Here is a 230,686-nt window from a genome sequence, read left to right on the forward strand (position 1 = left end):
TCTACAAGATGACGAAGAACATTCGCTAAATCCTGCCTACTTGGTAATAAAATTGCGTAATGATATAACCCTGTTCTTCCTCTTTGTTTTGGAAAAGCTTCTTTCTTTTCTTCAATGATAAGAAGTGGTTCATCATTTTCATTCCCAAATGTAACGACTGCTTCTTCTTCTTTTAGCACCTTCATACTTAGTACTTCCGTATAAAACTCTAGTGATTTCTTTACATTAGATACGTATAAATGAACAACATCAAGTGTTGTATCGGGATGAAGTTGAAAACTCATCTTGTTAGCCCCCCCATTTAAATTAGTTCTTCTTTGACATTTTTTCTTTTAAGAAATTATCTACAAAACCATCAGCTTTTGCAACAAATAAATATGCACCCATTGCTAATAATGCAAGTTCTAATTCGAAACCAGGATTTTTTCCATCTCCCAATAAACCAGCTGACCATTTCACTTTTACGATTGCTCCAACCATAACAAGTGCAAATAATAATCCAATATATCTTACACCTAAACCTAGAATTAATAATAGGCCTCCAACTAATTCAAATGTTGCTACACCGTATGCAAGTCCTCCTGGTAAACCAATGCTTGTAAACCACCCTGCAATATTGTCAATTCCTGATTGGAATTTTGTTAAACCGTGCATGAAAAATGTTACCCCTAACACGATACGAATAATTAAGTTACCAATATGTTGATTCATTTCTTTCTCTCCTTTATAGTTTTATTATACAAAACTTTTATTTACATTACAAAACATACACTAATTTTTTTTATTCGTCAATTCATTTTCACTGGGAAAAAATATATTTTTTTTGCTATGATACAAATAGTTGTTTACAAAAAGGAGCTTGATTTTATGAATATTGGTTCTGCAATACGTGAAATTCGTCAACGTAGGGGCATAACAATCGCACAAATTTGTGAGGGAACAGGTCTTTCTAAAGGATTTATGAGTCAGGTTGAAAATAATAAAACATCACCATCTATCTCAACTTTAGAAACGATCTCCAATTTTTTAAACGTTCCCCTTCCCTATTTATTGTTAGAGCAAAAAGATCGATTAAAAATTGTCAAAAAAGAAGAACGGAAATACAGTGTATACGGCAAAGATGAGCAAAGAATTGAACATGTTGCGGAGCAAGGGGGCCTTCGCCTATCTTTAGTAGAAATCCCTACTGGATTCCCGAAAGAAAATTCACCAAATGCCCATGAAGGGGAAGAATGTCACCTTGTATTACGCGGAAAATTAGAAGTTCAGCACGGTGAGGATATTGCAATTGTAGAAGAAGGTGATTCTTTCTCATGGAATGCATGCGTTCCTCATATTGTTCGTAATATAGGAGAAGAAACTGCATTATTACTCATCTCTAGTTATGCAGAAAATCGACAACGTGTTTACTAAATAATAAAAAAGAAGCCTGTTAAACAGGCTTCTTTTTATCCCCTTATAATTCCATAACTTGTCCCAACTAGTACAGTCTTTTCATGCTGATTGCGATAAACTGACTCGATTGAAACTTTTTTATAGCCTTCCATTTGCTCAACATTTGTTAAAGTTAGTTCACAAGTGATCGTATCTCCTGTGAAAACTGGTCTAATAAACTCACTTACTAATTCTCTTGCTATGTAATGTAACTCTTCTCCCACTTTCGTTCCAATGCTAGCAGTCAATAAACCATGAACCATTAATCTTCCATTTTCATCGTATTCCACATGGTGTCTACCTTTATCACCGGTAATATTTGCAAATTCAAAAACTTCTTCCTCAGTAAATCTTCTTTCATATTTAAATACATCCCCAGCTTTTACACTCATTTTTATCCCCCTAATAATAAACAGAATTTTCTTTTATTTTATCATAAAACGAGCCTCAATCCATTCTCTATTATCAAAAGTCTCAAAATTACCTCGCTATACTTTTTTACTTTCCATTCATTTATCGGTGACCATCTCTTTTCGCGACTTGGTATCCATAATACGCACATGTTCCATTTCTCGATAGCTCTCTAACTTCAAATCCACAACTTCTATAAAAATCAAAATTGTTCGCTGATGTATGCGCAAACCAATCACCGTGGGGAAGTTTTTGCAGGCAAAGAGCTACAAGCTTCTTACCTAATCCCTTCCCTCTATATTCACACTTCACAACTAAATTTACTATGTTCGCAATCATAATTCCATCAGAAATGACTCTAACCATCGCAATCATCTCTTCCTCATCCCAAATTGTGAAAGCCCATGTTGAATTTTCGAATGCTATCGTAAATTTTTCAATTTGCCAAGAAGGGATATTATCATTACTCCAACCGGCATCTTCAAATAAAGCTTTAATTGCATATGCTGGTACACTACTCGTTCCCTCACGAATAATAAGTCCATTATGATAAATGTACATGTAACCCCTCCCTTTATTTTCATATACCATTCTTCAAAAAATGCAATTTACCTTTAAAAAAGTAATTTTTTCATCCAACACGCTTAATAGAATAAACTAGAGCATCGATTCCATGAAATGACGTTGTTTTCTCGTAGCTGAGCCCAGTTTTTCTAGCAACAAATATTGAGGCAGGATGATTCGGATTAATAAGAGAAATTAATTTATTCATTCGTAATGCTTGGAAACCATAGTCACGAAATGCTGCCGCCGCTTCTTTTGCATACCCTTTTCCCCAATACTGAGGAAGTAACCAATAACCAATTTCAATTTCCTCTTTTCCATCTATTTTCTGCTTTACCAGCCCTGCATGACCAATTCTTGTTCCCGTTTCCTTTTCAATCAATACAAATAAACCGAGACCGTTTTTATAGCTAGGAATCACCCATTCCTCCAGACTTTTTTTACACTGCATATATGTTTTTAATGTCCCATTTCCAATATAACGCATTACCTTCTCGTTCCCCCATAGTGAAGCGTAGAACTGTAAATCATCCATTGTATATTTGCGAATTTGTAAACGTTCTGTATGAAACATGCTGGCACTCCTTTCCACTAATTTATTCTTCATTTCACGATCATGTTTTGTATGTACACGGTATGTTACTATTTATTATAAAGTGAAACTTTAATCAGTGGGGAATTTTGTTCACCCCCACTGATTATTAGCCTTTACCAATCGGACGTTTACGGGCAGTGGATCTCCCGTCTAACTTCTTTGCTTTAACTGAATTTTTAGGCAAGAGTCTTACTGCCTGGAAAATAGCGGGATAAATGAACCAACGATAAAATACACAATATTCATTCTAAATAACTAAAAAAAGCAGTAGACAAATATTGTCCTCTGCATCCATATCATAACTAGCATAAAGAAAACTACAATTGAGGGGGGTGTAGGATTTTCAAATATACTAGATACTTATCCCGTTCTAACGGGCGGTAAACTTTCCAATTGTTTCAAGTGAAAAGTTTACCGCTCATAAGAACTTCCTTCGTTCATTAAGATAGTATTGCTAGATAATCATATACACGCTTAGATTTCTCTCCACCCATTCGTGCATGTTGAAGAAGAGAAATACCATGAGGGCCAGATGCACGCAATGCTTCTGGTTGAGCTACTAAAATAGCTTGTACAACTTCTAATTCACCAAGCATAGCTGCTGCAAAAATATCCATCCGAGCACCCTTTTCTAGTAAATAAAGAGCAATATCTTTACGACCTACATGTGCCGATGCGCCTAACGCACTTTCCCAATCTGATCCACCCCAATTATAAGAGGCGTGAAGTAAGCTTGGTGATTCAACCAATAGCTCTTGTACTTTCTCTAAATCCCCGTGAGCTGCCATAACAAATTCTCTTACTAATTCAGTGGTAATACGCTCTTCTGTTTGCATCGCTCTTCTCCCCTTTTAGAAATTCGTTTCGGTGTAAAAAAAGGCTTGTCACTTCCCTGAAAAATATCTACATCTATGCCAAATACATGTTGAAACATTTCATGGCATAGTACTTCTTCTGGTATACCATCATACTGAATCTTTCCTCGCTTTAATACAAGTAAACGATCACTATATTGAGCAGCTTGGTTAATGTCATGTAAAACCATTATAATTGTCATTCCAAACTCCTCATTTAATCGTTTCACAAGTTCCATTACTTCCAACTGGTGAACGATATCTAAAAAGGTTGTTGGTTCATCCAATAATAAGACATTTGTACGTTGCGCTAGCGTCATCGCAATCCAAGCACGTTGCCGTTCCCCTCCTGATAAAGAATGTAAAAGACGATATTCATACCCTTCAAGATTTGTAACAGACAATGCCCAATCAACAATTTCTTCATCTTCTTTATTTAAGCGGCTACTCCATGATTTATGTGGACCTCTTCCGAACTCAATTAGTTCTTTCACTGTTAAATCTAATTGATGATCATGCATTTGTGGTAACATTGCTAATTGCTTCGCTACATCAGCACTCTTCATCATATGAATATTTTTCCCATCTAAAATGATGTCCCCTTCGCTTTGTTTCAGTAGCCTTGCTATTAAACGAAGCAAAGTAGATTTTCCCGATCCATTCGGACCAATTAAACTAACGATTTCTCCAACCTTAATATGTACATTCATATTTTGCATTTGAAATCTTTCAGAGTGTGCGTAAAACACTTTGTTAACGGAAATCACTTTGTTTTCCTCCTCTATGAATTAAATATAAGAAGAACGGACCACCTAAGAAGGACAGTAAAATACCAACAGGCAATTCGATTGGGTCAAACCAACTTCGAGCTATTGCATCCGCAAAAACAAGTAATACCCCGCCGCCAAGGCATGATAAAGGTAGCAAATATCTATAATCATTTCCAACTAATAAACGTAGCATATGTGGTACGACAAGACCGACAAATCCAATAAGACCAGACACACTTACTGCAATTCCAGCTAATAATGTACTTACTACGATTAAATAAAACCGACTTTTTTCCACATTATGTCCTAATAACTTTGCCATTTCATCTCCAAGCATTAACACTCGAATATGCTTAATACCAAAGAAAGCTAATATAATGGCGAATATTGCATAATAAATAATCATGTTTAAATGTGCCCAACTTACACCACCAATACCGCCCGCTAACCACGGTAACACCGATTGTACTTTGTCACTATGTAATAACATTAATGCTGACGTTGCTGCACCAATTAATGCATTGATCGACACCCCTACTAAGACGATTCTTGAAGGTGGTGCCCCTTTTTGCCATGATAAAGCATAAATAACCATCGCTGTTATGAAAGCTCCTAAAAACGCCCCTAGTGGTAAAAAAGCTAGATGCTGTGGGAATAAAATCATGATGACAATTGCTACAAGGCCTGCTCCAGATGAAACTCCGATAATACCAGGATCTGCAAGAGGGTTTCTCATAACCCCTTGTAGCAGTGTACCAGATGCAGCTAAACATGTTCCTACTATAAACCCAATAAGCACTCTCGGTATGCGAAGATCCCATACAATTCGATGAACTGTCGAACCTTCCTCTTGTATACCTGTTAAAATATCTCGTATAGAAAAGGATAAACTTCCTGCGAAAAGACCGTACAAGAGACCTAGGATTGTTAATATAACTAAAGTAACTGCTATTATCCATCTTTTTTTCGCAAAAGGATGTTCCTTTTCTCTTACTACTTCACTACTTTCCATACGTATCATTTCCTTACATCTTGTATACTTTTATACATAAAGTCCATTGCTTCTGTAACTTTTGTACCAGGATTAGATCCAAATAAATCAGGTGGCAAAATAACTACGCGGTTTTGTTTTACTGCCTCTAAATTTTTCCACGCTTCATTTTTCATCATTTCGCCTTCGAATGCTTTTTTCACACTTTTTGGATCTCCGTGTGTAATTAAATAAATCACATCTGGATTCGCCTCAATAATACGTTCTACACTTAGCTGTGCATATTGCGGATATTCTTTCGTTTCTGGAAAATCAGAAGCAATATTTTTTCCGCCTGTTTTTTCTAAAATATCACCTGATAAAGATGTTGGTAATGCCGCTAAATAAGTACCTGGTGCGCCATACACTAGCAATGCTTTCACATCGCTCTTTTTCTCATATTTCTTCATTTGATCATTCATTTTTTGATTAATTTCTTTTGCTTTATCTTCTTTCTTCATTACCGTTCCATATAATTCAATATTTTTTTGAATATCTTGTACAGAATTCGCAGAAGAAATGATAACTTGCGTTCCTTGTCCTTCAACCGTTGGCACATTCTTTTGGAATCCATTGTTAGCAACAAGTACATCGGGCTTTAAACTAGCAATTTGCTCAAAATTCGGTTGATGTGCATTCCCAATTACTTGTGCTTTCCTTAACTCCTCTGGAAGAGTTAATTTCGTATCCGGGCGACCTACTATTTTTCCACCTAAAGCATGAATAATATCCATGTCCCCCATACTTAATGTTGCAAAACTTTCTGGCACTTTATCGAATGTTACCTTTCTTCCTGATAGGTCGGTAATTTCGATTTTCTCTTTTCCTTTTTCTGTTTTGGTTGCAGACGCTTTTTCGTCCCCTTTGGCACTGCAACCTATTAACAAGAAAAAAATAGATAAAATCGCTGTAAATAGCGTAATAGATTTTTTCATTCCTTCACCTCTAATTGATAATGATAATCATTAACTACTATTCTACTTTAATTGATAAGGATTATCATTGTCAACATGAAACGCATACATTTTTCTACAAAAAACAAAAAGCGTGACAAAAAGATTTTTTCTTTTCGCCGCGCTCTAGTTAACAATATTATTCACATTCATTTTCCTCTAGCTGGTCACGCATCACTCTCACACGCTGAAAGAAAAAGAACGATAAACTTAAAAATATAACGATGCTCCCCATCATAACAAAAAATTGGATTGTCTCTTTTGCTCCATTCGGAATCAACAAGCCAACCATTAACAATGTACTTACAGCGAGAAGAATTTGTCCGAACCGAGTATAGTCTTCTATTTTTCCTTTTAATTCTTTCATTATATTCTCACTCCTCCATTTCACTGTATCATATTCTATGAAACTGAAAGACCAGTAAATACAGCCATTCTGGGAGATGTTTTCCAATAAAAAAAGAGCCGCTTTACTGCGGCTCTTTTTTAATCATTATTCACCTTTATATGCTTTCATATAAATTTCTTTCAGTTCTGAAATAAGCGGCAACTTTGGATTAGCAGTTGTACATTGATCTTCAAAAGCTCTTTCTGCTAATACTCCAACAACCTCTTCAAATTGCTCTTTATCTACTCCTTGTCCTGCAATACTCATATTAATATTTAAGCTTTTTCCAAGCTCAATAATTGCTTTGACGAGTGATTCCACCCCTTCTGCTGCCGAGCTTGCTGGAAGCCCGAGCATTCTCGCTATATGTGCATATCTTTCATCTGCCACAAAGTGCTCATATTTTGGGAACAATGCGTGTTTTCTTGGCTTAATAGCATTATAGCGGACTACATGCGGCATTAGAATGGCATTTGCGCGTCCGTGCGGAATATGGAATTCTGGTCCAATTTTATGTGCTAAGCTGTGATTAATACCGAGGAAAGCATTTGCAAATGCCATACCTGCAATTGCAGAAGCGTTATGCATTTTTTCTCTTGCTTCTTCATCATTTCCATCTTTATATGCTCTCGGTAAATATTTGAATACGAGATCAATAGCTTTTAATGCTAATCCATCTGTATAGTCATTTGCCATAACAGACACATACGCCTCAATTGCATGTGTTAAAACATCCATACCAGTATCTGCTGTTACATGTGGTGGTACTGTCATTACAAATTGCGGATCAACAATTGCTACATCTGGTGTTAATTCATAATCTGCAAGCGGATACTTTATATTATTTTTCTTATCTGTAATAACCGCAAATGGTGTCACTTCTGATCCCGTTCCTGATGTCGTTGGAATCGCAACAAACTGCGCCTTATTTCCTAATTCCGGATATTTACATGTACGTTTTCTTATATCTAAAAACTTCTGTTTAATGCCATAGAATGTCGTTTCTGGATGCTCATAGAATAACCACATTCCTTTTGCTGCATCCATAGCTGAACCACCACCAAGTGCGATAATTACATCTGGCTTAAAGCTTCTCATCATTTCCGCACCTTTAAAAACAGTTTCATCTGATGGATCTGGTTCGACCTCAAAGAAAACTTCAACTTTCACATCATTTGCATGCTTGTTTAAATAGTGCGCGACTGTATCGACATAGCCATGTTCAACCATTCCAGGGTCCGTTACAATAAATGCACGTGAAATGTTAGGCATATTTGCTAAATAAGCTGTAGCATGTTTTTCAAAATAAATTTTTGGTGGCAATTTGAACCACTGCATATTCTTTTTTCTATTTGCCAGCCTTTTTATATTTAATAAATGAGTGGCTGTTACATTTTGGGAAACTGAATTCTTTCCGTATGAACCACAACCAAGTGTAAGTGATGGAATAAATCCATTATATATATCCCCTATTCCACCTTGTGATGAAGGTGCATTTACAATGAGACGGCAAGCTTTCATACGTAACCCAAATTGCTTTTGCACATCTTTATTTGTAGAATGGATAACTGCTGAATGTCCTAAACCACCTAGGTTCAACATTTCTTCGCAATATGTAAATCCTTCTTCTAATGAATTCGCCTTCACACAAGCTAATACTGGACTCAGTTTCTCACGAGATAACGGATATGCTGCTCCGATACCTTGAATTTCAGCTACAAGCATTTTTGTATGTTCAGGAACAGTAATCCCAACTAAATCGGCAATATACTGTGCTGATTTCCCTACAATATCACTATTTACTGCACATGTATTTTCATTTATAACAAGCTTTTCTAATTTTTTTCTTTCTTCTTCTGTTACAAAGTAACAATTGTTTTCAATCATTTCTGTTTTAACATCATCATAGATTTCTTTATCGACAATGATTGCTTGTTCCGATGCACAAATCATACCGTTATCAAATGTTTTCGATAAAATTAAATCATTAACAGCTCGTTTTACATGTGCTGATTTTTCTATATAACACGGTACATTACCAGGCCCAACGCCTAACGCTGGTTTTCCAGTAGAGTAAGCTGATTTCACCATACCAGCGCCTCCAGTTGCTAGAACGAGTGCTACACCATCATGGTTCATTAATTGTTTCGTCGCTTCAACAGACGGTCTTTCAATCCATTGAATACAGTGTTTTGGTGCACCAGCTTTCATCGCTGCATCATATACTGTTTTCGCCGCTGCCACAGAACATTTTTGTGCGGAAGGATGAAACGCGAAAATAATTGGATTTCTTGTTTTTATCGCAATTAACGCTTTAAACATTGTTGTCGACGTTGGATTCGTTACTGGTGTTACCCCAGCTACTACACCGACAGGTTCCGCGATTTCTATTATTTCTTCATGAGAATCTTCGTGAATAATTCCTACCGTTTTATCTTGTTTTATACTATGCCAAATATATTCAGTGGCAAAAATATTTTTAATGCATTTGTCTTCATATACACCACGGCCAGTTTCTTCAACTGCCAATTTTGCTAGCGGCATATGTTGATCAACACCTGCTAATGCCATTTCATGAACAATGTTGTCAATTTCCTCTTGTGTAAAACTTTCTAATGCTTGTAAAGCTTGTTGACCATTATTTACTAGTGTATCAATCATCTTTTTTACTTCCTGCATTTCATTTACAACTTTCTCTTTGACTACCATGTAAATTTCCTCCTATTCTACTATCACGGTCCTTATATGTCCCTATAGGTCAAAATAAGTCCCAATTAACATAAAAAAATAGAGATGCTTTCCTACATGAATTTCATTGTTTGTGAAATTTTTCACAAGTTTGTTCGTGAGTAACATTTCCTGAATTCAATATACATGAAATCATTTCGTTTGTGTATGTCTATTTTGTGAAATGTTTCACAAAATGATGTAATAAAAAAACACACTGCTAATATAGAGCAGTGCATTTTTTTATTATGCTAACGCTTGTGCTAAATCTTCAATTAAATCTTCACCATCTTCAATACCGACAGAAATACGAATTAATGTATCTGTAATTCCTAATTCTTTGCGGCGATCAGCTGGGATTGATGCATGTGTCATTTGAGATGGAATAGAAATTAAACTTTCTACTGCTCCTAAACTTTCAGCAAGTGTAAAGTACTGCAATTTCTCAAGTACTTTATTTAATGTCTCTTCACTATCTACATCAAATGAGATAATAGCACCAAATCCATTTGCTTGTTCTGTTGCTAATTCGTGGTTTTGATGTGATTCAAGACCTGGGTAATATACTTTATTTACTTTTGGATGATTATTTAAGAACTCAGCAATAGCGCGTGAATTCGTTTCATGTTCTTCCATACGAATTCCTAACGTTTTTAAACCACGAAGTAGTAAGAAGCTATCTTGTGGTCCAAGAATACCGCCTGTTGAGTTTTGTACAAAGTGAAGATCTTCTGCTAGTTGTGGGCTATTTACAACTACTAGACCTGCAACTACGTCACTATGACCTCCTAAATATTTCGTTGCACTATGAAGCACAATATCTGCTCCTAAAGAAATCGGCGACTGCCAATATGGCGTCATGAATGTGTTATCGATAATTGTTAATAAGTCTTTCTCTTTAGCAAGAGTAGATATTTTCTTAATATCAGTAATTTTTAGTAGTGGGTTCGTTGGTGTTTCTACATAAATTGCTTTCGTATTTGGACGAATCGCTTCTTCAACTTCCTCTAAGTTTGTTGTATCTACAAATGTATGCTCAATACCGAAACGGTTTAATACTTTCGTAATAACGCGGTATGTTCCGCCATACACATCATCTGTTAAAATAACGTGGTCACCTTTTGAGAACAACATAATTGTCGCTGTAATAGCAGCCATTCCTGAACCAAATGCAAATCCAGCATGCCCATTTTCTAATACAGCAATCATTTCTTCTAAAGCTGCACGTGTTGGGTTACCTGTACGTGAATATTCATATCCTTGATGCTTACCAACTGCTTCTTGTTTGTACGTACTTGTTTGATAAATCGGTACGTTTACAGATCCAGTTGAAGGTTCTCCTATGCGAATACCATGAATTAACTTTGTCTTTGCTCTCATTTTTTATTCCCATCCTTTGTATATGTCTTTACTTAAATAGCGCTCACTGCTATCTGGAAAAATGGTTACAATATTTGTACCTGGTGCTGCCTTCTCTGCCTCAAGTAAGCTCGCATGAAATGCTGCTCCTGAAGAGCTTCCAACGAGAAGTCCTTCTTTTTGCGCTAATTCTTTCACTCGTAAAAATGCATTTCGATCAGAAATCGTATGAATTTCATCAAAATAAGATGTCTTCAAAAATGGGGGGATAAATTCCAGTCCAATTCCTTCGGTCTCATGTGAACCAGCCTTACCACCATTTAAAATAGATCCTTCTGGCTCTACGATAACTGTTTTAATATCTATATTTTTTTCTTTCAAGTAAGATGCAGTCCCCATAAACGTACCGCCAGTTCCTGCTCCAGCAACAAATATGTTAATCTCTCCATTCAATGCGTCCCACAGTTCAGGTCCTAATGTTTTAAAATATGCACGAGGATTTGCCTCATTTGCGAACTGACTTGGAGAGTATGAATTCGGTATTTCATTTACTAACTCTTTTGCTTTAGCAATTGCACCGGTCATTCCTTGCTCAGTCGGTGTATGCACGACAGTTGCACCTAGTGCTTTCATTAATTCTTGTTTTTCAATACTAAATTTCTCTGGTACACAAACAATAACACGTAAATCATGTTCTAATGCTGCAAGTGCCAGTCCAATACCAGTATTCCCAGCAGTCGGTTCAATAATTGTTCCACCCTGGGTAACAAGCCCTTTTTCTAGCGCATCTTCGATTAATTCTCTTCCTAAACGATCCTTAACGCTTCCGCCTGGATTATAAAATTCAAGCTTTGCAAATAAACGGACCCCTATTGGAAGTGAAAAACGAGTAATTTCTACAATTGGTGTATGACCAATTAACTCATGAACTCCACGATATACATTCATCGTGTTCTCCCCCTTGTTTGCCAATAAAGAAAAGGCAACTGTATGTATTTTCTTTATATGAGACAGTTGCCTTTTTGTTACATTACTTTAACTCTTCTAACACTTTTACGATAAAGTTTGTAGAATGAAGAGCTGCTTGATCTAAAAACTGATCAAATGAAACATTTGATTCTTTACCAGCAATATCAGAAAGTGCGCGAATGATAACAAACGGAATTTCATATTGGTGGCATACTTGTGCAACAGCTGCTGCTTCCATTTCTACCGCATAAAGATTTTCAAATTTATCACGGATGGCTGCAACGCGATTCGGATCACTCATAAATGAATCACCTGTTGCAATCATACCTTTTACAACTTGAATATTTTCTTCAGCCTGCATACATTTCTCAGCTAATGCAACTAACGCCTCATCAGCTTTAAATCCAGGCGGCATTCCTGGTACTTGACCATATTCATAGTTAAATGCTGTTACATCTACGTCATGGTGACGAACTTCAGTGGAAATAACTACATCACCAACGTTTAGAGAATGATGGAATCCACCAGCTGAACCAGTATTAATTACTTTTTCAGGCTTATATTTTTCTAATAAAATTGTCGTTGACATCGCTGCGTTTACTTTACCAATACCAGACTTTAACAAGATTACTTCATGCCCTGCTAATAGCCCTTTCGTAAATTCACAACCAGCAACCGTTTCTGTTTCTGCTTGTTCTAATTTGTCACGTAAAATACGTACTTCTTCTTCCATTGCTCCAATTACAGCAATTCTCAATCTAATCCCTCTTTCTATTGCTTAGTTGCCTCCATTACCCAAACGAAATGATTTAATCTCGTGAAAGTTACATGGAAGCCATTGTTTTCAAAAATAGTCTGCATAACTGGAATACGTGTATAGTATTCCGTTTGCAAATCGTTTGCTAACTGGTGGAAACCTCTTTCTTTTGCTGGTTTCAACAGTTTTATCATATGCATCTTGATCTGCAAATATCGTATCAGCAAACACTATTTTACCACCTTTGTTTAGCAATTGACTATACTTCGCAATCGCTACATTTTTTTCATCATCTGTTAAATGATGAAATGCATAGGTGCTTACAATGGTATCAATTGAATTTGGAACTTCAAACGAAAGAAAATCACCCTCTGTAATTGAAAATTCTTTTGGCAATTTCTCTTTTGCAATCATGCGCATTTCACGCGACGGTTCTATACCGTAAACTGTGCGGCCAGCAAGTAATAATTTATTTGTTAAATTACCTGTACCGACACCAAATTCTAATACATTACCAAATGACTTGTTAACTACATCCTCTAGAATGTCCTCATAATGAGCGAAAACTTCTTTATATTGTATATCTTCGCCTTGTACAAATGAGTCGTACGTATGAGCCCACTCATCAAATAAACCATTAAATTCTGTACCCATAAAAATTCCCCTTTTTCTTATCGGTTTTATCAGTATGATATTCCCTCTTTCTAAAAATGTCAATTGAAATGTACATGGTATTTCCTTCTTTTCTTTGTTACACTATAGTTGATTACATAGGAGAGGGGCCGTCTTCATGTCATTTACCTTTGAAATGTTAGAAGATAAAGTAGAGTTTTTTGAAGCGGGAGACTTAGCTTCTTTAGAACGAAAAATTAGTGAACAAATTGATAATAATAAAGCACTTATGCTTGAAGTTCATCACATCTCTCATCAAATGGTTATGGATCCTGAAAGCAAAAGACCGTATTATAGCGCGGTTGTTCATTTTAAATTAAAGAAATTGCGTTAACAAAAAAGAGAAGCTCCTAAGGAGCTTCTCTTTTTTAGTTTAGAGTTTGAACAAGTACTGGTTTCCAGCCCTCATTGTCTACCCAATCAATATTTACGTAATATCTTTTCCCACTTTGCTTATCTTGAACATCACCATAAGCTTTGCTCTTTCCAGTTTTGTCTCTTCCAACAAAATGGAATACTAATTGCTCTTTCGGTATCTCAACACCTGCAGCAATTGCACTTTGCATCTCATTCCAATCTGATGACCCTTGTTTAAACGTCATCGCCGGTGATGAACCTTGTTCTGTTCCTACAGCTTTCCAAGAAGGTTTTGTGTAAGCCTCTTTTGCCTTAGATACAGTTTTTTCAGCTGATACTTTCTCGTTAGCTTTCGCTTCTTCTTCAGCTTTTTTCTGTTCTTCTTCAGCCTTTAGCTTCTCTTCTTCAGCTTTTTTCTTAGCTTCTGCTTGCTCTTGTTCTTTTTCTTTTTTCTTAGCAGATTCTTTATCTTCTGATTTTCCAGCTTTCTCATTCTTTGTTGTTTGTTGAGAGACTTTCTTATCAGTAGAAGATGCTTGCTCTTTCGTACTAGGAACGAACAATTGATATGCTACAATAGCTACTAATAGTAATACAATAGCGATTGCAATATTTAAAACACCGTTTTGACGACGTTTTTGTTGTTTCTGTTGGAATCTTGATCCTCCTGCCATTCTCCAAACCTCCATGCAGTTTTTCCTAATTGCTATTGTAACATTAAATCTAGAAAGGTTGAACATTTACAATGATATTTTCATGAAATGAAGACATTTCACTATAAATTGCAAGATTACTTTTCATTCTCTAATTGATAGATTGCTCCCACCATATCTTTAAAAGTAGGTGTAACTTTATTCACTTTGCTATCAGTCTCTAGATCAACAACAACTAAAGCATATCTTGGATTCTCATACGGAAAATAACCTGCAAACCAGCGATTCACCCTCGTCCCTTTCCCCGTTTGCGCTGTCCCGGATTTTCCAGCGACACTTAGTGGCAACGAGCGGAATGCCGTTCCTGTTCCTTTCTCCCTTGTTACAACGCCTCTTAATAACTCTTGTAATGTTTTCACTGTTTCATACGAAAGCTGTTTTCCATTTAACGTATGGCTCTCAAATGTAAAAAAATCCGCTCCATTTTTATATACTATTTTTTCAACAGCTTTCACTTCCATCTTTTCTCCATTCCTCGCAATCGTCGCCATCATATTTGCAATTGCTAGAGGTGATATACGTACATCTTTCTGTCCAATCGCTGTTTGTTCTACCGCTTTTTTATTACTTTTATTTTCTTCATTCCCCCAAATAGTAGTGCCTTTCTCTTCTGGCATTTGCTCAAAATGAGGTGTATGAAATACAGAACCTTTCCATCCAACCTTTTCATTTGCTCCTAGAGCTGCTACGTATGTTTCTAACACCGTCCTATCCTTTTGTAATAGCTCGTTACCTAACTCGGAAAATGTCCTGTTACAGCTCCTAGCAAAGCTCTCTTTAAAGTTAAGCGTACCCATCCTAACTTGCGGGTCGTTTTCACCATATAAATCTTTATTACAGTTAAATGTCCGATTAAACAAATTTACTTTTTGATCAATGACTGCAGCTGCAACTACTGTTTTAAAAACAGAGCCTGGAAAATGTGGCGTTAACATTTGATTTTCAAGTGTAGTTTTATATAAATTCTCATCCCTTACTTGTAAAGACGGCTTACTAACCATCGCTAATATTTCATTTGTCTTTACATCAAGTAATACTAATCCCCCCTTCTTTATTTCGTTTGCTTCAATCACTTCTTCTGCTTTTTGCTGCAACTCTTTATGTAAAGTAGTTTGAATCCTAACTGGATAAAATGGATTTCCTGGTGAAGTGTATTTCGCTTGCTTTCCGAAAATTGGTTCTCCTTGCCGATCTACTTGATATAATACTTTTGCCTCTCCATCAGTCAATAGAAATTCATCAAATGATTGCTGTAATCCTGAAATACCTATCGGCGTTTGTTTTGAAATTTTTTTCAATTCTCCATATCGCTTTTGAAATTCCCTTTCGTTCTCCCCTACATCACCAATTAAATGACTTATCTCTCCAGTTTGTTTTAATCGCACTTCAGCTGCTACAATACCTAATACATGTAATTCATTTACCTTCTCCATCTGCTCTCGTGTCACTCGAAATGGAGCAGTTTCTCCTTGTAGGGTAAATGCATTTTTGTTATTTTTCATTTGTCTTCTAATCTCTTGTCTCGACACACCAATGATATGCGCGATTTTCTCTAACATGTCATTTTTTATTTGTAAAAATGGAAAAATAATTAAAACAGGATATTTTTCCTCACCTATTTCTTTACCATTACGATCTATAAACTGCCCACGTCCATCGTCTACTGTAATGGATTGTGTGCGTTGCGTAACACTTTTTTCAATTAAATTTATTTTGCGATCAGTAAATGATTCTGTATCTATAATTTGAATTTGGATTAAACGACAAAGCAATAAAAACATAACGCTCATAAAACAAATTAAAACAATTGTAATTCTCCGTTTTATTTTCATAAAAAACACCTCGTCTATTGTAGTTTAGACGAGGTACTATTTTATTTATACAAGCTCCAAAACAAAAATAGATATTATATAAAGCTATTATTGTTTTTTTGGCTTCTCTAAAAATTTCGTAAGAAGCGATTTAAATTCAGTTTCATTCACTCCAGTGTTTTTAGCAACTTCAATTACAGTAGTTGTTACATTAGCCGCTACTTTTAAATAGTCCTTACTGAAATTATCCATTTCATTTCTTTTTTCTTTTGCATTCTCAACTGTTACAGAATCAATACAAGTAATCATCTTATCTACAATATGTAAATAATTATTTTGTGCATCTATTATTTTTTGAACGTCATCTTTATTACTTACTTTCGATTGTTTTAAATATGTATATGCTTGATTCACTTCATCTTTTAAAATTTTATCATTATTTTTCGCCTGTTCTTGTAACATATTCTTCATATCATCTATTGTTTTTTGATCCATCGAATCTCGCAATAAATAATCTGGATTCCCAATCGCATAATCGTACTTAATCGTTACATCTTGAAATATTTTCATCACAATAGCTAATTGATACGCTACATCAAAATCATTGAATTCCTTTTTATCTTGTGGATTTGCTAAGGCTTTTGAACTCTCAGTTGCTTTTGAACTCTCAGTTGCTTTAATATCCTGTTTTTCTTCTTGCTTCACTTTTTCTCCCTTTGATGATGTAGTTTCCTCTTTCGTTCCGCAGGCAGCAAGTCCTAATATAGAGATACTACAAACCAATCCTGTAAAGATTTTATGTTTCATAATTAGCCCCTTTTCCCTTTTGAAACCTATATTCTCCAATTATGATATCAAAGTTTAAAATGTTTTTTTGACATTTTTTGTCGAATCACTCTAAGGTTTACACAATTTTTTCTATTCTACAGATAAAGTGAAACTTTAATTAGCCCTCACCAAGCGGGCGTTTACGAGCAGTCCGACGCCCACCTAACTTCTTTACTTCCGCTGAAGTTTGAGATAGTGGTCTTACTGCCTGGCAAATAGCGGGATAAAAAAAAGATTCTCCCGATAGGAGAATCTTTTTTTTATTTTACAGAGACAATCTCTACTTGCATTTCTCCGCCTGGTGTTTGGATTGTTACTTTCTCACCAATTTGCTTACCTAATAAGCTTTTTGCGATTGGAGAATCGTTAGAAATTCTTCCTTCGAATGGATCAGCTTCCGCGCTACCTACGATTGTATACGCTTCTTCATCTCCGTTTGGTAATTCTTTAAATGTTACTGTTTTACCTAATGTAACAACAGTAGATACTTCGCCAGTATCTTTAATGATAACTGCGTTACGAATCATATTTTCTAATTGTGTAATACGTCCTTCTACGAACGCTTGCTCATCTTTCGCTGCATCGTACTCAGAGTTCTCAGAAAGGTCCCCGAAGCTACGTGCGATTTTAATACGTTCTACTACTTCTTTACGTCTTACTGTTTTTAATTGCTCAAGTTCGTTCTCTAGTTTTTGCTTACCCTCTTGCGTCATAGGGTATGTTTTTTCTGTTGACATATTTTCCACTCCTTTTATATACCAATCCCCTGAAAAAAAGAGGAGTTCCATATGAAAACTCCTCCGCTTCCATTGTTAGCGGAGGTTTCTAGTACCCTTGCACTAGCGGAGTTGTCACATACAACCCCGTATTTCCAATTCTTCTTTATATAAAGAAGATATGTATGGAAAGTTGATATAAATATGCCCTCACCTATATATAGATGAGGTTGCATGTTTCATTGTATTCGATAAGAAGGGAAAAAATCCCTTCCTACCGTATATCTTTTACTATGCTATTACAAATTTACTTTTTGTTCAAGAATTGTTGCAATTTTTGTCACCATAATATCAATTGCAACGTGGTTTTGTCCACCTTCAGGGATAATAATATCCGCAAATTTCTTAGAAGGCTCAATAAATTGATTGTGCATTGGACGTACAACATTTACGTACTGATCAATAACTGAATCCATCGTACGACCGCGCTCTTTAATATCACGCTGCATGCGGCGCAGAATACGAAGGTCAGCATCCGTATCAACGAATAATTTAATGTCCATTAACTCGCAAAGACGTGGGTCTTCTAAAATAAGAATTCCTTCTAAAATAATTACATCTTTCGGCTCAACTGGAATAATTTCTTCTGAACGCGTATGCAATGTATAGTCATATACAGGCTTATCAATTTGCTCATATGCAAGCAACTGCTGCAAATGTTCAATTAACAGATCATTATCAAACGCAAGCGGATGATCATAATTTGTTTTTAAACGCTCTTCCATTGGTAAATGGCTTTGATCTTTGTAATAATAATCTTGCTCTAAGATTAAAATAGAATGACCTTTAAAATGGTCAAAAATCGCTTTCGTTACACTCGTTTTACCTGATCCCGAACCACCAGCAATTCCAATTACAACAGGCTTATTCGTCCCCATTCGACTATCACTCTTTCTTATTGAAGTATGCTTTTGCGCATCATATTATTCACATACACTCGTTGATCCACTTTGAATTTCACGATTTGCAACGGATGTCTCGCTGCATCTAATTCGTTTCCATCCTCATCCCAAATTTTCTCCACCGTTTGCGTAAAGTTTTCTATTTCTGGTCCAAAGAACTCCACTTCATGTCCTGGTTTGAAATGATTACGTTGCTCAATCGTTACGATGCCCGTTTCTTCATTATAATCTAACACTAAACCAGCAAAATCATACGTTGTTTTCTTACTATGATTTCCAAACATTTGCTCTTGATGTCCTGGAACCCCTTCAAAGAATGCAGGAGCTGTATCACGATTTGCACATTTATCAAGCTCATCTAACCATTCTTGTTTAAACTCAAAGTTATCTGGATCCGCACAATAAGCATCAATTACTTTACGATATACAGTTGCTACAGTCGCTACGTAATGGATTGATTTCATACGTCCTTCTACCTTTAAGCTATCGATTCCGATTTCAATCATTTTCGGAATGGATAAAATTAAATTTAAATCTTTTGGACTCATCGCAAAGTGAGCATCTCCTTCTTGGAATAGAGGAAGCTCTTTTGCATCTTTATGTTGTGATACTGTTTGAACTAAATCATAATCCCAGCGGCAAGATTGGCAACAACCACCACGATTAGAATCACGCGCTGTCATATGGTTACTTAATGTGCATCTTCCTGAATATGCGATACACATTGCACCATGTACGAATGCTTCAATTTCAATATCCACTTTTTCTTTAATTTCTTTCATTTCTTCATAGCTTGCTTCACGAGCTAATACAAGACGATGTAAACCTTCTTCTTTCCAATACTGTGCTGCTTTCCAGTTGGATAGTGATTGCTGTGTGCTTAAATGCACCTCAACAGAAAGCGCTACGCGTTTACAAGTCTCAATGATAAGCGGATCAGCAACGATAATTCCCGTTACGCCAGCTTTTTCAATCCCTTTTAAATATTCCTCTAGCCCGTCCATATTTTCATTATGCGCAAAGATATTTGTTGTTACGTATATTTTTGCTCCATACTTCTTTGCAAACTCAACGCCTTCTGCCATTTCTTCTAGCGTAAAGTTACCTGCATTCGAACGAAGACCAAATTCTTGTCCACCTAAATATACAGCATCTGCCCCGTAATGGATAGCTACTTTTAATTTTTCTAAGTTACCCGCAGGGATTAACAGTTCAGGTTTCTTCACAATAACACGTTTGCCATCGATCACTCGTGAAATTTCTTGTACAGTCATTTCCTACACCCTCCTCGTTTAGTAAACCGTTTCTTTAAAGAAGAATCCTGTATCTAACGGACGATTTACTGGTTGCATTTCTTCTATTTCTTTATATAGATCATCTTTCACGTCATAATATGCATCACGATCTTCTACGCATAAATCAATCGCTTGACGATATTTCTTCGTTACTTCAATAATGTATTCAGAGCTTTTTAGTACACCGTCGATTTTTAAGCTATCAACTTCAGCTTCGATTAGTTCCTCTAATTCATCGATGAAACAAATATCGTTGGGACTCATAATGTGAGTACCATTTTCATCTTCATAAATTGGATATTTATTGTTACGCTCTGGGTCATATAAGAACATATTCTCTTCATATTTTTTCTTTTCAATGTCAAGATTACGTCCTTGATACTCAAAGTAGTTTCCTACTAATGAACGCTTCGATTGGAACATACAAGTCATACCGTGAATTTGTACTTCTAGTTCCACTTCAGCATTTTCTTTTAAATCAACAATTTCATCTAAGCTCAGCTCACGAGCTAATACAGCGCGCTTCGCTCCTCTTTGTCCCCAGTAGTTACAAGTGAACCAGTTTGTTGCTGTCGTTTCTGTATTCCAGTGCAACTGCATATTTGGTGCTACTTCGCGAACAGCCATTAATACCGCTGGATCTCCGAAAACAATTGCATCTACATTTACTTCGTTTAAAAATGAAACGTAATCTGTTAATTCTTCTACTTTATCGTTGTGGAACATAGCGTTCATGGCTACGTATACCTTCACACCATTTTCATGTGCAATCTTCACAGCTTGTTTTACATCTTCACGTGAAAACTCTCCTGCTAAACGTAAACCAAACTTTTGCTCACCGATCATTACCGCATCTGCTCCTGCTTTCGCAAGTTGTTCGATATCCGCCACCGCTCTTGGCGTTACTAACAATTCAGGTTTCTTCATACCTTGGTCACCCTCTCTTTTTACTAACAGCTACTCCATCACCAATTGGGAAAATCGTTGTATCATATCCTTCATGGTTCATAAGCCACTCATTGTACGTCTTAATACGACGGATTAAACCACGTGTACGTCTGTTTTCAATTTTCTCTTTTGTCGTTACAAGACCGTGGTACATAACATTATCTGAAATAATTACGCCACCAGGATTTAATAACGGTTCATATAAGTCAAAAAAACGACGATACTGTCCTTTTGCTGCATCAATAAAAATAACGTCAAATGTCCCGTGTTCTTTTACTTGTTCACCTGTCTCTAACGCATCACCGTAAATAACTGAAATACGATCTGTTACTGGGGAACGTTCTATATATTCAAGTGCTTTTTCATATCGCTCACGATTGCGCTCAACTGTCACAATACGTGAATTTGGAATAGCTTGCATCATACGAATACTAGAATAACCGATTGCTGTTCCAAGTTCTAAAATGCTTTTCGGTCCAATTAAACGTAAAAATTGCAGCATAAATTCCATTCCAAGTCGATCCATAATCGGCACATGATTTTCTGTTGCATATTCTTCCATTTCAAGAATTAATTTATCTTTCGGATCAATAAATGATAATAGGTACTCGTTAACTGCATCCTCCATAAATGGTCCTCCTTATTTACATGGAGAAGTGCCTCTATGACGTCTTTTCACACATAGAATGCAATAAAAATACAAGCCAGCTTTATCCTTAGCTTGTACGTCCCGTTTTGATATTAAAAACGATTCTTCTGCCAGTTTTTAACCCGATATATTTTACCACAAAAAAGAGGGATGTGCGACTTTTTTCGCTATCCCTCCCCATTTCACTGTTTTTTTCGTAATGTATTTTTGCTTTAATGCATTATGCTCTTCTAATGTTTTCGCATAGTACACTTCACCACTTGGTGCAGCTAAGAAATAATAATAATCTGTTTGCGCAGGTTCTAACGCAGCTTCTACTGAATGTTTACCAGAGTTTGCAATTGGCCCTACCGGCAATCCTTTTACAACATACGTATTGTACGGTGAGTTGACCTTTAAATCTTCGTATAATACACGTTGTTTATGCTTTCCAAGTGCATATAATACCGTTGGATCCGTTTGAAGCGGCATACCTTTTGCTAAACGATTATAAAAGACACTAGAGATCTTTTGACGATCTGTAAAACCAGTTGCCTCTTCTTCAATAAGTGAAGATAATGTTAAAAGCTGATGAACATCCCAATTCTTCGCTTTCATTTTCGCCTCATTTTGAACAATGATTGCATTTGTTTTCTCAAGCATTGGAATTACAATTTCTTCTAACGTTGTATCTTTCTTATAAAACGAATACGTTGCAGGATATAAATAACCTTCTAATGGGTATTTAATATTACTATCAAAGATTTTATCCGTTAATAACTTCGGATACTTTTGCTGCATTTTTTGAATAAATGCTTTATCGTTTAATTGACGCGTAACATCATCTTTATTCCACTTTAGTTCTGTCGCAATCGTTTCTGCAATTTCAGTTACTTGCGCCCCTTCTTTAATCGTCACTTTATAAAGAGCTGGACGATGCACGTTGCCAGCTGACATTTGTTCGATCACATCTTCAGCATTCATTGAAGGATTTAATAAATATGTACCTGCTTGTAAACTTTTCGATTTAGCCTTTGTATAAAAACTAAAAACTGTACCGTTTTTTACAGCGCCTTTTTCTTCTAAAATTTCTCCAATTTTACTTGTAGATGATCCTTTCGGAATTTCTACTTCAATCTCTTTTTTATTCCCGCTATCAACTGGTCCTAATGCGGATGAAATATACGCATAGACTGAACCACAAACTAAAAGCAGTGCAATAATCGAAAATAAAAAGATGCGTCTACGCTTCTTTTTCACTTGATTCTCTATCAAAACATTTCCTCCTTACTTAATTGTAGACCGTATGTACACCTTTCTATACAGCACGATGTAAAAACGCAACAAATTCACTTATCTTTTTTAATTGACACTTTATTTTTCTACAATCCGTCTCATTATACTACAAAGACTTACACAGTTTCGACAAAAAATCTTTCATTTTACATATAAATACAAAAAAAGATGGACTGTATGTCGTCCATCTTTTCAGTACTTATTATTCAGCTTCTTGCTCATCAGCAATAGTGTTAAACGTTTCTTGTACCATTTCCCACTCTTCTTCTGATTCGATTGGAAGTAAAACTCCGCCCTCTTCTTCATTTTGCTCATAAGCCATTGCATCATAAATTGGGTCTCCATCTTCATCTACTTCACCGATTGGAGAGAAGATTACGTATGATTTTTTACCAAATTTGTCAGCATCAAAAGTGAAAATAATTTCACATAAATGTTCGTTACCTTTTTCGTCTACAATTGTAATTTGACGTTCTTCCATTTTGGTCACCTCTTATTTTCTATCTAAAAATCCTTGTAAGATTACGACTGCAGCCATCTTATCGATTACTTGTTTTCGCTTCTTACGACTTACATCAGCTGAAATGAGTAGACGTTCCGCTGCCATTGTTGACAAACGCTCGTCCCACATTACAACGTCTAATTGTAACAGCTCTCGTAGGTTTTCTGCAAATTGTTGGCACGCTTCGCCACGTGGGCCAATTGTACCATTCATATTTTTAGGTAAACCTACTACTATTTTGTCCACATTGTACTGCTTTACTAACTCAGAAATACGATCAAAACCAAAGTGACCTCGTTCTTCGTTAATCTTAATTGTTTCTAATCCTTGTGCTGTCCAGCCCATTTCGTCGCTAATTGCAACTCCGACTGTTTTTGTACCTACATCTAAACCTAATATCCGCATAAACTACTCCTCACGATGATGTTTCAAGTAAGACTTCACAAGCTCTTCAATTAACTCATCACGTTCAAGCTTGCGAATGATGCTACGTGCATCTTTATGGCGAGGTATGTATGCTGGGTCTCCACTTAATAAATAACCGACGATTTGGTTAATCGGATTATAGCCTTTTTCTTGAAGTGCATCATACACAGTTAAAAGTACATCATTTACATGGACACTCTGTTTTTCATCTTGAATGCTAAACTTCATTGTTTTATCAAAACCGTCCATTTCAAGCACCTCACTTATATAGTAAGTATAGGGAGAAGAACTTCTCCTCTCCCTACCATTGTACACTACTATCTCTTTATTTTGAAACAGATTTAACGTACTCTTGTACAAATGCTAAAGCTTCTTCGACTTGAGCTGGGTTTTTACCGCCTGCTTGTGCCATATCAGGACGGCCACCACCGCCACCGCCGCAACGAGAAGCTACTTCTTTCACAAGTTTACCAGCATGGTAACCTTGGCTAATTAAGTCTTTCGTTACACCTGCTAGGATGTTTACTTTATCGTCATTAACAGACGCTAATACAACAACTGCTGATTCTAATTTATTTTTCAGATCATCCATCATCGTACGTAAGTTGTTCATATCTGCAACATTTACTTTCGCTGCTAATACATTCACACCATCAACTGTCATTACAGAATCAGTTAAGTTTCCAGCTTCGATATTGCTTAATTTCGCAGCAAGAGATTCATTTTCTTTTTGCAGTTGTTTCACTTCAGCAAATAGACCATCAACTCTTGTTAAAATATCTTTCGGATTTGTTTTCATTTTTCCTGCTGCTTCTTTTAATAAACCTACTTGATCGTTCATTAATTCGTATGCAGACTTACCAGTTACTGCTTCAATACGACGAGTTCCTGCACCAATACCAGACTCAGCAACGATTTTGAAAATACCGATAGAAGCTGTATTATCAACGTGACAACCACCACAAAGCTCTAAGCTGTAATCGCCAACTTGTACAACGCGTACAACATCTCCGTATTTTTCACCGAATAATGCCATTGCGCCCATTTCTTTCGCTTCTTCGATTGCTTTTTGAGAAATCTCAACATCAATACTTTCCCAAATTTTTTCGTTTACCATACGCTCAATTTTTTCTAATTCGTCAGCTTGTACTTGACCGAAATGAGAGAAGTCAAAACGTAGACGTTCAGAAGTTACAAGAGAACCTGCTTGGTTAACGTGTGTTCCAAGTACGTCTTTTAATGCTTGGTGTAGTAAGTGAGTTGCTGTATGATTTTTTACAACGCTACTACGGTTTTTCGTATCGATAATAGCTTTTACAGCCGCATCTTTCGTTAATGTACCTTCTTCAACAACAACTTTATGCAAGTTTTGGCCGTTTGGTGCTTTTTGTACGTCTTTTACAAGAACTTTCACACCATCTGCAAGAAGGTAACCACGGTCTGCAATTTGTCCACCACTCTCAGCATAGAATGGTGTTACATCAAGAATTAACTGTCCTTCTTCACCAGCTTGTAAGCTGTCTGTGTATTCGCCGTTTTTCACAAGTGCAACAACGTTACTTTCTGTTGCAACTGTACCGTAACCAACGAATTCGCTCGCTACTTTAATTTCTCCAAGGACACCACCTTGAACTTGCATAGAATCAACGTCTTGACGAGCAGCACGTGCACGCTCACGTTGTTTTTCCATTTCATTTTCAAAACCTTCATGATCAACTGTCATGCCAGCTTCTTCTGCATATTCTTCTGTTAATTCAATTGGGAAACCGTATGTGTCATATAGACGGAACGCATCTACTCCAGAAATAACAGTTGTTTTTTCTTCTTTTGCTTTTGCAATTACTTCAGCTAAAATCGCTTCACCATCATGAAGTGTTTCATGGAAACGCTCTTCTTCGTTCTTCACAACTTTCGCAATGAAATCTTTCTTTTCAAGTACTTCTGGATAGAAGTCTTTCATTACTTCTCCAACAACCGGTACTAATTCAAACATAAATGGACGGTTGATGTTTAATTTCTTCGAATAACGAACAGCGCGGCGTAATAAACGACGTAATACATAACCACGGCCTTCGTTAGATGGAAGAGCACCGTCACCAACAGCGAATGTTACTGTACGGATATGGTCAGCAATTACTTTGAATGCCATATCTTTTTCTAAATCGCCATTACGATATTTTTCACCAGAAATTGTTTCTGTTGCACCAATCATCGGCATGAATAGGTCTGTATCAAAGTTCGTAGGTACATCTTGAACGATAGATGTCATACGCTCTAGACCCATCCCTGTATCAATGTTTTTCTTAGGAAGTGGTGTATATGAACCGTCTGGATTATGGTTAAATTGAGAGAATACAAGGTTCCATACTTCTAAGTAACGCTCGTTTTCTCCGCCTGGATATAATTCTGGGTCACTAAAGTCATTACCGTAAGCTTCTCCGCGGTCATAGAAAATCTCTGTATTCGGTCCACTTGGCCCTTCACCGATATCCCAGAAGTTTTCTTCTAAGCGGATAATACGCTCTTTTGGAACGCCCATTTTCTCATTCCAAATTGTGAATGCTTCTTCATCTTCTGGATGGATTGTAACTGATAGTAATTCTTTATCGAATCCGATCCATTTGTCGCTCGTTAAGAATTCCCAAGCCCATGTAATTGCTTCTTCTTTGAAGTAATCACCAATTGAGAAGTTTCCTAACATTTCAAAGAATGTATGGTGACGAGCTGTTTTCCCTACGTTTTCAATATCGTTTGTACGAATTGATTTTTGAGCATTTGTAATACGTGGATTTTGTGGGATTACACGTCCATCAAAATATTTTTTTAATGTAGCTACACCACTATTAATCCATAGAAGAGATGGATCTTCATGTGGAACTAGTGATGCACTAGGTTCTACTGCATGTCCTTTTTCTTGGAAAAAGTCTAAAAACATTTGACGAATTTGTGCGCCTGTTAGTTGTTTCATTGTATTTTCCTCCTTAAATATAAAAAACTCCCGTCCCTATAAAAGGGACGAGAGTTAACTCGCGATACCACCCTAATTATGAATTGATTACAATAACAATCAATTCATCACCTCATGGTGCCGTAACGTGGCAAGACGGCAGTGATTAGCTGCTCTCAGGATTAGCTTTCTGTTACCCTTCATTTAAAGCTTCTTTCAGCCATATGGAAGCTTCTCTCTATAAATGGACTGTAACGTACTTGTTCCGTCATTGATTTAATGTATTATATGACTAAATATAATAGAATTCTCTTAAGTTTGTCAATGTAGATAATCATTTATATTGTATTAATTGCTTATTAATCATAGGTATTCTACTATTCATTCTTAACAGCCTTTTCATATATTATGCGTTTATTAACAAATCGGAATCTCCTTATAAGAATGATTTATAAAAATTTCTAAATATTACTTTTTTTGCTATAATTAAATTATTGTTAATAAAATAAAGGAGCGATCACAATGACAACCTTACTTAGCAAAGCTAAAAACATATTAGCGACTGACGAAACGATATTATTTTACGCAGCATGTTCATTAGACATATTTATTTATCGTTCCGTCGCAAGGCCAGGATTGCTAATTTTAACGAACAAAAGACTATTCTTTTATGGGCCAGATGTAAGTAAGAATCCAATATTTGAAGAGTACTCTTTCGCAAAAATTTCTAATCTAAAAGAACAAAAGCGTCTTTTCAACAATCAAATTATATTTATGTATGATAACGAATGGAAAAAAATAAAACATATTCAAACAAATGATGTGAGCTCCCTCATTCAAAAAATACACGAGCAACTTTCTAAATAAATATATGATTAGCCCTCTATTTCTTACATAGAGGGCTTCTATACTTACACATCTTCTTTTTTCAAGAGCGGTCTCACATGAACAATGACAGTGCGAATAACTGCTAAAATCGGAACCGATATTAGCAATCCTACAATCCCAGCTACCTCTCCCCCAACTAGTAAGGCAAGCATAATAATAACGGGATGCATACGAAGTGACTTACCAACGATGTAAGGCGATAAAATGTTACTCTCCACAAATTGCAAAATCGCAATCGTGATCCCCGCCTTAATAAGTAAACTCGTTGATACTGTTGCTGCAATCATTAACGTCGGGATCGCTCCTAAAATAGGACCGAAGTATGGGATTATATCCGTTACCCCAATAATAATGCCAAGCAATAATGGATATTTCATACCGATAAACCAAAAAGAAAGAGCTGATACTCCCCCTAATACTAAACAAACAAATAACTGTCCTCGAATATAGCTTCCAAGTGACTTATCAATTTCTTTCGCAAGCATTTGCCCCGTACCTCGCCATTTACTTGGGACTAGTTTCCAAAAGATATGATAAAACTCACCATAATCTTTTAATATGTAAAATACAATGAACGGTATTAAGAAAATAATGAGCAATGAATCGAGTACACCACGAGCTGTACTCATCACTTTATTTAAAAGCGCTTGAATCTTCGTTTCCACACCCACAAAAAGTTGTTTCACCTTTTCATGAATGAACGAAGGGAAATTCGCTGTTTGTTCTGTAACGCCATCCATCCACGAATCGTACATCTTTGTAAACTGGGGAAATTGTTCATTAATCTCTTGTAACTGTTTAATAACGACTGGTGTTCCTTTATAAATCCCATAACCAATTCCGCCAAAGAAAAGGATATAAATGAGCAAAATGGCAAGTGTACGGGGCATCCCTTCCTTATGAATTTTTTCAATTAAAGGGTGCAATAAATACGCAATAAAACACGCGATAAGAAACGGCGTGATTGCTACTTTAAATACAAAAATAATCGGTGCCCATAGCGGCTTAATTTTTAAAAAGACGAGCAGACAAAGAAAAACAAGTAACAATAATCCTAAACGATATATCCAAATGATTTTAAGATTCTTCACATGAAAAACCTCCTCCACCTTTATTTTGAAAATAAATGGGGTAGGTTATGTGCGAAACTTTTAAAATCTTTTCATACGGACCATACTGTTTTTTAAAGACGTACATATAAATAACATAACAAGGACAACCACCCCTGAGAATACAGCATGAATTAATATAATCAGGAGGGCTAATTATGGTTTTGTTTATGCTTGGATTATCAGCAATTTTTATGATTCTTGAATGGATTTGTATCGGGTTCGGTATTTGGAAGGGGTTCTTTATTCATTCCTCACGTAAAGAAAAAGCGAAGCAATTATGGCAGTATGGAATACTTGGCGTTGGCTGCTACGGTCTATCTTATCTTTTCTCAGAGATCGGACTTTTTTATTTGCATATGGGTGCATAAAAAAACTCCCTTGTCTACAAGGGAGTTTTTCAATTATCGAAATGATTATAAGTAAGACTTAATCATCTTACGTGCTTTTTTCATATTGCGTTTTGAAAATACATCTTGTTTACGAGCATATTGATATGCTGCAGCTCCAACACCTAATGCGATTAATGAATTGCGTAGATTCAAAGTAAATCCCCCTTTTCGTTATCCGATCGTTCTTTCATTCTCATCAAATAAATCATCAAGAGAGCTTAATGAACCGTCTTCCTCAACTTGATGTGTATGGATTTTCCCCTTTGAAACCGATAATTCGATATAACAATTCCAGCAATAAAATTGGTTGACACCTATTTTTCCAATGTCTTTCCCTTTGCAATTTGGACAAATGAACATATGGCTTTCATCTCCTTACAGTCTCCCAGATTCTATTCGCCATTATGTCCAAACTGCATTCATTTATACATTACTGGAGCCTTTCAACGCTATGCGTTTGAAAGTTTCACTATATAATTTCACCTTGTTACATGAAATCATACGGTGAAATGTTTTCCACGTCCATTTCCTCGCCATTAACTGTGACCATCTGTACTTCTCCTTGTGATTCTTGCAAGCGACTAGCTAAAGTTGTTTGACGCATTGCATCATCAAGGCGATTTACACCAGATTGGAAAGCTGCTTCCTCCCCGCAAATAATAAGGAACTTCTTACTTCTTGTAATACCCGTGTAAATTAAATTACGACGTAACATACGGTTGTAACTTTTCACGATTGGCATAATAACAATCGGAAATTCACTACCTTGTGATTTATGAATGGAACAACAATATGCATGCGTAATTTGATTTAAATCGGGCTTCGTATACGTTACCTCAATTCCATCAAATGAAACGATAATCATATCTTGTTGCTCAACGTTTTCTTTTGCATAAAACACCGAAACAATTTCCCCAATATCACCATTAAACACTTGGCTCTCCGGCTGATTCACGAGTTGCAGTACTTTATCACCTCTTCGGTACACAACATCACCGTACTGGATTTCTTTACTCTTTTCCCTCTTCGGATTAAATACTTGTTGCAGCGCTTCGTTTAATACATTAATACCAGCAGGCCCGCGGTACATCGGTGCTAATACTTGAACATCCCTTGCACTAAAGCCTTTTGTTTTAGCATTTTCGCAAACTTTTTTCACAACCTCAACAATTTGAGCCCCTGTACAGCTGATAAACGAACGATCTTTTTTGTTTTGCGCTAAATCTGGTGGTAGAGTTCCATTTTTTATCGCATGGGCAAGTTGAATCACTGATGAGCCTTCCGCTTGACGATAAATTTCAGTAAGCTTCACTGTCGGAACTGCGCCTGCATTTAATAAATCTTTTAATACTTGTCCAGGTCCTACAGATGGCAACTGATCTTCATCACCTACAACGATAACTTGAATATTCGTCGGCAACGACTTAAATAGCTGATTTGCAAGCCAAATATCAACCATTGAAAATTCATCGATAATAAGGAGCTTACCTTGGACAGGATCCGTTTCATTACGCTGGAAAGATCCTTCTGGCGTCCAACCAAGTAAACGGTGAATTGTGCAAGCTGGAAGTCCTGTCGATTCACTCATCCGCTTCGCTGCTCTTCCTGTTGGAGCTGTTAATAGTATTGGAAATGGATTATCATCACTGTATTCATTCGGATTTAACGATAATCCGTGAAGTGACGCATACATTTCAACAATCCCTTTAATAACTGTTGTTTTCCCTGTTCCTGGTCCACCTGTCAATAACATCATCGGTTTATGAAGTGCCGTTTGAATTGCTTCTTGCTGAAACGGTGCATATTGTACGTTCAGTTGTTCTTCAATTTCACCTAACGTTTTTAACACTTCCGCTTCTGGAAATGAAGGTGTTTCTTCTTGATTCATAAGCCTGCGAATAGACTTTACAACACCTTTTTCAGAGTAGAATAACGTCGCTAAATACACTCGTTCTTCTTCTATGATGACTTTCCCTTCACTTTGCATCGTTTCAATACAACCTATAATATCTTCCTCAGTCACTCTTCCTTCTTGATTGTTTAAAAGTGACATCGTTTCTCTTACAAGTTGATCTTTCCTCATATAAACATGACCAAGTTGTAATGAGACATTCTCTAATGTGTAAAAACATCCCGCTCGTACACGGTCGTCATGATTACCCGATATCCCTAACGCACGCCCTATATCATCCGCTCTTCCAAAACCAATCCCGTCCACTTCTTCAATAAGTTGATACGGATTATTACGAATCACTTCTAATGTCATCTCTTTATATTGCTGGTAAATCTTAATAGAAAGTTTCGTTCCAAAACCGTAGCCATTTAAAAAGCTCATTACTTTCTCTAATCCTTGATGTTCAACAATTGTCTCATATATTTCCTGAGCCTTTTGTTTATTAACAACACCATTTAACGCCTCAGGGTCATCCATAATTTTAGAAATAGCATGTTCTCCGAGATGGTCCACAATTTTTTCAGCTGTACGTTTTCCTATCCCTTTAAATAAATCACTCGCTAAATATTGCACCATACCTGCTTTTGTTTGCGGCAATTCTTTTTTAAATGTTTCAACCATATATTGTTTTCCATACTTTGGATGGTCCTTAAAATGACCTGTCAATGTAAACACTTCATCTTCATGCATGCGGGGAAAATGACCGTTTATCATTACTTTCTTTTCGTCATACGTTTCATTCGTTTCAATGACTTTCATACTGACAACGGAATAGAGGTTTTCTTCGTTGTGGAAAATGGTATGAAGAACTTGCGCTTTTATAAACTTTTTTTCTTCCTCAAACAAATCCATTGCATGTTGATTTCCCATCTTTCCTCTCCTTTCCGATATTTTCACTTTAATGAGCAGTACATCCCCCACCTTTTTAGATGAGGGATAACTACCCATTAAACTATATTTTTATCTTATTCAGCTTCTTGCTCTAATAAACGAACGCCATTACCCGCTAAAAAGTGATCTGGCTGAATTTCAGTTGCTTTCTTAAATAAAGCGAGAGCCTTCTCATTATTTTCCTCAAATACGTACGCAACACCTAAATTGTAATACGCATCTGCATGCTCTTCATCCATTTCTAATACCTTTTCAAAATAAGGTTTCGCCTCTTGAACATGTTCTAATCGCGCGAAGCAAAGTCCGCACTGGAATACAGCTTCTACATCGTTTTCATCTAATTCTGTTGCTCTTTGTAAGAATGGTAGTGCAAGACGATCATTTCCAAGCTGTACATGTGTGATACCTAACATAAATGTTACATCAGCTGATTGTAATCCAGCTTGCATTGCTTGTTCAAATACAGCTTTCGCCTCAGTAAATTGCTCTTGGCCATAATATACATTTCCTAAACCATAATAGGCAGCTGCAGATTTATCATCTAACTCTAGTGCGCGTTTATAAAATAAAATCGCTCGCTCGCTATCACCTAATACGTCTAATAAATTTGCAAAATTAATGTATCCAAGCGCATCTTTCGGATTTTCTTCGATTGCTTCTGTAAAATTTTTAGCTGCTTCTTCCCAGTTTCCTTCTTGCATATATTGAATACCTGTTTCAAGTTTGTTTGACATGTCCTTCACCTCTACAACAAATTATAACAAAGAATGTATTTTCCAAGCGAACGAAAATTCGCTTTATGTAAAAGAAACCTCTAACCGCTAATCGGCAGAGGCTTCTCGTTTATCCTAAATAATCCAATTTCTTACCACTACGGTATACTTCATCAATTGTAGCACCGCCTAAGCACTCATCTCCATCATAGAAAACAACTGCTTGTCCTGGTGTAATTGCACGAATTGGCTCATCACAAAGAATACGAACTGTATTTTCATCAACGATTTGAACCGTTACTTTATTGTCTTCTTGACGATAACGGAATTTCGCCGTGCACTTAAATTCGGTTTCTTTTTCTTTGTTACTTACCCATCCTACATTCGTAGCAATAACTTCATCACCATATAGAAGTTCGTTATGGAATCCTTGATCAACATATAAAATGTTTTCTTTTAGATTTTTCCCAACAGCAAACCATGGATCACCATTACCACCAATTCCAAGGCCATGACGTTGTCCAATTGTATAATACATTAAACCGTCATGCTTCCCTTTCACTTCACCAGATAATGTTTGCATTACACCTGGTTGTGCCGGTAAGTAGTTACTTAAGAAATCTTTAAAGTTACGCTCACCAATGAAGCAAATACCTGTACTATCTTTTTTCGCCGCTGTCGCTAAGCCAGCTTCTTTCGCCATTTCACGAATTTGCGGTTTCTTTAATTCACCTAACGGGAACATTGTTTTTGATAATTGCTCTTGGCTTAATTGATTTAAGAAATATGTTTGATCTTTATTGTCATCAACGCCGCGAAGCATTTTATATTCGCCGTCCATATAAGCAACGCGTGCATAATGGCCTGTTGCCACATAATCTGCACCAAGCGCAATTGCATGCTCTAAAAATGCTTTAAATTTAATTTCTTTATTACACATTACATCTGGGTTTGGTGTACGACCAGCTCGATACTCATCTAAGAAGTACGTAAATACTTTATCCCAGTATTGTTTTTCAAAGTTTACTGCATAATACGGAATACCAATTTGGTTACACACTTCAATTACATCATTGTAATCTTCTGTTGCTGTGCAGACACCATTCTCATCTGTATCATCCCAGTTTTTCATAAAAATTCCGATTACATCATAACCTTGCTCTTTTAATAAAAGTGCTGCTACAGATGAATCGACGCCACCGGACATTCCGATGACAACGCGTGTTTCGTGAGGTAGTTTGTTCATCATGTCACCTCCCATGCTAATTTTGTGTTAATCGCTTCACGATTTTCACTGTTTCGTACGCCGCTTTTTCAATTTGCTCTTTCGTATTTCCAAGTCCAAAACTAAAGCGTACGGATGAACGTATTTGATTCGGAGTCTTTTCCAAACATCGCTACTAATACATGTGATGGATCAATCGAACCAGCTGTACAAGCAGAACCGCTTGATACTGCAATGCCAGCAAGGTCTAAGTTCACAAGAAATGGTTCAATGTTCATTCCTGTAAAACTTACATTAAGTACATGCGGTAAGCGATGTTCTAAGTTTCCGTTTACCTCGAAAGTAATGCCTTCATTTTTGAAGACAGATACCATTATATCTTTAAACTCTTCATATTGGGCATTTTTTTGCTCACGAGTTTTTTCAGCTATAAGAATTGCATGCTGAAGCCCAGCAATACTAGGCACATTTTCCGTACCAGCACGGCGTTTTCTTTCTTGCTCTCCGCCTATTAATAACGGTTCAAATTTCACATTTGCACCAGCGTATAAGAACCCTACACCTTTTGGCCCATTAATTTTATGAGCTGAAATTGATAATAAATCAATTCCAAACTCTTTCACATTAATTTCTACTAAACCGTAAGCTTGTACCGCATCTGTATGGAAATAAGCTTGATGATCTTTTAGCAACTTTCCTATTTCCACAATTGGTTGCATTGTCCCTACTTCATTATTCCCAAACATAACAGATACAAGAATCGTCTCTTCTGTTAATGCCTTTTGTATGTCAGAAACTTGAATAAGCCCTGTTTCATCGACAGGTAAATATGTCACTTCAAACCCTTCACGCTCTAACAATTCGCACGTATGCAAAATCGCATGATGTTCAATTTGCGTCGTTATTATGTGGTTACCTTTATGACGGTTCGCACGTGCTACACCGATAAGCGCTAAATTATCAGCTTCTGTACCACCGCTCGTAAATATAACTTCATTCGGATTCGCATGAATGCTGCGTGCACACACTCGTCTCGCCTCATCTACTGCATGGCGAGTTTGACGTCCATAAAAGTGAATACTAGACGGGTTCCCGAATATTTCTGTCATATATGGAATCATCTTTTCGACCACTTCTGGGTGAGTCGGAGATGTCGCAGCATGATCTAAGTAAATGCGTTCCATTAAATCTCCTTCTTTCCAAATCGTTTCACAAGGAATTAAATGTAAAACATATAGCCCCCGTGATTTTCTTCCTCATAACGTACTAAATCTTCTAACGTTGTACTATCTAACACTTCTTGCACCGCATCACGAACACGCATCCATAACTGGCGCTGTGCTGGCTCTTCTTCTTCTATCATTTCTACAACACTAATCGGTCCCTCTAATACACGGATTACATCCCCAGCTGTAATGTTAGCCGGTTGATCAGATAATACATATCCGCCGTATGCCCCGCGCGTACTCTTTACAAGACGAGCGTTACGAAGTGGTGAAATTAATTGCTCTAAGTAATGCTCGGATAAGTCATGCGCCTGCGCAATTGATTTTAATGAAATCGGACCTTCACCAAACTTTTTTGCAAGATCAATCATAATTGTTAAGCCATAGCGGCCTTTTGTTGAAATCTTCATCTATTTTGCACCTCTTTTCAAATTTTCACTTCTATTGGTTATATCTTATTTATAAAAAGAACACAATTTAAAATCCTATGAAATTATAGCATAATATAGTATTATAAGAAATTTCAACTTGTGTATCAAAATGATAACATAAAATCACATTGAAAAACTCGGAAATTATTACAATTGAAAGAAAAATGAAAATATTAACCTTCATTTTTCCCATAAAACAGCATCCTATTTCAAATTCCGTAGAAAAAAATGATACGATAGAACGAGATTATATATTAAGGGAGACGGTCCAAATGAAACAACCACTCGCACATCGAATGCGCCCTACAAATATTCAAGAAATTATTGGGCAACAACATTTAGTTGGTGAAGGAAAGATTTTATGGCGAATGGTCCAAGCCAATCATTTTCAATCTATGATTTTATACGGTCCTCCAGGTACAGGAAAAACATCCATTGCCAGTGCAATTGCAGGAAGTACCGGTACCCCGTTTCGTCTATTGAACGCTGTTACTCACAATAAAAAAGATATGGAAGTTGTCGTACAAGAAGCGAAGATGCATCGACACCTCGTTTTAATTTTAGATGAAGTTCACCGTCTAGATAAAGCAAAGCAAGACTTTCTATTACCTCACTTAGAAAGCGGACTTCTTACTTTAATTGGTGCTACGACAAGTAATCCATTCCATGCAATAAACTCCGCTATTCGAAGCAGGTGTCAAATTTTCGAATTACACGCACTAACAGAAGAAGATATTTTAATTGGGTTAAAAAGAGCTTTAGAAGATAAAGAAAAAGGGCTTGGAGAATATGCAGTAACGGTAACAGATGAAGCACTACATCACTTTGCAAACGCCTCTGGTGGTGATATGCGTTCCGCTTATAACGCACTTGAGCTTGCTGTATTATCTAGCTTTACTACAGACGATCAAGCGGCTGAAATCACACTCGAGATTGCAGAAGAATGCTTACAAAAGAAGAGCTTCGTCCACGACAAAGGCGGCGATGCTCATTATGATGTATTATCAGCATTTCAAAAATCAGTGCGCGGAAGTGATGTAAATGCAGCACTCCATTATTTAGCACGCCTTATTGAAGCAGGTGATTTACAAAGCATTGGCAGACGCCTTCTTATTATGGCTTATGAAGATATTGGACTTGCTAGCCCACAAGCTGGACCACGTACACTAGCTGCAATTGAATCAGCTGAACGAGTTGGATTCCCAGAAGCACGCATCCCACTTGCAAATGCCGTTATCGAGCTATGCTTATCACCAAAATCAAATTCAGCTTATAAAGCACTTGATGCTGCATTACACGATTTACGCAACGGTCAAACAGGTGACATTCCAAGCCATTTAAAAGATAGTCATTACAAAGGCGCAGAATCACTTGGAAGAGGCATTGGATATTTATATCCGCACGACCATCCAAACGGCTGGGTAAGGCAACAATACTTACCTGATAAAATAAAAAGCAAGCAATATTATAAACCGAAAACGACAGGAAAATTTGAGCAAGCACTTTCTACTGTTTATGAAAGATTACAAACTTCGAATAAAACGAAAAATAAAGGGTAACATAAACGAAAACGTCACCATTATGGAGGCTTCGCTTATGAAAACACGTCAAGATGCATGGACAAAAGAAGATGATCTCCTTTTAGCAGAAACTGTTTTGCGACATATTCGCAGCGGAAGTACACAAATAAAAGCGTTTGATGAAGTTGGCGACGCTTTAAACCGCACTTCCGCAGCTTGTGGTTTTAGATGGAATGCTGAAGTAAGACCGAATTACGAAGATGCGGTGCAGCTTGCAAAAAAACAACGTAAAGAATTAAAACGTTCTGAAGCTAATATAGAAAAAGATCGGTTCACGAAAACGAAACAACTCGTAATTGACGCCGATTTTTCAGAAGATATTACGCCAAGTAAACAAGATCTTACAATGCAAAATGTCATTTCATTTTTACAAAATTTAGAACATAACAATCCTTCACTTGCAAAGTTGCAAACTGAAAATGATGTATTACAAGCTCAACTCACCTCTCTGCAAAAAACGAATCATGAACTTGAAACGAAATTAGCAGTACTCACAAAAAAACAACAAGCAATCGAAGAAGATTACGCGATGCTTGTTCGAATTATGGATCGTGCTCGAAAACTTGTTTCAGTCGAAGAGCAAGAAGAGCATATTGCCCCGATTTTCAAAACCGATCAAAATGGGAATTTAGATATTATTTATTCTGCAGAGAATTAAAAACAGGGATGTCACTTTTTTAACTGAGTGACATCCCTGTTTGTTTTCGGTGAACCATATATAGATATCGGTAAATGAAATTATATTAACGTTTTTTCGAATATATCTATCACAACTTGCAATATATCAACGATTTTTCAAATATATCTATCACAACTTGCAATATATCAACGATTTTTCAAATATATCTATCACAACTTACAATATATCAACGATTCAATAAAGGATATCGATTTAACGACAAAGATTGACAATAACATTCCTCCTTGTCATACAAGGAAACTCCTAAAACGAATTGGATATTTTTTACTAAAATGTTATTATAAACATATACCTTTAAAGGGAAATGGTTGCTATTTCATTAATAATCTTCAAAATAACTCTTGGCCTTCTCGTCCTAACTTTAGCTCTTTTCACCATTAACAGTCTAAAAAAGACATCCGCCTATAAATCAGATAAATATGATTATTGCTTACTAACCTTACTTACATTTGAACTAGTAGTGATGCAAATATTCATATTTCTTTAATACATATAAAAAAGCATATATCCAAAATGGATATATGCTTTTCTTTTATTCTTGCCCTACACGTTTCACTTCTACGTTTTTAATGCGTTCACGTACAACGTGACTTGCCATAATTAAGCCTGCCACAGATGGTACGAATGCATTTGATGAAGGCGGTAATTTCGCTTTACGAATTTTTGCATTTTCGTCTGGTACGATTTCTTTACGTACCTCTTCACGAATTACGATTGGGTTTTCGTCAGAGAAGACAACTTTTACACCTTTTTTAATACCCTCTTTACGAAGCTTCGTACGAATGACTTTCGCAATTGGATCTGTATGTGTTTTAGAAATGTCCGCAATACGGAAACGAGTTGGATCCATTTTATTCGCTGCACCCATACTTGAGATAATTTTAATTTTACGACGTAAACATTGTTTAATTAAATGGATTTTGAACGTAATCGTATCAGATGCATCCACTACGAAATCTAAACCGTGCTTAAAGAACTCTTCATATGTTTCATCTGTATAAAACATTTCAAGTCCAATTACTTCACACTCTGGGTTAATGTCTGCGATACGCTCTTTCATTAATTCTACTTTTGAACGTCCTACAGTAGATACTAAAGCGTGAATTTGACGGTTTACGTTTGTAATATCTACAACGTCTTTATCAACTAATACAAGACGTCCAACGCCAGAACGTGCTAACGCTTCAGCTGCAAAAGAGCCTACGCCGCCAATTCCTAAAATACCGACTGTACTATTTTTTAATATTTCAAGTCCTTCTTTACCGAAGGCTAATTCATTACGTGAAAATTGATGTAACATTCAGCTCTACACTCCTATTACAAAAATGGTCTACCATGTATTCTAGCGTTTTTCCGACTATTTGTATAGAAAAAGTTATAGAATTCCTAAAAATACATATTTCGAGAATGAAAACATAGACCAGAATTTTATTTCTTCCTAAATACACGTTTAAAAAAAGAGGATTTAGAGAACCGAGCAGATCGAGGCGCTGAAGCCAGGAGGAGCGCAGTGTAGAAATACTACTCGAGCACCGGACTGGCGAAGCAACGATGAGATGCGACAGTTATCTGAACCAGACTTTTTAAACTTCCTTTCAATACAGGTTTAAAAAGAAGGATTTAGAGAACCGAGCAGATCGAGGCGCTGAAGCCAGGAGGAGCGCAGTGTAGAAACACTACTCGAGCACCGGACTGGCGAAGCAACGATGAGATGCGACAGTTATCTAAACCGGACTTTTTAAACAACCTCTCAAAAAAAGTCTAGACGGTTATAGTATAACCATCTAGACCCTATTCTTACTTCTCTTCTTTCAAGCTTAATTTTAAGTTCAGTTCTTCAAGCTGCGCTTCTGCAACTGGGCTTGGAGCTTCTGTTAATAAGCAGCTTGCGCTTGCTGTTTTCGGGAATGCAATTGTATCACGAAGGTTCGTACGGCCTGCAAGTAACATAACAAGACGATCTAAACCTAATGCGATTCCGCCGTGTGGTGGTGTACCGTATTCGAATGCTTCTAATAAGAATCCGAATTGCTCTTGCGCTTCTTCTTGTGAGAATCCAAGTGCTTTAAACATTTTTTCTTGTACGTCACGCTCGTAAATACGAAGTGATCCACCACCAAGCTCATAACCGTTTAATACAAGGTCATATGCTTGTGCACGTGCTTTTTCTGGTGCTGTTTCTAGTAACTCAACGTCTTCACGGAATGGCATTGTGAATGGGTGGTGAGCTGCGAAGTAACGATCTGCATCTTCATCGTACTCAAGTAGTGGCCAATCAGTTACCCATAGGAAGTTAAATTTACTTTCATCAATTAACTCAAGCTCTTTACCTAGACGTAAACGAAGTGCGCCTAAGCTATCTGCAACAACGCTCTTCTTATCTGCTACGAATAGTAATAAGTCGCCAGCAGTAGCTTCTAATGTGCTCATTAACACATTTGCATCTTCTTCACCGAAGAATTTCGCAATCGGTCCTTTTAGGCCGTCTTCTTCAACTTTAAGCCAAGCTAGACCTTTTGCACCGTATACTTTCACGAATTCAGTTAATGCATCGATGTCTTTACGAGAATATTTACTTGCAGCACCTTTTGCATTAATTGCTTTTACTTGTCCGCCGCTTTCTACAGCACTTGTAAACACTTTAAAGCCACAATCTGCTGCAAACTCAGATAAGTCTGTTAGTTCCATTTCAAAGCATGTATCTGGCTTATCAGAACCGTAGCGAGCCATTGCATCAGCATATTTCATACGAGGGAATGGTGCACTCACTTCTACACCTTTTGCATCCTTCATAACTTTCGTCATCATACGCTCCATCATATCTAAAATTTCATCTTGTGTTAAGAATGAAGCTTCGATATCGATTTGCGTGAATTCTGGTTGACGATCCGCACGTAAATCTTCATCACGGAAACAACGTGCTACTTGATAGTAACGCTCAAATCCGCCGACCATAAGAAGCTGTTTAAATAACTGTGGTGACTGTGGTAATGCATAGAATTCACCATCATGTACACGACTTGGCACTAAATAGTCACGAGCTCCTTCTGGCGTGCTTTTCGTTAAAATTGGTGTTTCTACTTCTAAGAACTCTTCTGTATCTAAGAAGTTACGAATTGTTTTTGTTACATCGTGACGCATTTTGAATGTGTTGAACATCACAGGGCGACGTAAGTCTAAATAACGATATTTTAAACGCACATCTTCTGATGCATCTGTATCATCAGCAATGATAATTGGCGTTGTTTTCGCTGCATTTAGTACATTTACTTTTGTTGCTTGTACTTCAATACGACCAGTTGCCATATTGTCATTAATTGCGCCTTCACCACGTTCAACAACTGTACCTTCTACGTGTAATACGTATTCGCTACGAATTGTTTCTGCTACTTCTAACGCTTCTTTTGATGTTTCTGGGTTAAATACAACTTGTACGATACCTGTACGGTCACGTAAATCGATAAAGATTAATCCACCTAAGTCACGGCGTTTTTGTACCCAACCTTTTAATTGAACTGTTTGTCCAACAGCTTCTACTGTTACTTTTCCACATGCATGTGTTCTTTCAGCCACTGTAAGTTCCCCCTATATTAATTTCTCTGCTACGTATGAAGCAAATACATCTAACGCTACTTCTTCTTGTTCACCTGTTGCCATATCTTTTAAGTTAATGATGCCTTTATCTAGCTCATCTTCTCCTAATACAGCTACAAATTTCGCCTTTAGACGATCTGCTGATTTAAATTGTGCTTTCATTTTGCGATCTAAATAATCTTTTTCAACTGACAATCCAGCTTTACGAAGATCGAACGCAACTTTTGCAGCATGGTCTTTCGCTTTTTCGCCAAGCGCTACAACGTAACAATCAATGCTATGTTCAAGTGGTAATTCAATGTTTTCAGCTTTTAGCGCCATAATTAAACGTTCAATACTCATTGCAAAACCGATACCTGGCATTTCTGGTCCACCGATTTCTTGTACAAGTCCGTTATAACGGCCACCACCGCTTAATGTAGTGATCGCACCGAAACCTTCTGCCTCACTCATAATTTCAAAAACAGTGTGTTGATAGTAGTCTAAACCACGCACTAAGTTCGGATCTTTTTCAAATGGAACATCCATCATCGTTAATAGTTCTTGAACTTTGTCATAGTATACTGCTGAATCTTCGTTTAAGTATTCTGTAATAGATGGTGCTGTTCCCATTAATTCATGGTTACGGTCTTTCTTACAGTCTAAAATTCGAAGTGGGTTCTTTTCTAAGCGAGATTGACAGTCAGAACAGAATTCGCCGATACGTGGCTCAAAGTGTGCGATTAATGCATCACGGTGTGCTTGACGGCTCGCTGCGTCACCTAAACTGTTTAATACAACTTTAATATTTTTTAAGCCCATGCCGCGGTAAAATTCAACAGCAAGTGCAATTACTTCTGCATCAATTGCAGGGTCATTACTGCCGATTGCTTCGATACCGAATTGTACGAATTGACGATAGCGACCTGCTTGTGGTCTTTCATAACGGAACATTTGACCGATATAGTATAATTTCGTTGGTTGTGTCGCATCACCAAACATTTTATTTTCAACGTAAGAACGTACAACAGGTGCAGTACCTTCTGGACGTAATGTTAAGCTACGCTCTCCACGATCTTGGAATGAGTACATTTCTTTTTGTACGATATCTGTCGTATCACCAACACCGCGTAAAAATAGCTCAGTGTGTTCAAAAATTGGTGTACGAATTTCTTTATAATTGTAACGACGGCAAATTTCGCGTGCTTGCCCTTCGATATACTGCCATAACTCAACAGTGCCTGGAAGAATATCTTGCGTTCCGCGTGGGATTTGAATAGACATATTCAGTTCCTCCTCAAATTGTTTTAATCTTAATAAAAATAAAAAAACTCCCGCCTCTACTGTTTAAACAGTAGGGACGAGAGTATTATACCCGTGGTGCCACCCTAATTGAAGCACGTATGCTTCCACTTTTTTAATAACGCTTAAATATGCGTTCATCCCTACTAAGCATATATGCCGTTCAAGTTGAAACCTCTAGAGTGTCATTCAATCAGTCATCATGCAGAAATGTTTTCAGCCTAAGACATTCCTTCTCTTTCCATGTGTGTCTCATTTACTCTTCTCTATCAACGGTTATATTCATATGTAAATATAAAATTACTATACGTTTGTTAAGTAGGATTGTCAAGTGCTCTAAGAACGTTCAATCTGCTTCTTTAAACGCTTTACATCTTGAAGAGAAATCCCAAACTCCGAAGCAAGCTCCATTGAAGTATTGTTTTGCTCTTTTGAAATAAAATCATGAAAATTCACGTTAAACAGTTGATTTGCACCATTTGTAACAGAATGCCCTTTTTCATTCATACGCATACGTATATCCCTCACATTCAATATGGATGTTTTACTTTTTATTGTTCCATATTGATGAGAGAGTTATACATAACCGAAACTGCTATTGATTCCAAATAAATGAACAAAACATACAACAATGTATAAAAAAGAGAGGATTATATAACCCTCTCTTTTTTATGAACACTATTTACTTTCTACAATTAAGGTCACCGGACCATCATTGATTAAAGAAACGTCCATCATTGCTCCAAACTTCCCTGTTTCCACATGTAATCCTTGTTTACGAACTTCTTCATTAAAGAAATCGTATAAACGCTCTGCATAATCAGGTTTCGCAGCATCCATAAAGTTTGGACGTCTGCCCTTGCGGCAATCTCCGTATAATGTGAATTGCGAAATAGATAGAACTTGTCCTTCTACATCAAGTACAGAATGATTCATCTTTCCGCTCTCATCTTCAAAAATACGTAAGTTTGCAATTTTTTCCGCAATGTAAGTTGCATCTTTTTCTGTATCTTCGTGCGTAATGCCAACTAGTAATGTTAAACCGAACGGAATTTGTCCTACGATCTCACCGTCTACTGTGACAGACGCTTTCTTTGATCGTTGTAAAACAACTCTCATCTTTCTACACTCCCTATTAATGCATCATGCGTCGTACTGCATAAATTTCTGGAACGCGTTTAATGCGTTCTACTACTTTTTTCAAGTGTTGTAAGTTACGAATCGAGATTGACATATTAATTGTTGCCATCTTATTACGGTCACTTCTACCAGAAACAGCTGAAATGTATGTTTTCGTCTCTGTAACAGCTTGCAGTACTTCATTTAATAAACCGCGGCGATCGTAACCTGAAATTTCAATATCAACGTTATACTCAATTTCTTTTTCAGGGCTACCTTCCCACTCTACCTCTAATAATCGTTCTACAGCTTCTTCTGTATGAACATTTACACAATCACGGCGGTGAATTGATACACCTCGGCCTTTCGTAATATACCCAACGATATCATCACCCGGAACTGGGTTACAGCATTTCGATAAACGGATTAATAAATTATCAGCACCGCTTACCTTTACACCAGAATCCCATTTTCGAATTTTCATCGGTTTACGGACTTCTTTAACTTCAACAATTTCTTCTTCTTCGCGTTGTTTGCGGAACTTGTCCGTTAGTCGCGTAACAATTTGCGAAGCTGTAATTCCGCTATATCCAACTGCTGCAAACATATCTTCTTCATTTGCAAAGTTAAATTTCTCAGCGACGCGTTTTAAGTTATCCGGCGCCAATACTTCTTTCATCTCATACTCTAGACCACGTACTTCCTTTTCAACAAGTTCACGGCCTTTTTCAATATTTTCGTCTCTACGTTGTTTCTTAAAGAATTGACGAATTTTATTTTTCGCATGAGATGTTTGAGCAAGTTTTACCCAATCCTGGCTTGGGCCATATGAATGTTTCGACGTTAAAATTTCAATGATGTCGCCTGTTTTTAATTTATAATCCAGCGTCACCATTTTCCCGTTTACTTTTGCACCAATTGTTTTATTCCCAATTTCCGAATGGACACGATACGCGAAATCAATCGGAACAGATCCAAGTGGTAATTCCATTACATCGCCTTTCGGTGTAAAGACGAATACCATGTCAGAGAATAAATCAATTTTTAATGACTCCATAAATTCTTCTGCATTAGAAGCTTCATTTTGCCATTCTAATATTTGACGGAACCATGTGAGTTTCTTCTCTAATGTACCTGTTGTTTCTGCTGTTTTTCCTTCTTTGTATGCCCAGTGTGCCGCGATCCCGAATTCTGCAATTTCGTGCATTTCTTTCGTACGAATTTGCACTTCAAGTGGATCACCTTTCGGTCCAATTACAGTCGTATGAAGAGATTGATATAGATTTGCTTTTGGCATTGCAATATAATCTTTAAAACGACCTGGCATCGGCTTCCAGCACGTATGAATAATTCCAAGCACAGCATAACAATCTTTAATACTATTTACAACGACACGTACAGCTAATAAATCGTAAATTTCATTGAACTGCTTATTTTGCAGTGCCATTTTACGATAAATACTGTAAATATGTTTCGGTCTTCCAGAAATCTCAGGTTGAATTGCAACTTCTTTTAATTTCTCACGAATACCAGTCATTACTTCGTCTAAATATTCTTCACGTTCTGCACGTTTACGCTTCATTAAATTTACAATACGATAATATTGTTGTGGATTTAAATAGCGAAGTGACGTATCCTCTAGCTCCCATTTAATAGTACTAATTCCGAGTCTATGTGCCAAAGGTGCAAAGATTTCTAACGTTTCATTCGCTATGCGACGCTGCTTCTCTTGAGGCAAATGTTTCAATGTACGCATGTTATGAAGACGATCAGCTAGTTTAATTAAAATAACTCGAATATCTTGAGCCATTGCAATAAACATTTTGCGATGGTTTTCTGCTTGTTGTTGTTCGTGAGATTTATATTTGATCTTCCCAAGCTTTGTAACGCCATCAACAAGCATAGCAATTTCTTTGTTAAATTCCCGTTCAATATCTTCTAACGTAATCTCTGTATCTTCCACTACATCATGTAAGAAACCTGCTGATACCGTAGCTGGATCCATGTGTAAATCAACTAAAATACCTGCAACTTGAATCGGATGAATAATATACGGTTCACCCGATTTTCTATATTGTTCGCTATGCGCATCACGTGCATATTCATAGGCACGTGCCACTAGCTCAATATCTTCATCCGCTAAATATTGACTTGCTTTCTCGAGTACCTGTTCAGCTGTTAGTACCTGCTCATTTGCCATCGAATCACCTTTTATTGAAAATTGACTTTATCTTTATTTAATAGAATAAATTATATTCTATCATTATAACCCAATGATTGTGAATTGTGAAAAGGAAAAGATTTTACTGACATTTCACCATAATTTTTTGTTCAATTATACAAAAGTACCCGCTCCTCTCCAAGAGATTCACGGGTACTTTTTATCACCGTAGTTTTACCTATATAGTGATTAGTATTTTTCTAATACTAATACATCGTAACCATCTAACATTTTACGACCATCTAAGTAAGTAAGTTCTACTAAGAATGCAATTCCTGCTACAACTCCGCCTAGCTCTTCAACTAACTTAATTGTCGCTTCGATTGTTCCACCTGTAGCTAATAGATCATCTGTAATTAATACGCGTTGACCTGGCTTAATTGCATCTTTATGGATCGTTAAAACGTCTTTACCATATTCTTTACCGTAGTCAACTGTAATTACTTCACGTGGTAATTTTCCTAATTTACGAACTGGCGCAAATCCTACTTCTAACGCATAAGAAACTGGGCAACCGATAATGAAACCACGAGCTTCTGGTCCTACTACAACATCGATATCTCTTTCTTTTGCGTACTCAACGATTGCGTCTGTTGCTGCTTTGTATGCTTTACCGTCATTCATTAAAGGTGTAATGTCTTTAAACACAATACCTTCTTTCGGATAATCCGGTACAATTGCGATATGTTGCTTGAAATCCATATTTCTGAATCCTCCTCAGATCTAAAAGGTTTGTAAATACAAATCCTTTACCCTAACTGTTCTACTTCTTTATGATTACGAATCGTTTCAAACCATGTATATAGTTGCTGATATGTGCTATAAACCAATTCTTTTTCTAATTGTAAGTGGTTCATTTTCTCACGATATGTGTTCGATTCAATTAAATCACGCTTTTGTTTTTTGTCTGCCATAAAAATGACGCCATCTTTTATTGTAACAAATTCTAACTCAAAAAACACCTGTGTCATGAAATTTACTGTATCTTTTGACCAACCTTTATGACGACATAGTTGTTCTCCATATTGTCTTAAAGAAAATGGTGTTTTTTGGCTTAAGAAAGAATAGTACCATTTAAAGTGTTCTCTCGTCGGAACTGTACTAAATAAGTGGTTATTCTCTTGATAAAATAGCGTATAAATTCGCGCTGGGAATCCTACCTTAAATAGCTCACGTAATTCATCTGTTCCTTTTGGTAAATCAAGTAACACGATATATTGATCATCTAAATGCGTTACTTCTGAAGCATGCATGAGCTTTTCTTTATAGCTCTCTAAAGAAAATTTATTCAATACCTCTTCAGAAAAATACACCATTGTTATTTTTTCTTTCGGAAGTTCTGCTAAATTTGCTTCTGCATTACGCATACTACGCCAATCAAATAATTGCCACGCCTCTACAGCAATATCTTGTACCATTAGTTGTGGCTTCTTAAAGTTATTCCATTCATTAATAGACGCTTCTCCTATTACAGATACTTTTGCAACTGGAGAGATTTCTTTCGCATATGCACCAAAGCCAAATCCAATTGTATCCAGTGTTGCTTGTCCATCACGAAGAGCCATTTTTAAATGAGAGCCATCTGATCCGATTGCGCGAATGCTTTCTAACTCTGCATCTTTTACTGCAATACGTGGTTTCGGATTTCCAACACCAAACGGGGCTAGTTTTTGCATATCTTCAATTGCCGCTAGCGTTACATCCTCTACTTTACAAAAAACATCAACTGCTGTAATTGGAATAAAATCTTCTTCTGTTAAAATTGCATCTGCTTGTTCATTTAAGCGGCGACGTAATTCATCTACATCATTCATATGTAGCGTCATTCCCGCTGCCATCGGATGCCCTCCGAAGTGTGGTAATAACTCTCTACAATCTGATAAATTTGCAAACAAATCAAATCCTGCAATACTACGTGCTGAGCCTTTTGCTGTTTCTTTTATAGGATCAATGCTTAATACAATCGTCGGACGATAAAAACGTTCAACTAATTTCGAAGCAACAATTCCAATTACCCCTGGGTTCCAGCCTTCTTTCGCAAGTACTAATACTTTATTTTCTTCTGGTGGGAAGTTATTTTCCACTTCAGCGATAGCCTCTTCTGTAATTTGCTTTACAATATCTTTTCGCAGTTTGTTCAGCTCATCAATTTCTTCAGCTAGCTCTTTCGCTTCCTCTGGATCATCTGATAATAAAAGGTGTACAGCCGGCGCAGCATCTTCTAAACGCCCAACCGCATTAATACGAGGTGCAATTGAGAAACCAATACTCTCTTCGGTAATTTCACTTTGCGAAACGTTAGCAACTTTAAACAATGCCTTCAAACCAATATTTCTCGTCATACGCATATGTTTTAAACCGCGTTTCACTAGCAACCTATTTTCACCATGAAGTGATACTAAATCGGCTACTGTACCAATTACTGCGATCTCTAATAAATGTTCTGGTACACGGCCTAATAGTGCATGCGCAACTTTAAACGCAACACCTACACCAGCTAAATAGTGAAACGGATATACACCGCCATCTAATTTCGGATGTATAATCGCAAGTGCTTCTGGCAATTCTGGCGGTGGCTCATGGTGATCTGTAATAATTAGATCTATTCCAAGCTCTTTCGCTACATTCGCTTCATGTACCGCTGCAATACCAGTATCGACAGTAATAATTAGCGAGACCCCTGCGCTATGCGCCCAACGAAATGCTTCTTCGTTCGGTCCATACCCTTCTGTAAAACGATTTGGAATGTAAAATTCTACTTCTGCACCTAATTCTTGAAGAGCAAGATATAAAACTGTCGTACTACTTACTCCGTCCGCATCGTAATCACCAAATATTAATATTTGCTCTCCATTTTGAATCGCCTTATTTACACGTTCTCCCGTTCTATCCATTCCTTCTAATAAAAATGGATCATGAAATTCTTGATTTTCTGTATTTAAAAAATCTAAAATCTTATCTTCTGTATCGAGTCCTCTACCGAGGAATAACGAAACGACAAGTGGCGATAACTGTAATTTACTTGCTAATTCACTCACTCGCTCGTCATTATATTCTTTTTCTTTCCAACGCGTCTTCGGTTGTAACACGAAATCACCCCTTAACCTGTTCATTATACAAGACAGATTAAGGGGTGACAATATAATGCAAACTACGATGCAATATCTATATACTAAAATGTTAATGATGTTTAATTTGGAGAATACGGATTTATATGTACGAATACATTTTGTACATTATCTTGTTTCATAAGTATTTCTTTCACATGTTTTCCAATACGGTGTCCTTCTTCTACAGTAATGTATGGATCTACGGACACTTTAATATCGACAATAACATAATGACCATGCTCCCGTGCATATAAAGAACCAATTTTTTTCACACCATCTACTTGAAGAACTGCTTCTCTAAGCGGAATAACATCCTCCTCATGAAGAACATGGTCAAGCGTTGCATGAATTGCTTCCGCTCCAATGCTCCATGCCATTTTTACAACAAGAAGTGAAACAACTAATCCCGCAATTGGATCAGCGTATACAAGCCAGTCTATACCAAGCTTACCACCTATTATAGCTGCACAAATACCGATTAAAGCTGCAATTGAAGAAAATACATCCGAACGGTGCTCATATGCATTTGCAATAATTGCATCACTGTTTACTCTTTTCCCTAATCGGAATTTATATTGAAACATTCCTTCTTTCACGACGATTGAAAGAACAACAGCAAATATCGTAATTCCTTTCGGCGGTTCTAGTTCTTGCGAAAAAGCTTTTATAGACGAAATCGCGATTTCAAGTCCCACAATAAATAATAATACCGCAACAATAATCGCTGAAATCGATTCCGCTTTACCATGACCATACGGATGATCCTCATCAGGTGGCTGCTTTGCCGCTCGCAATCCAAAAAGTACAGCTAGCGAACCTATTACATCTGATGCAGAATGCACGGCATCCGCTAATAGCGCTTTACTGTTCCCAATATAACCAATTACCGCCTTTACAATCGCTAATATAATATTACCAACGATCCCGACAATAGCACCAAACTCGGCCTGTTTAAAACGTTCATCTTTTTCCATAATTAAAATCCCTTCTTTTCTTAACCTATCTTTTTATTTTAACAAAAACAGCGATAACACCACCACTTTCTTCCATCTTCTTTCTGTTAAAAAGTTGCTATCTTATTGTATCCACAAACGAAAAAAGAGATGCCTCATAAAGAGACATCATCTTTTCTATACTTGCGGTTCAGATTCTACTTTCTCAACCTTCTTCTTGTTTCTTCCCTTTTTCAAACGACGGTTTTCAAGCATTAACCAAATTTGAGAGGCAACGAAAACAGAAGAGTACGTACCTACAATTAATCCAACAAGTAGCGCAAACGAGAAGTTACGTAGTGACTCACTACCGAAGATAAGCAGTGCAATTACTGGGAATAACACTGTTAATACGGTGTTAATCGAGCGACCAAGCGTTTGGCGAATACTTGCATTTACGATTTCTTCTAGATCTTTTATATCGCGCACTCGTTTTTTCTGTTTGTATAATTCACGGTTTCTATCAAATGTAACAATCGAGTCATTAATAGAATAACCGATGATTGTTAGTACTGCAGCAATAAACGTTAAGTCTACCTCTAGTTGGAAGATACTAAACATAACTATCATAGTGAATGCGTCATGTAATAATGCAAGTACTGCAGATAACGCATACGTAAATCGGAAACGAATACTTACGTATAAAATGATAACCGCAGAAGCAATCAGTACTGCGATAGATGCATATCGTGCAATTTCTTTACCGATTGTCGGTGAAACTGTACTTACGTTTGGATCTGTACCATATTTATCGTGGAAGAATGTTTTTGTTTTCGCAATTTCATCTTTTGATAAAACACCTAATGTACGAACTGCGAAACCTTTATTGTCATCTCCAGTCGGTACAATATTTTCTTCCTTCACATCAATGTTCAATTCTTTAAAATCTTTATGAACATCAGACACAGTAACGGCTTGTTTTGATTGCAAGTCGATACGTGTACCACTCGCAAAGTCAATACCAAGATTCAATTTGAAAATTGGTAAGATAATTGCACCCGCAATTACAACTACAATCGAGAAGATAAGGAATTTATGACCGATATTTACGAAATTAATACGATCAAATCTTGTTGGCGGATGTACTACACCTTTTGTTAATGGAATAATATCCTTTTGTTTCACACCAAAATATCCTGGTTTTTTATCAAAGTAACGGCTCTTTACAAGTAGACCTAGTAAGAAACGAGTACCGAATACGTTCGTAATAAAACCAACTAAAATACTTACGATTAAACTTGTTGCAAATCCTTTTACAGAGCTATTACCATAAACGAATAACACACCAGCTGCTGCAAGAGTCGTAACGTTTGCATCTAGAATTGTTGCTAATGATCGATGGTTACCAGCACGGAATGCCGACATCATTGACTTACCAATTTTCAGCTCTTCTTTCAGTCTCTCGTACGTAATAATATTTGCATCAACTGCGATACCTACCCCGAGCACTAACGCTGCAATACCTGGCAACGTAAGAACTGCATGCATCCAGTTAAAGACAAGTAATGTAACGAAAATGTATAACCCTAACATAATAACCGCTACAAGTCCTGGTAAACGGTAGAATACAAGCATAAATAAGAAAATAAGAGCGATACCAATCGCACTAGCGAAAATCGTTTGCTCTAACGCTTGTTGACCAAATTTCGCTCCAACAGATGTTGAATACATTTCTTTTAAATCAACAGGAAGTGCACCTGCATTTAATAAAGATGAAAGTTGTTTCGCACTTTCAACTGTGAAGTTTCCACCTACGATAGATACTTCAGCTTGGTTAAATACTTGGTTTACTGTTGCTGCTGATAAGAATTTCGGATTCGGTTTTGCAGATTCTGCTTTATACGAATCTTTTCCTTCTTCAAAGTCAAGCCAAATTACCATTAAATTCGTTGGTGGTGGCATTTTAGAAATTTTTTCAGTTACTTCACGGAATTTTTCAGCACTTTTTAGTGTAAGACCTACGCTCGCACGGCCTTGCTCATCAAATGTTTGCTTCGCTCCGCCGCCTTTTAAATCCGTTCCATCCATAAGAAGGTTATCATCCACATCACGGAATGTTAATTTCGCTTGTGTTGATAACATTTCACGTGCTTTTTGCTGATCTTGTACACCAGCAAGCTGTACACGAATTCGATCTTGCCCTTCGATTTGAATGTTCGGCTCACTTACACCGAGAACATTGACACGATTTTCAAGAGCACCTACTGTACTTACAAGTACATCTCGATCGATTTTATCACCTTTTTTGGCTGGTTTTACTTCATACAGAATTTCAAAACCACCGCGAAGGTCTAGTCCTAGACTAATTCCTTTTGCTATGTCTTTTCCTGCCGCACCAATTACTCCACCGATTAATAAGACGATGAGGAAAAAGGCGGCAATTCTCGTACCACGCTTTGCCATATGTACCCTCTTTCTGCTACTAACACTTTCAATAAATCTCTTACGATTCACTGCTATACGTGTGCATACGCCTAGTTAGTAGACTTCCTTTCTATAATTTTTGCTAGTTCATCACTAGCTCTATAGGTAAGCTTTTACACTACCTACACTTCCATCATTTATTTTCCTCTTCACTACCTCCTTTATATATAATCTTAGACATAATTATTTCCTCTTTATCAATACATATCATTATACTGCAAAAGGAAGAACAAACCAATTGCAGTCGGTTATTTATTTTCGTACTCATCAAATGACCAAAGTGGCGCTTGGTAAGCTTCAACAGTTAAATATGTCATATATTCATTAGCTGTTACTGTTAATACGTCATTAACTAATTCATACAATCTAACATCGCTGTCTATCTTCTTCCACTTTTTCACTTTAAGAAACTTCCAAATGTCATCATCTGTCACTCGGTCGTAACCGAACATTTGAAACTCTTCTACTTTACTTTCTAAAACGACTTGTAACTGTCCGCGGTATGATTCTACCAAAGCCTCTCTATCTAACATCTATAAACATCTCCTTCTTATTTCAGCACGAAAAAGTCGCTTTAATCCCGCTCTAATGGACAGCAATAACTACTTTCAAGAGCACTATCATACTTCACTCTCTTAAATGCTTGTCATTCTTGTCTCGTACGTGCATATAAATTATTGTAAATCATTCCATTGATTTTGAGAAGGTAGGAGAAGAACATGACGAGACAAAGCTTTTTAAAAGGCGCATTTATTTTAATGATAGCCGGCTTTATTACAAAAATACTCGGCTTTATCAACCGCATAGTAATGGCACGTATTTTAGGAGAAGAAGGCGTTGGTCTTTATATGATGGCCGTTCCTACATTCATTTTAGCAATTACATTGACACAAATTGGTCTTCCTGTCGCAATCGCAAAATTTGTAGCAGAAGCGGAAGCTGTGAACGATAAACAAAGAGTTAAAAAAATATTAACCGTATCACTAGCTGTTACATCCGTTATTAGTATCATTTTAACAATCGGAATTATGTTCCTCACACCTATTTTAGCAAAAACATTATTAACCGACGAAAGAACCTACTATCCATTAATGGCCATTTTGCCCGTTGTTCCTGTTATTGCTGTTTCTTCTGTTTTGCGTGGTTACTTTCAGGGGAAACAAAACATGAAACCTAGCGCTTATGCGCAAGTTCTAGAACAAGTCGTCCGCATTACCATTATCGCTATATGCATTCAATTATTTTTACCTTACGGCATAGAATATGCTGCAGCCGGCGCTATGTTATCAGCTGTTCTCGGTGAAGTTGCATCCTTATTATTTTTACTCACGTTATTTCAGCGAGAAAAACATTTATCAATACGCTCTGGATTTTTCACTACTGTAAAGGAAAGCAAAGGGACATTTTATTCTCTGATGGATATTGCCCTTCCAACTACAGGAAGTCGTTTAATCGGCTCCGTTTCATATTTTTTTGAACCTATTGTCGTTATGCAAAGCTTAGCAATCGCTGGTGTCGCTGCTTCTGTTGCAACCCAGCAATACGGTATATTAAACGGTTATGCATTCCCGCTCCTATCACTACCCGCCTTTATTACATACGCTCTCTCTACAGCGCTCGTTCCTTCTATTAGTGAAGCAATGGCAAAAAGACAACATAAATTAGTAGAGCACCGTTTACAACAAGCACTTCGAATTTCATTAATTACCGGCGGATGGTCTGTCGTTATATTATACGTATTCGCTTCTCCTGTTTTAACTCTTATGTATGGATCAGACAGCGCAACAGCATTCATTCAACTTCTTGCGCCTTGTTTTTTATTTCATTATTTCCAAAGTCCACTTACCTCTGTTTTGCAAGCTTTAAACTTAGCAAGAGCCGCAATGATGAATACATTTATTGGTGCCATCGTGAAATTAATCGTTATTTTTGTACTAGCATCAAGGCCAGAGTTTCAAATGATGGGGGTTGCACTTGCTATTGCTGCAAATATTGTAACAGTAACATTTCTTCACTACGCTACTGTTTTAAAAAAGATTACATTTACCATTTACGCAAAAGACTATATTTTCGGCGGACTTGCCATCGGTATCGCAGGCGCCTTCGGTTTTTATCTTCATAAATATATTATTTTCTCTCATTCCCTTGGCATACAAACATTATGGGAAATCACTTTAACAACAATTGTTTATATCGTACTTCTCTTCACTTTCAAACTCATTCGAAAAGAAGAGTTAAGTCGTCTCCCTATCATTCGTAAGCTTTCATTTTTGAAATAAGGTGAAACTTTAATCAGTGGGGTAATCTCCACTGATTATTAGTTATACTAATCATCCTTACTCTTCCAAAGGATAAGTCTCTAATTTTCTTTTACATCAACAAAAAATTGTCCATTTTGAAAACTACAGTATAAAATTTGTGTTATATCGTTATAACCTAAGTTTTTTAATTTCTCAATAAGCCATTCATCTGTATGCTCAATCATTTGTAAATGACTAGATTGAATTTCTCCATCAATAATAAGAGGAAGCGTAAACTGCAATGTATCTTGTTTATTTTTTTGTTTTTGAAAGACAGATAACTTCCCAGACGGTTCCAAAATAGCATATTCTACATCCCGAATATCTCCAACTCCTTGTTCCCTTAATTGCATCATTAAATCATCAATATTATATCGGTGGTTTCTCATCTTTTTTTCATCAATCTTTCCCGCATTAATAATAATTGCTGGTTCACCTTCTATTAAATGCCGAAATCGTTGAAACTTTAATGAAATGACTGACAAAATGATTTGTATGCACATAAGAAAAGTCATCGGAACTAATTGATGCAAAAGTGATTTATCGGTATTTTCAATTGCTACTACAGCCATTTCTCCAAGCATAATAAATACGACTAAATCTAATACACTTAGCTCTCCTATCTCACGTTTACCCATAAGACGAAAAATAATTAAGATGATGATATACAAAAGCATTGTCCGTCCAATTACCGATATCCATTCCATTTCTACATCTCCTTTTTTACGTATAGACTCCCCTATAAAAAAGAAACTAGTCTAACTTGAGCAAAAGGAAAATATGCTTGTATTAAAAAGGGGGAATGCATAAATGGATGGAACGAAAAAATTATCAACTGCAATTGGCTTCGGTATTGTTACGCTACTAATTCTCGCATCTATTACTAGTATGATTATGGCTCTTTTATTAAAGTTTACGAATATAAATGAAGGGACATTAACCGTTACTATTTTTATACTCGCTCTTTTATCTATGCTTATGTCTGGATTTACTGCCGGCAAAAAGGCTCAAGGAAAAGGTTGGCTAGTAGGTTTCACAACAGGGCTCACGTTCACTATACTCGTCTTTCTAGTTAACTATTTAGGCTTTTCTCAAACCTTATCGAACTCACAATTACTATATCAATTAGCATTAATGGGGGCGAGTACACTCGGTGGTATTTTCGGTGTAAATATGTCAAAGCAAAGTAACTAAAAAAGGCCCTGCACATTTCATGCAGGGCCTTCCACATTAGTTTTTCACAACTTCACGAATCGCATTGCGATCGAAAGTTAAGTGTGAACCACCAGATTTAATAACGATTTTTGTCTCATCTACTGATTCGATTGTACCGTGTAAACCACCGATTGTTACGATAGCATCACCTTTTGCTAACTCACTTTGCATTTGAGCAACTGCTTTTTGACGTTTTTGTTGCGGGCGAATTAATAAGAAATAGAAAATCGCAAACATCGCAACGATCATAACGATATTCATCATACCTGCATTCATCTTTTGTTCCTCCTTTTAAATTATGTATTAGAAGTTTTTAGCATTCGGTTTATTAAAGCCATACTGTTCAAAGAACTCTTCGCGGAAATCGCCAAGACGGTCTTCACGAATAGCTTGTCTCACCTGCTCCATTAAGTTTAACAGAAAATGAAGGTTGTGATAAGACGTTAAACGAATTCCGAACGTTTCATCACATTTCATTAAGTGACGAATGTACGCACGTGAGTAGTTTTTACATGTGTAGCAATCACAGTTTGGATCAAGCGGACCGAAGTCTCTTGCGAATTTCGCATTTTTTACAACAAGGCGACCTTCACTTGTCATACATGTACCATTTCGAGCGATACGAGTTGGAAGTACACAGTCAAACATATCAATACCACGAATTGCGCCATCGATTAACGAGTCAGGAGAACCTACACCCATTAAGTAACGAGGCTTATTATCTGGAAGAAGTGGTGTTGTAAACTCAAGAACACGGTTCATAATATCTTTCGGTTCACCAACAGATAAACCACCTACAGCGTAACCAGGGAAGTCCATTGAAACAAGATCTTTCGCACTTTGACGACGAAGCTCTTCGTACTCCCCGCCCTGTACAATACCGAATAAACCTTGATCTTGCGGACGTTCATGCGCTTTTAAGCAACGTTCTGCCCAGCGGCTCGTACGCTCTACAGATTTCTTCATATATTCAAAAGTAGCTGGGAATGGTGGACACTCATCAAATGCCATCATAATATCTGAACCTAATGCATTTTGGATTTCCATCGCTTTTTCTGGTGATAAGAATAATTTATCTCCATTTAAGTGATTACGGAAGTGAACGCCTTCCTCTTCAATACGACGGAAGTCACTTAAACTGAATACTTGGAAACCACCAGAGTCTGTTAAGATTGCACGATCCCAGTTCATAAATTTATGCAAGCCGCCTGCTTCACGAATAATTTCATGACCTGGACGTAGCCATAAATGATACGTATTACTTAAAATAATGCCAGAATCCATTGCTTTTAATTCTTCTGGTGACATTGTCTTAACTGTTGCAAGTGTACCAACTGGCATAAATGTTGGTGTATCAAATGAACCGTGCGGCGTATGCACACGACCTAAACGGGCACCCGTTTGTTTACATGTCTTAATAAATTCATAACGAATTGCTGTCATAACTTACTCCTTTTATTTGTTTCTCATTTTAGCGTGAGATGCAACGAACATTGCATCACCGAAGCTAAAGAAACGATATTTTTCTTTTACTGCTTCATTATAAGCATGAAGTACATTATCTCTATTTGCAAATGCACTTACAAGCATAATTAATGTTGATTTCGGTAAATGGAAGTTTGTAATTAAACCATCAATTGCTTTAAATTCATATCCCGGATACATGAAAATATCTGTCCATCCAGAAGCGGCGCAGAGCTTACCGTCATGATCTGTTGCAATTGTTTCTAACGTACGAGTTGATGTCGTACCTACAGTAATAATACGTCCACCATTCTGTTTCACACGATTTAATAATGCCGCTGTCTCTTCAGACATATGATAATATTCTGCGTGCATATGGTGTTCTTCAATCGTGTCTGCAGAAACTGGTCTAAATGTTCCAAGTCCTACGTGAAGTGTAATGAATGCTAACTGAACGCCTTTTTGCTTTAACTTCTCAAGTAACTCTTCTGTAAAGTGAAGTCCCGCAGTCGGCGCTGCTGCTGAACCGATTTCTTTCGCATATACTGTTTGATAGCGATCGCGATCTTCCAGCGTCTCTTTAATATATGGAGGAAGCGGCATTTCCCCAAGTTCATCTAAAATTTCATAGAAGATGCCATCATATGAAAATTCAAGCTGGCGTCCACCTTGATCTGCAGTTCCTGTGCAAGTTGCTTTTAATTTCCCTTCGCCAAAAGAAATAACAGTTCCTTCTTTTACACGTTTCGCTGGCTTTACAAGCGTTTCCCACTTATCACCTTCTTCTTGTTTTAAAAGAAGTACTTCAATGTGCGCGCCTGTATCTTCTTTCACACCGTGCAAACGAGCAGGCATAACTTTCGTTTCATTTAAAACTAAGCAATCCCCCTCATGTAAGTAAGAAAGAATATCCGTAAAATGTTTATGCTCAATATCACCTGTTTCACGGTCTAACACCATTAATCTTGATGTTTCACGATCTTCTAACGGGACTTGTGCAATAAGTTCTTCTGGTAAATGAAAATCAAACAGATTTATATCCATAGCTATATCCACCTATTTCTTATTTAAATCGATTTATTATATACATAATAAAAGATAATACAATACTTAACACAATACATGTAATGATAGGAAAATAAAAGGTAACGTTTCCTTTTTTCACAAAAATATCGCCTGGAAGCCTTCCAATGAACTTCCAAGCTAATCCAACAACGATGAGTAAGATCCCGGCTGTAATAAGCAGCTTTGGCATCTCCGTCATACTTTTGGTATCTCCATTCCGAAATGTTCATACGCAAGCGGCGTTACAATTCGGCCCCTTGGCGTTCGTTGTAAAAAGCCAATTTGTAATAAATACGGCTCATACACATCTTCAATCGTATGAGATTCTTCTCCAATTGGTGCTGAAACCGTTTCTAATCCAACTGGACCGCCACGGAATTTCTCAATAATACCAAGCAGTAATTTATGATCAATATGATCTAGACCTAATTTATCTACTTGCAGCAATTCTAATGCCATTTGTGTAATTTCCATCGTAACCGTTCCGTTACCACGAACTTGCGCGAAATCACGTACACGTCTTAAAAGACGATTCGCAATACGAGGTGTACCACGAGCACGTCTTGCAATTTCTAATGCAGCTAACGAATCGATTTCAACTTCAAATACTTCTGCTGTACGTTCAACAATCGCAGAAAGCTGATCTACTGTGTAGTACTCTACCCTTGAAAGTACACCGAAGCGGTCACGAAGCGGTGCCGATAATGCTCCAGCACGTGTTGTTGCTCCAACTAATGTAAATGGCGGTAAATCTAGGCGTACAGAACGTGCTGAAGGCCCTTTTCCAATTACAATATCAAGGCAAAAGTCTTCCATCGCAGGATACAATACTTCTTCAATTGATCTATGCAAACGATGAATTTCATCAATAAATAATACATCCCCTGGCTGAAGCGCTGTTAATACAGCAGCTAAATCTCCTGGTCTTCCAATTGCGGGCCCTGAAGTTGTTTTAACATTAACGCCCATCTCATTGGCAATAATATTCGCAAGCGTCGTTTTACCAAGACCTGGTGGTCCATATAAAAGCACGTGATCTAACGTTTCTTCACGCATTTTCGCCGCTTCAATAAATACTTCTAAATTATGTTTTGCTTTATTTTGGCCAATATACTGACGGAGCGTCTGTGGCCGTAATGGAAAATCTTCAACCGCATCTCCTTATGCAGATTCCCTTGAAAGAAGACGTTCGACTATTATACTCACCTCTTACCATTTAGTAAAAGACTAAGTGCCTTTTTAATATACTGATCCGTCGTTAATGATTCTTTTAATAACTCTGGTACAACACGAGAAACTTCGCGTTCTGCGTATCCAAGTGCGCGGAGAGCTTCCAGTGCCTCATCAAGCTCAGCTGATGAACCTTTCTTCTCATCAAAACGTTCTGTGTCTGAGAATAAATCAACAAATGCATCTGGTACGACATCTGCTAGTTTTCCTTTTAAATCTAAAATCATTTGGCGTGCTGTTTTCTTTCCGACGCCTGGGAATTTCACTAAAAACTTCTCATCTTCATGCTCAATCGCTTGAACGACCTGTCCTGTTTGACCAGAAGCTAAAATTGCAAGAGCTCCTTTTGGCCCAATGCCAGACACGCCTAACAACTTTGTAAATAATAAACGCTCTTCACGTGTTTTAAACCCGTAAAGTGCCATAATATCTTCTCTCACATAATGATATGTATAGACACGGATTTCTTGCTTACTTCTTTGAAATACATACGGATTTGGTGTGAAAATTTGATAACCAATTCCATTATGATCAATTACGACATATTCCGGCCCTACATACTCCACGTAACCTGTAACATATTCAAACAAAATACGATCTCTCCCTCTTAAATCATGTATTCCATTTTAACATATTTAATGATAGAAAAGCGAGACTGCCCCAACAAATGTTCTCCACTTGAAACTTCTGTTATTTTCCATTGACAGAAAGGTTAAAGCACCTTAATATACAGAAGTCGATAATGATTATCAATACTAATTAAAGGGGTTACATCAGGATGAAACGTAAGCTATTTATTTTATTTACTATTATGCTCGTTGTTCTTTCTATCGTTGGCTGTTCTTCTCAAAAAGAAGAATCGAAGGCAAAAGAACAACCGAAAACAAAAGTTGTAAAACATGCTAAAGGTGAAGCTACAATTCCAGTAAATCCAAAGAGAATTGTTGACTTATCTGGATCAACAGAAGAACTATTACTTCTTGGACACAAACCTGTTGGTACAGCAAATACATATAAAGATAAAATCCAAAATCACTTAACAGACAAGTTAGATGGAGTAAAAGCAGTAGGTTGGTACTGGGCACCTAAAGTTGATTTAGAAGCTGTTACTGCTTTAAAACCAGACTTAATTATTTTAAACAACCGTCAATTAAAAATTTATGATCAACTAGAAAAGGTTGCACCTACAGTTGTTCTAGAAACAAACTTAGAAGACTGGCGTGGTAAGTTTAAAGAAGTAGGTAAGCTATTTGACGAAGAGAAGAAAGCAGACAAATGGATTGCAGACTACGATAAGAAAGCAGACTCTTTATCTAAAAAAATTAAAGAGAAAACAAAAGATGAGAACTTTATGTTCGTTGCAGTTACACCACAAAACTTCCGTGTATACGGTAGCTTCGGATACGGTGACATCATCTTTAATGACTTAAAACTTCCAGCAACAAAAGGTACGGATTTAAAACAAACGATGGCGCAAGTATCACTAGAAGGTCTAGTTGCATTCCAGCCTGACCAAATGTTTATTGTAAACTTCGGCGGCGAAGCTGATAAAGTTTACGAAGACTACAAAAACAGTGCCGTTTGGAAAGACAATAAAGCAGTTAAAAATAATCACGTATATGAAGTATCAAATGAAGTCTTCAATACGAAAGCATTCAATCCAATCGGAAAAGATATGCTAATTGATGAAATCGCAAAAGAAATTTTAGCTAAAAACAAATAAGAAGAAAAGCAGCTCACCATGAGCTGCTTTTTTTCTTACTTTGAACTGCGTATTGCTTCATTTTTTCAATCGTCTTCACAAAACCTTCTTTTGATTTAATACGAATGCCACGTTTCAATTTCGCACGTTCATAGCTCTCAAGCTTTTTCATATCAATTTGAAAGAAAGAATGGATCGCATTATCACTTTTCGGTACACCTTTGAAAATTTGTAATATCCCTTCCTCTGAAACACCAAAATACCCGCTCGTTTTCAATAACGGAGAAATATCATCAACTTTCTTTTGCAATACAATTTGTACATCATCACGATCAACGAGCTGCCATTCTTTATACTGCTGTAAAAACTTTTCTAAATCCGTCACTTTTTCTGTAAGTATTTCTTCGCTTACTTCGCCATCAACATACATACGCTCTAATAAAATTGTAACCTCAGGTTCTTTTTTCGTTACTTCTGGTACTGGCCCTTCCGCCTTCACATTCGTTCCATAAACGAAACAAAACATCATAACGAAAGCTTGCATCGCAATCAGTATCCATTTCATTTCCGTTCACCTCTTTTAGGCAAGATCATACTTTCATTAGTAGTTTTTCCGGAAATGGGGGTTTTATCCATATTACATTTCTTTCGAAAAATAAAAAATGCAGATAAGGGTTTACCTCATCTGCATGTATCATTTACTTTTATATAAAATGAAAGACGCCTGCAAAGCAGGCGTCTTGATGCGTTTACGGCGAGAGACCAGGCGACCACATTCGCGTGTTTAGCACTTAAGCATATCTCTCGTCTTACGTAAATTAGCTCATCGCTTTGCTAATATAACATTAATAAAGTATAAGTGCAACATGTTTATAAAAATATTTTATTTCCTCTTTCATCCAAATTATTTTATGTAAATTATAAATTGATAATTGCAATATATATATATATTACAATTAATGTGACAGCGAAATCATAATAAGCAGGGGATGAATATTATGAAAAAAATAAAGGATGAACGCCTCATTCTTCAAATGTTAAAAAACATACGTATTGTCTTTCTTTTTCAATACATTGGCGTAGTTGGAATTTTAGGCTATATCGGTTTCACTGAAGGCATTGATCAAATTACGAAATCTCCATTGTGGCTATTATTTATGTTTACAAGTATTTTACTTGCTTATTTACAGTTAAGTGTTTCAATCGATGTAGAAGAAGGCGAAAAGGAAATACAGTTAACTCCTTATTACAAACTTGTCTTCCACTCCCTTATTGTAGGAATCGTTACGGCTATTATTTATATTATTTTCAGTCCAGAAAGACCTCTATTTGAAGCTATTTCAACAGGTAGTATTCTTTTCATATGCTTTTTAGTTTCTTATTCCGTTAGTTATTTTATTAAAAAACGTCGCTTACAAGACAACGATGAATAAAGAGGAAGGGCTATCCCTTCCTCTTTTGTTTTGTTATCGCACTGTACCAGTTAAACCGTAACGAATGTCTCGGAACATATTCACTATGTCACGATTAAAATCGTTTGTAACTGTACCGTTACGTAGACGCGTACTCATTGCATCGACACGAGTAAACATATCATTTCTTACAGAAACATATACGTTTCTGTTTCCAACTTCATTTGCAACAGCTTGACGAATTTCGTTAGCCATCGCCGTTTCATTTGTCACTGTGTTACGTGGTTTTACCGCAATCGCTACATCGTTTCCATATACAACTGTAGACACACGGTCTACGTTATTCATACGTTTCACACGATTTGTTATTCTTTCAGCTGTTTTACCATCATTGTTAATGTATGAATTGTTCATTGTAATATTACGAGTTGGATGCGGATTAGCAATTTGTCCATTGTAATTTACATCTCGATAATAATTGTATCCTGTATCGTTACGACCATTTCTATATGTTACATAATCTGTATAACGATCATTACGTGTCACATTATCACGATACTGGTGTGTATCATTATAAGATGTACGCTCGTAATTGTAGTTACGTCCATCCATTGCATTGTTATCTTTCGGTGTACCACATGCAGCTAATGCACTGGTAACTAACAAAGAAGCAGCAATCACTTTTACTTTCGTATTCAATACAAAAACCCCCTCTGTTAGAATGAGCTTCTCTACTGAAAAGCTCCCTCTTATGATGAGTAACCGAGAAGGTTTTTACACTGTTAATATTTCACTGGGAATTTTCTAGCACTTCATAAAAAAACTTCATTTTCTTAATTAACAGGAATGTAAAAAAGGCGGGAATACTCCCGCCTTTTTAAACTTCTTCTTCGTCCTCTTCTTCTGAAACAGGCTCTCCAAATACATTCGGTGGATCTGGTTGATAATACATCGTTCCTGGCTGTGGTGCATATGCAGACTGAGTTGGTTGGTAATATAAAGGATTCGCATATTGCGGACCGCCTGGTTGTGGACTATATAGTCTACTTTCTCCTCCGCATCCACAATCTTCCTCACCCTGCACAAGCGGCGGCATATTATTATCCATTGGCATCATATTCTGGTTTGGCATAGACGTATATTGCGGTCCAAACGGCGCTCCTTGCTGATATGGCATTTGATATGGATTTGGTTGTTGATAATACGGATTCGGCGGCATCATGGGCTGTTGATACGGCATTTGATAGGGCATCATATTGGGTGGTTTATTGTTATCCATAATCGGCATTATATTCGGCATTTGATTGTTATCCATAATCGGCATCATATTCGGCATTTGATTGTTATCCATGATCGGCATCATATTCGGCATTTGATTGTTATCCATAATCGGCATTATATTCGGCGGCTGGTTGTTATCCATAATTGGCATTATATTCGGTGGCTGGTTGTTATCCATAATTGGCATTATATTCGGTGGCTGGCTGTTATCCATGATTGGCATTATATTCGGTGGTTGGTTGTTATCCATGATTGGCATTTGAATATTTGGCATTTGAATATTTGGCGGTATGACTTGTGGAATAACTACATTTTCTTTCGATACATTTGGCGATACTATATTCCCTACGTTTTCTTTTTTCACTTGCGGTGACACTATATTCCCTACATTTTCTTTTTTCACTTGCGGTGACACTATATTCCCTACATTTTCTTTTTTCACTTGCGGCGATACTATATTTCCTACATTTTCTTTCTTCACTTGTGGCGATACTATATTTCCTACATTTTCTTTCTTCACTTGTGGCGATACTATATTTCCTACATTTTCTTTCTTCACTTGCGGCGATACTATATTTCCTACATTTTCTTTCTTCACTTGCGGCGATACTATATTGTTTTTTTTCGTTTGCGGAGAAATGATATTGTTAGGTTTCATTTTACTAATTTGAGGAGCAATTAACTCGCTTCCTTTTTTTATTACATCTGAAATTTTATATTCTTTTTTCGGTTTTATTGGTGGTTGTGGCGGCTGCGGTAATACATTTACCGAAAACTTCGTGTTTTCTTTTTCCGCCGGTTTTTGTTTTTCTATCACAGGTGGTTTTTGAATAACAGACGGTTTTTCAACTGGTTTTTCTTTTTGAATTGGCTGTTCTTTTTGCACCTCTTTTTGCGGTTTCACCTGTACTTCTTTTTGTGGCTTTACCTGCATCTCCTTCTGTGGTTTCACCTGTACTTCTTTTTGCGGCTTTACCTGCATCTCCTTTTGCGGTTTTACTTGCACTTCTTTTTGTGTTTGTTGCATAGCTGGCTGCTGTGTAATTGGTGCTGATTGATACGTAACTTCTTCTTCATCTTCTATTCCAAGCGGAGTTGGTGTTGCTGCAAATTCTTTTTGCTGCACTTCTTTTACGTATTGCTTTGGAGGCGCTGAACCTGCTCCAGCCTGTTGTTTCATGTGAACACTCTTGGATGGCACTTTAATTTTCATACCTGGCATAATTAAATCTGGATTACTAAGTTGTGTATTTGTTTTTTTCAACGTGTCAAAATCCACTCCGTACTTTTTCGCAATTTTCCAAAGGGTATCCCCTTTTTGCACGATATGAATTTTCAAATTTTCCCCCTCCTGTATAACTTATCTATAAGTAACAAATCTCATGAAGTAACTCTTTCTAAATAACATTAACTTCTTTTCACTTTTATCACTTCTTCGATTTTCAATATCATTCGAAGCGGAATAAGCATAAAGAACCACAATGATTTCTTCAAAACAATGTATGCCCATTTCGTTCTCGTTATGATTATATGTATGAAAAAAAGCAACAGGAATACCGTTGCTTTACACACGCTCTAACATACGATTTAATGCAAGAACCGCTTCTGCCGTTACTTGTTTGTCTACGCTAATAACGTTAATTTCTTCTCCTCTTTCTATCGTTTCAAGTGCCCATAATAAGTGAGGCAGATCAATTCGGTTCATCGTTAAGCACGGACACATAAATGGATTAAGTGAAACAATTTCTTTATCTGGATGTTGCTGAATAATTCGGTTCACTAAATTCATTTCTGTACCAATCGCCCATTTGCTACCAGGTGGCGCTGATTCAATCATATCAATAATATATTTCGTTGAGCCTGCATAATCTGAAGCAGCTACAACTTCATAGCAACATTCTGGATGTACAATAATATTCATATCAGAATGATTTTTTCGTACGCTCTCAATGTTCTTCACTGTAAAATTTTGATGAACAGAACAATGCCCTTTCCATAAAATTACTTGAATTTCTTCTATATCCCCATCGTACTCTAATGAATCTGTGTGTGGGTCCCATACTGCCATTTTATCTAACGGGATACCTAAATCGTACGCTGTATTTCTCCCTAAATGTTGGTCTGGTAAAAAGACGAGACGTTCTTTTTGAGTAAACGCCCAAGATACCATTTGCTTTGCATTAGAAGATGTTACTGTTGCTCCTCCGTTACGACCACAAAACGCTTTAATTGCAGCTGTAGAGTTCACATATGTTAACGGAATCATCGTATCTCCAAATAATTTCGTGAGCTCTTTCCATGCTCTTTCTGTTTGTTCAATATCTGCCATATCCGCCATCGAACAACCTGCACGCATATCTGGTAAGATGACAACTTGATCATCTGTCGTTAACATATCTGCTGTTTCCGCCATAAAGTGCACCCCGCAAAACACAATATATTTTGCGTCTTTATTGCTCGCTGCAACTTGCGCAAGCTGAAGTGAATCCCCTACTGCATCTGAAAATTGTACCACTTCATCTTTTTGATAATGATGCCCTGGAATGAATAACATTTTCCCCATTTTCTCTTTAATTTCACGAACACGCTTTTCCATATCTTCCGTTGACATCGTGTAATAACGCTCTGGTAACATCGTTTCAATTGGCTGTACTTGTTCTAAAATACTCATATACGTTTCTCCCCTATAAGCCACTTTCTTTATCCTTCAATATTGAAACTAATATCAAGTGCTTTCTCTGAATGTGTTAACGCTCCAAGTGAAATATAATCTACTCCTGTTTTTCCGTATTTCGGTAAATCTTCAATTGTGATGCCCCCTGAAGCTTCTGTAACGATAGCACTTGGTACAATTTTTGAAAACTCCCGGATTTCATCTGGCGTACGATTATCGAACATAATAATATCAGCACCAGCAGCAACAGCCTCTCTCACCTGTTCCTCATTTTCTGTTTCTACTTCTACTTTCACCATATGTCCTAACTTCTCTTTCACTGATGTAACAGCTTTTGTAATAGAACCAGCAAACGCAATATGATTGTCTTTAATCATGACACCATCATATAAACCGAAGCGATGATTAAATCCACCGCCGCACACGACTGCATGCTTATCAAACATACGTAGTCCTGGCATCGTTTTTCGCGTATCACAAATGCGAGTATGACTGCTATCTAAAGCAAGAACCGCTTTACGCGTCATCGTCGCTATTCCGCTCATACGCTGAATAACATTTAATATAACGCGCTCTGCTGTTAATAACGATGCAATTGGACCTTGCACAGTTGCAATGATTTCGCCTTTTTTTACAAGGTCCCCATCTTTTTTATGAAGCTCTACTTCAATTCTCTCATCAATTAATTTAAATCCTGATTCAATTACTAAACGTCCTGCAAAGACCCCTGTATCCTTCGCAAGAAATGTTCCTTTCGAAAGCAAGTTATCTGGAAAAATAAGCTGAGATGTTACATCTCTTTCCCCTATATCTTCTAAAAAAAATCGATTTAATGCTTCTTTAACTTTTATCGTGTTCATAAAGCCCCTCTTCCCCTCATCACACAAGTTGTCGTTTTCTCTTTACTCGAACAATCTCTTTCTTTCCTATATTTCTATCTGGATAATCACTCCGGTAATGCCCGCCAATACTTTCTTCTCTTTGCAAGGCTGACACAACTATAAGCTCACAAACCGTTAACATATTAATAAGCGTTATCTCTTCATTCGTAAGAACATCATGTTGTAATATCATATTTCGAACACCATACTTACTAAGCCATCTCTTCGCATAAGATAAACTTTGCTCTGTTCGCACAATCCCAACATATTTCATCATGCATTTTTGTATTTCTTCTTTCGTCGGTAAATGATTCAAAACGATAAACTTTGCTTCCTTTTCGGCTAGCATGTTCACCTTTTCTTTTGTCTCTCTAGATAAAATGTGTCGTCCGATTCTTTTTCCAAACACAAGACCTTCTAATAATGAATTACTCGCTAATCTATTTGCACCATGAACCCCGTTACAAGCTACTTCACCGACTGCGTATAAGTTCGGAATAGACGTCTCTCCATCACAGTTCGTTTTCACGCCGCCCATGTGAAAATGAGTACCAGGCACGACTGGAATAAGTTTTTTATTTATATCGACTCCATTTGTTTTACATATCGATGACACGGTCGGAAAGCGTTGTTCAAAGTTTTGAATCATTTCGATGTTTAAGTACACTTTTTCACCCGCAAGTAGCTGTTCATGAATAGCCCTTGCGACTACATCACGAGGCGCTAAATCCTGTTCGGAATGTATATCCATCATAAAACGCTGCCCTTTTCCATTTATAAGGACAGCTCCTTCTCCGCGAACAGCTTCGGACACAAGACCAGAACAACGCCCACCCGCGTATAACATCGTCGGATGAAATTGTATAAACTCTAAATCTACAAGCTCTCCGCCTGCACGGTACACCATTGCAAGTCCATCGCCTGTAATCGTCTCATCATTAGAAGTAAAGGCGTATAAACCGCCAATACCGCCTGAAGCTAACACCGTATAATCTGCATTGTAACGTTTCAATTCTCCTTTATTGTTGCGAGTTAAAGCCCCAACACATTTATCTTTTTCTATAATAAAATCGAGCACCATTTCCTGTTCCACTACCGTAACGTATGGAGCTACTTCTTGAATAAGATGCTCTAATAAATTCTTTCCTGTTGCATCGCCACCTGCATGTAAAATACGACGTTTTCGATGCGCTCCTTCTTTTCCAAGATGAGGACCTGTTTCATCTCCATCAAATTTCATTCCATTTTCAATAAGGTTATTAATTTCTTTCGGTCCTTCCTCGACTAAATAACGGACCACTTCTTCATTGTTATAATGACACCCTGCTACTAGCGTATCTTCAAAATGATCATTAGGATTGTCGTATGTAGCTACCGCTGCGGCAATTCCACCTTGGGCTAAATGTGTATTATTATTACGTTTCGTCTCCTTTGTAATAATAATCACATTCTTTTCGTGACAAATCTCTTTTGCAACACGAAGTGCCGCAACGCCACTTCCAATAATTAAGACATCTGCGCTTGGCATAATTGTTGCCTCCTACTTTACACTTTCCAACTGTCTTGACACCTATATTTACATAGTTTTAAAATAATGACAAGAGTTTTTTTATAATTCTTATTTTCACTACCATTTAAAAAGTAAAAGAAATGTAACTCTTACTAGAGAGAGGAACTTACATGATGATATATCTTGACTATGCAGCTACTACACCTATGAGCGAGGAAGCGTTACAAACATATATGAAAGCAGCATCGCAATACTTCGGAAATGAACAAAGTTTACATGATATTGGAGGAACGGCTTCTTCTTTATTACAAGTTTGCCGAAAAACATTTGCGGAAATGATTGGAGGCAAAGAACAAGGAGTATTTTTCACAAGCGGTGGATCGGAATCGAACTATCTTGCGATTCAATCACTTCTAAATGCCCGAAATAAGAAGCATATTATTACGACACCTATGGAACATGCATCCATTCGAAGTTATTTTCAATCTCTAAAATCAAAAGGCTATACGATCACTGAAATTCCTGTTGATAAAAATGGACTCATTTGTTTAGTAGATTTAGAGGCAGCTATTACGGAAGATACTGTGCTAGCAAGTATACAGCATGGAAACTCTGAAATCGGAACCGTTCAAAACATTACAGAAATCGGGGCACTTTTAAAAAAATATAATGTTTTATTTCATACGGATTGTGTGCAAACGTTTGGTAAACTGCCTATCCATGTTTTTGAGATGGGGATTGATAGTCTTTCTGTTTCAGCACATAAAATATACGGACCAAAAGGTGTCGGCGCTTGCTACATAAATCCGCAAACTCGCTGGGAACAAGTATTTCCAGGAACTTCTCACGAAAAAGGATTTCGCCCAGGTACAGTGAACGTTCCCGGCATCGCATCTTTTTTAACAGCTGCTGAAAATATATTAAAAACTCAATGGGAAGAAAGTTTACGTTTTAAAGAGTTACGATCCTACTTTTTAGAGCAAATACAAACACTTCCGCTAGAAATTGAAGTAGAAGGTCATTCTACTTCTTGTTTACCACATATTGTTGGGGTTACAATAAAAGGAATAGAAGGTCAATATACTATGCTAGAATGTAATCGCCATGGTATCGCCATTTCCACCGGAAGTGCTTGCCAAGTCGGTAAACAAGAACCTTCGAAAACTATGCTTGCAATTGGAAAAACGTATGAAGAGGCAAAACAATATGTCCGCTTCTCTTTCGGACAACAAACAACGAAAGATCAAATTGATACTACTATTCATGCACTACACACAATTGGAAATCAATTTTATAGAGGTGTTAAATCATAATGAAACAAAATGAACAAAAAAAGATTTTAGGTGAAGAAAGACGACAACTTATCCTCCAGTGGCTTCTTGCTGCAAATGAACCGTTATCGGGGAATGAACTATCGAAAAAGACGAACGTAAGTAGACAAGTTATCGTGCAAGATATTTCCTTGCTTAAAGCACGAAACGAACCAATTATTGCGACTGCTCAAGGTTATTTATATTTAAAGCCACAAGAGAAGCAACAAACTTTTGAACGCGTAATCGTATGCCAACATAAACCAGCAGAAGTACGTCAGGAACTTACAATGCTTGTTGACCATGGCGTTACGATTAAAGACGTAAAAGTTGAGCATCCTGTATACGGTGACTTAACAGCCTCCATTATGGTAAGCAATCGCTTTGATGTAGAGCAATATTTACAAAAAATCGAAAACACAAATGCTTCCTATCTTTCACAACTAACAGATGGTATTCACTTACATACAATCGAGGCAGATTCTAAAGAAAAATTAGATGCTGCTTGTGAGGCGTTAGATAAAGCAGGATTTCTCGTTTATTAATGTAAAGCACAGAGTTTTTATCATTCTCTGTGCTTTTTTAATGCTATAATATTGTAATCAATCGTAAAGGAGATCAAATATGGGAATTGAACTCGTTCACTTTAGCATTGGCAAACCGAAACAAATGAAATATGGCGAAGATAAAGAAATGATAACAGGTATATGTAAAGATCCTACAGAAGAGGCCTTTCTCTCAAAAGACGGATTTCGTGGTGATGACGTAGCGGATTTAAAACATCACGGCGGACCTGATCGCGCTGTTTGTGTGTACCCACCCGAGCATTACGCACTATGGGAAGAGGAATTTCAAACTACGCTTCCCGCTTCTACATTTGGTGAAAACATTACCGTAACAAATATGTTAGAGCATTACGTATGCATCGGAGATTCATATCAACTAGGCGAAGCAATCATTCAAGTTACGCAAGCTCGCGTACCTTGTAGCACAATTTCAAAACGTTTTGGCATCCCTGGCATACTGCCGCGTATTGTAGCAACTGGATTTACTGGCTACCTATGCCGCGTTCTTCAAGAAGGTACTGTACGTAAAGATTCAAAAATTACATTACTAGAACGTCCATCAAGCAATGTTTCTGTTTTATTCTCTAACGAAATTTATTTTCATAATAGAAAAGATAAAGATGGCATCGAGAAGATTCTTGCTGTTCCAGAACTAGCTGATATTTGGCGTGGTCAATTAGAAGATCGTCTTGCGAAGTTAAAATAAAGTGAAACTTTAATCAGCCCTCACCAATCGGGCTGCCCGGCAAATAGCGGGATAAAGAATCCCACCTTTTGCAGGTGGGATTTTATTAATCTATCAAAAAATATACTAGGCAATGAAATGATATGGACGATTAGGCAAATACAAATATTCCATCTACATCTTACAACCAATAAGAAGAATAACTCCCCAGTACAGTAACAGAAAAACCGAGTGCTTCAAGTTCCATCGTTACGCCTGGCAATAATACGTCATCGTATGCTTTATCGACATCGATTAAGAAAAAGTAATTTCCAAGACCTGTTTTCATCGGACGCGATTCGATTTTTGATAAGTTTAATTTTCTCCATGCGAAAGCTGATAACACTTGATATAGGGCACCTGCATAATCTGCAGGTAACGTTATCATAAGCGTCGTTTTCTCTCCGCGGTTCTCTCCGTTATTCGGGAGTACTGCTTTCTTTTTCTTATGGAGTACTAAGAAACGTGTGTGATTATTTTTATGCGTATGAATACTACGTCTCACAATTGTTAATCCGTATTTTTCTGCAGCCGCTTCATTTGCAATAGCGGCAATTTTCTCTTCAGGATGTTCTTTCACATATTGTGCAGCAGCACTTGTAGATGTCATATCTCGAACAGTTACTCCTTTTAATTCTTCATTTAAAAATTTATGGCACTGTGCAATGGCATGCGGATGAGAATGCACTGCATATACTTCTTCCCACACTTCTGCATACTGCGGATGTACAAGTAAATGCTGCTGAATTGGTACTGTAATTTCTCCTACAATGGAAAGCGGCTGCTCATGTACAAGGTAATCAACCGTTATATTCACTGAACCTTCTATTGCATTTTCTAACGGTACAACTGCGAAGTCTACATTTTCATTTGCAGCTGCATCTATACAATCTGGAATCGTTCGATACGGTACATGCTCTGCTTCCGGAAAAAAACGACTCACCGCCATATTTGTAAATGTTGCTTCTGGTCCTAAATATCCTACTCGAATCATCGTCTTTTCCCCTCTTTTTCGTTTTCTTACTGTTATACCATACTTTTTTATATTCTTCTATGTAAATTTCGAATATTTAAAAAAGACTAGCATTCGCTAGTCTAAATGTTTCTTATACTCTCTTTGAGCGAAGAAGAAATAAATGATACATGCTGCGATATAAAACAGAATGAACAAACCTACTTTTCTGAATGATCCATCCATAAAAAGCGTATTATGAAACGTATATAATGCAACTGCACTATGCATACTCCCTACTATAATTGGCGCAAAAAATAGCATACATAATTGCCAACGAGAAATTTTCCATACTTCTTCCTTCGTCATTCCAAGTTTAGAGAGTGCACCATACTGCTTTCGGTCCGATGCAATATTATGGAACCATTTAAAATACACGATACTACATGAAGTGAGAAAGAATAATATACTAATAAATGAGCCTACAAATAGAGTAATATCGCCGACTTCTTTCATATTTACATACAACTCCATATTGCTTCGAAATGCATTATTATTATCTTGTTTTATATGTCTCCGTAAATCTTCATTTAATTTCTTCGTCTTTTCGATATTTGATAATGTGTAGCCTCTATATATCATTTTTTCAGAATCAGGAACCTGATTTGCTATACTGTCAAAATCTTCATCATTCATAACGAAGAACAGACCATTAATGTACGAAGGGTGATGGTTAAATTGAACCCCTTCTTTCTGACCGTTAAATACGAATTGATATGGTTGATTCATTACTTGCAATTGAATCTCTTTTTGATTATATACATTCGAATTATTGTATTTATTATAATAAACGAGTGTCACTGTACCTTTTTTAGGACGATACGTTTTCTGTCTTTGTTTCCTTGCTTCTTGGTTATATTCACTTTCTTTTATAAGCGGTACTATTGTTGTTTCTCCCTTATTAGACTGAAAGGATGCATAAACTCCAACAAAACTCATATATTGAAAATCATCATACTCATAGTGATGCAGTAATTTTTCAACCGCACCTTCCTCAAAGACTTCATGAGTAGAAATACCTTTTTCTATGTACGAAAACGAGTGTACCCCTCCAGTTCGCCACATATCTTGCATGCTAGAAAAATATAAGAACACCGTACCTGTTGCTGTAACTACCAAACGTCGTTGCCATTAGACATTCAGAAAGAAAAAGCGACTATTTTCCTTCATTCGATGTGACAATTGATTCACTATAAATAAATACGGATATGTATACATAATCTTTTTATTTCGCTTTATCATTTCTAACACTTGGGTAGCTCCATGTGTAAAAGAAAAGTACGTTCCAAAAAAGACAAGTATAGACACAGGGAAAAAGTATATTGCTATCGTAGTCATCGTCACTTGTAGCGCCAACGCATACCCGCCCACTAAACAAGCAAAACCGAATAAACAAAGCCACTTTGATGTTTTCTTCTCTTTTTTATCTGTTCGAAATTCTTTCAATAACCGAATGATTTTTATATTCCATATACGTAAAGCACTTATAAAAGATAACAAAATAAAAACGACCATATATGTAATAAATGTTACACCAATCGCCCTTACGTCAAATATCACAGGGAGTTCTTTCGGAAGCCCCAGTAACATACTAAATACCATAAAAAAGAGTTTTAAAAATATCATACCGAGCACAATACCGAAAATATTCGCGAAGACCCCGATTAAAATTTGTTCGGTCATAATCATTCCTATTACGTTAGATTTCGTTGCTCCCATTAACATATATAACCCTAATTCTTTCTTACGTGCTTCTATGAAAATAGAAGTAGAGTACAAAATAAATATGACGAAAAAAGAAATGATTATAACATTACATATGATAAGTCCCCAACGTACGTTTTGATACCACATCGTCTCTTGCATATACGGATGCACAATGACAGACATATATGCGTAAGAAGCAAATACTGCAAAACAACTACTTAAGAAAAACACTTTATAATTACGCCAATTTCCTTTTATATTTTGCAGCGCTAGTTGCCAAATGTTCATCTATCGTCCTCCTGTAACTTACTACATAGGCAAAAAGCTAGAGGTTCCCCTAGCTTTTTACGTGTTTTAAATATCCTCTTTGCGCGATCATAAAGTAAATGGCAGAAGCTAAAATGTATGCTCCAATTACAAGCGCACCTGATTTCCATAAATCAATATAAAGCATTTTCCCTAACGTATGAAGAGCAACTCCACTATGAATGGAACCGATTAAAATTGGGATAAAGAAGATAACTCCCATTTGTCGAATCGCAATTTTGCGAATTTCTTTATCTGTCATACCGATTCTCTTTAACGATTTAAATTGAATACGATCTTGTTCTTTATCGTTAAACCATTTAAAGTATGTCATACTACAAGCGAAGAAGAAGAACAGTACCGCTACGAAGAAACCGATGAACATTGTAATTGCTCCACCTTCTCTTATATCCTTATACGCAAACACTGAATTTCTCAATTCTCCTTGCTTTTCTGGTGCAATTTCATTTTTCAAATCTAATACAAGATTTTCTGTATTTTTCCAATCCTCGATATAATAACCGTAATATTTCGTCTTTTCTTCATCTGGTACGAGTTTTGCATATTTCTCAAAATCTTGATCATTTACAATAAGATATTCACTATCATTAAAAACAGAATACTGCGTTGGATTATTTAATTGAACAGACTGCTTTTGCCCGTTAATTGTAAATTCATACGGTTTCGTACGATCTATCTTCATCAGTTCATTTGACATATCAACCATAACCATCGTTGCACTACCTGGTGCATTATGAACTTCTGTAGGTTGCTCTCTCTTTTGTTTGCGCACTTCTGCATTATATTCTTTTTCTGAAATAATCGTCATCGGTACTTCATGTTCACTATTAAACAACGTTATTTTCTGTGTTGCCGGTAGTTTAACGTAGGTTACTTTTCGCGCATCTTCAAACCCGTGTCTCTTCACAAGCTCCTGTACCTTTTCTTCATTAATAAGATTATGCGTATTTAACCCCTTTTCCTCATATGAAATAGCATGTGGTGTAAGTTCTACCGTTTTCGCACTCATATTTTCAAAATATACGTACAGTGTACCTACTGCTGAAGATACTACCGCCGTAATAATAGAAATTACAAATAGAAAACGAGCATTATCTTTCATTTTATAAATAAGATTGCTAAGAACAAACATATTTGGATACGTATAGAAAGATTGCTTTCTTTTTTGTAATGCTTTTAATACAACTGTACTACCTTGTGTAAATAATAAATACGTTCCGCCAATTGTCAGTCCTACCACCGGTAAAAAGAGGATGAGGAAATTCAGAAACGTTACTTGGAAGCTAAGTACATATGCAACAATAATACATCCTATACCAACTACACATAACCATGTAAATGCAAACGGCTCTACTTTTTGCTTTCTAGCTTCTCTTAATAAATCAATAATTTGCAAGCGTCCTACCGTCCAAACGCTAAACAATGATAGGATTAAAAATAGGATAAAGTATACGCCAGCTGTAATAAGAACTGCTTTACTATTCCAAACAAGTGGAAGTGTCTTATCTATTTTCAATAATACGCTTAACGCTTGGAAAAATAATTTTGAACAAAGCATTCCAACCCCAATACCAATTACAATTGCAATACTACCTAACATCAGTTGCTCTAATATAATCATTCGGCCGAGCTGCGATTTCGTTCCCCCTATTAATGTTAGTAGACCAAACTCTTTTTTTCTTGCTCGTAAAAACGTTGAATTTGCATATAAAATAAAGAGTGCCGAGAAGATGACCACAATATAATTCATCGATTCTAATCCTTTTGTGATCATCTTTCTCATACTAATATTACCGCTTACGACATCTGGATGATAAATAAAAGAAGCATACATGAAAAATACGACAATCGATAAACAACTACTTATAAGAAACGCTTTATAGTTACGCCAATTTCCTTTTACGTTATTAAGCGCGAGCTGGCGAAAGTTCATGATATTCTCCTCCTAGCATCGCAAGTACGTCCAGAATTTCTTGGAAAAAGGCTTGTTTCGTTCTTCCTTTATGTATTTCCGAGAAAATTTCCCCATCGCGTATGAAAAGGATACGTTCACAATAACTAGCCGCTACTGGATCGTGCGTAACCATTGCAATCGTTACTTTCTTTTGCTCGTGTAAATCTTGCAGAGCGCCCATTAGCGATTTCGCTGACTTCGAGTCTAAGTTTCCAGTTGGCTCATCTGCTAAAATTAACGTCGGTTCATGAATGATTGCTCTCGCTGCTGCTGCACGTTGTTGTTGTCCCCCAGATACTTCGTATACTTTTTTATTTAATATTTCTTCAATATTTAAGAACTTTGCAATCTCAAGCACTTTTGCATCTATTTCATTTACAGATTTCTTCGCCATTACAAGAGGTAAAATAATATTTTCTTTAATCGATAGCGTATCAAGTAAATTAAAATCTTGAAAGATGAACCCTAAATGTGTACGGCGAAACTCCGCTAATTTTGCAGCACGCATTTGATTAATTTCTTCACCATTTACAAGCACATGACCTGAAGTTTGCTTATCAATTGTTGCTAATAAATTTAAAAGCGTCGTTTTCCCGCTTCCTGAAGGACCCATAATCCCTACAAATTCGCCTTCTTCTATTTTAAAATTTATATCGTTTAAAGCAGTCGTCGCTACTGAACCTTTTGATTGGTACACCTTCGTTAATCCTTTTACTTCAAGAACACTCATTTCTAATCCCCCTACGTGTTTTCTTCTTACATTTACTATAAGAAAAATAAGAAAAAGAAACGAGTGATTTCCCTTACAAAACGTTTTGTTATCTTACAGTTTTGTCATTTTTCTCATCAATGTATGATATTCTTCATCTTTTGCAAATTGGAACGTGAATGTTGTCCCTTCTCCTTCAGCCGATTGAACATACATTCCATGATGTAAATTATCGCAAATTTCCTTCGTAATATATAAACCCATTCCAGTCGCTTCTCTCGTTTTACGGCCATTTACCCCCGTAAAGAATGGATCAAATATACGCTTTACATCTTGCTCTGGAATACCGATTCCATTGTCCTTAATATGTAATAACACCTTTTGGTCTTTCTCTTCAATTTGAAATTGAATTTCTTTTTTCTCTGCCGCTGAAATTTTTGTATACTTAATTGCGTTTACAACAATTTGACCTATAGCAATACTTAGCCATTTTCTATCAGAGGCAACCATACAAGTATCTTCTTCAAACATCACTTTCGGAAATACAGACGATTGAATGAAGGATTTCCGATTTTCATTAATAATACCTCGCACGACATCTATAACATTTACTACTTCTACCTTATAATCTTTCGCAAACTGCTCTAGTCTTGCCATATGTAACGCTAAATCTAAACCATTTAGTATACGGTTATTTTCTTCACGAATACTTTCAACTGTTGCTCTTGCCTCACGATGCTCTTTGCCAAACTTTTGCAGCAATAATTCAATAACAGATACTGGTGTTTTCATTTGGTGAATCCATTGGTTCATAAATATCATTTGCTGTTGCTCTTTCGCATGCTGTTTATGAACTTCATTCATATATTGCTGTCTTAATAACGTAAAAGATTCAACGACCATTTCTTGCTCTGATGTATAAGATTCATCAATAAGTAAAGAGTCATGTAATGTATTTCCACCAGTAACATACTTTTCGATCCTCTTTAAAAACACACTCCGTTTTCGGTAATCGTAAATGAGGTATACAGTAAACACAACTGTTCCTAATAAAAGTCCATATAACCATGTACTCCAATCAATGGATCGCTTTTCTAAAAGACTTTGCAACTGTAAAACGAGCCCAAATAAACAAAGGCTAACAATATAAGAAAGAATTAAAGAAAAGCGGTCCATGAGGTAAATTTTAACCTTCATGCCCTTCGCCCCACTCCGTAAGAAGCGCATAACCATATCCACGTTTCGTTACAATTGCATTTTTAATGCCTAACTCCTCTAGTTTCTTCCTTACACGTTTTACATTTACGGTTAATGTATTATCATCCACAAATGCTACTTCATCCCATAGAGCTTCTAACAGTTCTTCGCGCGTTACATATTGATTCACCTGTTTCATTAAACACTCTAATAAGTAAAACTCATTTTTTGTCAGTTCAGTTTGTTGTCCTTGCCACTCAACAATATGCTGAGACGGGAATAACAACAGTCCATTTACACCTAAACAATCACTCTCAGCAGCAGAAGCATACTCTCCGTAACCACGGCGAAGCGCACTCTTCACCTTTGCCATTACGATATCTAAATGGAATGGCTTCGTAATATAATCATCGCCGCCATTTTCAATCGCCATTACTTGGTCCATTTCTCCTGTTCTTGCAGAAACAAAAATAATTGGCGCATTCGATACAGTACGAATTTGACGACACCAATAAAAACCGTCAAAGTACGGTAAATTAATATCAAGTAACACGAGATGAGGATTCACTTTTACAAACTCATCTTTTATTTGACGTAAATCACTTGCTCTAAATGATTGATATCCATATCTTTCTAAATGCTCTTCTAATATTCCCGCGATTTTCTCATCATCTTCTACAATTAATATTTTATACATGTTCGTTTTCTCCCCATAAAAAATTCTTCTAAAAACCACTCCCTTTTTATTATAAATTGAAAATTTAATTAGTGGGGATTTTTTCCTATATAAATCCGATTTTTACGATATAAAAAAAGACTGCCGTATTTCGGCAGTCTTAATCGATAAATTCAAATTCATATTCAAGAATTTTTACAATATCTCCGTCTTTTGCACCACGTGCACGAAGCGCTTCATCAATACCCATTCCGCGCATTTGACGAGCGAAACGACGTACAGATTCATCACGTGAGAAGTCTGTCATCTTGAATGTTTTCTCGATATCGTAACCAGAGATAACAAACGTGCCATCACTTTCACGTGTAATTTCAAATTTAACACCTTCAGTATCAAATTTGTACATTACACTTGTATCAGACTCATCCGCAACTTCATGTATTGGGAATTCTGGTGTTGTTTCTATTAAGTTCGCTACTTCAAACAGTAAGTCACGAACACCTTGTCTTGTTACAGCTGAGATTGGGAAGATTTTTACTTCGTCTCCCACTTTCTCTTTAAATGCTTGTAAGTTTTCTTCTGCATCTGGCATATCCATTTTGTTTGCAACAACAACTTGCGGACGCTCAGTTAAGCGAAGATTGTATTCTTTCAATTCATTATTAATCGTTACGTAATCTTCATATGGATCACGGCCTTCTAAACCAGACATATCAATAACATGCACGATTACACGTGTACGCTCAATATGACGTAAGAATTGGTGTCCAAGTCCGACGCCAGCATGTGCGCCTTCAATTAGTCCTGGAAGGTCAGCCATAACGAAGCTGCGGTTATCACCAGTTTCAACAACACCAAGATTCGGAACGATTGTTGTGAAGTGATACTCTGCAATTTTCGGACGCGCTGATGATACAACAGATAATAATGTAGATTTACCTACACTTGGGAATCCAACAAGTCCAACGTCTGCTAGTACTTTAAGTTCTAGAATAACATCACGCTCTTGACCTGGTTCCCCGTTCTCAGCGATTTCTGGCGCTGGGTTCGTAGCTGTTGCGAAACGTGAGTTACCACGGCCACCACGGCCACCTTTTGCAATTACAGCAGTTTGTCCATGCGTTACTAAATCGGCAAGAATTTGACCAGTTTTTTCATCTTTTACTACTGTTCCTGGCGGAACCTTTACAAGTAAATCTTCAGATTTACGTCCGTGCTGACCTTTACTCATTCCGTGCTGACCGCGATCAGCTTTGAAATGACGTTGGTAGCGGAAGTCCATTAATGTACGTAAGCCTTCCTCAACTACGAAAACAACATCTGCACCTTTACCTCCGTCGCCACCTGCTGGGCCACCTTTTGGTACATACTTCTCACGACGATACGCAACCATACCATTACCACCGTCGCCGCCTTTTACATATATCTTGACCTGATCTACAAACATTATTTCACCACACTTTTTTCAATTGGTTGTAATATAACTGAGACTTCTTCGTCTCGCACTGTATAAGAAATGGAATACCATTTATTGTTTTGGGTCGCAAGCCAATTCTGTAGTTCTTCTACACTCGTTAGCTTACCACGAAAATCAAAAAAGAAACGAGCATTATCCGCGTCACATTCAATTGTGATACAAACATAATTTTCAACATATACGTCTAAACTATGCTGAAGCATCGAGAAAAATTGATTCGTCCATGTACATACAGTCTCATCTAAGTGAGATAAGTTATGCAATTTCCCTAATACTTCGTACTCCAATAAGCACGGCTGCTGTTTCCAATTATATGTTAAAATCCACTCTGAAAATAAAGGCATTGATAGCCCCATCAGATTGGATTCTTGTCTCGCTTCTTGGACAAAACGATCGATGAGACTATGAATTTCTTCCACTTTTCCAAGGGAAAGGTTTCCTTTCACCATCTGCATACGATTGAGCCAGTCATGTCTTGAATGGCGCAATGCATCTATAATTGTCCATTTTTCATTCATTTAGATACCCCTTAATATAGAAAAACTCTAACCTGCACTCAGGTTAGAGTTTTCCGTGAGTTCTTATGCTTCTTGAGCAACAGGATATACGCTCACTTGTTTGCGGTCACGACCAAGACGCTCAAAGCGTACTACGCCGTCAACTTTCGCGTATAAAGTGTCATCGCCACCACGACCAACGTTAACACCTGGATAAATTTTTGTACCGCGTTGACGGTAAAGAATTGAACCACCTGTAACCGTTTGACCATCTGCGCGTTTAGCACCAAGACGTTTTGACTGAGAGTCACGACCGTTCTTTGTACTACCTACACCTTTCTTAGATGCGAAAAACTGAAGATCTAATCTTAACATACGTTACACCTCCTGCACTTTTTCTATTAAACGGATATACTTTCCGTAATCAAGTTCGATCGTCTTAAGCGAAACAACTAATCCTTCTAAAAGCGTTTGTGCTTTTTCTGCTGCATGAACGTCTAAATCATTAGGCAATTCATACGTTAAGAATCCGCCATCACTTCCGAGTTCAATAGTTGCTTGCACATTACAAAGCTCTTCCACTGCATTTATAGAACCAAACACAACCGCTGTAGTTCCAGCACAGACAAGGTCTTGTCCATGTGGCGCATAATCGGCATGTCCAGTCATTTTAAATGATTGGATACTTCCTAATTTCGTGCGACTTATCGTAATTTTAATCATGTTAACCAGAATTAAGCGTTGATAGCTTCAACAACTAGCTTAGTGTAAGGTTGACGATGACCTTGTTTCTTACGATTGTTCTTTTTCGCTTTGTATTTGAAAACGATGATTTTCTTAGCGCGACCTTGTTTTTCAACTTTCGCAGTAACTGTTGCACCTTCTACAACTGGGCTACCAACTTTAACGTTTTCGCCACCAACGAAAAGAACTTTGTCAAAAGTAACAGTTTCACCAGCTTCAACATCTAATTTTTCAATGTAGATTGCTTGACCAGCTTCAACTTTAATTTGTTTTCCACCTGTTTCGATAATTGCGTACATACTTGCACCTCCTCTTAATTACTAAGACTCGCCAAAAACGAGGTAGACATAAATGCCTTTAGGGAACCTGTCTTGTGCGGTTGTAGCATATAGCCGTTTAGGTGCTATAAACTATAACATAAAGATGTTATCATGAATCATAGACGGTTGTCAATAAATGTTCTGCTAACTATTTTTTCCGTTCTACAATTTCTTTTTTACTTCCAAAACGAACGATAGCATACTTTTCGATAATATCATCTTTGAAATAAATTTCAAATGGAATATTTTTTTGTAATCCTTTTTGCAAAAACTGTTTTTGCAGTTCTTTAGGCGCAGCGATTAATACTGCTTCATCTTCTATATTGCCATATGTGATTAGTTCTCTCTCTAACTCATACGCAATTGTTTCATGCGACATCACATAACCCGTCGCTTTGCAAGGTACACACTCTTTTAATAATACGTCCCGTAAAGAATGCTTTTTACGTTTACGTGTCATTTCCAAAATCCCTAGCTCCGTAAAGCCGAGCACCCTTGTATATGTTCGGTCATCTTGCATAGCAGCTATGAGACATTCTCTTACCTTTTCTTTATCTTCTCTTTTTTTCATATTAATAAAATCAATTAATATCATACCACCAATATCACGAAGTCTTAATTGGCGTGCAATTTCTTCAGCGGCTAGCTCATTTGTGCGAAGTACTGTATCTTGTAAATTTTGTTTTCCCGTAAACTTGCCCGTATTCACATCAATTACAGTCATCGTCTCCATTTGTTCTACAATTAAATAAGCACCATTTGGAAGCCAAACAATTTTTTGGAGTGCTTTCTCAATCTCACGCTCTATTCCAAAATGGTTAAACATCGAAGACTTTTCATTATAAAAAGATACTTTTTCTTTTCCAACTTTGTCTTCTAATTCCTTTACTATACTTCTTGTATCTACAACTACTTTTTCAATTGTTTCAATTGGGTTCTCTTGAAATACACGATCTAAAAAGGTCGCCGGTCGATGAAGTAATAACGGCACCTTTCCTTGACCCTCTTTTCTTTTTAACTCTTCATACAACTGTTGTAATCCTTGCATTTCAGCTTGTATTTCTTCAATTGCTCCTTTTTCAGAAGCAGAACGGAAAATGTACCCCCCCGTTCCCTCTATTTCAATTTGGAGTAACTGTTGTCTTCTTTTATTATTTTTTATTTTTCGAGAAACAGCGCGCATCTCATCAAACGGCATATAAACGACATATTTCCCGGTAAATTCTATATTCGCTGTCAATTTAGGCCCTTTCGTATCAATTGCCTCTTTCACAACTTGTACGAGTATCGCTTGCCCTTCATGTATACGATAAGAAGATGGTACATCATCGTATGAAAGGTAAGCATGTTTTTCTAAACCGATGTTTACAAAAGCTGCATTCATTCCAGCAATTGTTCTTACGACACGTCCAACATAAATATGCCCAACAATCTCTTGCTCTTCATTACGTTTCCATAAAAACTCAACAATCTTTTTCTTCTCTTCAATTGCAACGCGCTTTTCCGAACCAGCATAATTCACATATAACGTTTTCAAAATTATTTCCTCACTTTATAATCTTCTTTGCTTTTACAATAATAAAAGGTTAGTGCTATCGTCAACACTAACCGATTAATTCTTCAACTGATGAAGTTGTTCGTTTTTCAGTAAAATATGCATAGAGCAATTCATTTTCATCCAATGTGTAATGCTCTTTATATTTTCCACGGACGATAATAGAATGCTTATATCCTCTACGAAATTTTGTGAAGATCGTATATAAACGATCTTCCGTTTGCACTTCAATAGGTGCAATCTTTTCGATTCCTCTTTTGTTTCCATAATAACGTTCTAATAAAAAACGCATAAATGCATACCGTCTTTGTTTCCACTCTTGATATAATGACACTGCTAAAAATATGAGTAGTACCCACATCATAATATTGTTACTATTCCAAAGTAACTGCCATCCTAATATTACACTAAAAAAAACACATGACAATTGCATCATCTTTTCATGTGCTTGTAAATAAGGGAAACGATATGATAATACATTAAACAATACTTTCCCGCCATCTAACGGCCAAATAGGAAGTAAATTGAATGCTAAAATAATTATATTATTCCACATGAAGAAATAATATAAATCTGCATTCAGCCAACCAGCTTTGAACAACATATAACCTACCAGCATCATCCAAACATGTTGAATCGGTCCTGCAATTACGACAACAAGTTCCTCTTTCAATGACTTATTACCATGTTCCTCAAGCTCGGCAACGCCACCAAACGGCAAAAGCTGAATTCTTTTTATACGCCAATTATAGTGTGCTGCTGCAAAAGCATGCCCAAGTTCATGAATAAGAACAATACAAAATAACAGTAGTAACTCTTTAAAACGCGCAGTAAAAATACCAATGACAATAATAACCCAAAATAATGGATGCACGGAAATTTTCGTTAAAACGTCCCTATATTTAATCAAATGATATCACCTGGATCGGATCAATAAATTTCTCATTCTTTTTTATCGCGAAATAAAACTTTCCATTTTTATCATTTGTATCATTACTCACCGTTCCAATTTTTTGTTTCTTTGAAACGTAATCATATAATTTCACTGACATATCGTTTAAGTTTGCATACCATGACTCCGTACCATCTGCATGTTGAATTTGAACTGTATTTCCAAGTTCCTCTTTCTTGCCTGCAAAAACAACTAACCCTTCATTTACTGACTCCACTTTTGCATTTGTAGCTGTTTGGACAAATACACCTTGGCCATTTTTTTGAAACCCTTGCATTACCTTTCCAGAAGCAGGAATTGCATAATCTTTTTGCTGAATACTTCCTTCTTTTTTCTCGTTCGGCGAATAGAATACAAGCGGTTTTCCAAATTGCTTTTCGTACCATTTCGCTACAGTAGCAAACTGAAATTCCTCTTTCATCACTTTTTCTGTAACAGCTTTAGCTCCATTGAATGAAGAAGGAGCATTCTTATATAAAATAGCAACCGAAAGAACTAATATTGCTGATAATAAAACTTTGAAGAAAAAGACTTCCTTTCGAAATAAAGGATGCATTTCCTTTTCTCCATCTTCAATAAATACTGCTTCACTATCAAAATTCCCTCCGTTAAAATACTGCTCTTCCTCCATCCTTTCTTGCTCGGCCTTCCTTTTTGCAATCCGCTTTTTAATTTCTTCTACGCGTCTATTCTTCATACTGTCTCCTTTCTTTCGTTAAGCTAATTTCATTAGAAACAGTTGTATACAGTTTGTACATATGTATGAGCTAAGAAAGAAAGATATTCGTGTGAAGAAAAAAGAAAGCACCTCGCATATGTGCGAAGTGCTCTTAACGGATTCCAAAGAAGTTTTTCACCTTTGCAAATACCGATACCTTTTCTTGTTCAAATGCTTGTAATGGTACATTCTCACCTAACAAGCGTCTTGCAATATTACGATAAGCCAACGCTGCTTTTCCGCTTGGTTGCAACGCCACAGGTTCACCTGTATTTGTAGCTCGAATAACTTCATCGTCATCTTCGACAACACCAAGAAGCTCGATTGACAATGTACGTACAATTTCATCAACATCTAACATATCCTGTTCATGAAGCATATGACTACGTACACGGTTAATAACAAGTTTGGGTGGTTCAATATCCTCTTTTTCTAAAAGCCCAATAATACGATCCGCATCGCGCATTGAGGATACTTCTGGAGTCGTAACAACGATTGCTTTATCCGCACCAGCTACCGCATTTTTAAATCCCTGCTCAATCCCCGCAGGACAATCGATTAATATGTAATCATAATCTTGACGTAATACTTGTATTAATTCATCCATTTGTTCAGGTGTTACCGCTGATTTATCACTCGTTTGTGCTGCAGGTAATAAATAAAGATCATCAAAACGTTTGTCTTTAATAAGAGCCTGAGGTAAACGGCAACGCCCTTCAACGACATCAACAAGATCAAATACAATACGATTTTCCAGCCCCATTACTACGTCTAAATTTCGAAGACCGATATCTGTGTCAATTAAGCACACTTTCTTTCCAGATAACGCTAGGGCCGTACCAATGTTCGCAGATGTAGTAGTTTTACCTACTCCGCCTTTTCCAGATGTAATTACTATTGCCTCTCCCACAGCTATACAATTCCCCTTTCTAACTTTGTTAAATTAGGTCTAAGATGAGTGAGAAGTTGCAGGCGATCGACAACAATGTGATTGTTCTCATTAATATACGCACATTCTGCCGCCTCCGCTCCGTCTTCTTTCTCTTCCGGAGCCCGCATTGCCACATCACTAATTCGAAGTTGCATCGGGTTCATAACAGATGCAGCGATTACAGCATCCGAATCCCCATAATACCCAGCATGTGCAATTCCTCTTAATGATCCTACGACAAAAATATTCCCCCCAGCGATAACCGTTCCGCCTGGATTAACATCTCCAATTAACAACAAATTTCCTTTTACATGTAAAACTTGTCCAGAGCGAACAATTTTGGAAATAGGGACAATTTCTGTTTCTTCTTTCCAAGCTATTGCTTCTGCTTTAGTGATAACATCACTTTCAATTGAATCCACAACAAGATTCTTTTTATTACGAATTAACGTACGAATCTCTTCTTGTTGGACTTCTGTTAAATAACGATTTCCTACTTTCACATGCACTTCAATTAAAGAGCGCCCATCACCATCGTAGTAATGTGTAGAAAGTTTTTCGTCTAATTCCATCAATAATTCTGAGAATGAACAACAATCATCTAAATGAAGCGTTATCCCATCTTTTGTCCCTTTTATCGTTACATTTTGTTGCTTTTTTTCTTCCACTAAAGTTCACCCCACCGATTCAATTCGACATAAAATTAGAAAATCCTTTTTTCTTTTTCTTCCATCGCTTTTGAAAGACGCACTATATATCGTCTCAGTGGGAAACAAACTATCAATAAGAAAATAGCATTTAACAATAAAGTAGAAAGGAGACGATCTGTGAAAAAGACATACGCTGGCATATGAGTACGTCCTAATAAAGTTAAGAATCCATACACATAATACTCTAGTGCTACAACGCTAGCTAATATGATAGAAACAACAATAAATAAATTCAATTGTAGTACTTTCATCACACTATATACTAAATAAGCTAAAATCGGATAAGCAAAAATATATATCCCGACAAGTTCTGTGTATACGGTATCAAATAAGAAGCCAAATAATAGTCCGTAATAAATCCCTTGGACCGGACTATAATACACTGTAATAAAACATAAGACGATTATAAAGAAATGCGGTGCTGCTATGCTGTCTTTCCAAAATACATCCGTTGGAACAACAGTAGCAAACATATTTTCAAATAGAAACACAAAAAGGAGCAAAAGAGGAAGAGCTGCTCTTTTTAATATCTTCATCATCTCTTCTTCTCCTCCTATTCTAATGGCGCTGAAGGTGTTGCACGTTTAGCAACCGTAATATGCTCTACGTCATTTAAATCAGCGGCAGGTTTTACATAAGCTGTTTTTGTTAAGCCATATGCATCCGGCTGAACTTCAACGATTTTTCCAATTACAAGACCTTTCGGGAAAATATCACCCAGTCCAGATGTTACAACTAGTTGATCTTTCTCTACCGGTGCATCAGAGCCAATCTTTGTGAAAAGAAGTAATTGCTTTTCTTTGTCATAACCTTCAATCAATCCAAAGATTTTCTCTTGCCCTTGTACAATAGCAGAAACGCGATTTGTTCGGCTCATAGAACTTAGTAATTCTACTGATGCTGTAAACTGAGATACACTTTTCACTCTTCCAACTAACCCTTGTGAAGTTACTACAGCCATATCTTTTTTAATTCCTTGCTGTGCCCCTTTATCAATTCCAATTAAATCGTACCATTTATCTGGATTACGAGAAACAACAGTAGCTGGAATTTCAGTATACCCGCTATTTAACTCTTTTTTACCAGTTAGCTCTTGTAACTTCTTGTTATCATCTTCTAATTGTTTTACTTTCCCTGATAGACCTGCATAATTATCTAATTTTGCTTTTAATTCTTTATTCTCTTCATACGTGCGCTTTACATCCTCTACATTTTCGAAGAATCCAGCTACGTATTTCGCTGGCTTTTGGAATACACGTTCTACAACACCGACAGTATCTTTAACAAACTGCTCTGGCCATGTTAAACTGTTCCGTTCTTTCAATGAGATTCCAATCAATGCCACGAGAAGAATAATACTAACCAACAAAACAATTAATCTTTTGTTTAAGAAAAACTGTGGCACGTTCACACCCTCTTAATTTCACTGATTTTTATTTTGCAATATTATCGAGCAGCAGTTTTGAAAAGATCGATATTGTCTAATGCTTTACCTGTTCCAATTGCTACGCAATCTAATGGATCTTCTGCAACAAGAACTGGCATTTTCGTTTCTTCACTAATTACTTTATCTAAATTACGTAGTAATGCCCCGCCACCTGTTAATACGATACCGCGGTCCATAATATCAGCCGCTAATTCAGGTGGAGTTTTTTCTAACGTATTTTTAACTGATTCTACAATCGCATCTACTGTATCTTTTAATGCATCTGCAATTTCTTCTGGCTGAATTAGTACTGTTTTTGGTAAACCACTTACTAAATCACGACCGCGAATTTCCATAGGCTCGATACCTTCTGGCTCGCCTGCAGAACCAATTTCTAATTTTAATGCTTCAGCTGTTCTTTCACCGATCATTAAGTTATAGCTTTTCTTAATGTACTGAATGATTGAATCGTCCATATCATCACCAGCAACACGGACTGACTGGCTTGTTACAATACCACCTAGAGAAATAATTGCAACTTCTGTTGTACCGCCACCGATATCAACAACCATACTACCAGTTGGTTCCCAAACAGGTAAGTTTGCACCAATTGCTGCTGCAAATGGCTCTTCGATAGGATAAGCATCACGAGCACCCGCTTGACGAGTCGCATCGATTACTGCACGTCTTTCTACAGCTGTAATACCAGATGGTACACATACCATTACATACGGCTTACGTGAGAAGAAACCGTTTGATTTTTGAGCTTGTTGAATGTAATATTTCATCATTGTTGCAGTTGTTTCATAATCAGCAATTACACCGTCTTTCATCGGGCGAAGTGCCACAACGTTCCCTGGTGTACGACCAATCATTTGTTTTGCATCGCTACCTACAGCAACGATTTGTTTCGTATCAGTTTGTAACGCAACTACTGAAGGTTCACGTAAAACTACACCTTTTCCTTTTACATATACAAGCGTGTTCGCAGTTCCTAAGTCTATTCCAAGATCGCGAGTAAATCCACCAAATCCAAACATATTATTTATCTTCCTTTCTTGTTTTCACGGACTCATTTTTTCTTACTTTATATTATAAAAACAGTACGTTTTTTATATCTTTATCCTTTTTGTAGATAAATTTCTACAAAAAACTCATAAATCACATTATAAAACAAAATAAGTAAAAAGCATAGTCTTAAATATGACCTTTTTCCTTTAAACTCACGAATTTATGGTCACCTATTATAATATGATCAAGCACTTCAATTCCGATAATCTGGCCGCATTCTACTAAGCGTTTTGTTACTGCAATATCTTCACGGCTCGGCGTGGGATCTCCTGAGGGATGGTTATGAAGACATATAGGTACAGTTTTGGCCAAAATTAATTTTATCTCTACATTTATTATATAACTCCATATTTATCAATGGTTTATAGGTAAGAGCATTTCGACCATCCATTTATCCCCAAGGGCAAAACAGTTTACTACGCAGTATTTAATAACCTGTTCAATTAATGTAATATATTTTTAAGGGGGTATTTAAATGAACAGCAATCTAACAAATTACCGATTTGTCGTCAAAGAAATACCTATAAAAGAAACAATACAAGACTTAATTGTTACAAATAGAATTATTGCTATTGGAATCCAGGATAAACAAACGGGCATTACAATACCTCATCCACTAACAGATTTTATAAGAATTAAATATGCATACATGGGAAAATCCCTAAACTCACAAACAATACCAGCCTATATCGTTTGTCGTTTTCTGAATTTTATATATTATAAAATAAAGGAAGGGAACGACTTTTTCCTATCACTTCAAAGTAAAGGGATTAGGGGCCTCACCCTTAGTCATGGAAGTAAATATATTTCACACTTAACATTATGTGGACTTAAGCGTTCTACAGTACTACAGCACGAAGGGATATTAACTAAGTTTTATCTATATTTACAAGAACTGGATTTAATTGACCAACACTTTGAAGTAAAATCAAGAACGGATGCTAATGGTAATCCTATAATTGAATCGTTATTTAGACATGCGAGCCTCCAAACTAGATTCCCTTCAAAAGATACAATGAAGAAAAGAACTGCAAAGTTAAAAGATTTCGGTGTAAACAGATACTCTCTTACTGCGCACTTTATTCAAGTAGCACGAAAAGTAGCACCTGACATTGCCTTTGGTGTTTGCTTACAGTTCTATGGCGGCCTACGAAAAGGAGAAGTTGTAAACATCACTAGAGGAGATATCTTTGCTTCTACAAGAGAAAGTCTATCTGTACAAATCCAGGATAACCGAAATAAATTATTCTCACACTTAACAGATACAAAAAATGAGTACCCAAAGCGATTAAATTACCTTAAAACCCATTTAACTAGACAAAGCGTATTAGATAATGATCTGGTATGGGAAGTGTACGAAGAACATACAAAAATGCTCGAAATTAAACAAAAGGAAATAAAAAATCCTTTTGCTTTCTTCATTAATAAAGATGGAAACGCCATGTCTGGAAAAGTATACGAAAAAAGATTTAAAAAGATAAAAAAGCATTTTCTTGAATCTTTATTAGCAGCCGAACGATATGATGATTACAGGCTATTTAGCGACTCCTACTGGGGGACACATATAGGAAGAGGTATTTTCACAAATTTTTTGATGGACATGGGATTAAGTATTACTCAAATCGCTATCGGGCGTGGTGATAGAAGTATCCACTCCGCAATGGACTATGTAGATGAAAAACTAACAATAGAATCTATAAAAGAAGCAATGGATGAAATCAAAAATATCCCTATTGAACGTATTGGATTTATTGAAGATAATCTTGTTAAAAAAATTTGGAAAGATGGTGTACTCAAACGTGAAAAAAGATTTAGTTACTATTAACTCAGTAGCAACAGATCCTGAATTTAAACACTTGAACATGAGTCGATTCAAATTACAAAAACTTGAAAAAGAAGGGTTTATTACTATAAAAAACGAGAACAATACCCCTTTCGTATCAATATCAGAGATAAAAAAATATATAAAAATTGAAAGTGAAATACAGGAAAACTACTTATCCATTCATTCATTTATTGAACAAGTATTTCACGTAAGAAAAAACGGGAAAATTACCCACTATAAAGAAGGACTTATTAAAAATAAAGACCTATTGCTAATTGATTTTAAAGTATTTAGAAACAAAGAGTATATAAAAAAAATTGACATGCTACGTTTTTTAGAAGAATTTATACACAGAGATGATATATTAAAACAACTTAACCTATCATTACACGATTACCATATGATCTTAAGAAAAACAGATATAAATGAGGTAAAGATAACTATTAAAAACCCATTCATTTCAATCAGTGATTTCAACATACTCAAACAAGCTGCTGTAAAATACAATACCACCTCAAATGAATTTACATGGTTAATTGGGGCTAGGGTAGTTAAGGATGTTAAGTATAGTCATGTAGCAAAAAAAGTAGAGACCTTAATCAAGATAGCGAAATTGGGGCATTTTAAGTACTTCTTTGATACCGATAATAAGTTCTTCGTTGAAGAGAAATCATTCGTAAAGTACGCTAAGTTAGTAGGTGAACTACAACAACATTATTATAAACTCACAAAAGTTACTAGATTATTTGGTATAAAACAATTTACAATTTCTCAACTACAAGTTAATTTCATCCCAAATCTTCTTCATATATGTAAATCTGTAGGAATTAAATACAAAAAATTCGAAATACCAATTGAGAGGGAGTTTATATTTATTGAACGTACCGGGTTGGATCTATTCTTTGAAAAATATATTTCAAACAATGACATAGTACAGGAATATCAGATAACTCACAGAGACCTTAACTACTGGGTTGGAAAAAACAATATAAAAAAATTAACATTTCACTACACATTATCCTATTATTTCAAACAAGATATTGAACACTTATTCGTTCATACTCCTCAGCTTTCACTTAGCAACACCGAACCCAGGGCGCCCTTTAAGATTAATAGCTATTATACATTAAAAGAAGTCAAAGACATTTTAAATGCAAATGATACAGAACTCCAACAAATTCGAAAGGAAGAAAATCTAGATTTCCTTTATTACAAAGACACTACAATATACCTAAAAACAGATATTAACCAATTAAAGCAACTTCAAGAAGAAGCAAAAATAAAATATTGTACTCCACAATACCTTCGAAATAAAGGTTATTCTCAGCATGTTGATAAGTATTTCACTAAGTACAAAACATCTTATTTAATTAAAATAGCTTTAAATAGTAAAAATCGTCGTAGCTTTGTTTATTTAAAATCCGAAGTAGATGCCTTTATTAAAGAAGATACAATTAAGCAACAAATCGCTCAATTAAACTACAGTAAACCAACTGATTCCTTCTTAACTCAACTAGATATATATGAGCTCACATTCCCTACAAATTGTTGGCATACACAGAATCAATGGATGAGCTATTGTATCAATAAATTGAAACTATCTAAGGCACACAAACTAACAGTTGAAGCAAATGTATCTCAACTAGTAAAGTGTACAAGGCACCTCATTAATTCACTAGGAAATCAAGAACTCTATCTCAAATCTTCTAAAGAAATTAATCTTGTATTATTTAATGAGCAAATCCCTATTACACATCAGTTTGTTTTATATGCATTTATAAATAGCTATTATAATGAATTAAAAGTTAATAGCTTACCAACGTTCAACTTAAAAATGATAAAAAATCCATATGCCACAAAATCAAAAAAGAAAGATAAAGATATTTATGAATACGAACAATACCAACTTTTATTCGATTATGCAAATAACATAACATTACACAAAACTAAGGCGATCAATGATGCTATTAATAAAATCAATGACTATAAATACCAAAGAAAGCACAACACATTAAGTAAACATTACGCTTCTTCATGGTTATATATACTAATTCACTTAAACAATGCTTGGCGACACAAAGATGTATGTGAAATCCCCAGTGTTGATTTAAAACTAATTCATATAACATCTCTAGAACAATTCAAAAATCAAGAATTGAGCATCGAAGATGCTCAAAAGGTTATCACTCAACTTATTGCAAAAGATTTAACCGTCTCAAAAACACAAGTAACTAACCGTTTTTTTTGCTCAAGAGATCTTACAATTTCTTTAGCAACAGCAGTAATTATATGTCAACTTGTAGCAAATGAGTGTTTTCCAATACGTAATCATATTATTGATTTCGGAAATAAACATCAACACTTTACTGAGACGGCTCAAAAAGCTTTCTTTAAAAATTTTAGTGATTCGCAGTTTATTTTTGAAAATAGGAAAATGAATAGAACCTTATTATCATTTATGTATATTTTACTTCTTCAAAAAGGACATGGAGGAGCTGCACTTGAAGTCGCTCAAAGATTACGTGCACATGCAGACTTTGAAACTACTAATATTTATATACACATCCCAGAAAGAGAATTAGATCATTTATCTCGCCAGCTATTTCAAAGAAAACACTTTGGATATATTACTAACCTTTTTGCGGAAGTACTTTTAGGAGAATCAAATAATCGCGAACAGAGAACACATGAAATTACTGTATTAAATGAAAAATTTAAGGATATTTACCAGATAGAAGCTACATCTGAATTTATTAATAATGTTCTATCAGAAAAAAGATTAATTGGTGACATGATTTTTAACATTGGAAAGGAAGCTGTCATAGATTATTTATTCAAACTAAATTGTAATGTACTTCCTAGCCGAGAGGAACATATCCAATGCTTGGTATCAGAAACAGGCTGTATCTACCCAGCAAAGAGCTGCAAACAATGTGTATATGCTATCCCTAACTTTTATGCACTTTCCGCAATTACAGAAAGTATTAGTTCCCATTTAAAAAGCTTTACAGAACAATTTGAAAACACTCCCTATAATACTGAACGGATAAAGTTAGCAAATCTTTTATACATGGAGATGGATATATTACACGATGCTTGTGTTTCATTTGGAAAAGAAGAAGTATTCCAGTTTTTCGAAAAAAAACAAGAAGGCTATTTTGAGTTATTGGCTTTATTAGATAATCTAGAACTCGAAAAAGACATCGAAGAATATCTCACCTATGTCCCTACAACACAGTACGAATTATAGGAGGATATATGAATATTATTAAACTAGGAATAAATGAAGAGATAATAGAAGCTCTATCAGAATCATCATTTTCTCTACTGACCACCATTGAAGAGTCCAAAAGCACGTTACAACAATTAAAGAAATTAGATTTATTGATATCTGGTGAATTCGATGATGATTTATGGTTATTGGCAAATCCTAACTCTAAAGGCAGAACACATAAAATTGACTTCAACGAGTTAAACACACATATGTTTAGTACTGATTTACCAAATGAGTTTAAACTCATAGTTAAGTGTTGGATTTCAGAATTATTAAATAAATTCAAGACTACAACCGTAGTAAACCAATATTATCACTTCTTACTAGCATTTAAAGAAACCGATGGCTTCCAAAAAGAAACTGTTAATCAATTCATAGAATGGTTACATAAACCAAACATTCAAAACAACACTAAAATCTACTTAATAACTTCAATGTTGAATTTTTTTGACTATAGTGACCTTGAGGTTGGAGAGATTTTCATCCCTAAACTTCATGAAGTAAACTCTAAACTTAATTTTATTCATAGTGTTAGGCAACTTCCACCTTCAAAGGAAATACTGAAATTTTCTTATTACTTAGAAAAACATTTTGAAACAATTAAACAGCTAGAAGCAAAAGGCAGTTTAGATATAACAGTACAAAAGGAAAAGATTTTGTATTACCCTCTTTTAATCTGGTGGAAGCTTACCAATGTTATACCTATAAGAAGCGTAGAATTTGCTGCCATAAAAAGAAATTGCTTATCAGTCAACAATAATGAGTACTACATACATCTTCCAAGAAGAAAGGTACAATCAAACAATAAACGCAACATCCAAATACTTGATACTGTCGCTATATCAAAAGATATATATGATCTCATAAATAATTATATTAACGATACTCAATCATATGGTTATTCTAATACCCTAGTTTCGTATCCTTCTTTAATATGGACAGATTCATCCAATCAAAGAAAACGACAGAAAAGGGTTAGTACTGATTTTAATCGTGAGAATCTGCAAAGATTAATTACAAAATTTTACAAAGATGTACTTAATAAAACGTATAATTGTGATATTCCTAAAGAATATCATCTCAGCCCTAATGATACTAGACACCTTGCTTTCGTTTCTCTCATGATGCAAGGAATTTCTCCAGTTGAAATCGCAAGACTCGGCGGACATCAAACAATTAATGCACAATACCACTATTCATCTCATATAGAATATTGGATTGATAGTGAAGTATTTAAATTATTTTCCAAATTTAAATACTTGAAAGAAAATCAAGATAAAGGACAAACTTCAGATACTATAAATGATTCTTTTATCCCTAAAGAAATTCAATTAAAAGCATTTGCTCCCCCTACCTCTTCTTTCCAAGGAAAATTAAAAATAGGTTATTGTACAGATGCCTTGCAAAGATGCGAGTCTGAAGAATGTATGCTTTGTTCTCATTGGAGAATTAACACAAAAGAGCTTCTGGAAAAAGAAGAACTAATTAAAGAAATATTGTTTAAAAAAAGAAAGCATATCCATGAACTCTTTGCGTTTATAAAAAATTTACATTCAAATATTTTAAAAAACGAATTGATACAAATAAATCCTAATACATTAGGACGGCTAAAAACTACCTCAAAACAAATTCAAGCCGAGATAAGTAATTTAACAGCGCTACAAACTCTGAATTCAAAAGGAGGCATTTTTGATGAATAAATTGGGGCGTAAGGTAAAATTAACAGAGACTCAAGTAAAAGAAATAATCTATTTGTATAAAAAGGAAAAAAATGTATCAGGTCAGATTAAGTATTCGGATATCCATTATTTTTCTAATTATTTAGTTGAGCAAGGTCGATTAGATACACATACATCAGAATCTTTTTGGAGAAAACAAGGTCGCCTAGGTAGAGAATTAGTAGATGAAGCAAATGCTGTATTTACGCATCGACTTCCTATTTCAAATGATACAAAGAAAGCAGTTCCAAACATAGTAGATCTAGTTGATAAAAAATACGCCAATAAAGAGGCTTTAATTAATAGCTTACTTCCATTAGAAAAGCTAATTATTAAAGGAATACAAAAAGAAAACGAGCTTAAACAAAAAAATGAAGACTATAAAAAGCAACTCTCCATACAAAAAGAGAAATATAACAAATTACAAGAAAAGCAAAATCAGATTCAACTACTTTTATTTGATCTATATCATCACATATTAATGGAGTCTAGTCATAAAACCAAAGGAATGGCTATAAGAGCTATGGAAGAACTATTTACTAGTCCGATTGACTTTTTCGAGGAATTCAAAAAAACTAAGCCAGCAAACAATTCATCTAAGAATGTAATTTCGATTAATAGTAATAAAACTGAGAGGAAGTTATCAAATCGATTTAGAGACAAGTTTGATTAATTTTTTGTATACTAATTTCACTTCAAATAAAATATTATTACTTTTTACCACATTCCCCATTTATCGTGGGCAGGCAATGGTGTCTGATTCTCCTGTAAATTAGGTAGTGGAAATAATAAAAAATACTTTAAGCGGCTTGAATCCTGTACTCCAATGTAACTTAGCCGCTTTAATCTTTTCTTGGTAACGCTCATTATTATAAAACTATAACCATCTATTGCTTGTTGTACCGTCTTTAATTAGGGGAATTCTGTTAGGCTTATTATGAGGATTTTGAAAAAATATATTTATAACTAACACAGCAGGTTAGTGGAAGACCGGATAATTAAATTATATAGTTCCATTCCCAAAATGTTTTTTTACATAAATTCATTTATGTAAAGTGATATTTGACCAACATTGACCTTTCTGAACATTCGTGATATAATAGTTATAGTTAAAAATATCATATATTGAGCACTTACAAGTGTAACTACAGCCCCATCTATACCAGTAGCAATAAGCTTACTCCTGTTAGCAATTGTATTAAGAATTATTAGCTTAAAAACATTGACGGGAGAGATGTCTATGAAAAAATTACCTAGTCTTCTAAATGTAAAATTCCTTATATCTGTTGTATCGGAAACATTTTGGACAGGAGTATCTGGTATCGCTGTAAGTGCTGAGTATATGAGTAGATAAATTTAAAAAAGAAAGCTATTGTTTTGATCAATCTTTATTCAAAACAATAGCTTTTTATGTTGCTTTTAAATAAAGTTATGATGTTTATAAAAAAGACGCGATGTTTCAAAGAAAGTTGCGATAAAAAAGAAATTAATCTTTTGTTCAAAAAGATTAATTTCTTTTTTATGATTTAAATGTATTTTAACTTTATTATAAAAGAGCCCAAATCATAGCCTGTTTTTATTATAAATATAGCTGAAATTAGGGCTAGTGGATATTTAATAAATGGTTTTTTTAGGAACTCCTGTATATTTTTCATCTTGTAAACCTCCATTCTCGATTTATTCAACACCATTTATTGTAATCTCATTTTGAGAAATCATAACTTTTAAATGCTTTGTTATGACCATCATGTTATCAATAGCATATCTAATTAGACTCAATATGTCTTCTTCTATATTAAGTCCTTTTTTAAACGTTTCGCCCAAGTTATCAATATTCTCAATATCACTATTTTCAAAATCAAGATTAATTTTTGTAAACGTCATAACATAATCAGCCGTTTCAATATTTTCTATCATTTCTTTCATTAAAGTTTTATGAAGTTCTTTTGTCTTTTGAATATCCTCAAATACTACATTTTTATTAAATCCAAATCTTTCATATTCTTTATATGTTGTATTTAGAGGATGAGCAATTATATATGATCTAATCGCTTTGAAATAATCATATTTATCCCTATTTTCACTTTTAACACCATAAAACTCGTCTTTGTCGTTCTTTTTGTCATAGACTGTTAATGATTTTAACAAGTATTCTATTGATGTTAATATTTTGTCTGAAACTGATATTAATTCATACACATTAATATCATCATTTTTATTGTTTATATCTTGCAAAGCATAATTTATAACTGCTCTAGCCGACATAATTTTAGTGTTTATTTCAAAATGTTTATTTGCATCTTTTTCAAAGTAATCATTACACACTTGATTAAATTCATCAAATGCTTCTCTATTAATTTTCATTAATATAACAATCAAATCCTTCCATTAATTTATTCCTATAATATATATTTATAATCTATCATATTCACTTTTATATCAAGAATATTTTTGTTAATGTATTGCGTTTACCAAACTTTTACTAAAATTTTGAGTTACGCTGTTTTCCCCTTTTAATTAAAGAATTCCAAGTGAATTTTAATCAAACATTTTTATAAAAAAGAATGTTTATTTGAATAGAAAAGACTCCATTTTGATTAAGCTTTTTTCAAAACGGAGTCTTCTTATCTACCATATAATATAGGTTTGTGGAGCTTTTTTGATTAAACTTTATTACAAAGATACATTATGACATCAGCAAAAGGGGATTGTTGCCGTGTCCCAATCGATTAGGAGCTCAATAAACTGAAGTCCATAAAAAATCAGCTTAAATTCACATTTTTTTTACTAGTTCAAATTCATCTTTTCTGTCCCGTTTTTCTTTTGCCGCTTCAATATATTTCACGTAATCCTTCTTAAAATCATCTATATGAACTAGTGAAATATAAGAGTCTTTATCCTCATCAAATAGGTTGTTACAAGGGTTAGATTTATAGGCAGTTTTAATATTTAGGACATTTTTTCTCACAAGATTATCAAAATCTAGTATTACCTCACAATTTGATTCTTGATTACAAACACTACAAGTATGTGAGCTTTTACTTAATATTAGGTCTTTACTTTCATTTGTGTAAACAGCAACTACACCGTTTGTACGATTCTCATTTCGATCCTCCAAAGAATATCTTAACTCATCATATAACCAATCATCATATGCCCCCCAAATATCCTTCTTATAGGAAACAGCTTTAGGAGTTAACAATACAATTGTAACAGAGGTTTGTTTCAGTTTGTCGTATAGGTATTTCTGAATCGTGTCTTCGCTCATAGTACTTCTGTCCTCATTTTCGGATCTATTAAAGACTTCAGTTGATGATTCAATTAATTCTTCTAACTCTTCCTTTAAATCGTTACCATCACTAAAACGAAATGAAATAAATACGTTTGTCCCCATTCTGTCTACTCCTCTTTATTATACAATTTTAAACTTCTTTGGGTTTGTTTTATATTCTTTTAAGATAATCAAAATATCATCAATAAGCTGATCAATGCTTCGATTAGGACTGTTAAGATTATGATAGCTTTCTAAAATTTGGGAGTTCTCAGAAAAAGTAGTCGTTATTTTTCCTAGCTGATCTTCCCATATTTTTTTTGCAACGTATCCAGTTGAGCCTATAGATAAAACAAGTTGTCCTAACTCTCCAGCAATTCTTGCCTCTTCTTCAACACCAGGAGAGTTTTGTAATTCATTGCTCCCACTAACTTTTTTATTTCCGAAAACACATATTGTCACACCACATTCAGACAATATTTTCTCACGGTATGCACGTTTTTCAGGTACCGTTTGTTGTGTCGGGAAAGGTCTTATTACCAGCTGGGAGCCTACTCTTGTATGATTTAAAAGAGATTCTTGAATTAAAACACCAGTTACTACATTCCTACCAACTCCTAAGCCAAAACCAGATGATATTTCAAAGCCTTCAGTAAATAGTGCTTCTCCTAACCTTACACAAAACTTGTCAGCTTGTTTTAAAGCATCATTACCGGTTTTTCCAAGAAAATTATCAACTTCTTCGTATGCCCCAGATACAAATACTTTAGTCGATAAGTACTTTCTTTTAATTGAGTCTAGTAATTGAGTCATCTCATCATAGGAATCAACCAATATTGCCTTAATACCATATCTTAATAAATCCGCTACTCTTAATCGCTGTTTATTAATTCTGTATTCTAGTTCCCTAGCTTTTTCTTTTGGGTCATCAAACTGATCAAATTCAGGATCACCCTCACTAATCTTTTTCAACAAACAGTAGTGTCGACGGGGATTACCCTCTAACATAATTCGAACTTTAGATAAAATACTTTCTAAGTTAGGGTCATCAAAACTAAATCCAATAAACAAAAATGTATTACTAAGTAAATCTGTCTGAAGAGTCTTGGTAAAAAGTTCATTCTTCTTATCATAAATTTCATAATCATCTTTAAGTAACACCGTACTACTTGGGATTCCAATATCACCATGCATTTTGTAAATAGTAGTTTCAGAAAAATCTATTTCAGTAGCCATATCTTCAATGGACTTTTTTACATCAATCACTTTATTGTCATCTAAATATGCCTTTTCTAAGAAATCGTCATAGTTTGTCGTCCAAATTTTTCGTATGGGCAATGATCTTATTATTTCATGATTTTTATTTATCTTTCCTTCGCGAGCAATCTTATTCTTTAAAAGATTAGTTATAGTTTGCTTAGTACCTGACTCATTATAGATATATTGAGCAACTGATATCAAATCATTTTCTTTCGATATGTCTAACCCGATGGACTCAGCTTCCTCTCTAAGTAAATCACTCCAGCTGATTCCACCAGATGGAATCGAAACTCCTGCACCAGCAAATATTGCAGCTCTACCGTTATTTAAGGCTCTTACATATGAATTTACAAAGTTCTTTTTATCTCTTTCAATAACTGTCATTATCTCTAAAACACCTCCTGCAAAAATACAGATTCCTCTTTATTTTAATTGCGTTACTGTATCTAAAACTCAATAATTTAGCGTAACTCATCTGCCAAAGGCACAATGACTTCATCTAATGTCTTTCTCCACTGACGCTTCATTTCTGGTCCGTATTTCAATGGTTTTGCATCTGGATGTATGGCTTTATACTTATCAAATTGCTTGCTATTGATGATTCCCCTAATATTCGGAATAGGGTCTGATCCTATCACATATTGAATCGCGGATAAATGCAGCTCATTTCCCTCCACAAACCAAGTATTAGCAAATTCTTTAATCGCTTTATCATAGGATTCGGTGAAGAAGCGTCGTTTAACTACAAGAATATCTTCCTCTGAATCTATTTTTTTAGTATCAATAGCGTTTAACATCGCACGGTACACGTCTTTAACAATTTCTAATTTCTTCAGCTTTTGAAGCGCTTTTTCGATCTCGTCACGGATATTCTGATTATTGGCTGAGTATGTTCCTAATAGTCGGTCAATGTAGGTTGAGTCAATATCATAGACCTTAATTGCATTTTCTCCATAGAATTCAATGCCCGAGAAATCTGGACCCGGTCCATCTTGGGCCCCTTCATCTACTAATGAACCCTTAACCGTGTTGTATACACCAATATATTCTTCTAAGGTATTTATCTGTTCTTGAAGTACTTTTGATTTCTCCATATCATCGTTGTACTCATCATATGTAACTAAAGCTTCGTAGGTATTATTTAGCTCTTGGAAAGCTTTCACAAATTCAATTCGGATTTCAAGAGGTGAGTGCTCGTTAATATCGGTCGGATTTGGAACTAACGTTGTTAACAATTTGTGAGCCTTCTTAAAACGTTTCTTCGATTCATCATAAGTTGGATAAACAAGATCAGATTCCTCTTGTGCTTCAGAATATAACTTCGTGGCATCCTTAACATTTTGTTCCATTGTCGAAGGTTTCCGGAATGTCACAATCAATCCTTTTGTCTTTCCTGGATAGGTACGATTGGTTCGAGAAAAGGCTTGGATCAAATTTGCATAACTTAAATTTCGATCCACAAATAACGTTTGAATCGTTGGTGCATCAAACCCGGTCAATAAACGGTCTACAACAATGACTAAGTCAATTTGTTTTCCAAACTCTTTGAACTCTGCCTTCTTACGAGCTAAGCGATTGTTGATATCGCCATTATATCGTTCAATATCTTCTATTGACCAAGCGGTGTGATAATAATCGTTATAGTCCTTAATAATGTCTTTCATTTCATCTTGAATTTGTTTGGAATTATCCTCATTTTCTTGTATCGAATAGGTGATAGCAATCCGTGGAAAATCTGGATCTTCAATCGTACGCCCCGTTCGAATCGGATTTCCCGCAAATTCTTTCGTCAACCATTCTGGATCTTTGGTCATTTCCTTGATTGCCTGATAGTAACGTTTCGCCATATTGATGGAACTCGTTGTTAAAATAGCAGACTTTTGCGGGCGACCGTTTTGGAAGTCAAATTTTGTATAGGCATTATCTGGTCGAAAAATCTTATGAATGACTTTTTGAATATGTTCATCACTTTCGAAAGAAGATGGTTCAAGATATGCTTCCTTTTTCTATACCATCCATTTGATCAATAATGCCATTAATTTCATCATCACTAAAATGAGCGTATTTTTCATTTTGACGCATTTGAGCAAAAATATAATTATTTAATGATACTGGTTCAATCGTATCCTCGTGCTCTACTTGAAATCCTAAAACAGCCCCATCATCTAACGCATTCTTAATGGTATAGGTATGCAAGACTTCTCCATATTGATCACGAGTGGTGCGAGCTAATCGACCTTTAGCTTGCTTTTTATTTACATCAAATATCGGCGTACCCGTAAATCCAAACCATGTAGAATTAGGGAAAAATCTTTTAATCTCTTCCATCCCTTCTGCGCTTAACGCTCGATGGCATTCATCCACGACAAAGACAATATGTTGCCCCAGTAATTCCTTAAAACGGTGGGTTCCTTTTTGTTCCTCTTGTCTTTGGGCATAACGCAAGGCAGCCTCTAACTTTTGCCGAGTGGTAATAATCACTGTATTGGAATTAGCATCAGATAGTAGAGTATCACTTAGCTCTTTCGCACTTCCGGTTCCGACAATCAAGCTATTAGACTTGGCATTACCAGAAGAAATACCGGTATTAAACTCGGAAGCAAATTTGGTAAATTCTGTTGTAGTTTGATTATCCAAGTCTTTTCGGTCAATCAGCATAATTGTGCGGTCCACACCTGGTTTACGAGCCAATAACTTCGTAGAAACAAAACTTGTCAACGTTTTTCCTGAACCAGTCGCATGCCAAACATATCCTGATTCATGTTTCGTGGTAGATGTAAATAAGGCTTCAATCGCATGAATTTGATAAGGGTGTAAGACCATTAAGGCTTTATTGTCTTGATCCTCACTCACAATCGTGTAATTGGCAATCAAGCGATGTGCATCTGGAATATTTAAGACTTGTTTCACAAATTCATAGAGATTGTCTACTTTTCGATTGTCTGTTGTTCGCCAGCTAAAGATAAATTTCTTATGCATGTCTTTTGGCATCGTATTAGCAAAATAGCGAGTCGTTTGTTCGTTGGAAATGACAAATAACTGAAGAGTAGAAAAAATATTATTTCTAAACATCCCTTCTTCTGCGTATTTCTTGATTTGATTATAGGCCTGGAATACGCCGTCTTTGGCACTCACCTGTTTCAATTCAATTTGAACAATTGGCAATCCATTGATTAAGAGTGTCACGTCAAATCGGCGATCACGCCCATCAACGTTTACCTTTTGTTTCGCAATCTGATGAACAACTTCGTAAGTAGATATTCCACCACCAATATCTTGATTGGAATACAACACCAACGACATAGAACCCAGAGATACATCTTCACGTTCAATCGTAATCCGAGAGATTCCATTCTCCCCTTTAAGCCATCTAGCAGCATCAAAAGGTGTCCGTGTTTTCGATAGTAATTCTGTTTTAATGATGTCAAATTCTTTATCAGAAATTGGATGTTCCCCAATTTCTGATAAGTTATTTTGAGTAATCTTTTGTCGCAAGTTCTTCCATAGGTCTTCTTCGGATTTTAAATCTGGACGATAATTCCACTGATTATGACCTTCTCCTAGCACTTCAATCAGGCGACGTTCTACTTCAGCTTCATCATTATGTGGTATCTGTGTCATGTTTCTCCCTCTCTTCTATCCCCTTAGGCAAACATCTTTTGTAGGAATGCTTTTTTCGTTTCTTTTAAGGCATCTAATTCACGCTGATGAAGAGCGATAGCGTCATCCAGTTGTTTAAAAAAGTTACCAATCATTTTTTGTTCTTCGTATTTTGGAATATCAACCAGAAATTTTTTCATCTCGGATGCCAAAATATGCTTTATAGTATTACCAGTTGTGATGTTATTCAATTTCTTTTTTGATTTATGGGTTTGAAACTGATAATTTAAGAAGTATGGATCAGCTTTTTCTCGATAGTTTGAAAACATAATCAAAGCATGAGCAGCAGTATTATCTAATTCTTCAGGAATCACTGCTGTATGTCCAACATGTCCAGATTGAACCATAACTAAGTCACCAGTATGAAGCCAGTTATTTTTTTGCTTTTCGTAAAATTCATCATTGATGAACACTTCTGTATTTCTATTTATCTGTCCATCCTTAACATTATTTGATTCTAAATAAAAATGACCATCTTCCACATAATATGGCGTTGCTGTACCAACAAAAGCATTTCTGATTTTTTCGTAAATACTTTCTAACTTACGCTGCTCCCAATCTCCAGTAAATCCTGGGAACCGAACTTCTGGCACGGACTCCCCCTCTTTTGGAAACATTTTTTGCAAGAATCCCTTTTTTGTTTGTTTGAGGGTGGTTAGTTCTTGCTGATGAAGAGCGATCATGTCGTCTAGTTGTTTTAAAAAGTTACCGATTTGGGTTTGTTCTACCAGGTTAGGGATTAAATGAAGAGTCTCAAAAAAATCGCTCACACTTATGTTTAGAAGACCATGATTACGTGCACCTTCTACAGATATCATAGATACTTCTTTATGCCACACTGCCGATTCAAAATAATGAGTTAGGAAATCACTAGAAACGGAATAATTTAACGGTCTAAAGCATATATATAAACTGGATAATACACCCTTATCATGTTTTTCGAGTCTTTTAATTGCACCATATGGATAACCGTTTGAATAACTCTTGTTGTAAGCAAACTCCCCTTTGTATAATAAGTAATATCCCTCTAAATTAGTACTAGCCACTGTTTTATTAAAATAGGTTTCTTGGTCAACTAATCCATACTGGGCCGATATTGTCAAAGGAAGCCTAGATTCACCTTTTTTGTTTTTTCTTGTAACTCTTTCCACTAATTCAGTTAAGGGTTTCTTTCCCCAATTCCCAGTAAATCCCGCAAACCGAATCTCTGGTATATGGTTATTTTTCACGATTAAACACCTCTAATGCACCCTTGATCCATTCTGCGTTTTCTTCATCAAATTGTAGCGAAGAAATCATGTCGTATAAATTGGATTCTAGTTCTGCTTTTTCTTTTCGAATTTCTTGAATTGTTGAGCCAATTGCAGCCATATCTACAGGTGCTTCTTCCTCAAAAGTATCTACATTATCGGGGAATGTTTAAATTGAACTCATTTTCTTTGATTTCATCAAAGGTAGCAACGTGGGCATATTTCTCCACATCTTCACGCTTCTTATACGTTTCAACAATCTTATCAATATGTTCTTTGAAGAGTTTATTTTGGTTCTTTCCTTTTATAAACTCCTTGCTTGCATCAATGAATAACACATCACGAGTGGCACGATTCTTCTTCAAGATTATGACTGTTGTTGGAATTGATGTCCCAAAGAATAAGTTTGCTGGCATACCAATAACAGCATCAATACTTCCATCTTCTAGTAATTTCTTACGAATCACACCTTCTGCAGCTCCACGGAACAGTACCCCATGCGGTAAGACGATTGCCATTGTTCCAGAATCTTTCAAATGATAGAATCCATGTAAAAGAAAAGCAAAGTCTGCTTTTGATTTTGGCGCTAACTTCCCGTAACGGTTGAAACGAGAATCATCTAAGAATGTGTCGTCTGAAGACCATTTTGCAGAGTATGGTGGATTCATAAGGACAGAATCAAAGGTATATGGTTCATCTGTTGGCCAATCTTTGTTCAACGTATCCCCATTGCGTAAACGCATATCTTCTTTATCAACACCATGCAAGATCAAGTTCATCTTCGCTAAATTATAGGTCGTTGTATTTAGTTCTTGTCCATGATACTTTACACTATCTGGATGGTTAATATAGTTTTGAATATTCAACATCAAGGAACCTGATCCCATGGTTGGATCAAATACACTAAACAATTTTTTGTCTTCTTGACCAATTGCGGCGATACGAGCCATCATGACAGATACCTCATGAGGTGTATAGAATTCTCCTGCTTTCTTACCAGCTTCTGAGGCAAATTGACCAATCAAGAACTCATAGGCATCCCCAATGACATCGCCATTATGTCCCAGCACATCGACATCATTTAGTTTCTTCAGTACTTCTGTAATAGTAATGTTTCGTTGTTGATCATCTGCTCCAAGTTTTTTTGATTTCAAATCCACATCATCAAACAATCCATTAAATTGATCATATTTCGTAGACAAATCGATAAAGGCTTTATTCAAGTCATTTAATTGAAACGTGTTTTGTTTAGCTTGATTGGTTAATACATTAAATAAATAATCTAGTTCAATATCATAGCCTAATGTATCCACTAACGTTTCAATCAAGTCATTTTTTATATCTTCATCTGCTAATGATTCTCTATACAATTGAGTTTGTTTTTCTTGTGTATCGTATTCTTCTAGCGATTCATCTGCTATTTCAACTACTTTTTCTAATAATTTATCAGATAAGTACTTGTAAAAGATCAATCCTAATAAGTAGTTTTTGTATTCTGATGCATCCATTTTGCTTCGCAAGTTGTCTGCGGCACTAAATAATTTTGAATTTAATTCAGCCATGTTGCGTTCCTCACTTCTTCTATTATTGATCTAATTGCTTCAATGCTTTTAAATAAAGTTGTTCTTCAAGTTCTACTTGTTTCTTTGCCAAAGCTTGACGCTTTCTCAAAAAGAAATAAGCTTTTCCAATCGTACGTTGTTTCTCAATACTTGGTAACTTAATTTCTAATGCTTTTAAAATCGCTGGAGTTAATTTTGGTACAGTACTTCCTTGCATGGAAATTGCCATTTGCTTTTTCATTGAGTATGATTCATTCAACGCATAACATAAATAGCTACTATCCAAATATTCATGTTTAATAATGAGTTTCGCAAAGTTTTGGCTTATGATCTTCCCTTGGTTTAAGTCACTCACTATCCCAGCTTTTGAACTAACAAAGCTGAAAACAACATCTCCGGCACTGCTCAAATAACTGTCTTTATAATTTGAATTTCCACTATAAGAACTAGCTTGTAATTCTAGAAATGATCCATCTAAATCATTCATTAAATCCTCATACGAATAAGCAACTAAATTCAGATCATTTTTCTCGTTTCCTCTAGAAAGGTTTCTTCCTATTCTAACTGTTACGATATCTTCAAGTTTCATATCCCGCCCTCTTTAAAAAAGTATTTCTTTAAAATTACTTAATTATCATTACGATTAAATCTTATCACTCTGAAAATAATCCGTCAACAATTCAGATGTAATTTTCAAGAATTACATCTGAATTTCCCTACCCTAATTAAAAGCTAAGAAGATGATGTAAAGTTAAATATCCTTATGGTTATACTATAAAAATATACTGTAATTTAACACATATACAAATGTATACAATACAAAGATAGTAGGGAGTGATTAAAATAGCAGAGACATTTCGGCGTGGGAAGATAGAAGACTATATTAAACGACTTCATTGGAGAAAAGAAATCATGGTAAGTCAAATAAATAAAAATGAATTTTCATGTATTAGAGACAATTTATTAGGGCAAATACAATCCATAGATTTTGTCTTAAATGAATTGATTAAAGAATTTAGTTTATTTCAAGAAGAAAAAAATTAGACTATTTATAATTAAGAAGATATACATTTGTATACAACTCTTAATTTCGCTCATCAAAAAATGGGCGAAATATATATATGCCCATCATTACAACAAAGTTTAATTACGCCCCATATATAGCTTGCCTATATGTGCCAATATGATAGAGGCTGCTGCACGACGGAAGGCTTCTTTAAAAACTTCCCTCGGGTGTACAATTGACGTGTTTAAACTTCCAATAAAGATCGTTTGCCTATGTATAACTTGATTTTTTGTATTTAAATATAAACAAACAAAATGCTCTTGTTGTAAAAAACGCATTTCTTCCATCATGTATTTCGCACAATCTTCTGGACTTCGAATACTATATCTATTTTGATATTCTAAACGTACCATTCTTCTGCCTAGTTCAAAGGCTGCCATAAGTTGCGATGCCTTTGAAATCCCAATACCATGTATACTAATTAGCTCTTCTAATGTTGCATCTTTCAACATACGTAAGCCATCAAATTGATGTAAAATTTTATCTGACAACTTTAAAACTGTTTCTTCTTTAGAACCTGTTCTGAGTAACACTGCGAGAAGCTCTCGATTTGATAAACTTCCAGCACCTTCTAACAATAAACGCTCCCGTGGCTGTTCTTCTCTTACAACATCACGAATACCGTTCATCTCTCCACCCCTTTATTTGTTCTCTCAAAGAAAACCCCATGCAATTTTACGCATGGGTTACATCAATATCAAATTGTTTTAATTCCCGAACGAGACGTGCAATTGGTAAGCCAACTACACTATAGTAGTCCCCTTGAATATTTTGAACGAAAATAGATCCTTTACCTTGAATCCCATAACTACCGGCTTTATCAAAAGGTTCTTTCGACGCGACGTATGTATCAATTTCCTCTTCTGTTAACTCCCAAAATGTAACTTCTGTACGCTCATAAAAAGTAACCGTTTTTTCTTTTGCTATAATTGCAACACCTGTATACACTTCATGTGTTTTCCCTGATAGTAATTGCAACATCTCTTTCGCCTCATCCTCATTAGAAGGCTTACCAAGAATACGCGACTCATATGTAACAATTGTATCTGCACCTAACACAATGTGATCACTATTATTTTCTGCCACCGCTGATGCTTTTTGCAAGGCAAGCGACATTACAATATCAGAAGGCGATGAATATGCACCAATTGTTTCCTCTACTTCACTTACAACGATTTCAAATGGCACACTAGCTAACTCAAGCAATTCCTTCCTCCGAGGTGACCCTGAAGCTAAAATTATTTTTCTCATATTTTCTCCTTCCTTTCTCACATGAAGCAGAACAATTTATATTAATCGTATCAAAGGAATAGTTTGCCCACAAATGAAAGAAATATTAATTTCTCTAACTAAAATAACACTTCTTTATTGCATACGATTATATTCCTGTCATAGAGAAAGCACTTTGCTCTAAATTCAAAAGAAAAGAAAGAAGTACATGTACTTCTTTCTTACTCATTTTATTATCCTATCATTTCACTTTCTACGAAACAATTTTTTCATACGAGAGTAAACCATCAATAATAACTTGATTTAATTTCGCCAAAGATTCCTTATCCATCTTCCCATCTTTTACTGTTTGTACAGCTACCGACGTATACATATACAGTTTCTTTGCTTCTTCTTGTTTCATACTTTTCCCTTCTTTTTCAACCTTTTTCCATTCTTTTTCAATTACTTCTATATCTTTTGCGCTGCTTTTTCCACCAACTTGTACGCTAGAAGCATATTTTGCTAAATGAGTGTATAATGGCTGCACTTTTGTTAAAAATGTTCCTACTTCTTTATCATCTTTCAACAATGCTTTATCTGTTATATCCCAGTTCTTTTTTAAAACGGAGACACCATCATTTTTATACTTAGTCATTAATTGATTTATAGACTGTTCATCGCTAGCAATACCAACAACTATTGCATACTTATCACCGCTCGGTCTCAAAGCACCAATGCCCCCATTGCCTTTCCATTCTTCAAGAGCTGCCTGTCCCTTTTCTTCAGAAGAATAAAGCCCCCCTTGAACAAAAAATAATTTCATTGGATCCAATGACGTTCCTGCTTGTGCTTTTTGTTTTTCTTCTTTCGGTGCTGGTGTTTGTTCTGCCGTTCCACCCACCTTTGATTCTCCATTTCCAGTCGGCCTTGAAGCTGTCACTTCACTTCCTCCTGTCGTTCCTTGTCCAGTAAGTAAATGAAGCATCCCCATTCCAAACGCCGTACCGATAATGATTGCAGTTGCAACGATTACAATTAATGTATTACTCCACTTCTTTCGGTATTTTTCCACAGACATTGATTTCGCTTTTTGAAACGGAACAACATTTTTCGGTCGTTCACTTTCTACTACCATCCATTCAAATTCATCTTTCTTTTTTTCCTCATACTTCGCTTCTGTTCCATTCACTTTCACTGAGATCGTTCGTGATTGCTTGTCCATACACTCACACCTCACCTCTTATCGTTGTCCGCATCATATCATATTCATTTCATAAAAAAACGAGATATTTGTCAGAGGAATTCGCCAAATAACCCTATATATTTATCTTATATGTATGCATTTGACTTCATTTGTAGAACAAAAAAACTAGATAGCAAAGACTATCTAGTTTTTCTCGCAAATATATTTTCGTACTTCAGAAATGAAATAAAGAGAACCTGTTATGATAAAAACATCATTTTCTGCTATCATTTCAACTTTTGTATCAATTGCCTCTTTCCAATTTTCAAAAACTAATTTTGATTCTTTCTGTGAATATGATGCAAGCTTATCAGCAGAAATAGCACGATCAAAGGCGAATGTTGTAAAAATAATTTCATCTGCAATGGTTTCTAATTGGCCTACCATGTTATGTAATTGTTTATCACCAAGGGCAGTAAATAACACTATTACATTTTTATCTTTGTAATGCGCTTCTACTGTTTTCACAAGGCTTTCGATACCTTCTGGATTATGAGCACCATCTATAATAATATCTGGATTACTTTGCAGTTTTTCAAAGCGCCCCACCCAATACGCTTCCTGGTATCCAGTTCTTATTTCTTCTTCCTCAATTAAAAATGATAAGTATGTTTTTACATACATGACTGCCATAAGCGCAAGTGCTGCGTTTCCTACTTGGTGGCTGCCTTTCATTGTGATTCGCACATCTTCAAAAGAGGCGAAAGGACAAGTGAAATCGAACTGTTCTCCATCTTCACTAGACTGTTTATGTAATGCTGTAAAATGGTTGCCCATCTCGTATAAGTTTGCATGATTTTCCTTTGCAACATTTTGAATGACTTGCAAAGCTTCTTCATCTTGTACACCAGTAATTACCGGCACGCCAGACTTAATAATCCCCGCCTTTTCATATGCAATTTCTCCTAGTGTATTTCCTAAAATATGCATATGATCGTGACCGATATTCGTAATAATCGTGAGAACAGGGTGTATAACATTGGTAGAATCAAAACGTCCACCAAGCCCTGTTTCAAATAAAACAACATCACAGAAATTGAATTTGCCGAAATAGCAAATCGCCATAACAGTAATAATTTCAAACTCTGTCGCTTCCCCTAAATCCGTTTCATCTAGTTTTTCCACGACTGGTTTTACCAGCTTTACAAGTTCAGTAATCTCTTCGTCTGCAATTGGTGTTCCATTCACACTAATGCGTTCATTAAATGATTCGATGTAAGGAGAGGTAAACGTTCCTACCTTATATTTCGCGCCTTCTAACATGTAACGCATATATGTTAACGTTGAACCTTTTCCATTTGTACCAGCAAGATGAACACATTTTATATGACGCTCTGGATTTCCGAGCTCTTCTAGCATCCAATTCATTCTTTCTAATCCTGGTTTAATACCAAATTTCAATCGGCTATGAATCCACCCTATCGCTTCTTCGTATGTATGTATCACGTATGCTTTTCCCCTTTCAAAAGACAACTTTCATAGTTCTATTATACGCAAAGAAAAGAGACTCACCAATATAGTGAGTCTCTAAAAATATTTTTACTTTTCAAGATCTGCTAGACGTTGACGAACTGCTTCGCGTTTTTCTAGGTAATCTTGCTCTTTCGCACGCTCTCCTTCAATAACCGCTGCAGGAGCTTTCGCTACGAAACCTTGGTTAGAAAGTTTCTTCTGTACACGTTCTACTTCTTTATCGAACTTCTCAAGTTCTTTCTCAAGACGAGCTCTCTCTTCATCAAGATTGATAAGATCAGCTAACGGTAAGAATAACTCTGCACCTGATACGATTGCAGTCATTGCTTTTTCTGGCGCTTGTAAGTCCGTTTGAATTGTTAATTCGCTTGGGTTACAGAAACGCTCAATGTAAGAGCTATTTTTCGTAAGTTGAGCAAGTACAGCCTCATCTTTTGCTTTAATTTGCATTTGAACTTTTTTGCTCATTGGCGTATTTACTTCTGCACGGATGTTACGAACAGAGCGAATGATATCAACTAGAAGGTGCATTTCTGCCGCAGCCTCCGTATCTTGTAAATCTTCGCGAACTGTTGGCCACGCAGCTACTGTAATAGACTCGCCTTCATGCGGTAAATGTTGCCAAATTTTCTCTGTTACGAATGGCATGAATGGGTGTAATAGACGCATTGTTTGATCTAATACGTAAGCTAAAATAGAACGAGTTGTTTTCTTAGCTGCTTCATCTTCACCGTATAGTGGAAGTTTCGCCATTTCAATATACCAATCACAGAAATCGTCCCAAATGAAGTTGTATAATGAACGACCAGCTTCACCGAACTCATATTTATCCATGTTACGTGTTACGCTTTCGATTGTTTCGTTTAAGCGAGTTAAGATCCACTTATCCGCAACTGATTTTTCACCAGTTAAATCGATTTCTTCATACTTCATATCATCCATGTTCATTAATACGAAACGTGATGCGTTCCAAATTTTATTAATGAAGTTCCAAGTAGATTCTACTTTTTCCATGCTGAAACGTAAATCTTGACCTGGTGCACTTCCTGTTGATAAGAAGAAACGCATTGCATCTGCACCGTACTTCTCGATAACATCCATTGGATCAATACCGTTACCAAGAGATTTACTCATTTTACGACCTTGCTCGTCACGAACTAAACCGTGAATTAATACATCTTTAAATGGACGCTCGCCTGTAAACTCTAAACCTTGGAAAATCATACGAGATACCCAGAAGAAGATGATATCATAACCCGTTACTAGTGCATCTGTTGAATAGTAACGTTTGAAGTCTGCTGAATCTTCATTTGGCCAACCAAGTGTGGAGAATGGCCATAATGCTGAACTGAACCATGTATCAAGTACATCGTTATCTTGATTCCAGTTTTCAATATCTGCTGGTGCTTCTGTACCTACGTATACTTCACCAGTTTCTTTATGGTACCAAGCTGGAATACGGTGTCCCCACCATAATTGACGAGAAATACACCAGTCATGAATATTTTCCATCCAACGTAAATATGTGTTTTCAAAACGCTCTGGTACGAACGTTACTTTTTCTTCTTCTTTTTGTTGAAGCGCTACTGCTTTTTCAGCAAGTGGAGCCATTTTTACGAACCACTGTGTTGATAAATAAGGCTCAACAACCGCACCGCTACGCTCACTATGACCTACTGAATGCATATGTGGCTCGATTTCTACTAATACGCCAGCTTCTTGTAAGTCTTTTACTAATTCTTTACGGCATTCGAAACGATCCATACCGTTATACTTACCAGCTTTTTCGTTCATCGATCCATCTTCGTTCATTACTAAGATGCGTGGTAAGTCATGACGGTTACCTACTTCAAAGTCATTCGGGTCATGAGCTGGTGTAATTTTTACAACGCCCGTTCCGAAATCTTTTTCTACGTACTCATCAGCAATAATCGGAATCTCACGGCCTACGATTGGAAGTGTAACTGTTTTTCCGATTAAATGTTTGTAACGATCGTCTTCTGGATGAACTGCTACTGCTGTATCACCAAGCATCGTTTCTGGACGAGTAGTAGCAAGACGAATGTGACCAGAACCATCTGTTAACGGATAGTTCATATGGTAGAATGCACCTTGAACTTCTTTATGAATTACTTCAATATCAGAAAGAGCTGTACGTGTTGCTGGATCCCAGTTGATGATATATTCACCACGGTAAATTAAGCCTTTTTCGTATAATTGAACGAATACTTTATTAACCGCATCTGATAAACCTTTGTCTAATGTGAAGCGTTCACGAGAATAGTCTAGTCCTAAACCAACTTTCCCCCATTGTTGACGAATGTGAGAAGCGTACTCTTCTTTCCACTCCCAAGCTTTTTCAAGGAATTTTTCACGGCCAAGATCGTAACGTGAAATACCTTCTTCACGAAGTTTTCCTTCTACTTTCGCTTGTGTTGCGATACCAGCATGGTCCATTCCTGGAAGCCATAGTACATCGTATCCTTGCATACGCTTCGTACGAGTTAAAATATCTTGAAGAGTTGTATCCCAAGCATGACCTAAGTGTAACTTACCAGTTACGTTCGGAGGTGGAATTACAATTGTATACGGTTGTTTCTTCTCGTCTCCTGTTGCTTCAAAATATTTGCCTTCAAGCCACCATTGATAAAGGCCTTCTTCAACGGACATATGATCATATTTAGTTGGTAAATTCTTTTCCGTGTTTGACATTATTTTCCCTCCTTAAAATAAAAAATGTCCCTCATCCAAAAAGGACGAGGGACATCGCGGTACCACCTTTATTTACAAACAAATTCATAATTTGCTTATACTCTTAATTTGATAACGGACAAATCCGTCTTTTCCTAATAAGAACTATTCCGTTCAGAAAAGATGCTCCAGGGCTACCTTCTAACATAACTATCTAGAGAATCTCCCAGCTAATGATTCTCCTCTCTGAAGACGTTTCATGTTATACTCTTCCCCTTCAAGGCATTTATATGATTGTTAATTATTATATACAATAGTGTAAAAAACGAAACCTTATTCGTCAAGATAAATTTAAAACTACAGCTTTTGGTGCCAAAAAGAAGATAAGTAGAATCCTCTACTTCTCTTCTTTACCCCGCTATTTGTGGGCAGTAAGACCTCCACCTCAAAACTCAGCTGAAGCAAAGAAGTTAGAAGGGAGCCCTGGTGCCCGTAAACGCCCAATTAGTGAAGGCTAATCATCAGCGGGGAATGTTTACTTTATCCGTTCCCTTGCTGGGCAGCTTGTAATTGTGACAGGAAATATTCTATATTGCTAACGAGCCAATGCGATTGTTGCAAACTCTTTACTCCGCGCAGTTCATTTTCCTCGTTACGATTATCTCTTCTTTTCTTATAAGACTGGATTTGCCGAATAAATTGCGATGGATACGTCATATACGCAAACATAAGTAGTTGCTCTTCTTTCGTAAAAGGGAAATTTTTTTGATACATTTGAAACCATTCAAACCGATCACTTCTTGCGATTGGATATGTGTTTAAAGACCGTGAATAAAAACCTACTATATCTTGCACAGGCGTTGCAAACTTCGATTTTTCTAAACTAATAAAATAGCCATTCCGTTCATAGTCAAATAAAAAATGATTCAGTGACACATTACCATGCACAAAAGTAATACGCGTTTTCTCCTTTTCTTTCATCGCATCGTTCCACTCATTTAATTGCTTCGTTGCAAATTCACGCGCTCTCATTACATGATGATAGTACGTACAATATTGCAATTCAAACGGGGACATATACCATTTTGATTCAGATTCTACGAGAAACTCTTCTAACATCTCACCATCATTTTCCCAACGATCGGATATACTTGTATAATGTTTTTCTAAATCTTCTTCCGTATACGTTTCTTCCTTCACAGTTTTTTGATGCAACGTTCCAAGTGTCTGAAACATTTTATGGTATTGATCATTGTCCTCACCGTTTCCTTCTGCACGTTCTAACCAAGGCATTAAATAATAATTATACGTCCCGTCACTTAAAATATAACTTCCATCCGTCGCATGATATATAGGTACATAATTTGAAAAACCTTTCTCCTTCAAATATTGAATATGATGCAGAAAGTTATTCCGCTCTAACTTTCTGCCTTCTATTTTCTTGAGTGCATATGGACCTTGATTCGTATAAATTTTCATTACATTTCCGTGCTCTTCCATATGCTGCGTATCCAATCTATATTGCCTCACGATAGGTTCATAGTGATTTCGCAACTCAATATCCATACGAATAACCCTTTCTATTCAAAACATAGCCTCTAAGAAAGGAAGTGAGTGAAAACACTCACTTCCTTATTTCGCCTTTACCCTTGAAACGGGAATATAAATAATTTGCCCCGTATTTAAAAATATATCTTCTGTTTGATTGACACGGTATAAATTTTGTACAGACGTTTCATAACGGTCTGCAATAGATTCAATTGTATCCCCTTCTTGCACGAAATACATTCTTAACTTTGTAAATTCTTCTTCCGGTTCTTTCGTAAATAGTTTTGTTAAATAAAGCGCATTTTCATCTCGCTGTGAGTACTCTTCTTCTTGTTCTTCCTGCTTTTTCGCTTTTTCTTTCTTGAAATCTTTTCGTCCGAACAGTTCAAATTGCGGCGTTGTTTCTTGCTCCTCTTCACGTTCCACAAATTCATGTTCTTCTATTTTCTCTTCTTCTAATTCCTGCTCTTTTCTTTCCTCTAATTGGAACGGTTCAAATGCGTAATCTTCCCACTCATCTGATTCCTTATATGCTGGTTCTTCTACATGCGGCGCCGGTCTATTTTCATCCTCTTGCGCTGAATCTTCTTCTAACTCAGCATACACCGTTTCTTCCTCTTCAACTTCATCCTCGCTTCTCTCTTCATCACACAAACCGGTAATAGATATATCCGCTAATAATTGTAAGCAACCATTTTCCTTTAATTCATAATCAAATTCCTCGATTGATACATATAGCTCTTCAATTACTTTCACTCGATTTCTCGGAATTGATATTTCAAGTGGAAAGGAATGAACAAGTTCATTAACCCCATCTTCTCTTGTTTCTACATAATCAATTGACTTTGCTGGCGATAGTTCTCTTAATGAATACGCGGAATCATCTTTTCGTGCAACATACTCTCCCGTTAAATCTAATTGTCCTCTCACGATTACTTCATGATCAAGCTCTTCTATCTCAACGTCTGGATCTAACGAAATTGACAAAAGTTCTTCGACTTCCTGTCCTTTTTGGAACCACACAGATTCTTTTAATGAAAATCGTAATGAATGATCTGCAGCCACTTCTTTTCCCCCTCCCAAACTATATGTCATTACAGATTTATGTGTGGGAAGCTTACTTTATGAATAAAAAAAATCGCTCCCCTTATGGAGAGCGATTTTCTCTAATACACTACGCTTTTAATTTTGACATTGCAATTTCAGCTGCTGCAATCGTTGCTTCAATATCTGCATCACTATGTGCTGTCGATAAGAATAAACCTTCGAATTGAGATGGTGGTAAGAATACACCTTGTTCTACCATTTCACGATAGTAAGCCGCAAAGAATTCTAAGTTTGAAGATTTTGCTGCATCGTAATTAATAACGGGTTCATCTGTAAAGAAAATACCAATCATAGAGCCTGCACGGTTAATATGATGCGGAATGCCATGTTTTTCAGCTGCTTTACGTAATCCAGCTTCTAACATTTCAGCTTTACGCTCAAATTCTACATATGATTCTGGCGTCAACTGTACTAACGTTTCATAACCTGCCGCCATTGCAAGTGGATTACCTGATAAAGTACCAGCTTGGTAAATCGGTCCGCTTGGCGCAACTTGGCGCATAATTTCCGCTTTACCACCGTATGCTCCTACCGGTAAACCACCACCGATTACTTTACCTAGGCATGTTAAATCAGGCGTTACGCCATAATAACCTTGGCCACAATTATAAGCTACTCGGAACCCTGTCATTACTTCATCAAAAATAAGCAATGCACCGTTTTGTTCTGTTACTTCACGAAGACCTTCTAAAAATCCAGGCTGCGGAGGAACAACCCCCATATTTCCTGCTACTGGTTCTACAATTACACAAGCAATATCATCACCGAATTGTTCAAACGCGTATTTTACGCTTTCTAAATCGTTATACGCTACTGTAATCGTATTTTTCGCTACACCTTCTGGTACACCAGGACTATCTGGTAAACCTAAAGTCGCCACACCAGAACCAGCTTTAATTAATAACGAATCACCATGACCGTGGTAACAACCAATAAATTTCAAGATTTTATTACGACCTGTATAACCACGAGCTAAACGTAGTGCACTCATTGTTGCTTCCGTTCCAGAGTTAACCATACGCACAATCTCAATTGATGGCACGCGCTCAATAACAAGTTTTGCTAATTTATTTTCAATTTCTGTTGGTGCACCGAAGCTTGTACCTCTTTCAGCAACAGATTTTAACGCTTCTACAACACGATCATTTGCATGACCATGAATTAAAGGACCCCATGATAATACGTAGTCGATGTATTCATTCCCATCGATATCATATACTTTAGAGCCTTTTCCACGCTCCATAAACAACGGATTCATCCCAACAGACTTAAAGGCACGAACCGGGCTATTTACGCCACCAGGCATTAAGTCTTGCGCCTCTTCAAACGCTGCAATTGACTTATCAAACTTTTTCATTATTTAGCGCCTCCTTCTTGTAACCATCTTGCTGCATCTTTTGCATGATACGTAATAATTAAATCTGCCCCTGCACGTTTCATACTAATTAATTTTTCAAGAACAACTTCTTTTTCATTAATCCAACCATTTTGCGCTGCCGCTTTAATCATCGAATATTCACCACTTACATTATAAGCGACAACTGGTAAATTAAAGTTATTTTTCACATCACGAACGATATCTAAGTAAGAAAGAGCTGGTTTTACGATTAAGAAATCTGCACCTTCCATTACATCTGATTCTGCTTCACGGAATGCTTCCATACGGTTTGCCGGATCCATTTGATATGTTTTACGGTCACCAAATTGCGGTGCACCGTGCGCAGCATCACGGAATGGTCCATAAAATGCTGATGAATATTTCACAGCGTACGACATAACTGGCACGTGTCCAAAACCATTTTCGTCTAATGCATGACGAATTGCTGTTACGAAGCCGTCCATCATGTTTGATGGCGCAATAATATCCGCTCCCGCTTTCGCTTGACTTACAGCTGTTTTCGCAAGAACTGCAAGAGACTCGTCATTTAAAATAATCCCATCTTCAATTACACCGCAATGACCATGGCTTGTAAATTGACATAAACATGTATCTGCAACTACTACTAGCTCAGGGAAATCACCTTTAATTTGCTGAATAGCACGTTGTACAATTCCATGATCACAATATGCTGATGATCCAACTTCATCCTTTTCAGCAGGTAAACCAAATACAATAACAGAACGAATACCTAAATCAACAACTTCTTGCATTTCAGCTTGCAATAAATCTAAAGACATTTGATATACGCCCGGCATAGAAGGAACTTCATTACGAACATTTTCACCTTCTAATACAAAAATAGGGTAAATAAAATCTTCCGTATGTAAAAACGTTTCACGCACAAGTGCACGCATGCCCCCGCTTTGTCTTAAACGACGATGACGATTAAATTGTAAAGAGTTCATAGATTTCTATCCCCATTCTTTCATTTTATAGATTCACAAACATATTGTAGTAATGCTTCTACAGTGTACTCTTTCGGCACAATAACAGACGGAAAATAAAGACTTGCCTCTTTTTCCGTAATAGGTCCTATACAAGCAATTGTACATTTTTTTGTCCATTCTCTCCAGTTTGTACCCTCAAGTAAACGAACAAAACTAGTAACAGTTGAAGGGCTCGTAAATGTAATAATGTCTACTTTCCCTAACTTCAATGCTGCTATAAGTTCTTGCTTTTTTTCTATATTCACTTTCGTACCGTATACGATTAGCTCATCTAGAGAAACACCAATTTCCCGAAGTGCAACCGGAATTACCTCTCTTGCTAAATTCCCTTTCGGAAATAAAATACGTTCGTTTCCACTTAATTCTTTTAGAAACTCTTCTGCAAATGCTTCTGCAACAAATGAAGTCGGAACAAAATGAACTTGATAGCCCCTTTTTTCTAACTCTAATTTTGTTTTCACACCTACCGCAGCGATTCTAATGGTTAACGGTAGTTTCTTTTTTAAACTATCTAGAAAAAAAGCTACACCATTTCTGCTCGTAAAAATAACCCAGTCGTATGAATGTAGCTGCTCTTCAATATGTTGAATTTGCCTATGAGACATACCTTCCATACGCAAAAGCGGAATTTCCAATGGAATTCCGCTCTTTTCTTTCACTGCTACACTCATTTGTTTCGCTTGATGCTGGGCACGTGTAATCAATACCGTTTTTCCAGCGAGAGCGTTCATATTTATTGTTGCTCCTTATTTGCAGCAAGAATGAGTTCTTTGGCGCCTTGTTTAATTAAACGGTCCGCGGCCTCTAACCCTACTTCCTCAGGGTTAGTACCCACTACTGTCTCTTTTAATAAAACAGAGCCATCCATAGAGCCGACAAGAGCTGTTAATTCGATTGCATCGTTTTCTGTAAGGGTTGCATATCCAGCAATTGGAACTTGGCATCCACCTTCAAGTTTATGAAGAAATACTCGCTCCGCTGCCACTGTTCTTTCTGTTATCGTATCATTAATATGCGCTAACAACTGCAATAAATCCTTATCATCCTCACGACACTCAATCGCTAATGCACCTTGTCCTACAGCAGGTACACATAACGTATCATCTAAATGTTCTGTAATAACATCATTATCCCAGCCCATTCTTTGTAATCCAGCTGTCGCTAAAATAATCGCATCGTAATCTTCTTCTTTTAATTTACGTAAACGTGTATCGATATTCCCGCGAATCCACTTCACTTGTAAATCTGGTCTCGCAGCGAGTAGCTGTGCACTACGTCTTAAACTACTCGTACCTAAAATAGCACCTTCCGCTAACTCTTTAAACGATGCTCCATTTTTTGAGATAAAAGCATCACGAGGGTCAACACGCTTTGGTGTACAGCCAATCATTAAACCTTCTGGAAGTACGGCTGGCATATCTTTCATACTATGTACAGCCATATCGATTTCTTTCGTAAGTAACGCATGCTCAATTTCTTTAACGAACAAGCCTTTTCCGCCTACTTTTGAAAGAGTAACATCTAAAATAACATCACCTTTTGTGACAATTTCTTTCACTTCAAATTCATATGGTAGACCTAGGGCTTTTAACTGATCAATAAACCAGTTTGTTTGCGTTAATGCTAGTTTACTCTTTCGTGACCCTACAATAATTTTGCGCATAATTCTCTCTCCTCATTATAAATACCAAAAGTGGAAATTGGACAAACTGCTTAATAGAAAAATGTTTACTAGCATTACGAGAAACGATCCGATATTCCACTGTACAATTTTCTTACCTTGCAACACATCTGCCGCTCGTAAATATAAACCTGTGCAATACACAAATAGAACGACAAAAGATCCGATTACTTTCGTATCATACCAATGGAAATTATCCAATTTTGTATATCCCCATATACATCCTAATAAAATTGCTAGTAAGAAAAATGGAACAGAAAATAAATTTAATCCGTAAGACATAGATTCTAGCTTCGGTAAATTCCCTAACCTTCTTAATCTCGCATTCCATTTTTTCTTTTTTAATAGGCGATATTGCAATAAATACATAATAGAAAAAATGAACGATACAGTAAACGTTGCGTAAGAAATAATTGCCATACCGACATGCACGTATACAAGTTCTGAAACTAATTGTTCCGCAAGTACTGGCGACATCTTTCCGAGCGGTGTAAAAATAGAAAAAGCGCTTACGCCAAATGCTACAACATTTGTAAAAAAGACTAAAAAGTCAATTCTCATAAATCGATTAATAACTAACGACATCGTAATCAATAACCAAACATAAAAATAAATCCCTGATAATAAAGTTAAAATAGGATTCGTTTCTGAATCTGTAGCTCTAAGCAACATAAAAATAGACTGCAGGACCCATACAATCGCAAGTAACCAAAAAGCAAATCGGTTCGCCTTTCGGTTACTTTGGAAATAATCTATAAAATATAAACTAATGCTACAAGCATATAAAATAATTGCAATATGATAAATAATACTGTTATTAAAAAAACTCATCCGATCATCCTTCCAAATTATAAAGATGGAACGGATGGTGTCCACACTCTTTTATGTTCTACTTCTTCCGCACGACTCTCTACTTCTTCCGTTTCTAAATCAAAAATCTTTGCAAATAACGCTAATTTTTCGCTCGCTCCCTCTTCAGCAGCTATTTCTTTCGCTACTAAAATTGGGTCTTTTAATAATTGATTAATAATACTTTTCGTATGCTTACTAATAACTTTTTTCTCACGATCACTAAGGTTTGGTATTTTTCGCTCTAGGCTTACCATCGTTTCACTTTGGATTGCAAGTGCCTTATCACGAAGAGCTGATATTAATGGAACAACACCAAGTGTACTTAACCACGTTTTAAATAGAACAATTTCCTCTTCAATCATAAATTGAATTTTCTCTGCCTCTTTCAAACGCTCAGCACGGTTTGCCTCCACTACTCCTTGTAAATCATCAATATCATACAAGAAAGAACCTTCTAGCTCATCAATCGCTGGATCAATATCACGCGGCACTGCAATGTCAACCATAAATAATGGACGACCAGAGCGCATTTTCTCCACCTTTGTCATCATCTCTTTCGTAATGACATACTCAGATGCACCAGTTGAACTAATTAAAATATCTGCTTCTAATAATGCACATTGTAATTCGCTTAACGATTTTGCATGTCCCATATATTTCTCAGCCATTACTTCTGCTTTCGAAAGCGTCCTATTCATAACTGTTACTTTACGAGCACCACTTCCATATAAGTTTTGTAGTGCAAGTTCGCCCATTTTACCAGCACCAAGAATAAGCACATGACAATCTGTTAACTCGCCAAATATTTTCTTTCCAAGCTCAACAGCAGCATAACTAACAGACATTGCACTTTCCCCGATTGTTGTTTCTGAGTGGGCACGTTTTGCTAATGTAATGACTTGCTTAAACAATTCATTAAAAATTGTGCCTGTTGCTTTAACTTGTTGCGCTTCTAAAAAGCTATCTTTTATTTGACCTAAAATCTGCGTTTCTCCGACTACCATTGAATCTAAACCGCACGTTACGCGGAATAAATGATCTATTGCGCCATCTTGTTCAAAAATAGTTAAATATGGCGCGACTTCTTCTATTTCAAGCTGAAACCAATCAGCTAAAAATTTCTTAATATAATACCGGCCCGTGTGTAATTGATCGACAACAGCATAAATCTCAGTGCGATTACAAGTTGACACAATGACATTCTCTAACACGCTCTTTTGATTTTGTAATGTAGTCATCGCTCGCTCTATTTCTGCTGCCTGAAATGTGAGTTTCTCACGAAATTCTACAGGGGCTGTTCGATAATTTACACTAACAACAAGAATATGCACGCAGCATGTGCCCCTTCACCCGTTTTATCACTTTATCTACTATCATAATACAACTTTCCTCTTATGAATCTGACAATCGGGGGAACAACCGATTATTTTTTAATTATTCCTCCGTATGTAATAAAGGAGATTCAGTAACACTAATAAAAAAATTTCTACTTTATAATGATTATAAATTAATAACTCTATTTGTACGTTACCAAAAAAAGCCCTCATAATCAAGTGATGGAAACTATTCCATATAAATTATAACATCATCTTCCCTATCTTCTTTCATCATGAAGGAAAATATGTATGATTGTTCCAAAATGTAACAAAGACTTTCTCAATAAAATGTATTTGACATTGCACTTCTTTTTCGTTATATTAGTTTTACAAAATTAAATTGTGCACAACTTAATTAGAAGGGAGTTATTTATGACAGAAGACTCTTTGCATCTAGATAACCAACTTTGTTTTTCTATTTACGCCTGCTCTAGAGAGGTTACTCGTTTTTATCGACCTTATTTAGAAGAAATGGGTATTACGTATCCCCAGTACATTACTTTACTCGTACTATGGGAGCAAGATGGACTAACAGTAAAAGAAATTGGAGAACGTCTATTTTTAGATTCTGGTACGTTAACACCTATGTTAAAACGTATGGAATCATTAAAACTTGTAAAACGTGTTCGTTCCAAAGAAGACGAGCGAAAAGTTTGTATTGAATTAACAGAACAGGGCAAAGATTTAAAGGAAAAGGCTTGTTCATTACCGACAACGATGGCTACAAACTTAGGAATTACAGAGCAAGAATATCGCTCTTTATTAATTCAACTAAATAAACTGATTGACACAATGAAAACAATTAATGATGGAAAAGGGGAATAAATATGGATAAATTATATACTGCTTCAGTAACAGCAACAGGTGGAAGAAATGGGAAAGTAGTTTCAGATGATGGCATATTAAATCTTGATGTAAAAATGCCGAAAGCACTAGGTGGTGCAGGCGGAGAAGCAACAAATCCAGAACAACTATTTGCAGCTGGTTATGCAGCTTGTTTCGATAGTGCATTACAACTTGTCATTCGTACAAAACGTGTGAAAGTAGAAAGTACAGAAGTAACTGCTCACGTTTCTATCGGAAAAGATACAGATGGTGGTTTCGGCCTATCTGCTGTACTTGATGTACATGTGGCTGGCGTTTCACATAGCGAAGCACAAGAACTTGTAGAAGCGGCTCACGGTGTATGTCCTTACTCGAAAGCAACACGAGGAAATATTGAAGTTACATTAAACGTACGCTAAAAAATTTAGCAAAACAAAAACGCGCGACATTCGTCACGCGTTTTTTGTTTTTGTAAATTTATGAATTGCTTTCCACGCTTCTTCTTTTCCAAGTCCTGTTTCAGAAGAGAATAGAACAATTTCATCGCCAATTTCAACAGCAAGCGTTTCTTTTACAACTTTTAAATGCTTTTGCCATTTCCCTTTCGGAATTTTATCGGCTTTCGTCGCAATAATAATTGTTGGGATTTCATAATGCTTTAAGAAATCATACATCATCACGTCATCACTTGTTGGTTGGTGACGTAAATCAACTACTAATACAGCTGCGTCTAATTGTTCACGCGTTGTAAAGTACGTTTCAATCATTTTCCCCCATGCAGCGCGCTCCGATTTAGATACTTTCGCATATCCATAACCTGGAACGTCAACAAAGTGCATCATCTCATTGATTAAGAAAAAGTTCAGCGTTTGCGTTTTTCCTGGTTTAGAAGAAATACGTACTAACTTTTTACGATTTAAAATTTTATTAATAAAGGAAGACTTCCCCACATTTGAACGACCTGCTAATGCAATTTCTGGTAAATCACTGTCTGGATATTGTTCTGGTTTAACAGCACTAATTACAATATCTGCTTTTGTTACTTTCATTGTTTCACTCCTACTAATGCGTGCTCCAATACTTCATCTAAATGAGATGCAAGCACAAACGTAAGGTTTTCTTTTACGCTCTCTGGAATATCATCTAAATCTTTCTCGTTTTCTGCTGGCAAAATAATTTTTGTTAAGCCTGCGCGGTGAGCACTTAATGTTTTTTCTTTTAAACCACCAATTGGTAATACACGACCACGAAGTGTAATTTCACCTGTCATACCGACTTCTTTACTTACAGGAATACCTGTTAGCGCAGAAATAAGTGCCGTTGCCATCGTAATACCTGCTGACGGTCCGTCTTTTGGAACTGCTCCTTCTGGAACGTGAATATGAATATCATTTTTCTCATGGAAATTCGGATCGATCTGAAGCTCTTCTGCACGAGAACGTATATAACTAAACGCAGCTTGTGCTGATTCTTTCATAACATCCCCAAGTTTCCCTGTTAAAATTAGTTTCCCTTTTCCTGGCGCTACAGAAACTTCAATGGCAAGTGTATCGCCGCCTGCTGCTGTGTAAGCTAGACCTGTTGCCATACCAACTTGGTCTGTTTTTTCAGCTTGCCCATAACGGAATATGTGTTTACCAAGTAAATCAACAATCTTTTTCTCTGTCACAACGATACGTTTACGTTCTGCTGTAACGATAATCTTCGCTACTTTACGGCAAACTTTTGCAATTTGGCGCTCTAGCGTACGAACACCAGCCTCACGTGTATAATAACGAATAATCTCAAGCAGCGCTTCATCACGCACTTGTAAATTACCTTTTCGTAAGCCATGTTCTTTTAATTGTTTCGGCAATAAATGCTCACGAGCAATGTGTACTTTTTCAAGTTCTGTATAGCCAGCAATCGAAATGATTTCCATACGGTCAAGTAATGGACCTGGAATACTTGAAAGTGTATTAGCAGTTGCTACAAACATAACTTTTGATAGATCATATGGTTCTTCAATGTAATGATCACTGAAGTTATGGTTTTGTTCTGGATCTAATACTTCAAGTAATGCCGCTGATGGATCTCCACGGAAATCGTTAGACATTTTATCAATCTCATCTAATAAGAAGACTGGATTAACTGTTTTCGCCTTTTTCATACCTTGAATAATGCGTCCTGGCATTGCTCCAACATATGTACGGCGGTGACCACGAATTTCAGATTCATCACGCACACCACCAAGAGATACACGGACGAAGTTACGATTCAATGATGTTGCAATTGAACGCGCTAACGAAGTTTTGCCGACCCCAGGAGGGCCTACTAAACAAAGGATAGGTCCTTTTAATGAATTCGTTAACTTCTGTACAGCTAAATATTCAAGTACACGCTCTTTCACTTTTTCAAGACCGTAATGATCGTTATTTAAAATCTCTTCCGAATGAGCAAGATCAATTATATCTTCTGTTGCCTCTGTCCACGGAAGCGCTAATAACCAATCAATATAATTGCGAATAACACCACTCTCCGCAGAACTTGCTGGTAACTTTTCATAACGATCTAATTCTTTCAGCGCAGCCTTCATTGTTTCTTCCGGCATTCCTGACTGTTCAATTTTCTCACGAAGTTCTTCTACTTCTCCGCCCTTGCCTTCTTTGTCGCCAAGTTCAGTTTGAATCGCCTTCATTTGCTCACGTAAGAAATATTCTTTTTGCGTGCGCTCCATGGAACGTTTCACTTTTTGCCCAATTTTCTTTTCTAGGCTAAGTAACTCTTGTTCATCTTGAATAATTGAAATAAGTGTTTGTAATCGTTCTTTTACAGATACAATCTCTAGAATCTCTTGTTTCTGCTTCGTTTTAATCGGCAAGTGAGAAGCAATTAGATCAGCTAATCTCCCTGGTTCTTCCACATCAGCTACCGTTGCAAATGTTTCATTTGAAACTTTTTTCGAAACTTTAATATATTGTTCGAAATGCTCCAGTAACGTACGCATAAGAGCTTTCTCTTCTAAATCATCTTCTACTTCTTCAGTTACCGTTTTAATCGACACTTGTACTACATTTTCTTCTTCGATAAACTCTATTACTTCTGCTCTATGTAAACCTTCCACAAGGACACGAAGCGTACCGTTCGGCAATTTTAACATTTGCTTCACTTTCGCCACCGTACCTACACTATATATGTCATCTTCTTTCGGATCATCGATATTCATTTCTTTTTGCATTGCTAAAAAGATGATATTTTCATCCATTGCCGCCTGCTCTAGTGCTTGTATCGATTTATCACGTCCTACATCAAGATGCAAAACCATCGTTGGATATACGAGAACGCCTCTTAATGGTAGGAGGGGCACGATTCTTTCGTTCGTATTCATACTAGACATAGCACCTCCATAATAAATTAAACTCCTGTTCAACTATTTTATATTACAATACACCTAGATGCAATTGCTGAGATTCCGCGCAATTGTAAATAGCTTGTTTTTCTACCTCACGAAAAGAAAAAAGACTCCGATTAAGCATACAAACTTAAACGAAGTCTGGCAAATTTTATTATTGTTTATTTTCACATAGATTGTGCATCAGTTTCGTCTACCTTAGTATGTACATCTAGCTCTCTATGCATATTTTCTTGCATAAACGTTAACTCAAATACTTCTTTTAACTTACGGACAGGAATAATTTCAATTCCCTTGATCGTATACAAAAATGGTTGCATATTTTCAGCAGGAATAATGACTTTCTTAGCTCCCGCTTTTTTCGCAGCTTTTATTTTTGCGTATACGCCACCAATAGGCTTTACTTCTCCGTGTATACTTATTTCCCCTGTCATCGCTACTTCATTATTTACATATGTGCGGTGTACCGCAGAATATACACCTGTTGCCATAGCGATTCCTGCAGAAGGGCCATCAATCGGGATACCACCTGGAAAATTAATATGTATATCATATCCTTCTGGCAACACATCTAAAGAACGAAGTACTGTTAATACATTATCAACAGAGCCTTTCGCCATACTTTTACGACGAATCGATTTCGTTTGACTACCAATACTTTCTTCTTCCACAATTCCGGTAACATTTACCGATCCTTTATCTTTCGCCTTGATTGCTGTTACTTCAATTTCTAATAACGCACCTGTATTTGGTCCGTATACAGCAAGACCATTTACAAGACCAATCCTTGGAATCGGATAAATGCGCTTTTCATATTTCGGTGTAAGCTGACTTGAGTGAACAACCCACTCTATATCTTCATCCTTAATGAAAGAACGTTCTTCATTTATCGCCATACCAGCAGAGATTTGCACGAGATTAATCGCTTCTCGTCCATTCCTTGCATACATCCCGATCATTTCAATACCATTTTCACCTATTTGCATTTCCACTTTTTCCGCGGCATTTTTCGCTACTTTTTGAATTTCTTCCGTATCTAATTCACGGAAAAATACTTCTAAGCAACGTGACCGAATAGCAGGAGGAATTTCCTCTGGCGAACGTGTCGTTGCTCCAACTAAGCGAAAATCTGCCGGTAAGCCTTTTTGGAAAATATCATGTATATATGTTGGGATCATCGTATTTTCTTCACTATAGTACGCACTTTCTAAAAATACTTTTCGATCTTCTAACACCTTTAACATTTTGTTCATTTGAATCGGATGGAGCTCGCCAATCTCATCAATAAACAAAATACCACCATGTGCATCTGTTACAGCACCTTTTTTCGGTTGCGGAATACCTGCTTGCCCCATCGCCCCAGCACCTTGATAAATCGGATCATGCACCGAACCTATTAAAGGGTCTGCGATACCACGTTCATCAAACCGAGCTGTTGTCGCATCAAGTTCAATAAATGTTGCATTCGTACGAAATGGAGATTTAGGATTTCGTTTCGCTTCTTCTAATACAAGACGTGCTGCCGCTGTTTTCCCAACACCTGGCGGGCCATATATGATTACATGTTGCGGATTCGGACCACAAAGAGCCGCTTTTAACGACTTAATTCCGTCCTCTTGCCCTACAATATCTAAAAAGGTTGTAGGACGCACCTTTTCTGCTAGCGGCTCTGTTAAAGAAATCTCACGCATTTTACGAAGCTGTTCTAATTCTTTTTTCGATTCTCGATCAATTGAAACTTTTTGTGTTCGTTGATTTCGAAGTAAATGCCAGAAATACAATCCGACAATTACACCAAAAACAAGTTGAACAACTAAAAATATATTTGTCCAGCTCATTATTTATTTCCTCCCGCAATATTTTATCTCTTAGTATTTCCGCGGAGGAACGTAGCTAAACATAAAGAAAAACAGCAATTATAAAAATTGCTGTTTCCCTTTCGCATTATGCAGATGTTTTTGTATCAAGTACAGTACCGTCTTGTAACACCAATTTTGGCGGCTCATTATCAGCTACTGTTTCTTTTGTAAGAATACACTTCTCGATATCTTTACGAGATGGAAGTTCGAACATTACATCAAGCATTAAGCCTTCAATAATAGAACGAAGTCCACGAGCACCCGTTTTACGTTCAATTGCTTTTTTCGCAATTTCGATTAGTGCACCTTCTTCAAACTCTAACTCAACATCGTCAAGCTCCAATAATTTTTGGAATTGCTTAACAAGTGCATTTTTCGGTTTCGTTAAAATATCAACAAGAGCATCTTCATCAAGTGGCTCTAGGTTCGCAATAACTGGAAGACGACCGATAAACTCTGGAATTAAACCAAATCTTAAAAGATCCTCTGGTAATACGTGAGATAAAACATGCTTCTCATTCACATCAGCATTTTTCTTCTCAGAACCAAATCCAATTACTTTTTCACCAAGGCGACGTTTAATAATCGGCTCAATGCCATCAAACGCTCCACCACAAATGAATAAGATATTCGTTGTATCAATTTGAATAAACTCTTGGTGCGGATGCTTACGACCACCTTGAGGTGGAACGCTTGCTACAGTACCTTCTAAAATTTTCAGAAGTGCCTGCTGCACACCTTCACCAGATACATCACGTGTAATTGATGGATTTTCGGACTTACGTGCCACTTTATCAATCTCATCAATATAAATAATTCCTTTTTCCGCTTTCTCTACATCATAATCAGCTGCTTGAATTAATTTTAGTAAGATATTTTCTACATCTTCCCCAACATATCCAGCTTCTGTTAAAGATGTTGCGTCCGCGATTGCAAATGGAACATTTAAAATACGCGCTAAAGTTTGCGCCAGTAATGTTTTACCACTACCTGTTGGCCCGATAAGTGCGATATTACTCTTCGCTAATTCTACATCGTCAATTTTGCTGTTAGAATTAATGCGTTTGTAATGGTTATATACCGCTACCGCTAGTGCTTTTTTCGCGCTATCTTGCCCGATGACATACTCATCTAAGATTTCACGAATTTCTACCGGTTTCGGTACATCTTTGAATTCTACTTCTTCGTCCTTCGCAAGCTCCTCTTGTACAATTTCAGTACAAAGTTCGATACACTCGTCACAAATGTAAACACCTGGACCTGCCACTAACTTTCGAACTTGCGTTTGTGTTTTACCACAGAAAGAACATTTTAATTGCCCTTTTTCATCATTAAATTTAAACATATTTTCACACCCCTTACAAAGTGCTAACCTCTTGCCTTCGTATGTACACGATAAATGTATCGTATGTAAATACATATTATGTCACTACGTGGCGAGAAATACAAATAATATGACTAGTTATGTACAAATAAAAAATTTTTAAAACTTTTGAAATATGTATATTCGACTTGTAAAGGAACTTTTCCTTCTCCATCGAAAAGTTTTATAAATATATTTCTATATTTATAAAACAAGGCACGATTTTAATCGTGCCTTGTTATTTTATTATGCAGCGTTTTCTACTAAGAAGTCTACAGCTTTACGCACTTTAAGATCTTCAGCTAAAGCGTCTACGCTTCCAAGAGCTTGCTTGATAGCGTCTACTGGCATACCGTACATTTCAGCCATTTTTTCAACTTCTGCAGTTACTTCTTCTTCAGTAACTTCGATGTTTTCAGCTTCAATGATAGCTTCAAGAACAAGATTGATTCTTACACGTTTTTGTGCATCTTCTTTCATTTGCTCTTTTAATTTGTCAGCATCAGTACCTGTGAATTGGTAGTAAAGCTCAAGGTTCATACCTTGTTGGCTTAAACGTTGCTCGAATTCACGAACCATACGATCTAACTCAGTGTTGATCATAGCTTCTGGAATTTCGATTTCAGCGTTAGCAGCAGCTAATTCTACTACTTCGTCACGTACTTTGTGCTCAGCTTCGTGCTTTTTGCCTTCTTCTAAGTTTGTGCGAAGTTTTGCTTTTAATTCATCAAGAGTTGCAACCGCTTCGTCTGCTTCTTTAGCGAACTCGTCGTTTAACTCAGGAAGTTCTTTTGTTTTGATTTCGTGAATTGTTACTTTGAATGTTGCTGGTTTGCCAGCTAATTCAGCAGCATGGTACTCTTCTGGGAATGATACTTCAACGTCTTTAGACTCACCAGATTTAAGACCGATTACTTGCTCTTCGAAACCTGGGATGAATGTACCAGAACCGATTGCTAGAGAGTAGTTTTCGCCTTTTCCGCCTTCAAATGCTTCGCCATCAACGAAACCTTCGAAGTCGATTACAGCTGTATCACCGTTTTCAACAGTTCCTTCTTCTTTAACAACTAGTTCAGCTTGACGTTCTTGTAAAGATTTTAATTCGTTCTCTACATCTTCGTCAGTTACAGTTGTTTCAACTTTTTCTACTGCTAAACCTTTGTACTCACCTAATTTAACTTCAGGTTTCACTGTAACTTTTGCAGTGAAGATAAGGTTAGCATTTTTTTCGAACTTCTCGATGTCGATTTCAGGATGATCAACTGGGAAGATACCAGCTTCTTCAATCGCTTCACCGTATGCTTTTGGTAAAATGATATCTAAAGCATCTTGGTATAAAGATTCAATACCAAAGCGTTGTTCGAATAATGGACGAGGCATTTTTCCTTTACGGAAACCTGGTACGTTAATTGTTTTTACTACTTTTTTGAACGCAGCGTCGATAGAGTTGTTTACTTCTTTAGCATCAACTTCGATTGTTAAAACGCCAACGTTACCTTCTAATTTTTCCCATTTTGTAGACATTTATTCTTTCCCTCCAACTATAATAATGTATGCACATACCTCTATAGATTAAGATCTTCATTATCTCTTTTTTGAAATAACAAATACACAAATAATCCTCTAGCAAAAGCTTTCAGATATAATGTTCCAATCTACTAATTGCCCAGAAGACAACTACGGTATATTTTGTTCGAGAATAATATGAAACATATTAAGTAAGAGAATTACACTTCTCTTCTCTTACAAACAGGCAGTTTTCTGCCTTTTGCAACCCTTACATTATAACATAGAATATGCTCGTTTCAAGAACTGAACGATTCTTTTTCATAATTATACGGGCAAATATCCTTCTCTTTCAACACGTAATAACCATTGATAGGCAATATGAAACTCTTCCAATTCGATATTGTATGCTGCCATAAGCTCTTCTTCATCAATAGCCAATCCGAAACGCTTTCTTCCAATTCTCTCTAAAACAGCTGACCAAATCTCTTCTTTATCCATTAATAGAGCAAATGGGAAAACGCTAATTTGCAATTCTTTCCAATATGTAACCATTGCTTCAAATATATCGGGATAATTTTGCTCTAATCGACTTGATAATTTATGTATAATGTTATTGGATTGCTCCTCATTATGACCTGTAAATGCTGGAATTACCTTAATCGTATTCCCAAACTTTTCTACCTCTATTTCCTCTTCTACCTGACTTTCTATCATTTTATACAAAATAGAAGTTTTCAAATAGGGGTGTTGCTCTTCTTCTATTAAAAATTTCTTTAAAACAGGTAATGCAAGATCTAAGTCTTTTAACGAAAGTCGCTGAATCGCTCTTAGCTTCTGTCCAAAGTTTTCTCCAAAAATTTCATTAGTAAACTCATCCAACTCAAAATTTGAATCGACTAGCGATGCATCTCCCTCATTGAGCATACCTTCTGCAAATAAAGCAAGTTGCGCTAATTTTTCCTTTTGATCAGGCATTATATCTTTCGTTTGTAAAACCTTTTCAACAGTTTCAATAACACCTTCATAATCATTTGTTTGAACTAAAATAGTCACGTACGTTTCAAGAATATCACCAAATAAGACAACTCCTGTTTTAAGCAACTGTTCACATTTGTCTTTCGCTTCTTCCATACGTTTTAATTCGAGTAAACAAATAACTGAAGCTAATTCCGTTTGTTCCGTTTCCGCATTATACTGACGTAATATTTCAAAGCAGCGCAATGCATCTTCGAACTTCCGCTCTTTCAGCGCTAAAAAACCTTCATCAATATAGCGCTCTGATAGTTGTGGAAACAATACGACCGTATTTTCTTTTTTATCCATACGTCCGCCTCTTTTTCTTGATTTTAATTATGTTCAAAGTAAATATATCAAATGCGTAATGAGAACACAACATCCCAAAACTATTTGTTTGAAATATAAAAATATTTAATTTTTACATTCCAATACGAATAAATCTCTACTAAAAATTAAAATTGTACAAATAAAAATCCCCAGCAACAAGCGCAGAGGATTCATCATTAATGGAAAGCTTTTATAATTGTGGGGTATATTACAAGGGTAATAATTTGGAGAACAATAATTGCCATAACAATCATGCTAAAATAGAAGATTGGTTTACTTCGCTTCATTAAAAACATAATAATAAGCATCGTACAAGCAAACAAACTTAAGAAGAACAAACTTGTTGTCGAACTAAGTATACCACTTGGGACAAAGAACAATAACACTACACTACAAGTACCTATAATTCCAAATAACCATTCCATTCATTCACTCATTCCCTTTCCCTCTCATGGCTGTTTTCTCTAAGCAATCAAATGTTTCACAACATCAACTACATACGTTAATTTCTCATATGCTACAAATCCAAAAGCAACCGTTAAGCCCGTTACAACTAATCCTTTCATCATTTCTGCCTCCTCGTTTTATCGTTGTTATCTTCATTATAAAAGATTAGCAATTTGTTACCATCGAACTACCTTACAGTTACCTTACAGAATTGTAAGATTTCAAAAGAGGATAGAAAAATACCTCACATAGCTTGAGGTGCTTTCACGGAATTTCTCTATAATCACTTGCAAAATTAACTTTTTTCTCTTGGTTATTTTTCGGAGAATCCAATCTTAAACTAATAGATTTACTAAATAATTTAGGATCAAAATAATTATTCATTACTTTTCTTAACTTACCTTCAGATATTTTCGTATTACAAGAAAACAAAGGATGAAAATCATGTTAATATATTTTTATACAATTAAGAATTTAATTTACAAGGGGGATTATATATGTTTAAAAAAATGGCCGCAGATGTATTAGGACTAAGCGATGTAGGTTCTGTTATTACACCTAAAGACTATGATAAGGTCGATGCCGATGATTATGTAATGCATGAAGATGGAGAGAAAATTTACTTTCTAATTAAATCGAAATCAGATGAATATTGCTTCACAAACAAAGGGTTAATTCACTTAGACGGTACAAGCGCAACAAGTAAAAAACGTACACTACGCCGCTTTCGTTATAGTAAATATCAAATTAAAAACGTAGCACTCGAAACTGCAGGAACGATTGATTTAGATGTAGAAATTAAGTTTCAAATGGGCGATGAACATTACTCAATTGATGTTCATAAAAAACATATTGAAGAATTAAAAGATTTATATAAGGCTTTACTTAAAATCGAAGAAATTTCATACGACAACGATATTACATTACAATATGCACATAAAAGTTTAGATATGGCATCTAATGCCTTTAGCCGCATTTCAAACGCACAAGTAAATTTAGCAGAGCAATTTAAAGAAATGAACGAGATTGCCTTTAACTGGCTTGTTGATACGAAGAAACAATATAATGTGAAAGATTATGGTTTTGTATTTGAGAAGTTTATTAACAACTAAACAGAAAAACTTGTTATCACTAAAATCCAAATAACAATACAATAGATACGTTATTTAACTCCACTTAGATACACTGTTATTTACTTCCTAGAAGAATAAATACACGTCCCTTTCTATCAAAGGACGTGTATTTCACTTGCGTTAATTTATTTATTTTTAACAGAATTCTTCACTACAAATGTAACTATCTGAATTACCTCATTTAAACTAATCCCTTTTTGAACTAATTTGGCAGAAAATGATTGAATTTCCTTTTCCGTAATAACAGAACTTCCCTGCTCATCTATCCATTTCATAGTCTCTCCTAAAATGCTAAGTGCTCTTTTTGCAACAAGCCTTCCAGGAAACATTTTTGCTAAGTCTAAAAACATATCACCTAAACTTTTACTACTAGATTGTATATTTTTTTCCACAGTTCCTGAAGAATTCATTCCCGACTTAGCCGCATACTGTTTTTTATACTTTTTCATCGTTTTTAAATATATAGTTTGCCCTTGTTCACTTATACACTTAAATTGTATAACCTCTAATTTATCAACTGAACTCTCCAATGTCTTTCTATTAACCAATCTTAAATTAAATGGTCCAAAAGAAAATTTCGCATTCACAGGTAAGTCCCTAATTTTATTCTTAACCACTTTATTATGCTCTTCTGTCCAAAGCTTTATATCGAAATTGCGATTCTCGTTTTCTGATTCTTCAAATAACAAATTCACTAAATTAGTTATATAATCAAGATCTTGAATTTTCAACCAGTCCTTATTAATCCAGTCCAATTCATTAATTACACCTAATAAACCACCCACAAGAGACGCTATAGTGTCCGAATCAGCATTTTCAAGATATGCCGATTCCATTATTCCTAACTCAGGATTTGAGGCATACTTGGAAGCTAAATAAATAGAAACAACCGCTGAAACAGTTCCAGCCCCCTGTACTTTACGATCAAAACATCCCATATCCTTTAAAACACTATATGAATCATCAAGTACACCCAGTTTTAAGGCTTTTTTCGCTAAATTTAATAAATCCATCAGTTCTTGAACTGTTTGCTTCCAAATATCTCTGTACTTCCCTTTATAAACCTCTTCAGCATGATTAATCCAATCTGAGATATTATTAACCTCTGGCATCTGTTCCCATTTATCCCTAGCCTCTAATAAATAATCTATTAATTCTCCATACTCTAGAGGCGATTGTTTATTCGCTAAATAATTAATTGCTTCCGCATAAATCAGAGCTCCTAGAAGCGCCCGAGGATGTCCATGAGTATATATTCCGTTTACCACTATTTAAGGCTCGATAATTTCTATCATGAATTTTCTAATAAACATCATGAGGCATAATTCTCATCACAACACCATTTCCCCCTGCCTCAAAGTATGATTTTACCTCTTTATAGTTATTTTTATCTAATTTCCAAGGTAAATTACCTTTACTTAAGCTTTTCGCTGCTCTTTTAGTCGCCCCTCCTCCCCCGCGTTCATAAAGAAGCCAGGCTGGAAGTTCCACTTTCCCAAAATACTTAGACCAATTTTCGCCATAAAGCAAACTTCTAGTAGAGGAAATAAGCAATTGAGTATCATCACTATATTCACCTGATTCAATCGTTTCCTTATGTAAGAAACTTTTCCCACCATTTTTTCTAGTCCAATTCAAAAAACCTAAAACATTCTCACTTAAAGGCTTTTCTATATTATTACCATTAACTTCTTGTGGCCATCCTTTTGCATCCCCAATTACCGCACCTAAGAAAGAACCCATAAATTTTTGTTTGAATTTAATTTTTTGTGGATACAAAATATCTCACTCCTTTTCTAAGAAAAGTTCGGAAGGTCTTTTACCCATTTTAACAGATTTTGTCCAGTTAGTAGAAAAGAGTTCCGGAGAAATAATCCAATCAAAATTTAATTCTCCCTCTAATAAATTCAAATGCGAGATTTTTAGCATTTCAATTTTCACTTGCTCCATACTAGAGACACAAACACCTTTAATGCTCTCCTTAGGTATATTTTTATAAACCATCACCTCAGCTTGACCGTCAGTTGGACAACACGATAACATATTATACGCCCTATTTATTTTAAATTTTCCATCAACAGTTTGAGCGAACATCCCTCTCAACCCTTCATTACCGCTCTTTAAGTATTTACCCTCCCCCGCAGCCGCATTTCTATGGCAAAACAAAGTGTTTTCTTCAAGCATAACTAGAGGATCTATAAATAAAACAACCCAATCTCGAAAGTTAGGATCACGCAATTTTACTTTATCCAAATACCATGTATTCGGATATTCTATAGAGCAGCTGATATAATCCTCTTTACCGTCCAAACGTAAATTATCATTCTTAGACATTATACCAATCTCTTCTTCATCCCCAAGAAAATTATTAGCCACAACCCCTAAATCGTTTTGAATAATGTGGATAAAACTCCTCGAATTAGTAAAATGACATAACCTTGTAATACCACGCTTTTCAATTTCCAACTTTATTTGCTCTCTCATATTTCAGTCACCTGCAACAATTCTTCGTCTACTGGAATTAAATCTGTTATTTCATTAGAGTAAGAAATAATTAATGTGTATTTCGCTCTAGTTACCCCAACATAAATTAACTTAACATCTTCTCTCTTCGCTTCACCTTCACCTTCAAGTGCCAATATTCGTTCTTTATCGGGCATAACTTCCTTTTCACAAAAAGGCATTAATACTACGTCAAACTCTAATCCTTTTGCCGAATGATAGGTCCCAATTGAAACTCCCGGTGCACCATTCCATTTATTCATATCCTTTTTTATCACCTGACTTTGAATCCCTTGCTCCAAAAGCCTCTCCTCAAGTAAATTAACCATCCCTCTTGTTCTCACCAAAACAGCTACAGTCTGATTCTTTCTTGCCCCATTTACCCAATCTATTACTTGTTTTATTTCCTTATCCATACCTTCAAATTTTACCAAGGCAGGTTTGGCGCCCAACGCTTTTCTTGTCATAGGTTTTACAATATCAGGTGCTCCGGTATAATATTCGGAACTAGAAATCGCGAAAGCTAAATCTGCGATATGCTTAGAATTTCTATGATTCTCTTTAAATTCTTCAATTTTTTTGGGTTTAAGCCCTGCAAATCTCCAACTTAACCCTTGACCATATATTTGCTGAGCAACATCTCCAAAAAACGTCAGACTCCCCCCCTTAGGTACAGCAGCTGCTAAAGATTGTAACATCACTGGTGAAAAATCCTGTCCTTCATCTATAATAATATGTTTATACATTCGTTCCCTCGTATCAACATTAAACTCTTCCCTTACAAAATAAGCCATATCGTCCCAATCATATTTGTATCCCCTCTCCTCACGAATCTTCAAATATTCCTGATAAACCTCAAAGAAATACCTTCTTTTATCTCTATTAATTCTTGTTCCAATTCTTCCAGTCCTAGTGATTTTCTCATACTTTCCTAAATCTTCAATCCCCATTCTTTGTAACCATTGGATTTCCTCATAAAACACTACTTCTTCTCGTTCAAAAGTTACTTCCTTAGGATATTTTTGCTTCACCAAATCTTTTGCTGCTTTTATCATCGATAACTTTTGATTATCCCATTTGAAATTCGGTACTATATCATTTCTTCCTAATTTTCCTCTACTATTTAAATACCCTCTCGCAAACGAATGGTAGTTTCGAACATCTACATTTTTCAACTCATTCTTTGCAAAACTATTTAAATATGTTACCAAAGCTTTATTAAAAGTTAACAATAAAGTTTTCTCCTCATCAATACAATATCCTCGAGATAACATAGATGCTCTAAGAATCGCTAAAGTTGTTTTACCGCTTCCCGCTGTACCTAATACCACAAAGTGCCCCTCCGCTGGAAAAGATAAAACATCACATTGCTGTCCCACTGGTGTAGGAAGTGCCATAATAATTCCCCTTTCGTCTCTTTAATTTATTCACCTTTACTTAATTTACCATATCAGAACAACTATATATACTACTTTAAATGTTTTCGAACTCAAAATTATCTATCAAAACAACAACGAATACCAAATAACTAATCCTCTTCACAAATAAAAAAACAATGGAAAATCTAATTTTCCATTGTTTTTCTAAAAATTTTTATCGAATAGCGTCATTTGTATTTGCCCATCATTGATATCAGTATCTTTCTCATTTACTTTTTCTTCACTTTCAGAGTCAGTCATTTTAATTTTTTTCCCCTCACCTAAAACCTCCATATATTGATCAACCGAACTCAAAACATACTGAAGCTTATCAGCCTTATGCAAAGAAACATATAAAGCCAGCGCTCTCGCTTGGCAATTTATAGATTTTTTAGGGTTAAATTCAATATCAGAAAAGGCACTATATTCCAAAACACAAGAACCTAATTTTTGTTGCCTAGCTAGTGCATTTATATATAACCAATCATAAAAAGCCGTTTTAGGACATAAAGGCCATTCACGATTAAAATATCTAAAACTAATTAGATTCCCGCTATTTTTCAACCTCACATCTTTTTTTGCCTCCTTCGCTGTACAATATAACAAATCTAAGAAAGGGCCTCCAAATTCAAATACTTTACTTGCTTGAAATGCGTTTTCAACACTAAAGTTTTTACCATTTTTTAATTCTATCTTGAGATTAAATGCACTTAACGCTCTCCCCAAATCACTTTCTGATTTACTGGATACTTCCAAAACACTCTCCAATCTATTTTCACTTAAAAAACTTTCATGCATTGCATTTATGGATTTCCTTTTTTGCGCTACTGAAAAACCACAATAATATTTAAAATTCACATTCACTTCATCAATACAATTATTTTTGTAAGGATTTGACACAAATATCGGTTATATAGCCACTTTTATCTCCTACCATTCTTAATATATACCCTTTTTAATTATGCTTTAATTTAAACCTAAATTTAACCAACCAAAAAAGGTTGATACATATTAATATGTATCACCCTTTAAAATTTAGCGCACCAGGAGAAATTCGAGCTCCCGCTCCGCCCATTTCCGTACTATTTTATATATTTTGATCGCAGTCTTAATATATCTTCTCCTTCGCGAATGCCTGCCGATCCCTTCCTCACATTTTTTACGACAGTCCAATTCGGGTTAGTTTCATCACCGATGTTCTGTACTGTAAAATTGCCATCACCATATTTTCGGTGGCCTTCTGCCAATTTCTCCGTTAAATCATTCTCATTTGATCTCGCCATCTTTGCGCCATCTCCCTTTTTTATACGACCTTCTTAAACCATCTAACCAATCACAGGTCCAGTCAATTGGAGATTCTCATTTTCCGCTTCTATTAATTGTAACACACTGCCGGGGATAAGTTCCGATAACTGCTGCTCAACCGTACTAGAATGGTAAAGAATTTTATAATATTGCAAGTAAACAATTAAGAGAATCTGGATATGGATTTGAGTTCCATCATAAACCTATTAATTCTTTAAATTAAATAAGATGAATAGGGCGCATAAATGGCGCTCTTTTTATTTAAGAAAAAAAGTACATATGCAACTGCTTAATATCAAAGGAAAGGTCGCAAATATTAAGCATGAACTACACTTATAACCCAAACATCAAATTTTAGACAAACAAAAAACCTTGTTATCTTTTGATAACAAGGTTTTTTTAGCGTCCCAGGAGAGATTCGAACTCCCGACCGTACGCTTAGAAGGCGTATGCTCTATCCGGCTGAGCTACTGGGACATGGAGCGGGTGAAGAGAATCGAACTCTCGACCAGAGCTTGGAAGGCTCTTGTTTTACCACTAAACTACACCCGCATATGTTATTTTCTTTTCTTCGTTAGCGCCGTTGCCCTATCGACAATATTTATTATATGTATAACCACACATAAAGTCAACACCTTTTTTAAAAGAGGATAAATTTTCTTATCCTCTTTTAAAAACTGCCTGTTCAACTAGTTGTCCGTCTAACGTTTCAAAACGAACTTCCATTTGATTTTCATCCATTTCTAATAAAGCAAATGTCTTTTCTACACGCTGACGTGGTAATAAAATACTGCCTGGATTAATAAATAAAACGCCCTCGATTAATTCCGCACCTAATACGTGAGAATGTCCGAAGCATGCAACTTGCGCTCCCACTTCTTCAGCATGGTACGCTAGCGTTTGTAATGTCATTTTTACATTATGTCGATGCCCATGTACAACTAAGAAGCGAATTCCATCTACATCAGTTACAATTTCATCTTGAAAGTTAGCATAATCACAATTTCCTTTTACAACATGGAAACCTTGCAGCTCTTCATGAGCAGGTGTTAGCTCTGAATCACCGCAATGAATCATGATATCTACTTTCCCTTCATACTTCTCTTTTAACTGCTGTAATTCCTTCACAGAGCTATGACTATCGCTTACGATTAAAGCTTTCATCAATCTCTCTCCCTTATTCTCCTAAAAACCATTCAGGGATTTTTTCTTCTAGCTTACGAAGAGCACGTCCGCGGTGACTAATAGCATTTTTTTCATCTGAACTTAATTCCGCCATTGCTTTTTTGTATTCTTCCACATAAAAGATCGGATCGTATCCAAAGCCATTTTCTCCGCGGCGTTGTTCTAAAATAAATCCTTCACATGTCCCGTTTACAATGACAGGCTTTTTATCACCTTCAGGGAAAGCTACTGCTAATGCACAGTAGAAGCGAGCTTTACGCTTATCAAACGGTATTTCATTTAATTCTTGTAAAACTTTATCAATATTCGCTTGATCATCTTTTGGCTCTCCAGCAAAACGAGCTGAATACACGCCTGGTTTCCCGTTTAACGCATCTACAATAAGACCTGAATCATCCGCAATTACAATTGCATTCAACTGTCTACTCAAACTATCCGCTTTTAAGATCGCATTTTCTTCAAATGTTTCACCAGTTTCTTCAACTTCTTCAATATGAGGAAAATCGTGTAATGATTTCACTTCTAAATCAAATCGCTCAAATAACTCAGCAAATTCACGTACTTTCCCCATATTTTTTGTCGCTACAACAACTTGTTTCATACTTTCCACCTCTACTCTATATGAGATACGATGTCACCTAACGCTTCTTTTTGCATATCAATCAGTTGGAAAATGCCTTGTTCTGCTGCATCAAGTAATTCATTTAACTGCGCTCTACTAAACGTCGCTTCTTCTCCAGTTCCTTGCACTTCAACAAACTGACCTTTTCCAGTCATAATTACATTCATATCAACGTCTGCTTTAGAATCTTCTGCATAGTTTAAATCTAAAACAACACCTTGCTCTTCAACAATCCCTACTGACGTTGCTGCTAAATAATCTTTTACTGGAATTTTAGATACTTTTTCTGCTTGTAATAACTTCTCAAACGCTAATACCATCGCTACGTATGCACCTGTAATAGAAGCTGTTCTCGTTCCACCATCTGCTTGGATGACATCACAGTCAATCCAAACTGTTCTCTCGCCAAGCGCTTCTAAATCAACTACCGCACGTAATGCTCGTCCAATTAAGCGCTGGATTTCCATTGTACGCCCTGTTACTTTCCCTTTGCTTGACTCCCTAATCGTACGTTGTTCTGTTGCACGCGGAATCATCGCGTATTCAGCTGTTACCCATCCTTTTCCTTCTCCACGCATAAACGGTGGTACACGCTCTTCAATTGTTGCTGAGCAAATCACCTTTGTATCCCCAACTTCAATTAATACAGATCCCTCTGGATGTTTTAAATAATTCGTATGAATATGTATATGGCGTAATTCTGTTTTCTCTCTACCATCTACTCGCATAAAAATAACCTCCTCTTAATTACTACTCGTTAGTATAGCCAAATTTAAATGTATGATATGTATACAATAAAAGAAGGAGAACCCAAAAAGCAATTCTCCTTTCTTACTTAAGTATATCAAATTATTGACGATTAAAAACTACCTGTATTCACGTTTTCTGGACGATCTACAGGTTTTATTAACTTTCCGCCCTTTTCATCTATAAGATTTGCTTTTCCATTCACTTCAATAGAAATATTTTTCACACCTTTCTTTTCTGTTAAAGATAAAACTAACGACTTCAATACGTAATTTGAGATCATATTTTTATCTGGGTTTACAAATATATTTTCATTAAAGTTTAATGTAAGATTTCCGTCTTGTAATTTCGGATTCGTAATAAGCTTAACGCCTGGATTAAAATCATTCAGGAGCGATTGATGGATCGGACCTTTTACAAGTTCATCTATAATTGTTGCATAGTCATTTTCTTTACCTTCCGCAACGCGGCGTGTGACTGGTACGTAGTATTGCTGTTTATTATTATTTTGCGCCATAAAATACAGTGTGACTGGTTTTGTATTTGTTACATCTGCTACTTGTTCATCATCGAAGTTAATACCATTTGCACGGCTCACTCCTTCACCAAGCGGTGTACCACCAACCGGCATCTTTGCCAATTTCTCACCATTTATTTGGAACTGCACTTGTTTTATCTCTGTAAATTGCGTCAACGTCCAAGCTATAGATTCAACGATTTGACGCTCTTCTTCTTTCGCATAGTTTTTCATTTCTTTAGAGAAATCAATAACTGCCGTTCCGTCCTTTTTCAAATCTAAGGTCATCGTTGTATTCGCCGGAATGACTGCACGAAACCCATTCGGTAATAAATTCGTTACCGGTCCATCTTTCACAAGGTATTCTAACGTTTGCTTCACAGTCTCATTTGCTTTCGGAGTAGGTATAGCTAACGTTTGTGGTACAACATAACCATTTTTATCAACAAGGTATAGTTCTCTATTTACCATTTGCCCTTGCTTATCTTTTTTAGCTACTTCTTTCTTCCCACCCTCTGTATACGTAACTTGTTTTGGCGGATCAATTTGTTCAGTTGCTTTCTCTTGATTTATAAAGCCACACCCTGTTAGTAAAACAGCACTCACAGTAGCACCAACAACCCATTTAAAAGTGGATTTAGGCATACCATTCCCCCCTAAAATCTAAGTTTGTACTATTATGTATACGAGCTGTTTCACGTTTTAGAACAAGCTGCGCCTCTTATAAATTGAAACTTTAATCAACAGGGGTCTTACTCCCCAGCAAATAGCAAGATAAAACAAAAACTCCTGATTTCTCAGGAGCTCACTTATATAAATTCTACTATTATTCTTTTTCTAAATGAATATGCTTCACATTTTCAATCGGTTGACCGAACCATTTTGATGCAATTTCTTTAAACAAGCCTATTTTTCCTGTTGTTAAGAAGAGATGATCGCTTTGTTCTTCTCCTTCATTCAACATTTTACTATGATATAAGATTGTACTTACTTCACGTGCTGTTTCATCACCAGAACTAATTAGTTGCACTTTATCTCCCATTACTTTTTTAATAACAGGTCCTAAAATCGGATAATGTGTACACCCTAATATAAGTGTATCAATATCGGTACTTTTCAGTGGTTGCAACGTTTCTCTTACAACTTCATACGCCATTTCACTTTCGAAATTCCCACTCTCTACAAGTTCAACGAAAGGTGGACAAGCTAAACTTTCTACCATAACACGGTTATTAATAGACTTTAACGCCTCTTCGTATGCACCACTTTTCACCGTTCCAATCGTTCCAATAATCCCAACGTGATACGTGTTTGTCACTTTTAAAGCTGTACGTGATCCTGGGTGAATAACTCCTACTACTGGAATTGGTAATTGTTTTTGCATCTCTTCTAATACAACTGCAGTTGCTGTATTACACGCAATAACTAACATTTTAATATTTAAGTCTAGTAAATGCTCTGTCATTTCCCACGTAAATTGACGTACTTCTTCTCGAGAACGTGGACCATAAGGACAACGTGCTGTATCTCCTAAATATATGATACGCTCTTTCGGCAACTGACGAATTAATTCCTTCGCTACTGTTAAACCGCCAACTCCTGAATCGATAACACCGATTGCTCTATTCAACTTCATCACCCGTTTTCTCATTCATCATCTTTTATGTTTATCATTATATTTTACACACTTTAAGTTCGCTCACTTCAAATGCTTCTGTATGAAAATTTTCATTTTCCCATGTATAGACTAGGACCTTTTTTATTTTGCTCCTTTTTTTCGTAATTTGCAAGATAGAAAAATAACCGACCTTCTATAAGAAAGTCGGTTTCTTCTATATAAAGTGCATATTCATTGCTCCATCTTTTTTTGAAAAGAAGACATTCCCATTAATAAGAAGAAATGAGCAGCAATTAAAATGACGATCAAAATAAAATTCAATCGATAACTATTTGTAGATTCCATAATTTTGCTCGCTACAGCTGGTCCAAATGCCATACCGAAAAAGTTAATTAAATTATATAAACCAAGACCGACTCCAACTTTAGCTGGATTTAATGTTTTCGGGATAAATGTGTTTAATGATACTTGAATTGCCGAATAACTCATAAATGTTAAAATAACCGCAAATAAAATAAAGAGTAAGTTCCCGTCCGGAATAATCCCTAAAATTAAAAAGCCAATGATCATAACTACAGAAGCTACATACATCATCTTCACATTCCCAAACGAAGGAATAATCTTTCCGGTAATAAAACTAGATACAATACCAAAGAGAGATGCAATAAACAATACAATTCCAATAACGAATGGAGACAATCCATGTCCTCTTCCTAACAGTAATGGTAATAATAATAAACTGGCACATAACGCCACATTAATGATAAATCCGACCGCTATTAAACGAAGTAATGGTTTATTTGTAAATAACTCAATATCAATAAACGGCGACTCCGTTCTCTTCATATGAGCCTTAAATAAAAATAGAAAAACAACAGATAACACAAAAAGCCAACTATTAATATTAACTCCTAATAAAATGGTCGTAATCAATACAAATAATAAAACTGCTCCAATGAAATCAAAGCGAAACACTTCATCTGTATGTCGCGCCTCTTCTGGCATAAATTTTACGAGTAAGAAAATACCAATCATTGAAATAACCATAAATAAAAATAAATACGGCCACCCTAACGTATTTGTAATTGCCCCACCTACTAAAGGTCCAATACCAACCGCTAATGCAATAGAAGAACTAATCATTGCTAACGCACCTGGTTTTTTAGCTGGAGCAACTAATTTCGCCACCGCAATCATACTAAGCGCAATAAACGCTGCTCCGCCGCTCGCCTGCACTAACCTTGCGAAAATGATAATTTCATAAGATTGATTCACAAATCCAACAATAGAACCAGCTACAAATATGATAATAGAAATAATTAATAGTCTTTTTACACTGTAACGATCAGCCAGCTTTCCATATATTATCGAACCAATACCGACAACTAAGGAATACCCTACTACAACCCAGCTTACTTTCGATTGACTAATTGATAAATCATTGGCAATATCCTCTAGCGCTACATTAAATAACACAGCGTTCATCGGTCCTAACAAAACAATAAAACATAATGTAAAAACAAACCATTTCGAATGGTTTCTTATATCTTTCCCCATGTGTAACACTCTCCTGATTGCAATTTTAAAACTATCAAACTATAGATAAAAAAATGAACTTATTTAAATGTTGTATCACCACTAAACAACTTCATTAAATGTGTAAAAGTTGCTAATTTATCGCGCGATAAAGTGAAACTTTAATCAGTGAGGTTTGTGTTCATTCCCCACTGATTATTAGCCCTCACCAATCGGGCTTTTACGGGCAGCCCAACCCCCACCTAAATTCTTTGCTTCCGCTGAATTTTGAGATGGAGGTCTTACTGCCCGTTAATGCGGGGTAAATTGAATTCGAAACGAAACACGTATGTTGTTCGATATTCATGGAACTATCATAGTTTCAGCATTACAGTTTGTCAACGAAAAATATACAAAGTAAACTAATTAAGTCTTTTTAGTTTACTTTGTTCAAAAGTTATTATACACTAATTTCGAAGCCGATATAAGGAGGACTGGCATGATTATTCAAATTTACATTTTTTAACTTAATAAAATGAAACGCATACAGAACTTTTATATAGAAGAGACATTATAGGAGGATTATGATGAAGAGAAAAATGTTAGTTGTATTAACAAGCGTAGAAAAATACCCAAATTTAAATAGGGCTACCGGACTTTGGCTTGGTGAAGCTGTACATTTCGTAAAAAAAGTAGAAGAAGCTGGTTACGAAGTTGATTACGTCAGTCCACAAGGCGGTTATACACCAATTGATCCACATAGTTTAGCAATGGCGGAGAGTATCGATTGGGAATGGTATCAAAAGAAAGAGTTTATGAATCGCCTCGGTTCTACAATGAAACCAAGTGAAGTGAATCCAGAAGACTACGCTGTTATTTATTACGCAGGTGGCCACGGGGTTATTTGGGACTTCCCAGAAAATAAAGAACTTCAAAATATTAGCCGCAATATTTATGAAAACGGCGGAATTGTTTCTTCGGTTTGTCATGGAGCTGCTGGTTTATTTCATATTACATTAAGCAATGGGGATCGTTTAATTAGCGGTAAGAAGGTAACAGGCTTTTCAAATGAAGAAGAAAAATTAGCTGAATTAGATCAATTCGTTCCATTTTTAACAGAAGATGAACTCATTAAAAATGGAGGACTTTACGAAAAAGCCGCGCAACCGTGGGAAGCTTATGCTCTAGAAGATAATCGTGTTATCACTGGTCAAAATCCAGCTTCAGGTGGTCTATTTTCCGAATTAGTATTAAAACAGTTGCAAAAATAATATGTACTAAAAAAGCAGATTCTCCTCTATTAAGGGAGATCTGCTTTTTTACGAAATCATTTGCAAAATAGCAATAACTTCTTTTTCAATTTCAGAATCATCAATTGCTTCTATATACTCTGGTTTAAAAAGTTGATACTTCTTTAATTGATAAAAATCAAGTATCGCTTTCTTTAACGTAATATCGTACTGAATACAAAAAGAATGATCTATAATACGTCTTAACATCACATCATCTTGTACCATAAATAATTGTGCATTCATTTTATTAAAATAACCTTGTTCCATACCCGCTTCAAAAAACATTTGCAAATTATGGTTACGATTTTGTTGGGCAGCGACTAATTGATCCGACAAATGTGGATATGCTTCTTTCAAATCTTGCAAAAAAACATCCGAAATATATGTCACACATTTTAAAGAATGGATAAACGTCTTTTGGAAACGTTCTGTAAATGACATACTTTCATCTTGATTATCCGCATCACCTTCGAGTAGATAGTTCATGAAATCCTCTACTACCACCTCAATAATTTCATCTTTCGAAGAAAAACGTTTATATAAAGTAGCTTTACTAATATCCATATATTTCGCAATTTCATCTATTTTCAATTGGCTAAAACTTGTCTTTCTAATAATGGGCTTTATTTTATTAATATAAGTATTTGCACATGCGACTTTTCTCATTTAAAAGAGCCTCCCCTTTTGTCCATACAAAATAGTATAGCAAATTCACGAATGATTATAAATGAAGTTATTATACTCACTATGCCTTTTTAGTTTATTACATTTTCATATACTATACATAAAAAACTATAATCAATTATTACCAACTGGACGGTTACAAACCAATTTCGAGGCGGGAATTTTAGAATACAGTGAAACTTTAATCAGTGGGGGGGCGTTCATCCCCACTGATTATTAGCTCTCACCAATCGGGGGTCCTACTGCCCGGCAAATAGAGGGATAAAAATACCCACTACCTTTGTTAGTAGCGGGTACTTTTTCTATAATTTATTTACAGCCCTTTTTATAGCCTTACCTATTTCCACGCTAGACTGTGGATTTTGTCCTGTAATTAAATGACCATCTACTACTACATGCGGCGTAAAATTGGGGGCTACATAAAACAAAGCTCCTTCTTCTTTCAACTTACTTTCTAACAAAAACGGAACGCGCTTTTCTAAATGTACAGCTCTTTCTTCATCGTTTGTATAACCTGTTATACGCTTACCCGCTACAAAATACAAGCCATCCTTATTTTTCACACCGACTAAAGAGCTTACTCCGTGACAAACAGCCGCTACAATCCGGTTATTGTTATACATATTCTCAATCAAATTTGCTACATATGGATTACCTGGAAAATCTACAATCGCCCCGTGCCCACCACCAAATAAAACCGCATCATAATCCGAAAAATGAACATTTGAAATCGGCTTCGTATTTTGCAATAAAGAAGCTACATGCTTGAATTCGCGAGGTATACCATTCGGAATAGACACTCTATCTATAGGTACTCTCCCGCCTTTTATTGACACAATATCAACATCAAACTTAGCCTTTTTTAATACATGATAAGGAGCTGCGAGCTCTTCAAGCCACAAACCAGTCGGGTGTCCATTCATATCATGAGCACTTGTTGAAACTAACAGTATCCTTTTCAACATATCCCCTCCTTATTACCTATTTATGTATGAAACGTTTTTATCATTCATATAGCAAGTGAAGCAAACAAAAAAATAGCCGACTTTTATATAAAAGTCGGCTGCTTTCTTATAATTCGAGCTCTCCCATACGAAGAAGCTCCACAACTGCTTGTGAACGTCCTTTAACCCCTAGCTTTTGCATTGCGTTTGAGATGTGGTTGCGAACTGTCTTTTCACTTATAAAAAGTTCACCTGCAATTTCCTTCGTTGTTTTATCTTGAACCAGCAATTCAAATACTTCTCTCTCTCTCTTTGTGAGTAAAGGTTTAGATTGATACGCTTTTTCCTTCAACTGGTATAACCCTCCTTGCTTAAGCCAGAGCTGTGTATGTGTAAGTTGGGTGTTTATTTAGTCAAGATATTGTATGAACGAAATGTGCAGGTGGTGAATGAAAATGGGCTTTATTTCCTATGTTATTTTAGACTTTTATACAGTGCGTACACTCTTTTTATCCACTTACTTTCCAACGCGCCATATTTGTTCTAGCAATATACTTACAACCGTACCTACAAATAAGCCATTACCGAATATATATTGCATAACAGACGGCAAGGATTGGAGTGCTCCAGACGGTAAAAACATAACGCCGCTGCCAAATAATACTGCAACGCCTAAAATCGTTACATTCCTTTCACTCATCGGCACTTGTTTTATATTATTAAATCCAATTCCAATTAACTGTACGAACGAAGCCATTAAAACAGCCGATGCGACAGCTGATGGTAAAGATGCTAAGTAACGAATAATACTTGGAAAAAGAGACATTACGACTAGTAACGCACATGCCATTAAGAACGATCGGATATATTTTTGTTTTGTTAAACGTATAAATCCTGCCGTTGCTGGTAACGGAACGACACCTACAGTTGAAAATACAGAAGAGATGATATGCGAAATCCCCCCAACCCATGTTCCATCTTTCAACTGTTTTTGTTCAATAGTCGCTTTATGAATAGTTGCTTGATTAATTGCTATAATAGCTGCCACTGTATTCGAAACTAAAATACATACCATAACAAAACTTGATACAGCCATACCTGTATTCCATTTTGGAAGCCCCCAAGCAAATATATGTGGAAGTTGCACAAAATGAGTTACTTGAGATGGGATTGTCACTTTTCCTGCAATGAGAAAAATAATCCACCCACTAATTAATCCTATTAAAACTGCATAACTTTTGACAAAGCCTTTTCCAAAATTAGATAGTATAATAACGAACAGAAATATACTAAACGCGATCATTGCTGTAAATCCGTCGATTTGAGAAATAGTAGCTGTAATTCCTAACATTCCTTTTAAAAACACACCACTTAATTGTAAACATAATAAAAGTAAAAACGTCCCTGTCACAAGCGGCGTAAATAAAAATAAAATACGTCCTATAAAACCAGTTACTCCTAATCCTATTAAAATAATACCGGAGATTATCATTCCTAATTCTAAAATTTGCAGTGTACTATGTAATTGATCTTGTCCGGCCGTTGCATAAGCAAGTACGGTAAATACACCAACCCAAGATCCAGCCGGCCCATCCGCAATTGGTAGTCTATGCCCAAGCCATCCTTGTAAAAAAGAAGATATACCAACTACAAAAAACGTACGCTGCATTAAATAAAATATTTCTTCCGTCGTAAGATGAAATAATCCGCCAACGACAATTGGTAGTGCGATTGAATTTGCTAATAAAAATATAAACCATTGTAAAGTTCCCATAATATGATTTTGGTTATGTTGATTGTCCAATTTTTTCATCCCTTCTAGCTTTCCTATAAAAATATATTGTAAGAATAAAAAAGAAGAGTTCTATACTCACCATTAGAACCCTCCTCAAAATATTTAAACGATTCTTCTACACAAGATTATTTAATTCCACCTCATTTAAACTTCCAACAACAATATTTCCTTTATACACGACTAAACGTTTTTCTGTTTGACGCGCTACTGCTTCAGCAGCGCATGTCGCATTCGTCAAAACAAAGCTCGCTTCATCCCCTACATTCGGCCATACTCGCTTCCCTTCCTTATTTAACGTTTCTTTTCCTCCTGTAATAAAGCGGAGTGCTTTTCCTAAAGACCTTTCGTCACTCCACCCAAAACGCTCTGCTAATCGATTCGCCTTTTGAAGCATATCACCTGTTCCAAACGGTGACCAATGATCTGTAATGCTATCATTGCCTAATGAAACCTTAACACCTTTTTTATCTAATAACGGAATTGGGATTACTTGTTTACCAATTGGCACTGTTGAAGTAATATCAATATTTACATTTGCGAGTCTTTCTGCCACTTCTTCAGCCTCTTTATCAGTAACACCACCAAGTCCAAGTGCATGACTAATCGTTACACGGCCTTGCCATCCTGCTTCTTCTGTTAAACTTGCCAATCTCTTCATCGTAAACGTTCCAAGATTATTCGCATCGTGCAAATGAATATCAACATCCGCATTAAATTCGACTGCGATATCCATAATTGTATGTAATGACTTTTCAATGTCATTATCCACTGTAGCTGGATCTACTCCTCCGACTAGATTGGCACCCATACGCATCGCATCTTTCACGAGTTGCACAGAATTACTGCGCAATAATCCATGTTGCGGAAACGCAACAATTCTACTAGATACTCGATTTTTATATGTTTCTAATGCCGCTAACGTCGCCTCCAAATTACCAAGCCCAATAATTGGATCAACATTACAATGCGTTCTAATATTCGTTGCACCATTTTGCAGTAGTAACTCTAGCATATTTTCCGCTCTATTTTGAGCAGTCGCTAATTGCTTTGGTAAAATTTTTTCTTCTTCATTAAAACGTGTAAAAATACTTTCTGCTGGCATACAAGCTTTCCATGGGCCACTATAATATGTTTTATCAATGTGAATGTGCATCTCTTTGAAAGCTGGCAACATTAATAAGTTCTTAGCATCAAAAGTTACTATATCTTCCTCTTGAACAATCCCTTTTATAATTTTTTTAATTCGACCATCTTCAATAAGTAAACTGCATAATTCTGTTTCTGTTTGTGAAATTCTCTCTTCTTCATATGTATATCCTGATTCAAGCATTACGTTAGTCAACCAATATACTGTCATCTCTATTTCCCCACCCTTTATTAAAAATCACCTCATAACTACAAGTTTAATATCCACTGAAAATTAAGACAATTAATACGATCGCTTCTCACAAAAAAAATGTAATACAACCCCATAGTCTTCTCATAAATTTCCATATAGAATAAAAGTATGCAGTTTGATATAAAAAGGAGTTGATTGGAATATGTCAAAAAGGTTATGTAAATCCGAAACTGATAAAATGCTATTTGGTATATGTGGTGGTTTAGGAGAATATTTTGATATTAGCTCTACTCTTATTCGTATCATTTGGGTTATTGCTGTTTTATGTTTTGGGACAGGATTTTTAGTTTATTTCATTTGTTTATTACTTATGCCACGTTCGTACTAATGGCATCATTTCACATACTTAAGAAGAGCAAATCACCTATAGAATCCTATAGGTGATTTTTTCATGAAGAATATTTCATCGTTAAATGTAATACCGCCACTTCTTCTTCTTCATTTTTATAAATATGCTTCTTATTCGCTTCAAATTGAATGGAATCAAACTCATTTAATTCGTATACATCATTCTCCACTTGAATAGACACTTTCCCTTTCATTACCGTTACAAGCTCAATCGCACCTTCATGATGAGCTTCTGGCTCATATATACTATTTGATCGTAAACAAGCACGGTGCATTTCCATCCCTGTTTCTTTCGTATAACGGAACATCGTTTCTAAATGCCACGCTTGTCCTTCATCTACTGCAAATCCTTCTCCACAGCGCGCAACAGCTACAGGTTCTCCAGCAACCATTAATCTGGATAAAGGAATTGATAACCCTTTCGTTATTTTCCAAATGACAGCTAGTGTCGGATTTGTTTCCCCTCTTTCTATCTTTCCTAATGTTAATTTACTAACTCCTGTTTTATGGGCTAATTCTTCTAAACTTAATTTCTGTTCATTTCGAATTTGTCTCAATAACTGTCCAACTTGTTGAATGACTTCTTTCGTTTGCATATCTTCATTTTCTTTCATATATAAAACCACCTCAAAGTATAAAATAGTTTACTTTTAACAAATGAAAGTATATCATACTATACATAATTATTTATTTTCGAAAGGAGTGCTATACTTCATGCGCGCAATTTTATTAGGTCTTTTATCATCGGCCTTTTTTTCTGCAACCTTTATTATTAATAAAGCAATGAATGTATCTGGAACGAGCTGGGCTTGGACAGCTTCCTTCCGTTTTTTATTTGCTCTTCCTATTTTATTCCTTATCGTTTTATTTCGCAAAAACTTTAGGGGATTATGGGAAGAGTTAAAAAAACATCCATTGGCATGGATCGGATGGGGTTCTGTTGCCGGTATTGGTTTTTATTCTTTATTAAGTTTCTCAGCTGTCTTTTCTCCAGCTTGGCTCGTTGCTGGAACTTGGCAAGTTACGATTTTAGCTGGTTTACTACTATCACCACTATTTTTCGTAAAAATAGAAACAAAATCAGGTACGAAACTTGTACGCGGGAAAAATTCCACTTCGTAGCTTATATGTTGCATTATTTATTTTACTTGGTGTAATTTGTATGCAAGCAACTGCCGCAGGCCATATTACAATGACTCAGTTCATTTCAGGTTTTTTACCTGTCGTATTAGCCGCTTTCTTATATCCGTTCGGTAACCGAAAAATGATGGAGCTTGTTGGTGGACGCCTTGATACGTTCCAACGTGTATTAGGAATGGCAATTGGAAGTCTTCCTATAACAATCTTGCTTGGTATATACGGATTTTCTACTACTGGCATTCCAACATCCAACCAAATGCTTCAAGGATTTTTGTTAGCATTATGTTCCGGCGTTATTGCAACGATGACATTTTTCTTTGCTACTGACTTAGCAAAAGATAACCTCGCTCTACTTGGAGCTGTTGAAGCAACACAAGCTGGAACGATGGTCTTTACCGTACTTGGAGAAATCATTTTCTTAAATGGTTCACTCCCTGGAGGACTTTCTCTCATCGGAATGATTATTATCATGTTAGGAATGGTTGCAAATAGTATTTTAAACCGTTCTGTTCCAGTCGTTAAACAGAAAAAATCGGCATAAAAAAAGGGTATGGTTCTATAGAGATGAACCATACTCTTTTTTATTGTCCCCCTATTTCGCCTTATCAGAATAGTATTTCATTGGCTGTTTATACTAAAACTTATGTTATAATACGTTTCATGCGCATTAATAGGAGGTAAATTATGTTAAAAAAAGCAATCGCTGAATTTATTGGTACATTTGTACTTGTATTATTCGGAACTGGAGTAGCTGTCACTGGCGGCGGAATTGAAGGAATTGGAATATTAGGAATCGCTATGGCTTTCGGCTTATCTATTGTAGCTATGGCATATAGCATCGGAACAATTTCTGGATGTCACATTAACCCAGCAGTATCAGTAGCTATGTTCATCAACAAACGAATGAACGCTATGGAACTTTGTTATTATGTATTAGCTCAAATTTTAGGTGGTTTATTAGGAACTGCAACGTTAGTAACAATTTTAAAATCTGCTAAAACACCTTTAGATAATTTAGGACAAAATGGTTTCGGAACTCTTGGTTTATCTGGAGCATTTTTAGTTGAGTTCATTTTAACTTTCGTATTTATTTTAGTTATCGTTGCTGTAACAGGTAAAAAAGGAAGTTCTTCTTTAGCTGGACTAGTAATTGGTTTCACATTAGTTTTAATTCACTTATTAGGAATTCCGTTAACTGGAACATCTGTTAACCCAGCTCGTAGTATCGCACCAGCTTTATTTGTTGGTGGAGAAGCACTTTCTCAACTATGGGTATTCATCGTAGCACCAATTCTTGGTGGTATCTTCGCAGCTATCGTAGGTAAATTCATTTTAAATACTGAAAAATAGAATTTTCAATATTTCTAAATAAAAAAATGCGAGCCCTCATTATGAGGAAGCTCGCTTTTTTTATTCTTTCATTTTAGACTTTAAATTTGTAACTAATTGATCTACCGTTACATTTGCAAGTACGTTTTCCATCGCTTCTTGCGCTTGCATTAAAATAATTTCTAATACTGATTGAATATTAGCTCCTACTGGACATTCAATGTTGGGATTTTCATGGAAGGAAAATAGTTGTCCTTCTTCTACAACTTCCACTGCTTTATATACATCAAGTAATGTAATTTCTTCTAAATCTCGAGCAAGTGTCGTACCACCTTTACCAGCTTGTACATCAACAAGTCCTGCTCTCTTCAACATTCCTGTAATGCGACGAATCACAACTGGATTTGTATTCACACTACCGGCAATCCATTCAGAGGTACAGCGAGAGTTTCGATCTATCGCAAGTAATGTCAGCATATGAACACCTACTGTAAAACGACTACTAATCCCCATCTGCACACCCTCCTTTTTATTCATTCTATTAAAAGACGACTCTTATTATTATATACTATTTTTAATTTATACATAAAGAAAAAGCATGATTTCAATAGGAAATCATGCTTTTCTCTCATTATTGACGCTTTATAAATTTCGCTAAATCTTTAAATTTCACTTTATCTGAGTAATTCATTACGCCGTTTACGTAAATGCGGCTTGTAACAGCATTTAATACTGCAATTGTCGCCAATAAGACTGCTAATGTTATCGTAATTTCTAGCATACCTGCTTCACCAGCTACAATACGTGAGAAGGTAACCATCGGTGTAAAAAATGGAACGTAAGAACTTACAACAACGATAGTACTATTCGGATCACTTAATGATTTAATACTAATAAAGAATGCAGCCATAATTAAAATCATTACCGGGAAAGATACAGCTTGTAAATCCTCCGTCTTAGACACGACAGCTCCAGCAGCAGCATACATCATCGCATAAAGTAAATATCCCGTAATGAAATAAACAAGAAACATGCTGATAACTTTTGCATCTAATTTCGTAAAGTCAATTGGAATACCAAATAGTGAGGCACTTTCTAAATCGACCCAACCTAACAAATATGGAATAAGATAACCACACGCCAATACGACAAGTTGCAATAACGCCGTTGAAACAACCGCTAAAATTTTCGCATACATCATCGTAAGAAGCTTCACTTTCGGAAGCATTACTTCCATTACACGTGATGCCTTTTCAGATGCAATATTCATTGCGATTGTATTTCCGAACGCTACAATAAACATATATAAAGCCAATGTAAAGAAATAGGCAATTCCGAAAGAAGATGTACGATCTTTTATCGGTTCTTGCTTTACTTGAATTTCTGTTTGTAATTGCTGTGCAATTTCTGGTGAAACATTATTTTTGGCAATCGTCACCATCGTATATTGTTGCTTTAAATATCCTGCCATAATTGCAGAAGTTGCTTGGCTTGGAAATCCATTATACATATATGTAATCGATGGAGCCCCACCCTTTTCCGTCACATGGAATAGACCATCTAAATCGCCTTCTTCTACTTGCTTATGCAGTTTATCAAAATCATCCTTTGAACCAATTGTTATTTTTGCTGATGGCAATAGCTTATTTAGCTCATCTTTTTGTACTTTATATGTGGGACTCTCTACTACAACTGCAATTTTATCTTTATCCTTATTTTTATCATCGCCTGAAGTAAAATGATTAAATGCAAAAATCCCAAACACAACTAAAAATAAAATCGCACTCGTAATTAATGATTTCTTAGATAAAAACGCTTCCCTAAAATAAAATGAAAATACGTGAGAAAATTTACGCATCGTTATTTCGCCCTCTCTACAAAGATTTCGTTTAACGTCGGCTCTAACATTTTGAATTGTCGTAAGCTAACACCTTGCTCTTGCAACTGTTGCAAAATCTTGAGAGCTTCCGCATCGTCTTGTACTTTCACATAAAGAAGGCCTTGTTGTTTTTCATACGATACATGTATAGCTTCTAATCCCTTTTCATTCTCTACTGTATCTTCAATCGTTAAATTACGGAAACCGTATTCTTTCTTAATATCACTTAGCTGTCCTTTTACGACTGCTTCACCTTTTTTCAAAATACATACATGTTGGCAAAAAGCCTCTACTTGTTCCATACGATGACTTGATAAAATAATCGTCTTTCCGCTCTGTACTTGTTCTTCAATAATAATAGCTAACATCCCAGCATTAACTGGATCAAGGCCGCTGAATGGTTCATCTAGAATGAGAAGTTCCGGATTATGAAGAAGAGCAGCAATTAATTGGATTTTTTGCTGATTCCCTTTTGAAAGCTCTCCAGCCGTTTTAAATTTATATTCTGGTATCGCTAAACGCTCTAACCAGTGATCAATAGCGTGATCCACTTCTTTCTTCGACATTCCTTCTAATCTACCAAAATATCGCAGCTGATCTATTACTCTACTTTTTGTATATAAACCTCTTTCTTCTGGTAAATACCCAATTGTTACACCACTATTTCCAAATGCTTTTCCATCCCATGTAATCGAACCTTCATTAGGCGTTAATAATCCGAGAAGCATTTTGATTGTTGTTGTTTTCCCTGCACCATTTCGTCCAAGTAACCCTAGTACTTCACCTTTTGGTAACGAAATTTGCAAACCGTTAACTGCTTTTGATTCCCCAAATTGTTTCGTTAAGTTTTGAATTTGTAAACTCAAGTATAAAGCCTCCCCTTTAGTATCATTCGTACTCTCTTTCAAAGACTATGTTTATTCAAGACAAAATATAGCACCACGCTTCATCCTCTTATATGTAAACATCGTCATGAATCCATCATTTGTTCTATTTAGTTAAAATTGTAAATAACAAAGTTCTTTTTGTCAATTATAATTGTCATTACGACAATAAAACTTGTCAAAACAGCTATTATTATTTTGCTCATCTTTCTAATATAGGACATACTACTATATATACAAAAGACAATATGCAAATGTTCATATAAAAATATTATATTTTAATATATAATATAAAATGATTTTCTAACATCAAGGAGGATACATATGAAGATGAAGAGGGGCATTACCACTTTATTATCTGTAGCGGTTCTATCTACATCACTTGTAGCATGTTCAGGAACACCAGAGAAAACAGTGGCGAAAGAAGAGAAAGTAAAATTAACAGAACAACAATTAATGGCTGATTTATGGTATCAAACAGCCGGTGAAACGAAAGCACTTTACTACCAAGGGTACAACATTGGTCAATTAAAGCTTGATGCAATTCTTGCAAAAGGGACAGATAAAAAACCTGCTATCGTGCTTGATTTAGACGAAACTGTTTTAGATAACAGTCCTCATCAGGCAATGAGCGTAAAAACAGGCAAAGGCTATCCTTACAAATGGGATGATTGGATTAACAAAGCTGAGGCTGAAGCCCTTCCAGGCGCAATTGATTTCTTAAAATATACAGAGTCTAAAGGTGTAGATATTTACTACATCTCAAATCGTAAAACGAATCAACTAGATGCAACAATTAAAAATCTTGAGCGTGTAGGTGCTCCTCAAGCAACGAAAGAACATATATTACTACAAGATCCGAAAGAAAAAGGAAAAGAAAAACGCCGTGAACTCGTTTCTCAAACCCATGATATTGTCTTATTCTTCGGTGATAACTTATCTGATTTCACAGGTTTTGATGGAAAATCTGTAAAAGATCGTAACCAAACAGTAGCAGATTCAAAAGCACAATTTGGTGAGAAATTCATTATTTTCCCGAATCCAATGTATGGCGATTGGGAAGGCGCTTTATATGATTATGATTTCAAAAAATCAGATGCAGAAAAAGATAAAATCCGTCGCGACAACTTAAAATCATTTGATGTAAAATAAAAGAGGATGGCATTCGCCATCCTCTTTTATTTTACTTTCTCTGTTAAAGGCAAGATAAATACTTCCACACGCCTATTCTTTGCCTTTCCTTCTTGTGTATCGTTTGGAGCAATTGAACGGTATTCTCCGTATCCAATCGCACTAAATTTTTCTGGTTGTAATTCTTTATTTTGCAGTAATACTTGCATAAAATTAACTGCCCGCTGCGTACTTAATTCCCAATTCGACGCAAACTGCGCATTGGCAATAGGGACATTATCCGTATGACCCGATACTGTAATTTCACGAGGTGACGCTGAAACAAGTAAGCTAGACATCTCTTTTGCAATCCCTAAAGATTCTAATTTCACATCTGCTTTCCCCGAATCAAACAGTATATTTTCTAATATTGTCACCATTAATCCCTTTTCAGTTAATTTAGTTTGAAAAGAAGAAGATAATTGTTTTTCATTAATATATTGATCAATCTTTTTTTGTAATGCTTTCAATTCATCCATCTCTTTTTTTTCTTTAGCTCTAGCTTCTTCTTGTTTTTTTGCTTGTTCTGCCTCAAGGCTACTTGCTGATAATTCTTTTTCATCATTTGGCTTTTGATCACTTAAAAATTCTTTGTTACCTGTTCCCCCAGCTAATTCACTTCGAAAAGCAACTGCCATCTGTTTAAACTTCGCAGCATCTATACTACTCATTGCGAATAAAACGATAAACAATGCAAATAACAACGTTAACATATCAGAATATGGGATTAACCACGTTTCATCGATATGCTCATCATGTTTTTTCTTTTTGCCTCTTCTATTTTTCTTACTCCGCATTTTTTTCTGCTCCTTTTTCTAGCTTTTTACGCTCAGTTGCAGAAAGTGCACCTAAAATGCGGTTCTTCATAATAAACGGATATGTACCTTCTTGTAACATTAATAAACAATCAATGATTAAACGTTTTTTCTCAATTTCAGCTGAAGATTTTTGCTTTAACTTATTTGCAAATGGATGCCATAATACATAACCTGAAAAAATACCAAAAATCGTTGCAATAAACGCACCCGAAATAGCATGACCTAACTTTTCAATATCAGTTAAGTTACCAAGCGCAGCTACAAGACCGATAACAGCACCTAAAACTCCTAATGTCGGTGCATACGTACCAGCTTGTGAAAAAATAGCAGCTCCCTTTGCATGTCTTTCTTCAATTGCTTCTAATTCAGATTCCAAAATCTGCTCTAAATCTTCTGCGGATACGCCATCAATCACAAATTTCATACCGCGCAAAAGAAATTCATCTTGAATTTTGTCTAATTGTTGCTCTAAAGACAAAATACCGTATTTTCTACTTTCAGATGTCCAATGAACAAATAATTCTAGCAACTGTTCATAACTTAAATCCTTTTTATTTGAACCAAAAAGAACTTTAAATAGTTTTGGAACCCTTTTTAGTTGATTCATCGGAAATGCAATACATACTGCAGCAAATGTACCAATAAAAATAATTAATGCTGCGGCAGGATTTAATAAGGCTGTTATGTCAGCGCCCTTGACGACCATCCCTACTACCACTGCTACAAATCCTAAAATAAGTCCAATAATTGTTGCAAAATCCATTTCCATTCACTCCTAGTCTATACAAGAAGTTCTTTATTCTCGATAATCGCTACATCTTCTTATGTATATATATTACATAAAAAATGCAAATCATGAAAGATAAGAAATGAATTATATAAAAAAATACTACAAATTCACACATTTTCTGACATTTTCTTTGCATTTCTATTACGTTATGACTCTCATATTCCTTTTCCAACAAACTAGATTTATAATAAAAAAACAATACACATTTTATGAAGAAGGGACTGTGATTACAAGGCATCATGAAAAAGATAATAATTATTTCTGCCACTACTATTGTAATCGGGATCACATCTTTCGCTTACTTTGGTTCTAAAACACCACTACATAATGAAGCAAAAGCTGTCGAAAGTCAAAAGCATAATAACCATAAAAAAGAAGAGATTCCTGCTTTTCCAAAAGCTGATCATAATGCAAAGAAAATAGACAATGACTTTTCAGTTGTAACAAATCCAAAATCTAATCTTGTCTTAATTAATAAACATCGAAAACTACCAGATGGATACATTCCTGAAGACTTAACGAGACCAAATGTACCATTTATTAGTCCAAAAGATAAAGAAAAAACATTGCTGCGCAAAGATGCTGCCGAGGCACTTGAAAACATGTTCAAAGCTGCGAAAAAAGAAGGGCTTGATCTTACAGCTGTATCTGGTTATCGTTCATACAAACGCCAAAAATCGTTGCATGATACATACGTTAGACGTCAAGGAAAAGCCGAAGCTAATTCGGTAAGCGCAATTCCTGGTACAAGTGAACACCAAACGGGTTTAGCAATGGATATTAGTTCAAAATCAGCTAAATTTCAATTAGAGCCTATCTTCGGAGAGACAGCAGAAGGAAAATGGGTCGCGGAACATGCTCATGAATTCGGCTTTGTCATTCGTTACTTAGAAGATAAAACAGATACAACAGAATATGCCTATGAACCATGGCACTTACGCTACGTTGGTAATCCATACGCTACATACCTATATAAACATCACTTAACATTAGAAGAAGCGATGGAAGACAAAAAATAAGAGAGCAAATTGCTCTCTTATTTTTCTTTCACTCTATTATTGTAGTAATTTCTTCTTCCATTCTTCAGGCCATGGTTCGCCTCTTCCTGTTTTTTTCGACGCTTGAACCATCATTCCACGACCTACTAAACAAATCTCTCCTTCTGCATTCTTCACCATATAATGTAAATCTAAAGAAGAATTCCCGACCGATCCTGCCTTTACATACACCTTCAGCTGTTCATCAAAATATATTTGCTTAATAAAATTACATTGTAAATCCGCAACAACGATCATCGTTTCTGATGATGCATGTGTCCACTCTTGCATAAATCCAAGTTCTTTAAACAACGCAATACGAGCTTCTTCAAAATAAGTAAAAGCAACGACATTATTTACATGTCCAAACATATCTACTTCACCAAAACGAACCTTTACAGGGTTGTAAAACGAAAAACCACTTTCCCATTGCTCAAAGTCTTCAATATAAGAAATCCTCTTCATTGTTATCTCTCCTTTTCACCTTGAAATAAACAGAATAAACAGAAAAATATAGTTATAAATATTGCCTCTTCGATATGAAGAGGCAATATTTATTAATAGTTATTATCGCTACCAAAGAAATCTTTGAACGATTGAATTGTTGTATCACGGTTTAATGCCGCAATTGAAGTTGTTAAAGGAATACCCTTCGGACATGATTGCACACAGTTTTGAGAGTTACCACAGTTTGCTAGTCCTCCATCTCCCATAATTGCACGTAAGCGATCTGCTTTATGCATTTCACCCGTTGGATGTGAGTTGAATAAGCGAGCTTGTGATAACGGTGCTGGTCCAATAAAGTCAGACTTACTGTTTACGTTTGGACATGATTCTAAGCAAACACCACATGTCATACATTTTGAAAGCTCATAAGCCCATTGACGCTTTTTCTCAGGCATTCTTGGTCCTGGACCTAGGTCATACGTACCATCAATTGGAATCCACGCTTTAACGCGTTTTAGAGCATTAAACATGCGACTACGATCAACTTGTAAGTCACGTACAACCGGGAATGTCTTCATCGGTTTTAAGCGAATTGGTTGCTCTAATTGATCAATAAGTGCCGTACATGATTGACGTGGTTTTCCGTTAATCACCATCGAACATGCACCACATACTTCCTCTAAGCAGTTCATATCCCATGCAATCGGAGTTGTTTGGTTCCCTTTTGAATCAACAGGATTACGACGGATTTCCATAAGTGCTGAGATAATATTCATATTCGGACGATATGGAATTTCAAACTCTTGGTCAAACGCTTGCGCATCTGGCCCGTCTTGTCTCGTAATGATGAGGCGGATTGTTTTCTCAGACATGTTGTTTATCCCCCTTCTCTTCACCCTTAGCAGCTACATCGTGTTTTGAAGAATAATCACGTTTACGCGGTTTAATTAACGAAATATCAACGTCCTCGTAATGGAATGCTGGTGCATTTCCTTCTCCCTCAAATTTTGCCATCGTAGTTTTTAAGAAGTTTGCATCATCACGATTTGGGAATTCAGGTTTGTAATGCGCCCCACGGCTCTCATTACGGTTATATGCGCCAATTGTAATAACACGTGCTAACTCAAACATATTTGCAAGTTGGCGTGTAAATGAAGCACCTTGGTTACTCCATCTTGCTGTATCGTTAATGTTAATACGTTTGTAACGAGCCATTAATTCTTCAATTTTCGCATCTGTTTCTAATAATTTTTTATTTTCACGAACTACTGTAACGTTATCTGTCATCCATTCTCCAAGCTCTTTATGAAGAACATACGCATTTTCGTTACCATCCATCGTTAAAATATTGTTAAATTTCTCTGTTTCGATTAATTCATTTTGCTCATATACAGTAGATGAAACAGCATCAGATGATTTAGAAAGACCTTTCATATACTCCGTTGCGTTTGGTCCTGCTACCATACCACCATAAATTGCTGATAATAGTGAGTTCGCACCAAGACGGTTACCACCGTGCATAGAATAATCACACTCACCTGCTGCAAATAAACCTGGAATATTTGTCATCTGTTTATAATCAACCCATAGTCCGCCCATTGAATAGTGAACAGCTGGGAAGATTTTCATCGGTAGTTTACGAGGATCATCCCCTGTAAATTTCTCATAGATTTCAATAATTCCACCTAGTTTAATATCTAGTTCTTTTGGATCTTTATGAGAAAGATCTAAGTACACCATGTTTTCACCGTTAATACCTAGTTTTTGCTCTACGCAAACATCAAAGATTTCACGCGTTGCGATGTCACGAGGTACAAGGTTTCCGTAAGCCGGATATTTTTCTTCTAAGAAGTACCATGGTTTACCATCTTTATATGTCCAAACACGTCCACCTTCACCACGTGCAGATTCACTCATAAGACGTAATTTATCGTCTCCAGGAATTGCCGTTGGGTGAATTTGAATGAACTCACCGTTTGCATAATATGCGCCTTGTTGATATACAGCAGAAGCTGCTGTACCTGTATTGATAATGGAGTTTGTTGATTTTCCGAAAATGATACCAGGGCCCCCTGTTGCCATAATAACGGCATCTGCTCCGAAACTTCTAATCTCCATAGTTTGTAAGTCTTGTGCAACGATTCCTCGGCACACACCTTCATCATCAACAACAGCTCGTAAGAAATCCCAACCTTCATATTTCGTTACAAGTCCTGCTACTTCGTGACGACGTACTTGCTCATCTAATGCGTAAAGTAATTGCTGTCCAGTTGTTGCACCAGCAAATGCTGTACGGTGATGTTGCGTTCCACCAAATCGACGGAAATCAAGAAGTCCTTCTTCCGTACGGTTGAACATAACACCCATACGGTCCATTAAATGAATGATACCAGGTGCTGCTTCACACATTGCTTTAACTGGTGGTTGGTTCGCTAAGAAGTCCCCACCATAAATTGTATCGTCAAAGTGGATCCATGGAGAATCCCCTTCACCTTTCGTATTTACGGCACCGTTAATTCCGCCCTGAGCACATACAGAATGTGAACGTTTTACTGGTACTAAAGAAAACAGTTCAACATTTACTCCTGCTTCTGCCGCTTTAATCGTTGCCATTAAGCCAGCCAAGCCACCGCCGACTACTATAAGTTTCCCTTTCATGCTCTCCCACTCCTTACTGGTTTGCTAGCTGTGGATCGATGAACGCTAATAATGCACTCACACCTACATAAGATAAACCTAAGAAAATAGCTAATGTTACATAAGTAGAGATTCTTTGTGAACGTGGAGATACTGTAATTCCCCAGCTGATGCAGAATGTCCATAGTCCATTTGCAAAGTGGAAAATTGTTGAAACAACACCAACTAAGTAGAATGCAAACATAGCTGGATTGTTTAAAATATCTGCCATCATATCATAGTTTACCTCTTTACCTAACATTGCTTGAATACGAGTTTCCCAGACGTGCCAAGAAATGAAGATCAGCGTAACGATACCTGAAATTCTTTGGAAGACGAACATCCAGTTACGGAAATAACCGTAAGAAACCGCATTGTTCTTAGCTGTAAATGCAATATATAAGCCATATATAGCATGGTACAGTATCGGTAAAAAGATGATGAAAATTTCTAGCGCATACCGGAATGGAAGGAGCTCCATAAAGCCTGCAGCTTTGTTAAAAGCCTCTGCTCCTCGTGTTGCAAAGTTGTTTACAATTAAATGTTGCGTCAAAAAAACACCAACCGGGATGACCCCCATTAATGAGTGCCACTTACGAAACGTATACTCGCGGCCTTTCATGTCCCCATTACCCCCCTTGAATGTTTGACTGCTGTTTTCAGATTAGTTTATGACAATAATGTTTTTTCACTATTGGCATAAGAAAAACTGAAAAAATTATTCGAAATATTTCAGCATAATTTGATACCAAGTTCATTTTACTCCTATTTTTGTCGAAGCGTCAAGAAAACGTATACATAATTTGCATATAATTTGCCAATTCTTTTTTTCTTCTTATATATTCAGATTTTCCTAAAGAAAAATCTGTTTTTATAAATGTGAAATGTTATATAATAATCCCTATAGAAAGAGGGGAATATTGTGAGTAAAAATACAATCGATACAACATCTTTAGAAGATGTTTCATTGAACGCCTTCGCTTATGAATTGCTACGTGAAGAATTACTACCTGATTTAATCGGCAACGATTTAGATGGTATTTTATACTGGTCTGGTAGAAACCTTGCAAGAAAATATCCGCTAGAAACAATTGAAGAAGTCATTCAGTTCTTTGAAAAGGCTGGCTGGGGCACTTTAAGCATTGTTGAACATAAGCGTCGTGAAATGCAGTTCCAACTTAAAGGCACACTCATCGCAGAACGTCAAAAACAAAAACGACATTCTTCTTATCAACTAGAAGCCGGATTCATCGCTGAACAAATCCAAAAGCAACGGAACGTCGTTGCAGAGTCATACGAAGAAAAGAAAAAACGTTCTGACTCTATTACATTTCTTGTAAAATGGGATATAAAAGATCTCATTGAAGTGTAAGCATTACCTACAGTCAACTAGACATATCAGTTTAGTTGACTTTTTTGTATTTTCATTCAGATGAGTTTATTTTAAATCTTCAGAAATTATACCAAAAAACAGAAGACGTTGTAAACTACAACGTCTTCTTATCTGTTAAATACGTATAAATCGTCTCCGCGACATTTTTCGGCATACCCGCTTCGACAAATTCCTCTATAGAAGCTTCTTTCATCTTCTTTAATGAACCAAAATGTTTTAACAATACCTTTTTCCGTTTATCACCGATTCCTGGAATATCATCCAATGCTGATTGAATGACAGATTTCCCATGTAATTGACGATGGAATGTAATCGCAAATCGATGCACCTCATCTTGAATACGCTGCAATAAATAAAATTCTTGGCTATTTCTCTCAAGCATCACAGGTTCCGGTGGATCCCCAATAATTAAATGGGAGGTTTTATGTTTATCATCTTTTACAAGACCTGCCATCGGAATATATAATCCGAGCTCATTCTCTAAAATATCACTTGCAGCCGCTAGATGGCCTTTTCCTCCATCAATAATAATCAAATCAGGTAAAGGTGAATTTTCTTTAAGTGCCCTTGTATAACGGCGCCTCACAACTTCTCTCATAGACTCATAATCATCTGGCCCTTGAACGGTTTTAATTTTATATTTTCGATACTCTTTCTTCGCCGGTTTCCCATCGATAAAAGCAATCATTGCAGAAACGGGATTTGTTCCTTGAATATTTGAGTTATCAAACGCTTCAATACGATACGGCGTTTCAATCCCAAGCTGCTTCCCTAAATGATCTACCGCTTTAATCGTTCGTTCTTCATCACGTTCAATTAAGTAAAACTTCTCTTCAAGAGCAATCTTCGCATTTTTATTTGCCAATTCTACAAGGTCTTTTTTCTTACCACGTTTCGGCTGCGTCGCTTCCACTTCTAAAAAGCGCTCTACTAATTCCGAGTCTATACTTCCTGGAACGACAATTTCCTTCGGCTTAAAATGACTACTGTTTTCATAAAATTGGCCGATAAACGTTAAAAAACCCTCTTCTGGTTCATCGTAAATTGGAAACATAGAAACATCACGTTCAATTAGCTTTCCTTTTCGAACGAAGAAAACTTGAACACACATCCATCCTTTATCCACTGCATATCCAAACACATCACGATCCACTAAGTCACTCATAATCATCTTTTGTTTTTCCATAATCGCATCAATATGAGCAATTTGATCACGCAACTCTTTTGCACGTTCAAACTCTAGTTTCTCTGAGGCCTCATACATTTTTATTTCTAGTTCTGAACGAACTTCTTTATGTCCACCATTTAAAAACTTAATAATTTCATCTACGATTTCTTTATTTTGTTCTTCCGTCACTTCTTTCACACAAGGCGCTAAACATTGACCCATATGATAATACAAACAAACTTTATCTGGCATATTCGTGCATTTCCGAAGTGGATACATACGATCTAGCAGTTTTTTCGTTTCATGAGCAGATTGTGCATTTGGATAAGGACCAAAATATTTCCCTTTATCCTTTTTTACGTTTCGAGTAATGAGTAAGCGCGGTTGCTTCTCCGCCGTAATTTTAATAAAAGGATATGTTTTATCATCTTTTAATTGAATATTATATTTCGGATCATATTTTTTAATTAGATTTAACTCTAAAATAAGTGCTTCTAAATTCGAAGAGGTTACAATATATTCAAAATCAACAATTTCTCCTACAAGCCGCAGTGTTTTCCCATCATGTGAACCAGTAAAGTACGAGCGCACACGATTTTTAAGCACTTTTGCCTTTCCGACATATATAACCGTTCCTTGCTTATCTTTCATCAAATAACAACCAGGTTGATCTGGGGAAATAGCCAACTTCTCTTTCAAATGTTCGTGCACTCGTCTCCCTCCATTTCTACATACTTAGCATTTTTATTTTCCCTTGAAAACATACTATGCCCAAACACCCAACATACGTTCTTTTATTGTAACGGAAAGACTGTAAAAAAGAAAATAAAAAAAGCTACCAAATGGTAGCTTTTTTTATTTTAGAAGTGTTTAGAAACTAATTCTACTAACGCTTCTTTCGGTTTGTAACCTAACGCTTGATCAACTACTTTACCGTCTTTTAATACGAAAAGAGCTGGAATGCTCATTACTTCGAATTGACGAGCAGTTTCTTGGTTTTCATCAACGTCTACTTTTACTACTTTTACTTTTTCGCCTAGTTCTGCATCAATTTCCTCTAATACAGGAGCGATCATTTTACAAGGTCCACACCAAGGTGCCCAGAAATCTAATAATACAACACCTTCGCTAGTTTCTGCTGCGAAGCTTTGGTCATTTGCGTTTACAATTGCCATTTTATTTCCTCCTTCAAGTATATTCTACCAAGAGTATATCATTAACTTATATACGTGGCGAATAATATGTATCGTTATGTATTGTAACAAAAAAATGTTCCTTTATACTATATAAAAATACGGATTAAATACTAAAAAGATGAGAGACAGGGGATCTCTCACCTTTTTCTATATATAGGGGTACTTCACTTGGAACTCAAGGGTACTTAAATCATGAATGTACTTTTAACTTTTTAAACTCTTCTGTTAAAAGAGGTACAACTTCGAATAAGTCACCGACAATACCATAGTCAGCTACTTTAAAGATACTTGCTTCTGGATCTTTATTAATCGCAACGATTATTTTTGAGTTAGACATACCTGCTAAATGCTGAATCGCACCAGAAATACCACATGCAATGTATAAGTCTGGCGTAACAACTTTACCAGTTTGACCAATTTGTAATGAGTAATCACTCGTATTCAGCGTCACAAGCACCACGAGATGCCCCAACAGCGCCGCCTAGTACGTCTGCTAACTCTTTTAATGGCTTAAAGCCTTCTTCACTCTTCACACCACGTCCGCCAGCGATAATAACTTTTGCTTCAGAAAGATCCACACCTTCTGCTGTTTTACGGACAACATCTTGAATGATTGTACGTAAATCTTTCACATCAACTGTAATAGAAGATACGTCACCGCTGCGAGACTCATCTTTTTCCAGAGTTGCAATGTTATTTGGACGCACTGTCGCAAATAACATGCCGTCTGTTACAATCTTCTTCTCGAATGCTTTACCAGAGTAAATTGGACGAGTGAAGATAACATTTCCACCTTCAACCTCTAAAGCAGTTACGTCAGAAACTAAACCAGCTTCAAGCTTCGCTGCTAATTTTGGTGATAAATCTTTACCAAGTGCTGTATGTCCAAAAACGATACCTTCTGGATTTTCTCCAGCATGTACAGCTAAAAACGCTTGTGCATAACCATCAGATGTATATGATTTTAATTTATCATTTTCAACTGTCACAACGCGATCTGCACCGTAATGAATCAATTCATTTGCAAAAGAGGCAACGCTGTCTCCAATTAGAAGACCTACTACTTCACCGCCTTCTGCAATTGTTTTTGCTGCTGCTACCGCTTCAAAAGAAACGTTACGTAGCGATCCATCACGAACTTCACCCATTACTAATACTTTACGAGCCATAGATTTTCCCTCCTGCATATATAATTTCGTATTTTATTAGATTACTTTCGCTTCTGTATGGAGCAACGATACAAGTTCTTTTACTTGATCTTGCAGCTCGCCTTGTAACACTTTTCCTGCATCTTTCTTAGGAGGCAAATAGATTTCAATTGTTTTTGTCTTTGCTTCCACATCATCTTCTTCTAAATCTAAATCATCTAATTCTAATTCTTCTAGCGGCTTTTTCTTCGCTTTCATAATACCTGGAAGCGATGGATAACGCGGTTCATTTAAACCTTGCTGTGCTGTTACTAAAACTGGTAATGAAGTTGCAATCACTTCTGTATCACCTTCAACATCACGCTCAATCTTCACATTTGTACCGTCAATTTCAAGTTTTGTAATTGTCGTTACATATGGAATATTTAACGCTTCAGCTACGCGTGGCCCTACTTGTCCAGATGCACCATCAATTGCAACGTTTCCGCCTAAAATTAAATCTGCATCTTTATCTTTTAAATACTCAGCAAGTACTTTTGCTGTCGTGAACTGGTCACCATTTTCTACATCATCTTCAATATTAATTAATACCGCTTTATCACAGCCCATTGCTAATGCAGTACGAAGTTCTTTCTCACTATCTTCGCCACCGACTGTTACAACTGTAACTTCTCCACCTTGTGCGTCTCTTACTTGAATTGCTTCTTCAATTGCATATTCATCGTAAGGGTTGATGATGAATTCCGCTTCGCCATCGTAAATTGCACCGTTTTTAATTACGATTTTTTCTTCTGTATCAAATGTTCGTTTCATGAGTACGTAGATGTTCATTCCATTTACCCCCTTGTTTTTCAGAAAGATTCTATCAATTTTAATTTTCTGTTAATTTATATTAAAAAAATAATTGAACTACCTGCCACTAAATGAAGGTTTACGCTTTTCTAAAAATGCGGCTACACCTTCTCTTCCATCTTCACTCGTAAATACTTCACCAAAAATTTGTGATTCACGTTGTACACCTTCATAGTAATGAGACGATTTTGTCGTTTGCAATAACTCTAGTACAGCACGAGTTGTTGCTGGACTTTTTCCAGCAATTTGTTTTGCAACTTTAAGCGTATCATCTAAAAGAGATTCTTCAGAGAACAATCCGTTAACAAGTCCCCACTTTAATGCTTCTGCACCAGTAATTGGTGTACTTGTTAACATCATTTCACAAGCTTTCGCTTTCCCAACATAACGTGGTAAGCGCTGTGTACCTGCAAAGCCAGGAATTAATCCAAGTGTTAATTCAGGTAAACCAAGTTTTGCACTTTCAGTTGCAAAGCGCATGTGGCAAGACATAACAAACTCAAGGCCGCCGCCCATTGCCGCTCCATGAATTGCCGCAATAACTGGTTTTGAACATTTTTCAACACGCTCAAACGTAACTTGTCCAAGCTGTGCTAATTCTGTTGCTTGCTTCGCTTCAGTAACAGATGTAAATTCTTTAATATCTGCTCCTGCTGAGAAGAAACGTCCTTCACCGTGAATAACAACAACACGAATGTTATCATCCTTTTCCACTTGATCAATTAATTCAGTAACGTCATGCATAACTTGTGAAGACATCGCATTCGCTGGTGCGTTATTTAACGTCGCCACCGCGATATGATCTTCAACTCTTACAGATAGGAATTTCAACATGATCCCTCCCATTATTGACGATAACCACAAGCTGCAATAAGTAGCCCGTGTACCGTTTTTGAAAGTGCGACCAGATCATACTTATGATCGCTCATTACCCAATTGGTCACAACTTCATCTACTGTTCCAAAGATCATTTGTCTTGCCACGCGAACATTTAAATCTGCTTGAAATTCACCTTGTTTTATACCAGTCTCTAAAATCTCATCCATAACTTGTAAGTAGCCTTTTAATACTTCATTTATTTTAAGGCGCAAGTCTTGATTGGACTGCCTTAGCTCTAATTGCGTAACGATAGCAAGCGGATCATTTTGCGACAACAGCAAGAAGTGCGTTTCTACCAACATGAATAACTTCGATACAGCGCTTTCAATTCCTGCTGTTTTTTGACGAATTGTTTCGACAAATTCTCCCATCTTCTCTTGGAATAAGGATATTAATATATCTTCTTTATTTTTAAAATATAAATAAATCGTGCCATCAGCTACCCCAGCTTGCTTTGCGATTTTAGAAACTTGCGCTTGGTGGTACCCATTCTCCGCAATCACAATGACTGCCGCATCAATAATTTGATTGTATTTCGGTCTATTTTTCTTCACTTTACTGTCCCCTTCAAGAAGATGACTGAATGAATAGTCATTCATATTCTTATAATACTGACTATTTAGAAAAGTGTCAATCCTATTTTTTCAAAAAGAAAGGGCCTTAGCCCGTTTGCTCATCCTCATTCTTTCTCTTCTCTTCATCTATTAGAACACGGCGTAAAATTTTCCCTACTGTCGTTTTTGGCAATTCATCTCTAAACTCATATACTTTCGGCACTTTATAAGCCGCTAAATATTTACGTGCAAACTGATTTAATTCTTCCTCAGAGCACTCCGTACCTTCTTTTAACACAACAAATGCTTTAACCGTCTCTCCTCGGTACGGATCTGGAACTCCAATTGTCACTACTTCTTGCACTTTTTCATGCTCATATAATACTTCTTCAACTTCACGAGGATACACATTAAATCCACTCGCGACAATCATATCTTTCTTGCGATCTTTTACATAGAAGAATCCATCTTCATCCATGTAGCCAACATCACCTGTATGGAGCCAGCCATCTTGCAATACAGCCGCTGTTTCCTCTGGCTTATTCCAATATCCTTTCATAATTTGAGGGCCTTTCACTACAATTTCACCTATTTCTCCTGGCGGTAATGCCTCACCAGTTTCAAGCGACATAATGATTGCTTCTGTATCTGGCCACGGAACTCCGATGCTACCTGGCACTCGCTTTTCCCATAAAAAATTACTATGTGTAACCGGAGAGGATTCTGTTAAACCATATCCCTCTACTAGTTTACCACCTGTAACTTTTTCGAACTTTTCCTGTACTTCTACTGGCAGTGGTGCTGATCCACTAATACAAGCACGAATAGAAGAAATATCGTATTCTTTTAAAAGCGGACTATTTAAAAGAGCGATATAAATAGTTGGTGCCCCTGGAAACAATGTCACTTTATGCTTCTTAATCGCTTCAAAAACCATTTTCATATCAAACTTTGGAATAAGGACCATTTTGTATCCTTGCATAATACTTAAATTCATAACAGCTGTCATACCATAAACATGGAAAAATGGAAGAACCCCAAGAACGACTTCTTCTCCTTCTTTGCAATTATATAACCATTGAACTCCCATTAACGTGTTAGAGACGAGGTTTTTATGCGTTAACATAACTCCTTTCGGAAATCCGGTTGTTCCTCCTGTGTACTGTAAAAGAGCTAGATCATTTTCAGGATCACAAGGCACCTCAACATTCGTATTCACTTCTTTTTCTACTGAATTCCAAAGATGAATCGTTTCACTCTCTGATACTTTCACAACTAAATTCGACTGTTTTTTCTGCACAAATGGATACAATAGATTTTTAGGGAATGGTAAAAAGTCTGCAATACGAGTTACGATAATATGCTCAATTTTTGTAGCAGATTGAACATTCGTTACTCTTGGAAACACTAAATCGAGACAAAGAATTACTTTTGCTCCCGAGTCATGAAGCTGATATTCTAATTCCCTTTCTGTATACAGTGGATTGGTTTGTACTACGATACCTCCCGCAAGTAATGTACCGTAATAACCAATTACAGCTTGCGGACAATTCGGCAACATAATAGCAACTCGATCACCCTTTTCCACACCGAGCTTTTGAAGATAATTTGCAAACCGCTTCACCTTATCATGGAAGTCCGAAAACGTAATATCCTTCCCTAAAAAGTGAAGCGCTTTCTTTTATGGGTAGCGAGAAGCCATCTGTTCTACATATCTATGAAGCGGCTGAATATCATAAGAAACCGTACTCGGAATTTCCTCTGGATAACTTTTCAACCATGGTTTTTCCACCTTCATTCCCCCTTCAAATACATAAAAAATAAATGAATGTTCATTCATGATGGTTATTTTCATTATATTATAGTCACCATAGCGTTACAATCATAATATTCTGACTTTTATATAACTATGCTTTACTTCATTAACTTCTTATTATATGTAGAAACTCTCTTAATCTTAAAAGAGTAAGAGAGTTTGTCATTAACTTAATCTTATAATTGTTAATACCGCTCCTGGGGTAGTTGTTGATAATGTCGCAACAGCTAACAAACCAAATAATTGCAAGCTAATAGCATCTCCTGCTGCAAGAGTTGTAATAATTGTTGCACTAAATGATGTGGTTGCTACCGCAGGAGAATTTATTGTCCCAGCAAGTGCCCCTCCATTAATTGTAATCCGTGAACTGACTAATAATGAAGCCGTTATATTAATTGTATATGAAATATAATAATTACCAGCATTTGCAACCGTAAATACTGTGTTTCCACCAGAAACAGTAATTCCTGGACCGATGTTTTGATTATTTGGAAGCGGGACATTCGTTCCACCAAGAACTACCGATATCGCTGTTCCCGACGTATTATTTGCAAATGCATATGTCGCCGTGATACTTGTACCTGTAGCCCCGGTTGAACCCGTTGAGCCCGTCGCTCCTGTTGCTCCTGTCGGACCGGTTGAACCCGTCGTTCCCGTTGGACCTGTTGAGCCTGTTGCTCCCGTTGGGCCTGTCACTCCTGTTGAACCCGTCGCTCCCGTTGCCCCTGTTGAACCTGTCGCTCCTGTTGGGCCTGTCGCTCCTGTTGGACCCGTTGCCCCTGTTATTCCTGTCGCTCCCGTTGGGCCTGTTGCTCCTGTTATTCCTGTCGCTCCCGTTGGACCTGTGTCGCCTGTTACTCCTGTCGCCCCCATTGGGCCTGTGCCACCTGTTGCTCCTGTTGCTCCCGTTGGGCCTGTGCCACCTGTTGCTCCCGTCGGACCGGTTGGACCAACCTTAGGAACTGTCCCATCGCAACTAAAACAGCATGAATCAACATGTACACCATTTTGATTATTACACCCACAATATCCATTTACGTTATTGCTCCATGAAGACATGTTGATCACTTCCTTTACATTCGATCTTTTTAGCGCAATCACCGACTTAAAAAACACCTATCTAAATAACAAAGAAATACTTTGCCTAGTTGGGGATAAAACACAGATTTCCTCCATACATTCTAGTAATTATTACATGCGATTCACTCTCCTTTTGCTTGTACTTTCGCCTTATCTCCACAGACTATTAACAATACACATTACACTATCGTACACAGCCACTTTCCCATTTAAACTTTCCACATTCGCCAATATTTTTAGTAAAGAGGCTTATTCTTCATAAATAGCGACTATAATATATAAAAATCCGTATAGTTCGTTATTTTTCGTCAAAATTTTAAAAATATATTGACACTTAAAATATCCTCATAGTATGATTTGGGTGTTGTAATTGATAACCATTTTCACTTATGGTACTAGTTACAAAAAACACTTAATTTGGGGGCAAAAGATGAAGAAAATTCTCAGTATTTTCATAGTAGTTCTTCTATTCGCTGTTGGATGCGGACAGCAAAAAGAGGAGAAAAAAGAAACAAAAGCGGACAATAAAAATCAAGCTATAACAATTAAACACGCTGAAGGGGAAACGAAGTTAGATAAACCAGCAAAAAAAGTAGTTGTACTTGAGTGGGTATATTCTGAAGACTTATTAGCACTTGGTGTTCAGCCAGTAGGGATGGCAGACATTAAGAATTATAATAAATGGGTAAATACAAAAACAAAACCGAGTAAAGATGTTGTAGATGTAGGGACACGTCAACAACCAAACTTAGAAGAAATTAGCCGTTTAAAACCAGACTTAATTATTACAGCTTCATTCCGTGGTAAAGCAATTAAAAATGAATTAGAGCAAATTGCACCAACAGTTATGTTTGATCCATCAACAAGCAATAACGATCACTTTGCTGAAATGACAGAAACATTTAAACAAATTGCAAAAGCAGTTGGAAAAGAAGAAGAAGGTAAAAAAGTATTAGCTGATATGGATAAAGCATTCGCTGATGCAAAAGCAAAAATTGAGAAAGCAGACTTAAAAGATAAAAACATCGCAATGGCACAAGCATTTACTGCTAAAAACGTACCAACATTCCGTATCTTAACTGACAATTCTTTAGCTTTACAAGTTACAAAAAAATTAGGTCTAACAAATACTTTTGAAGCAGGAAAATCTGAGCCAGATGGTTTTAAACAAACAACTGTAGAATCATTACAAAGTGTACAAGATTCAAACTTCATTTACATTGTAGCGGATGAAGATAACATTTTTGACACGCAACTAAAAGGCAACCCTGCTTGGGAAGAATTAAAGTTCAAAAAAGAAAACAAAATGTATAAATTAAAAGGCGACACTTGGATTTTCGGTGGTCCTGAGTCTGCAACATCTTTAGCAACACAAGTAGCAGATGTAATGACAGCGAAGAAGTGATTACACAATGAATAGCTTACAACATACACTTCGAGCAAGTCTTGTATTCGGAGGAGGAGCAGCTCTCTTGCTCCTCCTTTTCTTTATTCATATCGGACAAGGTCAAGCAAACATTTCCTATAGTATGATTATTGATGCTCTTATCTCACCGAACCAATCACTAGAACATCAAACTTTAATTATGCTTCGATTACCTAGAGCTGTAATTGCCATTTTAGCTGGAGGCGCTCTTGCTGCATCAGGGGTTATTTTACAAACGTTAACGAAAAATCCACTTGCTGAATCCAGTACAATGGGTATTCACTCTGGCGCATATCTCTTTCTAGTAGCGGCTACAATTTTCTTACCGAAAGATTTACAAATTAATTCTCTTCTGTTCACATTTATCGGTGGTGCTATTACTGCTTTATTTGTATACCGTATTTCTGGTGGAAAAAAGGGAACCCCACTTAGAATGGCATTAGCTGGTATGGTCGTTACATTAATGCTCTCTGCCTTTACCGGAACGATGCAGCTTTTCTATGAAAATGAAACAGCTGGTTTATTTTTATGGGGAGCTGGCTCTCTTATTCAAAATAACTGGGATGGCGTTCAATTTGCCTTTTCCATTTATCATTATTTCTTTCCTAGTTTTACTATTTATGTCTCGTAAACTCAACATTCTCTTACTTGGTGATGATGTTGCTATTTCTCTTGGTGAAAAAACAGCAGTAACACGTCTTATCGCCTTCATTGCTGCAATCTTTTTAACAGCAGTAATTGTTACTGTTGTTGGACCAATTGGCTTTGTCGGCTTAGTTGCACCTCATTTAATGCGCCTTATCGGATACCGTCAACACTTTACTCTTCTTCTCTCTTCTTTCTTATGGGGGGCAGTATTATTGCTTGGAGCAGATGTTGTCGGTAGATTAATAGATCCAACCGGTGCAGAACTTCCTGTTGGGGCAGTCACAGCAATGATTGGATCTCCTTGGCTTATTTACTTAGTGTATCGAATGATGAAATCGAAACAATATATGAATGATAACGGTGCGAATGCAGCTGGAGCTAGTTCCCGCTATTACTCTTATAAAAAGGTAATCATTATATCTATCACACTTTGTATTGTGACGATTGCTCTTGGTGTTACAATCGGTAGTAACGCTTATATCGAAAGCATTACTAATGTTATATCAGGTCAATTAACACAATTTGACAAAAATATGATGATGAATCTTCGTTTACCAAGAATGCTCGTTGCTGCTATTGCTGGCGCATGCCTTGCAATAAGTGGGCTTGTTTTCCAAAGTATATTACGAAACCCACTTGCCGATCCTTCTATTATTGGTATTTCATCGGGAGCTGGTGTCGGCGCTTTAACGATTATGTATGTCTTTCCTGCACTTCCTGGTTTCTTCCTACCAATTGGTGCATTTATTGGCGGACTACTTGCAGTTGGAATTGTCCTCTTCTTCTCTTGGAAATCAGGATTTAGTCCAACAGCTCTCGCTTTAATAGGGATTGGTATTTCTGCGCTTGGCTCAGCAATTATTCAAATCTTTATCGTTAGAGCCAATTTGAATGTTGCCGCTGCTTTAACATGGTTATCTGGCAGTACGTATGCAAGAGGGTGGAATCACTTAGAAAATATCATTCTATCTCCATCTCTAATTCTTGTATTCATTATCTTTTTCTTAATAAAACAACTTGACGTTCTCGTACTGGGAGACGATTTAGCAACTGGACTTGGGCAACCAGTAAATAAAACACGTCTTGCTCTAATTGTGCTAGCGACACTACTTGCGTCAGTAAATATCGCTGCTGTCGGTACAATTGCCTTTTTAGGCCTTGTCGCACCTCACTTAGCAAGAATTGTTGTTGGTATGAACCATCAAAGACTATTCGTTTGCTCAGCACTGTTTGGAGCAATTCTTCTTTCCATTGCTGACTTACTCGGCCGAACAATCGCATATCCGAAAGAAATTCCTTCTGGTCTTGTCGTCGCTGTACTTGGAGCACCTTATTTCTTATGGTTGATGAGGAAGAGTGGGAAGAAAGTTAATTAAAAAGGAGGCTTCTTGTTAGAAGCCTCCTTTTTATATACTAAATAAAGTGAAACTTTAATTAGTGGGGGGTTCTTCATCCCCACTGATTATTAACCCAAACCAATTGGGCTTTTATGAGCAGTGGATCTCCCACCTAACTTCTTTGCTCCAGCCGAATCTTGAGGTGGGAATTTTACTGCAGGTGAATAGCGGGATAAATTACTCTGATCTCACTAATTTTACAGATTTAGTCCCTCCCATAAACTCATGATGTACAGTTAATGTGCTCTCCTCAAGTTTCAAATCAACCTTCTGTTTTCTTTCTCCCATTAAAAATACAAGCTCTATGGAAATAATCCCTTGGTCCACACTTAATATTCGAAAGTCTCCTATAGTAGTCCCTTTCCCAAAAATATTATGTTCCATAAATTCTCCGCCTGTTTTCTCACTATTAATAGATTCTATTTCCAACCCAACTGGCCTGTCTGTACTTTCTGATGACATCCAAGACCCCTTTAACTTTCCAATATCAGCCTCTTTTTTCTTTTCATTTTTTAACTCTTCCTCTTTTTTCTTAACTTCTGCTTGTTGAGTTAGTAAGCCATCTATTTGCTTATTCAGCTCTTCGGCCCGTTGATTTTCCGAAATAAATTGTTGATTTTGGCCAGTATCTTTAACAATTTTATTTACTATCCCTTTAGCCTCTTCATACTTTTTATCATTCTTTAACTTCTCTGCCTTTTCCAATTGACCTATATATTGACCTTTTAACTCTTTATGCTCTATGAGCGAATCTTTTTGTTCTTTCGCTTGACTTTGAAGGATTGCGGAACCATCTTTCATCTTTTCTACTTCTTGAAACAAACCTATTGCTTGTTCTATATTTCCACTCGATTTCTCTTTTATCGAACTTATCATCTTAGTAGTTTGGTCTTTTAATACCTTTGCTTCTTTATCATCCTTTTTCTCTTCTAATGCTAGCTCAAATGATGCTACTGCCGTGTCATATTCTTTACTCGCTAACGCCAATTTCCCTTGATCCATTGCTTTTTTATAGGTTTCATTGCTACATCCTACCATTAAAAATAAAATTATGATTCCTAAAATCAATCTTTTCATAATATCCCCCTGAATTAATATAATTCTATATACACTCAATAGTATCATAAAATTTATATATAAAATTTTAAATACCATTATTAAAACATAAAGGGAACTTGTCATTTCTTCTCAAACTTAATCTATGAACATAAGTAGAGGGGGATAACAATAATGTACCAAACAATTGAAGGCTTCTTGCAATCATGGACATACGAAGCAGAGTCTACTCAGAAAATGCTTGATTCATTAACCGATGCATCTTTATCACAAGAAATTGCACCTGGACATTGGACGTTAGGAAGAGTCGCTTGGCATATCGTGACGGCAATTCCTGTTATACTATCTGGCACAGGGCTAAAGTTTGAAGGAGAAACGAAAGATTATCCTGTCCCAACTTCTGCAAAAACAATTGCAGATGAGTACCGTAAAGTGAATGCGGCTTTTGTTGAAGCACTTCAAAGTAAATGGACTAATAAAGATTTAGCAACTATTAATGACTTCTTTGGTCGCCCTATGCCGAATTCTATATTTTTAATGACACTTATTAATCATCAAAATCATCACCGCGGGCAAATGACGGTTTTAATGCGACAAGCCGGCTTAACAGTTCCTGGCGTATATGGCCCCGCAAAAGAAGAATGGGCTGCGGCTGGAATGGAAGCTCCTAAAATGTAACGACAAAAAAGACAAGGTGTTTACACATCTTGTCTTTTTCTGTAACTTGTTTCATGTGAAACTATTTTTTCTAAATGGTTGTTTCATGGAATATATAGGTTAAAATGAATACATATTACGAAGAGGGGTAACCAAATTGAATACAAAAAATAAAAAAATAGCTATGGGAACTATTTTACTAACTTCTATTATTGGAGTTATTAGTGTATCTCTTTATTTCACCTATTATGGTACCCCTTGGGGAAAACAAACAGCAATTACGGAATCAAAAGAGTATATTACAAAATATTTTAATCTAGATGCAGAGGTCAAAAACACTTCTTACGATGCTAAAATGAATAGCTATGCAATCGCCTTTGAAACAAATAAAGACGGAGAGTTTACTATCGAATATAAAAGTCCTAATAACTTTAATATTTCTCCAGAAGTACAAGCGTATTTAAGCAAACACTCCAAATTTACAGAGTAGTAACGAAGCATACATATACAAAAAAGGAGTTAGTATAACACCAACTCCTTTTACGTATTCTTATCATACTGCTATATCTTCCTTCTCTATATTTTTAATGCCGTAATACGCAATCACAACTCCAATTGCTGCGAGTGCTAGTTGAAGGGGAAGAAAAGTTGCTGTAGAAAACTCTGGGTTGCCATTCATTGCAATTGTGACAACGATAAGAGATGAAACAATTGTAGTTGGCACGGAGCGTTTACGCATTCCGAAATATAATGGGATTAAACTCATCCCCGCAGTTGCAATGGCTAAAGGAACTAGTTTTATTCCTTCTTGCATCAATTGATCTACTGTAAATGAATTAGGAAGAATTGAAAAATAGCTATCTATACCAAAGAAAACTCCTACTACTAAAATGTTAGATACAATAACTGTTATAAATGTTACTATCGCTGTAATAGCCAACTTACTAGCCATCATTTTCTTCCGATTAATAGGGTAAGAAAACATAAGTAGTATTGTTTTATTTTTATATTCACCAATTATTAGCCTTGCGATTAATACACTACCAAAAACAATAAACGTTGCTCTTACTATTGTGCTAGCCATTAACAATATCGTCTCTGGATTCCTTATTTCTGCATCACCTTCTACTTGAGCAATGATGCTCACAAAGATCATTAATGCCAGTATAACAATATTTGCAATAATTGCTCTCTTCACGTACCAACCAAGCTTAAACTTTTTCAATTCTAGCTTCATTAAATGTAGCATGATAGTGTCCTCCTTCCTCCTAAGATTTAATCAATATAAATGACTCCTGTTTCACTTAAAATCTTCGCTTCATTTTTTGCATCACCAATCGTTCCTACTTTTATTTTTTCTGTACTTTTATCTTTCTTAAGTCCTTTTAAATCTACTATTACGTCAGCCGAATTACTTTTAGCCATAAGCTTCAATGATGCCGGGACACCTTTATACCGTACGCCAATATCCCCTGATTTTGTTTCTATAAATAATGATTTTCCTTCTATCATATCTTTCAGCAATACTTCCCCAGATGTTGAAGTGATGTTCATATTTGAGTTACTTACATTTGTGATATAGTTATCACCAGTCGTAGACTTTATATTTAATTCTTGTAATGAACTATCTTTTAACATTAAATCTCCTCTTTCGGATGTAAATTCACCCTTCTCTGCCGATAGTCCTGTAATCATTCCATCTCCAGATTTGCCTTTTATCACGATGCTTTTTACTACTATATCGTTTATTTTCACATCACCCGATTTATTATTTAATACAATTTTATCTATCTCTTTCTTCGGAATAGCTATACATATACTATTTTTCTTTCTAAACGTAAAACCATAAAAAAATCTGTTCACCTTTTGTTTTTGCTTAATCACAATTTTATTTTCGTCATTTTCTATTTTGACAGGATCTATCTCTTTATCTGCTTGTTCACCTTGAGCAGAAATTACTATTTTATTAGCGTCTGTACTTTTAAACTCAAGATTCCAATTTTCATTGTCTACTTCTATTGCTTTTATATTATTTATATCAAAAGACTTTTCTTTCTTAAAATCTTTCCCCTGAAATACCTTAATACCAAAAACTACACTAGCAATTGTAATGAATAATATTGCAATTACTATCATTTTTTTCACTATTCATACCCCAGTTCGTTTTTGTTTTAAGCTTGCTTCACGCCACATCTATCTTGTCAATTTTACGAAACGATAGATAGCTAATGAAAATTCCTAATAAACAGAGCACGATTGGGATAGCTATAAAATCAAACATACTTACTTGACCATTTCCAGGACCAACGTTACTGTTCATCATCATCCCAATTATTACTGCAGAAGTAATCGTTGTCGGTGTTGATTTCTTTCTCATTCCAAAAAATAAAGGAATTAAACTAATACCAGATATCATAAATGCACTTATAATAGTAGCTGGAACGATAGCTATTATTTCCCCCATCGTAACAGGCGTTTCAAGTAGTCCCATTATTGGATTCATACAGAATATGAGCAAACTAATAATGAAAGTAGCGATAATCGTGCTCACAAAACAAAAACAAAAAACAATTGTTAATTTCGCACTCATTAGCATTTTCCTTTGCAGTGGATACATAAATAGTAGCTGTATTGTTTTGTTCTTGTATTCATCAATCACTAAGCGTGATAAAATAACCGATGCAAAAATAATAAATGTAATTCTAATAAGAATATTTGCTAAAGACATGTATTCCATATAGCTAGAGAACATCAAATCATCCTCTACCTTAGATCCCCACGCCATAAGGCTTACTGCAGCGAAAATTGCTATAATACAAATTGCTACCCCTTTAAAGTAACTAGATAATTTATGTTTCTTCCATTCGAGCTTCATTAATTTAAACATATAAATTACGCCTCCATTCTTTATATACCTGTCTCTATGCTACTAACATTCTAATTCCAGCAGTAACGAAGCTTAACATTCCTATCACTAGTACACTGAACAACCATTTCCGCCCTGGTTTTCTATAATATAAAATTCCACTTATTAGCATTACGATAAATCCACTTACCAGGTTCAGCCACAGTCCATTAAGCATGAATACCTTCTCCATCCATTACATTTAAGAAATATTCTTCTAAGGAACTATGTTTCTTATTAATACTTTCAATTTCCACATCGTTCATAATAAGTGCTTTTGAAATGGCCTGCTGAGACGCTAACGTATCATAAACCCGAATCATGTTTCCACTCATTATTTTGTAGTTTTTTATACCAAGTTTATCTTCTAAAATATAAGTTGCACGTTTCACATCAGGAACAGTGATTTCAATATACTCTGTTTGTTTTCCGTTAATACTCTTCATTGAAACTTCTTTTATTAGTTTTCCATTTTGAATGACACCAATTGTATCCGCCATTAATTCCATCTCACCTAAAATATGGCTAGAAACTAATAATGTAATGCCATATTCTTTGCAGAGCATTTTAAATAAGTCTCTTAATTCTTTAATACCAATTGGATCTAAACCGTTAATGGGTTCATCTAAAATGAGTAATTCTGGCTTTGTTACGATTGCCCTTGCAATACCGAGTCGTTGTTTCATTCCTAATGAAAAATCTTTTACTTTTTTATTATCTATACCTTGCAGCTTCACTAAATGTAAAGCATGGTCAATTTCATTTTTATCGTAATAGCCCATATATTCACAATGTAATTCTAAGTTTTCTTTCGCCGTTAATTTATCATAAAAGATTGGATATTCAATAATCGTCCCCATTCTCTTTAATACTTCATAAGATGTATCTGTTAACTTCTCACCGAAAATTTCAATCTCACCGCTCGTCGGTTTTATTAAATTTGTAATCATTTTCATAATCGTTGTTTTACCAGCACCGTTTGGTCCTAAAAAACCGTAAATTTCTCCTTTTTTCACATGCATGTTAACACCGGAAATAACTTCTTTCCCTTTAAACACTTTCGTTAACTGATTTGTTTTTAATATATATGTCATGTTACTTTCCCCTTTCGCAATACTCTATATTTCTATAATAGACAACGGAAATCTCTTTTTTCTTACCCGTTTCTTACAAATTCCTTACGCTGAAAAAAAGCTTGTAGAATCTACTGCTCTACAAGCTAAAACTGTATCTTTGTTAATACAATTGTAAAAATTGTTTTTTCATACGGTTTACTAGAAAGATGGATTTTCCCGTCCATCGCTTCCACAAGCCGTTTCGTAATCGTTAATCCGAGACCACTTCCTTGGTACAATCTATTTCTTGAATCTTCAAGTGTGTACATACGCTCAAACACTTTATCAATATGAGATTCATCAATCCCTTTTCCTTTATCCCATACATCTATATACACGCCCGTGTCATCATCTCTTAACGTCATACCAAGTGCCTTTCCATCGTCTCCATATGTAATTGCATTTGATATTAAATTATTCAATACCCTACCTAATACTTCTACATTTCCAAGTGCGTATATATTTCTTTCTGGTATATCAATATGAACCTGAAAACCTTTCGTCGTCACTAAATCATAAAATGATAAAATCTTCTCGCGGCAAACTTCATTCATATTTACTTTTGTCATTTCAATTGCTTTGTCACCAGATTCTAATTTTGCCAAGTCAAAAAACTTATGAATTAACTCCATCACTTCTAGTGTTTTCGTATGCACTTTTTCAAGTAATATTTGTTGTTCTTCTTTATTTATCGTTTTATCCTTATTTAACATTTCTGTATATCCAAGAATAACTGTTAGTGGTGTTTTCAAGTCATGCGAAATATTTGAAAGCATTTTTCTCATCGAAATTTCTACTTTTGCATGATCTGCATTCGTTTTCTGTTTTGCATCTAATAATTGATTAATTGCCACTAATAATTTTTGCAATTCTAGATCATCTGTCATAACGAGTAACGTCTCGCCTGTTTTGTCATTTACAATACTTTCTAACTTTTCATATGTGTATCGTAAATTTTCACTACTATTTTTTCTCATTCTATATTGCATATAAATAACACATAACAATATAAAAATAATACCTATTAACAAATTGACCATATTACATCACTTCCAACTTATAGCCGATGCCCCATAACGTTTTAATATATTCTGGATTAGATGGATCACTTTCGATTTTCTCACGCAATCTTCTCATATGAACATTAATAACGTTATCGTCACCGTAATACTCTTCATTCCAAACTAATGTATATATTTGCGCTTTCGTAAATACACGATTTTGGTTCTTTACGAATAGCTTTAAAATCTCAAATTCTTTTAAAGTAAGTTTGAGAGACTTCCCGTTTTTTTCAACTGTAAAATTAATTGGATCAATTGTTAAATCACCAATTTGAATCATCTTTTCTGTTGTTTCTGTAGCCGAATATTTCGTAGACCTCCGAATACCCGCTTTTACACGTGCAGCTAATTCAATCATAGAAAACGGCTTACAAATGTAATCATCTGCTCCAAGTCCTAATCCAACAGCTTTATCAACATCTGTATCTTTTGCCGACATCATTAAAATCGGAACAGCACTTTTTTCTCGAATGATTCGTACAACTTCTAAGCCATCTAGCTTTGGCATCATAATGTCAAGGATAATCAAATCAAATGAACCTTTTAAATATGTGTTCACGCCTTCCTCTCCATCAGACGCAATTGTTACTTGAAAACCCTCTTTTATTAAATACTTTTCCACCATCTCTTGAATTGAGATATCATCTTCAACTAATAAAATATGATGTGACATATGTCTATCCCCTTTTTACAAACGTTAACAATCCAATTGTATCGTAACTACTACAGACTGGAAACAATTATATGAATTTTCAAACCAACTTCCCTTCCTTCCTTAACAATGATATGATGAAATTCACTACGATTGTTCATAATTAACTTTATATAAAGGAGACTTATCATGTCAGAAAACAAAAAAGTAAGCTTAGCTGATTTAATGCGCGAACAACTTGCTAAGAAAAAGCAAGGAAATGGAAATGGTCAAAATGCAAAAAATCAAAGCCAAGAAACGAAAAAATTACAAAACCAACAAACAAAGAAAACAAACAACCAACGTAGACGTACAGGTGTGTAAATGAACGGACAAAAACGTTCTAATATCGCGCCCGGTCTTGAAGTTGATATTGTATTAAAACAAGATCAACGAACAGGCAAATTAACACGTGGAATTGTAAAAGATATTTTAACAAACTCCCCTTCCCATCCGCATGGCATTAAAGTGCGATTGCAGGACGGACAAGTCGGTAGAGTACAAAATATCGTTCAATAAGAAAAGGAGCTCAAGTAAACTCGAGCTCCTTTTCTTTATTAACCTTTAATTTTCTCGATGAAAACTACTTTTAAGTAGTCTCCTTCTTTAAATTGATCAATGGTACGGAAATCTTCTGGTAAAGAATGTTCTTCTAATATTTTATATTTTCCATTCATTTCTTTAAAGGCTGTATCGATAAAGCCTTTAAACTTTTTCATATCGAATGCGCTACAATTTGTAGAAGCAACGATAATACCGTTATTTTCTGTAATAGCAATTGTTTCTTTTAATAAATTTTTATAATCTTTTGCTGCACTAAATGTATATTTTTTTGAGCGGGCGAAGCTTGGAGGATCAAGTACGACCATATCAAATTTCATCTTTTTCTTAGCTGCATATTTGAAGTAAAGAAATACATCTTCTACAATAATATCTTGTGCTTCATAATCAACTTCATTTACACTAAACTGCTCAATCGTTTTACTTAAACTACGATTTGCAAGGTCAACACTCGTCGTTTTACTTGCTCCGCCAAGCGCTGCAAATACAGAGAAAGCACCTGTATAAGAGAACATATTTAACACTGTTCTTCCCTTTGCATATTTATCACGAATTTGTTTTCGAACGTTACGTTGATCTAAAAATACACCAACCATTGCCCCATCATTTAAATAAACCGCAAAGTTCACACCGTTCTCTTTTACGATAAGTGGGAACTCGCCGCGCTCTCCTGCTACGAAATCATCACCCTCAATATATTTCCCTTTCGTATCAAAACGCTTTTTCTCATAAATACCTTTAAAGTTTGCTACTTTTTGAAGAGCGGCTATAATCTCATCTCTGAAAGTGTAAATCCCTTCACTATACCAACTTACTACGTAGTAGCCATCATAATAATCGATAATTAGTCCTCCAAGACCATCACCTTCACCATTCACCACACGGAATGCTGTCGTATCACTTGATTTATAAAATTGCTTTCGTTTATGTAGGGCAGATTTGATTTTACTTTCAAAGAAAGATTGATTAATTTGTTCACTCTCTTTTCTCGTTAAAATCCAGCCGTATCCTTTATTTTGCTTTCCATAATAACCTTTTCCGACAAAGTTGTTCTTCTCATCTACTACTTTGATGATTGTTCCTTCTTCACGAACATCATTTAAATTTTGAATCGCATCTTTTAAAATAAGCGGATATCCACTTTTAATTTCTTTTATAAATTTCGGTTTTATTTTTACAGTTACTTCTAATCGCATATAATAACTTCCTTTCCATTTGCATGCTTTCTCTACAGGAAGCATTTGAAAAACGAGACTGAAAAAACAGCCTCGTTTCACTATACCATATTATTGCTTTGCTAGTACAACTAGCTCATTCTCGCACTTAACCGCCACATATTTACTATGTTTTGAAATGAAAATCTCACTGTCCAAAATAATAGAAAAAAACTTATATATTTCACATTTACCATTGACAATGATAATGATTTTCATTATCATTTGATGTATATGAGTTCTTGAAAATATAGCTACATTTATAGGAGGAATAAACATGATTATTGTTACAAATACAGCTAAAATTACAAAGGGAAATGGGCATAAATTAATTGAGCGTTTTAATAAAGTAGGTAAAGTTGAAACGATGCCAGGCTTTTTAGGTCTAGAAGTTCTTTTAACACAAAATACAGTTGATTATGATGAAGTAACAATTAGCACTCGCTGGAATGCAAAAGAAGATTTCCAAGGTTGGACAAAGAGCGCTGCATTTAAAGATGCTCACTCACATCAAGGCGGAATGCCAGAATATATTCTTGATAATAAAATTGCTTACTATGATGTAAAAGTTGTACGTATGCCAATGGCTGCAGCACAGTAAGAACAGTCCTTTTTTAAAGTATAGAATATGAGAAGCGTTATCTATCACTTCTCATATTCTATACTTTTTTCTTTAATTTCTTTTTACTAATTTTGCGTGTACAACTAGCCTTCCAGCCTCTGGATCAAGAGCATAATCACAAGTAGAAAGTGTTACGATTTCATCATTAGCCGTCAATTCCGTATCCGTTTTGTACAGTGATTTTTCTTGAATTTCCTTTAAGAACGATGCATATGCTGCATCATTTCCAAAATCCGTTTCAATGTAATAAAAGTCCGTTGTTGTCGTGTATACTGAAAAAACTTCAACGTCGTATCCTTCAAATAATGTATCGTAATATAATTTACGATGAGACATAAAAAAGTCTTCATCCAACATTTTTTTTAAACTACCAAACATAGAACCATCTTTCATACGATGGCCATATAAAATCGTATTTCGATTTTGAGATTTCACATCATTACGATGGTCCATAAAAATGCTTCCCGCTCTCATATCTTCACCTTTATAATTACGAAATAAATAGTAATCATTATCTTTTGCTTGAACGATTGGATAATTAATTTGTGTATCATCCATCGTAATCCATCCGACTATCTCTGGATTAATTTTCTGGAGATCCTGAAACTGTTTACGTACCTCTCCATTTTCTGATTTTTCTTCCATTGGACTTCTTTTATAAATATGTTGTGCCTCAGCCATTACTTTACGATTTTCATAATAATCCATGAAAATCCCGCCCAACTCATACATTGAATAGAAAAAGATTCCTAAAAACACAATTGTAAGTATGCGTTGAAAAAAAGAATTCTTTTTCCGTCCTTTCTTACTATTCAAATTATCACCTCAAAACGGATTATGCTCAGCCTTTAGATTCCCATAGGTACCATGTACAATCCGGTATCTTCATCCTGCTTTACAATGACATCTACACCATATATTGCTTTAACCATTTCTTCTGTTATTACATCATTAGGAATACCTTTCGTAATAATTTCTCCATCTTTCATAACGATAATATGGTCGCTATAACGAATGGCTTGATTAATATCATGTAATACCATTACAATCGTTAGTCCATGCACTTCATTTAACTCTTTCACTAACTCTAATATTTCTAACTGATAGTAAATATCTAAATATGTGGTCGGCTCATCTAAGAAGAGCATTGGTGTATTTTGAGCTAATGTCATCGCGATCCAAACTCGCTGCCTCTCTCCACCAGATAAAGCATAAATTGGCTTATCACGCTTACTTTGTAAATTCGTACATACTAGTGCACGCTCAATCGCTTCTCTATCTTCATCTGTTTGCGGAGAGAATATATTTTTATATGGCATACGCCCGAAGCTTATTAGCTTTTCCACTGTAATATCTGCTGGAGCCTCATTTTGTTGATGGACAACTGCTAGCTTTCTAGCAAACTCTTTCGGTTTATATTCACCAATCGCTTTCCCATCAAGTATTACTTCTCCACTGCTAGGAGCGTGGTTTCTAGACATGACACTAAGTAATGTTGATTTCCCACATCCATTCGGTCCAATGATTGTTGTAATTTTCCCAATTTCTATTTCACTACTAACAGACTTTAAACGATTTGTTACGTTATCGTATGAAAAGGTTACATTTTTAATTTCCATGAACTTTATCACTCTTTCTAAGCAAAAATATTAAGAATGGACCACCAATAACCGCCATAATTGTTGCTGCTGGAATTTCGTTAGGTGGCACAATTAACCTTCCAATTGTATCTGCCGTCAAAATTAATAACGCCCCTGCAAGCGCAGAAAATGGAATTAATACTTTATGGTCTGAACCGACTAATTGTCTTGAAATATGCGGAACTAGTAATCCTACAAAAGCAATAACACCTGCAATCGCTGTTGATACTGCCGCTAAGAGTACTGCAATGGCAGAAATAATAAGACGAACTCTCGTCACATGCAAGCCTAAGTTTTTCGCAGTCTTATCTTGTAGCGATAATAAGTTACACCAAGCTCCTACGAACAGAGCAAGAATAAGACCAATCGTTCCATAAGTCACCATTATTTCTACATCGCCCCACGTCTTCATTGTTATGTTAGAAGTCGTCGTTTGCTTAATACTCTTAATAAAATACCCACAAATCGTAACGAATGATTCATTTAATCCAGTAAACATTGCATTAATGGCAATACCAATTAAAATAATGCGAAGCGGGCTTAATCCTGATTTCCATGAAAACGAATAAACGAGATAACATGCAAGCGCACCACCTAAAAAGGCGAATACGGGTGTCCAGAAAAAGAATTGCGGGAACAACGTAATAATAACGAGTGTCATAAAACTTGCTCCTGAAGATATACCGATTACCCCAGCATCGGCGAGTGGATTTTTCATAACAGCTTGAAAAAGCACACCTGAAACAGCGAGAGCCGCTCCAGTGAACAACGCAATAATAATACGCGGGAAACGTAAATCTTTAATGACTGCAACATCTTCATTTCCACCTGTAAATATCCCTTGTACAAGTTCAACAATACCTACTTCTAAACTCCCTTTCATCGCTGACAATGATGTCATAACAATAAGCAATGCAGTAACAATGAGGAAACTCCAAGTTTTTTTATTCATTCTACTCTTCCTTTATATTAAAATGCATCACGGATACATCATTTTTTTCAATTCATCTAACGCTTCAATTGCTGCTAAATTGCCTGTCGTTCCAAATAAACGCTCTTCTAAATCGTAAACACGGTTATTTTTAACCGCAGCAAAGTGTTTCCAAATATCATTTGTTTTAAATTCTTTATCAAACATTTTTACAACTTCATCAGGCATACCATGAGCTGCTCGTAAAATAATATCTGGATCAGCTTTCTTTAAATACTCTGTATTAGAAGCTAAATATTCTACTTGTTCACCTTGCACAATATTTTTACCACCTAGTTGTTTCACTAAATCTCCAATATAAGAATGCTCTGTTGCTACTAAATAACTTCCCGGCACACCTAATAAAATAAGTACTGTCGGTTCTTTCTTTCCTTTTACTTCTTTTTGAATGCTAGCAACCTTTTTATCTAATTTAGTTACTACTGCTTCGGCCTGTTTTTCACGCCCATATTTCTTACCTAAATGGCTAATAGAACTTTGCATATTTTTCAAACTCGTTAAATCTAAAAAGTTTGCTTTCATACCCACACCATCAAAAACTGGCTTTAATTCATATTCAAGTGTTGTCACAGATAACACTTCTGAAGGCTTTAATGACTTTACCTTTTCCATATCTGGACTCATTGGATTCCCAACTTCAGGTAAACCTTTATATCGCTTCGGTAAAGTTTTAGAGCTTGTTGAAACGCCAACTAAATCTACTTCTAACGCATCCATAATTTCAGTAACAGCCACTGTTGTTGCAACAACGCGCTCTTTACTCTCACTCTTTACCTGCTTTGCTGTTTCTTTTTTTGGTGATGAGCACCCAGCTATACTCATTAACAAAATGATAGCCATTAGTACACTTGCAATTTTCTTCACTCTCAATCACCACTCCTTTCCATACAATATGAAACAAGTCTTGATGCACGCGAATATGCATCAAGACTCCAAAAATTACAATCTACCTGCTCTATATTTACAAACTAGTAAAGCAAGTGAACCTAGCAGTAACACCATATATAAACCAAGTTGTGCTGTATCTGCAGTTTTTGAGTTTTTCTCTTTTTTCGAATCATTTTTTGTATCTTCTTTTTTCTTCTGACCATCTGCATTTCGGTTAAAATCAGGAGTACCTACTGTTTTTACATTATCTACTTTCGGTGTAGTCACTGGATTTTTCGGTTCATTTTTCGGTTCATTTTTCGGTTCATTTTTCGGTTCCTCTTTAAGAGTTCCTAACGCGCCGATATTATTTGTATCAAATTGAATTTGCACATCGTAGAAATGATGGTAGTTCATCTCATCGATGTCTACCTTTACTTTTGCGTTTAATTTTTTAAATAGATCTTCTACTTCAAACTGTACTACTCGCGTATTTACATTTTTATCTTCGCTTACTACTTTCGCATCAGCGAATAGTTCATTGTTTTCCGTTTGGAATTTCGTAATCCACGCACTATTTTTCAGCGTCATCTCAATATATTTTTTACCATCTTTTACGATTAATTTCGCTGGATTTACAACATAGTCATTCATCTTTGAAATCTCATCTGTTTTATCTTTTAATACTTTAAATGTAATATCATATTGGCCATCTACTAAATTTTTCGGATCAACTATTACTTTCGGGTTATTATTTCCACCTTGGTTGTTGTTTCCACCTTGGTTGTTGTTTCCGCCTTGGTTGTTGTTTCCGTCTTGGTTGTCGTTTCCGCCTTGGTTGTTGTTTCCGCCTTGGTTGTCGTTTCCGCCTTGGTTCCCTAAGGCTTTAATACTGTCTTGATCAAATACAAATTGAACATCATAAAAATGGTGATAATTCATTGAATCAATATCTACTTTTACTTTTGCATTTAATTTTTTAGACAAATCGTTTACTTCTACTTCTACTACTCTTGTATTTTGTTCTTTATTTTCACTTAACACTTTTGCATTAACGAAAGAACCATTTTTCTCAAATTCAAATTTCGTAATCCATGTACTATTTGTTAATGTAAACGATACGTATTTCTTACCATCTTTTACTTTTAATACACCTGGGCTTTTTGTGTATGTGTTCATCATTGAGATTTCATCTGTTTGATCTTTTAACACTTTAAAGCCAATTCTGTATTCACCATCTTTAAGAGCTTTTGGATCAATTGTTGTGTTATTATCTTGGTTATCATTTCCACCTTGGTTGTTGTTTCCACCTTGGTTGTTGTTTCCACCTTGGTTGTCGTTTCCGCCTTGGTTGTTGTTTCCGCCTTGGCTATCTAACGGCTTAATGCTACCTTTATCAAATGCAAATTGAATATCGTAAAAATGGTGATAATTCATTGAATCGATATCTACTTTTACTTTTGCATTTAACTTTTTTGATAAATCTGATACTTCTACTTCCACTACGCGTGTATCAGCTTTTTTATCTTCACTTATTACATGTGCATCAACAAACGAACCATTTTTCTCAAATTCAAATTTTGTAATCCAAGAACTGTTCGTTAACGTAAATGATACATACTTCTTACCATCTTTTACTTTTAGCACACCTGGACTTTTTGTATATGTGTTCATCATTGAAATTTCGTCTGTTTGATCTTTTAATGCTTTGAAATTGATGCTGTATTCACCATCTTTAATTGTTTCAGCATCTGGTTTTTTATTTTCATCTGGTTTTTCTGCTTCCGGTTTTTCTGCTTCCGGTTTTTCTACTTCTGGTTTTTTCTCTTCATTTTTAATTTGTTCAAGTTTATCTTGTTCAAATAAAAGTTGTACATCATGCATTTGCTTATAATTTCTTGATGCCATTTCGATAAATACTTTTGTATTTAGTTTTTTAGATAAATCGTTTACTTCAAACTCTACTACTCTTGTATCTTTTTCCTTATCCTCACTCACTACTTTTGCATCAACAAATGCGCCATCTTTTTCCGTTTGGAAATTTTTAATTAATGAGCTACTTTTTAGTGTTACAATTGCTTTTTTCTTACCGTTTTCTACTTTTAATACTCCTGGATTTACCATGTAACTATTCATCTTAGATTCTTCATCTGTTTGATCTTTTAACACTTTAAATGGAATGCTGTACGCACCATCTGTAATTGTGTTAGAATTTGGTTGTTGATCTGGGTCAGGCTTTTGGTCGGGCTTCTGACCTGGATCGGTAGTTTCATTTGGATCTGGCTTATTAGCTGGGTCCTCTTTTTCATTTGGTTTTTCTACATGAATTGGTGTAATGCTATTTTGATCAAATGCAATACGAACGTCGTACTCATGATGATAATTTAAAAAATCAATATCTACTTTTACTTTTGCATTTAATACCTTCTCTACATCTTCTACATCAAATTCTACTACTCTTGTATCTTTTTCTTTATCTTCACTAATTACATTTGTCGCAACTAGCTTACCTGCTTTTTCTGTTTCAAATTTCGTAATCCATGAACTATTTGTTAATGTAAAGGATACTTTCTTTTTCCCATCCTTCACTTTTAAAGTTCCCGGACTTACTGAATATTGATTCATCATCGATTCTTCATCTGATGTATCTTTTAAAACTTTGAAGCCAATTGAATATTCACCGTCAGCCAACTTGGTAGCTGCTTGAACTGCAAGTGGTTGTAATGTTGATACGAATGTAAATATCATTAAAAACATAGCAACAATAATTTTTGTATACCTGTTCAATGGAACGACTCTCCCTTTTGAAAATTATTTAATACTGTTCCCATCAAATACAAAGCGAATATCATACGAAGCATTATAATTAATAATTGGAATATTAATTTTCACCTTGCCATTTAGTTTTTTTGACAAGTCAGCAACTTCAAATTCTACAACTCTAGTATTATCTTTTTTATTTTCACTTAACACGGTTGTTTCTACAAATTGACCATCTTTTTCTACTTGGAAACTTTTAATAGAAGCACTATCTTTCACTTTAAATGAAACATATTGTTTTCCATTTTTAACTGTTAATGTTGCTGGGCTTTCAAAATAACTATTCATTCTAGACGATTCATCTTTATCGCCTTTCCATACAGTAAAAGCAATATTATATTTTCCATCAGCTAGTTTTGTAGCAGCCTTTGCATCTTGTAAACCTAGTGTTGCGATAAATGTAAATAAAACAGCAAATACGGCAATAATCATTTTAAATTGTTTAAACATATATTCATCACCCTTCAAAAGATTTATTTACTCAATTTCACTTTACGAATTAAGAAAGCACCTGAAATAAGAATTAACACTGCAAACAATCCAATACGTGCTTCATCGCCTGTTTTTGGGTTATCTGTTTTTTCAGCTTTTCCATTTTCATTTTTTGTTTCTTTATTCACTTCTTTAGCTGTTTCCTTACTCTCTACTTTTGTTTTCTCTTCTTTTACTTGTGTATCTGTTTTCGCTTGATCATTATTTTTTGTTGTAGCAGCTACGCCATTATCGCCACCTACAGCTTTTACATTTGCATCAAAAGCAAAACGAATTGTGTAGTGGTGGTCATAGTTTGCACTTGGTACAACAACATGAATTTTTACAGCTGCCGGTTTGGATAAATCATCTACTTTAAACTCTACTGTTCTTTTATCTGCCGATTCATCTTTATTAACAACTTTCGCATCAACAAAATTTCCGTTCTCTGGTGCTTTAAATTCTGTAATCCAAGCACTATGATTCATCGGAACTTGTACTCTCATCTCACCGTTTTTCACTATTAATTTTGCCGGCTTTTCAAAATAGTCATTTGCCATTGAAGCTGAATCATTTTCCGCTTTTTGAATTACGTAATTAATATCGTAAGTACCATCAGCTAGTTTTGCTGAAGCATTCCCGTATGGCATTACAAGAAAAGCTAGCATACATACGAACGTTATAATAAAAGCGGGTAATACAGAAACCTTTTTCATTTTTTTTGTTTCCTCCTTGGTTATCTTTCATTTCACTTTTTCCGAAAATGATAATTATTCTCAATTCATAAAAAAAAAATAATCTCTTCTACCTATTATTTAATTAGCATTCTTTTATGTAACATAAGCATTATTGATTATCATTCTCATTTAATATTAAAAATAATATCTCACCCTATTCCTTATACGAAGGCATAGAAACTGAGAAAAAATTATAAAACGTATTTATTGATTATCATTCTCAATGTAAGTCAAAAAAATAAATTTTCTCTTCTCCTCTTCTTTCACCTCTTCCCATAACAACACTATAGTTATAGAAACCCCGTTTCCCTCACTTCCCTTCCAATATTTCCACAACTAAGTCAATCTTAGCCTACTCATAAATTTTTTGTCAACTATATTACGTATAAAATTTTTAATATCTAAATTTCTCTATATGCGGCTTTTTTTACAAAAAAAGAGACTTTCTATTATAGAAAGCCTCTTTTCTCTATTTTTCTACAGCAATTTCCTGCTTTTGAAACTTAGAAACTATATAACCAAATCCTATACCGATTATACCTGGAACTAACCAACCAATTCCTACACTATATAATGGAATCTTATCTAAAATAGGTGCTAGCGCTGCAATTTGAAGGTTTGCATTGTGTAACCCATCAAAGAAACTTATTGCAAATGCTCCTACAATCCCGCCCACATACATCGCTAATGGAAGACGAACGTAGTTTTCAACAAGTGATAATACGATAAGTACGATTCCAATTGGATAAATTGCGATTAAGATTGGTAATGCTAATGCATTTAACTGAGTTAACCCAAGGTTTGCTACCATAAATGCTAATACACAGAAAATGAAAACGACTTTTTGATAAGAAAGCTTTGGTAATAAGGAAGAGAAGTAATCACCACAAGCTGCAACAATACCTACAGAAGTTGTTAAACATGCTGCTGTAATTGCGATCCCTAGTAATAAAGTTCCGTAGCTACCAAATAAATGATTCACGACATTTGTTAAAATAATTCCTCCGTTTGCGCCCATTCCAAGTGACACACTAGAAGCTCCAAGATAAGCAAGTGCTAAATACACAAGTAGTAGACCAAGCGCTGCAATAAATCCTGCAAAGATTGTTACTTTTGCAATACTGTTTTTATGTGTAATGCCTTTTTCTTTTAACGCATGAATTACAACATTTCCGAATACCAGTGCCGCAAGTCCATCTAAAGTTAAATATCCATCAATAAATCCTTTAAAGAGAGGAGCACTATACGCTTCTGTCGGTGCACCAAATTCTCCAATTGGTGTAATAAGTGCTTTACCTACGATAATTGCAATAACAGCTAATAATATTGGAGTTAGCACTTTACCAATACGACCCACTAATTTCGAAGGATTTAAAGCTAAATAGAAAGTGACTGCAAAGAAAATAAGTGTAAAGATAACAAGTGGATATGACTGACCAGCTATCTCACTTGGTAAAAACGGTGCAATACTCATCTCATAAGCTACTGTTCCTGTACGCGGCACACTTACGAATACGCCTAAACATAAATAAATTGCAGTGATAAAAACAAGTGCGAATATAGGATGTACACGTCCTGCTAGCTCATTAATATCTCCCTTTAAAGCTATAACAATTACTCCTAATAAAGGTAGTCCAACGCCTGTTACGATAAAACCAAACAACGCAATCCATACGTCTGTTCCAGCGCCTTGTCCTAATGCTGGTGGAAAAATCATATTACCCGCACCAAAAAACAGTGCAAATAACATTAAACTTATTGCAAACATCTCTGAAAACTTTAAAGATGATTTCATTTCTACTAACCTCCTAAAATAATAAATTAACAAAATATTCTGAATTAAAATCCGTCACATATCCTCTTTCAAGCATACTTCCCCGTAAAAGAACGCAAAAAACACCCGTCCCTAATAAAGGGACGAGTGTTGAAATCGTGGTTCCACCCTTATTCTAATAAAATGAATTTATAACGAAATAAGCTCATTTTATAGCTCGTGTAAATTGATAACGGTTTTATCCGCCAAGAATTACAATGCATCATGTATGCAGTTCACTCTTGAAGTTTAGAGGTGGTAAGCTTGTCTTTTCGTATTAGGAAGCTCACAGCCTAAGGCTTCCCTCTCTGAGAATCGTAAAATACAACTCATGTCCTCATCATTACTTTTATAAAATATCTTGTCGAAACTTGTTGTTTTTTATTATATGGGCTATTTTTTAAAAAATCAATAGTTTTATTTTTTCTGACAAAAAAATATAGGGAGAAAAATTTTCCTCCCTATAACTGCCCTATTAAAATTTCTAACTCTTCAGCTGTAACGCTCCGCCACTTTCCAACTTCAAGCTCATTTAGCTCTATATTCATAATGCGTACTCGCTTTAGCTTTATTACAGTAAATCCGAAAGCACGACTCATTCTACGAATTTGCCTGTTCATTCCTTGCGTTAAAACGATACGAAATGTTGATTGATCGACTCTTGTCACTTTGCACGGCTTCGTCATTCCATCTTTAATCTTTACACCGCGGGACATCTCATCAATAAACCAGTCCGTAAAAGGTTTATCGACTGTGACAACATATTCTTTCTCGTGCTCATGATCACCATGTAAAATTTGATTCGCAATGCCGCCGTCATTCGTTAATAAAATAAGTCCTTCTGATGCTTTATCTAATCGCCCAACTGGAAAGATTCGCTCTGGGTAATTGATATAATCAATAATATTATCTTCAATATGATCGGCTGCTGTACAAGTAATTCCGACTGGTTTATGAAATGCGATATACACTTTTTCTTTCTCTTCTTTTACAATAACTTGCCCATCAATCGTTACCCTATCACCATCGCTTACGAGTGCACCGTGCGTACATATTTCGCCGTTAATAGCCACGCGTCCAGCTTTAATGAGACGATCTGTTTCACGTCTGGAGCATAATTTTGCTTCGCTTATGTATTGGTTGATTTTCATGTTCTATTCCTTTTCACATATATTAAAAGCGTCAATCTATGGCAATATCATTCTGCCACGATTGACGCTTTTTCACTTCGCAAAAACAACTAAATAAATAACCCCAATCACCAAAAATATTCCACAACAAGCTAACAATACTTTTGCAAGTTTGTCCATAAACATATAATGGTTTCCCCTTTGTTTCGTTGTTTTCTATTTTAATTCGACAACTGTTACGCCTAGGCCTCCCTCGCCCATGTCACCGTAACGGAAGGTTTTTACACCGCGATGCTTCTTCAAGTAATCTTGTACACCTTGGCGAAGTGCTCCTGTCCCTTTACCGTGAATGATTGATACGCGAGGATAGCTTGCAAGCTGGGCATCGTCTAAGTATTTCTCAACGCGCGCCATTGCATTTTCAAATCGTTCACCACGAAGATCAAGTTCTAATGAAACGTGATAGTCTCTACCTTTTACCGTTGCAACTGCTTTTTTCCTCTGTTTGCTTCGGTGTGTTAATGTATTCCATATTAGATTCTTTCACTTTCATCTTCAGAATACCGATTTGTACGCTCCACTCTGTATCGCTTACTTTTTCAAGTAGTTGACCTTTTTGACCGAACGTTAATACTTTCACTTCATCACCTGCACGTAACTGTTGTTTCGGTGCAGTATTTTTCACATTTACTTTTTGTTTCTTAACAAGCTCTGGCGCTGCGCCTTCTAGACGACTCTTCGCTTCAATTAGCTCGTGGTCTTTCACATTTGCAAGCTGTGCTTTACGCAATTGACGAAGTTCTTGAATAATGCCTTCTGCTTCTTTCTTTGCAGCTTCGACTTTTTCTTCTCCTTCTTTTTGCGCTTTTAATAATCGTTCATCACGATCTTCGTTAAATTCAATGATTTGACGTTGTAATTCACGATGCAGTTTTTCAGATTGTTTGCGAAGCGCTTCTGCTTCGTTCCAGTCACGCTCTGCGTTCTTCTGGCTTTCTTCTAACTTCGCAATCATATTTTCAATTTTATTCGTATCTGTACTAATGTGATTGCGTGCTTGCTCAATAACGCGATCAGATAATCCAAGACGTTTCGAAATTTCAAAGGCATTACTACGGCCTGGTACACCGATTAATAATTTATAAGTTGGACTTAATGTATTTACATCAAACTCAACACTCGCATTAATAACTTGCTCACGGTTATATCCGTATGCTTTTAATTCTGGATAATGCGTCGTTGCAACAACGCGAGCACCGCGATTACATACTTCATCTAAAATTGAAATGGCAAGTGCAGCCCCTTCCTGTGGGTCTGTTCCAGCACCTAATTCATCGAATAAAACTAAGCTTTCAAAATCAGCTTTTTCTAAAATATCAACGATGTTCACCATATGTGAGGAGAACGTACTTAAACTCTGTTCAATCGATTGCTCATCACCGATATCAGCAAAGATATTTTTGAATACACAAATCTCTGACTCATCCATTACTGGAATGTGAAGGCCAGATTGCGCCATTAACACACAAATACCAACTGTTTTCAGCGTAACTGTTTTACCACCTGTATTCGGTCCTGTAATAACAATTGTCGTGAAATCTTTCCCTAACATAATGTTATTTGGCACGATTATTTCTGGATCGATAAGCGGATGGCGTGCTTGTCTTAAGTCCATGTAACGCTCGTTATTTACAATCGGCTTTGTCGCTTTAATTCGCTTCGCATAAAAAGCTTTCGCAAAGATGAAATCAAGATTTGCAACTACTTCTACGTTTGATAAAACGATATCCGCTTCTACTGCCACTTCTTCTGTTAACATTAATAAGATGCGTTCGATTTCTTGTTTTTCTTTCACACGTGCTTCTTGCAGTGCATTATTTAATTCTACAATGACTTGTGGCTCAATAAATAACGTTTGTCCAGAAGCCGATTGATCGTGAACAATACCACCATATACGCCGCGATATTCTTGTTTTACTGGGATTACGTAACGTTCGTTACGAATCGTTACAATCGAATCAGACAGCATCTTTTGCGCGTTTGAAGAGCGCGTCATATTTTCTAACTTTTCACGAATACGACTTTCCGCAGTACGAATTTGAGTACGAATACCACGCAGTTTATCACTTGCGCTATCGACTACTTCACCGCCGTCACCGATGCAATTTGTAATTTTCTTTTCTAAATCATATAAAGATACAATTTGAGCGACGTGAGTTTCTAAAATCGGAAGCTCGACACCGTTATCAGCCATATCTTCAATGAAGCGTTTCATATTACGACTACCATACATCGTATTTGCAATATCAAGTAATTCATTTGGACTTAACATACTCCCAATTTTTGCACGCTTCACATTTGAGCGAATATCCGTAATACCACCTAATGGTGCACTACCTTTTAAACGAATAACTTTCGCTGCTTCATCCGTTGTATCTTGCATTTCTACAATTTCTTCAAAATCAGTGCTCGGCACTAAATGCTTCACTTTGTCACGACCAAGTGAAGATGCTGTATGTTCAAGTAATTGTTCTTTTACTTTATTGTATTCTAATACACGCAACGTTCTTTCTAACATGTTGCAGGTCCCCCTTGTATTACTTATTACGTTTAATATAGTCTAATAAACGTTCAATATCCCACGTGTTAATCACGTTATCTTTTTGAATCCAACCTTTACGTGCTGCTGCTACACCTGTTTCCATATCTTCTAACATTTCAAGCGTATGAGCATCCGTATTAATCGCTACTTTCACACCAGCATCTTGTGCTTGTTTTAATAATTTCGCGCTTAAATCTAGACGGTTCGGATTCGCATTTAATTCTAAAACTGTATTTGTCTCTTTTGCTAGTTCAATTAATAAATCTGTATCTACATCATAACCCTCACGACGCCCGAGAAGACGTCCTGTAAGATGGGCAATCATTGTGACATGTTTATTCTCAAATGCAGTACGTAGACGCTTCATAATCGTTTCACGGTCTTGTGAGAAGCTAGAGTGAATCGCTCCAATGACATAATCTAATTCTGCTAATACTTCATCATCAAAATCAAGCGAGGCATCTGGTAAAATGTCCATTTCAATTCCGCGTAAAATTGTAATGTCTGGATACTTTTCATTCATACGTTCAATTTCTTTCGCTTGCTCACGAAGACGCTCTTTCGTTAAACCGTTCGCCACTTTTAAGTATTGCGAGTGATCAGTAATCGCCATAAACTTATATCCACGAGCACGGCACGCTTGTACCATTTCTTCAATAGAAAAAGCACCGTCACTCCAAGTTGTATGCATATGTAAATCACCTTGTATATCGGAAAACTGAAGTAAGTTCGGATACTCTTTAATTAATTCAATTTCTTTTCCATCTTCACGCACTTCTGGCGGAATAAATGGCAAACCGAAATGAGCAAAGAAGTCTTCTTCAGTCTCAAATGTTTTCACTTCACCTGTTTCCAAGTTCTCTACACCGTACTCACTAATTTTCTCGCCTTTATCTTTTGCGATTTGACGCATTTTTACGTTATGATCTTTTGATCCTGTGAAATGGTGAAGAGTTGTAATAAACTCTTCTGGTTTTACTAAACGGAAATCAATTGAAATATCATATTCATATTGAAGACGGACAGAAACTTTCGTATCTCCACTTGCTATTACTTCAATCATATTATCAAATTGTAGTAAATGCTCACGTACCGCTGCTGGTTCTGTCGTTGCAATGATAAAATCTAAATCTTTCACTGTTTCACGAACACGGCGCAAACTACCAGCGCGAGAGAAACGAATTACTTCAGCAATATTCGACAATTTCTCCTCTATTTCCCCGGCAATAGGCAATACCATCGCAATTGGTAAACGCTCTGGACGAGAGCCTACTTGATCGATTGCTTCTAATATTTTCTCTTCTGTCTTCTTACCGAAACCAGCTAAAGCTTGTACTTTATTTTCCTCACAAGCAGCTTTTAACGTCTCCATATCAATAACGCCTAGCTCTTTATATAACTTAGCCACCTTTTTACCACCAAGACCTGGTAGTTTTAATAACGGCAATAAGCTACTTGGTACTTCTTTTTCAAGTTCTTGTAATACTTCAGATGTTCCCGATTCTATATATTCTTGTATAACGGCTGCTGTTCCTTTTCCGATTCCTGGAATCTTTGTGAAATCTTCAATTTCAGAAAGACTACGATCGTCACTTTCTAATGCTGCTGCCGCTTTACGAAATGCAGATATTTTAAATGGATTCGCACCCTTTAGTTCCATAAAAAGCCCGATTGTCTCTAATAATTTGATCACTTGTTTTTTATTTACTTTCATCATTGCCCCGCCTTTCTTTCATAGAAAAAAACTTCTCTTTCCGAAAAAAGAGAAGTTATACTCTGCTACCTGTCTGCCATAGTTCCTTCACCTTTTCAGATAGAATCGGTGTATCGTCTACAATTATTTTGCTAATTGATGATTTTTGTAATGGTGTTTGTACTTGTTCAATCGGAAGAATATTTCCAATGATAATTAAGACAAACAAAATAATATATACTTCTAAAAATCCGAGGATTGCCCCCGCAAACGCATTTACTTGCTTTAAAACCGGTATTTCTGCAAACATATTTAACAAATTACCAAGTAATGAAAGTGCAATTTTAGTGATAATAAACAATATGATAAACGCAAGCGCTTGATAAAATACTGTCTCAATATTATTTGCATCAATCCATTCTGGAACAGATACGTTTTTATCAAATGGATACGGAATAAATTTCGCAAGTGCTGGCGCTAAATCTTTACAGTACCAGTATGCAACAAGGTATGCGATAATAAAGCTTGTTAACTTTACAAGTTGCAGAATAAACCCTCTGCGTAAGCCGAGGAAAAATCCCATAACAAGCAGTAAAATGATAATAATATCAATCATGTTATTCCATTCCTTTTTTTGTCATACTTTCTTTCAATTTCTCATGTTCTTCTTTTAATTTTATGTAATCGTGTATGACGTTTACCGCCGTCAATACCGCTAGTCTACTCGTGTCAAGCGAAGGATTCTTGGCATTGAGTTCGCGCATTTTATCATCCACAATCGCTGCTACCATGCGGATATGACTTGTACTTTCATCGCCAACAACTGAATATTGCTGACCATAGATTTCTACATTAATTCGACTTTTCTTTCCCTTTTGTTGTGACAACTCACCGGCCTCCAATCACGTACAGAATCCTAAAGTTTATCATACCATGAACCTTCATAATATGGAAACAGAAAGAACAATCCGATATGATAAAAATAACAATATAAAAAAAGGGGCGACCATTATGTCAAATTCTATCGTAATTCAAACAAATTCTACAGTAATTGAAGACATGAAACAACAATATAAACATTCGCTTAGCCCAAAAACTCCGCAAGGCGGGATCTTCATGGCAAAGGTACCATCTTGCACGATTACAGCGTATAAATCTGGAAAAGTAATGTTCCAAGGAGGCCGCGCTGAAGCAGAAGCTTCTCGTTGGCAAACTGTCTCTCAAACACCGAAAACAGCTGTAAAAAAATCTGTCGATTCCCATCGTTATGCGCCTCCTGCTTCCATCGGTACAATGTCTATTGTAGGGTCTGATGAAGTTGGTACGGGAGATTTCTTTGGACCGATGACAGTCGTTGCTGTATATGTGGATGCAAAGCAAATTCCACTACTAAAAGAACTTGGTGTAAAAGACTCTAAAAACTTAAATGACGATCAAATTACTGCCATTGCGAAACAACTTCTACACGTTGTTCCTTATAGCTCTCTTGTCCTTCATAACGAAAAATATAACGAGCTATTTGATAAAGGAAACAACCAAGGTAAGTTAAAAGCCTTGCTACACAATAAAGCTATTACAAACTTATTAGCTAAAATGGCACCTACAAAACCTGAAGGCGTCTTAATCGACCAATTCACACAACCTGATACATACTACAAATATTTAGCAAAACAAAAACAGGTACAGCGTGAAAATGTTTATTTCGCAACGAAAGGCGAAAGCGTCCATTTAGCTGTAGCCGCTGCCTCCATTTTAGCTCGTTACTCATTCGTAAAACAATTTGATGAACTAAGTAAAAAAGCTGGTATGCCGCTGCCAAAAGGTGCCGGTAAACAAGTTGATATCGCCGCTGCTAAATTAATTCAAAAGCTTGGTAAAGAACGATTACCTGAGTTTGTGAAACTGCATTTCGCTAATACGGAGAAGGCGCTTCGCTTATTAAGATAGTATCGACAAAAACAGGAGCCTACAAACTCCTGTTTTTTGTTTCACCCTACTATTGTCCTTATAGTTTTGTTACAATTATAATATACAGATTATTCTAACATAGGAGGGGATCCCCATTGCTACTTCTACAAATGATTCTAAATATTTTACTAGGCGATCCACACGAAAGGCAGTTTGAAATTAGGGAAAACATTCAGCTACTAAGTGAACAACGAGCGTTCAACGATCTAATAGAGCGTTATGGTCGCTCTTTCTTATTAAACTTTCGGATTCGAAGATTTATCGGGAAACACGATGCTCGCTCGTTAATACATAATCCAGCAAAACTACAACACTTCTGTGAGGAACTTGAATGTATGATTAGAAAAAGGAGGTTTTTCATATGAACGCTGTAAAAGTTAAAAAGATATTATATGTTTTCGTACACCTCGTAGGCCCACTTTCTTACTTCACTATTTCTACCATTTGAGGAGCTTTTTTCACTACTAAATCCACATTCGAAAATATATCTGATAATCTTGGCGTGATGGCCATCTATTACGTGTTCATGAGTTTACTGTGGTTTTTCTATTTAGATCGATTAGGCAAAGACATAAATAAGATTACAAAAGAAATTAACGATAAGAAGATGTAATACATGAAAAAAGGAGAGTCGCCAAGACTCTCCTTTTTTATGTTAGCTTCGTTTCTGCTTCTTATTTGATGAAGGTACTTTATGTGAACCTGTTTCATGTGTCGTCGTTCCTTGTCCTTCTACTTCTGGAGAACCTAGGCCCGATCTTGAATGATCTTTTTTCACTTTTTTACTCATTTATATTCACCCCTTCGCGTTACTTTTTGCTACAGGGTAATAAACTATGCAAAAGAAAAAGCGAGAGGAAATCCTCTCGCTTTTTTCACATTTTAGAACTCAGAAGAACCTGGAGTTCTTGGGAATGGAATTACGTCACGGATGTTAGCCATGCCAGTGATGTACATTAGGAAGCGCTCGAAACCTAGACCGAATCCAGCGTGTTTTGTACCGCCGTATTTTCTAAGTTCTAAGTACCACCAGTAATCCTCTTCGTTCATACCTAATTCTTTAATTCTGTCTACTAAAACGTCCATTCTTTCTTCACGTTGGCTTCCGCCGATTAATTCGCCGATGCCAGGAACTAGAAGGTCAGTAGCAGCTACTGTTTTACCGTCTTCATTTAAACGCATGTAGAATGCTTTAATGTCTTTCGGATAGTCAGTTACGAATACAGGGCGTTTGAAGATTTCTTCTGATAAGTATCTTTCGTGCTCTGTTTGTAAGTCAATTCCCCATTCTACTGGGTATTTGAAATCAGCACCTGATTCTTGAAGCACTTTAATTGCTTCTGTATAAGTGATGCGACCGAAGTCAGAGTTAATTACGTTGTTCATGCGCTCAAGAACTGTTTTATCAACGAAGCTGTTGAAGAATTCCATTTCTTCTGGTGCATGCTCTAATACGTATTTCATTGCATATTTCAGCATATCTTCTGTAAGGTTCATTACGTCCCCTAGTTCAGCGAATGCAATCTCAGGCTCAACCATCCAGAACTCAGCAGCGTGGCGAGTTGTGTTTGAGTTTTCCGCACGGAATGTAGGTCCGAATGTGTATACATCACGGAATGCTAATGCATAAGCTTCAGCGTTCAGCTGTCCACTTACTGTTAAGTTTGTTTCTTTACCGAAGAAGTCTTTTGACTCATCAACTTTTCCGTCTTCACCTTTTGGTAGGTTATTTAAATCTTGCGTTGTTACGCGGAACATTTCGCCAGCACCTTCTGTATCACTACCAGTGATGATAGGTGTATGAACATGTACAAATCCACGCTCTTGGAAGAATTGGTGAATCGCAAATGCTGCGATAGAACGTACGCGGAACGTTGCAGAGAATGCATTTGTTCTTGGACGTAAGTGAGCGATTGTACGTAAGTATTCAAATGTATGACGCTTCTTTTGAAGTGGGTAATCAGAATCTGATAAGCCCTCGATATCAATTTTTTCTGCTTTAATTTCAAATGGTTGCTTCGCTCCAGGCGTTGCAATTACTTTACCTTCTACTTTAACTGAAGAGCTAAGTGGAAGTTTTGCAATTTCTTTGAAGTTCTCTAATTCTGTATCGAAAACGATTTGAACGCTTTTGAAGAAGCTACCGTCGTTTAATTCGATGAAACCAAATGCTTTTGAATCACGTAAGTTACGAATCCACCCTGATACTTGTACTGTTTGATCTGCATACTTTTCTGTATCTCTATACAGACTTTTTACTAATGTGTTTTCCATAGTGAAATTCTCCTTTGCTCATATATTTAAATACAAAAAAACCTTTCATCCATAAAGGGACGAAAGGTTAAACTTCGCGGTACCACCCAATTTGTCATAAAGACCAACTTTAACTCGTATGTAATACATACTTCCCGGTTTGTAACAGGCCGGATTCCCGTCTAAGTCTACTCTTGAATACAAGATTCAATTTCGGTTAGCAACTCCAAGGTGTTCTTCACATATACCGCCTCATCAGGCTCTCACCGTCCCTGACTCGCTTTGGATTATAGTATATACTACTTTTCCTTATCATCGTCTTTCATTTTGTTAAACTAAAATTAATGTACTACATTCGAGAGAAAGATGCAAGGTGTCGGAAAATATATGAGCGATTTTTGTAATATATCGACTTACCGACAGTGTCCGACAACTAACCCAATAAAAAAATTGCCGGAATATATCCGGCAATTTTCTAATTACTTACGTAACTCCGCACCGAATTTCTCTTCTACCGTTGTTAGTACACGGTTATGTGCTTCTGTTACTTCTTCGTCTGTTAATGTACGTTCTGCATCGAAGTAAGTCATAGAGAATGCAAGTGATTTCTTGCCTTCTTCCATTTTTTCACCTTCGTATAAGTCGAATAGTGTTACGTCTTTCAGAAGTTCTCCGCCAGCTTCAGCAATGACTTGCTTCATTTCACCAGCTTTTGTTTCTTTTGTTACTACAACAGCCATGTCACGTGTCATAGATGGGAAACGTGGAATTGCTGCGTAGTAAGTTTCTTCAGCGTCTGCACCGAATACTTTTACAAGAGATAATTCAAATACGAATGTATTTTTCACATCTAATTGTTTTTCTGCTTCTGGGTGCAATTGACCGATGAAACCAATTACTTCGCCATCTAATACGATGTCAGCTGTACGGCCTGGGTGCATACCTTCGCGTTTTGCTGGTGCATATGTGATTTGGTTTGCAACGCCAAGTACGTCGAATAGTCCTTCTAGTACACCTTTCACAACGAAGAAGTCTACTACTTTCTTCTCACCTTGCCATGCATGGTGAAGAGCAAGACCTGTCATAACACCTGCAAGATGTTGTTCTTCTTTCGGAAGTTCTCCTTCTTCTGTCGGTAAGAAGATAGAACCTACTTCGTATAAAGCAACGCTGTCGTTTTTACGAGCGACATTGTATGAAACTGCTTCTAGTAATTGCGGTACTAAGCTTAAACGAAGTTGGCTACGTTCTTCACTCATTGGAAGCGCAAGACCTACAGGCGCCTTTTCGTTTGGCTCAACCATATATTGTTTCGCTTTGTCAGCGCTTGTTAATGAATACGTGATTGCTTCATATAAACCAGCACCCTCTAAGAAGCGGCGTACTTTACGACGTTTCGTTTGTGCTGATGTTAATTTACCACGAGTCATCGTTCCAGAAGGTAATGTAACTGGAATGTGGTCATAACCGTATAGACGGCCCACTTCTTCTACTAAGTCTTCTGAAATTGTAATATCAGGACGACGTGCTGGTACATTCACGTGGAATGTTCCTTCTACTTCTGTGAATGGGAATTTCAAGTTTGTGAACATTGTACCCATTTCACTCGCAGAAATATTTGTACCTAATACACGGTTTACTTTTTCAGCAGTAACAGATACTGTACGCTCTTGTACTTGTAAGTTGTCAGCTTCTACTACACCTTCAAGTGCTTCACCGCCAGCATATTTCGCCATTAAAGCAGCTGCGTGTTGAATTGCTTCAAATGTACGTGTTGGGTCGATTCCTTTTTCGAAACGTGCACTTGATTCACTACGAAGACCTAAGTCTTTTGATGTACGACGTACTGTTTGACCTGCAAAATATGCAGACTCAATTAGAACGTTTACTGTCTCATTTGTAACTTCAGAATCCGCCCCGCCCATTACACCAGCAACAGCTAAAGCTTTCGTGCCGTTTGTAATTACAAGGTGGTGGCTTTGTAATGTACGCTCTTGATCATCTAACGTTTCAATTTTTTCGCCTTCTTTTGCAAGACGAACAACGATTTCTTTTGAACCTAATTTATCGTAATCGAATGCATGTAACGGTTGACCGTATTCCATTAAAATGTAGTTTGTAATATCCACTACGTTGCTAATTGGACGAATGCCAGCTGCCATAAGACGAGTTTGCATCCACATTGGTGATGGACCAATCTTTACGTTTTTAACCATTTTTGCAATGTATAATGGGTTTTCTTCTTTCGCTTCTACACTTACAGAAATATAATCAGAAGTTTTTTCTGCTGTTTCTTGTAAGTCGATAGCTGGAAGCTTTACTTCGCGGCCATAAATAGCAGCTACTTCGTAAGCAACACCTAACATGTTTAAGCAATCTGCACGGTTTGGTGTTAAGCCAAGCTCAAGTACTTCATCGTGTAAGTTTAAAATTTCAAGTGCATCTGCACCAACTTCAGCGTCACTTGGGAAGATGAAGATACCATCTGCGTATTCTTTTGAAACTAACTTTCCATCAATACCAAGCTCTTGAAGAGCACAAACCATACCGTGAGAAGCTTCACCGCGTAGTTTTGCTTTTTTGATTTTGAAGTTACCAGGAAGTACAGCTCCAACTTTTGCAACTGGTACTTTTAAACCTTTTGCAATGTTAGCAGCTCCACAAATAATTTGAACTGGCTCTTCTTCACCGATATCGATTAAGCATTTGCTTAATTTATCAGCTTCTGGGTGTTTTTCACATTCTAATACGTGACCAACTACAACACCTTTTACACCTTTATTTAATACTTCAACGCCTTCTACTTCAATACCACTTTTCGTGATTTTGTCTGCTAGTTCTTGTGCTGTTACATCTTTAATATCTACATACTCTTGTAACCAACGATATGATACGAACATACTTATCCTCTCCTTCCCTTACGCTCGTTTGAATTGTTGTAAGAAACGTACATCATTTGTATAGAAATGACGAATGTCATCTACTCCGTATTTCAACATTGCGATACGCTCTGCGCCCATACCGAATGCGAAACCTTGATATTCTTTTGAATCATAACCAGCCATTTCAAGTACGTTCGGGTGAACCATACCTGCGCCTAGAATTTCAATCCAGCCAGTTCCTTTACAAGTGCCGCAGCCTTTGCCATGACACATCATACAAGAAATATCCATCTCTACAGATGGCTCTGTGAATGGGAAGAAACTTGGACGAAGACGGATTTCACGATCTTCACCGAACATCTTTTTCACGAATACTTGCAGTGTACCTTTTAAGTCACTCATACGAATGTTTTTATCAATTACAAGACCTTCAATTTGCATGAACTGATGTGAATGCGTCGCATCGTCGTCATCACGGCGATACACTTTACCAGGACAAATAATTTTAATTGGGCCTTTTTCTTTATTATTTTCCATCGTACGTGCTTGCACAGAAGATGTATGTGTACGTAGTAACGTTTCTTCTGTGATGTAGAATGTATCTTGCATATCACGCGCTGGGTGATCTTTCGGTAAGTTTAGTGCTTCGAAGTTGTAGTAGTCTTTTTCTACTTCTGTTCCTTCAGCTACTTCATAACCCATACCGATGAATACATCTTCAATTTGCTCAACAACAGCCGTTAACGGATGGTGACAACCTGTTTCAACAGGACGACCTGGCAATGTAACATCAATTGTTTCAGTAGCTAATTTCGCTTCAATTACTGCTTTTTCTAAGTTACTAATTTTGTCGTCTAGACGCGTTTGAATCGCTTCACGTACTTCATTTACTAATGCTCCCATACGTGGACGCTCTTCTGCTGATAATTTTCCCATGCCGCGTAATACTTCTGTAATTGGACCTTTTTTTCCTAAATACGCTACGCGTACGTCGTTTAAGCCTTTCAGCTCTTTCGCTTCTTCAATAAGCTCTAACGCTTTTTGCTTTAGCTCTTTTAAACGTGCTTCCATTTTGGAACCCTCCTAATTTTAAAAATAAAAAAACCTCGCTCCCAAAAAGGGACGAGGTAAATTCGCGGTACCACCCTAAATTGACAGAACATGTCTGCCCACTCATTAGTTATAACGATCAATTCTGACCGGAACGCCTTTACATATACATGGTCCTGGCGTCAACTCCAGAGGTGAATTCACTTTCGTCTACCATAAGAATGCTTTCAGTCTACGACATTCTCTCCCTATATGGCGATTTTGTAAGCTACTCTTCTCTATCAACGTTTTTCGTTATTTAACTTTTAATATAATGTACTTCAACTTATTATAAGAAGTTTTTTATTTGTTCGCAACCGGGCTTTGCAAATAATACGTTAAAATCCCTGCTGCAACCGCAACATTTAATGATTCTGCCCCGCCGTAAATCGGAATATACAAGTTTTGATCCGTTTTTGCAAGAATTTCTTGGCGTACGCCATTTCCTTCATTTCCTACAATTAATGCAAAACTGCCAGCCGGCGTTACTTCACCATACGGAACTCCATTTTCAAGAGCTGTTCCATATACAGGAACGTTATTTTCTTTTAACTTGTCTACCCATTCTTCTAAGTTCCCTTTTACAATTGGTAAGTGGAAAATAGAGCCTTGTGTAGAGCGGAGTACTTTACTATTGTAAACATCAACACAACCTTCTCCAAGCACAACGGCGTGAATACCAGCTGCATCAGCTGTACGAATAATTGTTCCTAAATTACCTGGGTCTTGCAGGCCATCTAATAAAAGGAATTTCCCATCAGTAAGAGCTACTTCTTTCTCATGCTTCTCACAAACAGCAAATACACCTTGCGTCGTTTCTGTTTCACGAAGTATTTTTACAATCGCCTCAGGTACGATGTACATTTCCACATCATTAACTGTCCAATCTTTCGGAAGGTCTGTCTGATCTGAAACGATAAGTTCTGTTACAATTCCTGTCTTCAAAGCTTCCTCGACTAAGTGGAATCCTTCTACAAAAAATAAACCTTTTTTATCGCGTTCTTTTTTCGTTTGCAGCTTTTTCCACTGCTTTACACGCGGATTTTGTACTGAATCAATGTTTTTCATAATATGTATTTCCCTCTCTTCTTGTCTTATCATTATAGCCTATTTTTCATACATATTTACATAAAAAAGAACAAAAACTAACGTCAGTTTCAATTCTGAAGAAGAGGTGAAAGCAATGAGTTTTAATTTACGCGGTGCCGTATTAGCGAATGTATCTGGAAATTCACAAGATCAATTACAAGAAACAATCGTCGATGCAATTCAAAGCGGTGAAGAAAAAATGCTTCCAGGTCTTGGCGTTTTATTTGAAGTCATTTGGAAAAATGCTGATGAAAATGAAAAGCACGAAATGTTAGAAACACTAGAGCAAGGATTAAAAAAATAAGCAATTTGAAAATCACCTTTGCATAAGCTAAGGTGATTTTTTTGCAGAAAAATTTTTTCTTCTCCTAAACATTTCTACTTTACTAACGAACTATGAATGGAGTACAATGTTCAAAATACATTTAAACCGATCGATTTTTCTTCATATACACCATAAGATAAAAGGAGTGAATGTTTTATGCACCGTATTACGCTTGAACAAATTTTTAAACACCACATTACACAAAAATACGTAAACCGTTCTGGAATGGTCCACGCGATCGCTGTCGCTTACCATGCGTTTCACCTAGCCAAAAAGCATCACGCCTCAGTCGATGCTGCCACAAAAGCTGGCTTCCTTCATGATATCGGACATCATACGTGGTACACAGGCGGCGAATGGGATTATGACTTATATAAAAAGAATGATATCCATGCAATTAAAGGCGCTGAAAGAGCACATAAATTACTTATTAGATTAGGAGAACATCCAAAACTAGCAAAAGAAATTTCTATTGCAATTCTTCTTCATACAGATTCTTTCTTAGTGGAACAAGAAATTGAAAGAACATCTCTTCAAAATATTATTAAATGGGCAGACGAAGCAGATGAAGAACCGGGCGGAGCGCATCATTATCGAACAATTTCTTATGAAAAAGCACTTAAAGCAATTCAGCAATTAGATCGATTGGTAGAGCGTGAATTGCAAATAGAGCAAGCAAAATTGAATAACAAGACAGAACATAGTTATCAATGAGAAAGAGGCATCACTACAGGGTGATACCTCTTTTATTATTTTATGGAAAATAAACCTTTATCCCGCATTAACGAGCAGTAAGACCCCCACCTCGAAATTCAGCAACGACGAGGAAGTTAGGTGGAGAATCAACTGCCCGTAAAAGCCCGATTGGTGAGGGCTGATAATCAGTGGGGGATGAACCTCCCCAATGATTAAAGTTTCACTTTATATGTAATATTTAAATGTTACATTCAAAAACATCTTACTTTATAATTAAATATGCAAATATAAAAGAGGTGATTTTACAAATGCAACCCGCTACACAGCTTTCTAATGAACAAAAACACTCGATGTCATGGGGACAATTTATTAGCTCTGTTTTATTCGCCTTTTTTGGAACTGGACTTATTACTATGTTCCTCGCAATGCCATTAACAATTTATACAGCAGGTCTTACAGTTAAAAAACAAGTTGCCCTGTATGAATCTATTGCAAATACTGCAAGTACCGTATTACAACTAGCTGTATTGTTATTCTTCATTTTTAAATTCGAACCCGCAAAAAAATTACTACTAAAATCTTTTAACTTTAAAACACTGAAAGAATGGCGCACATACGTATACTTACTTCTTTTCTTCGTTATCAACATCATACTCAATTACATCTTGTTAAATTATGTGTTCCAAGACGCAACAAAGCAGCAATCTTCCGCACTAAGCTTAGACGTCTTTAAGCAATATCAAATATTATTACTTCTCAGCTTTGCAATACTCACACCCATTTTTGAAGAACTTATTTTCCGTGGTTTTATACTTCGCTTCTTCTCAGAACGCTTTCCATTTTGGATTGCAGCCATCGTAACAAGTTTCTTCTTCGGTATCGCTCATACATACTCACTTGGGGTAATGGTAATTACTTTCTTTATGGGATTATTAATGGCCATTTTATGTAAAAAAACAAAGTCCATTATTCCAGCTATGTTATTTCATATTATGAATAACATGTTTGGCATTCTTGAGTTAAAAAGAGGTATCATCGCGATACCTCTCTTTACTCTTTTATCATAACTTCAAACTCTTCTGCGGTTAGCGTTTTTGATAATCCGTATCGTTATTACCCATTTCCTTCAATTTATATATACTCATTAATAATATCCAAAATAAACCTCATGTAGTAAAATATAACTTAATTCACATAAAGGAGTTTACATATGTTCAGTATTATTTGGATGCTTTTCACGCCACTTCTCTTACTATGCGGGATTGCTGGTGGTATTTTTTTAATAGTAACGGGGATTAAATATCGGAAATTACTCGTTGGTTTAATGGGGCTACTTAGCCTATCCTTTGTCACACTACCTTTTGTTCTTTTAAGTGTAGGGATTCATATCGATACAATTTTCCCGATTCCAACTGCTCTTTACTGGACCCTATTTTCTTTAACTGGATTATTAGCAGGGGTAAGTGGAGTACAAGCCAAAATTAAAAGTATACGTAATATGGGATTCATTATTTTTACCATTGGAATATTAGGTGTTATCTTCTGGGAGCTCATGTCTGTAGGTGATTCATTCTATATATAATATTTTTTAGCACCCTCCAAATCGGAGGTAATCCAGAAGTGTTTGGAATATTAACTTGGATGATTTTAGCTCTTACTTTAATGTTATGCGCATTTATCGTTGGTATTTTTTTAATTATTTATGGTATTAAATATCATAAATCACTCACTATTATAGCTGGTTTAATTAGCATATTACTTATCGTTGTTCCTATCGTTTGTATAGGTTCTGGAATAGATTTAGAGGGGATGGTTCCAATTTCGGGAACTTTATATTGGTGCTTCTTCTCTTTAGCTGGACTATTAGCTATTATAAGCGGCAGGCAAATATCGAGTATTTGTTCTATGGGGATAATTTTGTTTCTAGCAGGGCTGTGCTCCGTAACTGGTTATCATTTTTTATATCTCACTCTTTAAAAAGACAAAAAAGCAGGGAAATTAATTCCCTGCTTTTCTATTTGGTTTATTGCCTGATTGTAAGAAGAACGATAACACCCAAGCGATACCTGCTAGTATCGTTGCGATTAAGAAGGCATCGTTAATACCGTTAATTGCAGATAGCTTTGAAATTTGTCCATATAATAGTTGTGTGCTCATCGCGTCTCCTGCTTGAGCTGATCCAGCTAAGGCCGCTAAGCTTTGACCCATGCCGTGTACTTTATCAACTAAAATTGGGTTTGATGTTGTTAACATGTTGCCGTAATCAGCTACGTGAGCAGTCGTTTGTTGCGTCATAAGTGTAATTAAAATAGCTGTTCCGATTGAACCCGCTACTTGTCTTGACGTATTTTGCGTTGCTGTACCGTGAGAAATTAATTTCATCGGCAGCGCGTTCATACCAGCTGTCATAATTGGCATCATAATGAATGACATACCAATTGAACGTATAATGTAATCCGTCATAATAACGCTATACGGCGTATCCATCGATAATTTTGTAAATTCATATGTCGCATACGTCGTAATTGCCAATCCAATTATCGCTAATGGACGAATACCATATTTATCGAATAATTTACCCGCTACTGGTCCCATGATCCCCATAATTAATGATCCTGGAAGAAGTAGTAAACCAGATTCAATTGGCGTAAAGCCACGAATGTTTTGCAGATATACTGGAAGCAATAACATACCTCCGAATAATGCCATCGTAACGATTGCATTAATTACTAAAGTAAAAGTAAATACTGGATATTTAAATACTTGTAAATCAAGCATTTTATTGTCCGTTGTTAACTCTCTCCAAATAAATAACGCTAAACCAATTACACCGATAACAAGTGAAATAATGACTTCTGCACTAGTCCAACTATTATTTCCAGCTTCACTAAATCCGTACAATAAGCTTCCTAGTCCAATACTTGAACTAACCACACCGAATATATCTAATTTCGTTTTAGACACCGGCTGAGCTAGTGTAAAGAATTTTAAAGATAGGAACGTAATAATTAAACCAATAATAAACATCGCATAGAACATTAAGTTCCAGCTATAGTTTTCAATCACCCAACCTGTTACAGTTGGTCCGATAGCTGGTGCTAAAATCATCGCTACACCTAGTAATCCCATCGCCGCTCCGCGTTTATGAGGCGGGAATAACGTCATGAAGATATTCATACCAACCGGCATTAAAATACCCGCACCAACTGCTTGAATTACGCGACCTGTCATCATCATTGTAAAGTTTCCTGAAGTAGCACAAATGATAGATCCTACCGTGAAGAATAACATTGCTGCTACGAATAATTTACGATACGTAAATCGTGAAATTAAAAAGGCACTAATCGGTACTAAAATACCATTTACAAGCATGAAGCCTGTAATTAACCATTGTGCTGTTGAAGTTGATACATTAAATTCATTCATTAACGGAGGTAATGCAACATTAATGATTGTTTGGTTTAAAATAGAAACGAACATGCCTAGAATTAATACAGCTACAACTGCTTTTACGTTCACATTCTCTACAGGCATAGACATTTGTTTTTTCGGCACTTCTTTTTCTTGTTTTACTTCTTCTTGCTTTCCTGTTTCTAACTCAACTACATTAGAAATTTCCGATTCTTGCTTTCGTTCAATTTCTTTCTCTTCTGTTTCAACTTTACTTACTTCTATTTTACTTACGGCTGGGACTTGTTCTTCTCCCATTTTCGTTTTTTTCTTTCGTAAAAGACGATTTACAAGGAAGAAGACGATTATACAAAATAGTGCATATCCTGCAATTACAATTGAGGACATCTCATCTCCCCCTTACTTATGAATACGAACTGTCACATTCATGCCAGGAACAATATTTACTGATTTGCTATGATCTAAAGAAATTTTAACTGGTACTACTTGTGTTACTTTCGTATAGTTCGCTGTTGCGTTGCTTGATGGCAACATAGAGAATGTATTCGCTGTTGTTAAGCCAACTTGTTCTACTTTTCCTGTTAACGTTGTATCTGGGTATGCATCTACATACACATCTACATCTTGACCTTTTTGAACATCATCAACATCTGTTTCTTCAATGTTTGCTGTTACCCATAAATTGTTCATATCAAATGCATAAGCAATCGGGCTACCCGCTCCAACGAAAGCATTTGTTGTCGCGTTTGATTGTACAACTGTTGCATTTTGTGGAATTGTTACATCTACTGTTTGTTCTCCATTAGCTGCCGCTACAGTAACAGTACCTAATTTATCGTTCTCATTATAATTTTTTCCTACTTCAGCTTTCCAGTCAGTTAGTTTACCTGCTACTGGTGAAGCAACCGGAATTACCTTTCCATCAATCTTTGCATTGTCTGTTTTTAAGTAATTTTCCGTTTGATTGTAATAGTAATAACCGCCAATACCGCCGCCAACTAGTACAATTAATGTGATAATGTTGATAATTACCATTCTTCGAAACTGATTCATTGCATTCCTCTCCTTATATCGCATATAATTTTTTTCTAAACTATTTATGTCCTTATTGTTTAGATTGTTTAATTGTTAATTATATTAACCTTTTAACAAAAAAATCACACCATCTGCAGCGTAAATCGAAATTTATCTACCTGCGAGCGGTGCTGATTTCTGAAGGACTATCGTTTATAATTATAAATAATTATTTTGAATCTACAACCGACAATTCACGTATGAAATGTCGTTTAAACAACAATATAATACCAATATGTTGTTTAAGTATAGAAAATTAAACGAGGGGAAATAAAAATGTCTATTAAAAATACAAATGATCCACGTGTAAAACGGACGAGACAACTCATACAGGATGCTTTTGTCGCTTTAGTAGGCGAAAAAGGCTTTGAAAATGTAACTGTGCAACATATCGCAGAACGCGCTCCTGTAAACCGCGCTACATTTTATAGCCATTACCACGATAAATATGACTTACTAGACAAAAGCATTGAAGAAATGTTAGAAAAGCTAACTGAAGTAATTAAACCGAGAAATAGAAATAAAGAAGATTTCCAACTAACATTTGATTCGCCACATCCAAGTTTTTTGGCCTTGTTCGAACATATTGCAGAAAACACTAACTTCTATAACGTCATGCTTGGTGATAAAGCTGCTGGAAACTATACGTATAAGATGATGAAAGCAATTCAAACGCATTTAACATTAAGCCTCTCTATTTCACAACCTAACGATGAAAAACTAATGGTTCCACGCGATATTCTCATTAGTTATGTTACTGGTGCCCACCTAGGAATGATTATGTCATGGCTAAAAAGAGGGATGATATATACCCCGCATTTTATGGCGATGCAATTAACTCGTTTAATTATTTTAGGGGCTCATACTGCTGCAGGATTAGAAAGGCCTTTTTAAAACATAAAAAAGCGAAGGAGAAGCTCCTTCGCTTTTTCTATTAATTAAATGTAATGTTATGTACAGCCTCTTTATCAAGACGTTTAATAACTTCTACAATTAACTTCACTGCATTTTCATAATCATCACGATGTAACATTGCCGCATGAGAATGGATATAGCGCGTTGCAATTGTAATTGCCATAGAAGGAATACCATTTACAGCAATGTGAATCGCACCCGCATCCGTTCCTCCGCCTGCTACTGAATCATATTGATACGGGATTTGTAATTCATCAGCAACATCAACTACGAAATCACGTAAACCTGTATGTCCAATAACAGAAGCATCATATAAAATGATTTGTGGTCCATCGCCCATTTTACTTTGTGCTTCTTTTGACGTTACACCCGGTGTATCTCCAGCGATACCAACATCTACTGCGAACGCGATATCTGGTTTAATATAATTCGCAGATGTTTTTGCGCCACGAAGACCAACTTCTTCTTGTACAGTTCCAACGCCATATACAACATTTGGATGCTTTTCATCTTTTAATTGTTTTAATACGTCAATTGCAATTGCACAACCGATTCGGTTATCCCATGCTTTTGCAAGTAACATTTTTTCATTCTTCATCACTTGGAATTCAAAGTAAGGTACAACTTGATCTCCTGGTCGTACGCCCCACTCCATCGCTTCTTCTTGGCTAGAAGCACCGATATCGATGAACATGTCTTTAATTTCAACTGGCTTTTTACGAGCTTCTGGAGGTAAAATGTGCGGTGGTTTTGAACCAATTACACCTGTTACATCTCCTTTACGCGTTACAATCGTCACGCGTTGCGCAAGCATAACTTGTGACCACCAGCCACCAACCGTTTGGAAGCGAAGGAAACCTTTGTCATCGATTTGTGTAATCATAAATCCAACTTCATCTAAATGACCTGCAACCATAATTTTCGGGCCGTTTTCTTCCCCTACTTTTTTCGCAACTAAACTCCCTAAATTATCAGTAGAAAGTTCGTCCGCAAACGGCTCAATATATTTCTTCATTACTTCACGTGGTTCACGCTCATTACCAGCAATACCACGTGCATCTGTTAATTCTTTTAGCATTGCCAATGTCGCGTCTAATTTTGTCATTGCCAACACCCTCCTTTTTCTTCAGTCAATTCATTATACAATAATTAAATTGAAATATTCAAAAATTAAATTAGTATCCTTGTGTTTGACGCTGATGATTTACTTCATTTTTATCTAAATATGCTTTTTCAATCTCTTCTTGTTCAAATTCAAGTGCTTGTCCAAGTCGAAGATAGCTCGTAAATAATTCAATATAGTTTGTAATAGATGGTTGATCTGTAAAACGAATTACTTTCGCATATGTGTCTAAGAAAATTTCCACTTGTGTTTTATTCGTCTGTGCACATTTATAGAATAGGAAGTTTTTATCAATACCTAAATCAATTCCGATTGATAAAATAAAATGCAAACCATCTACGTATTCTTCTAATATTACTTCACGTTCTGATGCTGGTTTGTTGCTCCAATATTTAAAACAACGTGTTTCATTTGCAAGTTCTCCAATTTCTACAAGAAGAGCTAACATTTTTTCTTTTAACAATTTTTTCGGTTGTAAGTCATGTTCTTTTGCAATACGGTCATCTAATTCTTTTTGTAATTTAAATAGTTGTAGTAAGTCCATTCTATTGTCCTCCTCCAACATCGCATTTTACGCAACAATGTTGTTTCATCTCAAAGTTCATTATTATGTTTCAGTTCTTATGAATAAGTCAGCTATCTAACTCTTTATAAAATAGCTTGTCCTTAATTTACAAATACGTTTCAGTCATCGCTCTTAAATTGTTCATCTGATGAAAGTTCCATATCATCTTTCCATTATAGCAGTGTCGTTTCAGCTAGGAAAGATACTCTTCTTTCCAAACGAGCAGAATTGAAAAAAGCCAGGAGTATTCTCCTGACTTCATATGTATATTCTTCTATACTGCTATAACTTTTATATTGATTTTGTCATATTGATAACAACATAGCCGTTAATCTTTAGAATTTCTTTCACTTCTAACTTCTATTTGAATACAAATAAAAAAACTTAGAAGAAAATTCTTCTAAGGTTTCAACTAATTAATTAGTTAATGTTGTTTTTTGCAACTGTTGCTAATTCAGCGAAAGCTTTTTCGTCATGAACAGCTAAGTCAGCAAGCATCTTGCGGTTAACTTCGATGCCAGCATTTTTAAGACCGTGCATTAAGCGGCTGTAAGAAAGACCATTCATACGAGCTGCTGCGTTGATACGTGTAATCCATAATTTACGGAAGTCACGTTTCTTTTGACGGCGGTCACGGAATGCATACATTAGAGATTTCATAACCTGTTGGTTAGCAACCTTGAATAATGTATTTTTTGAACCGTAGTAACCTTTTGCTAATTTAATTACTTTTTTACGACGTTGACGAGTAACTGTACCACCTTTTACTCTTGGCATAATATTACCTCCTAATTGTTCTATATATCAGCCGAACTTATTTTAAGTTGTCAAGCATTTGACGAATGCGTTTGAAGTCACCAGCGCTTACTACACCAGCTTTACGTAGTTTACGTTTAGCTTTTGTAGATTTGTTAGCGAATAAATGGCTTGTGTAAGCGTGAGAACGTTTCAGTTTACCTGATCCAGTCTTTTTGAAACGCTTTGCAGCGCCGCGATGAGTTTTTTGTTTAGGCATAGGTATTTCCTCCTCTATCTATTACTTATCGTTTTTCGGTGCTAAAACTAAGAACATACTGCGTCCTTCCATTTTAGGCTTAGATTCAACTGTGCTAACTTCAGCACAAGCTTCTGAGAAGCGATCTAAAACACGTTGACCGATTTCTTTATGAGTAATGGCACGTCCTTTAAAGCGAATTGATGCTTTAACCTTGTCGCCTTTCTCTAAAAACTTGATAGCATTACGAAGTTTTGTGTTAAAGTCGTGTTCATCAATTGTTGGACTTAAACGAACTTCTTTCATGCTAATTACTTTTTGATTTTTGCGCTGCTCTTTTTCTTTCTTCTGTTGCTCAAAGCGGAATTTACCGTAGTCCATAATGCGGCATACTGGCGGTTTCGCATTTGGAGCAACTAATACTAAATCAAGATTAAGATTTGCAGCTAAGTCTAAAGCGTCATTACGAGACTTGATTCCAAGTTGATCGCCATTTGCGCCAACTAAACGTACTTCACGTGCACGAATTTGCTCGTTAATCATCATATCCTTGCTAATAGTAAGCCACCTCCAAGGTTTTCTCAGAACATATTTTGTAGTCATAGAACCCGAACAAAAAAAGTGCGGGCATACGACACCCACACTTGTAAAATCTTAAGTAAGAAATACATTTACCTGTTAACTGCGAATGCGTCCATCAGGTGAGAAGCGGGTGCTTCTACTTGTTCCACAAAACAATATTCTATTATCCTTGATGAGTTTATCATAGGACATGACGTCTGTCAAGAAGACGCGATGTGTTTTACTAACAACAAGAAATATTGTAACAAACAACTAACATACTTGCAATACTTTTTTATGATAAGTGTTACATGGTTATTTTTTCTAATTTTTCTCAAGTATATTACATAAAAAAGCCGCGGTATACCGCGGCTTTTTCTTATCGTTTTCCTTCTACTTTAATCATGTCAACAAAAGCATCTAATGCGATTGTTTCTGATTTTTGTTCACCATATTTACGTACGTTTACGCCGTTTTCAGTTACTTCATTGTCACCTACTACAAGCATGTACGGAATTTTTTGCATTTGTGCTTCACGGATTTTGTAACCGATCTTCTCTTCACGAGTGTCTAATTCAACACGGATACCAGCACGACGCAATTCGTCTTGTACTTTCTTCGCATAGTCTAAATGTACTTGCGGAGAAACTGGAATTACTTGTACTTGAACTGGAGCTAACCATGTTGGGAATGCACCTTTGTATTCTTCAATTAAGAAGGCTACAAAACGTTCCATAGTTGATACAACACCACGGTGAATTACAACTGGACGATGTTGTTTACCGTCTTCACCAACGTATGATAATTCAAAGCGTTCTGGAAGCAAGAAGTCTAATTGTACAGTTGAAAGTGTTTCGTCTTTTCCAAGAGCAGTACGAACTTGAACGTCAAGTTTTGGACCGTAGAATGCCGCTTCACCTTCAGCTTCATAGTAATCAAGACCCATTTCATCCATAGCTTCTTTTAACATACCTTGTGCTTTTTCCCACATCTCATCATCCGCATAATACTTTTTAGTATCTGCTGGGTCGCGGTAAGATAGACGGAATGAGTAGTTCTCTAAACCGAAATCTTTGTACACTTCTAGAGTTAAGTTTACAACACGTTTTAACTCTTCTTTAATTTGATCTGGACGAACGAAAATATGCGCATCGTTTAAAGTCATTCCGCGTACACGTTGTAATCCAGATAACGCACCTGACATTTCATAACGGTGCATTGTTCCAAGTTCCGCAATACGGATTGGTAATTCACGGTAGCTGTGAATATCATTTTTATAAACCATCATATGATGAGGACAGTTCATTGGACGAAGAACTAATTCTTCGTTATCCATTTCCATTGATGGGAACATGCCATCACGGTAGTGGTTCCAGTGACCAGAAGTTTCATAAAGCTCTCTGCTTCCTAGTACTGGAGTATATACGTGATCATAGCCTAAGCTTGCTTCTTTATCAACGATATAACGCTCGATAATACGACGAATTGTTGCACCCTTTGGTAACCAAAGTGGTAAACCTTGTCCTACTTTTTGGCTATTAGTAAATAGTTTTAATTCTTTACCTAATTTACGGTGATCGCGCTCTTTCGCTTCTTCAAGCATACGTAAGTGCTCATCTAATTCCGCTTTTTTAACGAATGCAGTACCGTAAATACGTTGTAGCATTTTATTATTGCTATCGCCGCGCCAGTAAGCACCTGCAACGCTTAATAATTTAAACACTTTAATTTTCCCTGTAGATGGAAGGTGAACACCACGACAAAGGTCGAAGAATTCGCCTTGCTCATAGATTGAAATAACTGCATCTTCTGGAAGATCGTTAATTAAATCTAATTTTAACTCATCGCCGATTTCTTCAAAGCGACGAATTGCTTCTGCACGTGGTACTTCATGACGAACGATTTCTAAGTTCTCGTTCACGATTTTTTGCATTTCTTTTTCGATTTTCTTGAAGTCTTCAACTGTAATTGCTTCTTCCATATCAATATCGTAGTAGAAGCCATTTTCAATTACTGGACCAATGCCGAGCTCAACCTTAACATCTTTATATAAACGTTTTAACGCTTGTGCTAAAAGGTGGGCTGTTGAATGGCGTAAAATATATAGGCCATCTTCAGAATCTAATGTAATGATAGAAACTGCACCATCTTCTTCGATTGGTGTAACAAGATCGATCATCTCATCGTTTAATTTTCCAGCTACAGCTTTTTTCTTTAAGCCTGGGCTAATAGAAGCTGCGATTTCTTCAGTTGTTACGCCTTTTGGAAACTCCTTCACAGCTCCATCAGGGAAAGTAATTTTAACTACATCTGCCATCACTGGTCACTCCTCTTTTTCTCAAAATAAAAAACACTCATCCCGTAAAAAGGGACGAGTGTTGAATTCGTGGTTCCACCCTTGTTCCAATTAACATAATTGTTAATTGCTCAAGTTCAACATAACGGTGTTGTCCGTTAGCAATTACTAGAAAAACCGTTCACTGCTAAAGTTTAGAGGTGGTAAGTAATAATCCCGTACTAGGAAGCTCACACCCTAAGGCTTCCCTCTCTGAAAATCGTAGAAAACTACTCATGTCCTCATCATGACATTTCAATATATTTCATTTATGTAGGTAATTATATGCTCAAAAACTTAGAAAATCAAGGGCGTTACCTTTATTTTTTAAATTTTTCACATTGCGCTCAAAATCATGTAATCCATGTAATTGGACCCGTTCTTGGAACACATTTCGCAAAGTAATAATCATATTATGGTCTTGTTCTTTCGTATATAAATAAATCTTTTTAGGCGAAATAGAAAGAAGCGGCGCAATTACTTTCGTATCAATATATACATCATTTTGCTTTAATAATTCCTCATCTATATATTGGACCAACTTCTCCTGTTTTAAACGTCTACCTTTATCATCATAAAAGATAAAGCTTTCATCAAAAATAAGATGCACGCAAGACAAACGTGATTTACGGCTACTTACTTGTTGCCGAAGCGTCTCAATGAACATTTGGTATTCTTGCTCCATCTTATATTCATCAATTGCCACTTCCGCAAGTTTAGCCACCATTTCCCTATATGTACGAAGACGAAAACGGATATATGATGAAAACGAGAATGAGAGCGGATCACAAAGCCAATTATTTAAAGAAGACTTAATATATGACTCAAATGCGTTACGCGTTAAATCCTGAGCTACACCTTTTCTTCTTCCCTTTAAAATCTCATGTGCCATGTGCAATATTTGATGACACTCTTCTTGTTCTTCATAAAAAAACTTTTCTTTTAAAATCGTATAAATCCACTCATTTTGTTTCACATTCACAATGAAATACACCATTACTGGCAATAAGATTTTTTCAATATAATTCGATTCACGTACTGGTATGTGAATCACCACTTTTTGTGTCCTGTAAATACACACTCGTTTCCTTATATAACACTTCCGCTCTTTTCAGCAATTGTCTATATACGTGCATAGCATCATTTTTTTCTTCGAAGCAAATTTCAATCACTTTTGTCCCCCCTTTTATCCCCGCTCTAAAGGACTGTATCTATACGTTACAAATCCTATAAGAGTCCGTCCCGCGTGAATTTCACTCTTAGTAGAATCACATTTCCTATCGTTAGAAAATCCACTCAATATGGCTTGCTAATTTTATATATATTAAGGGAGGGAGAAAAAAATGATACAAGCTACTATGAATTTTTATTGTATACTTTACTTATCAATAAAAGGGGGTATCTGAATGTTTGAATATAAATTCGTAAAAGTCGAATTACATTGGGGGTTCACTCGCTCAAAACCAGCTGAAGACTACCAAGAAATTATTCAAGAACATGCTAGAGATGGCTGGAGGTTCGTACAGATTGTTGCCCCTACGTTTGGCAGTTCTGGACAACCTGAATATTTCGACCTCATATTTGAAAAGAAAATATCACTATAATACAAAAGAGCAAGCTTCTCAGCTTGCTCTTTTACTTATGACGACGGTTTTTCCCACCAATCGGAATTGGTTTCGCTAAATATTTAATTCGTTCCATAATACGTGCTGCCTTCATTTCTTCAGCCTCGCCACGCTGCGTATACGTTAAATGGTGTTCCAGTTGTTTAAAATCAAAATTAGACGTAAAGAACGTCGGTAAGTTTTCTAACATACGGAATTGTAAGATTGCACCGAGTACATCGTCACGGACAAAGCTTGACATCGCTTCTGCCCCGATATCATCTAACATTAAAACTTGTACGCGTTTAACCGCATCAATCTTCTCACCAATCGAATTATCTTGAATTGAACTTTTAATTTCACGTAAAAATTCCGGGAAGTATACGAGCATCGAACTTATTTTCTTTCGAGCAAGCTCGTTCGCTATTGCTCCTAACAAATACGTTTTTCCTACACCAAATTTACCGTACAAATATAAACCTTGTGCTTTTTTACCTGGTTCATATGTACTTAAAAATTCATTCGCTGCACCAATCGCATCGATACGTGCATTTAAATCAGAAGGATCTAAGTTTTCCATAGTTGCCTGTAAAATATCCGTTGGCATATATACACTTTGAACAAGTTTTTCATATTTCTTTCTCTCGTCATGCGCTACTTTTCTAACGCAGCGATCGTATTGAATATCAATCATCTTCCCTTGAATAACAAGCTTTGGCTCGTACCCTTGTAGCATATTTTTACATGAGCCTAAATCCGGACAATCCACGCAACCTACACTTTGTCCAATATATTCATATAACTTCACAAGACTGCGCTCAATCATAGAAGTCGTTACTTCACCCTTATGTTCATCTATAAATTCTTTCACACGCGGATGCGCCATTACTTCTGCCTTTAATACTTCATATCTATTTTTAAAGTTTTCATTTTCCATTAATTTTGCAAATGAATTTTGAATATGCTCCATTTTCTCACCTCAAAGAGCGTTCATTCTCTTCTATTAATCACGCTTATATTTTTTTAACACTTCTTCTAGTCGTTTTCGTTCATCTTCTAGCGTACTTGCATCTTTTTCTACACTTACATCTTTCTTCACTGTTTCTTTCTCTTGTTCTTTCGGCTCTTCTTCCTTAAGCCAATCTGGCACCATTTCTTTCCGCACCGTTTTCTTCGCCGTACGGCCTTTTTTCTTCGTCTCAGCCCACTCTTGATATTGACGGTTCTCTTCTTTCGCTAACGCCATCGCGTCCGCTACTGTACCGACCTTTTTACGTGCCCAATGCCCAGCAATCTTCTCGACATACGTTTTCGCAAGTTTCATATCTGAGCGTAGCATAACGTAATAAATAAGTACATTCACAACTCCTGGTGTCAATTTTTGATTAATCATGACATCTTCAACGATTTGCAAGTCCGCTTTCGTTGCCTCTGCACCACCAGAAATCTCTTTCAATAGTTGTTTTGGTGAGATTTCCTCTAGCTGCTTTATTAGCATCTCCTCTTGCGATGAAGGCTCTTTCTCTTTCATCGTACGTGCAGCATGAGGCTGTACTCTTTCACTTAATACCGGTAATGCTTGACCATTTTCAAATTGATACCAATCGCGCGCTCCTTTTCTAAGCCTTTCCATATCAATTGTTTGCATCTCTGTCACTGCACCAAGAACGATATTTTGCATCGATAACACATCTACACCATACACGTAAGCAAGTGTTATAACGCAGTCTCTCACTTGATCTGTAATCGCCTTTTTAGGAACAAGAGCGGACAATCCATCTACAAATAAAGAGAAATCAAAGAAATCATTCCAAACTTTCGGAGCGTCTCCCTTCTCGTTACTTGGCATAGTTGTCGTTTTTGGAATACGAAGGTCTTCTTGCGCATGCTCAAGTTGTCCTGGATTAAACGAACCAAACACATCATTGAAAGAACGCGTAACATTTTCATAAGAAGCAAAATCAAATTCTTCTTCTAAGAAATATTGCTTTACTTGATTATATTTTGTCCTGCTCAATCGATTGTATAAAAAGATACTTAAAACAATATCATCAAAAAACTGCTTCGGAGATAAAGGTGGTTGCAACTCATATATGAACATTCGAATATCTTTTTCTTTCTTAATATATACCTTCAAAAGCCCAATTGCCTCTAACTTTACTCGTTCCTCATATACTTCAGGAAGTTGCATTTGCATAGTCACCATAAGGGAATGATGCGTATTCTCTTTTCCAAATACACGATCTTGCTCAAGCTCTCCCCATAGTGTCATGTATAAGCTAAAAGCTCTACTACCTATTAACGGCTGATACAACATCGTTAACACTTTTCGGTCGTAATTGTGCAGTAGTCCTTTCGCACTTACTTTATAACGATCAATCGGCAATAGCTCCATCCATGACTGTTTTTCCATTCTTGCTTTTCCTTTCTCTCATCCAATCTATCCTCTACTTCATTCGTTCTATCTTCATTATATAAATTCTTAGTGAAAAAGAGCTATTAGCTTGCGCTTCTAGCTCTCTTATCCTATTACTTACGGTATGTAAAGAGAATAAAATACAACTTCTACTCTCTTTCTTTTTGCAGTATATCTTTTAATTCTTCAATAAATACATTTAAATCTTTAAATTGACGATATACAGAAGCAAAACGTACGTAAGCAACATCATCAATATCGCGAAGTTCTTCCATAACAATTTCACCAATCATATCACTTTTCACTTCTGATATACCTAAATTACGCAGTTCACGTTCCACGCTTTGTGTTACTTCTTCTAATTGTCTTAAAGATACTGGTCTTTTTTCACACGCTTTAATTAAACCGCGTAAAATCTTTTCTTTATTAAACTCTTCTCGTGTGCCTTCTTTTTTTACAACGATAAGAGGTGACTCTTCTACCCTTTCAAAGGTCGTAAAGCGACTTAAGCAGCTTTCACACTCTCTCCTTCTTCGAATAGAGCGCCCCTCGTCTACCGGACGCGAATCTAACACTCTTGTACCATTATGAGAACAGGATGGACAACGCAATTCATTCACTCCTTTACACTATACTCTTTATTTTTCTCTACTCACTTCACCTAAAATATATATACAATATTATATAACTCATTCTAACTCTCTTACCACTTTAA

At 36.1% G+C, this 230,686-nt stretch carries 210 protein-coding genes, 2 tRNA genes, 16 pseudogenes and 9 other annotated features (1 of these 237 running past the window's edge); of the genes and pseudogenes, 45 read left to right on the top strand and 183 right to left on the bottom strand.

Going from position 1 to position 230,686, the window contains the following annotated elements; genetic code table 11:
* Both BC_RS21760 and BC_RS21765 read right to left on the bottom strand, forming a co-directional pair.
* A protein-coding gene (locus tag BC_RS21760) for a VOC family protein (RefSeq protein ID WP_000009839.1) crosses the window boundary here: on the bottom strand, window positions 1-284 show its 5' end (the start). It extends 574 nt beyond the left edge of the window; 284 of the gene's 858 nt are visible here — the first part of the coding sequence; its start codon is at window positions 282-284; the stop codon falls past the left edge of the window.
* A 22-nt stretch (window positions 285-306) separates the two neighbouring features.
* Window positions 307-711: a DoxX family protein gene (locus BC_RS21765; RefSeq protein ID WP_001071553.1), complete on the bottom strand. Its 405-nt coding sequence runs from the start codon at window positions 709-711 to the stop codon at window positions 307-309.
* Window positions 712-867: 156 nt separating this feature from the next.
* Between BC_RS21765 and BC_RS21770 the strand changes: the two genes are divergently transcribed.
* The gene (locus tag BC_RS21770) at window positions 868-1,413 is read left to right on the top strand and encodes a helix-turn-helix domain-containing protein (protein WP_001020694.1); all 546 of its coding nucleotides are present in this window, start codon (window positions 868-870) and stop codon (window positions 1,411-1,413) included.
* Between the two features lie 35 nt (window positions 1,414-1,448).
* Here BC_RS21770 and BC_RS21775 read toward each other — a convergent pair whose 3' ends face one another.
* The 13 genes and pseudogenes from BC_RS21775 to BC_RS21835 all read right to left on the bottom strand — a co-directional run bounded on the left by BC_RS21775 (window position 1,449) and on the right by BC_RS21835 (window position 13,465).
* Complete coding sequence (locus BC_RS21775) at window positions 1,449-1,826, bottom strand: MaoC/PaaZ C-terminal domain-containing protein (protein ID WP_000111564.1); 378 nt, start codon at window positions 1,824-1,826, stop codon at window positions 1,449-1,451.
* A 121-nt stretch (window positions 1,827-1,947) separates the two neighbouring features.
* On the bottom strand, window positions 1,948-2,406 hold the full coding sequence (locus tag BC_RS21780; protein ID WP_000276126.1) for a GNAT family N-acetyltransferase: 459 nt from the start codon (window positions 2,404-2,406) through the stop codon (window positions 1,948-1,950).
* A 70-nt stretch (window positions 2,407-2,476) separates the two neighbouring features.
* Window positions 2,477-3,016, bottom strand: coding sequence for a GNAT family N-acetyltransferase (locus tag BC_RS21785; RefSeq protein WP_004408018.1), 540 nt, complete (start codon window positions 3,014-3,016; stop codon window positions 2,477-2,479).
* Window positions 3,017-3,444: 428 nt separating this feature from the next.
* A complete protein-coding gene (locus BC_RS21790; protein WP_001192766.1) occupies window positions 3,445-3,840 on the bottom strand; it encodes an ankyrin repeat domain-containing protein in 396 nt (131 codons plus the stop codon).
* Complete coding sequence (locus tag BC_RS21795) at window positions 3,807-4,625, bottom strand: ABC transporter ATP-binding protein (protein WP_000626552.1); 819 nt, start codon at window positions 4,623-4,625, stop codon at window positions 3,807-3,809. Before BC_RS21795 ends, BC_RS21790 begins: the two co-directional genes overlap by 34 nt.
* Window positions 4,612-5,640: a FecCD family ABC transporter permease gene (locus tag BC_RS21800; RefSeq protein WP_002041831.1), complete on the bottom strand. Its 1,029-nt coding sequence runs from the start codon at window positions 5,638-5,640 to the stop codon at window positions 4,612-4,614. The genes BC_RS21795 and BC_RS21800 overlap by 14 nt, the downstream gene beginning before the upstream one ends.
* A 5-nt stretch (window positions 5,641-5,645) precedes the next feature.
* Window positions 5,646-6,593, bottom strand: a complete 948-nt coding sequence (locus BC_RS21805; protein ID WP_000748460.1) for an ABC transporter substrate-binding protein — start codon at window positions 6,591-6,593, stop codon at window positions 5,646-5,648.
* Window positions 6,594-6,750: 157 nt separating this feature from the next.
* Window positions 6,751-6,978, bottom strand: a complete 228-nt coding sequence (locus tag BC_RS21810; RefSeq protein WP_000661264.1) for a YrhC family protein — start codon at window positions 6,976-6,978, stop codon at window positions 6,751-6,753.
* Window positions 6,979-7,104: 126 nt separating this feature from the next.
* Entirely contained in the window at window positions 7,105-9,708 is a 2,604-nt protein-coding gene (adhE, locus tag BC_RS21815) for a bifunctional acetaldehyde-CoA/alcohol dehydrogenase (protein WP_000260509.1), read from the bottom strand.
* Between the two features lie 264 nt (window positions 9,709-9,972).
* Window positions 9,973-11,106 carry a bifunctional cystathionine gamma-lyase/homocysteine desulfhydrase gene (locus BC_RS21820; protein ID WP_001201908.1) on the bottom strand — a complete coding sequence of 378 codons (1,134 nt, stop codon included), beginning with the start codon at window positions 11,104-11,106 and terminating at the stop codon, window positions 9,973-9,975.
* Between the two features lie 3 nt (window positions 11,107-11,109).
* Window positions 11,110-12,033, bottom strand: a complete 924-nt coding sequence (locus BC_RS21825; RefSeq protein ID WP_001103874.1) for an O-acetylserine dependent cystathionine beta-synthase — start codon at window positions 12,031-12,033, stop codon at window positions 11,110-11,112.
* A gap of 82 nt (window positions 12,034-12,115) precedes the next feature.
* Window positions 12,116-12,811, bottom strand: coding sequence for a 5'-methylthioadenosine/S-adenosylhomocysteine nucleosidase (gene mtnN, locus BC_RS21830; RefSeq protein ID WP_001217024.1), 696 nt, complete (start codon window positions 12,809-12,811; stop codon window positions 12,116-12,118).
* A 14-nt stretch (window positions 12,812-12,825) separates the two neighbouring features.
* Window positions 12,826-13,465, bottom strand: a pseudogene (locus BC_RS21835) (class I SAM-dependent DNA methyltransferase).
* A 136-nt stretch (window positions 13,466-13,601) separates the two neighbouring features.
* Between BC_RS21835 and BC_RS21840 the strand changes: the two are divergent.
* Window positions 13,602-13,817 (top strand): YrzA family protein, encoded by a 216-nt coding sequence (locus BC_RS21840; RefSeq protein WP_000010984.1) that lies wholly within the window; start codon window positions 13,602-13,604, stop codon window positions 13,815-13,817.
* A gap of 34 nt (window positions 13,818-13,851) precedes the next feature.
* Here the strand turns inward: BC_RS21840 and BC_RS21845 are convergent, their stop codons facing one another.
* From BC_RS21845 to alaS, 13 genes are all read right to left on the bottom strand, one after another.
* On the bottom strand, window positions 13,852-14,514 hold the full coding sequence (locus BC_RS21845; protein ID WP_000897098.1) for a YrrS family protein: 663 nt from the start codon (window positions 14,512-14,514) through the stop codon (window positions 13,852-13,854).
* Window positions 14,515-14,630: 116 nt separating this feature from the next.
* Window positions 14,631-16,385: a peptidoglycan D,D-transpeptidase FtsI family protein gene (locus BC_RS21850; protein ID WP_000695148.1), complete on the bottom strand. Its 1,755-nt coding sequence runs from the start codon at window positions 16,383-16,385 to the stop codon at window positions 14,631-14,633.
* Between the two features lie 87 nt (window positions 16,386-16,472).
* Entirely contained in the window at window positions 16,473-17,171 is a 699-nt protein-coding gene (locus BC_RS21855; RefSeq protein ID WP_000680872.1) for a hypothetical protein, read from the bottom strand.
* Window positions 17,172-17,452: 281 nt separating this feature from the next.
* Window positions 17,453-17,929 carry a transcription elongation factor GreA gene (gene greA, locus BC_RS21860; protein ID WP_000102591.1) on the bottom strand — a complete coding sequence of 159 codons (477 nt, stop codon included), beginning with the start codon at window positions 17,927-17,929 and terminating at the stop codon, window positions 17,453-17,455.
* A 278-nt stretch (window positions 17,930-18,207) separates the two neighbouring features.
* Window positions 18,208-18,846: a uridine kinase gene (udk, locus tag BC_RS21865; RefSeq protein WP_000537078.1), complete on the bottom strand. Its 639-nt coding sequence runs from the start codon at window positions 18,844-18,846 to the stop codon at window positions 18,208-18,210.
* A 17-nt stretch (window positions 18,847-18,863) separates the two neighbouring features.
* On the bottom strand, window positions 18,864-20,144 hold the full coding sequence (locus tag BC_RS21870) for a peptidase U32 family protein (protein WP_000217966.1): 1,281 nt from the start codon (window positions 20,142-20,144) through the stop codon (window positions 18,864-18,866).
* Window positions 20,145-20,162: 18 nt separating this feature from the next.
* Window positions 20,163-21,092 carry a peptidase U32 family protein gene (locus tag BC_RS21875; RefSeq protein WP_000742806.1) on the bottom strand — a complete coding sequence of 310 codons (930 nt, stop codon included), beginning with the start codon at window positions 21,090-21,092 and terminating at the stop codon, window positions 20,163-20,165.
* 7 nt (window positions 21,093-21,099) lie between these two features.
* Window positions 21,100-21,741, bottom strand: coding sequence for an O-methyltransferase (locus BC_RS21880; RefSeq protein WP_000389102.1), 642 nt, complete (start codon window positions 21,739-21,741; stop codon window positions 21,100-21,102).
* Between the two features lie 153 nt (window positions 21,742-21,894).
* A complete protein-coding gene (mltG, locus tag BC_RS21885) occupies window positions 21,895-23,016 on the bottom strand; it encodes an endolytic transglycosylase MltG (RefSeq protein WP_000572132.1) in 1,122 nt (373 codons plus the stop codon).
* 223 nt (window positions 23,017-23,239) lie between these two features.
* On the bottom strand, window positions 23,240-23,518 hold the full coding sequence (locus tag BC_RS21890) for a DUF1292 domain-containing protein (protein ID WP_000392730.1): 279 nt from the start codon (window positions 23,516-23,518) through the stop codon (window positions 23,240-23,242).
* A gap of 12 nt (window positions 23,519-23,530) precedes the next feature.
* On the bottom strand, window positions 23,531-23,944 hold the full coding sequence (gene ruvX, locus BC_RS21895) for a Holliday junction resolvase RuvX (RefSeq protein ID WP_001221192.1): 414 nt from the start codon (window positions 23,942-23,944) through the stop codon (window positions 23,531-23,533).
* A gap of 3 nt (window positions 23,945-23,947) precedes the next feature.
* Window positions 23,948-24,214, bottom strand: coding sequence for an IreB family regulatory phosphoprotein (locus BC_RS21900; protein WP_000348590.1), 267 nt, complete (start codon window positions 24,212-24,214; stop codon window positions 23,948-23,950).
* A 76-nt stretch (window positions 24,215-24,290) separates the two neighbouring features.
* Window positions 24,291-26,933 carry an alanine--tRNA ligase gene (alaS, locus tag BC_RS21905; RefSeq protein ID WP_000811825.1) on the bottom strand — a complete coding sequence of 881 codons (2,643 nt, stop codon included), beginning with the start codon at window positions 26,931-26,933 and terminating at the stop codon, window positions 24,291-24,293.
* Window positions 26,934-26,973: 40 nt separating this feature from the next.
* Window positions 26,974-27,193, bottom strand: a binding site (T-box leader).
* 241 nt (window positions 27,194-27,434) lie between these two features.
* On the opposite strand from alaS, the gene BC_RS21910 reads away from it, so the two are divergent.
* On the top strand, window positions 27,435-27,779 hold the full coding sequence (locus tag BC_RS21910) for a PH domain-containing protein (protein ID WP_000209577.1): 345 nt from the start codon (window positions 27,435-27,437) through the stop codon (window positions 27,777-27,779).
* A gap of 44 nt (window positions 27,780-27,823) precedes the next feature.
* Here the strand turns inward: BC_RS21910 and BC_RS21915 are convergent, their stop codons facing one another.
* Window positions 27,824-28,891, bottom strand: a complete 1,068-nt coding sequence (locus tag BC_RS21915; RefSeq protein WP_000793128.1) for an AI-2E family transporter — start codon at window positions 28,889-28,891, stop codon at window positions 27,824-27,826.
* Between the two features lie 176 nt (window positions 28,892-29,067).
* On the opposite strand from BC_RS21915, the gene BC_RS21920 reads away from it, so the two are divergent.
* Window positions 29,068-29,280 carry a hypothetical protein gene (locus BC_RS21920; RefSeq protein WP_000242533.1) on the top strand — a complete coding sequence of 71 codons (213 nt, stop codon included), beginning with the start codon at window positions 29,068-29,070 and terminating at the stop codon, window positions 29,278-29,280.
* A gap of 45 nt (window positions 29,281-29,325) precedes the next feature.
* On the opposite strand, the gene BC_RS21925 is transcribed toward BC_RS21920, so the two are convergent.
* The 7 genes and pseudogenes from BC_RS21925 to cymR all read right to left on the bottom strand — a co-directional run bounded on the left by BC_RS21925 (window position 29,326) and on the right by cymR (window position 35,720).
* Window positions 29,326-29,454: a YrzQ family protein gene (locus BC_RS21925; RefSeq protein WP_001053553.1), complete on the bottom strand. Its 129-nt coding sequence runs from the start codon at window positions 29,452-29,454 to the stop codon at window positions 29,326-29,328.
* An 18-nt stretch (window positions 29,455-29,472) separates the two neighbouring features.
* Window positions 29,473-29,661, bottom strand: coding sequence for a hypothetical protein (locus BC_RS21930; RefSeq protein WP_000469281.1), 189 nt, complete (start codon window positions 29,659-29,661; stop codon window positions 29,473-29,475).
* Between the two features lie 127 nt (window positions 29,662-29,788).
* Complete coding sequence (recD2, locus tag BC_RS21935) at window positions 29,789-32,125, bottom strand: SF1B family DNA helicase RecD2 (protein ID WP_000528083.1); 2,337 nt, start codon at window positions 32,123-32,125, stop codon at window positions 29,789-29,791.
* A 95-nt stretch (window positions 32,126-32,220) separates the two neighbouring features.
* Entirely contained in the window at window positions 32,221-32,880 is a 660-nt protein-coding gene (locus tag BC_RS21940) for a tetratricopeptide repeat protein (RefSeq protein WP_000066409.1), read from the bottom strand.
* 109 nt (window positions 32,881-32,989) lie between these two features.
* Entirely contained in the window at window positions 32,990-34,105 is a 1,116-nt protein-coding gene (mnmA, locus tag BC_RS21945) for a tRNA 2-thiouridine(34) synthase MnmA (RefSeq protein ID WP_001038010.1), read from the bottom strand.
* A 16-nt stretch (window positions 34,106-34,121) separates the two neighbouring features.
* Window positions 34,122-35,268, bottom strand: a pseudogene (locus tag BC_RS21950) (cysteine desulfurase family protein).
* Window positions 35,269-35,303: 35 nt separating this feature from the next.
* Window positions 35,304-35,720 (bottom strand): cysteine metabolism transcriptional regulator CymR, encoded by a 417-nt coding sequence (cymR, locus tag BC_RS21955; RefSeq protein WP_000704116.1) that lies wholly within the window; start codon window positions 35,718-35,720, stop codon window positions 35,304-35,306.
* Window positions 35,721-36,013: 293 nt separating this feature from the next.
* Here cymR and BC_RS21960 point away from each other — a divergent pair, with 293 nt between their 5' ends.
* Complete coding sequence (locus BC_RS21960) at window positions 36,014-37,300, top strand: replication-associated recombination protein A (RefSeq protein ID WP_000812943.1); 1,287 nt, start codon at window positions 36,014-36,016, stop codon at window positions 37,298-37,300.
* Between the two features lie 37 nt (window positions 37,301-37,337).
* Window positions 37,338-37,979, top strand: coding sequence for an RsfA family transcriptional regulator (locus BC_RS21965; protein ID WP_000857708.1), 642 nt, complete (start codon window positions 37,338-37,340; stop codon window positions 37,977-37,979).
* A 574-nt stretch (window positions 37,980-38,553) separates the two neighbouring features.
* Here the strand turns inward: BC_RS21965 and BC_RS21970 are convergent.
* From BC_RS21970 to BC_RS22015, 11 genes are all read right to left on the bottom strand, one after another.
* A complete protein-coding gene (locus BC_RS21970; RefSeq protein ID WP_000903177.1) occupies window positions 38,554-39,321 on the bottom strand; it encodes a tRNA threonylcarbamoyladenosine dehydratase in 768 nt (255 codons plus the stop codon).
* Between the two features lie 497 nt (window positions 39,322-39,818).
* Window positions 39,819-41,594 (bottom strand): aspartate--tRNA ligase, encoded by a 1,776-nt coding sequence (gene aspS, locus BC_RS21975; protein ID WP_000840888.1) that lies wholly within the window; start codon window positions 41,592-41,594, stop codon window positions 39,819-39,821.
* A 12-nt stretch (window positions 41,595-41,606) separates the two neighbouring features.
* On the bottom strand, window positions 41,607-42,878 hold the full coding sequence (hisS, locus tag BC_RS21980) for a histidine--tRNA ligase (RefSeq protein ID WP_000027084.1): 1,272 nt from the start codon (window positions 42,876-42,878) through the stop codon (window positions 41,607-41,609).
* Between the two features lie 69 nt (window positions 42,879-42,947).
* Window positions 42,948-43,178: a binding site (T-box leader), on the bottom strand.
* A gap of 54 nt (window positions 43,179-43,232) precedes the next feature.
* The gene (locus BC_RS27760; RefSeq protein WP_001242605.1) at window positions 43,233-43,409 is read right to left on the bottom strand and encodes a hypothetical protein; all 177 of its coding nucleotides are present in this window, start codon (window positions 43,407-43,409) and stop codon (window positions 43,233-43,235) included.
* A 165-nt stretch (window positions 43,410-43,574) separates the two neighbouring features.
* Window positions 43,575-44,015, bottom strand: a complete 441-nt coding sequence (locus tag BC_RS21985; RefSeq protein WP_001266965.1) for a D-tyrosyl-tRNA(Tyr) deacylase — start codon at window positions 44,013-44,015, stop codon at window positions 43,575-43,577.
* Between the two features lie 16 nt (window positions 44,016-44,031).
* Window positions 44,032-46,215: a GTP diphosphokinase gene (relA, locus tag BC_RS21990; protein WP_001262795.1), complete on the bottom strand. Its 2,184-nt coding sequence runs from the start codon at window positions 46,213-46,215 to the stop codon at window positions 44,032-44,034.
* Between the two features lie 210 nt (window positions 46,216-46,425).
* Window positions 46,426-46,938, bottom strand: a complete 513-nt coding sequence (locus BC_RS21995; protein WP_000346215.1) for an adenine phosphoribosyltransferase — start codon at window positions 46,936-46,938, stop codon at window positions 46,426-46,428.
* Between the two features lie 47 nt (window positions 46,939-46,985).
* Window positions 46,986-49,325 carry a single-stranded-DNA-specific exonuclease RecJ gene (gene recJ / locus BC_RS22000; protein WP_000941223.1) on the bottom strand — a complete coding sequence of 780 codons (2,340 nt, stop codon included), beginning with the start codon at window positions 49,323-49,325 and terminating at the stop codon, window positions 46,986-46,988.
* Between the two features lie 101 nt (window positions 49,326-49,426).
* Complete coding sequence (locus BC_RS22005; protein WP_000409743.1) at window positions 49,427-50,320, bottom strand: cation diffusion facilitator family transporter; 894 nt, start codon at window positions 50,318-50,320, stop codon at window positions 49,427-49,429.
* A 156-nt stretch (window positions 50,321-50,476) separates the two neighbouring features.
* On the bottom strand, window positions 50,477-52,741 hold the full coding sequence (gene secDF, locus BC_RS22010) for a protein translocase subunit SecDF (protein WP_001119070.1): 2,265 nt from the start codon (window positions 52,739-52,741) through the stop codon (window positions 50,477-50,479).
* A 269-nt stretch (window positions 52,742-53,010) separates the two neighbouring features.
* The gene (locus BC_RS22015) at window positions 53,011-53,295 is read right to left on the bottom strand and encodes a post-transcriptional regulator (protein ID WP_000886980.1); all 285 of its coding nucleotides are present in this window, start codon (window positions 53,293-53,295) and stop codon (window positions 53,011-53,013) included.
* 186 nt (window positions 53,296-53,481) lie between these two features.
* Between BC_RS22015 and spoVB the strand changes: the two genes are divergently transcribed.
* Entirely contained in the window at window positions 53,482-55,041 is a 1,560-nt protein-coding gene (gene spoVB / locus BC_RS22020) for a stage V sporulation protein B (RefSeq protein WP_000198301.1), read from the top strand.
* Window positions 55,042-55,121: 80 nt separating this feature from the next.
* On the opposite strand, the gene BC_RS22025 is transcribed toward spoVB, so the two are convergent.
* Window positions 55,122-55,769 (bottom strand): DUF421 domain-containing protein, encoded by a 648-nt coding sequence (locus BC_RS22025; protein WP_000454832.1) that lies wholly within the window; start codon window positions 55,767-55,769, stop codon window positions 55,122-55,124.
* Between the two features lie 103 nt (window positions 55,770-55,872).
* On the opposite strand from BC_RS22025, the gene BC_RS22030 reads away from it, so the two are divergent.
* A complete protein-coding gene (locus BC_RS22030; RefSeq protein WP_000349148.1) occupies window positions 55,873-56,256 on the top strand; it encodes a TIGR04086 family membrane protein in 384 nt (127 codons plus the stop codon).
* Between the two features lie 36 nt (window positions 56,257-56,292).
* Here BC_RS22030 and yajC read toward each other — a convergent pair whose 3' ends face one another.
* The 6 genes and pseudogenes from yajC to ruvA all read right to left on the bottom strand — a co-directional run bounded on the left by yajC (window position 56,293) and on the right by ruvA (window position 60,626).
* Window positions 56,293-56,553, bottom strand: a complete 261-nt coding sequence (gene yajC / locus BC_RS22035; RefSeq protein WP_000991115.1) for a preprotein translocase subunit YajC — start codon at window positions 56,551-56,553, stop codon at window positions 56,293-56,295.
* A 27-nt stretch (window positions 56,554-56,580) separates the two neighbouring features.
* A complete protein-coding gene (gene tgt / locus BC_RS22040; protein WP_000125365.1) occupies window positions 56,581-57,720 on the bottom strand; it encodes a tRNA guanosine(34) transglycosylase Tgt in 1,140 nt (379 codons plus the stop codon).
* 12 nt (window positions 57,721-57,732) lie between these two features.
* Window positions 57,733-58,785, bottom strand: coding sequence for a tRNA preQ1(34) S-adenosylmethionine ribosyltransferase-isomerase QueA (gene queA, locus BC_RS22045; RefSeq protein ID WP_000354017.1), 1,053 nt, complete (start codon window positions 58,783-58,785; stop codon window positions 57,733-57,735).
* 19 nt (window positions 58,786-58,804) lie between these two features.
* Entirely contained in the window at window positions 58,805-59,005 is a 201-nt protein-coding gene (locus BC_RS22050; RefSeq protein WP_000138162.1) for a DUF2905 domain-containing protein, read from the bottom strand.
* A pseudogene (gene ruvB, locus BC_RS22055) lies at window positions 59,002-60,003 on the bottom strand (Holliday junction branch migration DNA helicase RuvB). Before ruvB ends, BC_RS22050 begins: the two are co-directional and overlap by 4 nt.
* A 5-nt stretch (window positions 60,004-60,008) precedes the next feature.
* Window positions 60,009-60,626, bottom strand: coding sequence for a Holliday junction DNA helicase RuvA (gene ruvA / locus BC_RS22060; protein WP_000464511.1), 618 nt, complete (start codon window positions 60,624-60,626; stop codon window positions 60,009-60,011).
* Window positions 60,627-60,814: 188 nt separating this feature from the next.
* Here ruvA and BC_RS22065 point away from each other — a divergent pair, with 188 nt between their 5' ends.
* Entirely contained in the window at window positions 60,815-61,759 is a 945-nt protein-coding gene (locus BC_RS22065; protein WP_000823606.1) for an iron-hydroxamate ABC transporter substrate-binding protein, read from the top strand.
* A 13-nt stretch (window positions 61,760-61,772) separates the two neighbouring features.
* Here the strand turns inward: BC_RS22065 and BC_RS22070 are convergent, their stop codons facing one another.
* On the bottom strand, window positions 61,773-62,303 hold the full coding sequence (locus BC_RS22070; RefSeq protein WP_000871192.1) for a BofC C-terminal domain-containing protein: 531 nt from the start codon (window positions 62,301-62,303) through the stop codon (window positions 61,773-61,775).
* 433 nt (window positions 62,304-62,736) lie between these two features.
* Here BC_RS22070 and BC_RS22075 point away from each other — a divergent pair, with 433 nt between their 5' ends.
* Window positions 62,737-63,171 carry a hypothetical protein gene (locus BC_RS22075; RefSeq protein WP_000721223.1) on the top strand — a complete coding sequence of 145 codons (435 nt, stop codon included), beginning with the start codon at window positions 62,737-62,739 and terminating at the stop codon, window positions 63,169-63,171.
* 33 nt (window positions 63,172-63,204) lie between these two features.
* Here the strand turns inward: BC_RS22075 and BC_RS22080 are convergent, their stop codons facing one another.
* The 5 genes and pseudogenes from BC_RS22080 to nadB all read right to left on the bottom strand — a co-directional run bounded on the left by BC_RS22080 (window position 63,205) and on the right by nadB (window position 69,514).
* Window positions 63,205-63,849, bottom strand: a complete 645-nt coding sequence (locus BC_RS22080; protein WP_001093536.1) for a YhcN/YlaJ family sporulation lipoprotein — start codon at window positions 63,847-63,849, stop codon at window positions 63,205-63,207.
* A 1,764-nt stretch (window positions 63,850-65,613) separates the two neighbouring features.
* Window positions 65,614-65,770 (bottom strand): annotated as a pseudogene (safA, locus tag BC_RS28470) (SafA/ExsA family spore coat assembly protein); the annotation flags it as partial.
* Between the two features lie 225 nt (window positions 65,771-65,995).
* Entirely contained in the window at window positions 65,996-67,102 is a 1,107-nt protein-coding gene (nadA, locus tag BC_RS22090) for a quinolinate synthase NadA (protein WP_000025341.1), read from the bottom strand.
* Between the two features lie 29 nt (window positions 67,103-67,131).
* Window positions 67,132-67,965, bottom strand: coding sequence for a carboxylating nicotinate-nucleotide diphosphorylase (nadC, locus tag BC_RS22095; RefSeq protein ID WP_001092231.1), 834 nt, complete (start codon window positions 67,963-67,965; stop codon window positions 67,132-67,134).
* A 19-nt stretch (window positions 67,966-67,984) separates the two neighbouring features.
* A complete protein-coding gene (nadB, locus tag BC_RS22100) occupies window positions 67,985-69,514 on the bottom strand; it encodes an L-aspartate oxidase (RefSeq protein ID WP_001138531.1) in 1,530 nt (509 codons plus the stop codon).
* Between the two features lie 152 nt (window positions 69,515-69,666).
* Here nadB and BC_RS22105 point away from each other — a divergent pair, with 152 nt between their 5' ends.
* From BC_RS22105 to BC_RS22115, 3 genes are all read left to right on the top strand, one after another.
* Window positions 69,667-70,809: an IscS subfamily cysteine desulfurase gene (locus BC_RS22105; protein WP_000973777.1), complete on the top strand. Its 1,143-nt coding sequence runs from the start codon at window positions 69,667-69,669 to the stop codon at window positions 70,807-70,809.
* Window positions 70,809-71,351 (top strand): transcription repressor NadR, encoded by a 543-nt coding sequence (locus BC_RS22110; protein ID WP_000812275.1) that lies wholly within the window; start codon window positions 70,809-70,811, stop codon window positions 71,349-71,351. Before BC_RS22105 ends, BC_RS22110 begins: the two co-directional genes overlap by 1 nt.
* 79 nt (window positions 71,352-71,430) lie before the next feature.
* Window positions 71,431-72,078 (top strand): MOSC domain-containing protein, encoded by a 648-nt coding sequence (locus BC_RS22115; protein ID WP_000510673.1) that lies wholly within the window; start codon window positions 71,431-71,433, stop codon window positions 72,076-72,078.
* Between the two features lie 160 nt (window positions 72,079-72,238).
* Here the strand turns inward: BC_RS22115 and pheA are convergent, their stop codons facing one another.
* The 20 genes and pseudogenes from pheA to BC_RS22210 form a co-directional block, all read right to left on the bottom strand.
* Entirely contained in the window at window positions 72,239-73,090 is an 852-nt protein-coding gene (pheA, locus tag BC_RS22120) for a prephenate dehydratase (protein ID WP_000621705.1), read from the bottom strand.
* A gap of 96 nt (window positions 73,091-73,186) precedes the next feature.
* Window positions 73,187-75,103 (bottom strand): annotated as a pseudogene (locus BC_RS22125) (ABC transporter permease).
* A gap of 49 nt (window positions 75,104-75,152) precedes the next feature.
* The gene (locus BC_RS22130; protein WP_001011413.1) at window positions 75,153-77,075 is read right to left on the bottom strand and encodes an ABC transporter permease; all 1,923 of its coding nucleotides are present in this window, start codon (window positions 77,073-77,075) and stop codon (window positions 75,153-75,155) included.
* The gene (locus tag BC_RS22135; protein WP_000114529.1) at window positions 77,050-77,826 is read right to left on the bottom strand and encodes an ABC transporter ATP-binding protein; all 777 of its coding nucleotides are present in this window, start codon (window positions 77,824-77,826) and stop codon (window positions 77,050-77,052) included. The genes BC_RS22130 and BC_RS22135 overlap by 26 nt, the downstream gene beginning before the upstream one ends.
* 93 nt (window positions 77,827-77,919) lie before the next feature.
* Window positions 77,920-79,002, bottom strand: coding sequence for a HAMP domain-containing histidine kinase (locus BC_RS22140; protein WP_000865181.1), 1,083 nt, complete (start codon window positions 79,000-79,002; stop codon window positions 77,920-77,922).
* Window positions 78,992-79,699, bottom strand: coding sequence for a response regulator transcription factor (locus tag BC_RS22145; protein ID WP_000276723.1), 708 nt, complete (start codon window positions 79,697-79,699; stop codon window positions 78,992-78,994). Before BC_RS22145 ends, BC_RS22140 begins: the two co-directional genes overlap by 11 nt.
* 139 nt (window positions 79,700-79,838) lie before the next feature.
* Window positions 79,839-81,125, bottom strand: coding sequence for a GTPase ObgE (gene obgE, locus BC_RS22150; RefSeq protein ID WP_000497128.1), 1,287 nt, complete (start codon window positions 81,123-81,125; stop codon window positions 79,839-79,841).
* Window positions 81,125-81,673 carry a sporulation initiation phosphotransferase B gene (locus tag BC_RS22155; protein WP_001003584.1) on the bottom strand — a complete coding sequence of 183 codons (549 nt, stop codon included), beginning with the start codon at window positions 81,671-81,673 and terminating at the stop codon, window positions 81,125-81,127. Before BC_RS22155 ends, obgE begins: the two co-directional genes overlap by 1 nt.
* A gap of 63 nt (window positions 81,674-81,736) precedes the next feature.
* A complete protein-coding gene (gene rpmA, locus BC_RS27880; RefSeq protein WP_000944958.1) occupies window positions 81,737-82,027 on the bottom strand; it encodes a 50S ribosomal protein L27 in 291 nt (96 codons plus the stop codon).
* 3 nt (window positions 82,028-82,030) lie between these two features.
* On the bottom strand, window positions 82,031-82,375 hold the full coding sequence (locus BC_RS27885) for a ribosomal-processing cysteine protease Prp (protein WP_001973720.1): 345 nt from the start codon (window positions 82,373-82,375) through the stop codon (window positions 82,031-82,033).
* Between the two features lie 11 nt (window positions 82,376-82,386).
* Complete coding sequence (gene rplU / locus BC_RS22165; protein WP_000270907.1) at window positions 82,387-82,695, bottom strand: 50S ribosomal protein L21; 309 nt, start codon at window positions 82,693-82,695, stop codon at window positions 82,387-82,389.
* Between the two features lie 14 nt (window positions 82,696-82,709).
* Window positions 82,710-82,787, bottom strand: a sequence feature (ribosomal protein L21 leader region).
* Window positions 82,788-82,864: 77 nt separating this feature from the next.
* Window positions 82,865-84,253, bottom strand: coding sequence for an Rne/Rng family ribonuclease (locus tag BC_RS22170; protein WP_000855491.1), 1,389 nt, complete (start codon window positions 84,251-84,253; stop codon window positions 82,865-82,867).
* Window positions 84,254-84,320: 67 nt separating this feature from the next.
* Window positions 84,321-85,181 carry a stage IV sporulation intramembrane metalloprotease SpoIVFB gene (spoIVFB, locus tag BC_RS22175; protein WP_000599058.1) on the bottom strand — a complete coding sequence of 287 codons (861 nt, stop codon included), beginning with the start codon at window positions 85,179-85,181 and terminating at the stop codon, window positions 84,321-84,323.
* A complete protein-coding gene (gene spoIVFA, locus BC_RS22180) occupies window positions 85,174-85,920 on the bottom strand; it encodes a stage IV sporulation protein SpoIVFA (RefSeq protein ID WP_000797471.1) in 747 nt (248 codons plus the stop codon). The genes spoIVFB and spoIVFA overlap by 8 nt, the downstream gene beginning before the upstream one ends.
* A 133-nt stretch (window positions 85,921-86,053) precedes the next feature.
* On the bottom strand, window positions 86,054-86,851 hold the full coding sequence (minD, locus tag BC_RS22185) for a septum site-determining protein MinD (RefSeq protein WP_000503309.1): 798 nt from the start codon (window positions 86,849-86,851) through the stop codon (window positions 86,054-86,056).
* Between the two features lie 2 nt (window positions 86,852-86,853).
* Entirely contained in the window at window positions 86,854-87,540 is a 687-nt protein-coding gene (gene minC / locus BC_RS22190; protein ID WP_000391521.1) for a septum site-determining protein MinC, read from the bottom strand.
* A 35-nt stretch (window positions 87,541-87,575) separates the two neighbouring features.
* Window positions 87,576-88,121, bottom strand: a complete 546-nt coding sequence (gene mreD, locus BC_RS22195; protein WP_000975766.1) for a rod shape-determining protein MreD — start codon at window positions 88,119-88,121, stop codon at window positions 87,576-87,578.
* Window positions 88,122-88,135: 14 nt separating this feature from the next.
* A complete protein-coding gene (gene mreC, locus BC_RS22200) occupies window positions 88,136-88,987 on the bottom strand; it encodes a rod shape-determining protein MreC (RefSeq protein ID WP_001135485.1) in 852 nt (283 codons plus the stop codon).
* 41 nt (window positions 88,988-89,028) lie between these two features.
* Entirely contained in the window at window positions 89,029-90,048 is a 1,020-nt protein-coding gene (mreB, locus tag BC_RS22205) for a cell shape-determining protein MreB (RefSeq protein WP_000466736.1), read from the bottom strand.
* A gap of 157 nt (window positions 90,049-90,205) precedes the next feature.
* Window positions 90,206-90,373, bottom strand: a pseudogene (locus BC_RS22210) (JAB domain-containing protein); the annotation flags it as partial.
* A 181-nt stretch (window positions 90,374-90,554) separates the two neighbouring features.
* Here BC_RS22210 and BC_RS22215 point away from each other — a divergent pair.
* The 4 genes from BC_RS22215 to BC_RS22230 are packed head-to-tail and all read left to right on the top strand — an operon-like array spanning window position 90,555 to window position 97,569.
* On the top strand, window positions 90,555-91,904 hold the full coding sequence (locus BC_RS22215; RefSeq protein WP_001087647.1) for a hypothetical protein: 1,350 nt from the start codon (window positions 90,555-90,557) through the stop codon (window positions 91,902-91,904).
* Window positions 91,879-95,154 carry a hypothetical protein gene (locus tag BC_RS22220; protein ID WP_000710987.1) on the top strand — a complete coding sequence of 1,092 codons (3,276 nt, stop codon included), beginning with the start codon at window positions 91,879-91,881 and terminating at the stop codon, window positions 95,152-95,154. Before BC_RS22215 ends, BC_RS22220 begins: the two co-directional genes overlap by 26 nt.
* An 8-nt stretch (window positions 95,155-95,162) precedes the next feature.
* Window positions 95,163-96,878 carry a tyrosine-type recombinase/integrase gene (locus tag BC_RS22225; protein WP_001021385.1) on the top strand — a complete coding sequence of 572 codons (1,716 nt, stop codon included), beginning with the start codon at window positions 95,163-95,165 and terminating at the stop codon, window positions 96,876-96,878.
* Window positions 96,871-97,569: a hypothetical protein gene (locus tag BC_RS22230; RefSeq protein ID WP_001037288.1), complete on the top strand. Its 699-nt coding sequence runs from the start codon at window positions 96,871-96,873 to the stop codon at window positions 97,567-97,569. The genes BC_RS22225 and BC_RS22230 overlap by 8 nt, the downstream gene beginning before the upstream one ends.
* Before the next feature lie 1,004 nt (window positions 97,570-98,573).
* On the opposite strand, the gene BC_RS22235 is transcribed toward BC_RS22230, so the two are convergent.
* From BC_RS22235 to hemA, 20 genes and pseudogenes are all read right to left on the bottom strand, one after another.
* Window positions 98,574-99,260 carry a hypothetical protein gene (locus tag BC_RS22235; protein WP_000700766.1) on the bottom strand — a complete coding sequence of 229 codons (687 nt, stop codon included), beginning with the start codon at window positions 99,258-99,260 and terminating at the stop codon, window positions 98,574-98,576.
* 409 nt (window positions 99,261-99,669) lie between these two features.
* Window positions 99,670-100,290, bottom strand: a complete 621-nt coding sequence (locus tag BC_RS22240) for a TIR domain-containing protein (protein WP_000537095.1) — start codon at window positions 100,288-100,290, stop codon at window positions 99,670-99,672.
* 18 nt (window positions 100,291-100,308) lie between these two features.
* Window positions 100,309-101,811: an SIR2 family protein gene (locus tag BC_RS22245; protein WP_000215932.1), complete on the bottom strand. Its 1,503-nt coding sequence runs from the start codon at window positions 101,809-101,811 to the stop codon at window positions 100,309-100,311.
* 77 nt (window positions 101,812-101,888) lie between these two features.
* Window positions 101,889-105,048: pseudogene (locus BC_RS22250) on the bottom strand (type I restriction endonuclease subunit R).
* Between the two features lie 23 nt (window positions 105,049-105,071).
* On the bottom strand, window positions 105,072-106,316 hold the full coding sequence (locus BC_RS22255) for a restriction endonuclease subunit S (protein WP_000794333.1): 1,245 nt from the start codon (window positions 106,314-106,316) through the stop codon (window positions 105,072-105,074).
* A pseudogene (locus BC_RS22260) lies at window positions 106,306-107,899 on the bottom strand (type I restriction-modification system subunit M). Before BC_RS22260 ends, BC_RS22255 begins: the two are co-directional and overlap by 11 nt.
* A gap of 22 nt (window positions 107,900-107,921) precedes the next feature.
* On the bottom strand, window positions 107,922-108,488 hold the full coding sequence (locus BC_RS22265; protein ID WP_000762853.1) for a restriction endonuclease subunit S: 567 nt from the start codon (window positions 108,486-108,488) through the stop codon (window positions 107,922-107,924).
* Between the two features lie 554 nt (window positions 108,489-109,042).
* Window positions 109,043-109,594, bottom strand: a complete 552-nt coding sequence (radC, locus tag BC_RS22270; protein ID WP_001013395.1) for a RadC family protein — start codon at window positions 109,592-109,594, stop codon at window positions 109,043-109,045.
* 46 nt (window positions 109,595-109,640) lie between these two features.
* Entirely contained in the window at window positions 109,641-110,216 is a 576-nt protein-coding gene (locus BC_RS22275; protein WP_001226290.1) for a Maf family protein, read from the bottom strand.
* Window positions 110,217-110,448: 232 nt separating this feature from the next.
* The gene (locus BC_RS22280) at window positions 110,449-111,399 is read right to left on the bottom strand and encodes a stage II sporulation protein B (protein ID WP_000361009.1); all 951 of its coding nucleotides are present in this window, start codon (window positions 111,397-111,399) and stop codon (window positions 110,449-110,451) included.
* 165 nt (window positions 111,400-111,564) lie between these two features.
* Entirely contained in the window at window positions 111,565-112,866 is a 1,302-nt protein-coding gene (locus BC_RS22285) for a bifunctional folylpolyglutamate synthase/dihydrofolate synthase (protein WP_000582040.1), read from the bottom strand.
* 93 nt (window positions 112,867-112,959) lie between these two features.
* Entirely contained in the window at window positions 112,960-115,605 is a 2,646-nt protein-coding gene (locus tag BC_RS22290) for a valine--tRNA ligase (protein WP_000072244.1), read from the bottom strand.
* Window positions 115,606-115,642: 37 nt separating this feature from the next.
* Window positions 115,643-115,874 (bottom strand) — a binding site (T-box leader).
* Between the two features lie 250 nt (window positions 115,875-116,124).
* Entirely contained in the window at window positions 116,125-117,150 is a 1,026-nt protein-coding gene (ysxE, locus tag BC_RS22295; protein ID WP_000350658.1) for a spore coat protein YsxE, read from the bottom strand.
* 66 nt (window positions 117,151-117,216) lie between these two features.
* Window positions 117,217-118,227: a stage VI sporulation protein D gene (spoVID, locus tag BC_RS22300; RefSeq protein WP_002195820.1), complete on the bottom strand. Its 1,011-nt coding sequence runs from the start codon at window positions 118,225-118,227 to the stop codon at window positions 117,217-117,219.
* Between the two features lie 79 nt (window positions 118,228-118,306).
* A complete protein-coding gene (gene hemL, locus BC_RS22305; RefSeq protein WP_000712943.1) occupies window positions 118,307-119,596 on the bottom strand; it encodes a glutamate-1-semialdehyde 2,1-aminomutase in 1,290 nt (429 codons plus the stop codon).
* A complete protein-coding gene (gene hemB / locus BC_RS22310; protein WP_001087065.1) occupies window positions 119,596-120,585 on the bottom strand; it encodes a porphobilinogen synthase in 990 nt (329 codons plus the stop codon). The genes hemL and hemB overlap by 1 nt, the downstream gene beginning before the upstream one ends.
* Before the next feature lie 20 nt (window positions 120,586-120,605).
* Complete coding sequence (hemD, locus tag BC_RS22315; protein WP_000992353.1) at window positions 120,606-121,358, bottom strand: uroporphyrinogen-III synthase; 753 nt, start codon at window positions 121,356-121,358, stop codon at window positions 120,606-120,608.
* A 2-nt stretch (window positions 121,359-121,360) separates the two neighbouring features.
* Window positions 121,361-122,290: a hydroxymethylbilane synthase gene (gene hemC / locus BC_RS22320; RefSeq protein ID WP_001226407.1), complete on the bottom strand. Its 930-nt coding sequence runs from the start codon at window positions 122,288-122,290 to the stop codon at window positions 121,361-121,363.
* Between the two features lie 15 nt (window positions 122,291-122,305).
* Complete coding sequence (locus BC_RS22325; RefSeq protein WP_000007721.1) at window positions 122,306-123,139, bottom strand: cytochrome c biogenesis protein; 834 nt, start codon at window positions 123,137-123,139, stop codon at window positions 122,306-122,308.
* 17 nt (window positions 123,140-123,156) lie between these two features.
* Window positions 123,157-124,491: a glutamyl-tRNA reductase gene (hemA, locus tag BC_RS22330; RefSeq protein ID WP_000547841.1), complete on the bottom strand. Its 1,335-nt coding sequence runs from the start codon at window positions 124,489-124,491 to the stop codon at window positions 123,157-123,159.
* A gap of 417 nt (window positions 124,492-124,908) precedes the next feature.
* Between hemA and BC_RS22335 the strand changes: the two genes are divergently transcribed.
* Window positions 124,909-125,361, top strand: a complete 453-nt coding sequence (locus BC_RS22335; RefSeq protein ID WP_000133916.1) for a MarR family winged helix-turn-helix transcriptional regulator — start codon at window positions 124,909-124,911, stop codon at window positions 125,359-125,361.
* Between the two features lie 2 nt (window positions 125,362-125,363).
* A complete protein-coding gene (locus tag BC_RS22340; RefSeq protein ID WP_000359781.1) occupies window positions 125,364-125,780 on the top strand; it encodes an organic hydroperoxide resistance protein in 417 nt (138 codons plus the stop codon).
* 33 nt (window positions 125,781-125,813) lie between these two features.
* On the opposite strand, the gene ysxC is transcribed toward BC_RS22340, so the two are convergent.
* The 7 genes from ysxC to BC_RS22375 form a co-directional block, all read right to left on the bottom strand.
* Window positions 125,814-126,410: a ribosome biogenesis GTP-binding protein YsxC gene (gene ysxC / locus BC_RS22345; RefSeq protein ID WP_000869116.1), complete on the bottom strand. Its 597-nt coding sequence runs from the start codon at window positions 126,408-126,410 to the stop codon at window positions 125,814-125,816.
* Window positions 126,407-128,737 carry an endopeptidase La gene (lon, locus tag BC_RS22350; protein WP_000097289.1) on the bottom strand — a complete coding sequence of 777 codons (2,331 nt, stop codon included), beginning with the start codon at window positions 128,735-128,737 and terminating at the stop codon, window positions 126,407-126,409. The genes ysxC and lon overlap by 4 nt, the downstream gene beginning before the upstream one ends.
* Before the next feature lie 182 nt (window positions 128,738-128,919).
* Complete coding sequence (gene lonB / locus BC_RS22355) at window positions 128,920-130,590, bottom strand: ATP-dependent protease LonB (protein WP_000119176.1); 1,671 nt, start codon at window positions 130,588-130,590, stop codon at window positions 128,920-128,922.
* Window positions 130,591-130,696: 106 nt separating this feature from the next.
* A complete protein-coding gene (gene clpX, locus BC_RS22360; RefSeq protein WP_000472289.1) occupies window positions 130,697-131,956 on the bottom strand; it encodes an ATP-dependent protease ATP-binding subunit ClpX in 1,260 nt (419 codons plus the stop codon).
* A gap of 264 nt (window positions 131,957-132,220) precedes the next feature.
* The gene (gene tig, locus BC_RS22365) at window positions 132,221-133,498 is read right to left on the bottom strand and encodes a trigger factor (RefSeq protein ID WP_000105215.1); all 1,278 of its coding nucleotides are present in this window, start codon (window positions 133,496-133,498) and stop codon (window positions 132,221-132,223) included.
* A gap of 309 nt (window positions 133,499-133,807) precedes the next feature.
* Complete coding sequence (locus BC_RS22370) at window positions 133,808-134,806, bottom strand: hypothetical protein (RefSeq protein WP_000358277.1); 999 nt, start codon at window positions 134,804-134,806, stop codon at window positions 133,808-133,810.
* A 197-nt stretch (window positions 134,807-135,003) separates the two neighbouring features.
* Window positions 135,004-135,252 carry a hypothetical protein gene (locus BC_RS22375; protein ID WP_001983650.1) on the bottom strand — a complete coding sequence of 83 codons (249 nt, stop codon included), beginning with the start codon at window positions 135,250-135,252 and terminating at the stop codon, window positions 135,004-135,006.
* Window positions 135,253-135,771: 519 nt separating this feature from the next.
* Here BC_RS22375 and BC_RS22380 point away from each other — a divergent pair.
* A complete protein-coding gene (locus BC_RS22380) occupies window positions 135,772-136,386 on the top strand; it encodes a PH domain-containing protein (RefSeq protein WP_000473863.1) in 615 nt (204 codons plus the stop codon).
* A 146-nt stretch (window positions 136,387-136,532) separates the two neighbouring features.
* Here the strand turns inward: BC_RS22380 and BC_RS22385 are convergent, their stop codons facing one another.
* The 6 genes from BC_RS22385 to BC_RS22410 all read right to left on the bottom strand — a co-directional run bounded on the left by BC_RS22385 (window position 136,533) and on the right by BC_RS22410 (window position 141,610).
* Window positions 136,533-137,675, bottom strand: a complete 1,143-nt coding sequence (locus BC_RS22385) for an ADP-ribosylglycohydrolase family protein (protein ID WP_164928336.1) — start codon at window positions 137,673-137,675, stop codon at window positions 136,533-136,535.
* 34 nt (window positions 137,676-137,709) lie between these two features.
* On the bottom strand, window positions 137,710-138,186 hold the full coding sequence (locus tag BC_RS22390) for an ADP-ribosylglycohydrolase family protein (RefSeq protein WP_011110397.1): 477 nt from the start codon (window positions 138,184-138,186) through the stop codon (window positions 137,710-137,712).
* Between the two features lie 6 nt (window positions 138,187-138,192).
* The gene (locus BC_RS22395) at window positions 138,193-138,891 is read right to left on the bottom strand and encodes a DUF4433 domain-containing protein (protein ID WP_001209081.1); all 699 of its coding nucleotides are present in this window, start codon (window positions 138,889-138,891) and stop codon (window positions 138,193-138,195) included.
* On the bottom strand, window positions 138,888-140,306 hold the full coding sequence (locus BC_RS22400; protein ID WP_001207706.1) for a 3'-5' exonuclease: 1,419 nt from the start codon (window positions 140,304-140,306) through the stop codon (window positions 138,888-138,890). The genes BC_RS22395 and BC_RS22400 overlap by 4 nt, the downstream gene beginning before the upstream one ends.
* 186 nt (window positions 140,307-140,492) lie before the next feature.
* Complete coding sequence (locus BC_RS22405) at window positions 140,493-141,227, bottom strand: DarT1-associated NADAR antitoxin family protein (RefSeq protein WP_000070401.1); 735 nt, start codon at window positions 141,225-141,227, stop codon at window positions 140,493-140,495.
* A gap of 182 nt (window positions 141,228-141,409) precedes the next feature.
* A complete protein-coding gene (locus BC_RS22410; RefSeq protein ID WP_000124460.1) occupies window positions 141,410-141,610 on the bottom strand; it encodes a hypothetical protein in 201 nt (66 codons plus the stop codon).
* A 152-nt stretch (window positions 141,611-141,762) separates the two neighbouring features.
* On the opposite strand from BC_RS22410, the pseudogene BC_RS28475 reads away from it, so the two are divergent.
* A pseudogene (locus BC_RS28475) lies at window positions 141,763-141,855 on the top strand (DUF6572 domain-containing protein); the annotation flags it as partial.
* A gap of 180 nt (window positions 141,856-142,035) precedes the next feature.
* Here the strand turns inward: BC_RS28475 and BC_RS22415 are convergent.
* From BC_RS22415 to BC_RS22450, 8 genes are all read right to left on the bottom strand, one after another.
* Window positions 142,036-142,109, bottom strand: a tRNA-Arg gene (locus BC_RS22415).
* A 1-nt stretch (window position 142,110) separates the two neighbouring features.
* Window positions 142,111-142,184: transfer RNA gene (locus BC_RS22420), tRNA-Gly, on the bottom strand.
* Window positions 142,185-142,292: 108 nt separating this feature from the next.
* Window positions 142,293-142,796 carry a metallophosphoesterase gene (locus BC_RS22425; RefSeq protein WP_000645488.1) on the bottom strand — a complete coding sequence of 168 codons (504 nt, stop codon included), beginning with the start codon at window positions 142,794-142,796 and terminating at the stop codon, window positions 142,293-142,295.
* Window positions 142,797-142,809: 13 nt separating this feature from the next.
* Complete coding sequence (locus tag BC_RS22430; RefSeq protein ID WP_000815939.1) at window positions 142,810-143,418, bottom strand: XTP/dITP diphosphatase; 609 nt, start codon at window positions 143,416-143,418, stop codon at window positions 142,810-142,812.
* A gap of 11 nt (window positions 143,419-143,429) precedes the next feature.
* Entirely contained in the window at window positions 143,430-144,167 is a 738-nt protein-coding gene (rph, locus tag BC_RS22435; RefSeq protein WP_001261765.1) for a ribonuclease PH, read from the bottom strand.
* Between the two features lie 131 nt (window positions 144,168-144,298).
* Window positions 144,299-145,348, bottom strand: a complete 1,050-nt coding sequence (gene gerM / locus BC_RS22440) for a spore germination protein GerM (RefSeq protein ID WP_001126748.1) — start codon at window positions 145,346-145,348, stop codon at window positions 144,299-144,301.
* 181 nt (window positions 145,349-145,529) lie between these two features.
* Window positions 145,530-146,339 (bottom strand): glutamate racemase, encoded by an 810-nt coding sequence (gene racE, locus BC_RS22445; protein ID WP_000774005.1) that lies wholly within the window; start codon window positions 146,337-146,339, stop codon window positions 145,530-145,532.
* Window positions 146,340-146,552: 213 nt separating this feature from the next.
* Window positions 146,553-147,878: an MFS transporter gene (locus BC_RS22450; protein ID WP_000513857.1), complete on the bottom strand. Its 1,326-nt coding sequence runs from the start codon at window positions 147,876-147,878 to the stop codon at window positions 146,553-146,555.
* A gap of 545 nt (window positions 147,879-148,423) precedes the next feature.
* Here BC_RS22450 and BC_RS22455 point away from each other — a divergent pair.
* Window positions 148,424-149,107 (top strand): type 1 glutamine amidotransferase domain-containing protein, encoded by a 684-nt coding sequence (locus BC_RS22455; protein ID WP_000823846.1) that lies wholly within the window; start codon window positions 148,424-148,426, stop codon window positions 149,105-149,107.
* Between the two features lie 48 nt (window positions 149,108-149,155).
* Here BC_RS22455 and BC_RS22460 read toward each other — a convergent pair whose 3' ends face one another.
* From BC_RS22460 to BC_RS22480, 5 genes are all read right to left on the bottom strand, one after another.
* Window positions 149,156-149,794, bottom strand: a complete 639-nt coding sequence (locus tag BC_RS22460) for a TetR/AcrR family transcriptional regulator (RefSeq protein ID WP_001233008.1) — start codon at window positions 149,792-149,794, stop codon at window positions 149,156-149,158.
* 320 nt (window positions 149,795-150,114) lie between these two features.
* Complete coding sequence (locus BC_RS22465) at window positions 150,115-150,777, bottom strand: type 1 glutamine amidotransferase domain-containing protein (protein WP_011110400.1); 663 nt, start codon at window positions 150,775-150,777, stop codon at window positions 150,115-150,117.
* Window positions 150,778-150,883: 106 nt separating this feature from the next.
* Complete coding sequence (gerE, locus tag BC_RS22470) at window positions 150,884-151,108, bottom strand: spore germination transcription factor GerE (protein ID WP_000659484.1); 225 nt, start codon at window positions 151,106-151,108, stop codon at window positions 150,884-150,886.
* A gap of 165 nt (window positions 151,109-151,273) precedes the next feature.
* Window positions 151,274-152,569, bottom strand: coding sequence for a purine/pyrimidine permease (locus BC_RS22475; protein WP_000732140.1), 1,296 nt, complete (start codon window positions 152,567-152,569; stop codon window positions 151,274-151,276).
* 97 nt (window positions 152,570-152,666) lie between these two features.
* On the bottom strand, window positions 152,667-153,908 hold the full coding sequence (locus BC_RS22480; protein ID WP_000219567.1) for an amidohydrolase family protein: 1,242 nt from the start codon (window positions 153,906-153,908) through the stop codon (window positions 152,667-152,669).
* A gap of 184 nt (window positions 153,909-154,092) precedes the next feature.
* Here BC_RS22480 and BC_RS22485 point away from each other — a divergent pair, with 184 nt between their 5' ends.
* A complete protein-coding gene (locus BC_RS22485; protein WP_000044334.1) occupies window positions 154,093-154,278 on the top strand; it encodes a PspC domain-containing protein in 186 nt (61 codons plus the stop codon).
* A gap of 61 nt (window positions 154,279-154,339) precedes the next feature.
* Here the strand turns inward: BC_RS22485 and BC_RS22490 are convergent, their stop codons facing one another.
* Window positions 154,340-154,912 carry a helix-turn-helix domain-containing protein gene (locus BC_RS22490; protein ID WP_000661920.1) on the bottom strand — a complete coding sequence of 191 codons (573 nt, stop codon included), beginning with the start codon at window positions 154,910-154,912 and terminating at the stop codon, window positions 154,340-154,342.
* A 100-nt stretch (window positions 154,913-155,012) separates the two neighbouring features.
* Here BC_RS22490 and BC_RS22495 point away from each other — a divergent pair.
* Window positions 155,013-155,979, top strand: a pseudogene (locus BC_RS22495) (DMT family transporter).
* 143 nt (window positions 155,980-156,122) lie between these two features.
* A complete protein-coding gene (locus BC_RS22500) occupies window positions 156,123-156,788 on the top strand; it encodes an aquaporin (protein ID WP_000913210.1) in 666 nt (221 codons plus the stop codon).
* 60 nt (window positions 156,789-156,848) lie between these two features.
* Here the strand turns inward: BC_RS22500 and BC_RS22505 are convergent, their stop codons facing one another.
* From BC_RS22505 to BC_RS22515, 3 genes are all read right to left on the bottom strand, one after another.
* Window positions 156,849-157,280 (bottom strand): Rrf2 family transcriptional regulator, encoded by a 432-nt coding sequence (locus BC_RS22505; protein WP_000512998.1) that lies wholly within the window; start codon window positions 157,278-157,280, stop codon window positions 156,849-156,851.
* 118 nt (window positions 157,281-157,398) lie between these two features.
* Window positions 157,399-158,625 (bottom strand): ABC transporter permease, encoded by a 1,227-nt coding sequence (locus BC_RS22510; protein WP_001224971.1) that lies wholly within the window; start codon window positions 158,623-158,625, stop codon window positions 157,399-157,401.
* A 2-nt stretch (window positions 158,626-158,627) separates the two neighbouring features.
* Complete coding sequence (locus BC_RS22515; protein ID WP_000058115.1) at window positions 158,628-159,512, bottom strand: ABC transporter ATP-binding protein; 885 nt, start codon at window positions 159,510-159,512, stop codon at window positions 158,628-158,630.
* Between the two features lie 342 nt (window positions 159,513-159,854).
* Here BC_RS22515 and BC_RS22520 point away from each other — a divergent pair, with 342 nt between their 5' ends.
* On the top strand, window positions 159,855-160,682 hold the full coding sequence (locus tag BC_RS22520; protein ID WP_000782763.1) for a 5'-nucleotidase, lipoprotein e(P4) family: 828 nt from the start codon (window positions 159,855-159,857) through the stop codon (window positions 160,680-160,682).
* Between the two features lie 26 nt (window positions 160,683-160,708).
* Here BC_RS22520 and motB read toward each other — a convergent pair whose 3' ends face one another.
* Window positions 160,709-161,497 (bottom strand): flagellar motor protein MotB, encoded by a 789-nt coding sequence (gene motB / locus BC_RS22525; protein ID WP_001256734.1) that lies wholly within the window; start codon window positions 161,495-161,497, stop codon window positions 160,709-160,711.
* Window positions 161,487-162,281: a flagellar motor stator protein MotA gene (gene motA, locus BC_RS22530; RefSeq protein WP_000344853.1), complete on the bottom strand. Its 795-nt coding sequence runs from the start codon at window positions 162,279-162,281 to the stop codon at window positions 161,487-161,489. The genes motB and motA overlap by 11 nt, the downstream gene beginning before the upstream one ends.
* Window positions 162,282-162,547: 266 nt before the next feature.
* Here motA and BC_RS22535 point away from each other — a divergent pair, with 266 nt between their 5' ends.
* Entirely contained in the window at window positions 162,548-163,327 is a 780-nt protein-coding gene (locus tag BC_RS22535) for a M15 family metallopeptidase (protein WP_000720201.1), read from the top strand.
* A gap of 36 nt (window positions 163,328-163,363) precedes the next feature.
* Here the strand turns inward: BC_RS22535 and BC_RS22540 are convergent, their stop codons facing one another.
* The 4 genes from BC_RS22540 to sdhC all read right to left on the bottom strand — a co-directional run bounded on the left by BC_RS22540 (window position 163,364) and on the right by sdhC (window position 167,090).
* Window positions 163,364-163,810, bottom strand: coding sequence for an acyl-CoA thioesterase (locus tag BC_RS22540; RefSeq protein ID WP_000822735.1), 447 nt, complete (start codon window positions 163,808-163,810; stop codon window positions 163,364-163,366).
* A 92-nt stretch (window positions 163,811-163,902) separates the two neighbouring features.
* Window positions 163,903-164,664, bottom strand: a complete 762-nt coding sequence (gene sdhB, locus BC_RS22545; protein ID WP_001291827.1) for a succinate dehydrogenase iron-sulfur subunit — start codon at window positions 164,662-164,664, stop codon at window positions 163,903-163,905.
* Window positions 164,657-166,450 carry a succinate dehydrogenase flavoprotein subunit gene (gene sdhA / locus BC_RS22550; protein ID WP_000676751.1) on the bottom strand — a complete coding sequence of 598 codons (1,794 nt, stop codon included), beginning with the start codon at window positions 166,448-166,450 and terminating at the stop codon, window positions 164,657-164,659. Before sdhA ends, sdhB begins: the two co-directional genes overlap by 8 nt.
* Window positions 166,451-166,463: 13 nt before the next feature.
* Window positions 166,464-167,090, bottom strand: coding sequence for a succinate dehydrogenase cytochrome B558 (gene sdhC, locus BC_RS22555; protein ID WP_000678354.1), 627 nt, complete (start codon window positions 167,088-167,090; stop codon window positions 166,464-166,466).
* 300 nt (window positions 167,091-167,390) lie between these two features.
* Between sdhC and BC_RS22560 the strand changes: the two genes are divergently transcribed.
* Window positions 167,391-167,840, top strand: coding sequence for a YslB family protein (locus BC_RS22560; protein WP_000042226.1), 450 nt, complete (start codon window positions 167,391-167,393; stop codon window positions 167,838-167,840).
* 115 nt (window positions 167,841-167,955) lie between these two features.
* Here the strand turns inward: BC_RS22560 and uvrC are convergent, their stop codons facing one another.
* From uvrC to BC_RS22600, 8 genes and pseudogenes are all read right to left on the bottom strand, one after another.
* Entirely contained in the window at window positions 167,956-169,740 is a 1,785-nt protein-coding gene (uvrC, locus tag BC_RS22565; protein WP_000544305.1) for an excinuclease ABC subunit C, read from the bottom strand.
* 149 nt (window positions 169,741-169,889) lie between these two features.
* Window positions 169,890-170,204 carry a thioredoxin gene (gene trxA, locus BC_RS22570; protein ID WP_001018943.1) on the bottom strand — a complete coding sequence of 105 codons (315 nt, stop codon included), beginning with the start codon at window positions 170,202-170,204 and terminating at the stop codon, window positions 169,890-169,892.
* Between the two features lie 211 nt (window positions 170,205-170,415).
* Window positions 170,416-171,394 (bottom strand): annotated as a pseudogene (gene etfA / locus BC_RS22575) (electron transfer flavoprotein subunit alpha).
* A 36-nt stretch (window positions 171,395-171,430) separates the two neighbouring features.
* Window positions 171,431-172,204, bottom strand: coding sequence for an electron transfer flavoprotein subunit beta (etfB, locus tag BC_RS22580; protein WP_001029028.1), 774 nt, complete (start codon window positions 172,202-172,204; stop codon window positions 171,431-171,433).
* Between the two features lie 78 nt (window positions 172,205-172,282).
* Window positions 172,283-173,059: an enoyl-CoA hydratase gene (locus BC_RS22585; RefSeq protein ID WP_011110402.1), complete on the bottom strand. Its 777-nt coding sequence runs from the start codon at window positions 173,057-173,059 to the stop codon at window positions 172,283-172,285.
* A gap of 11 nt (window positions 173,060-173,070) precedes the next feature.
* Window positions 173,071-173,658, bottom strand: coding sequence for a TetR/AcrR family transcriptional regulator (locus BC_RS22590; protein WP_000742223.1), 588 nt, complete (start codon window positions 173,656-173,658; stop codon window positions 173,071-173,073).
* Between the two features lie 106 nt (window positions 173,659-173,764).
* Window positions 173,765-175,450 (bottom strand): annotated as a pseudogene (locus BC_RS22595) (long-chain-fatty-acid--CoA ligase).
* 189 nt (window positions 175,451-175,639) lie between these two features.
* Window positions 175,640-176,533: a BclA C-terminal domain-containing protein gene (locus BC_RS22600; protein ID WP_002195845.1), complete on the bottom strand. Its 894-nt coding sequence runs from the start codon at window positions 176,531-176,533 to the stop codon at window positions 175,640-175,642.
* A gap of 451 nt (window positions 176,534-176,984) precedes the next feature.
* Here BC_RS22600 and BC_RS22605 point away from each other — a divergent pair, with 451 nt between their 5' ends.
* Together BC_RS22605 and fhuB are read left to right on the top strand one after the other, a co-directional pair.
* Window positions 176,985-177,959, top strand: a complete 975-nt coding sequence (locus BC_RS22605) for an ABC transporter substrate-binding protein (RefSeq protein WP_000722821.1) — start codon at window positions 176,985-176,987, stop codon at window positions 177,957-177,959.
* 7 nt (window positions 177,960-177,966) lie between these two features.
* Window positions 177,967-180,004: pseudogene (fhuB, locus tag BC_RS22610) on the top strand (Fe(3+)-hydroxamate ABC transporter permease FhuB).
* Window positions 180,005-180,202: 198 nt separating this feature from the next.
* On the opposite strand, the gene BC_RS22615 reads toward fhuB, so the two are convergent.
* Entirely contained in the window at window positions 180,203-181,102 is a 900-nt protein-coding gene (locus BC_RS22615; protein WP_000825576.1) for a hypothetical protein, read from the bottom strand.
* Between the two features lie 153 nt (window positions 181,103-181,255).
* Between BC_RS22615 and BC_RS22620 the strand changes: the two genes are divergently transcribed.
* Both BC_RS22620 and BC_RS22625 read left to right on the top strand, forming a co-directional pair.
* Entirely contained in the window at window positions 181,256-181,759 is a 504-nt protein-coding gene (locus BC_RS22620) for a DinB family protein (protein WP_000284980.1), read from the top strand.
* Window positions 181,760-181,895: 136 nt separating this feature from the next.
* Entirely contained in the window at window positions 181,896-182,228 is a 333-nt protein-coding gene (locus tag BC_RS22625; RefSeq protein ID WP_001093296.1) for a hypothetical protein, read from the top strand.
* A gap of 63 nt (window positions 182,229-182,291) precedes the next feature.
* Here the strand turns inward: BC_RS22625 and BC_RS22630 are convergent, their stop codons facing one another.
* The 7 genes from BC_RS22630 to BC_RS22655 form a co-directional block, all read right to left on the bottom strand.
* Complete coding sequence (locus BC_RS22630) at window positions 182,292-182,987, bottom strand: ABC transporter permease (RefSeq protein WP_000902926.1); 696 nt, start codon at window positions 182,985-182,987, stop codon at window positions 182,292-182,294.
* Window positions 182,988-183,013: 26 nt separating this feature from the next.
* A complete protein-coding gene (locus tag BC_RS22635; protein ID WP_000738281.1) occupies window positions 183,014-183,883 on the bottom strand; it encodes a DUF4097 family beta strand repeat-containing protein in 870 nt (289 codons plus the stop codon).
* A 37-nt stretch (window positions 183,884-183,920) separates the two neighbouring features.
* A complete protein-coding gene (locus BC_RS22640; RefSeq protein ID WP_000475536.1) occupies window positions 183,921-184,625 on the bottom strand; it encodes an ABC transporter permease in 705 nt (234 codons plus the stop codon).
* 34 nt (window positions 184,626-184,659) lie between these two features.
* Entirely contained in the window at window positions 184,660-184,821 is a 162-nt protein-coding gene (locus tag BC_RS27765; RefSeq protein WP_000931816.1) for a hypothetical protein, read from the bottom strand.
* Window positions 184,814-185,737 (bottom strand): ABC transporter ATP-binding protein, encoded by a 924-nt coding sequence (locus tag BC_RS22645; RefSeq protein ID WP_000221070.1) that lies wholly within the window; start codon window positions 185,735-185,737, stop codon window positions 184,814-184,816. The genes BC_RS27765 and BC_RS22645 overlap by 8 nt, the downstream gene beginning before the upstream one ends.
* Window positions 185,738-185,862: 125 nt before the next feature.
* Window positions 185,863-186,798, bottom strand: coding sequence for a HAMP domain-containing histidine kinase (locus tag BC_RS22650; RefSeq protein WP_000247675.1), 936 nt, complete (start codon window positions 186,796-186,798; stop codon window positions 185,863-185,865).
* Between the two features lies 1 nt (window position 186,799).
* Window positions 186,800-187,492 (bottom strand): response regulator transcription factor, encoded by a 693-nt coding sequence (locus tag BC_RS22655; RefSeq protein WP_000018035.1) that lies wholly within the window; start codon window positions 187,490-187,492, stop codon window positions 186,800-186,802.
* Between the two features lie 168 nt (window positions 187,493-187,660).
* Here BC_RS22655 and BC_RS27770 point away from each other — a divergent pair, with 168 nt between their 5' ends.
* Both BC_RS27770 and BC_RS22660 read left to right on the top strand, forming a co-directional pair.
* Window positions 187,661-187,834, top strand: coding sequence for a hypothetical protein (locus tag BC_RS27770; RefSeq protein WP_001293578.1), 174 nt, complete (start codon window positions 187,661-187,663; stop codon window positions 187,832-187,834).
* Entirely contained in the window at window positions 187,835-188,029 is a 195-nt protein-coding gene (locus tag BC_RS22660) for a YwbE family protein (RefSeq protein ID WP_001014310.1), read from the top strand.
* 38 nt (window positions 188,030-188,067) lie between these two features.
* Here BC_RS22660 and BC_RS22665 read toward each other — a convergent pair whose 3' ends face one another.
* Complete coding sequence (locus BC_RS22665) at window positions 188,068-189,267, bottom strand: class I SAM-dependent rRNA methyltransferase (RefSeq protein ID WP_001235507.1); 1,200 nt, start codon at window positions 189,265-189,267, stop codon at window positions 188,068-188,070.
* A 295-nt stretch (window positions 189,268-189,562) separates the two neighbouring features.
* Between BC_RS22665 and isdG the strand changes: the two genes are divergently transcribed.
* On the top strand, window positions 189,563-189,886 hold the full coding sequence (gene isdG, locus BC_RS22670; protein WP_000587818.1) for a heme oxygenase: 324 nt from the start codon (window positions 189,563-189,565) through the stop codon (window positions 189,884-189,886).
* A gap of 72 nt (window positions 189,887-189,958) precedes the next feature.
* Here isdG and srtB read toward each other — a convergent pair whose 3' ends face one another.
* The 13 genes and pseudogenes from srtB to zapA form a co-directional block, all read right to left on the bottom strand.
* The gene (srtB, locus tag BC_RS22675) at window positions 189,959-190,723 is read right to left on the bottom strand and encodes a class B sortase (protein ID WP_001086126.1); all 765 of its coding nucleotides are present in this window, start codon (window positions 190,721-190,723) and stop codon (window positions 189,959-189,961) included.
* Between the two features lie 32 nt (window positions 190,724-190,755).
* Complete coding sequence (locus BC_RS22680) at window positions 190,756-191,526, bottom strand: ABC transporter ATP-binding protein (protein ID WP_000403758.1); 771 nt, start codon at window positions 191,524-191,526, stop codon at window positions 190,756-190,758.
* Entirely contained in the window at window positions 191,516-192,499 is a 984-nt protein-coding gene (locus BC_RS22685) for a FecCD family ABC transporter permease (RefSeq protein WP_001036831.1), read from the bottom strand. Before BC_RS22685 ends, BC_RS22680 begins: the two co-directional genes overlap by 11 nt.
* Before the next feature lie 27 nt (window positions 192,500-192,526).
* Entirely contained in the window at window positions 192,527-193,408 is an 882-nt protein-coding gene (gene isdE, locus BC_RS22690; protein ID WP_164928337.1) for a heme ABC transporter substrate-binding protein IsdE, read from the bottom strand.
* A 69-nt stretch (window positions 193,409-193,477) separates the two neighbouring features.
* Entirely contained in the window at window positions 193,478-196,192 is a 2,715-nt protein-coding gene (locus tag BC_RS22695; RefSeq protein ID WP_001083193.1) for an NEAT domain-containing protein, read from the bottom strand.
* Between the two features lie 24 nt (window positions 196,193-196,216).
* Window positions 196,217-196,675, bottom strand: a complete 459-nt coding sequence (locus BC_RS22700; protein ID WP_000476164.1) for an NEAT domain-containing protein — start codon at window positions 196,673-196,675, stop codon at window positions 196,217-196,219.
* A 23-nt stretch (window positions 196,676-196,698) separates the two neighbouring features.
* Entirely contained in the window at window positions 196,699-197,412 is a 714-nt protein-coding gene (gene isdC / locus BC_RS22705; protein ID WP_000757944.1) for a heme uptake protein IsdC, read from the bottom strand.
* Window positions 197,413-197,902: 490 nt separating this feature from the next.
* Window positions 197,903-199,228, bottom strand: coding sequence for a branched-chain amino acid transport system II carrier protein BrnQ6 (gene brnQ6 / locus BC_RS22710; protein ID WP_000842634.1), 1,326 nt, complete (start codon window positions 199,226-199,228; stop codon window positions 197,903-197,905).
* 115 nt (window positions 199,229-199,343) lie between these two features.
* Window positions 199,344-199,599, bottom strand: a binding site (T-box leader).
* Between the two features lie 108 nt (window positions 199,600-199,707).
* Complete coding sequence (locus BC_RS22715; RefSeq protein ID WP_000700716.1) at window positions 199,708-200,397, bottom strand: 23S rRNA pseudouridine(2604) synthase RluF; 690 nt, start codon at window positions 200,395-200,397, stop codon at window positions 199,708-199,710.
* A gap of 195 nt (window positions 200,398-200,592) precedes the next feature.
* Window positions 200,593-202,954: pseudogene (locus BC_RS22720) on the bottom strand (endonuclease MutS2).
* A gap of 19 nt (window positions 202,955-202,973) precedes the next feature.
* Window positions 202,974-204,692 (bottom strand): DNA polymerase/3'-5' exonuclease PolX, encoded by a 1,719-nt coding sequence (gene polX, locus BC_RS22725; RefSeq protein ID WP_000867518.1) that lies wholly within the window; start codon window positions 204,690-204,692, stop codon window positions 202,974-202,976.
* A 55-nt stretch (window positions 204,693-204,747) separates the two neighbouring features.
* Window positions 204,748-205,287, bottom strand: a complete 540-nt coding sequence (locus BC_RS22730; protein WP_000565409.1) for a CvpA family protein — start codon at window positions 205,285-205,287, stop codon at window positions 204,748-204,750.
* Between the two features lies 1 nt (window position 205,288).
* The gene (zapA, locus tag BC_RS22735) at window positions 205,289-205,558 is read right to left on the bottom strand and encodes a cell division protein ZapA (RefSeq protein ID WP_000082701.1); all 270 of its coding nucleotides are present in this window, start codon (window positions 205,556-205,558) and stop codon (window positions 205,289-205,291) included.
* Between the two features lie 124 nt (window positions 205,559-205,682).
* Between zapA and rnhC the strand changes: the two genes are divergently transcribed.
* The 3 genes and pseudogenes from rnhC to BC_RS22750 all read left to right on the top strand — a co-directional run bounded on the left by rnhC (window position 205,683) and on the right by BC_RS22750 (window position 207,252).
* On the top strand, window positions 205,683-206,618 hold the full coding sequence (gene rnhC / locus BC_RS22740; RefSeq protein ID WP_000071591.1) for a ribonuclease HIII: 936 nt from the start codon (window positions 205,683-205,685) through the stop codon (window positions 206,616-206,618).
* Window positions 206,619-206,734: 116 nt separating this feature from the next.
* Window positions 206,735-207,004, top strand: a complete 270-nt coding sequence (locus BC_RS22745; RefSeq protein WP_000925539.1) for a hypothetical protein — start codon at window positions 206,735-206,737, stop codon at window positions 207,002-207,004.
* A pseudogene (locus BC_RS22750) lies at window positions 207,001-207,252 on the top strand (hypothetical protein). Before BC_RS22745 ends, BC_RS22750 begins: the two are co-directional and overlap by 4 nt.
* Window positions 207,253-207,294: 42 nt before the next feature.
* Here BC_RS22750 and BC_RS22755 read toward each other — a convergent pair.
* The 5 genes from BC_RS22755 to BC_RS22775 form a co-directional block, all read right to left on the bottom strand.
* The gene (locus BC_RS22755) at window positions 207,295-207,429 is read right to left on the bottom strand and encodes a YuzL family protein (protein ID WP_000039588.1); all 135 of its coding nucleotides are present in this window, start codon (window positions 207,427-207,429) and stop codon (window positions 207,295-207,297) included.
* Between the two features lie 92 nt (window positions 207,430-207,521).
* The gene (asnS, locus tag BC_RS22760; RefSeq protein WP_000432177.1) at window positions 207,522-208,913 is read right to left on the bottom strand and encodes an asparagine--tRNA ligase; all 1,392 of its coding nucleotides are present in this window, start codon (window positions 208,911-208,913) and stop codon (window positions 207,522-207,524) included.
* A 52-nt stretch (window positions 208,914-208,965) separates the two neighbouring features.
* Window positions 208,966-209,217: a binding site (T-box leader), on the bottom strand.
* Window positions 209,218-209,371: 154 nt separating this feature from the next.
* Window positions 209,372-211,792 carry a phenylalanine--tRNA ligase subunit beta gene (gene pheT / locus BC_RS22765; protein ID WP_000498186.1) on the bottom strand — a complete coding sequence of 807 codons (2,421 nt, stop codon included), beginning with the start codon at window positions 211,790-211,792 and terminating at the stop codon, window positions 209,372-209,374.
* 18 nt (window positions 211,793-211,810) lie between these two features.
* A complete protein-coding gene (pheS, locus tag BC_RS22770; protein ID WP_000388219.1) occupies window positions 211,811-212,845 on the bottom strand; it encodes a phenylalanine--tRNA ligase subunit alpha in 1,035 nt (344 codons plus the stop codon).
* A gap of 44 nt (window positions 212,846-212,889) precedes the next feature.
* Window positions 212,890-213,118: a binding site (T-box leader), on the bottom strand.
* A 48-nt stretch (window positions 213,119-213,166) separates the two neighbouring features.
* Window positions 213,167-213,964 carry a TrmH family RNA methyltransferase gene (locus BC_RS22775; protein ID WP_002026395.1) on the bottom strand — a complete coding sequence of 266 codons (798 nt, stop codon included), beginning with the start codon at window positions 213,962-213,964 and terminating at the stop codon, window positions 213,167-213,169.
* An 82-nt stretch (window positions 213,965-214,046) separates the two neighbouring features.
* Here BC_RS22775 and sspI point away from each other — a divergent pair, with 82 nt between their 5' ends.
* The 5 genes from sspI to BC_RS22800 all read left to right on the top strand — a co-directional run bounded on the left by sspI (window position 214,047) and on the right by BC_RS22800 (window position 216,950).
* Window positions 214,047-214,256: a small acid-soluble spore protein SspI gene (gene sspI, locus BC_RS22780; RefSeq protein WP_000009509.1), complete on the top strand. Its 210-nt coding sequence runs from the start codon at window positions 214,047-214,049 to the stop codon at window positions 214,254-214,256.
* Between the two features lie 177 nt (window positions 214,257-214,433).
* Entirely contained in the window at window positions 214,434-214,991 is a 558-nt protein-coding gene (locus BC_RS22785) for an HD domain-containing protein (RefSeq protein WP_000554786.1), read from the top strand.
* A 290-nt stretch (window positions 214,992-215,281) separates the two neighbouring features.
* Complete coding sequence (locus tag BC_RS22790) at window positions 215,282-216,040, top strand: CPBP family intramembrane glutamic endopeptidase (protein ID WP_001182109.1); 759 nt, start codon at window positions 215,282-215,284, stop codon at window positions 216,038-216,040.
* A gap of 143 nt (window positions 216,041-216,183) precedes the next feature.
* On the top strand, window positions 216,184-216,555 hold the full coding sequence (locus BC_RS22795) for a hypothetical protein (protein ID WP_000491395.1): 372 nt from the start codon (window positions 216,184-216,186) through the stop codon (window positions 216,553-216,555).
* Window positions 216,556-216,593: 38 nt separating this feature from the next.
* Window positions 216,594-216,950, top strand: coding sequence for a hypothetical protein (locus tag BC_RS22800; protein ID WP_000467057.1), 357 nt, complete (start codon window positions 216,594-216,596; stop codon window positions 216,948-216,950).
* Between the two features lie 21 nt (window positions 216,951-216,971).
* Here BC_RS22800 and BC_RS22805 read toward each other — a convergent pair whose 3' ends face one another.
* Together BC_RS22805 and BC_RS22810 are read right to left on the bottom strand one after the other, a co-directional pair.
* Window positions 216,972-218,771, bottom strand: coding sequence for a DHA2 family efflux MFS transporter permease subunit (locus BC_RS22805; protein WP_000095291.1), 1,800 nt, complete (start codon window positions 218,769-218,771; stop codon window positions 216,972-216,974).
* Between the two features lie 12 nt (window positions 218,772-218,783).
* Window positions 218,784-219,437 carry an HlyD family secretion protein gene (locus BC_RS22810; RefSeq protein ID WP_001071419.1) on the bottom strand — a complete coding sequence of 218 codons (654 nt, stop codon included), beginning with the start codon at window positions 219,435-219,437 and terminating at the stop codon, window positions 218,784-218,786.
* A gap of 297 nt (window positions 219,438-219,734) precedes the next feature.
* Here BC_RS22810 and BC_RS22815 point away from each other — a divergent pair, with 297 nt between their 5' ends.
* Window positions 219,735-220,352: a TetR/AcrR family transcriptional regulator gene (locus tag BC_RS22815; RefSeq protein ID WP_000023672.1), complete on the top strand. Its 618-nt coding sequence runs from the start codon at window positions 219,735-219,737 to the stop codon at window positions 220,350-220,352.
* 40 nt (window positions 220,353-220,392) lie between these two features.
* Here the strand turns inward: BC_RS22815 and BC_RS22820 are convergent, their stop codons facing one another.
* The 7 genes and pseudogenes from BC_RS22820 to ytxC form a co-directional block, all read right to left on the bottom strand.
* Window positions 220,393-221,478, bottom strand: a complete 1,086-nt coding sequence (locus tag BC_RS22820; RefSeq protein WP_000163545.1) for a M42 family metallopeptidase — start codon at window positions 221,476-221,478, stop codon at window positions 220,393-220,395.
* 70 nt (window positions 221,479-221,548) lie between these two features.
* Complete coding sequence (locus BC_RS22825) at window positions 221,549-222,040, bottom strand: dUTP diphosphatase (RefSeq protein WP_000365050.1); 492 nt, start codon at window positions 222,038-222,040, stop codon at window positions 221,549-221,551.
* A 441-nt stretch (window positions 222,041-222,481) separates the two neighbouring features.
* A complete protein-coding gene (gene rplT / locus BC_RS22830) occupies window positions 222,482-222,838 on the bottom strand; it encodes a 50S ribosomal protein L20 (RefSeq protein WP_001138362.1) in 357 nt (118 codons plus the stop codon).
* A 37-nt stretch (window positions 222,839-222,875) separates the two neighbouring features.
* Window positions 222,876-223,076, bottom strand: a complete 201-nt coding sequence (rpmI, locus tag BC_RS22835) for a 50S ribosomal protein L35 (protein WP_001125945.1) — start codon at window positions 223,074-223,076, stop codon at window positions 222,876-222,878.
* A 21-nt stretch (window positions 223,077-223,097) separates the two neighbouring features.
* Window positions 223,098-223,601: a translation initiation factor IF-3 gene (gene infC / locus BC_RS22840; protein WP_000973215.1), complete on the bottom strand. Its 504-nt coding sequence runs from the start codon at window positions 223,599-223,601 to the stop codon at window positions 223,098-223,100.
* Window positions 223,602-223,664: 63 nt separating this feature from the next.
* Window positions 223,665-223,785, bottom strand: a sequence feature (ribosomal protein L20 leader region).
* Window positions 223,786-223,995: 210 nt separating this feature from the next.
* Entirely contained in the window at window positions 223,996-225,933 is a 1,938-nt protein-coding gene (thrS, locus tag BC_RS22845; protein ID WP_000786083.1) for a threonine--tRNA ligase, read from the bottom strand.
* A gap of 47 nt (window positions 225,934-225,980) precedes the next feature.
* Window positions 225,981-226,209: a binding site (T-box leader), on the bottom strand.
* 31 nt (window positions 226,210-226,240) lie between these two features.
* Window positions 226,241-227,123, bottom strand: a pseudogene (ytxC, locus tag BC_RS22850) (putative sporulation protein YtxC).
* Between the two features lie 234 nt (window positions 227,124-227,357).
* Here ytxC and BC_RS22855 point away from each other — a divergent pair.
* Window positions 227,358-227,555 (top strand): DUF4177 domain-containing protein, encoded by a 198-nt coding sequence (locus tag BC_RS22855; protein ID WP_000464456.1) that lies wholly within the window; start codon window positions 227,358-227,360, stop codon window positions 227,553-227,555.
* A 31-nt stretch (window positions 227,556-227,586) separates the two neighbouring features.
* Here the strand turns inward: BC_RS22855 and dnaI are convergent, their stop codons facing one another.
* From dnaI to nrdR, 3 genes are all read right to left on the bottom strand, one after another.
* The gene (gene dnaI / locus BC_RS22860; protein ID WP_000400104.1) at window positions 227,587-228,525 is read right to left on the bottom strand and encodes a primosomal protein DnaI; all 939 of its coding nucleotides are present in this window, start codon (window positions 228,523-228,525) and stop codon (window positions 227,587-227,589) included.
* Between the two features lie 33 nt (window positions 228,526-228,558).
* Window positions 228,559-229,968: a replication initiation and membrane attachment family protein gene (locus BC_RS22865; RefSeq protein ID WP_000415049.1), complete on the bottom strand. Its 1,410-nt coding sequence runs from the start codon at window positions 229,966-229,968 to the stop codon at window positions 228,559-228,561.
* A 152-nt stretch (window positions 229,969-230,120) separates the two neighbouring features.
* Window positions 230,121-230,582: a transcriptional regulator NrdR gene (gene nrdR / locus BC_RS22870; protein ID WP_001203687.1), complete on the bottom strand. Its 462-nt coding sequence runs from the start codon at window positions 230,580-230,582 to the stop codon at window positions 230,121-230,123.
* Window positions 230,583-230,686: the final 104 nt, after the last annotated feature.

Source organism: Bacillus cereus ATCC 14579, assembly GCF_000007825.1.
In the GTDB taxonomy this organism is placed as follows: domain Bacteria; phylum Bacillota; class Bacilli; order Bacillales; family Bacillaceae_G; genus Bacillus_A; species Bacillus_A cereus.

Coding starts and splice junctions, on each gene's coding strand:
- BC_RS22015 (WP_000886980.1), bottom strand. CDS start 53,295: ATGTTAGATAGAGAGGCTTTGGTAGAATCATACCGCGGACAGTTACAA.
- BC_RS22815 (WP_000023672.1), top strand. CDS start 219,735: ATGTCTATTAAAAATACAAATGATCCACGTGTAAAACGGACGAGACAA.
- radC (WP_001013395.1), bottom strand. CDS start 109,594: ATGAACGGTATTCGTGATGTTGTAAGAGAAGAACAGCCACGGGAGCGT.
- BC_RS22535 (WP_000720201.1), top strand. CDS start 162,548: ATGAAAAAGATAATAATTATTTCTGCCACTACTATTGTAATCGGGATC.
- BC_RS22820 (WP_000163545.1), bottom strand. CDS start 221,478: ATGACAAAATTAGACGCGACATTGGCAATGCTAAAAGAATTAACAGAT.
- BC_RS22065 (WP_000823606.1), top strand. CDS start 60,815: ATGAAACGTAAGCTATTTATTTTATTTACTATTATGCTCGTTGTTCTT.
- BC_RS21780 (WP_000276126.1), bottom strand. CDS start 2,406: ATGTACATTTATCATAATGGACTTATTATTCGTGAGGGAACGAGTAGT.
- BC_RS22855 (WP_000464456.1), top strand. CDS start 227,358: ATGTTTGAATATAAATTCGTAAAAGTCGAATTACATTGGGGGTTCACT.
- BC_RS22785 (WP_000554786.1), top strand. CDS start 214,434: ATGCACCGTATTACGCTTGAACAAATTTTTAAACACCACATTACACAA.
- sspI (WP_000009509.1), top strand. CDS start 214,047: ATGAGTTTTAATTTACGCGGTGCCGTATTAGCGAATGTATCTGGAAAT.
- BC_RS27760 (WP_001242605.1), bottom strand. CDS start 43,409: ATGCGTATGAATGAAAAAGGGCATTCTGTTACAAATGGTGCAAATCAA.
- BC_RS22465 (WP_011110400.1), bottom strand. CDS start 150,777: ATGTTGAAAAGGATACTGTTAGTTTCAACAAGTGCTCATGATATGAAT.
- BC_RS22585 (WP_011110402.1), bottom strand. CDS start 173,059: ATGTTGAAATTCCTATCTGTAAGAGTTGAAGATCATATCGCGGTGGCG.
- spoIVFA (WP_000797471.1), bottom strand. CDS start 85,920: ATGAAGAATAGACGCGTAGAAGAAATTAAAAAGCGGATTGCAAAAAGG.
- BC_RS22395 (WP_001209081.1), bottom strand. CDS start 138,891: ATGAGAGAGCAAATAAAGTTGGAAATTGAAAAGCGTGGTATTACAAGG.
- BC_RS21765 (WP_001071553.1), bottom strand. CDS start 711: ATGAATCAACATATTGGTAACTTAATTATTCGTATCGTGTTAGGGGTA.
- BC_RS22135 (WP_000114529.1), bottom strand. CDS start 77,826: ATGAGTGTTCTTGAAGTAAAAGGATTAACGAAGGTGTACCAATCAAAA.
- BC_RS21920 (WP_000242533.1), top strand. CDS start 29,068: ATGGTTTTGTTTATGCTTGGATTATCAGCAATTTTTATGATTCTTGAA.
- BC_RS22240 (WP_000537095.1), bottom strand. CDS start 100,290: ATGGGGACAAACGTATTTATTTCATTTCGTTTTAGTGATGGTAACGAT.
- BC_RS27885 (WP_001973720.1), bottom strand. CDS start 82,375: ATGATTAAAATTACGATAAGTCGCACGAAATTAGGAAGTATCCAATCA.
- gerM (WP_001126748.1), bottom strand. CDS start 145,348: ATGCCTAAATCCACTTTTAAATGGGTTGTTGGTGCTACTGTGAGTGCT.
- BC_RS22450 (WP_000513857.1), bottom strand. CDS start 147,878: ATGGGGAAAGATATAAGAAACCATTCGAAATGGTTTGTTTTTACATTA.
- BC_RS22510 (WP_001224971.1), bottom strand. CDS start 158,625: ATGCGTAAATTTTCTCACGTATTTTCATTTTATTTTAGGGAAGCGTTT.
- clpX (WP_000472289.1), bottom strand. CDS start 131,956: ATGTTTAAATTTAATGATGAAAAAGGGCAATTAAAATGTTCTTTCTGT.
- BC_RS22810 (WP_001071419.1), bottom strand. CDS start 219,437: ATGAATCAGTTTCGAAGAATGGTAATTATCAACATTATCACATTAATT.
- BC_RS22075 (WP_000721223.1), top strand. CDS start 62,737: ATGAAAAAAATAAAGGATGAACGCCTCATTCTTCAAATGTTAAAAAAC.
- pheA (WP_000621705.1), bottom strand. CDS start 73,090: ATGATTCGAGTAGGATATTTAGGACCAGAAGCAACATTTACAAATATG.
- BC_RS22140 (WP_000865181.1), bottom strand. CDS start 79,002: ATGAAGGTTAAAATTTACCTCATGGACCGCTTTTCTTTAATTCTTTCT.
- polX (WP_000867518.1), bottom strand. CDS start 204,692: ATGAAAGTAAATAAAAAACAAGTGATCAAATTATTAGAGACAATCGGG.
- BC_RS22475 (WP_000732140.1), bottom strand. CDS start 152,569: ATGAAAAAATTGGACAATCAACATAACCAAAATCATATTATGGGAACT.
- BC_RS22715 (WP_000700716.1), bottom strand. CDS start 200,397: ATGAAAATCAACCAATACATAAGCGAAGCAAAATTATGCTCCAGACGT.
- BC_RS21875 (WP_000742806.1), bottom strand. CDS start 21,092: ATGAAGAAACCTGAATTGTTAGTAACGCCAAGAGCGGTGGCGGATATC.
- BC_RS21770 (WP_001020694.1), top strand. CDS start 868: ATGAATATTGGTTCTGCAATACGTGAAATTCGTCAACGTAGGGGCATA.
- BC_RS22375 (WP_001983650.1), bottom strand. CDS start 135,252: ATGGAATGGTTATTTGGAATTATAGGTACTTGTAGTGTAGTGTTATTG.
- BC_RS22480 (WP_000219567.1), bottom strand. CDS start 153,908: ATGACAGTATATTGGTTGACTAACGTAATGCTTGAATCAGGATATACA.
- BC_RS22700 (WP_000476164.1), bottom strand. CDS start 196,675: ATGTTTAAACAATTTAAAATGATTATTGCCGTATTTGCTGTTTTATTT.
- BC_RS21985 (WP_001266965.1), bottom strand. CDS start 44,015: ATGAGAGTTGTTTTACAACGATCAAAGAAAGCGTCTGTCACAGTAGAC.
- BC_RS22520 (WP_000782763.1), top strand. CDS start 159,855: ATGAAGATGAAGAGGGGCATTACCACTTTATTATCTGTAGCGGTTCTA.
- rnhC (WP_000071591.1), top strand. CDS start 205,683: ATGTCAAATTCTATCGTAATTCAAACAAATTCTACAGTAATTGAAGAC.
- motB (WP_001256734.1), bottom strand. CDS start 161,497: ATGCGGAGTAAGAAAAATAGAAGAGGCAAAAAGAAAAAACATGATGAG.
- BC_RS22265 (WP_000762853.1), bottom strand. CDS start 108,488: ATGAAACTTGAAGATATCGTAACAGTTAGAATAGGAAGAAACCTTTCT.
- udk (WP_000537078.1), bottom strand. CDS start 18,846: ATGGGGACGAATAAGCCTGTTGTAATTGGAATTGCTGGTGGTTCGGGA.
- BC_RS22025 (WP_000454832.1), bottom strand. CDS start 55,769: ATGGAATGGATATCGGTAATTGGACGGACAATGCTTTTGTATATCATC.
- BC_RS22460 (WP_001233008.1), bottom strand. CDS start 149,794: ATGAGAAAAGTCGCATGTGCAAATACTTATATTAATAAAATAAAGCCC.
- ysxC (WP_000869116.1), bottom strand. CDS start 126,410: ATGAAAGTAACAAAAGCAGATATTGTAATTAGTGCTGTTAAACCAGAA.
- BC_RS22505 (WP_000512998.1), bottom strand. CDS start 157,280: ATGGGGATTAGTAGTCGTTTTACAGTAGGTGTTCATATGCTGACATTA.
- BC_RS22370 (WP_000358277.1), bottom strand. CDS start 134,806: ATGGATAAAAAAGAAAATACGGTCGTATTGTTTCCACAACTATCAGAG.
- hemL (WP_000712943.1), bottom strand. CDS start 119,596: ATGAAAAAGTTTGATAAGTCAATTGCAGCGTTTGAAGAGGCGCAAGAC.
- BC_RS22235 (WP_000700766.1), bottom strand. CDS start 99,260: ATGAAAATTAATAGAGAAGCATTTGATGAATTTAATCAAGTGTGTAAT.
- BC_RS21870 (WP_000217966.1), bottom strand. CDS start 20,144: ATGACTGTACAAGAAATTTCACGAGTGATCGATGGCAAACGTGTTATT.
- mreD (WP_000975766.1), bottom strand. CDS start 88,121: ATGATGAAGATATTAAAAAGAGCAGCTCTTCCTCTTTTGCTCCTTTTT.
- etfB (WP_001029028.1), bottom strand. CDS start 172,204: ATGAACATCTACGTACTCATGAAACGAACATTTGATACAGAAGAAAAA.
- BC_RS21960 (WP_000812943.1), top strand. CDS start 36,014: ATGAAACAACCACTCGCACATCGAATGCGCCCTACAAATATTCAAGAA.
- BC_RS22640 (WP_000475536.1), bottom strand. CDS start 184,625: ATGTTTAAATTAATGAAGCTCGAATGGAAGAAACATAAATTATCTAGT.
- BC_RS21880 (WP_000389102.1), bottom strand. CDS start 21,741: ATGGAGGATGCAGTTAACGAGTACCTATTATCATTTATTGATCCGAAA.
- trxA (WP_001018943.1), bottom strand. CDS start 170,204: ATGGCAATTGTAAACGCAAATGACCAAAGCTTCGCAGCAGAAACTAGC.
- BC_RS22070 (WP_000871192.1), bottom strand. CDS start 62,303: ATGAAATGGATACTGATTGCGATGCAAGCTTTCGTTATGATGTTTTGT.
- racE (WP_000774005.1), bottom strand. CDS start 146,339: ATGAAGTTGAATAGAGCAATCGGTGTTATCGATTCAGGAGTTGGCGGT.
- BC_RS22105 (WP_000973777.1), top strand. CDS start 69,667: ATGATGATATATCTTGACTATGCAGCTACTACACCTATGAGCGAGGAA.
- BC_RS22275 (WP_001226290.1), bottom strand. CDS start 110,216: ATGAGAAAAATAATTTTAGCTTCAGGGTCACCTCGGAGGAAGGAATTG.
- BC_RS21825 (WP_001103874.1), bottom strand. CDS start 12,033: ATGAATGTATATCGTGGAGTTCATGAGTTAATTGGTCATACACCAATT.
- isdG (WP_000587818.1), top strand. CDS start 189,563: ATGATTATTGTTACAAATACAGCTAAAATTACAAAGGGAAATGGGCAT.
- BC_RS22865 (WP_000415049.1), bottom strand. CDS start 229,968: ATGGAAAAACAGTCATGGATGGAGCTATTGCCGATTGATCGTTATAAA.
- BC_RS22540 (WP_000822735.1), bottom strand. CDS start 163,810: ATGAAGAGGATTTCTTATATTGAAGACTTTGAGCAATGGGAAAGTGGT.
- BC_RS22290 (WP_000072244.1), bottom strand. CDS start 115,605: ATGTCAAACACGGAAAAGAATTTACCAACTAAATATGATCATATGTCC.
- hemC (WP_001226407.1), bottom strand. CDS start 122,290: ATGCGCAAAATTATTGTAGGGTCACGAAAGAGTAAACTAGCATTAACG.
- BC_RS22145 (WP_000276723.1), bottom strand. CDS start 79,699: ATGTATAAAATATTAATTGTAGAAGATGATGAGAAAATCGCGGGAATA.
- BC_RS22245 (WP_000215932.1), bottom strand. CDS start 101,811: ATGACAGTTATTGAAAGAGATAAAAAGAACTTTGTAAATTCATATGTA.
- greA (WP_000102591.1), bottom strand. CDS start 17,929: ATGTCAACAGAAAAAACATACCCTATGACGCAAGAGGGTAAGCAAAAA.
- hisS (WP_000027084.1), bottom strand. CDS start 42,878: ATGTCTATTCAAATCCCACGCGGAACGCAAGATATTCTTCCAGGCACT.
- BC_RS22615 (WP_000825576.1), bottom strand. CDS start 181,102: ATGAAAAGATTGATTTTAGGAATCATAATTTTATTTTTAATGGTAGGA.
- BC_RS22335 (WP_000133916.1), top strand. CDS start 124,909: ATGACAGAAGACTCTTTGCATCTAGATAACCAACTTTGTTTTTCTATT.
- rplU (WP_000270907.1), bottom strand. CDS start 82,695: ATGTACGCAATTATCGAAACAGGTGGAAAACAAATTAAAGTTGAAGCT.
- BC_RS22605 (WP_000722821.1), top strand. CDS start 176,985: ATGAAGAAAATTCTCAGTATTTTCATAGTAGTTCTTCTATTCGCTGTT.
- BC_RS21790 (WP_001192766.1), bottom strand. CDS start 3,840: ATGCAAACAGAAGAGCGTATTACCACTGAATTAGTAAGAGAATTTGTT.
- BC_RS21940 (WP_000066409.1), bottom strand. CDS start 32,880: ATGTCAAACAAACTTGAAACAGGTATTCAATATATGCAAGAAGGAAAC.
- BC_RS27770 (WP_001293578.1), top strand. CDS start 187,661: ATGTCAGAAAACAAAAAAGTAAGCTTAGCTGATTTAATGCGCGAACAA.
- BC_RS22155 (WP_001003584.1), bottom strand. CDS start 81,673: ATGAATGAAAAATGGACAATTATAGATGCATTGCGCCATTCAAGACAT.
- BC_RS22620 (WP_000284980.1), top strand. CDS start 181,256: ATGTACCAAACAATTGAAGGCTTCTTGCAATCATGGACATACGAAGCA.
- BC_RS21855 (WP_000680872.1), bottom strand. CDS start 17,171: ATGAAACATAAAATCTTTACAGGATTGGTTTGTAGTATCTCTATATTA.
- motA (WP_000344853.1), bottom strand. CDS start 162,281: ATGGATTTTGCAACAATTATTGGACTTATTTTAGGATTTGTAGCAGTG.
- BC_RS21805 (WP_000748460.1), bottom strand. CDS start 6,593: ATGAAAAAATCTATTACGCTATTTACAGCGATTTTATCTATTTTTTTC.
- BC_RS22685 (WP_001036831.1), bottom strand. CDS start 192,499: ATGAATAAAAAAACTTGGAGTTTCCTCATTGTTACTGCATTGCTTATT.
- ruvX (WP_001221192.1), bottom strand. CDS start 23,944: ATGCGGATATTAGGTTTAGATGTAGGTACAAAAACAGTCGGAGTTGCA.
- BC_RS22790 (WP_001182109.1), top strand. CDS start 215,282: ATGCAACCCGCTACACAGCTTTCTAATGAACAAAAACACTCGATGTCA.
- pheS (WP_000388219.1), bottom strand. CDS start 212,845: ATGGAAGCACGTTTAAAAGAGCTAAAGCAAAAAGCGTTAGAGCTTATT.
- BC_RS21900 (WP_000348590.1), bottom strand. CDS start 24,214: ATGGACGGTTTTGATAAAACAATGAAGTTTAGCATTCAAGATGAAAAA.
- BC_RS21800 (WP_002041831.1), bottom strand. CDS start 5,640: ATGGAAAGTAGTGAAGTAGTAAGAGAAAAGGAACATCCTTTTGCGAAA.
- ysxE (WP_000350658.1), bottom strand. CDS start 117,150: ATGGATATTGAGTTGCGAAATCACTATGAACCTATCGTGAGGCAATAT.
- tgt (WP_000125365.1), bottom strand. CDS start 57,720: ATGACAGCAATTCGTTATGAATTTATTAAGACATGTAAACAAACGGGT.
- BC_RS22130 (WP_001011413.1), bottom strand. CDS start 77,075: ATGAACTTTCGCCAGCTCGCGCTTAATAACGTAAAAGGAAATTGGCGT.
- infC (WP_000973215.1), bottom strand. CDS start 223,601: ATGATGATTAACGAGCAAATTCGTGCACGTGAAGTACGTTTAGTTGGC.
- hemD (WP_000992353.1), bottom strand. CDS start 121,358: ATGAACGCTCTCGCTGGAAAAACGGTATTGATTACACGTGCCCAGCAT.
- lon (WP_000097289.1), bottom strand. CDS start 128,737: ATGTCTAGTATGAATACGAACGAAAGAATCGTGCCCCTCCTACCATTA.
- BC_RS22340 (WP_000359781.1), top strand. CDS start 125,364: ATGGATAAATTATATACTGCTTCAGTAACAGCAACAGGTGGAAGAAAT.
- BC_RS22110 (WP_000812275.1), top strand. CDS start 70,809: ATGAAACAAAATGAACAAAAAAAGATTTTAGGTGAAGAAAGACGACAA.
- BC_RS22500 (WP_000913210.1), top strand. CDS start 156,123: ATGTTAAAAAAAGCAATCGCTGAATTTATTGGTACATTTGTACTTGTA.
- BC_RS21810 (WP_000661264.1), bottom strand. CDS start 6,978: ATGAAAGAATTAAAAGGAAAAATAGAAGACTATACTCGGTTCGGACAA.
- BC_RS22380 (WP_000473863.1), top strand. CDS start 135,772: ATGTTTAAAAAAATGGCCGCAGATGTATTAGGACTAAGCGATGTAGGT.
- BC_RS22115 (WP_000510673.1), top strand. CDS start 71,431: ATGGGAATTGAACTCGTTCACTTTAGCATTGGCAAACCGAAACAAATG.
- BC_RS21820 (WP_001201908.1), bottom strand. CDS start 11,106: ATGAGAGCAAAGACAAAGTTAATTCATGGTATTCGCATAGGAGAACCT.
- BC_RS22680 (WP_000403758.1), bottom strand. CDS start 191,526: ATGGAAATTAAAAATGTAACCTTTTCATACGATAACGTAACAAATCGT.
- BC_RS22755 (WP_000039588.1), bottom strand. CDS start 207,429: ATGAGTAAAAAAGTGAAAAAAGATCATTCAAGATCGGGCCTAGGTTCT.
- lonB (WP_000119176.1), bottom strand. CDS start 130,590: ATGAGCTGGACAAATATATTTTTAGTTGTTCAACTTGTTTTTGGTGTA.
- mnmA (WP_001038010.1), bottom strand. CDS start 34,105: ATGAACAAACTACCTCACGAAACACGCGTTGTCATCGGAATGTCCGGT.
- BC_RS22795 (WP_000491395.1), top strand. CDS start 216,184: ATGTTCAGTATTATTTGGATGCTTTTCACGCCACTTCTCTTACTATGC.
- BC_RS22660 (WP_001014310.1), top strand. CDS start 187,835: ATGAACGGACAAAAACGTTCTAATATCGCGCCCGGTCTTGAAGTTGAT.
- BC_RS22005 (WP_000409743.1), bottom strand. CDS start 50,320: ATGGAAAAAGATGAACGTTTTAAACAGGCCGAGTTTGGTGCTATTGTC.
- sdhC (WP_000678354.1), bottom strand. CDS start 167,090: ATGAAAGGCCGCGAGTATACGTTTCGTAAGTGGCACTCATTAATGGGG.
- BC_RS22230 (WP_001037288.1), top strand. CDS start 96,871: ATGAATAAATTGGGGCGTAAGGTAAAATTAACAGAGACTCAAGTAAAA.
- BC_RS22050 (WP_000138162.1), bottom strand. CDS start 59,005: ATGACGGAGATGCCAAAGCTGCTTATTACAGCCGGGATCTTACTCATC.
- BC_RS22600 (WP_002195845.1), bottom strand. CDS start 176,533: ATGTCTTCATGGAGCAATAACGTAAATGGATATTGTGGGTGTAATAAT.
- tig (WP_000105215.1), bottom strand. CDS start 133,498: ATGTCTACAAAATGGGAAAAATTAGAAGGTAACGTTGGCGTTTTAACA.
- mreB (WP_000466736.1), bottom strand. CDS start 90,048: ATGTTTGGATTTGGTGGATTTACTCGCGATCTTGGAATAGACTTAGGA.
- nadA (WP_000025341.1), bottom strand. CDS start 67,102: ATGAGTATTTTAGAACAAGTACAGCCAATTGAAACGATGTTACCAGAG.
- BC_RS22630 (WP_000902926.1), bottom strand. CDS start 182,987: ATGCTACATTTAATGAAGCTAGAATTGAAAAAGTTTAAGCTTGGTTGG.
- BC_RS22825 (WP_000365050.1), bottom strand. CDS start 222,040: ATGGACTTACTACAACTATTTAAATTACAAAAAGAATTAGATGACCGT.
- BC_RS21840 (WP_000010984.1), top strand. CDS start 13,602: ATGTCATTTACCTTTGAAATGTTAGAAGATAAAGTAGAGTTTTTTGAA.
- BC_RS27765 (WP_000931816.1), bottom strand. CDS start 184,821: ATGCTTAATGGACTGTGGCTGAACCTGGTAAGTGGATTTATCGTAATG.
- BC_RS21970 (WP_000903177.1), bottom strand. CDS start 39,321: ATGTTACATCAATTTTCACGTAATGAATTAGCCTTCGGTAAAGAAGGA.
- BC_RS22805 (WP_000095291.1), bottom strand. CDS start 218,771: ATGTCCTCAATTGTAATTGCAGGATATGCACTATTTTGTATAATCGTC.
- rplT (WP_001138362.1), bottom strand. CDS start 222,838: ATGCCAAGAGTAAAAGGTGGTACAGTTACTCGTCAACGTCGTAAAAAA.
- BC_RS22400 (WP_001207706.1), bottom strand. CDS start 140,306: ATGGCACTTCCTACACCAGTGGGACAGCAATGTGATGTTTTATCTTTT.
- BC_RS21890 (WP_000392730.1), bottom strand. CDS start 23,518: ATGGAAGAACGTCAAATTACAATTGTAGACGAAAAAGGTAACGAACAT.
- alaS (WP_000811825.1), bottom strand. CDS start 26,933: ATGAAACAACTAACAGGCGCACAAATTCGTCAAATGTTTTTAGACTTT.
- BC_RS22650 (WP_000247675.1), bottom strand. CDS start 186,798: ATGGTCAATTTGTTAATAGGTATTATTTTTATATTGTTATGTGTTATT.
- BC_RS22425 (WP_000645488.1), bottom strand. CDS start 142,796: ATGAAAGCTTTAATCGTAAGCGATAGTCATAGCTCTGTGAAGGAATTA.
- BC_RS22325 (WP_000007721.1), bottom strand. CDS start 123,139: ATGAGTTTTTTTAATAACAGTATTATTTATCATATTGCAATTATTTTA.
- BC_RS22490 (WP_000661920.1), bottom strand. CDS start 154,912: ATGAAAGAAAATGAAGATATGCAAACGAAAGAAGTCATTCAACAAGTT.
- BC_RS22645 (WP_000221070.1), bottom strand. CDS start 185,737: ATGACATATATATTAAAAACAAATCAGTTAACGAAAGTGTTTAAAGGG.
- nadC (WP_001092231.1), bottom strand. CDS start 67,965: ATGAACACGATAAAAGTTAAAGAAGCATTAAATCGATTTTTTTTAGAA.
- BC_RS22655 (WP_000018035.1), bottom strand. CDS start 187,492: ATGTCACATCATATTTTATTAGTTGAAGATGATATCTCAATTCAAGAG.
- BC_RS22280 (WP_000361009.1), bottom strand. CDS start 111,399: ATGGACAAGCAATCACGAACGATCTCAGTGAAAGTGAATGGAACAGAA.
- spoVID (WP_002195820.1), bottom strand. CDS start 118,227: ATGACATATAGTTTGGGAGGGGGAAAAGAAGTGGCTGCAGATCATTCA.
- obgE (WP_000497128.1), bottom strand. CDS start 81,125: ATGTTTGTAGATCAGGTCAAGATATATGTAAAAGGCGGCGACGGTGGT.
- BC_RS21775 (WP_000111564.1), bottom strand. CDS start 1,826: ATGAGTGTAAAAGCTGGGGATGTATTTAAATATGAAAGAAGATTTACT.
- asnS (WP_000432177.1), bottom strand. CDS start 208,913: ATGGAAAACACATTAGTAAAAAGTCTGTATAGAGATACAGAAAAGTAT.
- BC_RS22410 (WP_000124460.1), bottom strand. CDS start 141,610: ATGGCGAGATCAAATGAGAATGATTTAACGGAGAAATTGGCAGAAGGC.
- sdhA (WP_000676751.1), bottom strand. CDS start 166,450: ATGAAAGGGAAACTTATAGTAGTCGGCGGTGGCTTGGCTGGCTTAATG.
- recD2 (WP_000528083.1), bottom strand. CDS start 32,125: ATGGGAAATCAACATGCAATGGATTTGTTTGAGGAAGAAAAAAAGTTT.
- rpmA (WP_000944958.1), bottom strand. CDS start 82,027: ATGTTAAGATTAGATCTTCAGTTTTTCGCATCTAAGAAAGGTGTAGGT.
- BC_RS21995 (WP_000346215.1), bottom strand. CDS start 46,938: ATGGATTTCAAGCAACATATCGCAATTGTACCGGATTATCCGAAAGAA.
- BC_RS21965 (WP_000857708.1), top strand. CDS start 37,338: ATGAAAACACGTCAAGATGCATGGACAAAAGAAGATGATCTCCTTTTA.
- adhE (WP_000260509.1), bottom strand. CDS start 9,708: ATGGTAGTCAAAGAGAAAGTTGTAAATGAAATGCAGGAAGTAAAAAAG.
- BC_RS22225 (WP_001021385.1), top strand. CDS start 95,163: ATGAATATTATTAAACTAGGAATAAATGAAGAGATAATAGAAGCTCTA.
- dnaI (WP_000400104.1), bottom strand. CDS start 228,525: ATGGAGCATATTCAAAATTCATTTGCAAAATTAATGGAAAATGAAAAC.
- nadB (WP_001138531.1), bottom strand. CDS start 69,514: ATGCCAAGCGCAGATGTCTTAATTATTGGAAGTGGCGTTGCGGCACTT.
- BC_RS22030 (WP_000349148.1), top strand. CDS start 55,873: ATGGATGGAACGAAAAAATTATCAACTGCAATTGGCTTCGGTATTGTT.
- relA (WP_001262795.1), bottom strand. CDS start 46,215: ATGGCAAATGAGCAGGTACTAACAGCTGAACAGGTACTCGAGAAAGCA.
- BC_RS21845 (WP_000897098.1), bottom strand. CDS start 14,514: ATGGCAGGAGGATCAAGATTCCAACAGAAACAACAAAAACGTCGTCAA.
- pheT (WP_000498186.1), bottom strand. CDS start 211,792: ATGTTCGTATCATATCGTTGGTTACAAGAGTATGTAGATATTAAAGAT.
- BC_RS22455 (WP_000823846.1), top strand. CDS start 148,424: ATGAAGAGAAAAATGTTAGTTGTATTAACAAGCGTAGAAAAATACCCA.
- BC_RS22430 (WP_000815939.1), bottom strand. CDS start 143,418: ATGAAACAAGTTGTTGTAGCGACAAAAAATATGGGGAAAGTACGTGAA.
- BC_RS21785 (WP_004408018.1), bottom strand. CDS start 3,016: ATGAAGAATAAATTAGTGGAAAGGAGTGCCAGCATGTTTCATACAGAA.
- BC_RS21850 (WP_000695148.1), bottom strand. CDS start 16,385: ATGAAAATAAAACGGAGAATTACAATTGTTTTAATTTGTTTTATGAGC.
- BC_RS22485 (WP_000044334.1), top strand. CDS start 154,093: ATGTCAAAAAGGTTATGTAAATCCGAAACTGATAAAATGCTATTTGGT.
- rpmI (WP_001125945.1), bottom strand. CDS start 223,076: ATGCCTAAACAAAAAACTCATCGCGGCGCTGCAAAGCGTTTCAAAAAG.
- yajC (WP_000991115.1), bottom strand. CDS start 56,553: ATGAATGCAGGTATGATGAATATCGTTATGATCGTTGCGATGTTTGCG.
- BC_RS22665 (WP_001235507.1), bottom strand. CDS start 189,267: ATGCGATTAGAAGTAACTGTAAAAATAAAACCGAAATTTATAAAAGAA.
- rph (WP_001261765.1), bottom strand. CDS start 144,167: ATGCGAGTAGATGGTAGAGAGAAAACAGAATTACGCCATATACATATT.
- queA (WP_000354017.1), bottom strand. CDS start 58,785: ATGGATATAAATCTGTTTGATTTTCATTTACCAGAAGAACTTATTGCA.
- secDF (WP_001119070.1), bottom strand. CDS start 52,741: ATGGCAAAGCGTGGTACGAGAATTGCCGCCTTTTTCCTCATCGTCTTA.
- brnQ6 (WP_000842634.1), bottom strand. CDS start 199,228: ATGAAATCATCTTTAAAGTTTTCAGAGATGTTTGCAATAAGTTTAATG.
- sdhB (WP_001291827.1), bottom strand. CDS start 164,664: ATGTCTGAGAAAACAATCCGCCTCATCATTACGAGACAAGACGGGCCA.
- hemB (WP_001087065.1), bottom strand. CDS start 120,585: ATGAACTCTTTACAATTTAATCGTCATCGTCGTTTAAGACAAAGCGGG.
- BC_RS21910 (WP_000209577.1), top strand. CDS start 27,435: ATGACAACCTTACTTAGCAAAGCTAAAAACATATTAGCGACTGACGAA.
- BC_RS22215 (WP_001087647.1), top strand. CDS start 90,555: ATGAACAGCAATCTAACAAATTACCGATTTGTCGTCAAAGAAATACCT.
- cymR (WP_000704116.1), bottom strand. CDS start 35,720: ATGAAGATTTCAACAAAAGGCCGCTATGGCTTAACAATTATGATTGAT.
- spoVB (WP_000198301.1), top strand. CDS start 53,482: ATGACGAGACAAAGCTTTTTAAAAGGCGCATTTATTTTAATGATAGCC.
- thrS (WP_000786083.1), bottom strand. CDS start 225,933: ATGGCAGATGTAGTTAAAATTACTTTCCCTGATGGAGCTGTGAAGGAG.
- isdC (WP_000757944.1), bottom strand. CDS start 197,412: ATGAAAAAGGTTTCTGTATTACCCGCTTTTATTATAACGTTCGTATGT.
- BC_RS21930 (WP_000469281.1), bottom strand. CDS start 29,661: ATGTTCATTTGTCCAAATTGCAAAGGGAAAGACATTGGAAAAATAGGT.
- BC_RS22775 (WP_002026395.1), bottom strand. CDS start 213,964: ATGATAAGACAAGAAGAGAGGGAAATACATATTATGAAAAACATTGAT.
- BC_RS22730 (WP_000565409.1), bottom strand. CDS start 205,287: ATGATTGATATTATTATCATTTTACTGCTTGTTATGGGATTTTTCCTC.